General features: G+C 59.3%; 195 protein-coding genes, 1 tRNA gene and 9 pseudogenes (2 of these 205 only partly in view). 102 read left to right on the top strand and 103 right to left on the bottom strand.

Annotated features, from left to right (window positions below; translation table 11 throughout):
* A protein-coding gene (locus tag BLU01_RS20745) for a leucine-rich repeat domain-containing protein (protein WP_231987096.1) crosses the window boundary here: on the top strand, positions 1 to 3,597 show its 3' portion. 1,461 nt of this gene lie to the left of the window's left edge; only the last 3,597 of its 5,058 coding nucleotides appear in the window; the start codon falls outside the window, past its left edge; the stop codon is at positions 3,595 to 3,597.
* Between the two features lie 25 nt (positions 3,598 to 3,622).
* Here the strand turns inward: BLU01_RS20745 and argR are convergent, their stop codons facing one another.
* The 7 genes from argR to acs form a co-directional block, all read right to left on the bottom strand.
* A complete protein-coding gene (gene argR, locus BLU01_RS20740) occupies positions 3,623 to 4,603 on the bottom strand; it encodes a transcriptional regulator ArgR (RefSeq protein ID WP_092279026.1) in 981 nt (326 codons plus the stop codon).
* 246 nt (positions 4,604 to 4,849) lie between these two features.
* Positions 4,850 to 5,614, bottom strand: a complete 765-nt coding sequence (locus BLU01_RS20735) for an ABC transporter ATP-binding protein (RefSeq protein WP_046042317.1) — start codon at positions 5,612 to 5,614, stop codon at positions 4,850 to 4,852.
* 27 nt (positions 5,615 to 5,641) lie between these two features.
* The gene (locus BLU01_RS20730) at positions 5,642 to 6,754 is read right to left on the bottom strand and encodes a M14 family metallopeptidase (RefSeq protein WP_092279024.1); all 1,113 of its coding nucleotides are present in this window, start codon (positions 6,752 to 6,754) and stop codon (positions 5,642 to 5,644) included.
* Position 6,755: 1 nt separating this feature from the next.
* A complete protein-coding gene (locus BLU01_RS20725) occupies positions 6,756 to 7,454 on the bottom strand; it encodes an ABC transporter permease (protein WP_092279021.1) in 699 nt (232 codons plus the stop codon).
* Positions 7,451 to 8,140 (bottom strand): ABC transporter permease, encoded by a 690-nt coding sequence (locus tag BLU01_RS20720; protein ID WP_092279019.1) that lies wholly within the window; start codon positions 8,138 to 8,140, stop codon positions 7,451 to 7,453. Before BLU01_RS20720 ends, BLU01_RS20725 begins: the two co-directional genes overlap by 4 nt.
* 91 nt (positions 8,141 to 8,231) lie before the next feature.
* Positions 8,232 to 9,005, bottom strand: coding sequence for an ABC transporter substrate-binding protein (locus BLU01_RS20715; protein WP_092279017.1), 774 nt, complete (start codon positions 9,003 to 9,005; stop codon positions 8,232 to 8,234).
* A 697-nt stretch (positions 9,006 to 9,702) separates the two neighbouring features.
* Positions 9,703 to 11,658, bottom strand: a complete 1,956-nt coding sequence (acs, locus tag BLU01_RS20710; RefSeq protein WP_092279015.1) for an acetate--CoA ligase — start codon at positions 11,656 to 11,658, stop codon at positions 9,703 to 9,705.
* 406 nt (positions 11,659 to 12,064) lie between these two features.
* Between acs and BLU01_RS20705 the strand changes: the two genes are divergently transcribed.
* The 4 genes from BLU01_RS20705 (at position 12,065) to BLU01_RS20690 (ending at position 15,871) form a co-directional block, all read left to right on the top strand.
* The gene (locus BLU01_RS20705) at positions 12,065 to 12,328 is read left to right on the top strand and encodes a DUF2790 domain-containing protein (RefSeq protein WP_092279013.1); all 264 of its coding nucleotides are present in this window, start codon (positions 12,065 to 12,067) and stop codon (positions 12,326 to 12,328) included.
* Positions 12,329 to 12,518: 190 nt separating this feature from the next.
* Positions 12,519 to 12,773, top strand: coding sequence for a hypothetical protein (locus BLU01_RS20700; protein ID WP_092279011.1), 255 nt, complete (start codon positions 12,519 to 12,521; stop codon positions 12,771 to 12,773).
* A 513-nt stretch (positions 12,774 to 13,286) separates the two neighbouring features.
* On the top strand, positions 13,287 to 14,537 hold the full coding sequence (locus BLU01_RS20695; protein ID WP_092279009.1) for a ribonucleotide-diphosphate reductase subunit beta: 1,251 nt from the start codon (positions 13,287 to 13,289) through the stop codon (positions 14,535 to 14,537).
* Between the two features lie 98 nt (positions 14,538 to 14,635).
* Positions 14,636 to 15,871: a P-loop ATPase, Sll1717 family gene (locus BLU01_RS20690; RefSeq protein ID WP_092279007.1), complete on the top strand. Its 1,236-nt coding sequence runs from the start codon at positions 14,636 to 14,638 to the stop codon at positions 15,869 to 15,871.
* Positions 15,872 to 15,886: 15 nt separating this feature from the next.
* Here the strand turns inward: BLU01_RS20690 and BLU01_RS20685 are convergent.
* Positions 15,887 to 17,037 (bottom strand): IS3 family transposase gene (locus BLU01_RS20685; RefSeq protein WP_092271200.1). Its coding sequence is split into 2 segments (ribosomal slippage): positions 15,887 to 16,803 and positions 16,803 to 17,037, totalling 1,152 coding nucleotides; the frame shifts between segments, so codons are not numbered across the junction.
* A gap of 11 nt (positions 17,038 to 17,048) precedes the next feature.
* Here BLU01_RS20685 and BLU01_RS28210 point away from each other — a divergent pair.
* Complete coding sequence (locus BLU01_RS28210; protein WP_092279005.1) at positions 17,049 to 17,444, top strand: HNH endonuclease; 396 nt, start codon at positions 17,049 to 17,051, stop codon at positions 17,442 to 17,444.
* A gap of 319 nt (positions 17,445 to 17,763) precedes the next feature.
* Positions 17,764 to 18,753 (top strand): hypothetical protein, encoded by a 990-nt coding sequence (locus tag BLU01_RS20675; RefSeq protein WP_092279003.1) that lies wholly within the window; start codon positions 17,764 to 17,766, stop codon positions 18,751 to 18,753.
* Positions 18,754 to 18,761: 8 nt separating this feature from the next.
* Here the strand turns inward: BLU01_RS20675 and BLU01_RS20670 are convergent, their stop codons facing one another.
* From BLU01_RS20670 to BLU01_RS27865, 3 genes and pseudogenes are all read right to left on the bottom strand, one after another.
* Positions 18,762 to 19,940, bottom strand: coding sequence for a hypothetical protein (locus tag BLU01_RS20670; protein ID WP_092279001.1), 1,179 nt, complete (start codon positions 19,938 to 19,940; stop codon positions 18,762 to 18,764).
* A gap of 35 nt (positions 19,941 to 19,975) precedes the next feature.
* Positions 19,976 to 21,136, bottom strand: a complete 1,161-nt coding sequence (locus tag BLU01_RS20665) for a hypothetical protein (RefSeq protein WP_092278999.1) — start codon at positions 21,134 to 21,136, stop codon at positions 19,976 to 19,978.
* Positions 21,137 to 22,124: 988 nt separating this feature from the next.
* Positions 22,125 to 22,721 (bottom strand): annotated as a pseudogene (locus BLU01_RS27865) (sulfite exporter TauE/SafE family protein); the annotation flags it as partial.
* A 112-nt stretch (positions 22,722 to 22,833) separates the two neighbouring features.
* Here BLU01_RS27865 and BLU01_RS20655 point away from each other — a divergent pair.
* Positions 22,834 to 23,601, top strand: a complete 768-nt coding sequence (locus BLU01_RS20655) for an AraC family transcriptional regulator (RefSeq protein ID WP_092278995.1) — start codon at positions 22,834 to 22,836, stop codon at positions 23,599 to 23,601.
* A 93-nt stretch (positions 23,602 to 23,694) separates the two neighbouring features.
* Positions 23,695 to 24,012: a helix-turn-helix domain-containing protein gene (locus tag BLU01_RS20650; protein ID WP_092278993.1), complete on the top strand. Its 318-nt coding sequence runs from the start codon at positions 23,695 to 23,697 to the stop codon at positions 24,010 to 24,012.
* 62 nt (positions 24,013 to 24,074) lie between these two features.
* On the opposite strand, the gene BLU01_RS20645 is transcribed toward BLU01_RS20650, so the two are convergent.
* Both BLU01_RS20645 and BLU01_RS20640 read right to left on the bottom strand, forming a co-directional pair.
* On the bottom strand, positions 24,075 to 25,607 hold the full coding sequence (locus tag BLU01_RS20645; protein WP_092278991.1) for an amidase family protein: 1,533 nt from the start codon (positions 25,605 to 25,607) through the stop codon (positions 24,075 to 24,077).
* Between the two features lie 112 nt (positions 25,608 to 25,719).
* Positions 25,720 to 26,796 carry an MBL fold metallo-hydrolase gene (locus BLU01_RS20640; protein ID WP_092278989.1) on the bottom strand — a complete coding sequence of 359 codons (1,077 nt, stop codon included), beginning with the start codon at positions 26,794 to 26,796 and terminating at the stop codon, positions 25,720 to 25,722.
* A gap of 214 nt (positions 26,797 to 27,010) precedes the next feature.
* On the opposite strand from BLU01_RS20640, the gene BLU01_RS20635 reads away from it, so the two are divergent.
* The 7 genes and pseudogenes from BLU01_RS20635 to BLU01_RS28385 form a co-directional block, all read left to right on the top strand.
* Positions 27,011 to 27,619 carry a TetR/AcrR family transcriptional regulator gene (locus tag BLU01_RS20635; protein WP_092278987.1) on the top strand — a complete coding sequence of 203 codons (609 nt, stop codon included), beginning with the start codon at positions 27,011 to 27,013 and terminating at the stop codon, positions 27,617 to 27,619.
* 158 nt (positions 27,620 to 27,777) lie between these two features.
* Positions 27,778 to 28,854: a diguanylate cyclase gene (locus BLU01_RS20630; RefSeq protein ID WP_092278985.1), complete on the top strand. Its 1,077-nt coding sequence runs from the start codon at positions 27,778 to 27,780 to the stop codon at positions 28,852 to 28,854.
* Positions 28,855 to 29,046: 192 nt separating this feature from the next.
* Positions 29,047 to 29,409: pseudogene (locus tag BLU01_RS28400) on the top strand (PAS domain-containing protein); the annotation flags it as partial.
* 202 nt (positions 29,410 to 29,611) lie between these two features.
* Positions 29,612 to 29,770 (top strand): annotated as a pseudogene (locus BLU01_RS28395) (PAS domain-containing protein); the annotation flags it as partial.
* Positions 29,756 to 30,367 (top strand): methyl-accepting chemotaxis protein, encoded by a 612-nt coding sequence (locus tag BLU01_RS28390; RefSeq protein WP_408003147.1) that lies wholly within the window; start codon positions 29,756 to 29,758, stop codon positions 30,365 to 30,367. The pseudogene BLU01_RS28395 and the gene BLU01_RS28390, both read left to right, overlap by 15 nt.
* Positions 30,368 to 30,569: 202 nt before the next feature.
* Positions 30,570 to 31,112: a DUF1003 domain-containing protein gene (locus BLU01_RS20620; protein WP_092278983.1), complete on the top strand. Its 543-nt coding sequence runs from the start codon at positions 30,570 to 30,572 to the stop codon at positions 31,110 to 31,112.
* A gap of 15 nt (positions 31,113 to 31,127) precedes the next feature.
* Positions 31,128 to 31,199, top strand: a pseudogene (locus BLU01_RS28385) (hypothetical protein); the annotation flags it as partial.
* A gap of 126 nt (positions 31,200 to 31,325) precedes the next feature.
* On the opposite strand, the gene BLU01_RS20615 reads toward BLU01_RS28385, so the two are convergent.
* Positions 31,326 to 31,652 (bottom strand): DUF2025 family protein, encoded by a 327-nt coding sequence (locus BLU01_RS20615; protein ID WP_092278981.1) that lies wholly within the window; start codon positions 31,650 to 31,652, stop codon positions 31,326 to 31,328.
* Positions 31,653 to 31,887: 235 nt separating this feature from the next.
* Here BLU01_RS20615 and BLU01_RS20610 point away from each other — a divergent pair, with 235 nt between their 5' ends.
* The 3 genes from BLU01_RS20610 (at position 31,888) to BLU01_RS20600 (ending at position 34,711) form a co-directional block, all read left to right on the top strand.
* Entirely contained in the window at positions 31,888 to 33,015 is a 1,128-nt protein-coding gene (locus BLU01_RS20610) for a glycerophosphodiester phosphodiesterase (RefSeq protein WP_092278979.1), read from the top strand.
* An 84-nt stretch (positions 33,016 to 33,099) separates the two neighbouring features.
* Positions 33,100 to 33,408 (top strand): PepSY domain-containing protein, encoded by a 309-nt coding sequence (locus BLU01_RS20605; protein WP_092278977.1) that lies wholly within the window; start codon positions 33,100 to 33,102, stop codon positions 33,406 to 33,408.
* Between the two features lie 124 nt (positions 33,409 to 33,532).
* The gene (locus BLU01_RS20600; RefSeq protein WP_092278975.1) at positions 33,533 to 34,711 is read left to right on the top strand and encodes a GAF domain-containing sensor histidine kinase; all 1,179 of its coding nucleotides are present in this window, start codon (positions 33,533 to 33,535) and stop codon (positions 34,709 to 34,711) included.
* Between the two features lie 99 nt (positions 34,712 to 34,810).
* Here the strand turns inward: BLU01_RS20600 and BLU01_RS20595 are convergent, their stop codons facing one another.
* Positions 34,811 to 36,433 carry a methyl-accepting chemotaxis protein gene (locus tag BLU01_RS20595; RefSeq protein ID WP_092278973.1) on the bottom strand — a complete coding sequence of 541 codons (1,623 nt, stop codon included), beginning with the start codon at positions 36,431 to 36,433 and terminating at the stop codon, positions 34,811 to 34,813.
* A gap of 300 nt (positions 36,434 to 36,733) precedes the next feature.
* On the opposite strand from BLU01_RS20595, the gene BLU01_RS20590 reads away from it, so the two are divergent.
* Together BLU01_RS20590 and BLU01_RS20585 are read left to right on the top strand one after the other, a co-directional pair.
* Positions 36,734 to 37,756: a transporter gene (locus tag BLU01_RS20590; RefSeq protein WP_092278971.1), complete on the top strand. Its 1,023-nt coding sequence runs from the start codon at positions 36,734 to 36,736 to the stop codon at positions 37,754 to 37,756.
* A gap of 296 nt (positions 37,757 to 38,052) precedes the next feature.
* Positions 38,053 to 39,681, top strand: a complete 1,629-nt coding sequence (locus tag BLU01_RS20585) for an inorganic phosphate transporter (protein ID WP_092278969.1) — start codon at positions 38,053 to 38,055, stop codon at positions 39,679 to 39,681.
* 90 nt (positions 39,682 to 39,771) lie between these two features.
* Here BLU01_RS20585 and BLU01_RS20580 read toward each other — a convergent pair whose 3' ends face one another.
* Complete coding sequence (locus BLU01_RS20580; protein WP_092278967.1) at positions 39,772 to 40,671, bottom strand: LysR family transcriptional regulator; 900 nt, start codon at positions 40,669 to 40,671, stop codon at positions 39,772 to 39,774.
* A 118-nt stretch (positions 40,672 to 40,789) separates the two neighbouring features.
* Here BLU01_RS20580 and BLU01_RS20575 point away from each other — a divergent pair, with 118 nt between their 5' ends.
* The gene (locus BLU01_RS20575; protein ID WP_092278965.1) at positions 40,790 to 41,548 is read left to right on the top strand and encodes an SDR family NAD(P)-dependent oxidoreductase; all 759 of its coding nucleotides are present in this window, start codon (positions 40,790 to 40,792) and stop codon (positions 41,546 to 41,548) included.
* 102 nt (positions 41,549 to 41,650) lie between these two features.
* On the opposite strand, the gene BLU01_RS20570 is transcribed toward BLU01_RS20575, so the two are convergent.
* A complete protein-coding gene (locus BLU01_RS20570) occupies positions 41,651 to 42,079 on the bottom strand; it encodes a multidrug/biocide efflux PACE transporter (RefSeq protein WP_092278963.1) in 429 nt (142 codons plus the stop codon).
* A gap of 89 nt (positions 42,080 to 42,168) precedes the next feature.
* Between BLU01_RS20570 and BLU01_RS20565 the strand changes: the two genes are divergently transcribed.
* Positions 42,169 to 43,023 carry a LysR family transcriptional regulator gene (locus BLU01_RS20565; protein WP_092278961.1) on the top strand — a complete coding sequence of 285 codons (855 nt, stop codon included), beginning with the start codon at positions 42,169 to 42,171 and terminating at the stop codon, positions 43,021 to 43,023.
* 40 nt (positions 43,024 to 43,063) lie between these two features.
* On the opposite strand, the gene BLU01_RS20560 is transcribed toward BLU01_RS20565, so the two are convergent.
* The 4 genes from BLU01_RS20560 to BLU01_RS20545 all read right to left on the bottom strand — a co-directional run bounded on the left by BLU01_RS20560 (position 43,064) and on the right by BLU01_RS20545 (position 45,734).
* Positions 43,064 to 44,299 carry an RNA polymerase sigma factor gene (locus BLU01_RS20560; protein ID WP_092278959.1) on the bottom strand — a complete coding sequence of 412 codons (1,236 nt, stop codon included), beginning with the start codon at positions 44,297 to 44,299 and terminating at the stop codon, positions 43,064 to 43,066.
* The gene (locus tag BLU01_RS20555) at positions 44,299 to 44,790 is read right to left on the bottom strand and encodes an SRPBCC family protein (RefSeq protein WP_092278957.1); all 492 of its coding nucleotides are present in this window, start codon (positions 44,788 to 44,790) and stop codon (positions 44,299 to 44,301) included. The genes BLU01_RS20560 and BLU01_RS20555 overlap by 1 nt, the downstream gene beginning before the upstream one ends.
* 80 nt (positions 44,791 to 44,870) lie before the next feature.
* Complete coding sequence (locus BLU01_RS20550) at positions 44,871 to 45,215, bottom strand: YciI family protein (RefSeq protein ID WP_092278955.1); 345 nt, start codon at positions 45,213 to 45,215, stop codon at positions 44,871 to 44,873.
* Between the two features lie 93 nt (positions 45,216 to 45,308).
* A complete protein-coding gene (locus BLU01_RS20545; RefSeq protein WP_092278953.1) occupies positions 45,309 to 45,734 on the bottom strand; it encodes a YybH family protein in 426 nt (141 codons plus the stop codon).
* A gap of 141 nt (positions 45,735 to 45,875) precedes the next feature.
* On the opposite strand from BLU01_RS20545, the gene BLU01_RS20540 reads away from it, so the two are divergent.
* The 4 genes from BLU01_RS20540 to BLU01_RS20525 all read left to right on the top strand — a co-directional run bounded on the left by BLU01_RS20540 (position 45,876) and on the right by BLU01_RS20525 (position 48,605).
* Positions 45,876 to 46,361, top strand: a complete 486-nt coding sequence (locus BLU01_RS20540) for a GNAT family N-acetyltransferase (RefSeq protein WP_092278951.1) — start codon at positions 45,876 to 45,878, stop codon at positions 46,359 to 46,361.
* A gap of 24 nt (positions 46,362 to 46,385) precedes the next feature.
* Entirely contained in the window at positions 46,386 to 46,991 is a 606-nt protein-coding gene (locus BLU01_RS20535; RefSeq protein WP_092278949.1) for a pyridoxamine 5'-phosphate oxidase family protein, read from the top strand.
* 478 nt (positions 46,992 to 47,469) lie between these two features.
* On the top strand, positions 47,470 to 47,772 hold the full coding sequence (locus tag BLU01_RS28070; RefSeq protein WP_231987094.1) for a transposase: 303 nt from the start codon (positions 47,470 to 47,472) through the stop codon (positions 47,770 to 47,772).
* Entirely contained in the window at positions 47,769 to 48,605 is an 837-nt protein-coding gene (locus BLU01_RS20525; RefSeq protein WP_331716149.1) for an IS3 family transposase, read from the top strand. Before BLU01_RS28070 ends, BLU01_RS20525 begins: the two co-directional genes overlap by 4 nt.
* Positions 48,606 to 48,675: 70 nt before the next feature.
* Here BLU01_RS20525 and BLU01_RS20520 read toward each other — a convergent pair whose 3' ends face one another.
* From BLU01_RS20520 to BLU01_RS20510, 3 genes are all read right to left on the bottom strand, one after another.
* On the bottom strand, positions 48,676 to 49,164 hold the full coding sequence (locus BLU01_RS20520) for a GNAT family N-acetyltransferase (RefSeq protein WP_092278945.1): 489 nt from the start codon (positions 49,162 to 49,164) through the stop codon (positions 48,676 to 48,678).
* 88 nt (positions 49,165 to 49,252) lie between these two features.
* Positions 49,253 to 49,738 carry a GyrI-like domain-containing protein gene (locus BLU01_RS20515; RefSeq protein ID WP_092278943.1) on the bottom strand — a complete coding sequence of 162 codons (486 nt, stop codon included), beginning with the start codon at positions 49,736 to 49,738 and terminating at the stop codon, positions 49,253 to 49,255.
* Between the two features lie 90 nt (positions 49,739 to 49,828).
* Complete coding sequence (locus tag BLU01_RS20510; RefSeq protein WP_092278941.1) at positions 49,829 to 50,491, bottom strand: LysE family translocator; 663 nt, start codon at positions 50,489 to 50,491, stop codon at positions 49,829 to 49,831.
* Between the two features lie 139 nt (positions 50,492 to 50,630).
* Here BLU01_RS20510 and alaC point away from each other — a divergent pair, with 139 nt between their 5' ends.
* The gene (alaC, locus tag BLU01_RS20505; protein WP_092278939.1) at positions 50,631 to 51,848 is read left to right on the top strand and encodes an alanine transaminase; all 1,218 of its coding nucleotides are present in this window, start codon (positions 50,631 to 50,633) and stop codon (positions 51,846 to 51,848) included.
* 130 nt (positions 51,849 to 51,978) lie between these two features.
* Here the strand turns inward: alaC and BLU01_RS20500 are convergent, their stop codons facing one another.
* Positions 51,979 to 53,331 carry a GntP family permease gene (locus tag BLU01_RS20500; RefSeq protein WP_092278937.1) on the bottom strand — a complete coding sequence of 451 codons (1,353 nt, stop codon included), beginning with the start codon at positions 53,329 to 53,331 and terminating at the stop codon, positions 51,979 to 51,981.
* Between the two features lie 82 nt (positions 53,332 to 53,413).
* Positions 53,414 to 53,947 (bottom strand): gluconokinase, encoded by a 534-nt coding sequence (locus tag BLU01_RS20495; protein ID WP_092278935.1) that lies wholly within the window; start codon positions 53,945 to 53,947, stop codon positions 53,414 to 53,416.
* A gap of 216 nt (positions 53,948 to 54,163) precedes the next feature.
* Here BLU01_RS20495 and gntR point away from each other — a divergent pair, with 216 nt between their 5' ends.
* Positions 54,164 to 55,195 carry an HTH-type transcriptional regulator GntR gene (gene gntR, locus BLU01_RS20490; RefSeq protein WP_092278933.1) on the top strand — a complete coding sequence of 344 codons (1,032 nt, stop codon included), beginning with the start codon at positions 54,164 to 54,166 and terminating at the stop codon, positions 55,193 to 55,195.
* Positions 55,196 to 55,257: 62 nt separating this feature from the next.
* On the opposite strand, the gene BLU01_RS20485 is transcribed toward gntR, so the two are convergent.
* Positions 55,258 to 56,130, bottom strand: a complete 873-nt coding sequence (locus BLU01_RS20485; protein ID WP_092278931.1) for a LysR family transcriptional regulator — start codon at positions 56,128 to 56,130, stop codon at positions 55,258 to 55,260.
* Positions 56,131 to 56,250: 120 nt separating this feature from the next.
* Between BLU01_RS20485 and BLU01_RS20480 the strand changes: the two genes are divergently transcribed.
* The 5 genes from BLU01_RS20480 to BLU01_RS20460 all read left to right on the top strand — a co-directional run bounded on the left by BLU01_RS20480 (position 56,251) and on the right by BLU01_RS20460 (position 60,254).
* The gene (locus tag BLU01_RS20480) at positions 56,251 to 56,685 is read left to right on the top strand and encodes a PACE efflux transporter (protein WP_092278929.1); all 435 of its coding nucleotides are present in this window, start codon (positions 56,251 to 56,253) and stop codon (positions 56,683 to 56,685) included.
* A 42-nt stretch (positions 56,686 to 56,727) separates the two neighbouring features.
* Entirely contained in the window at positions 56,728 to 57,360 is a 633-nt protein-coding gene (locus tag BLU01_RS20475) for a glutathione S-transferase family protein (RefSeq protein WP_092278927.1), read from the top strand.
* Positions 57,361 to 57,535: 175 nt separating this feature from the next.
* A complete protein-coding gene (locus tag BLU01_RS20470) occupies positions 57,536 to 58,960 on the top strand; it encodes an MFS transporter (RefSeq protein WP_092278925.1) in 1,425 nt (474 codons plus the stop codon).
* 136 nt (positions 58,961 to 59,096) lie between these two features.
* Entirely contained in the window at positions 59,097 to 59,648 is a 552-nt protein-coding gene (locus tag BLU01_RS20465) for a hypothetical protein (RefSeq protein WP_092278923.1), read from the top strand.
* Positions 59,649 to 59,807: 159 nt separating this feature from the next.
* Complete coding sequence (locus BLU01_RS20460; protein ID WP_092278921.1) at positions 59,808 to 60,254, top strand: hypothetical protein; 447 nt, start codon at positions 59,808 to 59,810, stop codon at positions 60,252 to 60,254.
* 48 nt (positions 60,255 to 60,302) lie between these two features.
* On the opposite strand, the pseudogene BLU01_RS28380 reads toward BLU01_RS20460, so the two are convergent.
* Positions 60,303 to 60,731 (bottom strand): annotated as a pseudogene (locus tag BLU01_RS28380) (methyl-accepting chemotaxis protein); the annotation flags it as partial.
* 114 nt (positions 60,732 to 60,845) lie between these two features.
* Positions 60,846 to 61,517 (bottom strand): annotated as a pseudogene (locus BLU01_RS28375) (PAS domain-containing protein); the annotation flags it as partial.
* Positions 61,518 to 62,112: 595 nt separating this feature from the next.
* Between BLU01_RS28375 and gstA the strand changes: the two are divergent.
* Both gstA and BLU01_RS20445 read left to right on the top strand, forming a co-directional pair.
* Positions 62,113 to 62,715, top strand: coding sequence for a glutathione transferase GstA (gene gstA, locus BLU01_RS20450; RefSeq protein WP_092278917.1), 603 nt, complete (start codon positions 62,113 to 62,115; stop codon positions 62,713 to 62,715).
* Between the two features lie 287 nt (positions 62,716 to 63,002).
* Positions 63,003 to 63,410 (top strand): GNAT family N-acetyltransferase, encoded by a 408-nt coding sequence (locus BLU01_RS20445; RefSeq protein ID WP_092278915.1) that lies wholly within the window; start codon positions 63,003 to 63,005, stop codon positions 63,408 to 63,410.
* Positions 63,411 to 63,535: 125 nt separating this feature from the next.
* Here the strand turns inward: BLU01_RS20445 and def are convergent, their stop codons facing one another.
* The 3 genes from def to BLU01_RS20430 all read right to left on the bottom strand — a co-directional run bounded on the left by def (position 63,536) and on the right by BLU01_RS20430 (position 65,395).
* Complete coding sequence (gene def / locus BLU01_RS20440; protein WP_092278913.1) at positions 63,536 to 64,075, bottom strand: peptide deformylase; 540 nt, start codon at positions 64,073 to 64,075, stop codon at positions 63,536 to 63,538.
* A gap of 2 nt (positions 64,076 to 64,077) precedes the next feature.
* On the bottom strand, positions 64,078 to 65,031 hold the full coding sequence (locus BLU01_RS20435; RefSeq protein WP_092278911.1) for a YihY/virulence factor BrkB family protein: 954 nt from the start codon (positions 65,029 to 65,031) through the stop codon (positions 64,078 to 64,080).
* A gap of 172 nt (positions 65,032 to 65,203) precedes the next feature.
* Positions 65,204 to 65,395: a CsbD family protein gene (locus BLU01_RS20430; protein WP_092278909.1), complete on the bottom strand. Its 192-nt coding sequence runs from the start codon at positions 65,393 to 65,395 to the stop codon at positions 65,204 to 65,206.
* Positions 65,396 to 65,594: 199 nt separating this feature from the next.
* On the opposite strand from BLU01_RS20430, the gene BLU01_RS20425 reads away from it, so the two are divergent.
* Positions 65,595 to 65,972: a hypothetical protein gene (locus BLU01_RS20425; protein ID WP_092278907.1), complete on the top strand. Its 378-nt coding sequence runs from the start codon at positions 65,595 to 65,597 to the stop codon at positions 65,970 to 65,972.
* Between the two features lie 180 nt (positions 65,973 to 66,152).
* Here BLU01_RS20425 and fadD1 read toward each other — a convergent pair whose 3' ends face one another.
* Positions 66,153 to 67,844, bottom strand: coding sequence for a long-chain-fatty-acid--CoA ligase FadD1 (gene fadD1 / locus BLU01_RS20420; protein ID WP_092278905.1), 1,692 nt, complete (start codon positions 67,842 to 67,844; stop codon positions 66,153 to 66,155).
* Positions 67,845 to 68,197: 353 nt separating this feature from the next.
* A complete protein-coding gene (gene fadD2, locus BLU01_RS20415; RefSeq protein WP_092278903.1) occupies positions 68,198 to 69,886 on the bottom strand; it encodes a long-chain-fatty-acid--CoA ligase FadD2 in 1,689 nt (562 codons plus the stop codon).
* Positions 69,887 to 70,134: 248 nt separating this feature from the next.
* Here fadD2 and BLU01_RS20410 point away from each other — a divergent pair, with 248 nt between their 5' ends.
* Complete coding sequence (locus BLU01_RS20410) at positions 70,135 to 71,079, top strand: alpha/beta hydrolase (RefSeq protein ID WP_092278901.1); 945 nt, start codon at positions 70,135 to 70,137, stop codon at positions 71,077 to 71,079.
* 77 nt (positions 71,080 to 71,156) lie between these two features.
* Positions 71,157 to 71,627: a MaoC family dehydratase gene (locus BLU01_RS20405; protein ID WP_054044906.1), complete on the top strand. Its 471-nt coding sequence runs from the start codon at positions 71,157 to 71,159 to the stop codon at positions 71,625 to 71,627.
* A gap of 278 nt (positions 71,628 to 71,905) precedes the next feature.
* Here the strand turns inward: BLU01_RS20405 and BLU01_RS20400 are convergent, their stop codons facing one another.
* Positions 71,906 to 72,373, bottom strand: coding sequence for a PA2169 family four-helix-bundle protein (locus BLU01_RS20400; protein ID WP_092278899.1), 468 nt, complete (start codon positions 72,371 to 72,373; stop codon positions 71,906 to 71,908).
* A 203-nt stretch (positions 72,374 to 72,576) separates the two neighbouring features.
* On the opposite strand from BLU01_RS20400, the gene BLU01_RS20395 reads away from it, so the two are divergent.
* On the top strand, positions 72,577 to 72,813 hold the full coding sequence (locus BLU01_RS20395) for a DUF3820 family protein (protein WP_092278897.1): 237 nt from the start codon (positions 72,577 to 72,579) through the stop codon (positions 72,811 to 72,813).
* Between the two features lie 16 nt (positions 72,814 to 72,829).
* On the top strand, positions 72,830 to 74,011 hold the full coding sequence (locus BLU01_RS20390) for an aminotransferase class V-fold PLP-dependent enzyme (RefSeq protein ID WP_092278895.1): 1,182 nt from the start codon (positions 72,830 to 72,832) through the stop codon (positions 74,009 to 74,011).
* Between the two features lie 24 nt (positions 74,012 to 74,035).
* Here the strand turns inward: BLU01_RS20390 and BLU01_RS20385 are convergent, their stop codons facing one another.
* The 4 genes from BLU01_RS20385 to zwf form a co-directional block, all read right to left on the bottom strand.
* Positions 74,036 to 74,758, bottom strand: coding sequence for an intradiol ring-cleavage dioxygenase (locus BLU01_RS20385; protein WP_092278893.1), 723 nt, complete (start codon positions 74,756 to 74,758; stop codon positions 74,036 to 74,038).
* A 288-nt stretch (positions 74,759 to 75,046) separates the two neighbouring features.
* Positions 75,047 to 75,712 carry a bifunctional 4-hydroxy-2-oxoglutarate aldolase/2-dehydro-3-deoxy-phosphogluconate aldolase gene (locus BLU01_RS20380; protein WP_092278891.1) on the bottom strand — a complete coding sequence of 222 codons (666 nt, stop codon included), beginning with the start codon at positions 75,710 to 75,712 and terminating at the stop codon, positions 75,047 to 75,049.
* Between the two features lie 17 nt (positions 75,713 to 75,729).
* Entirely contained in the window at positions 75,730 to 76,443 is a 714-nt protein-coding gene (pgl, locus tag BLU01_RS20375) for a 6-phosphogluconolactonase (protein WP_092278889.1), read from the bottom strand.
* Positions 76,430 to 77,899, bottom strand: coding sequence for a glucose-6-phosphate dehydrogenase (gene zwf / locus BLU01_RS20370; protein WP_092278887.1), 1,470 nt, complete (start codon positions 77,897 to 77,899; stop codon positions 76,430 to 76,432). The genes pgl and zwf overlap by 14 nt, the downstream gene beginning before the upstream one ends.
* 226 nt (positions 77,900 to 78,125) lie before the next feature.
* Between zwf and BLU01_RS20365 the strand changes: the two genes are divergently transcribed.
* Positions 78,126 to 78,986, top strand: a complete 861-nt coding sequence (locus BLU01_RS20365) for a MurR/RpiR family transcriptional regulator (protein ID WP_177331417.1) — start codon at positions 78,126 to 78,128, stop codon at positions 78,984 to 78,986.
* 128 nt (positions 78,987 to 79,114) lie between these two features.
* On the opposite strand, the gene BLU01_RS20360 is transcribed toward BLU01_RS20365, so the two are convergent.
* The 11 genes from BLU01_RS20360 to edd all read right to left on the bottom strand — a co-directional run bounded on the left by BLU01_RS20360 (position 79,115) and on the right by edd (position 93,081).
* Positions 79,115 to 79,969: a D-hexose-6-phosphate mutarotase gene (locus BLU01_RS20360; protein ID WP_092278885.1), complete on the bottom strand. Its 855-nt coding sequence runs from the start codon at positions 79,967 to 79,969 to the stop codon at positions 79,115 to 79,117.
* A gap of 346 nt (positions 79,970 to 80,315) precedes the next feature.
* Entirely contained in the window at positions 80,316 to 81,662 is a 1,347-nt protein-coding gene (locus BLU01_RS20355) for a carbohydrate porin (protein ID WP_092278883.1), read from the bottom strand.
* A 171-nt stretch (positions 81,663 to 81,833) separates the two neighbouring features.
* Positions 81,834 to 82,994 carry an ABC transporter ATP-binding protein gene (locus tag BLU01_RS20350; protein ID WP_092278881.1) on the bottom strand — a complete coding sequence of 387 codons (1,161 nt, stop codon included), beginning with the start codon at positions 82,992 to 82,994 and terminating at the stop codon, positions 81,834 to 81,836.
* 2 nt (positions 82,995 to 82,996) lie between these two features.
* On the bottom strand, positions 82,997 to 83,842 hold the full coding sequence (locus tag BLU01_RS20345) for a carbohydrate ABC transporter permease (RefSeq protein ID WP_092278879.1): 846 nt from the start codon (positions 83,840 to 83,842) through the stop codon (positions 82,997 to 82,999).
* Positions 83,835 to 84,743 carry a carbohydrate ABC transporter permease gene (locus BLU01_RS20340; protein WP_092278877.1) on the bottom strand — a complete coding sequence of 303 codons (909 nt, stop codon included), beginning with the start codon at positions 84,741 to 84,743 and terminating at the stop codon, positions 83,835 to 83,837. The genes BLU01_RS20345 and BLU01_RS20340 overlap by 8 nt, the downstream gene beginning before the upstream one ends.
* Positions 84,744 to 84,890: 147 nt before the next feature.
* Positions 84,891 to 86,183, bottom strand: a complete 1,293-nt coding sequence (locus BLU01_RS20335) for an ABC transporter substrate-binding protein (protein ID WP_092278875.1) — start codon at positions 86,181 to 86,183, stop codon at positions 84,891 to 84,893.
* Between the two features lie 117 nt (positions 86,184 to 86,300).
* Positions 86,301 to 87,560, bottom strand: a complete 1,260-nt coding sequence (locus tag BLU01_RS20330; protein ID WP_092278873.1) for a D-mannose isomerase — start codon at positions 87,558 to 87,560, stop codon at positions 86,301 to 86,303.
* Between the two features lie 378 nt (positions 87,561 to 87,938).
* The gene (locus tag BLU01_RS20325) at positions 87,939 to 89,408 is read right to left on the bottom strand and encodes an ATP-binding protein (RefSeq protein WP_092278871.1); all 1,470 of its coding nucleotides are present in this window, start codon (positions 89,406 to 89,408) and stop codon (positions 87,939 to 87,941) included.
* A complete protein-coding gene (locus BLU01_RS20320; RefSeq protein ID WP_092278869.1) occupies positions 89,398 to 90,129 on the bottom strand; it encodes a response regulator in 732 nt (243 codons plus the stop codon). The genes BLU01_RS20325 and BLU01_RS20320 overlap by 11 nt, the downstream gene beginning before the upstream one ends.
* A 178-nt stretch (positions 90,130 to 90,307) precedes the next feature.
* On the bottom strand, positions 90,308 to 91,258 hold the full coding sequence (locus tag BLU01_RS20315; RefSeq protein WP_092278867.1) for a glucokinase: 951 nt from the start codon (positions 91,256 to 91,258) through the stop codon (positions 90,308 to 90,310).
* Complete coding sequence (gene edd, locus BLU01_RS20310; protein WP_092278865.1) at positions 91,255 to 93,081, bottom strand: phosphogluconate dehydratase; 1,827 nt, start codon at positions 93,079 to 93,081, stop codon at positions 91,255 to 91,257. The genes BLU01_RS20315 and edd overlap by 4 nt, the downstream gene beginning before the upstream one ends.
* A 220-nt stretch (positions 93,082 to 93,301) precedes the next feature.
* Between edd and gap the strand changes: the two genes are divergently transcribed.
* From gap to BLU01_RS20270, 9 genes and pseudogenes are all read left to right on the top strand, one after another.
* A complete protein-coding gene (gene gap / locus BLU01_RS20305; protein WP_092278863.1) occupies positions 93,302 to 94,303 on the top strand; it encodes a type I glyceraldehyde-3-phosphate dehydrogenase in 1,002 nt (333 codons plus the stop codon).
* Positions 94,304 to 94,503: 200 nt separating this feature from the next.
* On the top strand, positions 94,504 to 95,031 hold the full coding sequence (locus BLU01_RS20300) for an RNA polymerase sigma factor (protein WP_092278861.1): 528 nt from the start codon (positions 94,504 to 94,506) through the stop codon (positions 95,029 to 95,031).
* Between the two features lie 97 nt (positions 95,032 to 95,128).
* Positions 95,129 to 96,094 (top strand): FecR family protein, encoded by a 966-nt coding sequence (locus BLU01_RS20295; protein WP_092278859.1) that lies wholly within the window; start codon positions 95,129 to 95,131, stop codon positions 96,092 to 96,094.
* 121 nt (positions 96,095 to 96,215) lie between these two features.
* Entirely contained in the window at positions 96,216 to 98,780 is a 2,565-nt protein-coding gene (locus tag BLU01_RS20290; RefSeq protein ID WP_092278857.1) for a TonB-dependent receptor, read from the top strand.
* 209 nt (positions 98,781 to 98,989) lie between these two features.
* Positions 98,990 to 99,592 carry a biliverdin-producing heme oxygenase gene (locus BLU01_RS20285; RefSeq protein ID WP_092278855.1) on the top strand — a complete coding sequence of 201 codons (603 nt, stop codon included), beginning with the start codon at positions 98,990 to 98,992 and terminating at the stop codon, positions 99,590 to 99,592.
* 122 nt (positions 99,593 to 99,714) lie between these two features.
* The gene (locus tag BLU01_RS20280) at positions 99,715 to 100,116 is read left to right on the top strand and encodes a YbaN family protein (protein WP_092278853.1); all 402 of its coding nucleotides are present in this window, start codon (positions 99,715 to 99,717) and stop codon (positions 100,114 to 100,116) included.
* 314 nt (positions 100,117 to 100,430) lie between these two features.
* A pseudogene (locus BLU01_RS28370) lies at positions 100,431 to 101,711 on the top strand (PDC sensor domain-containing protein); the annotation flags it as partial.
* 102 nt (positions 101,712 to 101,813) lie between these two features.
* On the top strand, positions 101,814 to 102,569 hold the full coding sequence (locus tag BLU01_RS28365; protein WP_371918729.1) for a methyl-accepting chemotaxis protein: 756 nt from the start codon (positions 101,814 to 101,816) through the stop codon (positions 102,567 to 102,569).
* A gap of 210 nt (positions 102,570 to 102,779) precedes the next feature.
* Complete coding sequence (locus BLU01_RS20270) at positions 102,780 to 104,111, top strand: CoA transferase (RefSeq protein ID WP_092278849.1); 1,332 nt, start codon at positions 102,780 to 102,782, stop codon at positions 104,109 to 104,111.
* 126 nt (positions 104,112 to 104,237) lie between these two features.
* Here BLU01_RS20270 and arcD (BLU01_RS20265) read toward each other — a convergent pair whose 3' ends face one another.
* Positions 104,238 to 105,665: an arginine-ornithine antiporter gene (arcD, locus tag BLU01_RS20265; RefSeq protein WP_092278847.1), complete on the bottom strand. Its 1,428-nt coding sequence runs from the start codon at positions 105,663 to 105,665 to the stop codon at positions 104,238 to 104,240.
* Positions 105,666 to 106,117: 452 nt separating this feature from the next.
* Here arcD (BLU01_RS20265) and arcD (BLU01_RS20260) point away from each other — a divergent pair, with 452 nt between their 5' ends.
* From arcD (BLU01_RS20260) to BLU01_RS20200, 14 genes are all read left to right on the top strand, one after another.
* Positions 106,118 to 107,545: an arginine-ornithine antiporter gene (arcD, locus tag BLU01_RS20260; RefSeq protein WP_092278845.1), complete on the top strand. Its 1,428-nt coding sequence runs from the start codon at positions 106,118 to 106,120 to the stop codon at positions 107,543 to 107,545.
* Positions 107,546 to 107,570: 25 nt separating this feature from the next.
* Entirely contained in the window at positions 107,571 to 108,827 is a 1,257-nt protein-coding gene (gene arcA / locus BLU01_RS20255) for an arginine deiminase (RefSeq protein WP_092278843.1), read from the top strand.
* Between the two features lie 69 nt (positions 108,828 to 108,896).
* Positions 108,897 to 109,907, top strand: a complete 1,011-nt coding sequence (locus tag BLU01_RS20250; protein ID WP_092278841.1) for an ornithine carbamoyltransferase — start codon at positions 108,897 to 108,899, stop codon at positions 109,905 to 109,907.
* Positions 109,908 to 110,049: 142 nt separating this feature from the next.
* On the top strand, positions 110,050 to 110,979 hold the full coding sequence (gene arcC / locus BLU01_RS20245) for a carbamate kinase (protein WP_092278839.1): 930 nt from the start codon (positions 110,050 to 110,052) through the stop codon (positions 110,977 to 110,979).
* A 12-nt stretch (positions 110,980 to 110,991) separates the two neighbouring features.
* Complete coding sequence (locus BLU01_RS20240; protein WP_092278837.1) at positions 110,992 to 111,354, top strand: DUF5064 family protein; 363 nt, start codon at positions 110,992 to 110,994, stop codon at positions 111,352 to 111,354.
* Between the two features lie 893 nt (positions 111,355 to 112,247).
* On the top strand, positions 112,248 to 113,756 hold the full coding sequence (locus tag BLU01_RS20235; protein ID WP_092278834.1) for a sigma-54-dependent transcriptional regulator: 1,509 nt from the start codon (positions 112,248 to 112,250) through the stop codon (positions 113,754 to 113,756).
* 228 nt (positions 113,757 to 113,984) lie between these two features.
* Positions 113,985 to 114,287, top strand: a complete 303-nt coding sequence (locus tag BLU01_RS28065; RefSeq protein ID WP_231987094.1) for a transposase — start codon at positions 113,985 to 113,987, stop codon at positions 114,285 to 114,287.
* Positions 114,284 to 115,120 (top strand): IS3 family transposase, encoded by an 837-nt coding sequence (locus tag BLU01_RS20230; RefSeq protein ID WP_331716149.1) that lies wholly within the window; start codon positions 114,284 to 114,286, stop codon positions 115,118 to 115,120. The genes BLU01_RS28065 and BLU01_RS20230 overlap by 4 nt, the downstream gene beginning before the upstream one ends.
* Before the next feature lie 399 nt (positions 115,121 to 115,519).
* Complete coding sequence (gene gcvH / locus BLU01_RS20225; protein ID WP_092278832.1) at positions 115,520 to 115,903, top strand: glycine cleavage system protein GcvH; 384 nt, start codon at positions 115,520 to 115,522, stop codon at positions 115,901 to 115,903.
* A 9-nt stretch (positions 115,904 to 115,912) separates the two neighbouring features.
* On the top strand, positions 115,913 to 118,762 hold the full coding sequence (gcvP, locus tag BLU01_RS20220) for an aminomethyl-transferring glycine dehydrogenase (protein ID WP_092278830.1): 2,850 nt from the start codon (positions 115,913 to 115,915) through the stop codon (positions 118,760 to 118,762).
* Between the two features lie 181 nt (positions 118,763 to 118,943).
* Positions 118,944 to 120,320 (top strand): L-serine ammonia-lyase, encoded by a 1,377-nt coding sequence (locus tag BLU01_RS20215; RefSeq protein WP_092278828.1) that lies wholly within the window; start codon positions 118,944 to 118,946, stop codon positions 120,318 to 120,320.
* Positions 120,321 to 120,362: 42 nt separating this feature from the next.
* Positions 120,363 to 121,487, top strand: a complete 1,125-nt coding sequence (gene gcvT, locus BLU01_RS20210) for a glycine cleavage system aminomethyltransferase GcvT (RefSeq protein WP_092278826.1) — start codon at positions 120,363 to 120,365, stop codon at positions 121,485 to 121,487.
* Positions 121,488 to 121,880: 393 nt separating this feature from the next.
* Positions 121,881 to 122,093: a cold-shock protein gene (locus BLU01_RS20205; RefSeq protein ID WP_003175786.1), complete on the top strand. Its 213-nt coding sequence runs from the start codon at positions 121,881 to 121,883 to the stop codon at positions 122,091 to 122,093.
* 96 nt (positions 122,094 to 122,189) lie between these two features.
* Entirely contained in the window at positions 122,190 to 122,678 is a 489-nt protein-coding gene (locus tag BLU01_RS20200) for an RDD family protein (protein ID WP_092278824.1), read from the top strand.
* 135 nt (positions 122,679 to 122,813) lie between these two features.
* Here BLU01_RS20200 and nadA read toward each other — a convergent pair whose 3' ends face one another.
* From nadA to BLU01_RS20105, 19 genes are all read right to left on the bottom strand, one after another.
* Positions 122,814 to 123,872, bottom strand: a complete 1,059-nt coding sequence (gene nadA / locus BLU01_RS20195) for a quinolinate synthase NadA (RefSeq protein WP_092278822.1) — start codon at positions 123,870 to 123,872, stop codon at positions 122,814 to 122,816.
* Between the two features lie 259 nt (positions 123,873 to 124,131).
* Positions 124,132 to 124,207 (bottom strand) — tRNA-Lys (locus tag BLU01_RS20190).
* Positions 124,208 to 124,270: 63 nt separating this feature from the next.
* Positions 124,271 to 124,963: a 7-cyano-7-deazaguanine synthase QueC gene (gene queC, locus BLU01_RS20185; RefSeq protein WP_092278820.1), complete on the bottom strand. Its 693-nt coding sequence runs from the start codon at positions 124,961 to 124,963 to the stop codon at positions 124,271 to 124,273.
* 1 nt (position 124,964) lies between these two features.
* A complete protein-coding gene (gene queE / locus BLU01_RS20180) occupies positions 124,965 to 125,612 on the bottom strand; it encodes a 7-carboxy-7-deazaguanine synthase QueE (RefSeq protein ID WP_092278818.1) in 648 nt (215 codons plus the stop codon).
* Between the two features lie 166 nt (positions 125,613 to 125,778).
* Entirely contained in the window at positions 125,779 to 126,621 is an 843-nt protein-coding gene (ybgF, locus tag BLU01_RS20175) for a tol-pal system protein YbgF (protein WP_092278816.1), read from the bottom strand.
* 6 nt (positions 126,622 to 126,627) lie between these two features.
* The gene (gene pal / locus BLU01_RS20170) at positions 126,628 to 127,125 is read right to left on the bottom strand and encodes a peptidoglycan-associated lipoprotein Pal (protein WP_003178634.1); all 498 of its coding nucleotides are present in this window, start codon (positions 127,123 to 127,125) and stop codon (positions 126,628 to 126,630) included.
* A gap of 55 nt (positions 127,126 to 127,180) precedes the next feature.
* Complete coding sequence (tolB, locus tag BLU01_RS20165; protein WP_178076574.1) at positions 127,181 to 128,461, bottom strand: Tol-Pal system beta propeller repeat protein TolB; 1,281 nt, start codon at positions 128,459 to 128,461, stop codon at positions 127,181 to 127,183.
* A gap of 17 nt (positions 128,462 to 128,478) precedes the next feature.
* A complete protein-coding gene (tolA, locus tag BLU01_RS20160; protein WP_092278812.1) occupies positions 128,479 to 129,558 on the bottom strand; it encodes a cell envelope integrity protein TolA in 1,080 nt (359 codons plus the stop codon).
* Positions 129,558 to 130,010, bottom strand: coding sequence for a protein TolR (gene tolR / locus BLU01_RS20155; protein ID WP_163914819.1), 453 nt, complete (start codon positions 130,008 to 130,010; stop codon positions 129,558 to 129,560). Before tolR ends, tolA begins: the two co-directional genes overlap by 1 nt.
* A 23-nt stretch (positions 130,011 to 130,033) precedes the next feature.
* On the bottom strand, positions 130,034 to 130,729 hold the full coding sequence (gene tolQ / locus BLU01_RS20150; protein WP_092278810.1) for a protein TolQ: 696 nt from the start codon (positions 130,727 to 130,729) through the stop codon (positions 130,034 to 130,036).
* Complete coding sequence (gene ybgC, locus BLU01_RS20145; protein WP_092278807.1) at positions 130,719 to 131,186, bottom strand: tol-pal system-associated acyl-CoA thioesterase; 468 nt, start codon at positions 131,184 to 131,186, stop codon at positions 130,719 to 130,721. Before ybgC ends, tolQ begins: the two co-directional genes overlap by 11 nt.
* Positions 131,187 to 131,324: 138 nt before the next feature.
* Positions 131,325 to 132,386 (bottom strand): Holliday junction branch migration DNA helicase RuvB, encoded by a 1,062-nt coding sequence (gene ruvB, locus BLU01_RS20140; protein WP_054044994.1) that lies wholly within the window; start codon positions 132,384 to 132,386, stop codon positions 131,325 to 131,327.
* Positions 132,387 to 133,004 carry a Holliday junction branch migration protein RuvA gene (gene ruvA / locus BLU01_RS20135; protein WP_092278805.1) on the bottom strand — a complete coding sequence of 206 codons (618 nt, stop codon included), beginning with the start codon at positions 133,002 to 133,004 and terminating at the stop codon, positions 132,387 to 132,389.
* 114 nt (positions 133,005 to 133,118) lie between these two features.
* Entirely contained in the window at positions 133,119 to 133,643 is a 525-nt protein-coding gene (ruvC, locus tag BLU01_RS20130; protein WP_054044997.1) for a crossover junction endodeoxyribonuclease RuvC, read from the bottom strand.
* Positions 133,644 to 133,799: 156 nt separating this feature from the next.
* A complete protein-coding gene (locus BLU01_RS20125) occupies positions 133,800 to 134,546 on the bottom strand; it encodes a YebC/PmpR family DNA-binding transcriptional regulator (RefSeq protein WP_092278803.1) in 747 nt (248 codons plus the stop codon).
* Positions 134,547 to 134,679: 133 nt separating this feature from the next.
* Positions 134,680 to 136,455, bottom strand: a complete 1,776-nt coding sequence (aspS, locus tag BLU01_RS20120) for an aspartate--tRNA ligase (protein ID WP_092278801.1) — start codon at positions 136,453 to 136,455, stop codon at positions 134,680 to 134,682.
* A 106-nt stretch (positions 136,456 to 136,561) separates the two neighbouring features.
* The gene (locus BLU01_RS20115) at positions 136,562 to 136,783 is read right to left on the bottom strand and encodes an FmdB family zinc ribbon protein (RefSeq protein ID WP_010457489.1); all 222 of its coding nucleotides are present in this window, start codon (positions 136,781 to 136,783) and stop codon (positions 136,562 to 136,564) included.
* A 150-nt stretch (positions 136,784 to 136,933) separates the two neighbouring features.
* Positions 136,934 to 137,248: a ribbon-helix-helix domain-containing protein gene (locus tag BLU01_RS20110; RefSeq protein WP_092278799.1), complete on the bottom strand. Its 315-nt coding sequence runs from the start codon at positions 137,246 to 137,248 to the stop codon at positions 136,934 to 136,936.
* 268 nt (positions 137,249 to 137,516) lie between these two features.
* A complete protein-coding gene (locus BLU01_RS20105; RefSeq protein ID WP_092278797.1) occupies positions 137,517 to 137,987 on the bottom strand; it encodes a Dps family protein in 471 nt (156 codons plus the stop codon).
* A gap of 310 nt (positions 137,988 to 138,297) precedes the next feature.
* Here BLU01_RS20105 and BLU01_RS28200 point away from each other — a divergent pair, with 310 nt between their 5' ends.
* Positions 138,298 to 138,900: a cold-shock protein gene (locus BLU01_RS28200; protein WP_092278795.1), complete on the top strand. Its 603-nt coding sequence runs from the start codon at positions 138,298 to 138,300 to the stop codon at positions 138,898 to 138,900.
* A 112-nt stretch (positions 138,901 to 139,012) separates the two neighbouring features.
* On the opposite strand, the gene BLU01_RS20095 is transcribed toward BLU01_RS28200, so the two are convergent.
* A complete protein-coding gene (locus BLU01_RS20095; protein ID WP_092278793.1) occupies positions 139,013 to 139,219 on the bottom strand; it encodes a SlyX family protein in 207 nt (68 codons plus the stop codon).
* Positions 139,220 to 139,222: 3 nt separating this feature from the next.
* Positions 139,223 to 139,660, bottom strand: a complete 438-nt coding sequence (locus tag BLU01_RS20090; protein WP_092281676.1) for an HIT domain-containing protein — start codon at positions 139,658 to 139,660, stop codon at positions 139,223 to 139,225.
* 870 nt (positions 139,661 to 140,530) lie between these two features.
* Here BLU01_RS20090 and BLU01_RS20085 point away from each other — a divergent pair.
* Positions 140,531 to 141,868 (top strand): OprD family porin, encoded by a 1,338-nt coding sequence (locus tag BLU01_RS20085; RefSeq protein ID WP_092278791.1) that lies wholly within the window; start codon positions 140,531 to 140,533, stop codon positions 141,866 to 141,868.
* Positions 141,869 to 142,125: 257 nt separating this feature from the next.
* On the opposite strand, the gene BLU01_RS20080 is transcribed toward BLU01_RS20085, so the two are convergent.
* Both BLU01_RS20080 and BLU01_RS20075 read right to left on the bottom strand, forming a co-directional pair.
* Complete coding sequence (locus BLU01_RS20080; RefSeq protein WP_092278789.1) at positions 142,126 to 142,968, bottom strand: mechanosensitive ion channel family protein; 843 nt, start codon at positions 142,966 to 142,968, stop codon at positions 142,126 to 142,128.
* 139 nt (positions 142,969 to 143,107) lie between these two features.
* On the bottom strand, positions 143,108 to 143,593 hold the full coding sequence (locus BLU01_RS20075) for a YajQ family cyclic di-GMP-binding protein (protein WP_008029244.1): 486 nt from the start codon (positions 143,591 to 143,593) through the stop codon (positions 143,108 to 143,110).
* Positions 143,594 to 143,743: 150 nt separating this feature from the next.
* Here BLU01_RS20075 and BLU01_RS20070 point away from each other — a divergent pair, with 150 nt between their 5' ends.
* The 3 genes from BLU01_RS20070 to BLU01_RS20060 are packed head-to-tail and all read left to right on the top strand — an operon-like array spanning position 143,744 to position 147,327.
* Positions 143,744 to 144,661 carry a putative 2-dehydropantoate 2-reductase gene (locus BLU01_RS20070; protein WP_092278787.1) on the top strand — a complete coding sequence of 306 codons (918 nt, stop codon included), beginning with the start codon at positions 143,744 to 143,746 and terminating at the stop codon, positions 144,659 to 144,661.
* A gap of 45 nt (positions 144,662 to 144,706) precedes the next feature.
* The gene (locus tag BLU01_RS20065; RefSeq protein ID WP_092278785.1) at positions 144,707 to 146,743 is read left to right on the top strand and encodes a sensor histidine kinase; all 2,037 of its coding nucleotides are present in this window, start codon (positions 144,707 to 144,709) and stop codon (positions 146,741 to 146,743) included.
* Between the two features lie 2 nt (positions 146,744 to 146,745).
* A complete protein-coding gene (locus tag BLU01_RS20060; RefSeq protein WP_092278783.1) occupies positions 146,746 to 147,327 on the top strand; it encodes a cob(I)yrinic acid a,c-diamide adenosyltransferase in 582 nt (193 codons plus the stop codon).
* A gap of 122 nt (positions 147,328 to 147,449) precedes the next feature.
* On the opposite strand, the gene BLU01_RS20055 is transcribed toward BLU01_RS20060, so the two are convergent.
* The 4 genes from BLU01_RS20055 to secA form a co-directional block, all read right to left on the bottom strand.
* Entirely contained in the window at positions 147,450 to 148,400 is a 951-nt protein-coding gene (locus BLU01_RS20055) for a Nudix family hydrolase (RefSeq protein WP_092278781.1), read from the bottom strand.
* Entirely contained in the window at positions 148,397 to 149,029 is a 633-nt protein-coding gene (locus BLU01_RS20050; RefSeq protein ID WP_092278779.1) for a glutathione S-transferase family protein, read from the bottom strand. The genes BLU01_RS20055 and BLU01_RS20050 overlap by 4 nt, the downstream gene beginning before the upstream one ends.
* A gap of 141 nt (positions 149,030 to 149,170) precedes the next feature.
* Positions 149,171 to 150,388, bottom strand: coding sequence for a bifunctional glutamate N-acetyltransferase/amino-acid acetyltransferase ArgJ (gene argJ / locus BLU01_RS20045; protein ID WP_092278777.1), 1,218 nt, complete (start codon positions 150,386 to 150,388; stop codon positions 149,171 to 149,173).
* A 120-nt stretch (positions 150,389 to 150,508) separates the two neighbouring features.
* Positions 150,509 to 153,244, bottom strand: a complete 2,736-nt coding sequence (secA, locus tag BLU01_RS20040) for a preprotein translocase subunit SecA (RefSeq protein WP_092278775.1) — start codon at positions 153,242 to 153,244, stop codon at positions 150,509 to 150,511.
* A gap of 307 nt (positions 153,245 to 153,551) precedes the next feature.
* On the opposite strand from secA, the gene BLU01_RS20035 reads away from it, so the two are divergent.
* Positions 153,552 to 154,007 (top strand): DUF721 domain-containing protein, encoded by a 456-nt coding sequence (locus tag BLU01_RS20035; protein WP_092278773.1) that lies wholly within the window; start codon positions 153,552 to 153,554, stop codon positions 154,005 to 154,007.
* A 105-nt stretch (positions 154,008 to 154,112) separates the two neighbouring features.
* On the opposite strand, the gene BLU01_RS20030 is transcribed toward BLU01_RS20035, so the two are convergent.
* Positions 154,113 to 155,594 carry a helicase HerA-like domain-containing protein gene (locus BLU01_RS20030; protein ID WP_092281674.1) on the bottom strand — a complete coding sequence of 494 codons (1,482 nt, stop codon included), beginning with the start codon at positions 155,592 to 155,594 and terminating at the stop codon, positions 154,113 to 154,115.
* Between the two features lie 185 nt (positions 155,595 to 155,779).
* Between BLU01_RS20030 and BLU01_RS28360 the strand changes: the two are divergent.
* The 5 genes and pseudogenes from BLU01_RS28360 to BLU01_RS20010 form a co-directional block, all read left to right on the top strand.
* Positions 155,780 to 156,811, top strand: a pseudogene (locus BLU01_RS28360) (HAMP domain-containing protein); the annotation flags it as partial.
* A 93-nt stretch (positions 156,812 to 156,904) separates the two neighbouring features.
* Positions 156,905 to 157,669 carry a methyl-accepting chemotaxis protein gene (locus BLU01_RS28355; protein WP_371918719.1) on the top strand — a complete coding sequence of 255 codons (765 nt, stop codon included), beginning with the start codon at positions 156,905 to 156,907 and terminating at the stop codon, positions 157,667 to 157,669.
* Positions 157,670 to 157,873: 204 nt separating this feature from the next.
* A pseudogene (locus tag BLU01_RS20020) lies at positions 157,874 to 158,995 on the top strand (glycosyltransferase family 4 protein).
* A gap of 5 nt (positions 158,996 to 159,000) precedes the next feature.
* The gene (locus BLU01_RS20015; RefSeq protein ID WP_092278769.1) at positions 159,001 to 159,765 is read left to right on the top strand and encodes a DUF2334 domain-containing protein; all 765 of its coding nucleotides are present in this window, start codon (positions 159,001 to 159,003) and stop codon (positions 159,763 to 159,765) included.
* Complete coding sequence (locus tag BLU01_RS20010) at positions 159,762 to 160,757, top strand: lysylphosphatidylglycerol synthase transmembrane domain-containing protein (protein ID WP_092278768.1); 996 nt, start codon at positions 159,762 to 159,764, stop codon at positions 160,755 to 160,757. Before BLU01_RS20015 ends, BLU01_RS20010 begins: the two co-directional genes overlap by 4 nt.
* Positions 160,758 to 160,760: 3 nt before the next feature.
* Here the strand turns inward: BLU01_RS20010 and BLU01_RS27790 are convergent, their stop codons facing one another.
* Together BLU01_RS27790 and purU are read right to left on the bottom strand one after the other, a co-directional pair.
* Positions 160,761 to 160,925, bottom strand: coding sequence for a hypothetical protein (locus tag BLU01_RS27790; RefSeq protein ID WP_167370439.1), 165 nt, complete (start codon positions 160,923 to 160,925; stop codon positions 160,761 to 160,763).
* A 59-nt stretch (positions 160,926 to 160,984) separates the two neighbouring features.
* Positions 160,985 to 161,833, bottom strand: a complete 849-nt coding sequence (purU, locus tag BLU01_RS20005; RefSeq protein ID WP_092278767.1) for a formyltetrahydrofolate deformylase — start codon at positions 161,831 to 161,833, stop codon at positions 160,985 to 160,987.
* A gap of 338 nt (positions 161,834 to 162,171) precedes the next feature.
* Between purU and mvaT the strand changes: the two genes are divergently transcribed.
* Positions 162,172 to 162,549 carry a histone-like nucleoid-structuring protein MvaT gene (gene mvaT, locus BLU01_RS20000; RefSeq protein WP_007945872.1) on the top strand — a complete coding sequence of 126 codons (378 nt, stop codon included), beginning with the start codon at positions 162,172 to 162,174 and terminating at the stop codon, positions 162,547 to 162,549.
* Positions 162,550 to 162,637: 88 nt separating this feature from the next.
* Here the strand turns inward: mvaT and sbcB are convergent, their stop codons facing one another.
* A complete protein-coding gene (sbcB, locus tag BLU01_RS19995; protein WP_092278766.1) occupies positions 162,638 to 164,077 on the bottom strand; it encodes an exodeoxyribonuclease I in 1,440 nt (479 codons plus the stop codon).
* Between the two features lie 185 nt (positions 164,078 to 164,262).
* Here sbcB and BLU01_RS19990 point away from each other — a divergent pair, with 185 nt between their 5' ends.
* Genes BLU01_RS19990 through BLU01_RS19965 form a run of 6 tightly spaced genes read left to right on the top strand, consistent with a single transcriptional unit; the run spans position 164,263 to position 170,976 of the window.
* Positions 164,263 to 164,988 carry an RDD family protein gene (locus BLU01_RS19990; protein ID WP_092278765.1) on the top strand — a complete coding sequence of 242 codons (726 nt, stop codon included), beginning with the start codon at positions 164,263 to 164,265 and terminating at the stop codon, positions 164,986 to 164,988.
* Positions 164,985 to 165,962, top strand: coding sequence for a stage II sporulation protein M (locus tag BLU01_RS19985; RefSeq protein WP_092278764.1), 978 nt, complete (start codon positions 164,985 to 164,987; stop codon positions 165,960 to 165,962). Before BLU01_RS19990 ends, BLU01_RS19985 begins: the two co-directional genes overlap by 4 nt.
* Positions 165,949 to 167,493 carry a DUF4129 domain-containing protein gene (locus BLU01_RS19980; RefSeq protein WP_092278763.1) on the top strand — a complete coding sequence of 515 codons (1,545 nt, stop codon included), beginning with the start codon at positions 165,949 to 165,951 and terminating at the stop codon, positions 167,491 to 167,493. Before BLU01_RS19985 ends, BLU01_RS19980 begins: the two co-directional genes overlap by 14 nt.
* Entirely contained in the window at positions 167,490 to 168,653 is a 1,164-nt protein-coding gene (locus BLU01_RS19975; RefSeq protein WP_092278762.1) for a DUF4350 domain-containing protein, read from the top strand. The genes BLU01_RS19980 and BLU01_RS19975 overlap by 4 nt, the downstream gene beginning before the upstream one ends.
* Positions 168,650 to 169,648: an AAA family ATPase gene (locus BLU01_RS19970; protein WP_092278761.1), complete on the top strand. Its 999-nt coding sequence runs from the start codon at positions 168,650 to 168,652 to the stop codon at positions 169,646 to 169,648. Before BLU01_RS19975 ends, BLU01_RS19970 begins: the two co-directional genes overlap by 4 nt.
* A complete protein-coding gene (locus BLU01_RS19965) occupies positions 169,645 to 170,976 on the top strand; it encodes a DUF58 domain-containing protein (RefSeq protein WP_092278760.1) in 1,332 nt (443 codons plus the stop codon). Before BLU01_RS19970 ends, BLU01_RS19965 begins: the two co-directional genes overlap by 4 nt.
* A gap of 6 nt (positions 170,977 to 170,982) precedes the next feature.
* Here the strand turns inward: BLU01_RS19965 and BLU01_RS19960 are convergent, their stop codons facing one another.
* The 7 genes from BLU01_RS19960 to BLU01_RS19930 form a co-directional block, all read right to left on the bottom strand.
* Positions 170,983 to 175,035 (bottom strand): Ig-like domain-containing protein, encoded by a 4,053-nt coding sequence (locus tag BLU01_RS19960; RefSeq protein WP_092278759.1) that lies wholly within the window; start codon positions 175,033 to 175,035, stop codon positions 170,983 to 170,985.
* Positions 175,028 to 179,107, bottom strand: a complete 4,080-nt coding sequence (locus BLU01_RS19955; RefSeq protein WP_092278758.1) for a Tc toxin subunit A-related protein — start codon at positions 179,105 to 179,107, stop codon at positions 175,028 to 175,030. The genes BLU01_RS19960 and BLU01_RS19955 overlap by 8 nt, the downstream gene beginning before the upstream one ends.
* Positions 179,107 to 182,751: a Tc toxin subunit A gene (locus tag BLU01_RS19950; protein WP_092278756.1), complete on the bottom strand. Its 3,645-nt coding sequence runs from the start codon at positions 182,749 to 182,751 to the stop codon at positions 179,107 to 179,109. The genes BLU01_RS19955 and BLU01_RS19950 overlap by 1 nt, the downstream gene beginning before the upstream one ends.
* A 146-nt stretch (positions 182,752 to 182,897) precedes the next feature.
* Complete coding sequence (locus BLU01_RS19945; RefSeq protein ID WP_157720175.1) at positions 182,898 to 185,921, bottom strand: hypothetical protein; 3,024 nt, start codon at positions 185,919 to 185,921, stop codon at positions 182,898 to 182,900.
* Positions 185,922 to 185,991: 70 nt separating this feature from the next.
* Complete coding sequence (locus BLU01_RS19940; RefSeq protein WP_092278752.1) at positions 185,992 to 186,489, bottom strand: hypothetical protein; 498 nt, start codon at positions 186,487 to 186,489, stop codon at positions 185,992 to 185,994.
* A gap of 541 nt (positions 186,490 to 187,030) precedes the next feature.
* Positions 187,031 to 187,390 (bottom strand): PilZ domain-containing protein, encoded by a 360-nt coding sequence (locus BLU01_RS19935; RefSeq protein ID WP_092278750.1) that lies wholly within the window; start codon positions 187,388 to 187,390, stop codon positions 187,031 to 187,033.
* Between the two features lie 236 nt (positions 187,391 to 187,626).
* On the bottom strand, positions 187,627 to 188,013 hold the full coding sequence (locus tag BLU01_RS19930) for a tetratricopeptide repeat protein (RefSeq protein WP_092278748.1): 387 nt from the start codon (positions 188,011 to 188,013) through the stop codon (positions 187,627 to 187,629).
* A 191-nt stretch (positions 188,014 to 188,204) separates the two neighbouring features.
* On the opposite strand from BLU01_RS19930, the gene pyk reads away from it, so the two are divergent.
* Positions 188,205 to 189,656: a pyruvate kinase gene (gene pyk / locus BLU01_RS19925; RefSeq protein ID WP_092278746.1), complete on the top strand. Its 1,452-nt coding sequence runs from the start codon at positions 188,205 to 188,207 to the stop codon at positions 189,654 to 189,656.
* 182 nt (positions 189,657 to 189,838) lie between these two features.
* Here pyk and BLU01_RS19920 read toward each other — a convergent pair whose 3' ends face one another.
* Genes BLU01_RS19920 through BLU01_RS19910 form a run of 3 tightly spaced genes read right to left on the bottom strand, consistent with a single transcriptional unit; the run spans position 189,839 to position 192,654 of the window.
* Positions 189,839 to 190,588, bottom strand: coding sequence for an enoyl-CoA hydratase-related protein (locus tag BLU01_RS19920; protein WP_092278744.1), 750 nt, complete (start codon positions 190,586 to 190,588; stop codon positions 189,839 to 189,841).
* A gap of 31 nt (positions 190,589 to 190,619) precedes the next feature.
* Positions 190,620 to 191,555, bottom strand: a complete 936-nt coding sequence (locus BLU01_RS19915; RefSeq protein WP_092278742.1) for an iron-sulfur-binding ferredoxin reductase — start codon at positions 191,553 to 191,555, stop codon at positions 190,620 to 190,622.
* Complete coding sequence (locus BLU01_RS19910) at positions 191,548 to 192,654, bottom strand: GGDEF domain-containing protein (protein WP_092278740.1); 1,107 nt, start codon at positions 192,652 to 192,654, stop codon at positions 191,548 to 191,550. The genes BLU01_RS19915 and BLU01_RS19910 overlap by 8 nt, the downstream gene beginning before the upstream one ends.
* A 502-nt stretch (positions 192,655 to 193,156) precedes the next feature.
* Between BLU01_RS19910 and BLU01_RS19905 the strand changes: the two genes are divergently transcribed.
* The 8 genes from BLU01_RS19905 to BLU01_RS19870 all read left to right on the top strand — a co-directional run bounded on the left by BLU01_RS19905 (position 193,157) and on the right by BLU01_RS19870 (position 209,113).
* A complete protein-coding gene (locus BLU01_RS19905; RefSeq protein ID WP_092278738.1) occupies positions 193,157 to 194,680 on the top strand; it encodes a fumarate hydratase in 1,524 nt (507 codons plus the stop codon).
* A gap of 236 nt (positions 194,681 to 194,916) precedes the next feature.
* Entirely contained in the window at positions 194,917 to 199,431 is a 4,515-nt protein-coding gene (locus BLU01_RS19900; protein ID WP_092278736.1) for a SpvB/TcaC N-terminal domain-containing protein, read from the top strand.
* Positions 199,428 to 202,181, top strand: coding sequence for an RHS repeat domain-containing protein (locus BLU01_RS19895; RefSeq protein ID WP_231987095.1), 2,754 nt, complete (start codon positions 199,428 to 199,430; stop codon positions 202,179 to 202,181). The genes BLU01_RS19900 and BLU01_RS19895 overlap by 4 nt, the downstream gene beginning before the upstream one ends.
* A gap of 104 nt (positions 202,182 to 202,285) precedes the next feature.
* Positions 202,286 to 204,046, top strand: a complete 1,761-nt coding sequence (locus BLU01_RS19890) for a sensor histidine kinase (RefSeq protein ID WP_092278732.1) — start codon at positions 202,286 to 202,288, stop codon at positions 204,044 to 204,046.
* The gene (locus tag BLU01_RS19885) at positions 204,046 to 205,377 is read left to right on the top strand and encodes a sigma-54-dependent transcriptional regulator (RefSeq protein ID WP_092278730.1); all 1,332 of its coding nucleotides are present in this window, start codon (positions 204,046 to 204,048) and stop codon (positions 205,375 to 205,377) included. Before BLU01_RS19890 ends, BLU01_RS19885 begins: the two co-directional genes overlap by 1 nt.
* A gap of 968 nt (positions 205,378 to 206,345) precedes the next feature.
* Positions 206,346 to 207,668 carry an MFS transporter gene (locus BLU01_RS19880; RefSeq protein WP_092278728.1) on the top strand — a complete coding sequence of 441 codons (1,323 nt, stop codon included), beginning with the start codon at positions 206,346 to 206,348 and terminating at the stop codon, positions 207,666 to 207,668.
* Positions 207,669 to 208,001: 333 nt separating this feature from the next.
* Positions 208,002 to 208,256 carry a hypothetical protein gene (locus tag BLU01_RS19875; protein WP_092278726.1) on the top strand — a complete coding sequence of 85 codons (255 nt, stop codon included), beginning with the start codon at positions 208,002 to 208,004 and terminating at the stop codon, positions 208,254 to 208,256.
* 230 nt (positions 208,257 to 208,486) lie between these two features.
* Positions 208,487 to 209,113 (top strand): flavin reductase family protein, encoded by a 627-nt coding sequence (locus BLU01_RS19870; protein WP_092278724.1) that lies wholly within the window; start codon positions 208,487 to 208,489, stop codon positions 209,111 to 209,113.
* 1 nt (position 209,114) lies between these two features.
* Here the strand turns inward: BLU01_RS19870 and BLU01_RS19865 are convergent, their stop codons facing one another.
* Positions 209,115 to 209,345 (bottom strand): hypothetical protein, encoded by a 231-nt coding sequence (locus BLU01_RS19865; RefSeq protein WP_092278722.1) that lies wholly within the window; start codon positions 209,343 to 209,345, stop codon positions 209,115 to 209,117.
* Between the two features lie 41 nt (positions 209,346 to 209,386).
* Positions 209,387 to 209,740, bottom strand: a complete 354-nt coding sequence (locus BLU01_RS19860) for a putative quinol monooxygenase (protein WP_092278720.1) — start codon at positions 209,738 to 209,740, stop codon at positions 209,387 to 209,389.
* Between the two features lie 355 nt (positions 209,741 to 210,095).
* Between BLU01_RS19860 and BLU01_RS19855 the strand changes: the two genes are divergently transcribed.
* Positions 210,096 to 211,025: an AraC family transcriptional regulator gene (locus BLU01_RS19855; protein ID WP_092278718.1), complete on the top strand. Its 930-nt coding sequence runs from the start codon at positions 210,096 to 210,098 to the stop codon at positions 211,023 to 211,025.
* A 102-nt stretch (positions 211,026 to 211,127) separates the two neighbouring features.
* On the opposite strand, the gene BLU01_RS19850 is transcribed toward BLU01_RS19855, so the two are convergent.
* Together BLU01_RS19850 and BLU01_RS19845 are read right to left on the bottom strand one after the other, a co-directional pair.
* On the bottom strand, positions 211,128 to 212,576 hold the full coding sequence (locus BLU01_RS19850; RefSeq protein ID WP_092281672.1) for an aldehyde dehydrogenase family protein: 1,449 nt from the start codon (positions 212,574 to 212,576) through the stop codon (positions 211,128 to 211,130).
* Entirely contained in the window at positions 212,573 to 214,210 is a 1,638-nt protein-coding gene (locus tag BLU01_RS19845; RefSeq protein ID WP_092278716.1) for a 5-guanidino-2-oxopentanoate decarboxylase, read from the bottom strand. The genes BLU01_RS19850 and BLU01_RS19845 overlap by 4 nt, the downstream gene beginning before the upstream one ends.
* 159 nt (positions 214,211 to 214,369) lie before the next feature.
* Here BLU01_RS19845 and BLU01_RS19840 point away from each other — a divergent pair, with 159 nt between their 5' ends.
* Complete coding sequence (locus BLU01_RS19840) at positions 214,370 to 215,251, top strand: LysR substrate-binding domain-containing protein (RefSeq protein ID WP_092278714.1); 882 nt, start codon at positions 214,370 to 214,372, stop codon at positions 215,249 to 215,251.
* A gap of 128 nt (positions 215,252 to 215,379) precedes the next feature.
* Here BLU01_RS19840 and BLU01_RS19835 read toward each other — a convergent pair whose 3' ends face one another.
* Both BLU01_RS19835 and BLU01_RS19830 read right to left on the bottom strand, forming a co-directional pair.
* Positions 215,380 to 215,994, bottom strand: a complete 615-nt coding sequence (locus tag BLU01_RS19835) for an NAD(P)-dependent oxidoreductase (protein WP_092278712.1) — start codon at positions 215,992 to 215,994, stop codon at positions 215,380 to 215,382.
* A gap of 209 nt (positions 215,995 to 216,203) precedes the next feature.
* On the bottom strand, positions 216,204 to 217,082 hold the full coding sequence (locus tag BLU01_RS19830) for an MBL fold metallo-hydrolase (RefSeq protein WP_092278710.1): 879 nt from the start codon (positions 217,080 to 217,082) through the stop codon (positions 216,204 to 216,206).
* Positions 217,083 to 217,197: 115 nt separating this feature from the next.
* Here BLU01_RS19830 and BLU01_RS19825 point away from each other — a divergent pair, with 115 nt between their 5' ends.
* Both BLU01_RS19825 and BLU01_RS27785 read left to right on the top strand, forming a co-directional pair.
* Positions 217,198 to 218,103, top strand: a complete 906-nt coding sequence (locus tag BLU01_RS19825; RefSeq protein ID WP_218563488.1) for a LysR family transcriptional regulator — start codon at positions 217,198 to 217,200, stop codon at positions 218,101 to 218,103.
* Positions 218,104 to 218,321: 218 nt separating this feature from the next.
* Complete coding sequence (locus BLU01_RS27785) at positions 218,322 to 218,498, top strand: hypothetical protein (protein WP_167370438.1); 177 nt, start codon at positions 218,322 to 218,324, stop codon at positions 218,496 to 218,498.
* A gap of 9 nt (positions 218,499 to 218,507) precedes the next feature.
* Here the strand turns inward: BLU01_RS27785 and BLU01_RS19820 are convergent, their stop codons facing one another.
* Entirely contained in the window at positions 218,508 to 219,404 is an 897-nt protein-coding gene (locus BLU01_RS19820; RefSeq protein ID WP_092278706.1) for a helix-turn-helix domain-containing protein, read from the bottom strand.
* 178 nt (positions 219,405 to 219,582) lie between these two features.
* Here BLU01_RS19820 and pobA point away from each other — a divergent pair, with 178 nt between their 5' ends.
* Positions 219,583 to 220,776, top strand: a complete 1,194-nt coding sequence (gene pobA, locus BLU01_RS19815) for a 4-hydroxybenzoate 3-monooxygenase (RefSeq protein ID WP_092278704.1) — start codon at positions 219,583 to 219,585, stop codon at positions 220,774 to 220,776.
* Between the two features lie 78 nt (positions 220,777 to 220,854).
* Entirely contained in the window at positions 220,855 to 222,372 is a 1,518-nt protein-coding gene (locus tag BLU01_RS19810; protein WP_092278702.1) for an MDR family MFS transporter, read from the top strand.
* Positions 222,373 to 222,511: 139 nt separating this feature from the next.
* Here BLU01_RS19810 and BLU01_RS19805 read toward each other — a convergent pair whose 3' ends face one another.
* The 4 genes from BLU01_RS19805 to BLU01_RS19790 all read right to left on the bottom strand — a co-directional run bounded on the left by BLU01_RS19805 (position 222,512) and on the right by BLU01_RS19790 (position 226,581).
* Positions 222,512 to 223,342 (bottom strand): cache domain-containing protein, encoded by an 831-nt coding sequence (locus BLU01_RS19805; RefSeq protein WP_408003121.1) that lies wholly within the window; start codon positions 223,340 to 223,342, stop codon positions 222,512 to 222,514.
* Positions 223,343 to 223,670: 328 nt separating this feature from the next.
* Entirely contained in the window at positions 223,671 to 224,504 is an 834-nt protein-coding gene (locus BLU01_RS19800) for an ATPase (RefSeq protein WP_092278697.1), read from the bottom strand.
* 95 nt (positions 224,505 to 224,599) lie between these two features.
* The gene (locus BLU01_RS19795) at positions 224,600 to 225,592 is read right to left on the bottom strand and encodes an NAD-dependent epimerase/dehydratase family protein (RefSeq protein WP_092278695.1); all 993 of its coding nucleotides are present in this window, start codon (positions 225,590 to 225,592) and stop codon (positions 224,600 to 224,602) included.
* An 89-nt stretch (positions 225,593 to 225,681) separates the two neighbouring features.
* Positions 225,682 to 226,581: a LysR family transcriptional regulator ArgP gene (locus tag BLU01_RS19790; RefSeq protein ID WP_092278693.1), complete on the bottom strand. Its 900-nt coding sequence runs from the start codon at positions 226,579 to 226,581 to the stop codon at positions 225,682 to 225,684.
* A 95-nt stretch (positions 226,582 to 226,676) separates the two neighbouring features.
* On the opposite strand from BLU01_RS19790, the gene BLU01_RS19785 reads away from it, so the two are divergent.
* The 4 genes from BLU01_RS19785 to BLU01_RS19770 form a co-directional block, all read left to right on the top strand.
* The gene (locus BLU01_RS19785) at positions 226,677 to 227,078 is read left to right on the top strand and encodes an ACT domain-containing protein (protein ID WP_092278691.1); all 402 of its coding nucleotides are present in this window, start codon (positions 226,677 to 226,679) and stop codon (positions 227,076 to 227,078) included.
* Positions 227,079 to 227,083: 5 nt separating this feature from the next.
* Positions 227,084 to 227,686 (top strand): LysE/ArgO family amino acid transporter, encoded by a 603-nt coding sequence (locus BLU01_RS19780; RefSeq protein ID WP_092278689.1) that lies wholly within the window; start codon positions 227,084 to 227,086, stop codon positions 227,684 to 227,686.
* A 177-nt stretch (positions 227,687 to 227,863) separates the two neighbouring features.
* The gene (locus BLU01_RS19775) at positions 227,864 to 228,460 is read left to right on the top strand and encodes a superoxide dismutase (RefSeq protein ID WP_092278687.1); all 597 of its coding nucleotides are present in this window, start codon (positions 227,864 to 227,866) and stop codon (positions 228,458 to 228,460) included.
* 887 nt (positions 228,461 to 229,347) lie between these two features.
* Positions 229,348 to 230,686, top strand: partial view of a putative bifunctional diguanylate cyclase/phosphodiesterase gene (locus BLU01_RS19770; RefSeq protein ID WP_092278685.1) — the 5' portion only. Its footprint extends 713 nt past the window's final position; the window shows 1,339 of its 2,052 coding nt (coding positions 1–1,339); it begins with the start codon at positions 229,348 to 229,350; its stop codon lies off the right edge, out of view.

Raw genomic sequence — 230,686 nt, 5'->3', positions numbered from 1 at the left:
GAAGGCCTGACGCAGCAAGCCTTCGCGCACACCATGAGCGTGGTGGAAACGTTGGTACAACTCGGCACGTTCGCCGCCGGTGGCAGCATCGCTGTTGGCGAATTTCGCCAGGTACTGCCGCATACCTGGATCGACTTCATTGATCGCTTCACGCCAGTCAAATCCGCTGGCGGCCAGACCCGTTATTGGGATGGCAATATGAAGCCTTACCAACGATCAGAGACTGCGACGCAGCTGTCACCGGGCGATTTGGGCCTGCGCGAGCACCACGAAAAAAACCTGCTGATACTCGAGGACAACACCTATTCCGTGACAAAAACCAATGGCCGAGGACCGTTCGAGATCGAGCACCCGACCCGGCCCGAGGCCTACAAACCCCGGCTCAAACACAACGGCAATGGCGCCTGGCAGATCGAGCACGAGCAACCGCTGAGCTGGACTCGCGAAAAACTCCTGATGCGCCTCGGTCATGTTGCCGACAGCTTGTCCCTCGCCGAGCGTGAACAAGCCCTGAGCATCAGCGGATATCACGAAAATACCCTGCGCCGAATCCACGTCGACCATGAACCCCTGCCCGCCTTGCTCGCCGATACGCTCAAGCGTTTGAAGATCGACAAGGATCTGCGCACTTTTATAGAACGCCTCGGCAGCGAACATGCCGACCTCTATCTCAGCGCCGACGCGCCGACGCAATTGCAGCTGTTGACCGAGGACATGCCATGGCCCAGCCATAAAGCGCTGCGCCTGCTCGACAGGAATGGCCAAGTGTCTTGGCAAAGCGACCTGAGCGGCCATCACGGCGCACGCGTGTATGACGTCGCCGAGCCGAATGGCGACGTCCTCAAGGCTTCGCTCGGCTGCTTGGACGAGGCGGAAATAAAGGCCTTGTTCGACGAACCTTTTGGCGATACGCAGTTAGCACTGGAGGTTCGCACCGGGCAACTTCGCGCTCGGCTGACGCAGATTGCGCAGTCGCAACGCAACACGCTGTTCGAGGCGCGTTACCGGGCTCAGCAAATCAGCGCAGACCCGTTGGCCCAGCACCTCATCGACGCAGTTCCCGGATTGCCCGCCGGCTCGGCGCAAGAACTGTTGCTGAGCGCAAGCGCACGCGAGTTGCAGCAACTGGAACAAGGCGTCGTCGCCCCGCGCCTCAAGGAGTTGGCGCGCTGGACGCAGCAACAGGTGCGAGCGGTGCGCGCCCGCGAAGGTCTGGAGTTGGATTCGGTGGACAATCCGGATGCCGAGCGTTTGGCGGTGCATTCGTTATCGCGCCTGCCGGGCTGGTCGGGCAATGTGCGCATCGAGATCAAACGCTATTCGTTCGATGGCGAAACCATCGACAGCACCGGGCCGCTGACCTCGCCGCGCAAAGTGCTGGTGCAGCTCGAAGATGGGCGCTACCAGCCTTACGACAACGCCGGTGCACAACTGGCGAGCAGCGACGATTTTTACAGCAGCCTGTTAAGTGCATTGCCGGACAGTGAGCGCGAAAATCTCAACCTGCACATCGGCCAGGGTCCGCTGCTCAAACAGAGCATCCGGGAGCACGCGCTCGCCCATGAAGAATTGCAGGCGCTGCTGTCCTCCACGCCCGTACGCAAACCGTCCTACAACCCGAATGTCATGCGCCTGCCGGGCGGCTCAGATGGCTACCGACTCGCGCATCCCGGCGCACCGTCGCTGCAGGAGCGGATTCGCGTGTTGTACCCCTCCTTCACTGAAGAAGAACTCGCGGTATTCACACACAGGTTGCAACAACATCCCTCGGGCGCGCGCGTCGAGCTATCGCGCCTGCACGCGGAATTTATCCGGCTCAGTAGCGACCTCGACATCTGGGCCAACGCCGAGGTAAACGTGCACCCCTTGACCGGCGCCGATTTGAGCCCGGCACAGATAGCTGCAAACAGGAACAACCGGCAGTTGCTCAATAGTGAGTTGCAACGCTGCTGGCGTCGGCAAACCGCGCTCGACGAGGCGACTGCGCAAGCGCCCGATCCGGACTATCTGTTCTCTTTCATTCACCCGATCATTGGCGAGTTGCCCGCGTTCGAGGCCGATTTCAGCCATATCACCCATGTCGTTCTGGAAGGCAATGAGATGACGCTGGGCGGCGAAGCGTTCTTGAATCATTTCACCGGCATGCGCCGCTTGGCAGTGCGCGACATTGCTCTGCCAAACCTGCCAGAGGTGATCGCCACCCGACCCGACATGACCCAACTGATCATCAGCAACTGTCGCCTGCGCCTGAGCGCTGAAACGCAGGCAGTCATCGCTGCGCTGAGCAAGATGCGCACGCTGGATCTCTATCGCAATCCCCTGGAACTAAGCTTCAGCGTGGAAGGCATGCCAGCGCTCGAATACCTCGACCTGAATGACTGCCAACTGACCAGCGTACCCGCCGGACTGGCCACGCGCACCGTCCTGCGTGGGGCCATTCTCTCGGACAACGCAATCAGTGAACTGCCTGTCGAACTGTTCGATCTGCCGCCGGAACGGGTCAATCGTTTCGATTTCGGTGACAACCCTTTCTCCGATGCGACCCGCAATCGCATCAAGGCCAACTTCCAGCGCATCCGTCAGGACTTTGGTGTGGTTGCCCCGCAAGCCGATCTGGAACGGGCGGTGAATCTTTATCCGCTGCAGGGCCGCGAAGAGGCGAGTGATTTTGTGTACCGATTGCCCGGCACGCTGGAAACCGGTCGCATCGAACTCACGCGGCTCGAAACCGAATACAGCACGATGGTTAATACGCTGGCGGCGTGGACCGCCGATGTGCCGGCACTGCATCCAGTGACCCAGCAGCCCTTCACGCCGCTGCAATTGCTGCTGGAGCACAGCACCCGCGACAACTTCAAACGGGAGATCGAAAAAGCCTGGCGCAAAGACCTGGAACTGGACCAGTTCAATAACCCTTTGGACCCGAGCGAGCCTTCATACGAGCTGGATATCGAGATGATCATCATCGGTGACCTGCCGACGCTGACCGCCGACTTCAGCCACGTATCGCATCTGTATCTGGGCAGCGAGGAAGGACTTACGACCGTGGGTGACGGATTCCTGCGCTGTTTCCCCAAACTCAAAACGCTGACCATCCGCGACTATCGAATCGCCACGATCCCGGACAGCGTATTCACCATGGGCCGCTTGCAAACGCTGGAGCTCAGCGATTGCCATATCACCCTTACGCCGAACACCGTGGCGGAACTGGCCGGCATGGAAAATATGGACATCCTCGACCTTAGCGGCAATCCGCTGACGCTGGCGCCTGATGTCAGTCAGATGCCCAACCTGTCGATGCTGATTCTCAACGACACGCTGATCACCGAGCTGCCGCATGGCTTGTTGCAGTTACAAGCGCTCGACGAAGCGAACTTGAGCAACAACGAAATCCGCGACTTGCCCAGCGACCTGCTGGAATTGCCCCGGGACGCGGGAACGGCGATCAACCTGCGCGACAACCCGTTTTCCGAAGAAAGCCTGCAACTCCTGCACGCCTACTTCAAGAAAACCAGAATTGATTTTGGCGTGGAAGCGATCATCGACAGCGCGGAAATGGAGGTGTCCGACTCAGAGGATTCAACGATGGAAGACTGATTTCGCGCCTGCGCCAAACCAGTCTTCAGCCGCGCTCTGAAGGTACTGAAGACAACTCGAACGGGCTGCTGCTGCGCCGCTGGTTGCGATCTTCCCGCGGCGTGGCGCCGAAGAAGTTGCGGTAGGCGCTGGAGAAATGCGGCCCCGAAGAGAAGCCACACGACAGGCCGATCTGGATGATCGACTTGCTGGTTTGCATCAACATTTGCCGGGCCTTGTTCAGGCGCAGTTCCAGGTAGTACTGGCTCGGCACGCGGTTGAGGTATTGCTTGAAGATGCGCTCCAACTGCCGGCGCGACACGCACACGTGTTGGGCGATTTCGTCGGTGGTCAGCGGTTCTTCGATGTTCGCTTCCATCAGCAGCACCGCTTGGGTGAGCTTCGGATGGCTGGAACCGAGGCGGTTTTGCAGCGGAATGCGTTGGCGCTCGCCGCCCTCGCGGATGCGCTCGACCACCAGTTCTTCGGACACGGCACCGGCCAGTTCGGCGCCGTGGTCGCGGGCCAATACGGCCAGCAGCAGGTCGAGTACCGACATGCCGCCGCACGCGGTAAGGCGATCACGATCCCAGTCGAACAAGTGGCTGGTGGCGATGACTTTGGGGAAGCGTTCGGCGAAATCGTCCTGCCAGCGCCAGTGCACGGCAGCGCGGTAACCGTCGAGCAAACCGAGTTGCGCCAATGGGTAAACACCGGCGGACAACCCGCCAATCACGCAACCGGCGCGCACCAGTTGTTTGAGCGAACTGCTGAGCGCCGGGGCCAATGCGGTCGGCGGCTCATCGGCGAGCAAAAACAGTTTCTGGAAGTTTTCGAGCTTGCCGGCCCATGGCTCACCGGGCAATTGCCAGGCGCCTTCGGTCGGCGGTTCGGCCTGTAAAAACGACAGTTCGTAGACAACGTCTGGATGCACACGCTGAGCAACACGCAAGGCCTCCTCAGCCAGCGCAAGCGTCAGAGCTTTAGTGCTGGGCCAAATCAGGAAACCAATTCGATGGGCAGTCATGGCGGGCAATCCGAAACTAAAACAGTGATGAGGCATGGGCCAATGCTAGCCCGTAAATGAACGCAAATCTCGAAACTGGCAGCGATCCCCTGTAGGAGCGAGGCTTGCCCGCGAAGGCGGTGTGTCATTCACACATGATGTCGACTGACACGGCCTCTTCGCGGGCAAGCCTCGCTCCTACAGGGATTGTGGACCGCCGCCAAATGGCGAAGCATGCACTATCCCGGTGCGCAACGGCACTCTTGATTATTTCAGGCTGCCGGAAAGGAATTGCTGCAAGCGTTCGGATTGTGGATTGACCAGCACTTCACGCGGGTTGCCGCTTTCTTCGACGACGCCTTTGTGCAGGAACACCAACTGGTTCGACACTTCACGGGCGAAGCCCATTTCGTGCGTGACCACAACCATGGTCCGGCCTTCCTGCGCCAGTGCCTGCATGACTTTCAGCACGTCGCCAACCAGTTCCGGGTCGAGTGCCGAGGTCGGTTCGTCGAACAGCATCACCTCAGGTTCCATCGCCAACGCACGGGCGATCGCCACGCGCTGCTGCTCGCCGCCGGACATGTGGCCAGGGTAAGCGTCCTTGCGATGCGCCACGCCGACCTTGTTCAGGTAGTGCTCGGCTTTCTCGCGCGCTTCAGCCTTGGACATGCCGAGCACGTGGACCGGCGCTTCCATGATGTTTTCCAGCGCGGTCATGTGCGACCACAAGTTGAAATGCTGGAACACCATCGACAGGCGCGAACGCATGCGTTGCAGCTGCTTCGGGTCGGCGGCTTTCAGCGCGCCGTCCTTGTTGGCCACCAGTTTCAGCTCTTCGTTGTTAAGCAGAATCTTGCCCGCGTGCGGCTGCTCGAGCAGGTTGATGCAACGAAGGAAAGTACTTTTGCCGGAGCCACTGGAGCCGATGATGCTGATCACATCGCCAGCCGCCGCTTTCAGGGACACACCCTTGAGCACTTCGTGACTGCCATAGCGTTTATGCAGGTCTTGGACTTCAAGTTTGTACATGCGGTCGGTTCTCACAAAAACAGTCAGTCAGTCGTTGAGCAAGCGCCCGTGACGCAGCGCTTCGCGCCCCGCCACCTTGGCCAGCCAGAAACCGGGTTGGGCATAACGTAGCCGTTCAACGGCAAACAGCACCCCGGACGTACCAGCACAGATCGTGCTGACGCGATCGGATAAAGGATCGATTACTTCAAAAATCTCGTCGCCGGCCTCGACCCACTCACCCGGCTTGCGCAAGAAACTCACCACGCCAGGATGCGGCGCGAAGAGCAATTCCGTGCCTTCGAACGGCATGCCTTCACAGGCGTCGTGCGCCGGTTTCGGCCATTCGCCGCTGATCAGGCCTTGCTCGGCGAGGAACGCCAGAATGCCTTCGGCGTAAGCCTCAGCCTCGGCGCGACCGGTGTCAGCCTGGCCACCCAATTCAATCGTCGTCGCCAGACACGCCAGCGGAATCTGCGCGTCCGGGAACAGCCGCGACAAACGCAGCCACGGCAGCGAACAGGCTTCGTCAAACGAACTGCCGCCGGAATCTTCGGCCAGCAAACCGACCTTGACGTCGAGGTGCGCAGCCAGCGAACGCCATTGCGGCCAATGCTGCGGCAAGGCGTACATGTGCAGCGCGGCTTCGGCGTCGCAGTGCAAATCCAGCACCACGTCAGCGCTGCAGGCGTGGCTGAGCAACACGCGCTGCATGCCTTGCAACTGACTCGCTGCCGGCGGCAATGCGGCGAGCGCATCGCTCATGGCTTGGCGGATCAAACGGATATTGGCGTGCGGATCATCGCCCAGACGCCCGTCCACCGCAGCGGCCACCGGCGCGCTGAGTTCGACGAAATCACGGTTGAAATTCTTGCCGCTGCCGGCCTCGAAACGCCCCTGATGGTTACCTTGAAGCAATTGACCGAGGCCCAGCGGATTGGCCACCGGCACCAGCTCGATCACACCGTTGAGCAAGCCTTGCGCTTCGAGTTCGGTGAGGCGCTTTTTCAGCTCCCACGCGGTGCGCATGCCCGGCAATTCATCGGCGTGCAGGCTGGCCTGAATGTAGGCCTTGCGCTCGCCTTTGCCGAAGCGAAATACCGAAATATGACGCTCGCTGCCCAAATGGCTCCACGGCAATGAGTGATCGATACGTTCCATATCAGTGCTTCCGCGGGGCCAGATAGCCCAGCCAGCGGCGCTCGGCCAGTTTGAACAGCTTGACCAGAATGAACGTCAGGCACAGGTAGAACACGCCGGCGGTGATGTACGCCTCGAACGGCAAGTAATACTGGGCGTTGACCGTGCGCGCGGCACCGGTGATGTCGATCAAGGTCACGATCGACGCCAGACTGGTGGTCTGCAACATCATGATCACTTCGTTGCTGTACTGCGGCAGCGCCCGGCGCAGGGCCGACGGCAGCAGAATGCGCTTGTACATTTTGTAGCGCGACATGCCCATCGCCCGCGCCGCTTCGATCTCGCCGTTAGGCGTTGCGCGCAAGCTGCCGGCAATGATTTCGGCGGTGTAGGCGCTGGTGTTGATCGCGAACGCCAGGCACGCACAGAACGTGGCGCTGGACAGCCACGGCCACAACACGCTTTCGCGCACGGCTTCGAACTGCGCCAGACCGTAGTAGATCAAAAACAGCTGCACCAGCATCGGCGTGCCGCGAATCACGTAGGTGTACAGCCAGGCGGTCATGTTGACGGCGGCGTTTTTCGAGACGCGCATCAAGCCCAGCGGCAATGCGCACAGCAGCCCGAAGAACAACGAAATCGCCAGCAGTTTGAGCGTCGTCAGCAAGCCACCGAAGTACAGCGGCAAGGCCTCATAAATGACGTTGTAGTCGAAGATCATAGATCAGCCGCCCTTACGCCTACCGAGTAGCGCTTCTCAAGTTGACGCAATATCAGCAACGAAACACTGGTGATGACCAGGTACATCGCCGCCACTGCGAGGAAGAAGGTGAAAGGTTCGCGGGTGGCATCGGCCGCCTGCTTTGCCTTGAACATCATGTCTTGCAGCCCGACCACCGAAATCAGCGCGGTTGCCTTGGTCAAGACCAGCCAGTTGTTGGTAAAACCCGGAATCGCCAGGCGAATCATCTGCGGCACCAACACCCGGAAAAACACCTGAAAACTGCTCATGCCGTACGCCATGCCGGCTTCGGCCTGGCCCTTGGGAATCGCCATGAACGCGCCACGGAAGGTTTCCGACAGGTACGCACCGAAGATGAAACCGAGGGTGCCGATACCGGCGGCCAACGGGTTCAGGTCGATGTAGTCGTCAAATCCGAGCATCGGCGCGACGCGGTTGAGCAGGTCCTGACCACCGTAGAAAATCAGCAGGATCAGCACCAGGTCGGGAATCCCGCGAATCACCGTGGAATACAGGTCGCCCAGCCACGCCAGCCAGCGGATCGGGGACAGACGCAGCGAAACGCCGATCAGGCCCAGAACAATGGCCAGGACCATGGACGACAAGGCGAGCTGAAGCGTCAGCCATGCGCCATCGAGGATGACAGCCCCGTAGCCTTTCAACATGATTCAGGTCCTCGAAAGTTGGGATGAAAAAATGGCGCAAACCGCAGAGATCCTGTTGCTTGCGCCATTTCGGACTTGTCGCCGGGACGTGTTACTTGCCGTAGATATCGAAGGCGAAGTATTTGTCCTGGATTTGCTTGTACTTGCCGTTCTCGCGAATGGCCGTGATCGCGGTGTTGATCTTGTCTTTCAGCGCGTCGTTCTTGCGGACTGCGATACCCACGCCGTCGCCGAAGTATTTGACGTCGGTGAAGGCCGGGCCAACAAACGCGAAACCTTTGCCAGCGTCGGTTTTCAGGAAGCCGTCATCCAGCAGCGTGGCGTCGGCCACGGTGCCATCGAGGCGACCGGCAGCGACGTCGAGGTAGATTTCGTTCTGCGAACCGTAAGGTTTGATTTCAGCACCCAGTGGCGCCAGCACTTCACGGGCGAAACGTTCGTGGATCGAACCACGTTGCACGCCGATGTTTTTGCCTTTCAGCTCAGCCAGGCCTTCGCTGACTTGAGTACCAGCCTTCATCACCAGACGGGCCGGGGTGTTGTAGTACTTGTTGGTGAAGTCGACAGACTTCTTGCGATCTTCAGTGATCGACATGGACGACAGGATCGCGTCGATCTTGCGCACTTTGAGTGCCGGGATCAGACCGTCGAACTCTTGCTCGACCCACACACACTTGACCTGCATCTGCTCGCACAGAGCGTTGCCGATGTCGTAGTCGAAACCAACGATGCTGCCGTCCGGTGCCTTGGAGGCGAACGGAGGGTAAGCCGCTTCGATACCGATCTTCAGGGGTTTTTCATCGGCGAAGGTTGGGAGGGACAGCACGGACAGTGCCAAGGCGCCAAGCAGCACAAGTTTCTTCATCTCGGGACTCCATCGGTAAAGGGCAAAAACGGCAGAGTGAGCAACAGCCCAATATGCGAATGGGTGAAATCGAAAAGCGCTGCTGCGTCATGCAAAACCCACGCTGATTCAGCGCGAGCGACGACGAGCGAGTGATCGGCATTCTAACGACAGGTCCGAAGTCGATATTTCTTCAATGCGACAACTAATTACAGATGCACCGAGAAAGCCACTTGGACACGTTGACAGCCCTGCAAATTCATGCAAGAGCAAAAGATTGTAAACCGATCTATGCTGCAAATTGCGGGCCTATTATTGGCAAACCCTTCTAATCCGGCAAGTACAGCGTGGTGTCTTATTTTTCACCCGCGGTTTAGACGCTCTGAAACGGGGCTGTGCGTTTCCCAATGCCCCGGATTCGTGCGGGCGGTTACACATTCAGACACATTCATCGATGGCGGTAACAGTGGGAAATGGCCTACGAGTGAAGCCGATAATTATTGGACGTTGTTGATGTGGTGCCTGACAGGTCGCTATCGCGAGCAAGCTCGCTCCTACAAGGGATCTGCGCCCGGCACGGATTTTATGTTCGCTGAAGATCAACGGTGGGAGCGGGCTTGCTCGCGATGAGGCCCGCACAACCACCCCAAGAACCCCAGTCAATAAAAAGCCCCACCAGATAACACCTGGCAGGGCTTCAACACATCAAAACAGCTGCTTACGCGACGTTCATCGTCTTATGCGTATCAATCAGATGCTGCACCACGCCTGGATCCGCCAAGGTCGAAATATCGCCCAAGCCGTCATATTCGGCGGTCGCGATCTTGCGCAGAATCCGCCGCATGATCTTGCCTGAACGGGTTTTCGGCAGCCCCGGCGCCCACTGAATCACGTCCGGCGAAGCAATCGGGCCAATCTCTTTACGCACCCAGTTCTTCAGTTCCAGACGCAGTTGCTCGCTCGGCTCTTCGCCGCCGATCAACGTGACGTAGACATAAATGCCCTGCCCCTTGATGTCGTGCGGCACGCCAACCACCGCCGCCTCGGCGACTTTCGGGTGCGCAACCATCGCGCTTTCGATTTCGGCCGTGCCCATGCGGTGTCCGGAAACGTTCAGCACGTCATCCACGCGACCGGTGATCCAGTAATAACCATCCTCGTCACGGCGCGCACCGTCACCGGTGAAATACATGCCACGGAAGGTCTTGAAGTAGGTGTCGACAAAACGGTCATGGTCGCCATACAGCGTGCGCGCCTGGCCCGGCCACGAATCCAGAATCACCAGGTTGCCCTCAACGGCGCCTTCCAGAATATTACCCAGGTTGTCCACCAGTGCCGGCACCACGCCGAAGAACGGACGAGCAGCCGAACCAGGTTTCAAGCCATGGGCACCCGGCAGCGGGCTCATCATGTTGCCGCCGGTTTCGGTCTGCCACCAGGTGTCGACGATCGGGCAGCGCGACTGACCGACCTTCTTGTAGTACCAATCCCAGGCTTCCGGGTTGATCGGCTCACCCACCGAACCCAGCAGGCGCAGGCTGCTGCCGTCAGCGCCTTCGACTGCAGCGTTACCCGCCGCCATCATCGCGCGGATTGCCGTTGGTGCGGTGTAGAGGATGTTGACCTTGTGCTTGTCGACAATCTTCGCCACCCGGGTGATGTCCGGATAGTTCGGCACGCCTTCGAACAGCACGGTAGTCGCGCCATTGGCCAGCGGGCCATAGACGATATAGGTGTGGCCGGTGACCCAGCCGACGTCGGCGGTGCACCAGTAGATTTCACCCGGGCGGTAGTCGAACACGCGCTCGTGGGTCATGGCCGCATACAGCAGGTAACCGCCAGTGGTGTGCTGCACGCCTTTCGGTTTGCCGGTGGAACCGGAGGTGTAAAGGATGAACAGCGCTTCTTCGGCGCCCATCTCTTTCGGCGCGCAAACGCTGCCCGCCACCTTCATCAGGTCTTCGTACCAGATGTCGCGATGCTGGTTCCACTTGATGTCGCCGCCGGTGCGCTTGCACACGATGACTTTCTGAATGCTGCTGGTTTCCGGGTTGGTCAGCGCGTCGTCGACATTGGTCTTCAGCGGTATCTTCTTGCCGGCACGAACGCCTTCATCGGCCGTAATTACCACTTTGGAACGGCAATCGATAATCCGCCCCGCCAGCGCTTCCGGCGAGAAACCACCGAACACCACCGAGTGAATCGCGCCGATCCGGGTACAGGCCAGCATGGCGACCACGGCTTCGGGAATCATCGGCATATAGATAGTCACCACGTCGCCGCGATGCACATCCTGGCCGCGCAAGGCGTTGGCGAACTTGCACACTTGTTCGTGCAGTTCGCGGTAGGTGATGTTGCGGCTCTCGGACGGGTCATCCCCTTCCCAGATAATCGCGATTTGATCGCCGCGCTCTTCCAGATGACGGTCGAGGCAGTTGTAGGAAACGTTCAGTGTGCCGTCGGCAAACCATTTGATGTCGACGTGGTGATCGTCGAAGGAAGTCTGTTTCACCGTGGTGAAAGGCTTGATCCAGTCGAGGCGCTGAGCTTGTTCGCGCCAGAAGCCGTCCGGGTTGACGACCGACTGCTGGTACATGGCCTTATAGGTGGCCTCGTCAGTCAGCGTATTGGCTGCTACCTCGGGACGAACGGGATACAAAGAAGCCGCACTCATCTTTCTTACCTCGGTGGAATAGTTGTTTTTGTATGACCCTGTTGTAGCCGGGCCGGGCCTATAGAACCATTCGACGATGGTAGTAACAAGCCCCTGCAAACCGTGGTGAATACCTCGCGAAATCCGCAAAACCCCTGCATTGACTGGCCCGCAACCCCGCACCGGGACCTGCGATTTTTTGACTTATTACTGATTGTTACGGGAATTGCGAAAGGTGTTTATCAAAAGCACGGGTATATGAATCCAACCCTCACGCCTAAAATCAGCCTCGCCAACAAGGCAAACCTGATTAACCAAGTTGCAGCCCCCACGAAGGCAGTTAATCAAAAAACCAAGTACTGAAGTTCCACACGCAATCCCAAAAAGATTGCGTGACCCCACTCGACCTCAGAAAGGTAAATTTGAAATGAAAGCTTTATTAGTTCTGGCCCTCAGCAGCATGTGCTTAACCGCCATGGCAGACGAGGCCCCGACTGATTTCGCGCAGCAACAACCGGTGGAAGAGCAATACACTTACTCCACCCACCTGGACATCGCCAACGTTGTGTCCATGAGCGAAATCCCGAATGTCTGTGAAGTTGTCCCGATGAAAATGGAATACGACGATTCCAAAGGTCAGCGCCACATCCTGCGTTACAGCGTTATGGGCAACGGCTGCTCTAACGGCTGATCTCCCGCACTTCCCCTCTAAACGGTTCGACCCAACTGCCCGCTCTATTGGGTAGCTGAAGCGCCGAACCGTATAGATCGAATAATACGATTGTTTAGTGCGATTATTTGCGCTTTTTAATCAAATTCACTGGCGTAGTATTACTTCCACACCCAAGGCACAAAACGCCAACGAACCTGGAGCTACCACCATGAAAACCAAACTGATCCTCGCCCTGACCCTCTCCGTACTGGCCGGCAGCGCTTTCGCCGCTGATGGTTTTGACCGCACCGGCTGGGCAGTCGCTGCTGATGGTTACGATCGCACCGGCTCCGCCACAGTTGCTGAAGATGGCTACGATCGCACCGGCTCGGCTACCGTCGCTGAAGATGGCTACGACAAAACCGGTTCGGCGACCTTCGCGGCTGATGGTTTCGAACGCACCAACTCGGCCACTTTCAGCTGACATTTGGCTGATTAGCCTTCGCCGACTTCGGTCGGGCTCAGTTGTGTCTGAGGGCATCGAAAAGCCTCGCAAAACACAACATATAGTGAAAAACCGTATTTTTGGCTGTTTTTTGATCAAAAATACGCCTCGCCAAAAATTAGCAAAAAAAAATCTTCGCAGTCGATCCCCAGTCAAAGCCCTGTAAACCCTCGCTCCGACCCAAATACCCGCCCTCGCCTACCGTTCTCAGCGCCGATTCGTCGCACCACACGCCGGTTTTTTTCCCTATAATGCGGCCTCAAACGGGCCTGCAATATTCCCTTACAGGGACAGGCAGGCATCCGAAGCCCAGGCAGACGCTTTTCACGTTTCTGCGCACCGAGGCGGCTTCGGGTTTTCCGTACAAAATTCTGTTTGATGCCTGCGTATAGCTGCTGCAAAAAACGATTCCTTAAGATCCAACGCGGCCAGTACGACCGTGTGAAAAACCATCACACGGGCAACTGGCCCTCACGCAGGAGACGACACGTCATGCTGAGCTGGGACGAATTCGACAAAGAAGACACAGGCGAAGTAGCGGTAAAAGGCGCAAACGCCGGCCACGCGACTGAAGCCAACATGGACCGCCTCGACACCGCCGGTGGCGTCGCCGCCCAAGAAGCGCGTGCCGTGACCGCGTCCGACTCCGCCGCGATCGCGCGTGCCAAGGCTGCCTTGGACAACCTCGACGTCGCTGAAGGTCTGGCTGAACTCGAAGGCGCCTCCGCCCGTGTCGCTGTCGACGAAAAGCGCATGATCAACTGCCGCGCCGACCTCAACCAACTCGTGCCATTCAAGTACGACTGGGCCTGGCAGAAATATCTGGACGGTTGCGCAAACCACTGGATGCCGCAAGAAGTCAACATGACCGCCGACATCGCCCTCTGGAAAGACCCGGAAGGCCTGACCGACGACGAGCGCCGCATCGTCATGCGCAACCTCGGCTTCTTCTCCACCGCCGACTCGCTGGTTGCCAACAACCTGGTCCTGGCCGTGTACCGCCTGATCACCAACCCGGAATGCCGCCAGTACATCCTGCGCCAGGCCTTCGAAGAGGCGATCCACACCCACGCCTACCAGTACTGCATCGAATCGTTGGCCATGGATGAAGGCGAGATCTTCAACATGTACCACGAGATCCCATCGGTCGCGAAAAAAGCCACTTGGGGCCTCAAGTACACCCGCTCGATCTCCGATCCGAAGTTCGAAACCGGCACCGTCGAAACCGACAAAGAACTGCTGCGCAACCTGATCGCCTACTACTGCGTTCTGGAAGGCATCTTCTTCTACTGCGGCTTCACCCAAATCCTCTCCATGGGCCGTCGCAACAAAATGACCGGCGTCGCCGAGCAGTTCCAATACATCCTGCGCGACGAATCCATGCACCTGAACTTCGGCATCGACGTGATCAACCAGATCAAAATCGAAAACCCGCACTTGTGGGATGCCGAAATGAAGGAAGAAGCTTCGCAGATGATTCTGCAAGGCACTCAGCTTGAGATCGAATACGCGCGCGACACCATGCCTCGCGGTGTATTGGGGATGAACGCGGCGATGATGGAGGACTACCTCAAGTTCATCGCTAACCGTCGTCTGTCGCAGATTGGCTTGAAGGAAGAGTATCCAGGGACGACTAACCCGTTCCCTTGGATGAGCGAGATTATGGACTTGAAGAAAGAGAAGAACTTCTTTGAGACGCGGGTTATTGAGTATCAGACTGGTGGGGCTTTGAGCTGGGATTGATGGCGATGTGATGCCATGCTATAAAAGCTGACCTTACATGTTTGTTGGGAAGCTAGAGAAGCCCCGCAAATGCGGGGCTTTTTTTATTGGAGAACGATATGGGCAATGGAAAAAAAGACCCCGTTCCACAGTTCAAATATAAAAAGCACATGTCTGTAGGCGCAATGAGCGCTGAGGAAGACCACCGTTTTCTTCAAGATTGCTTCCTCGACACCGGTGACTTTGAAGTACTAACTGATACGCACAATCCTAAATGCATTGCTCTAGGAAGAACCGGCGCAGGAAAAAGCGCGCTTTTAGAAAAAATAAAACAAAAAGAAGAGCATGTAATCGAGTTACTTCCTGAGGAATTATCGATTGGCTACATATCAAACTCAAACATCCTGACCTTCTTCGAAAGCCTAGGTGTAAATCTTGATTTATTTTATCAACTGCTATGGCGGCACGTCTTATCCGTTGAATTAATAAAAAACAAATTCAAAATAACAAACGAGTACTCTAACAGAACTTTCTCAGAGCGTCTTTCGGAAATCTTTAGAAGAGATCAAAAAAAAGAAAAAGCGATTAATTATCTTCGCCAATGGGGGGATAAATTTTGGCTTGAAACAGACACGCGAATCAAAGAGCTAACTACCAAACTTGAAAACGAACTCAAAGGGGATATCGACTTAAAATCACTCGGAATCCCGATTAACGCTTCAGGCGCTGAAAAACTCACAAGAGAGTCAAAGCAAGAAATATGTAGCCGCGCCCAGGCAGTTGTAAACAAAGTACAGGTTCAGGACCTCAACAACGTAATAAGCTTATTGGCCCAAGATATATTTACAGACACACAACAAAAATTCTTCATAATCATAGATAAATTGGATGACAACTGGGTTGAGGACGAGATGCGGTATCGTCTAATCCGGGCACTAATTGAAACAATAAAAACATTCAGGAAGGTTAGCTCGGTAAAAATAATCGTCGCCCTACGACTTGATTTGCTTGGACGAGTATTTGATCGAACAAGAGACGCAGGCTTTCAGGAAGAAAAATACGAAGACATGCTCTTAAGAATAAGGTGGAGCAAAGAGCAAATAGAAGAAATGTTAGATAAACGTACAAGCCTTATGATCCGACAAGCTTATACCCAAGACAGGGTAAAATCGGGAGATATCCTTCCCCCACACGTGGGTAGTGAACGTTCATTAGACTTTATGCTAGATCGAACATTAATGCGCCCTAGAGATGCCATCTTGTTTATGAATGAATGTTTAGAGCAGGCTCAAGGCCACCCAAAAATAACCGCCAAAATGATACGAGACGCGGAGATAACTTACTCAAAAAAGTGAATCGCCCCGGGTTTTCTAGACACTCTCCAGGCTCGCTGCGTAACGCTTTTCAAACTCTACCGGTGACAGCTGATTGTTGAAACTGTGGCGTCGTTTTGGGTTGTAAAACATCTCGATGTAATCGAACACATCATCCCGAGCATCCTGGCGTGTAGTGTAGATTTTACGCTTGATCCGTTCCCGCTTTAGCAGCTGGAAAAAGCTCTCCGCCACAGCGTTGTCGTGGCAGTTACCTCGACGACTCATGCTGGCCACCAGGTTGTTAGCTTTCAAGAAGCTTCGCCAGTCTGAGCTGCTGTACTGACTGCCTTGATCTGAGTGGATCATCACCTCTTGCTTCGGCTTACGTCTCCAAACCGCCATCAGCAGTGCATCAATGGCTACGTCGCTGGTCATCTGCGACTTCATTGACCAACCAATGATCTGGCGTGAAAACAGATCGAGCACCACGGCCAAATACAGCCAGCCTTCATATGTTCGGATGTAGGTAATGTCTGTGACCCAGACTTTGTTGGGTTCTCTGACATCGAATTGGCGCTTCAGTAAGTTCGGTGAGGCAACGGCTGGTTTACCGCCATATTTTCCCGGCCTCCGTCGATACCCAGTCTGAGAACGTAAACCCTCAAGGCGCATCAACCTAGCCACCCGGTGACGGCCACAGCTCTCACCAACCTCTCGCAGGTCATCATGGATCTTGCGATAGCCATAAACGCCACCGCTTTCCAGCCAGGAGTGTTTGATCAATCCAAGCAGTCGCTGATCGTCCTTGGCTCGCGCAGATTTTGGTTCTGATAGCCACGCGTAGTAGCCGCTGGGATGAACCTTGAGCGTCAGGCAAAGCCGTCGAATCGCGTAATGACCCGATTGCTGCTTAATAAAGGCGTACTTCAGCCGCACTCCTTGGCAAAGTACGCGGCGGCCTTTTTTAAGATGTCTCGCTCCTCCGTCACCCGTTTCAGCTCGGCACGTAGACGACGAACCTCAGCGCTTTGATCATCCTCCTCAACGCGCTGTTCTTGGGGCTTGGTGTAGCGCTTAACCCAGGCATAGAGGCTGTGCACGGACACACCCAATCGTGCAGCCACCTCCGAGACAGGAAGCTGCTTTTCGGTCACTTGCTTGACCGCCTGGATTTTGAATTCTTCGGGATATCGCTGGTTGCTCATGGCACCTCCTAATGGGCCTCATTTTAAGGCTTGGAGGTGTCTACGAAACTAGGGGCGATTCAGCCCCACTTAATGCCGACGACGTGCCGGAAGGAATTCTGAATCCCACACAGACCAGCACCGCAACGATTAGGTATGCGCGCGCGAAGAAGATTTCCGACTGGATATTGAAACAATCCGAAGGTCGCTGCGAAGGATGCAAGCAAGACGCTCCTTTTCTACGCTCTGACGGGTTGCCTTACCTCGAAGTCCATCATGTTAAACATTTGGCCAAGCACGGCTCGGATCGTCCGAAGAACGCCGTGGCGTTATGTCCTAATTGTCATCGACGTTGCCACTACTCAACCGATAGGGATGAATTTACCGCGTGGCTTTATGACAACATTGCTCGGCTGAGACGTGAGTAATCGAGGTGAATGGGATTCGTGGCGAGGGGGTTTACCCCCGTTCGGCTGCGAAGCAGTCGTTAATCCTCACAACTAGGTTTGTCTGATTCACCGCGTTTGCTAGGTTTGGGGCTGCTGCGCAGCCCAACGGGGGTAAACCCCCTCGCCACAGGTTTGTACCTGGCTTAGCCGATGCGTTGATGCAGGCATTCGCGAGCAAGCTCGCTCCCACAGGTTTGGTGTGTTGCCGCAGGTTTCGCATTGTTTTGAAATCAGTCAGTGCAACCCGCCGTGCCTCCCGCTATTAATACCCTCCCCCACTCAAGGACCCGAGCCCGCCATGAAATTCGACCTCGCCTACTGCCTCAGTCTCGACGACAAGCTGTCGATCTATGACGTGCGCGATCTCAATTTCGACGAGACCATGGAGTTCGATTCCGCCAAGGAACACTTCCAGTGTCCCAATGACGCCTGCCGGGCGGCGTTTGATGCGGCGAATGTGCTGACCACGTTTAACGCCAAAAACGTGAATTACGTTCGCACCCCGCACTTCAAGAACACGCCGAGCACGCGGCATGTCGCGGATTGTCCTTATGTGAGTCTGAAAACGCCGGCGTCGGGCGTTGAGGCCGAAGGCGCGGAAACGGATGACAGCCGCGAGGAGCATTTCCCGTCGGAATTGTTACTGACTCGGCGCGAATACGTGCGCAAGCCGTCGAGCCCGGCAGTGGCGGCGGATGTGGTGCGCGATGATCCTAAACCATCGCCCGCGAACACTAGCGTCGAGCATCCGAGCCGTGAAACAGCACCGGACAAAACCAGTGTATTCGCGCATCCGGTGGAGTGCTTCGTGTCGAACTTCGAGGACAAGGAGTTGCTCAAGCGCATGCCGCTGAAGATCGGCGAGCACACCGCGCCTTATGGTTCTTTCTTCAAGAAGATTGAATACCTGACCGACAACAAGGGGCTGATTTACTGGGGCAAGATCAAGGAGATCAAGGATTACACCCAGAGCTTTCGCATCGATTTCGAACAAAAAGTCTGGTTCAAGCAAGCGGACGAGGCGAAGAAGAAGCCTTACTCAGTGAACGTTTACTTGAGCAAGAAGCTGATCGACAACTACCGCAAGCGCAAGGCGTTCCTCGAAGAGATCAAGCACGCCATCGACAGCGGAAAGGAGTTGTTCTGTTTCTTCTATGGCGTCACGCCGGAGTTGAAGCAAGTCCCGAGCAAGAAAAACCCCGAACAGACGTTCGGGGTGTTCAGTGCGAATATCGAGAACCTGGATCACTTTATCGTGCGGGAAGCGCCGGGGTTGGCGGATAAGTAGCGTTTGCCTCAAGGCAACTGCAGCGCGGCACTGCCGGGGTGTTGCCGGATGAGTTCGTAAGGCAGCACGCTGAACTCCGTGTAGCGGCACATCGAGGAAATATGCGGAAAGGACGGCACTAACTTGATGCCGCTTTCGGTGAAGTACCAGGATGGGAATTTCCAAGGTTGTTCGTCGCCGTAGATGCAGCCGTCTTCGCGTTCAGTGGTGGTTTTCATCTGGTCGGGATAAAGCGCGCTGAGTTGCTGCAACAACCACGGAGCCAGGGTTTCGGTGCGGTATTTAGAGTAGGTTTCGTACGACTCGGAAGATGGCATGACGTCGTTGTACTGACGTTCATAGTGCAGGGGGCTGCCCTGCCCCAGCCACAACACGTCTTCAAGGGTTAGCGTATTGCCGTTATTTGCATCGAGATTGAGTGGCATATCGTTTTCATCGGTGTAGGCGCCGCCGCAACTGTACTCGGTGGCAATGCTTACGCTGAGGGTCGACGGTCCCATCCACAGCGGTTCCACCGTCTGCGCGTAGAACGTCTCGCCGCCACTGGCCACACAATCGAACTTGCCTGCCACTTCCTGCCACAGCCGCCCCATTAACTGTTGATTGATGCGCTGACGCTGTGCGGCGGTGTAACCCGACACCACTTCAAACAAGGTCGTCTCGGATCTAGGCTCGATCCACCATTGCAACGCGTGGCCCATGAAGTTTTCGGTCTTACCCTTCCTGAGTTTCAGACCTTGCAGGCGCAGGTATTCGTAGGGCGACTGGTCGCGCAGGGTGACGAGGAAAGGCACGGTGTCGGCAGGCGCAGGGGCGATCCGGGCTTGCTGCAAGTCAACTTTCAGCACCTTGCCTTCGGGGCTGCGCCACTCGCCGTACCAACCATCCGCTTTGGGCTTAAGACGAATCGTTGGACGGAGCGCGTCCTGAGAATCACGCGGCGCTGACTCATCAAGCACCAGTGTTTCACCTTCCTTTTTGCCAATGAGCATCAAATCCTTGCGGTACTTTTGATAAAAGTAACGGCCGCCCACTTCTTCGCTATCAGTGTTTACTTCCAGCACGATCGGAGTTTTTCCGAGGGTGCCGATGTACACGTGTTTGCCACTTTCGGCCCACAGCGGAGTTGAAAACGCGGCGCACATCAACATGACGACGCCGGTTAAGCGACGCTTTCCTTGGCACATCAAATCATTCCTTGGGTAAATGGGAGTAAAGAGTCTCAAGGCAATTGCAGCGCCACACCACCGGGGTGTTGTTTGACGAGGCTGTACGGCAAAACACTCCAGGCAGTATCTCGGCACACCGCCGCCGCATGGATGAAAGACGGTTCCAACTTCAGACCGTTTTCGGTGAAGTGCCAGAGTGGGTAGCCCCAGGGCTGATCATCGTTATAGATGCAATCGCCCTCTTCTATCGCAGGCTTGATCGTCATTTCTTTGGGATAACGCTTTAGCAGTTGCGCCACCAGCCACGGGGCCAGCTCTTTAGTGCGGTATTCGGAATAGGTTGGATATGGCTGGGATGAATATTCATCCGTGCCTTCTTCGAAATGCGCCGGTTTGCCTTGGCCCACCCACAGCACATCATCAAGCGTCAGGACTTTGCCTGTCTTGGCATCGAAGTTGAGCGTTTCATTGTCTTGATTGGGATGAAGGCCGCCGCAGTAGAAGTCGGTAGAGGTGAAAGCACTCATGACTGACTGTGACATAAACACAGGTTGACTCGTTTGGGAGTAGGAGCCCGGACGGCCATCGACCGTGCAACCCAGCGTATCGCCGACGCCTTGCCACAACCGCGCCATCAAGCGCTGATTAATGCGTTGACGTACTTGCACCGAATAGCCTGAAACCACTTCAAACAGTTGAACGCCCGACAACGGCTCACTCCACCATTGCAGCGTATATCCCATAAAGTTTTCGGTCTGGCCCTTGCTGAGTTTCAGGCCTTGCAGGCGCAGGAACTCATAGGGCAATTTGTCATGAAGCTGAGTCAGGTAGGGCAAGTTATCGCCGGTTAGTGGCGCTAGTCTGGCTGGCTGCAGTTCTACTTTGAGAACTTTGCCCTTGGCGTTGGTCCACTCGCCCGACCATCCCTGCGGTTTGGGTTGCAGGCGAAAGATGGGGCGATGCTCATCTTCATCCGCGCCCTCACTCATTACAAGCAACTCACCTTCCCTCGTACCACTAAGAATCAGATCTTGCCGGTACTTTTGGTAGAAGTAGCGCCCCTCCCCAGAGTTGAGATTCACCTCCAGCACAATCGGCATTTTGCCCAGGTTTCCGGTGTAGACCTGGGTGTCGCTGTCGGCCCAGAGCACGTGAGAAAACGTTGAGCAAATCAGCGCGACAACACCAGTCAAACGACACAATCCCTTGAACATCATTCCATCCTTGCCTTAATAGGTGTGAGCAGCCTCAAGGCAACTGCACCGCCACTCCACCAGGATTCTGCTTGATTACCGAATACGGCAAAACGCTCCAGTCGACAAACGCACATGGCGCGTCCGCGTGGGAGAAAGAAGGTCCGAACTTGATGCCGTTTTTAGCGAAGTACCAGGTCGGGTAATCCCAATGGTCTTGCTCGCCGTAAGTGCAGTTGTCGTCGGGGACTGGCTGCATTTCTTCGGGGTAGAGCTGACGTAATTGCGCAACCAGCCAAGGGGCGAATTCGTTGTTGCGGTATTCCGAATACGCGGCGTAGATTTCGGCGGATTGTTCGCTATTGCGCTCTTCGTAATGCAACGGCTTGCCCTGCCCCACCCACAGCACATCTTCGAGCGTTACAGGTTTGCCGTTTTGCGCATCGATGTTGATGTAGGCGTCGCTGTAATCCGGGTGTGCGCCGCCGCAATAAGCCTCGGTGCCCACGCTGACGCTGATGACTTTGGGCGTGATCAACAGCGGTTTGACCGTTTGCACATAGTAGGCCCCGCCACCCGCCGAGAAGCAGCCGTAATACTGGACGACTTCTTCCCACAAACGTCCCAACAGCAACTTGTTGATGCGATCACGCACGTCGGGGGTGTAGCCCGAAACGATCTCGAAGAAAGCGGTTTTAGTTTGCGGCTCGCTCCACCATTGCAGCGAATAACCTTCGAGGGTTTGGGTCTTTCCTTGTTTGAGCTTCATGCCCTGCAGACGCAGGTACTCGTAGGGCTCGGCGTCGTAGAGCTTGGCGAGATAGGGCAGCGTGCCTGCCGATATCGCCGGGAGTTCAGCTTCCGTCAGTTCTATCTTCAGCGTTTTACCTTGGTCGTTACTCCACTCGCCCCACGCTTTACCAGATTCGATATTCAGATGAATTTGCGGTAGCGGCTTTTCATCACCGTAAGGTTGTTCGCCTTCATTCAGCACCAGCGTCGCGCCCTGCATAACACCGCTCAGGGCTACGGGCAAACTCAGTGGGTTGGCCATGGACGTGGCTTGCGACATGCTCAGGCCACAACGCCGCAGCAATGGCACGGTCATGACACTGCCGCCCACGCCGAGAAAGGTTGCGATAGCGCCGATTCCTACACCAGACACCGCCACTTTCCCCAATCGGCGTGGGACTTCGTTACCCGAGTGTGTGAGAAAACCGCGCCGGAACAGGCAGTCCAGAATTGTAATGCCCAGATAGACGATGAAGGCATAGCGAATCACCTCACCCTCGGCCCACATCGCCGCGACGGCGCCGACAATCGCGCCCAACCCGATGTACCCACCCAGCGGCCACAAGTAATGGCGAATCAGACTACCGGCGCGGTGGTGTTTTCCGGTGGCGAGCAGTGCGTTGACGATCATCACGCAGGTCGAAGTCGCCACGGCGATGTGCATTGCCGATTGACCGATGGGGTCATCGGCGCCGTGACTGGCCATGAGCATCCGATACAGCAACGGCACCACGACAAAGCCGCCGCCGAAGCCAAACAGCACGGCGGTGATGCCGGTCATGCAACCGAAGAGTGTCAGTAGAAGGTAGAACATCGCGCAGCGTCCAATGGTGGGGAGCGGTCGACGATAAAGTGGTGCCGCTTGGCCTGCGTCAGCAAGTCAGCCAATAATGTTCGCGTTTACGCCAACTGCTGGATATCGCCTGATGCGCAATGTTTCGATCAATCTGCTGGACGACACGCCGCGGCCGGTGGTGGCGATCGGTACGGATTATTCCCACGGACATGTGTTGCCCCTTCATACACACCGAAGGGCGCAACTCCTGTATGGCGCCACTGGCGTGATGCAGGTCAGCACCCACGACGGCAATTGGGTGGTGCCGCCGCAACGGGCGGTGTGGATTCCGGCGGGAGTGGCTCATGAGGTGTTAATGCTGGGGGTGAGTACACGAAGTTTGTACATTGAGCCGACGGCGGTTGATTTGGGCGGTCGCTGCCAGGTGATCAGTGTGTCGCCGCTGATGCGGCATTTGTTGATGGCGGCGGCGGAGGTTCCGCTGACCTACGATGAGGCCGGCCGCGACGGTGTGCTGATGGAATTGTTGCTGCATGAGCTGGCTCATAGCGCGCATTTGCCGTTGCACATTCCGCTACCGGTTGAAGGGCGATTGCTCGGGTTGTGTCAGACGTTTCTCCGGCAGCCCAATATCCATCAAGCGCCGCAGCACTGGGCCGATCAGTTGCACATCAGCCTGCGCACCTTTAATCGCCTGTTCCGCCAACAGACCGGCTTGAGTTTCAGCCAATGGCGCCAGCAAGCCTGTGTGGTGCTGGCCCTGGCGCGGCTGGCGGAGGGGACGCCGGTGACGCGGATCGCCGTGGACTTCGGCTACGACAGCCCGGCGGCGTTCTCGACGATGTTTCGCCGAGTACTGGGGCAGGCACCGTCCGTCTGGATGGATGCGGCGAAATAGCACAAATCAAAAAATGCATTTGATCCGGGACCAAAACAACTGTACAAAAACACAGTACATTTTGACTCAGCACTCTCGAGCCCGGAGAACACCATGGCCTCTTCTGCGATGAAAATCACTTTGGAACGTATCGCCCTTTTTCAATTCACCCCGGCCCACAGCGCTCAAGCCCGAGCAATGCTGGGTTGGAGCGTTGACGAGCTGTCCCGCGAATCCGGGGTTTCGGTGCAGGCCATCGAGCGTTTCGAGGCCAACCGCGATGTGTTGGATGTCACGCGACTGACGCTCGCGTATCGGTTTGAATCGGAAGGCCTGGTGTTTTTCCCGGGGTTTGCGCCGGGCCGGGGGATGAACGTCAGAGGCTCGACGCCGGACCCGGTGGCGCGCGCCGATTATGCGATGGTTGAGTGAGTTCGAGCAGCGCAAAAGCAAACACCATTACGCCAGTGGCCGCATGAGCCACTGGCGTTTGATCACTCTTGGAAAGCCGGGGGCTGAAGCTTCATCGAGGCTTGCTCATAGCTGTAGGCCAGCGCCAATAGCTGAGGATCACTCCAACGGGTGCCGAAGAAAAACACCGAAGTGGGCAGCCCTTCCTCCTTCATGCCTGAAGGCACGGTGACGGCAGGGTAACCCGCAACGGCAGCGCCAAACTGTGAATAGCCATCGGCTTCGGCAATGACGGCGTCCAGATTGTGTTCTATCAGTTGCTCATCGATTGCCTGCTGGAAACTGGAATTGAGCGCTTTGAACTGTTCCGTCGCCTGAGCGTAAGTCATGTCCAGCGCGTCGATGTCTTTGAGCATCTGTTGACCGTAACCTTCGGCGCCCGGATGGCTCTCGTTGAACTCAATCAACTCTGCAAGCGTCTGGATCGGCTGACCGGAGCGTGTAGCAAGGTACTCGGGCAGATCGTGTTTCATGCCGCCCATGAGCACGCTGAAGTAGTTATGCATATCGGGCAATCGAGGTGTTAACGGCACCAGAATCGCGCCCTGCTCTTCGAGCGTGGTTAATGCCATCCGGAATTCCAGGCCCGGCTCCAACACACGGCCGTAGGGACCGGTGTACGCAGTCGGGTAGCCGATGCGTTTGCCTTGCAAGGCATCCGTTGCCAGCAGCGCGGTGTAATCGATTCCCACTGGGGCGGCGCTGGATCCCGCGTCCGCAGCGTCGATGCCTTGCAACGCGTTGAACATCAGCGCTGCATCACGAACAGTGCGCGTCAGGGTTCCGGGGGTGTCTTGCAAGCGGGTGATCGGAATAATCCCCGAACGGCTGAACAAACCCAATGTCGGCTTCACGCCCACCACGCCGTTAGCAGATGCCGGGCAAGTGATCGATCCATTGGTTTCGGTGCCGATGGCCAGCGGCGCAAAACCGGCGGCAACACCTGCAGCAGAACCGGAGCTGGAACCGCACGTTCCTGCGCCCAACAAGTGCGGATTTTTGCCTTGGCCGCCGCGACCGCTCCAGCCATTGGGCAAGTCCATCTGGCGCACATACGCCCATTCGCTCATGTTGGTTTTGCCAATTATCACCGCGCCGGCGTCACGCAGTTGCTTGACTACAAAGGCGTCAGCGGCAGCCGGGTCGCCGATCATCGCGGGTGAACCGGCAGTTGTTTGCATCTTGTCTGCGGTATCGAAGTTGTCCTTGATCAGCACCGGAATGCCATGCAATGGCCCGCGGCTTTTACCTTGCGTACGCTCATTGTCGAGCGCAGCAGCGATGTCGATAGCTTCGGGATTGAGTTCGATAACGGCGTTGAGCGTCGGCCCCTGCTCGTCCAGCGACGCGATGCGCGCTTGCAGGTGCTTGACCAGTTCGACCGAGGAGAGCTCGTTACGCGCCATTCGCGCAGACAGGTCATGGACGCTCGCGTATTCGAGCGCCACGTCACTGTCCGTAGCAGCGACGGCCAGACCGGCGAAAACAGAGCTGGCGACCGACAGCACAACGGCTTGTGCCAGAGCCGTCATGCGGCCCTTGTAAAGGTGATTCATGTAAAACGTCCTTGAATGACTTAAAGCGAGCGATTCATTCGCTCGCCACAAGACTACAAGGCAGTTGTAGGAAACGCCTGTCAGCTACAAGGCGTTAATCGTGTGGGATAAATCACCCAGACTTGTAGCCGCTACACGAGAGACGACCTTCTTCCTCCACCAGATCTTGCATTTCCGACCACCAAGGCTGACCACGCTGCGGATATTTCACGTTGAACGCTTCGCCCATCTGCGGCGTGGTAATCGACACACTGCGCTCCCAGGCCAGCGCCAGGATGCGGTCGAACGGTTCGTACCAGGCGTGCATCGACAGGTCGAAGGTGCCGTTGTGAATCGGCAGCAACCAGCGGCCTTTCAGGTCGATGTGTGCTTGCAGGGTTTGTTCGGGTTGCATGTGCACGTGCGGCCATTCGACGTTGTAGGCGCCGGTTTCCATCAGCGTCAGGTCGAACGGGCCGAACTGTTCGCCGATGCGTTTGAAGCCGTCGAAGTAGCCGGTGTCGCCGCTGAAGAAGATTCGGCTGTCGGCATCGATCATCACCCACGATGCCCACAGCGTGCTGTTGCCATCGAACAAGCCGCGCCCGGAAAAGTGCTGCGACGGCGTGGCGATGAATCTAATGCCATCGACTTCCGTGCCCTGCCACCAGTCGAGTTGGCGGACTTTGGCGGCATCGATGCCCCATTTGATCAGGGTGTCGCCCACGCCTAGCGGGGTCAGGAAGTAGTTGGTTTTGTCCGCCAGTTTGAGCACCGCGTGGTGGTCGAGATGGTCGTAGTGATCGTGGGAGAGGATCACCGCTTCGATCGGCGGCAATTCTTCAAGGCTGATTGGCGGTTGGTGAAAACGCTTGGGGCCGGCCCATTGCACTGGCGAGGCGCGCTCGGCGAAGACCGGGTCGGTGATCCAGAACTTGTCGCGCAATTTCAGTAACACGGTCGAGTGGCCGAGGCGGTAGACGCTGTGATTGGGCGCGGCGAGCAACGCGGCGCGGGTCAGTGTTTGTACCGGCACGGCTGCGCTTGGTCGGGTGTTGCGCGGTTTGTGGAAGATCATGTTCCACATGATCCGCAGCATTTTGCGCAAGCCCTCGCGCTGCACCGGCGCGTGGTTGCGGAAATGTCCTTGGACCTGACGGGACGCTTCAGGCGTAAGCGCTTTGTCCGCAGAGGAAGTTGAAGTGACCATGGCTGAATGACTCCAGTGAACCGCTTGAAGAACGGTTTCGCTTTGTGGCGATAAAATGGCCAAGGCACGCACGCATCAGCCGAAGACGCTATTTGTCACGGTGCAGGATTAAGGAAACATTACACTGCACAGTGTAGTTTCAAGGTTGCATCAAAGCCGCGCACAAGTAAACTGCCGAGTGTAATTCTCTCCTCCCTTCTGCCGAAGCCAATTTATGACAGCTCCACAGCGCCTCACCGACCGTAAACGCGAAGCGATCATCCAAGCGGCGATTGCCGAGTTCCGTGCCAACGGTTTCGACATCACCAGCATGGACAAGATCGCCGCCACCGCCGACGTGTCGAAGCGCACGGTGTACAACCACTTCCCCAGCAAGGAAGAGTTGTTCGCCGAAATCCTCAATCAGTTGTGGGCGCGGGTGACAGCCGAACAGGAAACGCCCTACAGCCCGGATCAGCCGCTGCGCGATCAATTGCGCCACATCCTGATGGCGAAAGTGCAGATGATGGGCGACGACAACTTCCTCGATCTGGCGCGCGTGGCAATAGCCGCGACCATCCATTCCCCCGAGCGCGCGCAGAACATGATCACGCGCATGGGCGAACGCGAAGAAGGCCTGACCTTGTGGATTCGTGCCGCCCAGGCCGATGGCCGCTTGAAAGCGGTGGCGCCGGAGTTCGCCGCCCAGCAGGTGCAGGGTTTGCTCAAATCCTTTGCGTTCTGGCCTCAGGTGTCGATGGGCCAGAATGGCCTGTCGGCAGAAGTGCAAAGCACCGTCGTCGAGTCGGCGATGGACATGTTTCTCGCCTGCTATCAGCTCTAGATCAACGCCCTGCCGCCGCTGCGCTTTGGTTAAATGGCTTCCAAGGACACTGATTATTCCCGTTGGAATAAATGACAATGTCCGCCGCTTAACCGATGAACGGTAAGTCTGAATAAAACACCGCAATGTGTTTCAGAATGAATCTGGCGCAGGGAATTATGGAAAATCAACGCGGCAAGGGTCTGTCATTTGCCCGACGCATCTACATGCCCAGAACCGTCGGCCTGGGTATCGGCTGCATTTGTGTGACCGCTGCGCTGTATCCACTGAATATGCCCGGCTGGGTGTGGATTCTGATGTTGGTCAACGGCTTCGTCTGGCCACATGTCGCCTACCAGATAGCCAAACGCTCGCCCTACCCCTACCGCGCCGAGCGCCGCAACATCATCGGCGATTCGCTGTGCGGCGGTTTCTGGGCGGCGGCCGTGCAATTCAATCCGATCGTCACCGTGACCATTCTGTCGATGATGACCATGAACAACGTCGCCGCCGGTGGCCCGAGATTATTTCTCCACGGTGCGCTGGCGCAAATCGTCGGCGCGCTGATTGCCTGGTCGGTGTTCGGCATCGCGTTTACCTCGACGGCGACACCGGTCCAGGTCTGGGCTTGCCTGCCGTCCCTGGTGATTTACCCGTTGGCGGTCGGAATGGTCTGTTATCGGTTGGCGTTCAAACTCGCCGAGCACAAACGCGCGTTAAGCGCCCTCAGCCGCACCGACAGCCTCACCGGATTACTCAATCACGGCTCGTGGAAAGACCTGCTGCACGTCAAGTTTCAGCAGAGCCGACACAATCAGATTGCCTCGGTGATTGCGCTGATCGACATCGACCATTTCAAGACGATCAACGACAGCTACGGCCACATCATCGGCGATTCGGTGCTGCGCCAAATGAGCTTCGAGTTGCGGCGCAGTCTGCGCGACATCGACCTGGCGGGGCGATATGGCGGTGACGAGTTCTGCGTGATCCTGCCGAACATGTCGCTGCAGCAGGCCGGGGAAATCATGGAGCGCTTGCGCGAAGTGCTGAACAATTACCGCCACCCGCACGTGCCGCAATTGCAGATAAAACTTAGCATCGGCCTCGCCGCCTACCAACCTACGTTCAGCGACGCGACGGCATGGCTGAACGCTGCCGACAAAGCCCTGTACACCGCGAAAAACACCGGGCGCAACAAAATCAGCATCGCCGACAGCCTTGCGACTGATGCCGCGACCACGCGAATCTCCGCATGAAAAACTTATACAAGAATATTAATAAATCGCTTCCTTGTACAAGTTTACGAAGTTTTGTATAAGTATTGCTCTGTCAGCCACGGACCCGTTGACATTGAGCAGACATCGCCGAAAATCTCCAGGATTTTCGGCCTGCAGGCGCCGGAATAGGGACTGACTCTTCGTTGTTCCCAACCTTCTCGAGCACTGCCCATGTTCTTCAATCGCCATAAATCCGAACTCGAAATACTCCAGCACACCGTCGCCAACCAAACCGGCCTCCTGGAGGCGATTGATCGCTCGATGGCGGTGATCGAGTTCGACCTGAACGGCGTCGTCCTGCGCGCCAACGACAATTTCCTGATGACTGTGGGTTATCAACGCGAGCAGGTGATTGGTCAGCAGCACCGCAAATTCTGTCCGCCGGAGTTCGCCCGCAGCAGCCAGTACAGCGAGTTGTGGTCGCGATTGAATAACGGTCAGTTCGAGTCGGGGACTTTCGAGCGGGTCAACAGCAAGGGTCAGCCGATCTGGCTGGAGGCGAGTTACAACCCGATCAAGGATGCGTCGGGGCGCGTGGTGAAAGTGGTGAAGTACGCGCTGGATGTCACGGCCAAAGTGCAGCAGGAAAGCGAATCCAACGCCAAGTTGCAGGCGATTGACCGCGCGATGGCGGTGATCGAGTTCGACCTCAACGGTAACGTCATCACCGCCAACCAGAATTTCCTGACGCGCATGGGTTACATGCCTCGCCGAGCTCGAGGGCAAACATCATCGAATTTTCTGCACCGCAGCGCTGGTCAACAGTGGCGCGTATCAAGACTTCTGGCGCCGACTGAATCAGGGCGAATTGTTCCATGGGCAATTCGAGCGCGTCGATAAACGCGGGCAAACCGTGTGGCTCGAAGCCAACTACAACCCGGTGTACGACGCCAGCGGCCGCTTGTGCAAAGTGGTCAAATTCGCCTCGGACGTAACCGCGCGAGTCGAGCAACATGCCGAAGATGCGCGCAGTGCGACCGAGGCTTATCACATCTCGGTAGAGACGCGAAAAGTCGCCGAGCAAGGCACGCAAGTGATTCAACAAGCGGCCAGCGAGATGCGTGAAATCGCTGCGAACATCGAGGAATCCTCAACCCTTATTGCGCAACTCGGCGAGCGTTCCGAGCAGATCACCACCATCGTCAATACCATCCGGGCGATTGCCGACCAGACCAATTTGCTCGCGCTCAACGCCGCGATCGAAGCGGCGCGGGCCGGCGAGCAAGGTCGCGGCTTTGCGGTGGTGGCGGACGAAGTGCGGCTGCTGGCGGCGCGGACCAGCGGTTCGACGGCGGAGATTTCGAGCATGATCGGCTTGATCCTGAGCGAGACCCGGCAAGCGATCAAAAGCATGGACGGCACCCGCGATCGGGCGGCGCAAGGGGTTGAATTGGCGAATGAGGCGGGGACGGTGATTTTGCAGATTCGTGACGGCGCGAGCCATGCGGTGCAGGCGGTGAGCATGTTTGCGAATGAGCGGGTTGGCGAATAGTGGTGGTTTGCAGGGTTTGAGACCGAGTTGTTTCATTCGCGGACAAGCCTCGCGCCTACGGGGATCGCATCCCTCTGTAGGAGCGAGGCTTGCCCGCGAAGGCTGACTTTCATTCAACATCAATTCAGCTAAGCCGCCGCCGAGCAGGACTATGCCGTGCAGGACTATAGTGACCCACGTCCCGAATCCTGCCGAGCGCACCATGAATTCCACCAAGTCCGACGCTAAACATACCGCCGCACCCGTCGATCATCTGCGTTTCCACCGCCCGCACGCGCACCTTGCGCCAACCTTTGGTAACGATAAATTTGCCCTGCGCGCCGAAGCGTTTGCGCGTTTTTTCGGCACGCCAATGTTTCTCGGCGCGCAAACCCTGATCGTGGTGTTGTGGGTGTGCCTGAACCTGTTCGGCGTCGCGACCTTCGATCTGTACCCGTTCATCCTGCTCAACCTGGCGTTCAGTCTGCAATCGGCATACGCCGCGCCGCTGATTCTGCTGGCGCAGACGCGTCAGGCCGCACGCGACAAAGCTCAGTCGGATGCCGACGCGCAACACCGCGAAGCGCTGGCCGTGGCCAACAGTGAGCGTCAGGCGCAAGCCGCGCAAAACACCGCGCAGTTGCTGGAATTGCTCGAACAAAACACCCGCCTGACCGAGATGACCAAAAGCCTCACCGAACGCATCGAAACCCTGACCTCGGAGATGCATCAGCACTTTGTGCGCAAGGATCAGCCGAAGACCTGATCCCCCGAATCAGCGCAATCGCAGCGCTCGTCCCGGTTCATCACCAGGTCAGCGCTGCGAGGTATTCGGGCGGGGGCATGCGTTTAAACAGTAAAAATGTGCGGAATCTGAGGCCGCCTTCGCGGGCAAGCCTCGCTCCTACAGGGGGGAATGCGATCTTCTGTAGGAGCGAGGCTTGCCCGCGAAGAGGCCCTGCCAGTCAGCACAAATCCATCAACCGCCAACCAAACTGCGCACCGCCGAAATCTCCGGCACTTCCCGCCGACTCATGTACACCCGCAACGGCTCGGTCACGTTGATCCGGTCATCGATGTTCTGATCCAGCAATAACTGAATCAATTCACGCTTGAGCGTCATGGCCTCGCCCGGCCCCGGCGCCCAGACAAATTCGCTGGCAGGAATGATGCCGTCATCCGCCACGTCCATGCCGAAGGAGTCTTCGCTGAAACGCACGATGTACTGGCCGGTCTTGCGGTTGAGGCCGACGAAGCCCTTGAGTTGATCGGCGGCTTGGCAAATGAGCTGGGAAGTGATGCGCATATAAACCTCACAAAAGGTCGTAAAGGGACCGGTGATCGATGGTTTACACGCAAGGGCTGGAGAACGGGTTTCCCTCTGCTGGGGAAACTGCCGCGCCAAGCGTACTGCAAAGGCGCGCACAAAAGCGTTGATAAAAATGGCTTTAAATACGTTTATGTCGGTCTGGCGATAGCACTCTCGGCGCTCAGTTGTTAAAAGGGACGTCTTTGAAAACCTCTGCGAAAGGACCTCGACCATGCCTGTTACCTTCAACAAGAGCGCCCTGCTGCTGAGCGTGTTGCTCGGCCTCGGCCAGGCACAGGCCGCCAGCCACCCTGAACCCGCTGCGCTGGCGAGCACTTTGGGCATTCCGCACCCGGCCGTGATCGCCCACCGTGGCGCCTCGTTCGATGCGCCGGAATCGACCGCCGCGGCCTATAAACTGGCGCGTGACCTGGGCGCCGATTACCTGGAAATGGACGTCCAGCGCAGCAAGGACGGCGTGCTGTTTGCGCTGCACGACGACAACCTGCAACGCACCACCGACGTCGCCACCAAGTTCCCCGAGCGCAAGGATGCCCCGGCCAACCAGTTCACCATCGCCGAACTGAAAACCCTCGACGCCGGCAGTTGGTTCAACGCCGCTTACCCGGACCGTGCGCGCCCGGCCTATGTCGGTTTGAAGATTCTGACCCTCGACGAAATTATCGATATCGCTCAGGGCAACCCGCTGCACAAGCCCGGTTTGTACATCGAAACCAAAGAGCCGAAGCAATTCCCCGGCATCGAGCGCGACCTCAAGGAGAAACTCCAGGATCGCGGCTGGCTGAGCCCGGCGGGTTCGAAACTGGCGAAGAGCGCACTGGCGGTCGGTCAGGGCAAAGGCAAAGTGGTGCTGCAAACATTCGAGAAGAGCAGCCTCGAACTGCTACAGACAGAAATGCCTAACGTGCCGAAGATCCTGTTGTTGTGGGTCGGCGAAGGCAGTATCGAGCCGAAATCGAAAGTGCCTTTCGCGCAATCCGGCGACAAGGACAAAGCCACTTATTACGCCAAACAACAGCCGAAATCCAAAGCCGAATTCCAGCAATGGGTCGAGTACGCCAAGGCTCAAGGCGCCATCGGCACCGGGCCTTCGGCGGCGTTGACCAAGGGTGGTGATCAGAGTTATTCCGACTTGGTCAAACCGTGGATGAACCAGTACACCCACGATCAGGGTTTGCTGGTGCACGTTTATACGATTGATGATGCGGTGGATTATCAGAAAGTGATGGATGCGGGCGTCGACGGGATTTTCACTAATCGGGCCAGCGAACTGCTGAAGTTCTACAAACGGCCAGCGGCGGGCACGGTTGCGCAGTTGCTGCAAAACAATGGTTATTGAGCATGCGTCAGTAATTAAGGATGAATTAAGTTGCGCCGTTTAACCTGAACTCACTTAAACAAATCACCCCAAGGAAAGAACCTGATGAAAACTTTAACTGCCCTGTTTACTGCTGCTGCTCTGACCCTTACTGCTGGTTTGGCTCAGGCTGATGACGTTCCACTCAGCCAGATTCCTCAGTTGGTCAAGGACGGCAAGATCAAGCCACTGGAAGAACTGAACCAAGTCATCATGAAGTTGCACCCAGGCGCCACGATTACCGATTCCGACCTGGACAACCACTTCAACGGCTACGAGTACGAAGTTGAACTCAAAGATGCCAAAGGCGTTGAATGGGACGTGGACTTGAACGCCGCCACCGGCGAAGTTCTGAAAAACAAGCAAGACGACTAAAACCGCGAAACTTCAACGGCCCCATCAAAAAAACGCACGATCATCAGATCGTGCGTTTTTTTATGCCTGCGCGCCCAAGGCCCGTTAGACTCCGCAAACGGCGTCCATGCAGAGCAGAAGAAAGATGAGGCAAACAGCGGCAGCAGATATCGCCACGATCGGTCGGATCAGTGCCGTACCGGCGATTCTTCAGGTAATCCGCGAAATGACCGGGCTGCGTTTTGCCGCCGTCGCGCGGGTCAACGAAGAATCGTGGATCGCCTGCGCCGTGCTCGATCAGCTGAATTTCGGCCTCGACGTCGGCGGTGAACTGGACGTGGCCACCACCCTGTGCCACGAAATCCGCCAGGCGCACCACACGGTGGTCATCGACAAGGCCAGTGAAGACCCGCAGTACTGCAACCACCACACGCCGCGCCTGTATCAATTCGAAAGCTATATTTCGGTTCCGGTGTTCCGCACCGACGGACGCTTCTTCGGCACCATTTGCGCCCTCGACCCCAACCCCGCCGCGCTCAAGAGCAGCGCGATCCAGACCACCATGGAATCGTTCGCCCGGTTGCTCGCACTGCAAATCGAAGCCGAAGAAAACCTGCAAATCACCGAAGCCGCGCTGCAACAGGAACAGCAAACCGCCGAACTGCGCGAACAATTCATTGCCGTGCTCGGCCATGACCTGCGCAACCCGCTGTTCGCGATCAGTGCCTCGGCAGAAATGCTTCGACGCAAATGCCCCAACCCGGTCAGTGACAAACTGGTGCAGCACATCCTCGCCAGCACCGGCCGCGCCGCGCAATTGGTCGATGACGTGCTGGACTTTGCCCGTGGGCGGCTCGGCAACGGCATTCCGCTCAGCATTGCGCCGTGCGCGGATTTGGCCGATGCCTTGCGCCATGTGATTTCCGAAATTCAAAGCGTGCATCCGCAGCGCGTCATTCATTCTTCGATCGGCGATTTGCAAGGCGTGCAGTGTGATCGCAACCGGGTCGCGCAATTGCTTTCCAACCTGCTGGCGAACGCCAGCGACCACGGCGACCCCGAGGGTGCCGTGGAAGTCAGCGCAGCGGTTGAGCACGGCACGTTGCAGTTGTCGGTGAAAAACCGTGGGCAGATTCCTCAAGAACAACTGCCGCAATTGTTTCAACCGTACTCGCGACCGAGCGGCGATAACACCCGCGCCGGCCTCGGGCTGGGCCTCTACATCGCCAGCCAGATTGCCCAGTCGCATGGCGGCCAACTGCAAGTGCACTCCTCCGCGCAGGACGGCACGCAGTTTACGTTCAGTTTGCCAGCCACCGTTTAAGCGGTGGTGCTGACCAGTCCGCGACTTGCTGCCTCTGGTCACACTTGAGAGCGACTGTGTAGCGGCTTGGCAAGCAAACCGATACACAGCGCCGTTTTGCTACGCGCTCAGCCGCGCCGTGACCTCATTCAACTGGCCGGACAAACCGTGCAAGTTGTGACTTGCCGCTTCAGTGCGCTGCACATTGTCGAGGTTGGTGCTGGCGATCGAGGTGATTTCGGTGAGGTTGCGCGAGATGTCTTCGGCGACGGAAGTCTGCTCTTCGGCAGCCGTGGCGATCTGGCGGTTCATGTCGCGAATGGCTTCCACGGCATGGGTGATGCGCTCCAGCATGGCGCCGGCCTGAGTCACTTGCGCGACACTTTCTTCGCTGCGCGACTGGCCGCTTTCGATGGCCTGCGCCGCGTCCACCGCACCCGTTTGCACGGTCTGGATAATCTGGTTGATCTCGATGATCGACGCCGCCGTACGTTGCGCCAGGCTGCGCACTTCATCAGCCACCACGGCAAAACCACGCCCGGCCTCACCGGCACGCGCCGCTTCGATGGCGGCATTCAGCGCCAGCAAATTAGTCTGTTCGGCAATGCCGCGAATCACTTCCAGTACTTTGCCGATGCGCCCACTGTCGGTTTCCAGACGCCGGATGACGGTAGCGGTGTTGGCAATTTCACCGCGCATCTGGGTGATCGTGTGAATGGTCCCCTGCATGACCTTTTCGCCCTGCTGCGCGGACTGATCGGCATCGTCGGCGGCGCGTGCGGCATCGGCGGCATGCCGGGCAACTTCTTGCGCGGTAGCGGACATTTCGTTCATCGCCGTTGCCACCTGATCGGTACGGTTGAACTGCTCGTTGGTGCCGCTGGCCATCAGGCCGGCAATCGCATTCAACTCACCGCTGGCACTGTCCAGATCCTTGGCGCTGCGCTGCAAACGGCTGAAGGTTTCGGCGAGAAAATCGCGCAAGGTATTTGCCGCTGTCGCTAGGTTGCCCAGCTCGTCCTGACGATTGCTCGCAACCCGTTCGGCGAATTTCCCCTGGCTGAGTTGCGCCACGTAATCGATCAGTTTGCGGATCGGCGCGACCAGGTTGCGGTTGATCAGCCACAGGCTCAACAGGCCAATGAGCAAACCGGACGCAAGCATCACGATAGTGCCCAGCAGCACGGTGCGCTCGGCGCTGGCGCTGATCAGCGCCGATTGCTCGTTGCCCTGTTTGCGCAGTTCGGTCACCAGTTCGCTCATCTGCTCACTGGTAGCGCGGTCGACCCCTTTGACCGCGTTGTCGCCCGCCGTCGGGTCGCCACCGGAAGCGACGTAGGCATCGCGGCCCTTTTGATAGGCGCTGCCCAACTGCCGATGTTCGTCACGCAGGCGTTCGATGCGGGTTTTGAGTTGGCCATCGAGGCCTTTTTGCCCGGCCAATTCACCGAGAATGCCTTGCACGTCGCGCTGGCGATCTTCGAACTGTTTCCAGTATTTGTCCCTGTCTGCCGGTTGCTTGCCGCGCAGCAAAACGTTTTTCCACTCCTGGACCTGAACCTTGAATTGCAGGTTGGCCTCGTCGATCAATTGCGAAGTGTGCAGCGGGCCGTCGATCAGGTTGGCGTAACTTTGCACGCCGCCGGAGAGGAAATGAAAGCTGGCCAGGGCGATCAGCAATATCGCCAACAGGCTGCCGCTCAACAGCGCGAGGATTTGGGCTCTCAGGGATTTTTGCAGCATCGGCTGATACTCATGACAAGGAAGAGGCACGCCGGGTACGGCGTGAGAGACGTGCGGACATCCGTGTCTACCGTGCGGATTGCTGGCCACCGCCGCGCAATCTGACACCTGCGTAATCGGCGGGCCAGAGCGCTTCTTTAACAATTACCGACCATCGGCCACGGCAGGTTTGCGGCGCCATCCGACTGTCACACAACGGTCAGAAACACTTGCGATGATGCGGCTCAGGTGAGCCCGCGAAATGCAGTTCATCCAGCCGCCTCGACGTCCGCTTCGACCGCTATCCTCCAGTGAGCCGCCATGAACCACAGCATCGACCAGAGCCATCGCGATCCCGATTTGTTTGGCTTGCTCTACGGCTATCGGTTTCGTCCCGGCGAGCGTGGTCGCGAGATTGATTCGGCGCAGGCGCTGGGTTTTTTGCAGCACGCCGAGGATGCCGATGAGTTTCTCTGGTTGCACCTGAACCTGGCCCACGCGGCGTGCGAGCGCTGGATGAAAAGCCATCTGGCATTGCCTGAAGAGTTTTTCGAGGCGCTGCACGAAGGTTCGCGCTCGACGCGGATCGAGCATGTGGATTCGGCGCTGCTGGCGGTGGTCAACGATGTGGTGTTCAACCTCAGCAGCATGGTCTCCTCGGATGTCTCGACGCTGTGGGTGTGCGCGCGCAGCCGGCTGATCATCAGCGCGCGCCTGCAACCGCTGCACTCGGTGGACAAGTTGCGTTCATCGGTGAAGGCTGGCGAGCGCTTTCGTTCACCGCTGGAATTGCTCGTGCATCTGCTGCGCGATCAGGGCGAGGTGCTGACGCAGATCGTGCGCAGGACCAGCCTGAGTGTCGACCAGATCGAGGATCAATTGCTGTCGTCGCGGCTCTCGACCAACCGCGCTGAACTTGGTGCCAATCGGCGTGTGCTGGTGCGCCTGCAACGGCTGCTGGCGCTCGAGCCGGGGTCGTTGCTGCGTTTGCTCAACCGCCCGCCGCAGTGGTTGCAGAAGGAGGACGTCAAGGAGTTGCGCAAGTCCACCGAGGAGTTTGCGCTGATCATCAACGACCTGACGGCGCTGGGCGAGCGGATCAAGTTGTTGCAGGAAGAGATCGCCGCCAACCTCAACGAACAGAGCAACCGCACGCTGTTCACGCTGACCGTGGTCACGGTGCTGGCGCTGCCGATAAACATCATTGCCGGGTTTTTCGGGATGAACGTGGGCGGAATTCCGTTGGCGGACGACGCGCATGGGTTCTGGATTCTGGTGGCACTGGTGGCCACCTTCACCGTGCTGGCCGGACGCTGGGCGTTCCGCAAGCGCCAGGATTATTGAGCCACTCTGGGCCTGCTGGCGAGGGGCGCCGGGCATTGTAGCGAGGGGGCTTGCCCCCGTTCGGCTGCGCAGCAGACGCAAACCCTGCGCGAGAGGTTTGACTGAAAAAATGCTGGGGCCGCTGCGCGACCCAACGGGAGCAAGCCCCCTCGCCACAGGGTTTCTGGGCGCAGGGGATTTGTGGGGGTTGCGATGAATGGACGGGCTAAAACCGCAAACACTGACCCACCGCAGTCTCTCTGTCACATTTTGAAACGATCATGGGCGACATCCTTCCCTCCTCAGGATTGTCCGTGATGGCTACTCCTTCCTTCACCGCCGCACCGGCGCCCGCCAGCAAAGTCCCCGCCAGCCCTGCCAGAGCTCAACTGGATAAAAAACCCGGCCTCTTGACCTGGGTGATTTTCTTCGGCGTGCTGGCCAGCGGATTGTTGTTTACCGCTTACAGCCTGATGCACGACATGCACGAACTCGGCACCGTGGTGACCACCTGGACGCCATTTCTGCTGCTCGGCGTGGCGCTGCTGATTGCGCTGGGTTTTGAGTTCGTCAACGGTTTCCACGACACCGCCAACGCCGTCGCCACGGTGATTTACACCAACTCGCTGCCGCCGAATTTCGCCGTGGCGTGGTCGGGTTTTTTCAACTTTCTCGGCGTGCTGCTTTCCAGCGGCGCGGTGGCGTTCGGCATCATCGCGTTGCTGCCGGTCGAGCTGATTCTGCAAGTCGGTTCCTCCGCCGGGTTTGCGATGATCTTCGCCCTGCTGATCGCCGCGATCCTGTGGAACCTCGGCACCTGGTGGCTGGGGTTGCCGGCCTCGTCGTCGCACACGTTGATCGGTTCGATCATCGGCGTCGGCGTCGCCAATGCGCTGATGCACGGGCGCGACGGCACCAGCGGCGTCGATTGGGCGCAGGCCACGAAAATCGGTTATGCGCTGCTGCTGTCGCCGCTGGTCGGCTTCGGTTTTGCGGCGTTGTTGCTGCTGGCGTTGCGCGCCTTCGTCAAGAACCGTGCGCTGTACAAGGCGCCTGAAGGAGATGCGCCGCCACCGTGGTGGATTCGCGGTTTGCTGATCCTGACCTGCACCGGCGTGTCGTTCGCCCACGGTTCCAACGATGGCCAGAAAGGCATGGGCCTGATCATGTTGATCCTGGTCGGCACGCTGCCGATGGCTTATGCGCTGAACCGCGCCATGCCGGCGGATCAGGCGTTGCAGTTCGCGGCGGTCGCCGAAGTGACCCAGCAAGCCTTGGTCAAGCATTCGCCGCTGCCGGCGCCGGCCGATCCGCGCGCGATTCTTTCCGATTACGTGCGCAGCAAAGAAGCGGCGCCGCAACTGATCCCCGCCCTCGCCGCCCTGACCGGCAGCATCGGCGCCGAGGTCAAGGGTTACGGTTCGCTGTCGAGCGTTCCGGCGCAAGCGGTGGGCAACGTGCGCAACGACATGTACCTGACCAGCGAAACCATTCGCTTGATGGACAAAAACAAAGTCGGCAACTTCGACGCTGACACTCGCGACAAATTGCAGTTGTTCAAGCAACAGATCGACAACTCGACGCGGTTTATTCCGTTGTGGGTGAAGATCGCCGTGGCCATCGCCCTGGGCCTCGGCACCATGGTCGGCTGGAAACGCATCGTGGTGACGGTCGGCGAAAAAATCGGCAAGACGCATCTGACCTATGCCCAGGGCGCCTCGGCGGAAACCGTGGCGATGTTGACCATTGGCGCGGCGGATATGTTTGGTTTGCCGGTGTCGACCACGCACGTGTTGTCCTCGGGCGTGGCCGGCACCATGGTCGCCAATGGCGGCGGTTTGCAGATGAAGACCATCCGCAATCTGCTGATGGCGTGGGTGCTGACCTTGCCGGCGGCGATCCTGCTGTCGGGCAGTTTGTATTGGTTGTTCACCCAACTGTTCTAACCCCTTACCCTCCGCGCCCTTGTAGGAGCAAAGCTTGCTCGCGATGCCAATTTCATAACCGCCATCGCCGGCAAGCCTTGCTCCCACATATCAGTGGGTTTGCTGAATGATCACTTGCGTCAGCCAATCCATGAACACCCGCACGCGCAAGGGCAAATGCCGTTGCCGCGCGTACAGCAGCGAAACTTCCATCGACGGCGCTTTGAATTGCGGCAACACCGCCACCAATTCGCCGCTTTGAATGAACGGCTGCATGCCGACGCGCGGCGCCTGAATCAAACCAAACCCGCCCAGACACGCCGATTCGTAGCCGTCAGTGCTGTTCACCGTGACGCTGCCGGCCATCGCCACCCGATGCACCTTGCCCTGCGCCTCGTACAAAAAACCTTCCGAACGCGAACCCAACGCCCCGACGTAATGCACCAATCGATGCTGCGCCAGGTCTTCAATGCTCTGCGGCACGCCGTAACGCTGCAGGTACGCCGGGCTGGCGCAGTTGAACAGCTCGAAGTCACACACATGGCGCGCGACCACCGACTGATCCGGCTGCGCGCCGACGCGCACCACGCAATCAAACCCTTCGCTGAGCAAATCGACGCGGCGGTCGGTGCTGCTGATTTCCAGTTCCAGATGTGGATGCCGCGCCATGAATTCCGGCAGGCGCGGCATCACGTAACGCCGCGCCATGATGCTCGGCATGTCGAAACGAATCCGCCCGGCCAGCGACGCCTCGTCCTGGCGGAACAGCCCTTCGATTTCATCCATGTGCGACAGCAGATCCTTGCTGCGCTCGTATAACGCCAAGCCGTCCTGCGTCGCCTGCACCTTGCGCGTGGTGCGTTGCAACAGCCGTGTGCCGAGCAGTTTTTCCAGCGATTGCACGTGCTCGGAAACCGTGGATCGCGGCAGGCCCAAGCTCTCGCCAGCGAGGGTAAAACTCGACATTTCGCTGACGCGAACGAAGGTGCGCAGCAATTCCAGTTTGTTCATGAGCTGACCTAGATTGTTCGGATGAACCGACCAGTGATTCCGGTTTCGCTCTGTTTATCACCTAGGGCCGGATAAATACACTTCCTCCCATCGGTCACCCACTGTTTGAGGAAATCTCATGAATCGCAAAATCGCATTGATCACCGGCGCCAGCCGCGGCTTGGGCAGGAGCACCGCGTTAAATCTGGTCGCGCAAGGCATCGACATCATCGGTACTTACAACAGCCGCGCTGACGAGGCGCAGGCACTGGTCGCGGAGATCGAAAACCTCGGTGGTCGCGCCGCGATGCTGCAACTCGATGTCGGCAAAAGTGAGGGTTTCGACGCTTTCGCCGGTGCCGTCAGCGAGGTGCTGAACAGCCATTTTGAGCAGGCACACTTTGATTTTCTGGTGAACAACGCCGGGGTCGGCGTGCACGCCAATTTCGTCGACACCACGCTCGAGCAGTTTGATTTGCTGATGAATATCCATTTGAAAGGGCCGTTTTTCCTCACGCAGAAATTGCTGCCGCTGATGAATGACGGCGGGCGCATCGTCAATATCTCCAGCGGTCTGGCGCGTTTTAGCCTGCCGGGTTACGGCACTTATGCGGCGATGAAAGGCGCGATGGAAGTGCTGACGCGGTATCAGGCCAAGGAGCTCGGCGAGCGCGGGATTTCGGTGAATATTCTGGCGCCGGGGGCGATTGAAACTGATTTTGGTGGCGGCGCGGTGCGCGATATTTCGGCGGTCAATCAGATGGTCGCGAGCAACACCGCGCTGGGCCGTGCCGGCCAGCCGGATGACATCGGCGCCGCGATTGCGCTGCTGCTGTCGCCGGGCGCCCAGTGGATCAACGGCCAGCGCATCGAAGCCTCGGGCGGCATGTTCCTCTAACTGAACCATCAACCCATGTAGCAGCTGCCGAGCCCCGCGAGGCTGCGTCCGATTTGTCGTCGAACGCAGCCTCGCGGGGCTCGGCAGTTGCTACAAAAGCATTCAGTTTTGGCAGGTATTGCGCAGCAGCAAACGCTCGCGCAGTACGTCGTAACCCCAGTGGTAAACGTAGGTGTACGGCAAAAAGAACAGCAGCACGCCGATGTCGAGCAAGAACGCCTGCCACAGGCTGATGCTCAGCCACCAGGCAATCAACGGCACGCCCATCACGATCAAACCGCCTTCGAACAACAGCGCGTGGACCACACGAACCCACGCGTTACGTACGATCGCGTAGCGCTTGAGCAAACGGTCAAACATGCCGTTGAACAGCACGTTCCACGCCAATGCCAGCGCGGCGATGGCGACGCCCATTTCCAGCATGGGTTTGTCCATCACCCAGGCCAGCAGCGGGGTGCAGATCAACACGGCCAGCAGTTCAAAACCGATGGCCTGGAAAACTCGTTCAGTAATGGATTTGTTGGCGTTCATGGCCAGACTCCCTGAGTGACTGAGGTTGCGATCATCCGCGAGCACACCGATACTTCAAAACCAATAACCATCGACCAGAGCGATAGTTCATGGCCTCTCACGAAGTATTGTTGGCGTTTGTGCAAGCGGCGACGCAGGGCTCCTTTTCGGCGGCGGCGCGCAAACTCGGGCGTAGTCAGTCGACCATCAGTGCGGCGATTGCCAGCCTGGAAATCGATCTCAACCTGACGCTGTTCGACCGCAGCAGCCGCAAGCCCAGCCTGACTCCGGCCGGCCACGTGATGTTGCAACGCGCCGAAGAAATCCTCGCCGCCAGCAGTCGCCTGGAATTGACCGCCAGCCAGTTATCACAAGGGGTCGAGGCGAAGCTGACCGTGGCGATTTCCGACACTTACCAGTCGAACCGTTTCGAAGCGGCGCTCAGCGTGTTCGAGCAGCGTTATCCGGAACTGGAACTTGAATGCCTGATCGCCGAATGCGATGACCTCGTGGCGCTGGTGCAACGCGGTCGAGCGCATGTGGCGTTTGCGGAAATGCAGGACAGCTATCCGCCGGATCTGGTCAGTTCAACGGTCGATGAACGTACGGAAATTGCCCTGTTTGTCGCGCAAACTCACCCGTTGGCGGCGCTGAGCGGCATCGATCAAGACGTGCTGCAGCAACATCGCGAGTTGCGGCTGGCGACCATCGTCAATCCATATGAAAGCCGGGCGAAGGGCCGGGTTTGGTCGGCGCCGAGTTATCTGATGCTGCTGGAGATGGCTCAGGGCGGATTTGGCTGGGCGCCGCTGCCGCGCTGGCTGGTCGGGCGTTTTGGCGCCGGATCGCTGGTGGAATTGCAGGTGCGCGGCTGGCCGAAACCGGTGTTTGTCGATGCGCTGTGGTCGCGGCTGCACCCACCGGGGCCGGCGGGCAGCTGGTTTTTGCGCAAGATGCTGGAATAGCGCCGCGCTCATTGCGGGCAAGCCTTGATGCCGATCGGGGCTACTGCAATTCTTGCAGGCGCCGCTCGATAAACCGCCGCTCTGGCGCTTGCCGGGTCAATTCCAGCGCTCGTCGATACGCCGACCGCGCCTCGTCCACCCTGCCCAACTGCCGACAAAACTGCGCCCGCGCCGAGTGCGCCAAGTGGTAATCGAGCAATTCGCCGCGCGCCAGAATCGCCTCCACCACCGTCAATCCCGCCAACGGCCCGTCGCGCATGGCCAACGCCACGGCGCGGTTGAGTTCGATCACCGGTGATGGCAGCGCGCGCAGCAGCAAATCGTATAAACCGACAATCTGCGGCCAGTCGGTTTGCGCCGCCGTCGGCGCTTCAGCGTGCACCGCCGCAATCGCCGCTTGCAGGCAATAAGGGCCGAAGCGGCGCAGGGTCAACGCGCGTTCCACCAGCGCGCAGCCTTCGGCAATCATCGTGGCGTCCCACAACGTACGGTCCTGTTCATCCAGCAAGATCAGCTCACCGTCCGCCGAGGTCCGCGCCGGGCGCCGCGACTCGTGCAACAGCATCAACCCGAGCAATCCCAGCACTTCTGCTTCGGGCAACAATTCCACCAGTAATCGACCCAGGCGAATCGCTTCGCGGGTCAGATCTTCACGGGTCAGCTCGGCACCAATCGACGCCGAATAGCCTTCGTTGAACACCAGATAAATCACCCGCAAAACGCTGTCGAGGCGCTCGGGCAACTCGGCCAGCGACGGCACTTGATACGGGATCTTCGCGTCACGAATTTTCGCTTTCGCGCGCACGATGCGCTGGGCAATGGTCGCCGGCGCCGAGAGAAACGCGCGGGCGATTTCTTCGGTGGTCAGGTCGCAGACTTCGCGCAAGGTCAGCGGCACCTGGGAATCCGCCGCGAGGGCCGGGTGGCAACAAGTGAAGATCAGGCGCAAGCGATCGTCTTCCACGTCTTCGTCACTCCAGTCGGCCTGCTCCAGTTCTTCCAACTGAGCGATCAGCAGCGGCCGCGAGGCGTTGAACCGCGCACGTCGGCGCAACACGTCAATCGCCTTGAAGCGCCCGGTGGACACCAGCCACGTGCGCGGATTGGCCGGCACGCCGTCGGTTTGCCAACGCGCGACGGCGACGAAAAACGCTTCGTGCAGCGCCTCCTCGGCGAGGTCGAAATCGCCGAGCAAACGGATCAGCGTCGCCAGAATGCGCCGCGAGTCTTCGCGATAAACCTGCTCGACCCGCGCTTTCACCGATTCGGCGGACATCAGTCCGGCATGCCTTCGGTGACCAGCGTCACCAGCCGATCAAGGCTTTGCCCCCAGCCGTCATGAAAACCCATGGCCTCGTGGGCCTGGCGATCCTCTTCGCTCCAGTGCATGGCGCGGGCGGTATACAGGGTTTGGCCGCCCTGCTCTTCGAGCGTGACTTCGGCGCTCATGAACGGTTTGCCCGACGGAATCCAACCCGGCGCAAACGCGTCGGTGAAGACCAATCGCTCGGGCGCGACGATCTCCAGAAACACGCCCAGCGTCGGGTATTCGCTGCCATCCGGCGCGCGCATCAAGGTGCGAAACTGGCCGCCGACCCACAGGTCCATTTCGCACTCCGGCGTGGTCATGCCGTGCGGGCCCCACCATTGCGCGAGCAACGCTGGCTCGGTCCAGGCGCGGAAGATTTTGCGGCGTGGCGCGTCGATCAAACGGCTGATCGACAATTGGAACGGCGCAGGCTGGTTTTTCAAGGACTGCGGGCTCATGGGATCTCCTGTTTTTTTGTGATTGTTGTCTTGAGATTGTGGTTTCGAGACTGCTTTTTTTATGTGCGCGTGGCGATTGCTCAGGGTTTCAACTGGCGCACCGGGCGCACTTCGACACAGCCGACGCGGGCCGCCGGGATATTGCCGGCGACCTGCAGCGCTTCGTTGAGGTCCTTGGCATCGATCAGGTAAAAACCGGCGAGCTGCTCTTTGGTTTCGGCAAACGGGCCGTCGGTGATCGACAATTTGCCGTTGCGCATGCGCACCGTGGTGGCGGTCTGCACCGACTCCAGCGCTTCGGCGGCGATCATCCGGCCACTGCCCTGAATCGCCTCGGCGTAGGCCATGCACTCGGCGTCTTCAGGGCTTTCGGGCAACGAATGCAGGGTCTGCTCGTTGCTGTAAACCAGGCATAGGTATTTCATGTGGCTCTCCGTGATCGGCTGATCAACTATGGCTGCTGTGCGGCGAGTCGGCGGTTTTTCCGACGAGCAAGCCCGGATGAATCAGTCCGTCGCTCAGGGCTTGAGCTCGAACAACGCCGCGCCGCTGACCATGTCGAACGGTGCCGACCAGTGTTCGTGGACGATCTTCCACAGCCCCGCCTCTTGCCGGTAGCACTGGGTAACGCGCATCCAGCAGGCCTGGGTTTCGCCCTGTTCGTTGGTGCCGCCGCAGTGCGCCAGCCAATGGGCGAAAGCGATTTCCTGCGAGGGCACGATGTCGATCTCGTGGAATTCGAAGATGTGCGGGCCGGGGCACATTTCCATGCATTCCTGCCAATGCGCGCGGTACGCCGCTTTGCCCTTGAATTGCAGGGCCTTGACCGCGTCGAACGAGACGATGTCGTCGGCGTACAACGCCATGACTTTTTCCACGTCTTTAGCGACAACAGCCTGGCGATAGCTGTCGATCAGGTGATGGATCTGGCTGAGCGGATTCATGGTGTTTCTCCGTGGTTTTGGTTGGGAAGACACCTTTAGTCGTTCGGCATCACGGCCAATCGACAGTCGAAATAAAAATAATCCAACCGCGCAAACTCGCTAGAATCCGCCACTCATATCGGTTGGAAAAGGACACCTCCAGTGACAGTCTTACTCGTGCCATACGAGAGCCTGAACGCGTTGCAGCGCCAGCAGGTCGAGGCCATTGAAGTTCATCAGGAACAGATCAGATTCAGCGGCGACATCCACGGTGCCTTGCACACCTTGCTGTCCAAACCCGGCCCCGGCGTCAAAGGTTTCGCGCTGCTGGCCGAGGACATTCCCGTCGCGTTCCTGCTGCTCAAACGCCCGCCGGTTTTGCCGGCCTGGGCCGACGAACACAGCGCCACGCTGCACGCTTTGCAAGTCGATCAACGCGCCCAGGGCAAAGGTTACGGCAAGGCCTGCCTGGAAACCCTGCCCGAGGTTGCGCGCCAGGCATTTCCTGAAATCAAGGCGATTGAATTGTCGGTCGACGCCGACAATGACGCGGCGATTGCGCTGTATGCACGGTTCGGCTACGTCGACAGTGGCGAGGCGTATCGCGGCCGAATTGGCTATGAGCGGCGCATGAGTCTGGTGTTCTGATGCAGATGGGTTGAGGGGAAAATCATGGTGGATTCAATCGCAGCACTCGAAGCGATTTACGGCCAACCGCACGACCGTGCGGTGCGCAAGCAGATCGCGTTTCTGAACGAGGATTATCAGGCGATGGTCCGCGCCTCGCCGCTGATCATCATCAGCTCGGTCGGCCCGGAAGGCATGGACGGCTCGCCGCGCGGCGATGCGCCGGGGTTTGTGCGGATCATCGATGAGCGCACGCTGGTGATCCCGGATCGTCCGGGCAACAACCGCATCGACACGCTGCGCAACGTGGTGCTCGATCCGCGAGTGTCGCTGCTGTTCATCATTCCGGGGATTGGCGAAACATTGCGCGTCAACGGTACGGCGAAAATCAGCGCCGAACCGACGCTGCTGGAGAGTTTCGCGGTCAACGGCAAACCGGCGCGCACGGTGCTGCTGGTGACGGTGGACGCGGCGTATTTCCATTGTTCGAAAGCGATTGTCCGATCAGAGCTGTGGAACCCCGAACGCTTCCTCGACCGCTCGGCACTGCCGACGGCAGGCGCGTTTCACAAACGCTTGAATGACGGACAGTTCGACGCCGACACCTACGACCGCGAAGCCCCGGCGCGAGTGCGCGATAGCTTGTATTAAATCCCCAACAAGCTAAAACCCAGTGGCCCGGGGTTCCCGCACAACACCGGCCCCCTGTAGGAGCGAGGCTTGCCCGCGAAGGCGTAGTCACCGCCAACATCAATGTTGAAAGTGCCGACCCCATCGCGAGCAGGCTCACTCCCACAGGGGATCTTCAGCGGCCTGGAATTCGTGTACGACACCGGCCCCCTGTAGGAGCGAGGCTTGCCCGCGAAGGCGTATTCACCGTCAACATCAATGTTGAAAGTGCCGGCCCAATCGCGAGCAAGCTCACTCCCACAGGGGATCTTCAGTGGTCTGGGATTCGTGTACGACACCGGCCCCATGTAGGAGCGAGGCTTGCCCGCGAAGGCGTAGTCACCACCAACATTGATGTTGAAAGTACCGACCCAATCGCGAGCAGGCTGAACTGGCCTAATGATTTTGGACACTTCAATCGGGCGCTATGATGTCGCCCAAATCTGAGGTGTTTTTGGATATGCGTAATTCTTATTCAACTGAGTTCAAACTCAAGGCTGCTGGCATGGTGCTGGATGAGGGGATATCGGTTCCCGAGGTTTGCGCCAGTTTAGATATTGGCCCTACCGCCTTGCGTCGCTGGGTCGATCAGGTGCGTAAAGAACGCCAGGGTTCGACCCCGGTGGGAGCCAAAGCGATCACGGCTGACCAGCGAGAAATCCAGGAACTCAAAGCCTTGCTCAGGCAAAAAGACCGGGATATCGAAATCCTAAAAAAGGCCAGTGCTCTCCTGCTTTTGGACGCCAAAGATCATTCTCACTGATCAATGAGCTGGGTGAGCGATACGGCGTTAACGACTGCTGCCGGGTGTTTGAAGTCAGCCGCAGCAGTTTTTATGCCTGGCGTCAGCGCCAAGGCAAGGTGAACCCTGAGCGGGAGAAACTCAAAGCCATGCTGGTCGAGCATCACAAGGAATCCAGAGCTTCCGCGGGGGCGCGCACCCTTTCCAGGGAGCTGCAAGCCAAGGGGCATCGCGTCGGGAGGCACATGGCTCGCAGCTTGATGCGAGAAGCCGGCGTGGTCAGTCGTCAGCGCCGACGTCACAAATACAAGTCATCTGGCGTTGAAGCCTTGGTGGCGCCGCACGTGCTTAAGCGCGAGTTTGATGTCACGGCGATCAACCAAGTGTGGTGCGCGGACGTGACGTACATCAAGGTCGGCACGCGGTGGATGTATTTTGCAGCGGTTCTGGATCTGTTCGCCCGCCGGCTCGTGGGGTGGGCGTTTTCGATGATCTCGGATGCGGAGCTGACCTGCGAGGCCCTACGGATGGCGGTTGAGCTGCGAGGCAAACCCAAAGACGTGCTGTTTCACTCCGATCAAGGCTGCCAGTACACCAGCCATAAGTTCAGGAATGAGTTGCTGGCGAATGGACTGCGGCAAAGCATGAGTCGTAAAGGCGAATGCTGGGATAACGCCCCGATGGAGCGTTTCTTTGGAAGTCTGAAATCAGAGTGGGTGCCTGAAGCCGGTTACCGCTCGGAGTATGAAGCCCGGGCTGATTTGCAGCGCTACGTGGTGCGCTACAACAACTTCAGGCTCCATAGCTACAACGATTACCGGTCACCGGTCGCCATGGAGAAAATGGCGGCGTGAAAAAACCGTAATTGGTGTCCAGGATTACTTGACCAGATCAGGCTCACTCCTACAGGGGGCTTCAAATCAATCAGAGTTCCAGCACCATTTCATGCCAGGCCATTCCGCCGTGGTCCGACGCCGAGGGCTTGATGTAGGCGAAGCCGAACCCGGCGTACAGCGCAATGTGCCGTTCCTTGCACATCAGGTGAATGTGGGTTTTGCCCAGCGCGCGCATGCGTTCGATGAATTCGGCGAGCAAGCTTTTGGCCAACCCCTGCCCCTGAAAATCCGGGTGCACCACCACTGACATGATCACCACGTGCGGGCCAGCCGGGTCGTGGCCGATCAGTTCCTTGAACGCTTCGTCCGACATCTCGACGTCAAACGCCGCACCGGAGTTGACGAAACCGCCTACAACGCCGTCCACGTCAGCGACGATAAACCCCTCGGGCCAAGTGGCTATGCGCGTGGCGATTTTTTCGCGGGTGGCGGCTTCGTCGCCTTCATAGGCAACGGTTTCGATGGCGTAGCAGCGGTCGAGGTCGGCGGGCGTGACGTTGCGGATTACGGTGTTCATGGCAACTCGGGATCAGCGTAGGAAAGATCGCAGATCATAAATTAAAACGCTGGAGAGGCGGACCGGCGGTCCGCACTCTCGCAGTAATTCAATCCTTGAGCGGCAACCAGATTTCCAGCACGCCGGTATTCAGCGTCGGGTTGAAATCTTCGCTGTAGCGTTCGAACTCCGGCGCATCCGCCGCTTGCCGGCCGGACTGCGGCAGCCAGGTTTTCCAGATGTATTGAAAAGTCGCGGGCAAGCTGTCCAGCGACCCCTTGTGCTCGAACACCGCGTATTGCTGCGGTTGCACTTCGACCCAGCGGTACTTTTCCGGCAGGTCGTCGAGCTTACTGATTTCGACGCCGGCAATGTATTCGAAACCACCCTGGCCGTCGGGATTGCAGCAGATGCCGTAGGTCACTTCGCTTTTTTGCCCGGGAATCTTGCCAATCTCTGGAACGAATTGTTCCCAGAGTTTGGGAATGTCTGCGGATGTTTGCTGGTTAAATCGGCCACCCAGCCCGGCGATGAGTAGAAAGTGCCCGTGCTCAAAGCGTGGTTCGGCGAGTTTGACCTGCGTTTGTTCATCCATGATTCAACTCCTTTGATGGAAAAGTGGGCGTTGGGAAGCTCAGCTGAAAAAGTATAGAACTCATGCCCGATTCCCCCAGCGATTGGCCGTTCAAATCCCCGGCATCTGCCCGACGGCAGCCTTGCCGATAAACTCGTTGTAACCCGATAGGATCACGTACACCGCGAAATAGCAGAAGATCGCTGCCGATGCCATGTACGAATAGCGCAGCAGTTTGTCGCCGAGCAACTTGCCGCCGTGGCTCGCGGCAAAGCACAGAGCCACGCACCAGAGCACCCCGGCGCTAAGGAATCCGCCGAGGAACAGCGCAGAACTGACGGCACCGCCACCGCCGGAGCGGGCGATCAGCGTACCGCCCACCGCGGCGAACCAGAGAATCGCGCTGGGCGAGGACATGGCGAGGAAGATGCCGCGAAAAAACTCACGTCGATGCGAGTTGTTTCCCACGTCTGCGGTCTGCGTCAACAGCGCTTCGTGGTGGATCGCCGAGTAGATCATCTTCGCCGCGAAGTACAGCAACAGCGCCGAACCGCCGATCCACAGCACCCAGCGCACGGTTTCGTATTGCAGCAAAACGGTCATGCCGGCGAGCGCCAAAACCGCGTAGATCAGGTCACCGACACAGGTCCCCAAACCCAGCGCAAAGCCTTGAAAATAGCCGCGTTGCATGGCCAACGTGATCATGGCGATGTTGGCGACGCCGATATCCAGGCACAACGAAAGGCTCAACAAGAAGCCGCTGCTAAATTCCATCAACCCGTTTCCTTCGGACAGTTTTGTTTACAAAGTGGCTGGACAGTTTGCCACATCCGCCCTTACATTCCGCCACAGGCCACCGCAGTGGCCAGCGTCGCTCGGACGGTTCCGGGCGCTCACGTTCTCCGAGGCAACAATGGCCAACCCAGGTTCGCCGCGCCGCTTTGCGCGCATAGATCGACTCCCCCCTTATGTTTTCAACATCACTGCCGAGCTGAAGATGGCCGCGCGTCGTCGTGGCGAAGACATCATCGACTTCAGCATGGGCAACCCCGACGGCCCGACCCCGCCGCACATCGTCGAAAAACTGGTGACCGTCGCCCAGCGCGAAGACACCCACGGTTACTCGACGTCCAAGGGCATTCCGCGGCTGCGCCGGGCGATTTCCAATTGGTACAAGAATCGTTACGAGGTCGACATCGACCCGGAAACCGAAGCCATTGTCACCATCGGTTCCAAGGAAGGCCTGGCGCATTTGATGCTGGCCACCCTCGACCAGGGCGACACCGTGCTGGTGCCGAACCCGAGCTACCCGATCCACATTTACGGCGCGGTGATTGCCGGCGCGCAGGTGCGTTCGGTGCCGCTGGTTCCGGGCGTGGATTTCTTCGCCGAACTGGAAAGCGCGATTCGTGGCTCGATCCCGAAACCGAAAATGATGATCCTCGGTTTCCCGTCGAACCCGACCGCGCAATGCGTGGAGTTGGATTTCTTCGAACGGGTGATCGCCCTCGCCAAGCAATACGACGTCTTGGTGGTGCACGATCTGGCGTACGCCGACATCGTCTACGACGGCTGGAAAGCCCCGTCGATCATGCAAGTACCGGGCGCCAAGGACATTGCGGTGGAGTTTTTCACCTTGTCCAAGAGCTACAACATGGCCGGGTGGCGCATCGGTTTCATGGTCGGTAACGCGGAATTGGTCAACGCCTTGGCACGGATCAAGAGTTACCACGACTACGGCACGTTCACGCCGTTGCAGGTGGCGGCGATTGCTGCGCTTGAAGGTGATCAGCAGTGCGTCAAAGACATCGCCGAGCAGTATCGCCAGCGCCGTAACGTGCTGGTCAAAGGCCTGCATGAACTGGGCTGGATGGTCGAGAATCCGAAGGCTTCGATGTATGTCTGGGCGAAGATTCCTGAAGCGTACGCGCACCTGGGTTCGCTGGAATTTGCCAAGAAAATGCTCGCCGAGGCGAAGGTTTGTGTCTCGCCGGGCGTAGGATTTGGCGAGTATGGCGATGATCACGTGCGCTTCGCGCTGATCGAAAACCAGGACCGGATTCGTCAGGCCGTGCGCGGCATACGCGGGATGTTTCGCGCGGATGGGCTGGTCGCAAAAACCAACGGTTAACACATAACACTGTGGGAGCGAGCTTGCTCGCGATGAGGACCTGACATTCAGCAAAGATGTTGAAAGTCAGTCCGTCATCGCGAGCACGCTCGCTCCCACAGTTGTTTTGCGGTGTTGCTGCCTGTGTGGCTTAAACGAACATCGACAGCAGCAGGATGAAGCCCAGCGCCACCACGGACAGGATGGTTTCCATCGCGGTCCAGGTCTTGAAGGTTTCCACGACGGTCATGTTGAAGTACTGCTTCACCAGCCAGAAACCGGCGTCGTTGACGTGCGACAACACCAGCGAACCGGCACCCGTGGCCAGCACCAGCAGCTCACGGTTGACGCCCGGAATCATCCCCACCACCGGCACCACAATGCCCGCGCCAGTAATGGTCGCCACAGTCGCCGAACCGGTCGCGACACGAATCACCGCCGCCACCAGCCACGCCAACAGAATCGGCGAGATCTGCGCGTTCACCGCCATGTGGCCGATCACATCACCGACACCGCTGGTGACCAGCATCTGTTTGAAGCCACCACCGGCACCGATGATCAGAATGATCGCGGCGGTCGGCGCAAGGCTGGCGTCGAGCAATTTCAGAATCTTGTTCGAGCCCATGCCCTGACGGTAGCCGAAGGTGTAAAGCGACAGCAGCAAGGCCAGCAACAGTGCCGAAATCGGGTGACCGATCATGTCCATCCAGGCACGGAAGAAGTGCCCTTCCGGCAACGCCACGTCAGCGAAAGTCTTCAGCAACATCAGGAACACCGGCAACAACACGGTGATCAGGGTGATGCTGAAACTCGGCAACGTGGTCGCCTGCGGTTCGCGCGCCAGTTGATCGACCAGTTCCTGATTGGCGTGGCCCGGAATGTGTTTGGCGATGAACGTACCGAAAATCGGACCGGCAATAATCGCCGTCGGCAGCGCCACGATCAGACCGTACAGAATGGTTTTACCGATGTCGGCACCAAACACGCCGATGGCCAGCAGCGGGCCCGGGTGTGGCGGAACCAGACCGTGCACCGCCGACAGGCCGGCCAGCAGCGGGATACCGATCTTGATGATCGACACGCCGGTGCGCCGCGCAACGATGAACACCAGCGGGATCAACAGCACAAAGCCGATTTCGAAGAACAGCGGAATGCCGACCAGGAACGCCGCGAACATCATCGCCCACTGCACTTTGTCCTTGCCGAATGCGCGAATCAGCGTTTGCGCAATCTGATCCGCACCGCCCGATTCGGCCATCATTTTGCCGAGCATGGTGCCCAGCGCGAGGATGATCCCGACAAACCCGAGCACACCACCGAAGCCGTCCTGGAACGCTTTGAGAATGGTGCCCACCGGCATGCCCGACGTCAGGCCGAGGAACAGCGCGGCGATGATCAGCGCGATAAACGGGTGAAATTTGAACTTGGTGATCAGGACAATAAGTCCGATTACCGTGACCACTGCATCGAGCAGCAGGAACGTCTCGTGGGACATGCCGAACATTAGGGGTGTCTCCTGATTGTTGTTGTTATTAAAGCGGGAAATTCGCCAGGCGCGAGGACAGCGCTATCTCTTCGAAGAAAACTCATACCGCACGTTTCAAACCGTGTTGCAGCCACCAGACGTGAGCCTGGCCAGCCAGTTGCTCGACGCTGTGGTTGGAGGCGTCCAGTGCCAGGGTCAGCGGCTCGCCGACCGGCGATTCAAGCGTGGCGAACTGGCTGTCGATCAAGGTCGATGGCATGAAGTGGCCGGGACGGTGGGACACACGTTCGGCGGCGACTTCCGGCGTCAGCTCAAGGAATACGAAACCCAGGCCCGGCAAGGCACTGCGCAACACTTCGCGATAACTGTGTTTGAGCGCCGAGCACGTCAGCACGGGGTGTTTGCCCTCGGCATCGACGCGGCGCAGTTCGACGCACAGGCTTTGCAGCCAGCCGGCACGGTCGTCGTCGTTCAGGGGAATGCCCGCGCTCATCTTTTCGATATTGGCGGCAGGGTGAAAAGTGTCGCCTTCAATGGCAGTCGCGCCGCTGAGCTGGCACAAGGCCTCGCTGACGCAGGTCTTGCCGCAACCGGCAACGCCCATGATGACCAGGGCGGTGATGGGATGATTCATGAAACACCTCAGCGCGCAGACAGCGCTACCTTTGCCAGTTATGACACTAGACCAAAAGCAGAAGTTGCCGACGCCTTCTTGTCATTTTTGTGGGTTGCAGCATGTTCGTTCGCGACGCCAAGGAACGAGGTTCAGGCAAACCCCGCTCACGCATTTGCAGCTGCATCGAGACAGCGCTACCTTAGTGCCTTGAATTTTGTTTGGCAAGCCGCCCCGATGACCACCTCTAAAAACGATAAAAATACCCGCACCACCGGCCGCCCTACCCTCAACGAAGTCGCACGCCTGGCCGGCGTCAGCCCGATCACGGCCTCGCGCGCGTTGCGTGGTGTCAGCACGGTGGCCACCGAACTGGTGGAGAAAGTCCAGAAAGCCGCGCTCGACCTCAACTACGTGGTCAACCCCGCCGCCCGCGCGCTGGCCTCGGCGCAGAGCCATTCGGTGGTGGTGCTGGTGCCTTCGCTGTCCAACCTGCTGTTCATCGACACGCTGGAAGCGATTCATCAGGTCTTGCGGCCCAAGGGCTTCGAAGTGCTGATCGGTAACTTCCACTACTCGCGCGATGAAGAAGAAAACCTCCTGCGCAACTACATGGCGTATCAACCGCGCGGCTTGCTGCTGACCGGTTTTGATCGCACCGAAAGTTCGCGGCGAATGATCGAGGCGAGCAACATTCCCTGCGTCTACATGATGGAACTGGACACGGCGGCGGGCCTGAATTGCGTGGGATTCTCGCAATTGGCGGCGGGCGAAACGGCGGCAGAGCACTTGCTTTCGCGTGGTCGCAAACGCCTGGCCTACATTGGCGCGCAGCTCGATCAGCGCACGTTGCTGCGCGGCGAAGGTTTCCGCAAGGCGCTGCAGAAGGCCGGTTTGTATGACCCGGATCTGGAAGTTCTGACGCCGCGTGCTTCTTCGGTAGGGCTGGGCGGCGAGTTGTTTGTGCAATTGCTGGCGAGCCATCCCGATGTCGATGCGATCTTCTTTGGTAACGATGACCTGGCCCAAGGCGCGTTGCTTGAAGCGATGCGCTGCGGGATCAAAATCCCCCAGCAAGTGGCGATTCTCGGCTTCAACGACCTGCCCGCCTCCGCGCACATGGTCCCGCGCCTGAGCAGCATCAGCACCCCGCGCGAAGCCATCGGCCGCCGCGCCGCCGAACAAATGCTCACGCTGATGGCCGGCAACACCGTGGCCAAACCGGTGCAGGACATGGGTTTCGAACTGAAAGTGCGCGAAAGCACCTGACCTGTCCGGTCTATTACCGCTCCTCAACTACCCACGGGGGTAATGGTGAGTTGCCTTTGGTTTCAGGCAGACATCAGGCCTACGAACGCCAGCGCTGCTTTCTGCAGTGGCTGGCTTTTTAGCCACACCGCGTGGACTGGCAGCAGCAAACCATTCTCGATGTTGCGAAAACTCAAGCGTTTGAGGCGTCCCGCGTCCAGCAGCGGTTGCACCACCGACAGCGGGAAATTGCCCCAGCCCAAACCGGCCTCGACCATCTCCAGCGCCATGGCCAGGGTGTCGGTGCGCCAATAGGATTGCGCGACCAGCGGCCGCGTATCGCTGATCGGCAAGTCGCGGCTGGCGACGATGATCTGGCGCAAGTGCAGCAAGTCTTCCAGGAACAAATCCTGGCCCTGAAACAGCGGATTGTCCGCCGCCAGCGTGGCAATCATCCGTTCGCTGCCGACGAACTGGAATCGTTCGAGCCCATTCACGCTCAACCCGGCGAACGCCAGACAGACACTGACGCGACCGCTGTGGAGCATCGCCAACACGTCGTCCTGCGGCGCGCTGAGCACTTCGATATCGAGCAGCGGATGCCGCTCGGCAATCACCTTGATCGCCGCCATCAAACGCCTTTTATCCAGGTCCGCGACCACGCCGATCGACAGCTTGCTCTCCAACCCCAACGACAACTCGACCGCGTGCACCTGCAATTGCTTGAGCTGCTCGGCGATCAGCCGCGCGTGCGGCACCAGCGCGTTGGCCATGGCGGTCGGCACCGGTTCGCGGTGGCTGCGATCGAACAGCGAATAACCGAGTTCGGCTTCGAGGTTGCCGATGCCCATGCTCACCGCCGACGGTACTTTGCCCAGCGCCCGAGCGGCGGCGGAAAACGAGCCGCGCTCGATCACCGCGAGAAACAATTCGATGCTGTCGCTGTTGAAGTTCATTCGCCGTCCTATCAATAAAACTGAAAGCTGCTGACTTTTTCTGTCAGCGCCATTGAAGCTATCTTTCGCCGCATCCGCCAGTGCTGCTGGCATCAAGTTGCAACAAAGAGGCAAAAAAACATGCAAGGCGTCAAACGCAAACTGGTCTACGTGTCGTTGTACGAAATCATCGGCATGACCTTCTCGGCTCTGGGTCTGGCGCTGCTTTCCGGCACTTCGCCGGGCAGCACCGGGCCGCTGGCGGTGATCATCACCACCATCGCCGTGACCTGGAATTTCATCTACACCTCGCTGTTCGAGCGTTGGGAAAGTCGCCAGCCATCGCGCACCCGCACGGTCAAACGGCGCATCGGCCATGCCGTGGGTTTTCAACTAACCTTGATTGTGTTTCTCATCCCGTTGATTGCCTGGTGGATGAACATCAGCCTGGTGCAGGCCTTTTTGCTCGACCTGGCGCTGATCATTTTCATCCCGTGCTACACCTTCGCTTTCAACTGGCTGTTTGATCGCACGTTTGGTTTGCCAGCGTCAGCGCTGCCGGATCCTGCTGCTTGATGGTAGATTCCCGAGGCGTCGTTTCGCTGAAGGAGTAGCACCATGGAACATGCACTGAAAATTCTTGGGAAAGCGTCATCGATCAACGTCAGAAAAGTCCTGTGGACCTGTGAGGAGCTGGGCATTTCCTACGAACGCGAGGATTGGGGCAGCGGTTTTGCCTCGACCCACAGCCCCGAGTTCACCCGGCTCAATCCGAATGCGCAGGTGCCGGTGATCATTGATGACGCCGGGGTGTTGTGGGAATCCAACACCATCTGCCGCTACCTCGCCGGCAAACATCACAATCAGCAATTGCTGCCCGGCGAACCGGCGGCCCGCGCGCGCGTCGAGCAGTGGATGGATTGGCAAGCCACCGAGCTCAATCGCTCGTGGGGTTATGCCTTTACCGCGCTAGTGCGCAAGGATCCGGAGTGCCAGGACCCGCATCAGATCGCCGTTGGCGTTGATGACTGGAACCGCAAAATGACCATCCTCGAACACCAACTCGCGGCCACCAAAGCCTACGTTGCCGGGCCACGGTTCAGCCTGGCCGACATCGTCATCGGCCTGTCGGTCAACCGCTGGCTGATGACGCCCATGGAGCGCCCGGACTTGCCCGCCGTCGATGAGTACTTCCAGCGACTGGCGCAGCGAGCGGGTTTCCTCAAGTTCGGCTGTAACGGTTTGCCATAGCCGCCAGCCTCACCACAACAGGGGTCGGCATCACCCCGGTTGCGCCATAAACGCCTAAAACGTAAGCGGATATTGCAATAACTCGGCGAATCTTCTCTCAACCCAGCAAATGTTCACAATCTTTGCTAACCGATAGCAGGCTAAGCTTTCCCTTCAACAAGAATCGGATCAGCCCATGCCTGCCTACTCCCCCGCTGCCGCCCAAACCGACGGCATTGACCCCGTTCGTGCCGCGCAGATTTCCGCTCGTATCGACCGCCTGCCCGCCGTTTCCACAATCTGGAAACTGGTGGCGTTGCTGTCGATTGGCGGGTTTTTCGAGCTGTACGATTTGTTTCAGACCGCTTACATCAGCCCCGGTCTGATCCGCGATGGCATCTTCGCCACCGGCAGTGGCGGCGTGTTTGGTTTTTCCGATCAAGCTGCGTTTGCCTCGGCGACATTTCTCGGTCTGTTCCTCGGTGCGAGCCTGCTCAGCCCATTGGCCGACCGCTTCGGCCGGCGAGCGATTTTCACCTTTGCGCTGATCTGGTACACGGTCGCGACCGTGGCGATGGGCGTGCAGAGTTCGGCACTGGGCATCATCTGCATGCGCTTTCTGGTGGGCATTGGCTTGGGCATCGAGTTGGTGACCATCGACGCCTACCTCTCGGAGCTGGTGCCGAAACGCATGCGCAGTTCGGCGTTTGCCTTCGCTTTTTTTGTGCAGTTTCTGTCAGTGCCGGCGGTGGCGCTGATGTCCTGGTGGCTGGTGCCGCAAGCGCCGTTCGGCGTGTCCGGCTGGCGTTGGGTGGTGTTGGCGAGTGCGGTGTTTGCGCTGTTTATCTGGTGGCTGCGCTCGCGCCTGCCGGAGTCGCCGCGCTGGTTGGCACAGCATGGGCGCTTCGATGAGGCGAGCAGGATTCTCGATAACATCGAAGCGCGTTGCGTGAAGGATCAGGGCAAAGCGCTGGATGAGCCGGAACTGGCGGCGGTAGACGTGCAGGGCGCGGGGCGATTCGCTGATATCTGGCAGCCGCCGTATCGACGTCGGGCGCTGATGCTGATTGTTTTCCACGTGTTTCAGGCCATCGGTTTTTTCGGTTTCGGCAACTGGCTGCCGGCGCTTTTGTCCGGTCAGGGCGTCAGCGTGACGCACAGTTTGATGTACGCCTTCATCATCACCCTCGCCTACCCGCTCGGGCCGTTGCTGTTTGTGAAGTTCGCCAACCGTTTCGAGAACAAATGGCAGATCGTCGGCTCGGCCCTCGGCGCCATGACCTTCGGCACTTTGTTCGCCCTGCAAACCAGCGCGTTGGGGCTGATCGTCTGCGGGGTGCTGATCACCTTCTGCAACGCCTGGCTGAGCTTCGCCTACCACTCCTACCAAAGTGAATTGTTCCCGACCAACATCCGCGCACGGGCCGTGGGCTTCTGTTACTCGTTCAGCCGTTTGTCGACGGTGTTCAGCAGTCTGCTGATCGGGATTTTCCTCGAACACTTCGGCACACCGGGGGTGCTGGCCTTCATTGTCAGCAGCATGTTGATCGTGATGATCACCATCGGTTACTTCGGCCCGCGTACGCGCAACCTGGCACTGGAGAACATTGCCCACCGCTGAAGCGGTGACCGTCTGCCGCCGAGCGGCAATAACTGACCGCCGCCACGCCTGAATCGCCGCGTAAAACCGGCGTTTCAGCGGCGGCACGCTAATTGCTCCTACACAATCAACAGCAATTACCTACAGGCTATTCATCATGTTGGTCAGTGCCCAGAAAGCTTCGATCATTCAGCAAACCCAACGCACGGACATGGACCCGACCACGGCCGCCGCGAGCGCGCTGTACAGCGGTTTGATCCAGAACGCGCAAAACACCATCGCGCAAATCAAGCAGGACAGCACCAACGCGCAGTCCTCCGGGCTGACGTCCGCGACCCAACAAGTCAGCGCGGCGAGCACCATCAACGACAACGTGGATGAAGCCTTCGCCAAAACCCGCGTGGCGTTGCAGGCCTCGGTGCCGGAAGAAGACAAAAGCAAGTCCACCGACAGCGCGGCCATGGCCGACTTCAAGGACTACATGAGCAAGACCCCGGAACAGCGTTTGCGCGACAGCATTCTGCAAGAGATGGGCATTACCGAAGACCAACTGAAAGCCATGCCGCCGGCGCAGCAAGTGGCGATTGGCAAAGAGATCGCCGAGCGTTTGCAAGACAAAATGAAACTGGCGCAGGCCGACAAGGACAACGGCAGCAGTGACAAGGCTGACGGCCAGCAAGTGGTCGACAAGTTCCTCGCTGCGCTCTAAGCGAACAGCCACAACCTGGCAAACACTGCCCCTATTCGGGCGGTGTTGCGGCTGACCTGTAAGTTCTGACAGTAGACACTCCATGGCGCTCGAAGAATCATGAATGCGCACGGCATTCACATGCGCGCCCCTGATGATCGATAAACACTGGAGGTTTACATGTCAGCAAAAGGCACCCAATCACTCACGTCAGCCCAATCGCCAAAAAACTTTTCCGGGACGTGCACGGCCAAGTTCCTGAGTGACGGAGAGCATCTGCCTATTGATTTTGAAGGTTCAAGCTTCGTGATCAACTATGGCTCGCTCTTTCCGAAAAGGATCAACTATATCCATATCGGCGATACCGTCGACGGCGGTCGCTATTTTGATTTCACCATCGATCCACCCCGTGGCGACGGCACGTATCCAATCCCTCTGACCAGTAGCAATGCACGGTTCACCTACAACAGATATGGATTCAATATCATCGAGGGCGACTTGATCCTCACCGTCACTAATGGCAATTGCACTGGCAACTTCAAGCTGAAAGTGACGGGAAATCCAAGCGGTGGCGGCGAGGAAACGTTAAGCATTGAAGAAGGCGTATTCGATATTTACGCGATCTGATGTGCTACCCCTCCGGACTTATCTTGCGGAGGGGTATTGTTCAATTGTTCAGTTCAACTGCAACGTCGAGTTGAACTGGCTGATCGCATCGACGACATGCCGCGAACCTTGTTGAATCTCCAGAATCACCTCCCCTGCCTCGTTCGCCAGTTCCACCCCTAGACCGGTTCGGCTCAGACTCGATTGCATGCTGGTGACCGCGCTCAGCGACAAATCATGGTTTTTGCGCACCACTTCGACAATCTCCAAAGTTGCCTGGCTAGTTCGCGCGGCGAGGCTGCGGACTTCGTCGGCGACCACCGCAAACCCACGCCCATGCTCGCCCGCGCGCGCCGCTTCAATGGCGGCGTTAAGTGCCAGCAAGTTGGTCTGGTCGGCAATGCCGCGGATGGTCTGGACGATGCTGCCGATGATGTCGGACTGTTTGCTTACAGCATCAATGCTGACGGCGGCTTCGTTAAGGTCGCGGGAAATGTCCTGAATGATCTGCACGGTCTGCTGAACCACTTGCGACCCTTTCTGCGCGCAGGCGTCGTTTTGTACCGAGGTGCTGTGCGCCGATTCCGCAGCAGATTGCAGAGTGGTGACCTGGTTGGTGATGTCGCTGGCGAACTTCACCACTTTGTACAACCGGCCTCTGCTGTCGAACAGCGGGTTGTATGACGCTTCCAGATAAACCGTATGGCCGTACTTGTCTTTGCGTTCAAAACGGTGCGAGTGATATTCGCCACGATTGAGTGACGCCCAGAACGCCTTGTACTGCGGCGACTCGGCTTCGGCGCGATGGCAAAACAGGCTGTGATGCTGACCGACTACTTCATTCAGCGAGTAATGCATGGTCTTCAGGAAGTTCTCATTGGCGGTAATCACCCGGCCATCCGGGGTGAACTCGATCACTGCCATCGAGCGCCCGATAGCGGCGAGCATGCTTTCGTTTTCATGCTCTTGGTAGATGCGATCGGAAATGTCCGACGCCACTTTGATCACACTTTTAACCTGACGATCCGGCCCATAGACCGGCATGTAACTGGCCTCGAGCCAAATCTCCCGACCGGCCCTGTTCAACCGCTGGAACGTACCGCTGACCGGCTCGCCGCGCGCCAAGTCACGCCATAACCTGGCGTATTCCTCGCTGCGGTAGAACGCTTCTTCACAGAATATGCGGTGATGTTTACCGCGTACTTCTTCGACGCTGTAACCCATGGTCGCGCAGAAGTGTTCATTGGCGTCGAGCACAATGCCTTCCGGGCTGAACTCGATCATCGCCATCGAGCGACTCACCGCCGCCAACTTGGCGTTGGCTTCGGTCAGCGCGCAAGTGAAGCGCTCGATCTGCTGCAAATCAGCCTTGTGATGTAGGTTGAACATGGTTCTATCACCTTAAGCGCGGTCTTCTGATTGATGAAAGTTGTCGGTCTTTCAAATGGTCATGAAACAGGCACACGCATCCCGCCAAGGGCAGGAAGTGTCAGGTGATAGGTGATGTTCAATCGGAACGTCCATGCAGCAACGCTCTTATCAAGACATCCTTCTCTTGATAGCCCGGTCGGGCCAGCCCTAACGTTTTGGTAAGTAACTCCATTTACCGCACAGCTCCGTGTTGTGAAAATCGGTGCGTTGGTTGCGCACTCTGGTGATGTCGAACGCGGTGAAATCTGATCTGGACAGTTAGTTATGGCTAAGCATAGCCAGCGCCATTAACCGCGCAAGGCCAGCAGTCGGCCAGTATTCAGGGTGTTCAGGACAAATGCCGGACTTGGCCGACGGTTTCGGCGCCATCAACTATTTAAAATTTCATTTTACCCAGCCGCGTTGCACGCCTGACACTGGAAGGCTTCGTCCACCTGGAGCGCTTCCCATGAAGTTATATTTCGCCCCGCAAGCCTGCTCGATGGCACCGCACATTGTGCTGCGCGAACTCGATCTGCCGTTCGAGTTGGTTCGTATCGATAACAAAACCAAGAAAACCGCCGCCGGTGACGACTTTCTCGCGATCAATCCCAAAGGTTATGTCGCGGCGCTGCAACTGGACGACGGTCAGGTGTTGACCGAAGGCCCGGCCATTTTGCAATACCTCGCAGACCTGCGCCCCGAGGCCAAACTGGCACCGGCCAACGGCAGTTTCGAGCGTGTGCGTTTGCAGGAATGGCTGAACTTTGTATCGACCGAGATTCATGGCGGACTGGGTTGGCTGTTCAACTCGCAGTTTCCGGAAGAGACTAAAGCGCAGATCAAAGAGAAGTTGTTCAAGCGCTTCAAGGTGCTGACCGCAACCCTGGAAAAGCAGGATTATTTGCTGGCCAGCGGCTTCAGCGTGGTGGATGCGTACCTGTTTACCGTGCTGCGCTGGACGTCGTTGTTTGCGATTGATTTGAATCAGTGGCCAGCGTTGGCGCAGTTTCAGGCGCGGGTAGAGGCGCGGCCCGCGGTGAAAGCAGTGCTGGCGGTAGAAACGGCGTAAGACTTGAGAGCATGTGTGGCGAGCGAGCTTGCTCGCTCGCCACAGGTTTTTTGTTGATTGTTAAAACTCGTTGTTAATGCCCGAATACGTCCACCTTTTTGGCCTTCTTGTCCGCGCGTTTCTCATCGGCGGTTTTTGCCGGTTTTTTCTTCGCTGCTTTCTTTGAATCCATGCCTTTGGCCATGATACGTACTCCACTCATACGGGATGTGAGGTCAGGTATACACCTATCGCCGCGCGCGCGTTCTTTTATAATCGCCGACTTTACCGACCGACAGCCCAGGCCCATGCCAGACACCCAATACGCCCTGCTCGACGAGCCGTTATGGCCGCTGATGAACAAGTTCTACCGCGCCCACCAATCTCCGATGAAAGCGGTGCGCGATGCACGATTGTGGGTGGCGCGGCGTGGCGAAATCGTCGCTGCATTGTGCTTGCGGCCGGTGGCGGGCGGTTATTGGCTGACCGGGTTGTTTGTCGATCCGGCGTGTCGCGAACAAGGGATCGCGGCGGCGCTGATTGCCGAAGCGGTCAAGGGCCTCGACAGCCCGGTGTGGTTGTACTGCCATCCGGATTTGCGCGGGTTTTATGAGCGACGCGGATTTACGTTCGACCCGCAAATGCCCTACGCGATGGTCGAGCGATTGGCCCGGTATGCACGGAGCAAACCGATGATTGCGATGGGATTGGGCTAGAGACACATCGAACCTGCAGTAGCGAGCCTGCTCGCGAAAGCGCTGTGTCAGTCACTATCAAGGTGGCTGACATGGCCCCATCGCGAGCAGGCTCGCTCCTACCGTAGATTTTTGGCGCTGCGGGGTTATTCGTCGGCGGCCGGGTCGAGTTCCGGGAACAGCACTTCGGTGAAGCCGAATTTGCTGAAATCGGTAATCCGCGAAGGGTACAAACGGCCGATCAGGTGATCACATTCGTGCTGCACCACCCGCGCATGAAACCCCGAAGCGATGCGCACAATCGGCTGGCCCTTCGGATCAAAACCTTCATAACGAATATGCTCGTAGCGCTGCACCGCGCCGCGCAAACCGGGCACGGACAGGCAACCTTCGAACCCCTCTTCCAGAGTCGGGCTCAGCGGCGTGATCAACGGGTTGATCAGAATCGTCTGCGGCACCGCTTCGGCGTCGGGATAGCGTTCGCTGTGCTCGAAACCGAAGATCACCAGTTGCAGATCGACGCCCACTTGCGGCGCGGCCAGGCCAACGCCGCCGACGCTTTCCATGGTCTGGAACATGTCGTCGATCAATTCCCATAACTCAGGGCTGTCGAACATTTCTGACGGTACAGGCGGGGCGATGCGCAGCAGGCGCTCATCACCCATTTTCAGGATTTCACGGATCATGTTCAGACTTCGTCAGTGTTCGGCTTGAGCGAGTGATCTCGTCCCAGTCCCGAAACGTGTTGTTTGGTGTCTTCCTGGTCGTTTTCGCCGGGGACTTTTTCACCGGGGTCTTTACCCTCAGTCGACATATGCTCGATCACCGCATTCATCTCCGCACCAAGCAGCAACACGGCAGCGGAAATGTAGAAGTACAGCAACAGCACAATGATCGCGCCGATACTCCCATACATGGCGTTGTAATCGGCGAATGTTTTGACGTAGAACGCGAAACCCAGCGACGCGCTGATCCATACCACCACGGCCAATACCGAGCCTGGCGTGATGAAACGGAATTCCTGTTTGACGTCGGGCATCACGTAGTAGATCAACGCCACCGCGACCATCATCAGAATCACGATCACCGGCCAACGGGCGATGGTCCACACCGTGACGATGAAGTCTTCGAGCCCGACTTGCGCGGCAATCCAGCCCATCACTTGCGGCCCGAGCACCATCAACGCGGCGGCGATCAGCAGCATCCCGGCAATGCCGATGGTGTAGAAAATCGACAGCGGAAAGCGCTTCCACACCGGCCGGCCTTCGACCACGTCATACGCCGCGTTCATCGCGCTCATCATCAGGCGCACGCCCGATGAGGCGGTGTAGAGGGCGATAACGATACCGATCGAGAGCAGACCACCTTTCGATTGCTGCAACTGGTCGATGACCGGGTTCACTTGTTCCAGCGCCTGAGGCGGCAGAACCAATTCCGATTGCAGGCGCAGCCACGAGAAAAAGTCCGGCAGGTGCAGGAAACCGATCAGGGCAATCAGGAAAAGAATGAAGGGGAACAGCGAGAACAGCATTTGGTAAGCCAGCGCGGAAGCGTAGGTCGACATTTCATCATCGATGAATTCTTTGACCGTACGCACCATCACGCGGTGCAGGGGCAGGCGTTTCATGTCCGGGAAAATCATTAGCGTCTCCTTTCGCCGCAAAAAGGTTGAAGTCGTGGCGACTCAGGGTCCGTTTTCTACATCAAAGTAGCCTGTTTGGCGACTTTGAAACAATTTCGTTTTAATCCGGTGCATCTGACACAAAAACGGCCATCCGTGAATGGCCGTCTTTTTGCTGCATTTAACCAGGCGATCACGCCTTGTCGACGCCCTTCTTGACGGCGTCCTTGGCTTTGCCCACAGCTTGTTGAGCTTCGCCTTTCTTTTCCTGAACCTTGCCTTCGACTTGCAATTTGTCGTTGTCAGTCGCTTTGCCTACGCCTTGTTTGACGTTGCCGACTGCTTCGTTTGCCATGCCTTTAACTTTATCGCCAGTGCTGCTCATGGTGTTTCTCCTGTGAACATTTAACGGGGAAAGTCGTTACACAAAGATTGACCGGCGGCCATTGGCGGGAGTTTCATTTATTTTTTCAGCGACATTTCATCGCGGCGCAAAGGTTGGGCTTTATGTTTGCCCGCCAACCCCCGAGAATGCGCAACGTATTCAGGCCCAGGCGCTGAAGATCCAATCCCGTAGGAATGTTATGAAACTCGATAAAAAGCAGGCCATTGCCCGCAGAAACCAGGAACTCGGCGGTGCTGTGCTTGGCGTCAACAACTGCCATTTCACCGAATTGAACCGCAATCGCAACATCTGGTGGTTTGATATTCCGGTCGCACGGCTGGCCGTCGGTCAGTACGAATGGGTGCATTTGCTGATGCACACGCCGGACACCGACGAGCTGGTGCATTTGAAAGTGCCGACGGTGTTCCTGCGCGAGAAACTCGAAGGCCTGGTGGTGCGCAACGAAGGCAAGCGCAAAGCCGCGTTGAGCCTGGAGTTGAGCGCCGACAAGGACTCGTACCTGCAGGACATGCGTCCGACGGGGACCAACGTCAATTTCGCGCCGTTCCGCTTGTAACGCCGGACCACTGTGGCGAGGGGGCTCGCCCCCGTCCGGCTGCGAAGCAGTCATAAAATCGCACGTTCGGGGGCGCTTCGCGGCCCAACGGGGGCGAGCCCCCTCGCCACAGAGTCCTCGTGAAATCGAGCTGCAAACAAAAAGCCCCGCATCTGCGGGGCTTTTGTGTTTCAGCGTGTTTTATTTCTTCAGGCCGAGCTTTTTCAGTTCTTCGTCGCGCAGTTCGCGGCGCAGGATCTTGCCGACGTTGGTGGTCGGCAGCGCATCGCGAAATTCCACGGAACGCGGGACTTTGTAACCGGTGACGTTGGCGCGCATGTGCTCCATCACCTGTTCCTTGGTCAGCGTCACGCCCGGTTTGGCGACGATGAAAATCTTGATCGCCTCGCCCGACTTCTCGTCCGGCACGCCGATGGCCGCGCATTGCAGCACGCCTGGCAAAGTCGCCAGCACGTCTTCGAGCTCATTCGGATAAACGTTGAAACCGGAGACCAGAATCATGTCTTTCTTGCGATCGACAATGCGCATGTAGCCGTCTGGCTGAATGATCGCGATGTCGCCGGTTTTCAACCAGCCTTCGCTGTCGAGCATTTCATCGGTGGCGTCCTGGCGCTGCCAGTAGCCCTTCATCACCTGCGGGCCCTTGACGCACAGCTCGCCGATTTCGCCCAGTGGCTGTTCAACGCCGGCATCGTCGATGACTTTGCACAGAGTCGACGGCACCGGAATGCCGATGGTGCCGATCTGGATGTTCTGGATCGGGTTGACCGTGGCCACCGGGCTGGTTTCGGTCATGCCGTAACCTTCGCAGATGGCGCAACCGGTCACTGCTTTCCAGCGTTCGGCAGCGGCCAATTGCAGGGCCATGCCGCCGGACAAAGTGACTTTCAGCGCCGAGAAATCCAGTTTGCGGAACGCTTCGTTATTGCACAGCGCAACAAACAGCGTGTTGAGGCCGACAAAACCGCTGAACTTCCACTTCGACAGTTCCTTGACCATCGCCGACAAGTCGCGCGGGTTGCTGATCAGGATGTTGTGGTTGCCGATCAGCATCATTGCCATGCAATGAAAGGTGAAGGCATAGATGTGATAAAGCGGCAGCGGCGTGATGAGGATTTCGCAGCCTTCATTGAGGTTGGAACCCATCAGCGCCTTGCATTGCAGCATGTTCGCCACGAGGTTGCGGTGGGTCAACATTGCACCCTTCGCCACGCCGGTGGTGCCGCCGGTGTATTGCAGCACGGCAACGTCGCCGCTGTCCGGGTTGGCTTCGGCGACCGGTTGGCCGTGGCCCTTGCTCAACACGTCGTTGAACTTGACGGCTTTCGGCAGGTGATACGCCGGGACCATTTTCTTCACGTACTTGATGACGCTGTTGATCAGCAGGCGCTTGAGCGGCGGCAGCAGGTCGGCGACTTCAGTGACGATGACATGTTTGACGCCGGTTTTCGGCACGACGGTCTGGGCCAGGTGCGCCATGTTGGCGAGGCAGACGAGGGCTTTGGCCCCGGAGTCGTTGAATTGGTGTTCCATTTCCCGCGCGGTGTACAGCGGGTTGGTGTTGACCACGATCAGCCCGGCGCGGATGGCGCCGAATACGGCGACCGGGTACTGCAACACGTTAGGCAGTTGCACGGCGATTCGATCACCGGGCTGCAAGTCGGTATGCTGTTGCAGGTAAGCGGCAAAGGCACCGGACAATTCGTACAGTTCACCGTAGGTGATTGTCTTGCCCAGGTTGCTGAAAGCCGGTTTGTTGGCGAAGCGTTGGCAGGATTGCTTCAACACTGCCTGAATATTCGGATACTCGTCTGGATTGATGTCGGCAGCAATCCCGGCAGGGTACTTATCCTTCCAAAAGTCTTCGATCATGGAAGCCCACTCCTCAGCAACGCGAATTCATCACCGCATTTGATGCGATTATTATTGGTGTGTGTTTTTAGGGTGAATCTGGCTTTTATATAGGCCGAGAAGTCACAAAAGCGCGCCGAGAGTAGCAGCTTTGCCAAGGGCCGACTAGAGCCAAAAAGAGCCTCTACAGTCACTTTAATGACTCAAGAATAGCAAGCAGTCATTTTAGAGCAAAAATTCTATACCTCCGTGAAACCCCCGGAATTCGGGGGTTATCCAAAAAAAATCGCGAGTGAGCTCGCTCCCACAGGATCATCGAAAACCCTGTGGGGGCGAGCTTGCTCGCGATCGCGCTAAGCGCGGCCATTCAACCCTTATGCAATATCCCGCAACTCGCGGCGCAGAATCTTGCCCACCGGCGTCATCGGCAACGACTCACGCAACACAATGTGCTTCGGCACTTTGTACGCGGTGAAGTTTTCCTTGCAGTACGCCTTCAGCTCTTCGAGGCTGACCCCCGATTCACGCGCCACCACAAACAACTTCACCGCCTCCCCCGAACGCTCGTCCGGCACGCCGATCACCGCGCAATTGGCGACTTTCGGGTGGGCCATGACCACGTCTTCGATTTCATTCGGGTACACGTTGAAACCCGAGACGATGATCATGTCTTTCTTGCGATCGACGATGCGCACAAAACCGTCCGGGTCGATCACCGCGATGTCACCGGACTTGAACCAGCCCTCGGCATCCAGCACTTCGGCGGTGGCCTCGGGTTTCTGCCAGTAGCCTTTCATGATCTGCGGGCCTTTGATGCACAACTCGCCCCGCTCGCCCAGCGCTTGCTCGACACCTTCGTCATTGATGATTTTCAGCGTGGTGCCCGGCACCGGCAGGCCGACCGTGCCGATGCGCGATTTATCGCCATACGGGTTGGTGCAGGCCACCGGCGAGGTTTCGGTCAGGCCGTAGCCTTCGGTGATCCGGCAACCGGTGAGCTGCTCCCAGCGCTCGGCGGTGGCTTTGACCAGCGCGGTGCCACCGGAGTTGGTGAGTTTGAGACTGGAGAAATCCAGCGTCTTGAAATCCGGGTGATCCATCAACGCCACAAACAGCGTGTTCAATCCGAGCAGCGCTGAGAATCGCCAGTTTTTCAGTTCTTTGATAAAGCCCTTGATGTCGCGTGGATTGGTGATCAGCACGTTGTGGTTGCCGGTGACCATCATGCACATGCAGTTCGCCGTGAATGCATAGATGTGGTACAGCGGCAGCGGCGCGATCATTACTTCCTGACCTTCACGCAACAACGGCTGACCGTCGCTGCCGAACTGACCGAGACACGCGCGCGCCTGTTGCATGTTTGCCACCAGATTGCCGTGGGTGAGCATCGCACCCTTGGCCAAACCCGTGGTGCCGCCGGTGTATTGCAGCACGGCAATGTCGCCAAGCCCGGCATTCAGTGGCTTGATCCCAAGGCCTCGGCCCTGACGCAACGCGCTTTTGAAGGAAATGGCCTGCGGCAAGGAATACGCCGGGACCATTTTCTTCACTTTGTTGACCACGGTGTTGATCAGCCAGCCCTTGGCGGCGGGCATCAGGTCGCCCATCTTCGCTTCGATCAGGTACTGAATCTCGGTGTCGGCCAGCACTTCCTGGACCTTGGAACCGAACACATTGAGATAGACCAGCGCCCGGGCGCCGGAATCCTTGAACTGGTGGCGCATCTCGCGCGGGGTATACAGCGGGTTGGTGTTGACCACGATCAGCCCGGCGCGCAGGGCACCGAACACCGCAATCGGGTAATGCAGGACGTTGGGCATCTGCACCGCGATGCGGTCGCCCGGCACCAGGTCGGTGTGGGCCTGCAGATAACCGGCGAATGCAGCGCTGTAACGTTCCAGCTCGGCGTAGGTCAGGGTCACGCCCATATTGCTGAAGGCCGGACGATCGGCGAATTTCTTGCAGGAGCGCTCGAACACCTCGATCACCGACTTGTAAGCGCCCAGCTCGATATCCAGGGGCACGCCGGCCGGGCGTTTGTCATTCCAGAAATCAGGTTGCATTGTTCTTGTCCTCTTTACCTGAATCTATCCGGGGCCACTTCTGTCATTTGTGAAACACCAACAACGGAAAGCGGAGCTTCACGGACACTAGCAGTTATGGCGAATCAGGCAAATATGGCCAAGTGCGTCATAGATCGTGTGAATCTTCCTGCCCCGCCGTGGGCTGATCAGACGAGGCGCGTCGGATGCGCTATACAATGCAACGACACACAGCAACACCCGCAGCAACACTGTGCAAAGGAATCGCCATGACCCACGACACTTTCTGGCTGACCGCAAGTGATCACAGCCGTCTCTTCGTCAACCAGTGGTTGCCCGACGCGCCGTTGAAAGCGCTGATTCTGCTGGCCCACGGGATGGCCGAACACAGCGGTCGCTATGACCGGCTGGCGCAAAGTTTCTGCGCGCAGGGGTATGGCGTCTACGCACCGGACTTGCGCGGACATGGCAAAACTGCCGAAAACGCCACGCTCGGGCATTTCGCCGATGACGATGGCTGGTGCAAGGTGGTCGGCGATCTCGCCAGCCTCAATCAACACATCGGCCAGCAGCATCCCGGCGTGCCGATTGTGCTGTTGGGCCACAGCATGGGCAGCTACATCGCCCAAGCGTATTTGCTGCATCACAGTGCCAGCCTGCACGGGGCGATCCTCAGCGGCTCGAATTTTCAGTCGGTCGCGCTGTATCGCGCGGCGCGGCAGATTGCCCGGCTGGAGCGCTTGCGTCAGGGGCCGAAGGGACGCAGTGCGCTGATCGAATATCTCTCGTTCGGCTCGTTCAACAATAAATTCAAACCGACCCGCACCCGATTCGACTGGCTGAGCCGCGACCCGGCGCAAGTCGATCTGTACGCCAACGACCCGCTCTGCGGCTTTCGTTGCACCAATCAGCTGTGGATCGACTTGCTCGGCGGCTTGCAGCAAATCAGCAAAGCGTCCAATCTCGCCCAGGTCGATCCGGGCCTGCCCTTGCTGGTAATGGGCGGTGAATGTGATCCGGTGAGCGACGGCAAGCGTCTGAAAGATCTGGCCAATGCGCTGCGCACCGCCGGCAGCCAGAACCTGCAACTGAATATTTACCCGCAGGCACGCCACGAACTGTTCAACGAGAGCAACCGCGATGAAGTGACCGCCGACGTATTGAACTGGATCGCCGAGGCCCTGAGCCACCGTCGCCCGGCCAGAACCGAATAGTTTTCAGAGGTTTTCACAACCGATTTTCCAATCGTTGTTTTTGTGGATTTTTAAATTCGTCACAGGAATTGAGACAAATGACCCAGGTTACCAACACCCCTTACGAAGCCCTTGAAGTCGGCCAGACCGCCAGCTACAGCAAAACCGTCGAAGAGCGCGACATTCAGTTGTTCGCCGCGATGTCCGGTGATCACAACCCGGTGCACCTGGACGCCGAATTCGCCGCCGGCACCATGTTCAAGGAACGCATCGCCCACGGCATGTTCAGCGGCGCGTTGATCAGCGCAGCGGTGGCGTGTGAGTTGCCTGGGCCGGGGACTATTTATATCGGTCAGCAGATGAGCTTTCAGAAACCAGTGAAAATCGGCGACACCCTGACCGTGCGGCTGGAGATTCTCGAGAAACTGCCAAAGTTTCGCGTGCGCATTGCCACACGAGTATTCAACCAGCGCGATGAGTTGGTAGTGGACGGCGAAGCGGAGATCCTGGCGCCACGCAAGCAGCAGACCGTGACATTGCCAGTGTTGCCGGCGATCAGCATCGGCTGATCAAGCCCTGCATTTGTGATGATCGGACTGTGTGGCGCGGTAGCTTGTGTGACGAGGGGGCTTGTGTGGCGAGGGGGCTTGCCCCCGTTGGGGTGCGAAGCGCCCCCCGCCCCAAAAAACCGGCAACTCGTTTGGTCTGATTAACCGCGAATACCGGTTTTGCGACTGCTACGCAGCCGAACGGGGGCAAGCCCCCTCGCCACAGGTACGCGCCGCTTTTATCGCGGGCATAAAAAAACGCCAGTCAAACTGGCGTTTTTTGTTACAGCGACAAGCAATTACGAGCGAGCACGAGCCTGATTACGCAGGGCTTTTACCTGGTCGTGGTTACGTTGTACGCCGTGGTACTGACGCTCAACCAGGTCACGAATGCCTACCAGATTGTGCTTGTTGATTTTTTCCAGCGCTTCTTTGTAAGCCTTCAGCGCGTGGTCTTCACCGCGTTCAGCTTCGTTCAGTACGGCTTCTTCATCTTTGCCGGTGAACATTGCTTTCACGTCTACCCAGCGACGGTGCAGGTCACCGCTGACGCTGGTCGAAGTTTCCGGGTCGCCGCCCATCGAGCGTACAGCAGCTTGCAGTTCTGCAGCAGCGGCAGCGCAATCAGCGGAACGGGTAACAAACAGAGATTTCAGTTCTGGATGCTTGATATCTTCAGCGCAAGTCTTGAACCCTTCCTGACCGTCTTTGCTGGTTTCGATCAGGTCGTTGAGTACAGAAATGGCTTCTTTATTCACGTCGGTCATTTTCAATTCCTCGCGGTTTGATGAGAGATGCAATAGCTATTGCAGCCTGCATGCCAGCTTTGGATTGAATATTTAATCGTTATATTTCAATGACTTAGTTTTTCCACCAAAATCTGTATCAGTGTTATTTGCATGATCTGTCATTTGGCCTGCATGCAGAATGCCTGTATTTTCCAGACTGTTTGAATCCAGACGACTGATGAATGAATCCTGAAAAGCTCGAATTGCTGATTACCCGCGAAATGCCCTTCGGCAAATACAAGGGCCGGATCATTGCCGACCTGCCCGGCCAATACCTCAACTGGTTCGCCCGCGAAGGTTTTCCGCACGGCGAGCTCGGCGGTTTGCTTGCGCTGATGCAGGAAATCGATCACAACGGTTTGTCCGAGTTGCTCGACCCGCTGCGCGCCAAACATGGCAAACCCGCACCTCGCCACTGAATCGACTGAGTAGCCCATGCCCGATAACACCCGCCGTGCCCGCGATGAAGACTTCTGGCTGACTTTCGCCGACCGTTACGCCGTCCAGCCTGGCCCGATCAATCTGGAGAACGGCTATTTCGGACGCATGTCGCGCACGGTGGTCGAGGAATACCAGCGCAATATCGAGCTGATCAATCGCAGCAATTCGGTACAGGTGCGCCAGCGTTTCGAGCCGCAGGACAGCCTCGACATCCGCGCGCAGCTTGCCGAGATGCTGGGCGTGCGCGCGCACTCGATCGCCCTCACCCGCAACGCCTCGGACGGCTTGCAGGCGCTGATCCGCAACTACAACCGCTTGCAGCCGGGCGATCAGGTGCTGATCTGCGATCTGGAATACGACACGGTGAAAGGCGCGATGCGCTGGCTGGCCGGTCATCGTGGCGTCGAGGTGATCGAGATTGATCACCAGCACCCGGCGACCTTCGACAGTCTGCTGGCCAGCTACCGCGAGGCCTTCGTGCGTTACCCGCGCCTGAAACTGATGGCCCTGACCCACGTCACCCACCGCACCGGGTTGGTGATGCCAGTGCAGGCGATTGCTGCGCAGGCGAAGGAACATGGCGTCGACGTGATTCTCGACGGCGCGCATGCGCTCGGCCAGCTCGAGTTCGATCTGGAATCGCTGGGCATCGCTTTCGCCGGTTACAACCTGCACAAGTGGATCGGCGCGCCGCTGACCCTTGGCTTCATTTATATCGCCCCGCAGCGCCTGGCCGACATCGACCCGGACATGGGCGAGATGCACTTCCCGCTCAACGACATTCGCGGCCGCACGCCGTACAGCACGCCGAACATTCCGGCGCTGATGACCTTGCCACTGGTGCTCGAAGAACATCAGGCGATGGGCGGCTCGGCAGCCAAAGGTGCACGCCTCAACTATCTGCGTAATCGCTGGGTCAGCGCCGTGCGTGAACTGCCCGGCATCGAAGTGATGACCCCGGACGATCCGCGGTTGTATTGCGGCATCACCTCGATGCGCTTTACCAATCACGCGGACGAGCAATTCATGGCCGAACGGCTGCTCAGTGAGTACAACTTGTTCACCGTGGTGCGCAGCGGTGCGTCGAGCGGGCCGTGTATTCGCATCACGCCGGGGCTGACCACCACTGCTGCCGAGATCGATCTGCTGATCAAAGCGCTGACCGAGCTGAGCTGATCGCATCAAGTCGCGTGCACGCAGCTACACCGTGTATTTATCGAAATCCTCGGGTTTGATCTGAGTCGACACCGCAAAGGTGTCGATGCCGATGGTCATGTGCCCGAAAAATCCGTCTTCATGGCTTTCCCGCGCAATGCTGTTGACCGTCAGGGTCGAGGCGCTGCCGTTCATTTGTTGATGATATTGATCCTGATGGTTGTCCAGCGGCAGCAGGCTGCGGCCTCTGTAGGCTTTGCCATTGAGCACTGAGCGGGAAGCCACTTCGGGAAAATACAGTTGGCCGACCCACGCGACGTGGCGCTCTTCGAGGTAGTTGTTGCCACCAGTGATGCGCACCGCGACGTGAATGTGCAGCGCGCGGCCGGCATAAAAGCCTGGATAAATCGTAGTGAAGCGCACGACGCCTTTGTTATCGCTGAATTGCCCGCCGCGCAGGTAGGTGTCGTCATCGGTGCGCGGGACGGCGCCGATGTGGTCGGCTTCGACTTCCTGATCCGGATCAACCTTGCTCCAGCCCGAATAGGCGCCACGCGCGTTGCAGTGCCAGATATCCACCAGCGCGCCGCTTACGGGCTCGCCGGTCATGGCGTCGACAATCGACAGGCGCAACACCAGCGGAACGCCATCCTGGCTTTCGCTGATGTTTCTGCGGATCAGTTTGGGGTTGCGGAAATACGGGCCGGCGATGTGCTCAGGCGAGAGCAGCAAAACCGTGTCGCGAGGGGCAGCAGTGGTGTAGTCCATGACGTTCTCTCTTCCTTAAGATTTTTGAAGGATAGAGAGAGAACCGCGTGGGCATGCGGTATCTATGTATCGAGGCGTGTATCTGATTGCGTTGCTTGTGTGGGATCGAGGCTTGCCCGCGAAAGCGGTTTCAGATCCAACCAATGTGTTGAATGTGCCGGCGCTTTCGCGGGCAAGCCTCGCTCCCAAAGGACTCGATGACTTTTTGCGCAAAAAAAAAACGGTGCACCGACCAAGTGCACCGCTAAAGCCGTAGAACACACAACGAAGTGTCTGGTAACAATCAAATCAGTCCAGCAGCGCGAGAGCCTCGGCGGTGCATTCCTGAATGCGCGCCCAGTCGCCGTTCTTGATCCACTCCGGATCAAGCATCCAGCTACCGCCCACGCACATGACGTTTTTCAACGCCATGTAGCTTTTGATATTGGCCGGGCTGACGCCGCCAGTCGGGCAGAATTTGACCTCGCCGAACGGGCCGCCCAAGGCTTTGATCGCCGCGACGCCGCCGCTGACTTCCGCCGGGAACAGCTTGAAGCGGCGATAACCCAAGCCATAACCTTCCATGATTCCGGAAGCGTTGCTGATGCCGGGCAACAGCGGAATCGCGCTGTCGACACTGGCTTCAAGCAGGTCGCGGGTAATGCCCGGGGTGACGATGAACTGCGAGCCGGCCGCTTCGGCAGCGGCAAGCATGCTGCGATCGAGCACCGTGCCGGCGCCGGTCACCAGTTCCGGACGCTGCTCGCGCAGGATCTGGATGGCTTTGAGGCCGAACTGCGAACGCAGGGTCACTTCCAGCGCCGTCAGGCCACCGGCGGCCAGGGCGTCGGCCAGTGGCAGTACGTCCTGTTCGCGAGCGATGGTAATCACCGGCAAAATCCGCGCCTTGGCACAGAGGCTGTCGATCAGGGCAACTTTATCCGCCATGGAAACGGTCGGGGGAGTGTTTTTCATAGCGGCTGATCCTTGGCTCATGGGCACCAGTAAATCTCTAACGTAGGTTGCAGAAACGCGCGAATCGGCATGGCGGCGACATCGTCACCGGCCAATGCGGCACTCAAGGTCGTCAGTTTCGACTGACCGGAAATCGACAAAACGGTGGTCTTGGCCGAAGCCAGCAACGCGCGACTCATGGTCAGGCGTTGATGCGGAACGGTCGGCGCCAGCATCGGATAGCAGCGACGCGTGCCATCGGCTGCCAGTGCCTCGGGCAGATTCGGGCTGTTGGGGAACAGCGACGCGGTGTGACCGTCATCGCCCATGCCGAGGATCAGCACGTCGATCGGTGGCAATTCGGCGAGCAGGCGATCAGCTTGCTCGGCTGCCAGCTCGACGGTGGCAGTGGCGCTGTACAAGCTCAAAAACTGCGCCTTGGCCGCCGGGCCTTGCAGCAAATAACGCTTGAGCAGACCGGCGTTGCTGTCGGCGTGTTCCACCGGCACCCAGCGTTCGTCGGCCAGGGTCACAACGACTTTGGACCAGTCCAGCGTCTGCTTGGCCAGGTGCTGGAAAAACGCCACTGGGCTGCGACCGCCAGAAACCACCAGGGTCGCGGCGCCACGCGCGTCAATCGCGTCGCTCAGTTGCTTGGCAACATTCAGCGCCAGGCCTTCGGCCAGCAGCACCGGGCTCTTGAACTCATGGGCGTTGACGCCCTGAGGCAGTTTCAATTCAGATATCGCCATACCACGACCTCCCATCCCGCGTAATCAGTGCAATGGAGCTCATCGGTCCCCAGGACCCGGCCGCGTACGGCTTGGGCGCATCACCGGATTTTTTCCACCCGGCGATCAACTGGTCACACCACTTCCACGCGGCTTCGATTTCATCTTTACGGACAAACAGGTTCTGATTGCCGCGCATCACTTCCAGCAACAATCGCTCGTAGGCATCGGGAATCCGCGCGCTGCGATAGGTGTCGGAAAAATTCAGCTGCAACGGACCGCTGCGCAGCTGCATGCCCTTGTCCAGGCCTTGCTCTTTGGTCATCACACGCAAGGAAATGCCTTCGTCCGGCTGCAGGCGGATCACCAGCTTGTTGCTGATCTGCAGGCGCTGCTCCGGGGCGAAGATGTAGTGCGACGGTTCCTTGAAATGGATGACGATCTGCGACAGCTTTTGCGGCATGCGCTTGCCGGTACGCAGGTAAAACGGCACGCCGGCCCAACGCCAGTTGCGAATGTCGGCACGCAGGGCAACGAAGGTTTCGGTGTCGCTCTGGGTGTTGGAATTCGGTTCTTCGAGATAGCCCGGCACCGGTTTGCCTTCGCTGTAACCGGCGATGTATTGGCCGCGCACCACTTGCGTGGTCAGGCCTTCGGGGCTGATCGGCGCGAGGGCCTTGAGCACTTTGACTTTCTCGTCACGGATGCTGTCGGCGGACAGGTCGGCCGGCGGGTCCATGGCGATCAGGCAGAGCAGTTGCAGCAGGTGATTCTGGATCATGTCGCGCAGCTGGCCGGCCTTGTCGAAATAACCCCAGCGACCTTCGATCCCGACCTTCTCCGCCACGGTGATTTCCACGTGGGAGATGTAGTTCTGGTTCCACTGGGTTTCGAACAGGCTGTTGGCGAAACGCAGCGCAATCAGGTTCTGGACGGTTTCTTTGCCCAAGTAGTGGTCAATGCGGTAGGTGCGGTTTTCCGGGAAATACTGCGCCACAGCATCGTTGACCTTGCGCGACGATTCCAGGTCCGAACCGATCGGTTTTTCGAGGACGACGCGGGTGTTTTCGCTGAGGCCAACCTTTGACAGGTTCTCGCAAATCGCGCCGTAAACGGCCGCCGGTGTCGCGAAATAGGCGATCACGCGTTGAGCAGTACCCGCCTGTTCGGCCAGGGCGACGTAGTCTTCGGAGCGCAGGAAGTCGACGTGCAGGTAGGTCAGGCGTGCGAGGAAACGCTCGAGAACCGCTTCGTCCAGCTCTTTGGCATCAACGTAGCGGCGCAGCTCGGAGGTAATGAACGCGAGGTGCTGCTGTTCGCTGCCGGGCTCACGGGCCAGCGCGATGATTCGCGAGTCCTCGTGCAGCAGGCCGGCACCGTCCAATTGATAAAGGGCAGGAAACAGCTTGCGCAAGGCCAGATCGCCGAGGGCGCCGAACAAGGCAAAGGTGCACGGTTCTACCGTAATCGAAGGCATGATGTTTGTTCTTTTATCAAGTTAAGCTACAAATACCTTTTTTCAAGGCATCACTCAAGGGAAAATGTAGTAATAACCACAACATTTTCGCAAAATACAGATTCCGAGTGGTGGTCGGTCGGAGCCATCAGTAGGATAGGCCACCGTGACGGGCCGCATCAAAGGCCCTTTTTGCATAGCAGAGCGCATCTTTGCGCTGCTGACTCAAGGAACATCTATGGACCGCGTGCGAAATCTGCTGGAACAAATCCAGAATCGCCTTGAAGACCTGAACAAGGCCGAGCGCAAAGTCGCCGAAGTGATCCTGCTCAATCCGCAGCAGGCCACGCGGTTCAGCATCGCCGCCCTCGCCCAGGCCTCCAAGGTCAGCGAGCCGACCGTCAACCGTTTCTGCCGCTCGTTCGGCGTCAGTGGTTACCCGGAACTCAAACTGCAATTGGCCCAGAGCCTGGCCAGTGGCGCGGCGTATGTCAGCCGTGCGGTCGAGGCGGATGACAATCCTGAGGCTTACACGCAGAAGATTTTCGGCAGCGCAATTGCCTCGCTGGACAGTGCCTGCCAGGCGCTCGACCCGAACCTGATCAGCCGCGCCGTCGACCTGTTGATTCAGGCCCGGCAAATTCACTTCTTCGGCCTCGGCGCCTCGGCCCCGGTGGCGCTGGATGCGCAGCATAAATTCTTCCGTTTTAACCTGGCCGTGACCGCGCATGCCGATGTGTTGATGCAACGGATGATTGCGTCGGTGGCGCACACTGGCGAGCTGTTCGTGATCATTTCCTACACCGGGCGTACCCGTGAATTGGTGGAAGTGGCGCGGATTGCCCGGGAGAACGGCGCTTCGGTGCTGGGCCTGACGGCTGAAGGTTCGCCACTGGCCAAGGCCAGCACGCTGAGCCTGAACATTCCGCTGCCGGAAGACACCGACATTTATATGCCGATGACCTCGCGGATTATTCAATTGACGGTGCTGGACGTGTTGGCGACCGGCATGACCCTGCGCCGTGGCGTGGATTTCCAGCCGCATTTGCGCAAGATCAAAGAGAGTCTGAATGCGAGCCGCTATCCGGTGGGGGATGAGTTTAACTAACCCGGAGGGATCTTCAGCGCCTGTTCCGGCCTCATCGCGAGCAAGCTCGCTCCCACAGGGGAATGCATTGCAAATGTGGGAGCGAGCTTGCTCGCGATGACGTCAGCAGCAGCACCGCACCACGTTGCTCAAACCCCAACCCGCGCCTGCAAACTCAAATGCGCCCTCTCCCCCGGCGCCAGGCTCAAGCTGTCGGTGCCGCCGCTCGCCGCTTCCACGCAGACAAATTCCAGCACTTCATTCCAGCTCACCCCGAGTAATGGCCGCGACCCCGGATGCCAGACCACCGTGTCGCCATCGTCACCGGTGTCGATGCACAATTCGCGCTGCCAGGCGTGGTCCTTGAGCTGTAATTCGCCGTCATGCTGGAACACCCGCTGACAGCCGCCATCCACGCGCAACTCACCTTCCTGAAGACAGGCCTGCCGGCTTAACTGGTCATAACCTTGCGCGCCGTCGAGCCCAGACAGCGCTACCTCGCCAACGTCGCCAATACGCCAGTAAGCGTGCAAAGCCTGACTCAACTGGCACGGCAAGCTGTCCTGATGCTCGGTGCTCAGGCGCAAATCCATGCGTTCGCCAAGGTGCGCGTGCAGGTCAACGGTCCAGTCACACAGCTGCAATTGCCAATGCAAATGCACGCCTTCTTCGTCGTGGCGGCTATCGAGCAACTTCCAGTCAAGCAACCGCGCCCAGCCATGCGACGGCCAGGCGTTTTCGCTCGGGTGGCGGCCAAACCACGGCCAGCACACCGGCACACCGCCACGAATCGCGCCGACGTGCGGCCACTTCGCCGCGCACCACAACCAGGGCTTTTGCCCGGTTGGCTGAAAGTGCAGCAACTGTGCGCCCTGGCGACTGAACACCGCTTGGCACAGCGGATGATCGATCACCAGCACATCGCGCATCTGATAGCGCTCCCACGCAAACACCGGGCGTTCGCGCAAGGATTTGAAGAAGCGTTGTAACGGATGCTCATGCATGTGCCGCGATCCTGAAATACATTGGTGTAGCGAACACACTGTGGCGAGGGGGCTTGCCCCCGTCGGAGTGCGAAGCGCTCCCTGAACTGTCGTTGCGATGTGCTGGAAAAAAAACGACTGCTGCGCAGCCGAACGGGGGCAAGCCCCCTCGCCACAACTGGATCGCTCTCCACAACTGGTCGCTCTCCACAACTGGTTGCTTTCCACAGCAAGCCGCTCTTCACAACAGGCCCTGCACGACAAGCCCTTTGGCCACAGGGTTGTCATTGGTCCCGCGCAAAAAAAAGCGGATAGCCTTGGCCATCCGCATAAATGCGCACATAGAGGGGAGCTTATCGCAACAACGTTAGAACACCGACTGAATTTTCAGACCGGCCACCAGCGCGTTATCGACTTCATCAACACCGCCCGGGTGGGTGATGTATTGCAGGTTCGGACGCACGGTCAGCCAGTTGGTGACGTGGAAGCCGTAGTTGATTTCGTAGTTGTACTCGGTGCTGCGCAGTGGCGCGAACTGCAGGTCGTTGTAATCGCTGATGCCGTTGGACGCGTTGATCAGCTCGGCGTTTTTCTTCACGTCATCGTTGACATGAATACGCGCGAAACCGATACCGACGTCATCTTTCGGACGCGCATCAAACGGGCCTTTGTACACCAGCATCAGCGACTGATAGTTGTCGATGAAGTTGGTGTCCTTGTCGTGGAACGTCGCGTTGGCCGCAATGTTCAGACCGCGCGAAGCGTCACCGTTGTGCGTGGTGAGTTGCTGTTGCGCCACGAACCAGTAGCCGGATTTGCTGCTGTGACTGCGATAGGCGTTGCCGCTGGTGGCTGCGTCATTGCCGTTGTCGTCTTCGCGAACGTCATCCGCCTTGGCCGTGCTTTTGTAGTAACCGACACGGTATTCGCCCGGCAAGTTGTTCGGGTTCGGCAACCAGACCAGTTCAACGGGCAGGACCGTACCTTTGGTGCCGCTGCCGCTGAGTTTGAAGCCGTTGCCGTGTTCCAGTTGCGACGGGTTCTGGTTGTACGCGCCGATCTGCGCATAGAACTCAGGCGAGATGTTGTACTTCACGCGAATCGCCGCTTGGCTGACTGGCCAGTTGTACCAGATGTTGGTCGCCCAGTTACCGACCTGGGAACCGCAGAACGCCAGGTTCTGGAATTCGCACGGGAAGGTGTTGAAGTCTTCACCTTCGCCGAAGTAACCGGCCTTGACGTCGAGTTTGCCGTCGAGGAACTGGTGTTTGATCCACAACTGGGTCAGACGGACCATGTGGCCACGGCCATAGACTTCCTGCGAGGAGCTCAAGGTGCCGGCACGCGGATCGCCAACGCGGTCGTTGGAGATGTTCTGGCCATTACGGTTGGTCAGCTGGATCTTCGCTTGCGTGTTGTCCCAGCCCCAAAGTTTTTGCAAGTCCAGGGCCACGCCCAGACCGAACTGGTCGGAGTAACGCGCCGTCTTGTCGTTGTTGTAGCCGCCGTGAAGGTTGCCGCCCACTTCACCGACGTAATCGGCCTTGATGTCGATACCCTGCTCGATCAGCTTGGTCCGCTCGCCACCCCAGTCACCGGTCATCCACTGAGAATCGGCGCTGAACGCGTCAGCCGCGTGAGCGCTACCGGCCATGGTCATTACCGCAACAGCTGACAATTGGCAGATAAGCTGAGCGTTGTTCTTCTTCTTCATCCCTACATCCTCGTTTTATTGTTATTAACTGTTTTTATCTAACGCGGTTTACATCGAATGCGACGAATGGGCCCATTCGCCGCTTATCCCCTTGTAGGAGCCAGGCTTGCCGGCGAAGGCGTCCTTGAAATCGCCTTCGCCGGCAAGCCTGGCTCCTACAGTTTTTGTTTTTCAGCGTCCTTTGAACTGCGCGACGTTGCCAACCGCAGCTTCAGTTTTCGGCTGACCCGCAACGCCGAGACGCTCGCCGGTCTTGGCATCGAACAGCAGCACTTTCGCCGGATCGAATTGCAAGGTCAGGGTCTCGCCCACGCCCGGCGCAACGTCCGGCGCCAGTCGGCAGCAGACCTTGGTGTCGTTGAGGTTGACGAACACCAGCGTGTCCGGCCCGGTTGGCTCGGTGACCTGGACTTCGGCGCGGATGGTCGGCAAACCGTTCGGCTCGCCGTTGGCCAGAACGATCTGTTCCGGCCGCAGGCCGAGGATCACTTCGCGATCTTCGAGGCCGGCGTCCTGCATGCCCAACGGCAATTCGCAACGCGCCTGACCGCTGTCGAGCAGGGCCAGCAGACGCCCGTCCTTGCGCTGCAAACGCAGAGGGATGAAGTTCATCGGCGGTGAACCGATGAAGCTCGCCACAAACAGGTTGGCCGGGTTGTTGTAGATGTCTTTCGGCGTACCGAACTGCTGAATGATCCCGTCCTTCATTACCGCCACTTTATCGCCCAGGGTCATCGCTTCGATCTGGTCGTGGGTCACGTATACCGTGGTGGTTTTCAGGCGCTGGTGCATCAGTTTCATTTCGGTGCGCATCTCGACGCGCAGCTTGGCGTCGAGGTTGGACAGCGGTTCATCGAACAGATAAATCTTCGGCCGCCGCGCCAGCGCCCGGCCCATCGCCACGCGCTGCTGCTGGCCACCGGAGAGCTGGCCGGGTTTGCGATTGAGCAGATGTTCGATCTGCAGCAACTTGGACACCCGCGCCACTTCGGTTTCGATGTCGGCCGCCGGCATCTTGCGAATCTTCAGGCCGAACGCGATGTTCTCGCGCACGCTCATGGTCGGGTACAGCGCGTAGGACTGGAACACCATGGCGATGTCGCGATCCTTCGGGCTCATGCCGCTGACGTCCTGGTCATCGATCATGATCGCGCCGCCGGTGATGGTTTCCAGGCCGGCGATGCAGTTCATCAGGGTCGACTTGCCGCAACCCGAAGGCCCGACAAGAATCAGGAACTCACCATCCTTGATCGACAGGTCGATGTCCTTGAGGGTGTCCGGCAGGCCCGGGCCATAGGTCTTGTTTACATTGCGAAGTTCGAGCGTAGCCATGATTACCCCTTGACTGCGCCGGCCGTCAGCCCGCGCACGAAATACTTGCCTGCGACCACATAGACCAGCAGGGTCGGCAGCCCGGCGATCATCGCCGCCGCCATATCAACGTTGTATTCCTTGGCCCCGGTACTGGTGTTGACCAAGTTGTTCAGCGCCACGGTAATAGGTTGCGAATCACCACTGGAGAACACCACGCCGAACAGGAAGTCGTTCCAGATCTGGGTGAACTGCCAGATCAGGCAGACCATGATGATCGGCGTCGACATCGGCAGGATGATCAACCGGAAGATGGTGAAGAAACCGGCGCCATCGAGCCGCGCGGCTTTCACCAGCGCATCCGGCACGCTGACGTAGTAGTTGCGGAAAAACAGCGTGGTGAACGCCAGCCCGTAAACCACGTGCACGAACACCAGACCGGTGGTGGTGCTCGCCAGGCCCATTTTGCCGAGGGTGAATGAGGCTGGCAGCAATACGGTCTGGAACGGCAGGAAGCAGCCGAACAACAGCAGGCCGAAGAACAACTGCGAACCACGGAAGCGCCACATCGACAGCACGTAGCCGTTGAGCGCGCCGATCGCGGTGGAGATCAGCACCGCCGGAACGGTGATCTTGATCGAGTTCCAGAAATAGCCGTCAACCGTGGCCCAGGCCTTGACCCAGCCAATGCCGCTGACCACGGTCGGCCAGCTCAGCAAGTTGCCGGTGTTGATGTCTTCGGGTGTCTTGAAACTGGTCAGCAGCATGACCACCAGCGGAATCAGGTACAGGAACACCGCGAGGATCAGCACCGCGTAGATCGCGATGCGGCTGAGGCTGATGGCCGGTTTGGCAGCGAAACTAGTCATGGCGCTTGGTCCTCAGCTCGGAATACAGGTAAGGCACGATGATGGCGAGAATCGCCCCGAGCATCAGGATTGCACTGGCCGAACCCATGCCCATCTGGCCGCGGCTGAAGGTGAAGGAATACATGAACATCGCTGGCAGGTCGGAGGAGTAACCCGGACCGCCGGCCGTCATCGCCGCCACCAGGTCAAAACTCTTGATCGCGATGTGCGCGAGGATCATCACCGCACTGAAGAACACCGGGCGCAGGCTCGGCAACACCACTTTGAGGTAGATGCGCGGCATGCTCGCGCCGTCGATCTGGGCGGCGCGGATGATCGATTGATCAACCCCACGCAGACCGGCGAGGAACATCGCCATGATAAAGCCCGAGGCTTGCCAGACGGCAGCGATCACCAGGCAATACACCACGCGATCCGGGTCGATCAGCCAGTCGAGACGAAAGCCTTCCCAGCCCCAGTCACGCAATAATTTGTCCAGGCCCATGCCCGGGTTGAGCAGCCATTTCCACGCGGTACCGGTGACGATCATCGAGAGCGCCATCGGGTACAGGTAAATGGTGCGGATGAAACCTTCGCGACGGATGCGCTGGTCGAGAAACACCGCCAGCAGCACACCGATCACCAGCGTGATGCCGATAAACATGCCGCCGAAGACCGCGAGGTTTTTGCTCGCAACCCACCAGCGGTCGTTTTCAAACAGCCGCTGGTATTGCGCCAGACCGGCCCATTTGTAGGTCGGCAGAAATGTCGAACTGGTGAACGACAGGACAAACGTCCACAGGATATAGCCATAGAAGCCCACCAGAACGATGAACATGCTGGGCGCCAGCACCAGTTTCGGTAGCCAGCGCTGCAGCGCATCGAATGGCGAGGCCTTGCTGAACACAGCAACAGAACTCATGGGAAGATCCAGTACGAAGAGAAAATTTACGTTGGAAATGCTGACCCCTGTAGGAGTGAGCCTGCTCGCGATAGCGGCGTATCCGTCAGCCAATCATCAACTGACAGATTGCAATCGCGAGCAGGCTCGCTCCTACAGGGCCAAGCATTACTTGGCCGACTTGACCGCGGCGCCGAGTTTCTTCGCGGCATCGGCCGGATCGGCTTTCGGGTCGTTGATGTAGTTGGTCACCACATCAAAGAAGGCGCCTTGCACCGCCAGCGTGGTCGCCATGTTGTGCGCCATGCTTGGTTGCAGGCCGCCGGACTTGGCATCGGTCAGGAAGTCTTTGGCCGCGGTCTGGGCGCACGCATCGAAACCGTACTTGCCCATGTCGGCGAGCATGTCGTTGCGAACCGGGATCGAGCCTTTGTTGATGCTGAAGACTTTCTGGAAGTTTTCACCCAATACCACTTTGGCAATGTCTTGCTGAGCGGCAGCGGTGCCCGCGTCTTTCTGCTTGAACACCGCCAGGGAATCGATGTTGTAGGTGAACGCCTTGTCGGTGCCCGGGAACGCTACGCACTGGTAGTCGGTGCCGGCGACTTTCTTCGCGGCGGTCCATTCGCTCTTGGCCCAGTCACCCATGATCTGCATGCCGGCCTTGCCGTTGATGACTTTGGCCGCTTCCAGGTTCCAGTCCTGGCCCTTGCCGTCGGCGTCCATGTAGGTCGCGACTTTCTTCAGCTCGGTCAGCGACTTGACCATTTCCGGACCGGTCAGGGTCGCGTTGTCGAGGTCAACCAGAGCCTTCTTGTAACCGTCGGCGCCCATCACCGAGAGCACCACCGCTTCGAACACGGTGCTGTCCTGCCAAGGTTGGCCACCGTGGGCCAGCGCGATGAAACCGGCAGCCTTGAGCTTGTCGCCCGCGGCATAGAATTCTTCGAGGGTGGTCGGTGCTTTTTCGATCCCGGCTTTCTTGAACACTTCCGGGTTGATCCACAGCCAGTTGACGCGGTGAATGTTCACCGGCACGGCCACGTAATCACCGTCGTACTTCACGGTATCGGAGACTTTCTTGTCGAGCAGGCTGTCCCACTTTTCCGACTTGGCGACATCTTTCAAAGCGTCGGTGTCGAGCAGACCGGTAGACGCCCATTCCTGAATGTCCGGGCCTTTGATTTGCGCAACGCCTGGCGGGTTACCGGCCACGGCGCGGCTTTTCAGAACAGTCATGGCCGTAGCGCCACCGCCACCGGCAACGGCGCCGTCCTTCCAGGTAAAGCCGTCTTTTTCGACTTGGGCCTTGAGCACGTCAACAGCGGCTTTTTCGCCACCGGACGTCCACCAGTGAACGACTTCTACCGAACCTTTGGATTCGGCGGCAAGCACACTGAGGGGGATCGCAGACAGGGAAACGAGAGAAATGACAGTAGCGAGGCGAGAAATCGCATTCATCTAGAAGTACCTTTCTTGTTGTTATGCATTGCAAGTCTGGTGCTTGCGCTGCACGGATTTTAAACAGGAGTTATCCCTTCGCAGGTAACGAAGGGACGCTTGAATGTCACCACATGGTTACACAGGAACGCGCTGTGACCACTGGCCCAGCGCAGTCGCCATGCTTGGCGCCAGCGGTAAACGTGGAATCAGCACAGCTTGCCAGGCGTGATACAGATCGGGTTTGCCCGCCCAGATATCCGCGCTCGGGCGGTTCAGCGGGTCGAGTTCATGGTGCCAACTGCCGTCGCAACGATCGATGAAATGGCTCTCACAGAATTCCCAGAACAGGCGATACCAGGTTTCGTATTGCTCATCGCCGGTGCGCTTGAGCAAGGCACTGGCGGCAGCGCTGGCCTCGCAATGGGTCCAGTGCAAACGATGGCGCACCACCGCGCGATTGTCCCAGTCGAGCGTGTAGACAATCCCCGGCGCGCCATCAATGTTCCAGCCGTGGCGGCAATTGTTATCGAAGAGTTTCTGCGCATCTGTCGCCAGCCAGCCCGGCGTCAACATGCCGGCCCGGACCCGCGCGGCTTCGAGGTGCAGCAACAGCCGCGCCCATTCAAAACCGTGGCCCGGCGTGGTGCCATAAGGGCGAAAACCGTCCGCCGGGTTGTCGTGGTTGTACTCGCGCAGCGGCTGCCAGTCGCGGTCGAAATGCTCGACCACCAGGTAATCGTTGGCGGCAGCGTGGCCGTGGATCACGCGTTCGACGATGCGTTGCGCGCGTACCAGCCAGCGGTGGTCATCGGTGACATCGGCCAGCGCGAGGAACGCTTCGGTGGCGTGCATGTTGCTGTTGGCGCCGCGATAGGCCTCTTCGCCACTCCAGTCGCGCGCGAAGGATTCGCGCATGGCGCCCTCCTCTTCGCTCCAGAAATGCGCGTCGATCACGCGGATCGCTTCATCGAGCAACGCCTGCGCGCCGGGGCGCTTGGCGACCACGGCCGAACTGGCGGCGAGCGCAACGAAAGCGTGCAGGTACGCGGCTTTGCCGGTGTTGTCATCGCGATGCCCGGCGACCGCGAACCAGCCGCCATATTCGGCATCTCGCAGCGGACCGCTGAGGGCGCGGACACCGTGATCAACCAGCTCGGCAAACCCCGGCAGGCCCTGAATATGCGCCATGGCGAAGCTGTGCGTCATGCGCGCGGTGTTCATGGTTTCTGCGTGAGCGTCGGGCGCGAGGTGGCCCTTTTCATCGAGATTGCCGAAGCCTTCCGGCAGCTTCGAAGCCTTGGCAAACGTCAGCAGGCGCAGGCCTTCGGCGGCGAGCCAGTGCTGATGGGCAGGCGCATTGAGCCAACTGTCGAAGCTCGGTTGGAAGGTGTCCATGGGGTACCTTTTTTGTTGTTATGACTGCCGGCAGTCTAAACAACGGCCGAGGAACGGCAGGTAACGAAGGGGACGGGTTTTGTCACCGAGTTGTGACAAATGTGTTGGGACTTTGCTGTTGTGTTGAGTTTAAGAGCCACCCCTCACCCCAGCCCTCTCCCCAAGGGGTAGAGGGGGCCGACCGAGTTGTTCTTGGAGATACATCGACCTGAATTACCGAGTTGCACTCAGGTATTGAAAAACCCCCGATCGATGGAGATACATCGACCTGAACTACCGAGTCGAACTCAGGTTCTGAAAAACCCCCGATCGGCTCCCTTTCCCCCTCTCCCCTCTGGGGAGAGGGCTGGGGTGAGGGGTGGATCTGAAGAGCGAAAATCAATCAAGCGACCGCGGCAACTGCAACGTCACGCGCAACCCGCCCTCGCGCAGGTTCTGCAAACTCACTTCGCCGCCATGGCTGTGTGCGATGTTGCGCGCGATGCCCAGGCCCAAACCGTAACCCTGCTGCTGCCCGGCCAGACGAAAGTGCGGTTCAAACACCTGCTCCATACGCTGCTCCGGCACGCCCGGGCCTTCGTCGTCGACGTGCAAGACAAACGCGCTCTGGTCATCGTCGATGTGCAAATGCGCGTTCTGCCCGTACTTCAACGCGTTGTCGATCAGGTTGCCGATACACCGCTTGAGCGCCAGCGGTTTCCCCGGATACGCCGCCAGCGCCCGGCCATGCTGGGTCACGCGACCATTGCCATTCGGCGCCAGGTACGGTTCCACCAGACAATCGAGCACATGATTGAGGTCGACCGGCTCGATGTTTTCGTGAATGTCGGTGTCTTTCACGCATTGCAGCGCGCCTTTGACCAGCAGCTCCAGTTCATCCAGGTCGCGGCCGAACTTGGCTTGCAGCTTCTCGTCTTCAAGCAATTCGACGCGCAGGCGCAGGCGAGTGATCGGCGTGCGCAAGTCGTGAGAAATCGCGCTGAACAACTGGCTGCGCTCGGTCAGGTAACGGCTGATGCGTTCGCGCATGGCATTAAACGCGCGGCCGACCTCGACCACTTCGCTGCCGCCGCCCTCGGGCACTGGCTCGACTTCGGCGCCAAGCGACATGTCCCGCGCCGCACGCGCCAAACGCTTCAGCGGCCGGCTCTGCCAATGCACCAGCAGGCCGATAAACAACAGTAAAAATCCGCTGGTGAGCACGATAAACCACACTTGCTGCGCGGGCAGGCCTTGTTCTTCAAGGCTGGTGTAGGGTTCGGGCAACAGCGAGGCGATGTACAGCCATTCGCCCGGTGCCATTTGAATTTGCGTGACCAGCACCGGCGGATTCACCGGTTCCAGGGTCAACGCGTAATGCGCCCACGAACGCGGCAATTCATCGAGTTTCAAGCCACTGTTGAAGATGCGCAGGTCTTCGGGGCTGACGAACGTCACCGAGATGTCAGTGTCGTGGCCGAGGGATTGGCGCAACACTTCGTCGACCGCTTTGAGCACCGCTTCCTTGCGCGGCGTGATCGGCAACACCTCCATGCCCAGCGGCTTGTCGTTGAGCGTCACCACAAATCGCGTGCCACCCATGCTGCGCAACTGGTCGAGTACCAGCGGCCGAAACGCCACCGGCAACGAGCGGAAATAACTGACGCTGGCGGTCATCGAATGCGCGAGGCTGCGCGCGCTGGTGACCAGGCCTTCAAGCTGAGTGGCGCGCAATTGCGAAACCCAGATCACACTCGACAACGCCTGAGCGAACATCACCACCAGCAACGTCAACAGCAACATCCGCCCGAGTAATGAGCGTGGTACCGGAACCTTGGCGGCGAGGGAACGCAGCCCGTTAATGACCATTGCTGGCGACCACGTTGGCGGCCAGTTGATAACCACTGCCGCGCACGGTGCGGATCAGCCGTGGCGGTTTTTCGGTGTCGCGCAGGCGTTGGCGCAAGCGGCTGACGGCCATGTCGACGATGCGATCGAGCGGCATCAAGTCGCGGCCACGGGTGGCGTTGCCGATGGTGTCGCGGTCGAGGATTTCCTGCGGGTGGTCGAGAAACAGTTTGAGCAAGGCGAAATCGGCACCGGACAGAATCACTTCTTCGCCGTCGGTGTGAAACAGCCGATGGCTGACCATGTCCAGTCGCCAGTCATCGAAGGCCAGCACTTCGCTGCCCGAGCGTTCCTGGCCGAATTGCGCGCGACGCAGCAGCGCTTTGATCCGCGCCTGCAATTCGCGCGGGCTGAAGGGTTTGCCGAGGTAATCGTCGGCGCCGAGTTCCAGACCGATCACGCGGTCGGCCTCGTCGGAGCTGGCGGTTAGCATGATGATCGGCACCTGGGCCTGGCGCGGATGCTGGCGAATCCAGCGGCAGAGGCTGAAACCGTCTTCGTCCGGCAACATCACGTCGAGGATCACCAGATCGCTCGGCGCATCGTTCATTGCCTGCCGAAAACCGGCGCCGTCCGGCGTGGTGCGCACCTGAAAACCTGCGCGGGTCAGGTAGGTGTCCAGCAACTCGCGTATCTCTTGATCGTCATCGACCAACAAAATCGACTTGTTGACTGAGCTCACAGGGGCGGCATCCTTGTTGTTTGAATTGGGCGGATTATGCCTCAAGCGCGGAACCGACAAACACCACAAACCCCATGTAGGAGTGAGCCTGCTCGCGAAAGCGGTATACCAGTCAACATCAATGTTGAATGTCAGTCCGCCATCGCGAGCAGGCTCACTCCTACAGGTTTAATGTGTTTCAGGCTTGGTCCAGCGCTACTCCCGCGCCGACCAGCCCGGAATACGGCGCTGTTACCAGCCACACCGGGATGCCTTTGAAGTAATCGCTCATGCAGCCCTTGTCGGCAAAACACCGGGCGAAACCGCTTTCGATGAAGAAATCGGCAAACCGTGGAATCACCCCGCCGACGATAAACACCCCGCCGCGCGCGCCGGTGGTCAGCACGTTATTGCCGGCGACTCGCCCGAGCCAGCAGCAGAACTGCTCCAGCACTTCCAAGGCAATCGGATCGCCCGCCAGCCCTGCCGCGGTGATTGATTCCGGAGAATCGAGCACCGGCTCGTGGCCGTCCACCGCACAGATCGCCCGGTAAACCCGAGGCAATCCGCCGCCGCTCAATGCCGTCTCGGCGCTGACGTGGCCGATCTCGTTGAAGATGTGTTGCCACAGCTGGGTTTCACGCGGGCTGCTCAGCGGCAGATCGACGTGACCGCCCTCGCCCGGCAATGCCGCGAACCGGCCTTCGCCCAGATTCAGCAACGTGCCGACGCCCAAACCGGTGCCGGGGCCGATCACCACCGCCGGGCGCAGGGGCTCCGGCGTGCCGGCGCAAACCACACGAAACTCATCCGGCTGCAAACGGGTCATGCCCAGCGCCATCGCCGAGAAGTCGTTGGTCAGGAGCAATCTGTCGACCTGCAAAATCTCGCAGAACGCCTTGCGGCTGAGGCGCCAGTGGTTGTTGGTGAATTTGAATTCATCACCACTCACCGGGCCCGCCACCGACAGGCACACCGAGCCGATGTCGCCGGGCTTCAAGCCCAACCCACCGAGGTACACGCCAATGGCCTCCTCGGGGCTGGCGTGATCCGCCGTCGCCAGCACCTGGATCGATTCCAATTGCTGGTTTTTCCACAACGCGAAACGTGCGTTGGTCCCACCGATGTCACCGACCAAAGCCAGTTTCAATTAAGCGTCTCCAGGGCAGAAGTGAAGGCGCTGGCGCCCTGCTCTGCGGAGCTGAAGGCCATGCGCATGAAACCAAACAGTTCGCGCCCGCTGCCGATGTTGTTGGCCAACAGGCCTTTGGCGGGTTCGCGCGCTGCGAATTCTTCGGCGTCCACCTTAAGCTCAAGAGTGCCTTTGACGCCATCGACGCGGATGATATCGCCCTCTTGCACGCGCGCCAAAGCGCCGCCGACAAAAGCTTCCGGGCTGACATGAATCGCCGCCGGGATTTTCCCCGAAGCGCCGGACATGCGCCCATCAGTGACCAACGCCACCTTGAAGCCGCGATCTTGCAACACGCCGAGGAACGGGGTCATTTTGTGCAATTCCGGCATGCCGTTGGAGCGCGGGCCCTGGAAGCGCATCACCGCGACAAAATCTTTCTCCAGCAAACCGGCCTTGAACGCGTCGGCCAGATCCTGCTGATCCTGGAAAACCATTGCCGGTGCTTCGACGATCTGGTTTTCCAACGCTACGGCGGAGACTTTCATCACGCCGCGACCGAGGTTGCCTTCCATCACCCGCAAGCCGCCCTCGGGCGAGAACGCGCGCGCCACCGGACGCAGGATGGTTTCGTCGAGGCTTTCGATCGGGCCTTCGCGCCAGACCAGTTCGCCGTTATCGAGGAACGGTTCGACGGTGTACCGGCTCAAGCCGTGGCCGAGCACGGTGTTGACGTTTTCATGGAGCAACCCGGCTTCCAGCAGCTCGCGGATCAGGAACGACATGCCGCCAGCCGCCTGGAAGTGGTTGATGTCGGCTTTGCCATTCGGATAGACGTGGCTGAGGGTCGGCACCACCTCGGAGAGGTCGGCCATGTCCTGCCAGGTCAATTGAATGCCCGCGGCCATGGCGATGGCCGGCATGTGCAAGGTGTGGTTGGTCGAGCCGCCGGTGGCGTGCAACGCGACAATCGAGTTGACCAGCGAACGCTCGTCGACGATTTCGCCGATCGGCATGAAATCGCCATTCTGTTTGGTCAGGCGCGTGACTTGATGCGCCGCCTCGCGGGTCAGGGCATCGCGCAACGGCGTGTTCGGGTTGACGAACGAGGCGCCCGGCAAGTGCAGGCCCATGACTTCCATCAGCAGTTGGTTGGTGTTGGCGGTGCCGTAGAACGTGCAGGTGCCGGGGCTGTGGTAGGAATTCATTTCCGATTCCAGCAGCTCTTCGCGGCTCGCTTTGCCTTCGGCGTAGCGCTGGCGCACATCGGCTTTCTGCTTGTTGGAAATGCCCGACACCATCGGCCCGCCCGGGACGAAGATGGTCGGCAGATGGCCGAAACGCAGCGCGCCCATCATCAGGCCCGGGACGATCTTGTCGCAGATTCCGAGCATCAGCGCGCCATCGAACATGTTGTGCGACAGCGCCACGGCGGTCGACATAGCGATCACTTCGCGGCTCGGCAGGCTCAATTCCATGCCCGGCTCGCCTTGGGTCACGCCATCGCACATCGCCGGAGTGCCGCCGGCGAACTGGCCGACAGAACCGATTTCGCGCAGGGCTTTCTTGATTTGTTCGGGGAAGACTTCGTACGGCTGATGCGCCGAGAGCATGTCGTTATATGAGGAAACAATTGCGATGTTGGCCGAGTTCATCATCCGCAGACTGTTCTTGTCTTCGGTGCCACAACCGGCCACGCCATGGGCGAAGTTGGCGCATTGCAGCTTGCCGCGCATCGGACCGTCGCTGGCAGCGCCGCGAATCAGCGCAAGGTAAGCCTCACGAGTAGCTCGGCTACGGGCGATAAGCCGTTCGGTGACCTCAAGGACGCGGGGATGCATGTGTAGAACTCCAGGCTAACGGATGTGGCGACCTGATTGTCTATGCTGATCAAGCGCCGCTGTCGGTGAGATGACAGACGGTTTACTTGATCGATCGGACCAGTTGATTCAGGTCACTCGTTGTAGATTGAACAAAATATTGCCATTAAAAAGGCTTGTTTTCTATTTTTATGCGAATAATCTTGTAATTCCAACAACAAATCGACGGCGGCCCAGTTAAATGACTCTTCGAATCGCAATCAATGGTTTTGGCCGTATCGGCCGCAACGTCCTTCGCGCACTGTATACCCAAGGCTACCGCCAGGATTTGCAGATTGTTGCGATCAATGACTTGGGCGACAGCTCGATCAACGCTCATCTGCTCAAGTACGACACCGTTCACGGCACTTTCGACGCCGAAGTGCAGCACGACAATGAAAGCCTGACCGTCAACGGCGACCGCATTTCGGTCAGCGCCATTCGTAACCCGGCCGAACTGCCATGGGCGGCCGAGAAGATCGACGTGGTGTTCGAATGCACCGGTCTGTTCACCGACCGCGCCAAAGCCGCTGCGCATATTACGGCCGGCGCGCGCAAAGTGATTATCTCGGCCCCGGCCAAGGGCGCCGACGCCACCGTGGTGTATGGCGTCAACCACGACATTCTGCGCCAGTCGCACCAAATTATTTCCAACGCGTCGTGCACCACCAACTGCCTCGCGCCGGTTGCGCAGGTGCTGCACCGCGAGCTGGGGATCGAAAGCGGTCTGATGACTACGATCCACGCCTACACCAACGACCAGAACCTCACCGACGTCTACCACACCGACCCGTACCGCGCGCGTTCGGCCACGCAGAACATGATCCCGAGCAAGACCGGCGCCGCTGAAGCGGTAGGCCTGGTGCTGCCGGAACTGGCGGGCAAACTGACCGGCATGGCGGTACGCGTGCCAGTGATCAACGTTTCGCTGGTGGATTTGACCGTGCAATTGAAGCGCGAAGCGTCGGCCGATGAGGTCAACGCGCTTTTGAAAGAAGCCGCACAGCACTCGAAAATCCTCGGCTACAACACCCTGCCGCTGGTTTCGAGCGATTTCAATCACAATCCGCTGTCGTCGATCTTCGATGCCAACCACACCAAATCCAGCGGCAAACTGCTCAAGGTATTGGCCTGGTACGACAACGAATGGGGCTTCTCCAACCGCATGCTGGATAACTGCCTGGCGCTGTGTAACGCCGAGTAACCCACACCGATTTGCAGGAGCAAGGCTTGCCCGCGAAGGCGGCGTGTCAGCGACCTTAACGGTGACTGACACACTGCTTTCGCGGGCAAGCCTCGCTCCCACAGGTTTCAGCGGTGTTACATAACCGCCACAAATCAACACTTGACCATCGAGCTAGATGATAAGCATTATCATTCGCTTGAAATGGATCAGGTCCTCCCGTGAGTCAATCGCGCTTCAATCACGTCTTCATCGCCCAGCGCGTTTCGCTGCTGCGCACGCTGGAGCGGATGGTCAACAATCACAGCACCGCCGAAGACCTGCTGCAGGAAACCTACCTGCGCGTGACCCGGGCGTTGAGTGAACGGGCCATCGATCACCTCGAACCCTTCGTCTTCCAGACCGCCCGCAACCTGGCGCTGGACCATTTGCGTGCGCGGCGCATTCAGTCGCGGACCTTGCTTGATGACGTGCCGCTGGACGTCGTCGAAAGCATCGCCGCTCCGGTCAGCAGCGCCGAAGACGCCGCGCATGCCGAACAATTGCTGGAGCGCTTGAACGTGAGCCTTAGTGAACTCAGCCACCGCCAGCAGCAGATTTTCATCCTCAGCCGCCTGCACGGGCACAGTTATCTGGAGATTTCCGAGCAGCTCGGCGTGTCGTTGAGCACCGTGCAAAAGGAACTGAAGCTGATCATGGCGATCTGCATTGGCGTCGCCGAGCGGCATAACGGCAGCGGCAAGCATTAAGCTGCAAGCTGCAAGCGCAACACCGATCTCAGCTCAGGCTTGCGGCTTGCAGCTTGTAGCTTGAAACTGCTCCACCTGCCACTGCCGAGGAAACACCGTGACGGACACCCACCGCTCTCTTCCGCCCGCCCCGGCGCGAGACCCCGCCAGCGCGATGGACCAGGCGCTGGACTGGTTGATCGTGATGGGCAGTCCGAGCGAGGAACAATCGCGCCAGTTCCATGAATGGCTGGCCGCTGACCCGCTGCACGCTGAAGCGTTCGCCAAGGCGCAAGCGATCTGGGATGGCCCGCAAGTGGTGCAAAGCGCACAAAACCTTGCCGCCCAACCGGCGAAAGTCAGCGTGTTGGCGCGCCTGCGCCCGCACTGGAAACCGCTGGCCACTGCTGCGGTGTTGATCCTCGGGTTGTTCAGTTTCAGCAACGTGCCCCTGCGCCTGCAGGCCGATCACCTGACCGTGGTCGGCGAACGCCAGCGCCTGCAATTGGAGGACGGCTCGAAAGTCTTGCTCAACACCAATTCGGCGTTCTCCAGCACCATCAACGATCAGCAGCGCGTCGCGCGTCTGTATCAGGGCGAAGCGTTTTTCGAAGTGCCGGCCAACCGTGACCAGGCGCTGGAAATCGATGCCGGGCCGGTCAAGGCCAGTGTGCGTGACACCGATTTTGCCGTGCGTTACCTCGACGGCGTGGCGCAGGTGCGGGTGCAACGCGGCGATGTCGATTTGCGCGCGACCCGCGACGATGCACGGGTGCGGCTGAGCGCCGGCGAAAGCATCCGCATCGGCCCCAACGGTTTTGACCGCCCGGCCAAACTCGATGCGGCGACTGACCTGGCCTGGGTCGACGGACGTCTGGTGTTCGAGAATTGCCCGTTGAGCCAAGTGCTGGCGGAACTGCGCCGCTACTATCCGGGCTGGATCATCAACAACAATGAGCAACTCGCCGACGTCGCCGTCACCGGCAATTACCGTCTCGACCAGCCGCTGGACGTGGTCCGTTCCCTCGCTCACATCACCTCGGCGCGCCTGCAGGAATTCCCGGCGCTGGTGATCTTGAACTAAATGAGAATTATTTTTACTCGATAGCCGATGCTCGTTCGTCTCGTTATAGCCAATGCAATTGATTCGCATCTATCGATGCCAATCTGCACCTATAAGATTCGTGCGACACGGAGCGCTATCGATGTCCTCTCGCCATACCCGCCAGTCCTCTTCACCCTCGCGCATGCTGTCGCTGCTGACCGCCGCCATCCTGATGGCCGGCACTGCGCCAATGATGGCGGCGACTGCCGCCGAGCAGCCGAGCCGCAACATCGGCGATTACTCGTTCGCCATTCCACAGCAATCGCTGGTGTCGGCGCTGAATGCCTTTACCGGCGTCACCGGTTGGCAAGTCGGCCTGCCCGCCGAACTGGCTGAAGGCGTTGCCTCGCCGGGCGTGCGCGGTTCGTTGCCAGCGGACAAAGCCCTCGAGCGCTTGTTGGTGGGGACCAACTTGAGCTATCGCAAACTCGGCGCCAACAACATCGTGCTGGAAAAACGCAGCAACAGCGGCGCGCTCAATCTGCAACAAGTGACGATCAGCGCCACTCGCCAGGAACAAAGCATCGACAGCGTGCCTGCCACCGTCAGCGTGCAGACCCGCGACGAACTCGACCGCAACAACGTCAACAGCATCAAGGATCTGGTGCGCTACGAGCCGGGGGTCTCGGTCGGCGGCGCCGGCCAGCGCTCCGGCCTGACCGGTTACAACATTCGTGGAATCGACGGCGACCGCGTGCTGACGCAAGTCGACGGCGTGCAAGTGCCAGACAGCTTCTTCAACGGCCCGTACGCGCAAACCAACCGCAATTACGTCGACCCGGAAATCGTCAAACGCGTGGAAATTCTCCGTGGCCCGGCCTCGGTGCTGTACGGCAGCAACGCCATCGGCGGCGCCGTCAGCTATTACACGCTGGACCCGGACGACATCATCAAACCCGGCAAAGACGTCGGCGCGCGCCTGAAAACCGGCTACAGCTCGGCGGATGAGAGCTGGCTGACTTCCGGCACGGTCGCCGGCCGCACCGGTGATTTCGACGCTTTGCTGCACCTGAGCCAGCGCAATGGCCACGAAACCGATTCCTACGGCGAACACGGCGGCAGCGGCCTCAACCGCACCGAGGCCAACCCCGAGGACGTGCGCACCACCAACGTGCTGGCCAAACTCGGCTGGAACTACGCCGACGACGCGCGCCTGGGCCTGACCTACGAAAAGTACAAGGATGACCGCGACACCAATCAACTGAGCGCGGTTGGCGGGCCGTTCAACGCCGGACGCGGTTTCGGTTTCTACAAGTCGCGCACCGGTAACGACACGGTCAGCCGCGAACGTTTCGGCATCGAGCACAGTTTCGGACTCGACAGCGCGCTGGCCGATAACATCAAGTGGTCGCTGAACTATCAGATCGCCAAGACCGACCAGAGCACCGAAGAAATCTACGCGCCATCGCGCACGGTTTTGCGTCAACGCGACACCACCTACAAGGATCGCCAATGGGTGTTCGACGCCCAGGCCGACAAGTCCTTCGCGATTGCCAGCACCGATCACACGGTGACTTATGGCACCACCATCAAGCAGGACAAAGTCACCGGCCTGCGTACCGGCAGCGGCACCTGCCTGAGCGTGGCCGGCGCGTGCCGGGTGATTGGTGCACCGAGCGCCGCCGACAGCCCGGCCCCGGCCAGCGATTTCCCGGACCCGACGATCAACAGCTACAGCCTGTTCGCGCAGGATCAGATCAGTTGGGGCAACTGGACCTTCCTGCCCGGCGCGCGCTACGACTACACGCAGCTCAAGCCGCACATCACCGATGAGTTCCTGGCGACCGCCGACCAGAGCGGCAACGGCGTGGTCAGCGACAAAACCAAGACCTGGCATCGTCTGTCGCCGAAGTTCGGCACCACTTACAGCTTCAACGACCACTACACCTGGTACGGCCAATACGCTGAAGGCTTCCGCACGCCAACCGCGAAAGCCTTGTACGGACGCTTCGAAAACCTTTCCGGCGGCTATCAGGTGGCGCCGAATCCGGACCTTGAGCCGGAGAAGAGCAAGAGCTACGAAACCGGTCTGCGTGGTCAGTTCGACGCTGGGACCTTCGACGTGGCGGTGTTCTACAACAAATACCGCGACTTCATCGACGAGAACGCGATCACGCCCGGCTACTCGGAAACCACATTCCAGACCAACAACATCAAGCACGCGACCATCAAGGGCGTCGAGCTCAAGGGCCGTCTGAACCTCGACACCCTCGGCGCGCCGACCGGCCTCTACAGCCAAGGCTCGCTGGCCTATTTGTATGGCCGCAACGATGACAGCGGCGAACCGCTGAACAGCGTCAACCCGCTGACCGGCGTATTCGGCCTCGGTTATGACCAGGACAACTACGGCGCGCTGCTGAGCTGGACCTTGGTCAAACGCAAGGACCGCGTCGACAGCAGCAGTTTCAAGACCCCGGACGGCACCAGCACGCAGTTCAAGACCCCGGGTTATGGCGTGCTCGACCTGGCCGGTTTCTACAAAGTCACCGACGACGTGACGCTCAACGCCGGCCTGTACAACCTGACCAACAAGAAATACTGGCAGTGGGATGACGTGCGCGGTTACGACAGCGTCGGCGAAGCCTCGGTCACGCAACCGGCCAATCTGGATCGCCTGACCCAGCCGGGCCGCAACTTCGCGATCAATCTGGTCTGGGATATCTGAGGCTGAGCGTCCGAGCCTGAATATTTGAGCTTGAGCATCTGAGCTTGAGCATTTGAACCAGAAAGTCTCGCTGCGAAACATTTGTTAATGCGTCGCAGTGAGGTTTTTTTACGCTCGGACGTCTTCTGATTCGTCTCGTTACCCAGTGGTTGTTTATTTCGCACGCGGCGCTTTTCTCGCAAGCGGCATTATTTCTCAAGGATTACTCGATGACCTCCCAGGACACTGCTCAACGCCCGGCCCTGCGTTCGCAACGTTTGAACCAGATCACCAACGCGCCGCACACCAAACTGGACGCGCTGGTCAAGGCGCACGCGCCGTTTGAAACCCAGGCCAATTTCGCCCGTTTTGTGGTCGCGCAGTATTTGTTCCAGTCGGAACTGGTGGCGCTGTACAACGACGCCGAGCTGACCGCGATCGTCCCGGACCTGCCAGCGCGTTGCCGCGCCGAAGCAGCCAAAGCTGACCTCGCCGACCTGGACACCGAAGTGCCGGCGCCGGTGGCGGGCGCAGTGAAAAACCCAGGCAAAGCGGCGGCACTGGGCTGGTTGTTTGTTTCCGAAGGTTCGAAGCTCGGTGCCGCGTTTTTGATCAAGCGCGCGGTGGGTCTGGGGTTGAGCGAAACTTTTGGCGCGCGTCACCTCGGTGAGCCGGCGGGTGGTCGCGCGGAAGGTTGGAAAAGCTTCGTCAAAACGCTTGATTCGCTGGAGTTCAGCGCCCAGGAAGAAGCCGAAATCGAGCAAGCGGCGGTCGATGCCTTCAACCGCTTCACCGTGCTGCTGGAACAGGCCTACACCCCGGAACTCGCCTGATTACACACCCCCCTGTAGGAGCAAGGCTTGCCCGCGAAGAACGATAACGCGGTCTGTCTGTACCACCGCGCCGCTTTCTTCGCGGGCAAGCCATGCTCCTACAGGGTATAAATGTCGACCTTATGACCCGCAAACACCTCGCCTCTTCCAGACTCGCGCGCATCCTTTTTGGCCTGCTGGCCTACGTCAGCCTCGGTATCGGCTTGATTGCGATTGTCGTACCGGGCCTGCCGACCACCGAGTTCATCCTGCTCGCGGCCTGGGCCGCGACCAAGAGTTCGCCGCGCCTGAGTGCCTGGCTGGAAAACCATCGGTTGTTCGGACCGATCCTGTGCAACTGGCGCAACGGCAAGATCATCGCGCGCCGGGCCAAAGTCAGCGCCACCGTCAGCATGTTGCTGTGCGCGGGGTTGATGCTGGTGATGCTCGATCATGGCTGGCCGATTTACCTGGCGATTGCCGGGATGAGTCTGGGCAATGTGTGGATCTGGTCGCGGCCAGAGTCGGTGGTGCAAGCTTCCTGAAACCGCGGTGCCCGCATCGCGAGCAAGCTCGCTCCCACACTGGATCTTCGTCACAACACAAATCCCTGAGAGGGAGCTTGCTCCCACACTGGATCTTCGTCACAACACAAATCCCTGTGGGAGTGAGCCTGCTCGCGATGGCGGCAGTCGATTCGCCACAAAACCCCCGCAAACCTTTGCGTTGACCGCTCATCGGCTTTTCCTCATGCAACTGCGCCCCACGCCGATGGTTGAGGAATGGCGCTGAATGGACTTGGCGAGCCGGATCGTTTCCGACTCCAGGCCAACACCTCATCCATTCGCGAGTTCGCCCTATGTTCGACTCACTGTCCATCCGCCTGAAAATCGTTCTGTTGTCCGGTCTGTGCCTGCTCGGCGTGGTCGCGCTGATCGTCGGCATGAACATCTACCAGACCGACCGCAACGACGAACTCGTCAGCGCCTCCAGCAGCAAAATGCTCACCGCCAGCGTGCAAAACCTGCTGCAGGCCAAAGCCGCCGAGCAAGCCGTGCGCGTGCAGAAAACCTTCGGTGAAAACCTGCTGGTGGTGACGGCGCTGGCCGACCAAATCAAGGACCTGCGCAACCTCGCTGCCAAGCGTTCACTTGAGCCCGGCGCGCTGCGCGAAGAGTTGAACCAGAGCCTGAAAACCGCGTTCGAGCGCAACAGCAAAGTGCTCGGCATCTGGCTGGCGTTCGAGCCCAATGCCCTCGATGGCAAGGACAGCGAATTCGCCAACGACGCCGCCCGCCAGTCCAACGAGGCCGGGCGCTTCGCCAGTTACTGGAGCCGTGCCGGTGGCGCCGGGCTGAACACGATCATGGTCGAAGACGACATGACCAAAACCACCCTCAGCCTCAGTGGCACGCCGTACAACAGCTGGTACACCTGCCCTCGCGACAACAAACGCACCTGCTTGCTCGACCCTTACGCCGACACCGTCGGCGGCAAGGAAATGTTGATGACGACGATTTCCGTGCCGCTGCTGGTGGACGGCAAAGCCATCGGCGTGGTCGGCGTCGACATCGCGCTCGATGCGTTGCAAGCGGCGGCGGTGGATTCGCAGCGTGAGTTGTTCAACAACGCCGGGCACATGCTGATCGTTTCCGGCAGCGGCGTGCTCGCCGGTTACAGCGTCGACCCTGGCAAAGTCGGCAAAAACATCGGCGAAACCTTGGGCGCCGATGGCAAGGAAGTCCTGCAACTGCTCGGCAGCGGTTCGCCGAAGATCATCGAACAAGGTGACATGATCCGCGCGGTGTACCCGGTCAGCCCGATCAGCGATTCGAAAGCCTGGGGCGTGGTCATCGATCTGCCAAAACAGGTGTTGCTCGCCGACTCGGTGAAGCTGCAAGCAGTGCTCGATGACGCGCAGGAAACCGGCACCCTTCAGTCGCTGCTGGTCGCGGCGGCGGCGGGCCTGGTCGGCTTGCTGCTGATCTGGCTGACCGCGTCGGGCGTGACCCGGCCGATCAACAGCGTGGCGCAAATGCTCAAGGCGATTGCCAGCGGCGACGGCGACCTGACCCAGCGTTTGCACTACAGCAAAAAGGATGAACTCGGCGAACTGGTGAGCTGGTTCAACCGCTTCCTCGACAAACTGCAACCGACCATCGCCCAGATCAAACAGAGCATTACCGACGCGCGCGGCACCGCCGACCAGTCTTCGGAAATCGCCCGTCAAACCAGCGAAGGCATGCAAGTGCAATTCCGCGAAATCGATCAGGTCGCCACCGCGTCCAACGAAATGAGCGCCACCGCGCACGACGTCGCCAACAGCGCCTCGAACGCGGCGAATGCAGCCAAAGGCGCCGACCAATCGGCCCGCGATGGCATGCAGATCATTGAGCGCAGCACCCACAACATCAATCAACTGGCCGACGAAGTCAGCAAAGCAGTGACCGAAGTCGAGGCGCTGGCGGTGAACAGCGAGCAGATCGGCTCGGTGCTGGAAGTGATTCGCAGCATCGCCGAGCAGACCAATCTGCTCGCCCTGAACGCGGCAATTGAAGCGGCGCGGGCCGGTGAAAGTGGACGTGGTTTTGCGGTGGTCGCCGATGAGGTGCGCAACCTCGCCAAACGCACGCAGGATTCGGTGGAAGAAATTCGCGTGGTCATCGAGCGCATCCAGACCGCCACCCGTGGCGTGGTCGCGACCATGCATTCGAGCCAGACCCAGGCGCACAGCAACGCCGGGCAAATCCAGCAAGCGGTGCAGGCGCTGGGCAAGATCAGCGACGCAGTGACAGTGATCAGCGACATGAACCTGCAAATCGCCAGCGCCGCCGAACAGCAAAGCGCTGTGGCCGAAGAGGTCAACCGCAACGTTTCGGCGATCCGCACCGTCACCGAAACCCTGACCGGCCAAGCCACCGAATCGGCGCAGATCAGCAGCCAATTGAACGCACTGGCCACCCACCAGATGAAACTGATGGACCAGTTCCGCGTTTAACGATCCAGCACCCATCCCCGTGGGAACGAGCACTTGTGGCGAGGGGGCTTGCCCCCGCTGGAGTGCGAAGCGCTCCCAGAATTTACGACAGGTTCACGGCCGAAACGGGGGCAAGCCCCCTCGCCACAAAGCCTCGCGCGCCTGCGGGGATTTCATCCGGCGGCAGTTTTTTTTGTTCTATGATCGCCCTCTCGTTCCGGAGGGCCTTCGATGACTGATTTACTCACGTCCATTCAAGCCGCACTCGGCTTGCCGCACACCCCGGTCCCTTTCACCTCGAGCGGCGCCCTGCCCTCGGCGTTTGCCGTGACCGACCTCGCATGCGCGAGCATTGCCGCCGCTGGCCAGGCCCTCGGCGAATTGCTGCAGCAACACACCGCACGCACGCCGACGCTGGAAGTCGACCGGCGCCTCGCCTCGTTCTGGTTTGCCACTTCGATCCGCCCGGTCGGCTGGAACGTGCCGCCCTTGTGGGACCCGATTGCCGGCGATTACGCGACCAAGGACGGCTGGATTCGCCTGCACACCAACGCGCCGCATCATCGCGCGGCGGCGGAACGTATGCTCGGCGCCTGCCGCGACCGCGCCGCGATGGCGACTGCCGTGGCGAAATGGGCCAGCACCGATCTCGAACATGCCGTGGTCGAGGCCGCGGGTTGCGCCGCCGAAATGCGCACTTGGGCGCAATGGCAGGCGCATCCGCAAGGCATCGCGGTAAACGCCGAGCCGTTGATTCAGTTCAGTGAAAACCCGCGCTATCGGGCCAAAGCGTGGCAAGGCTCGGTCGCTCGGCCGCTGGCCGGGCTCAAGGTATTGGATTTGACCCGAGTGCTCGCCGGCCCAGTCGCCAGTCGCTTTCTTGCCGGACTCGGCGCCGACGTGTTGCGCATCGACCCGCCGACCTGGAACGAGCCGGGCGTGGTCCCGGAAGTCACCCTCGGCAAACGGTGCGCGCGTCTGGATTTGCACGACACGGCTGATCGCGCAGTGTTTGCGAATCTGCTTCAGGACGCCGATATCTTGCTCCACGGCTACCGCGCCGATGCCCTGGAACGTTTGGGTTTTGGCGCCGCTGAACGCCAGCGACTGGCCCCGGGCCTGATCGATGTGTGCCTGAACGCCTACGGCTGGAGCGGCCCGTGGCAGAATCGTCGGGGTTTCGACAGCCTGGTGCAGATGAGCAGCGGCATTGCTGCGGCGGGTCAGCAATGGAGCAACGCCGATAAGCCAACGCCGCTGCCGGTGCAGGCACTGGATCATGCCACCGGCTACTTGATGGCCGCCGCAGCGCTCAAATTGCTGGCACACGGAGGTTCGGCGCGGTTGTCGCTGGCGCGCACGGCGAAGCTGCTGATCGAGCACGGCGCCGGGACGGATCAGCCATTGCGCGCCGAGGATGACCGCGATCAGGGTTTGCTGGTTGAACAGACGCCTTGGGGGCCGGCGCATCGCTTGCAGGTGCCGCTGAAAATCACCGGCACACCGCTGCAATGGGCGATTCCGGCAACGGAACTCGGCTCACACCGCGCGCAATGGTGGTAACGGCGAAATCGCTTTCGCGAGCAGGCTCGCGCCTACAGTGAAGCGAGTTTTCCCTGAAGGAATGCGCTTACCTGTGGCAGCGAGCTTGCTCGCGAAGACACCGAACGAGCCGCTACAAATACCGGATCACAACGACAACATCCCGCTATACAACCCATAAGCCGCAAGCCCCGCGCCGCTGACGACGCAGGTGAAAATGCCCTTCTCGACATGGGTAAACAACGGCTGGCCCTGTTCGCGTTTTGCCTTGGCAAACAGGATCACCCCCGGCGCGTACAGCAGCGCCGACAGCAGCAGATATTTCATCCCGCCGGCATACAACAACCACACCGCATAAATCACCGCGATGGCGCTGATCAGCAAATCCTTGCCCCGCGCCTTCGAGGCATTTGCGTAGGTTTCGCCACGCCCGCTCAACAGCAGCGCATACGCCGCCGACCAAAGATACGGCGCGAGAATCATCGACGACGCGAGGTAAATCAGACTGGTGTAAGTCCCCGCCGAAAACAGCGTGATCAGCAGGAAAATCTGGATCATCACGTTGGTCATCCACAACGCATTGACCGGCACACGGTTGGCGTTTTCCTTTTTCAGGAACGCCGGCATGGTGTTGTCCCTGGCCGTGGCGAAGAGGATTTCCGCGCAGAGCAGCGCCCACGACAGCAACGCCCCCAGCAGCGACACCGCCAGGCCAATGCTGATCAGCAACGCGCCCCACGGGCCGACGATATGTTCCAGCACCGCCGCCAGCGACGGGTTTTGCAGCGTCGCCAATTCCGGCTGACTCATGATCCCCAGCGACAACACATTGACCAGCACCAGCAGCGCCAACACCCCGACAAAGCCAATCACCGTTGCCCGTCCGACATCGCTGCGCTTTTCCGCGCGCGCCGAGTAGACACTGGCGCCTTCAATGCCGATAAACACGAACACGGTGACCAGCATCATGTTGCGCACCTGGTCCATCACACCGCCGAAACTCGGGTTGCTGCGACCCCAGATGTCACGGGTAAAAATGTCAGCCTTGAACGCTACGGCGGCAATCACGATGAACATCACCAGCGGCACAATCTTGGCGATGGTGGTCAGCTGATTGATCAACGCCGCTTCTTTGATCCCGCGCAGCACCAGAAAATGCACGGCCCACAGCAGCACCGAGGCGCAGCCAATGGCGACCGGCGTATTGCCCTGGCCGAACACCGGAAAGAAATACCCGAGCGTGCTGAACAGCAAGACGAAATAACCGACATTGCCCAGCCAGGCACTGATCCAGTAACCCCACGCCGACGAGAAACCCATGTAGTCGCCGAAACCGGCCTTGGCGTAGGCGTACACCCCGGAATCGAGTTCAGGCTTGCGATTGGCCAAGGTCTGGAACACGAACGCCAGGGTCAGCATGCCGACCGCGGTGATCGCCCAACCGATCAGAATCGCCCCGGCATCGGCCCGCGCCGCCATGTTCTGCGGCAGGGAAAAAATCCCGCCGCCAATCATCGACCCCACCACCAGGGCGATCAACGCACTCAGGCGCAGCTTTTGCGTCGGTTGCGACATTCCTGACTTTTTCCTTTCTTCACTAATACTGCGTGAGGGCTTGGCCCCCAGCACAAATGAATGACGTTAATTAAATAAATAAAGCGTTTAAGCCCTTATTTATTAGTCAAAACTAACGTCTTTTATTTATAACCGATCAATCTAGCGCCACCGGTCGTAGCGCAGTTATGGGGATTAATTCTGATAATTCAATCCGCGCGGATTATATCCGACAAAACTTGCCAAACTGGAAATACCAACTAGTTTAAAGGCTCGATGCGCAACGCATCAGCCGCAGCTGACGGGTCGAAGGCTCTGGAACGAGGATTTCCAGTGATACCGTTATGATCGCGATTAGTTCACAAGTCTTTAATTAATCACGTAATGTGCTGATGCACTGATCCAAGTCAGCTGATCGAACATTAAACAGATTTACTCTGTTGTCCTCGCTTCTCCTGCATTGGAGTCATTTAATGTCTGATACCCCCGGAAAACTTCGACTTGGCGCACTGGTTGCGCTGGTTGTTGGCTCAATGATTGGCGGCGGGATCTTCTCTTTGCCGCAAAACATGGCCGCCAGTGCCGACGTCGGCGCGGTGCTGATCGGTTGGGCGATTACGGCGGTCGGCATGTTGACCCTCGCCTTCGTGTTCCAGACCCTGGCCAACCGCAAGCCGACGCTGGATGGCGGTGTCTACGCTTACGCCAAGGCCGGTTTCGGCGACTACATGGGTTTCTCCTCCGCGTGGGGTTACTGGATCAGCGCGTGGCTGGGTAACGTCGGTTATTTCGTGTTGCTGTTCAGCACCCTCGGTTATTTCTTTCCAATATTCGGCGAGGGCAACACCGTTGCGGCGGTGATCGGCGCGTCGGTGCTGCTGTGGGCGGTGCACTTTCTGGTGCTGCGCGGGATCAAGGAAGCGGCGTTCATCAACCTCGTGACTACGGTCGCCAAAGTGGTGCCGCTGCTGCTGTTTGTGTTGATCGCGGTCTTCGCGTTCAAACTCGAGATCTTCACCGCGGACATCTGGGGCACGCAAAACACCAGCCTCGGCAGCGTGATGAACCAGGTGCGCAACATGATGCTGGTCACCGTGTGGGTGTTCATCGGCATCGAAGGCGCGAGCATTTTCTCGGCCCGCGCGGAAAAACGCAGTGACGTCGGCAAAGCCACGGTCATCGGTTTCATCACCGTGCTGTTGTTCCTGATGCTGGTCAACGTGCTGTCGCTGGGGATCATGACCCAACCGGAACTGGCCAAATTGCAGAACCCGTCGATGGCTGCAGTGCTGGAACACGTGGTCGGTCACTGGGGCGCGGTGCTGATCAGCGTCGGCCTGATCATCTCGTTGCTTGGCGCATTGCTGTCGTGGGTGTTGCTGTGTGCAGAGATCATGTTCGCCGCCGCCAAGGACCACACCATGCCGGCGTTCCTGCGCAAGGAAAACGCCAACCACGTGCCGGTCAACGCCTTGTGGCTGACCAACGCGATGGTCCAGGTGTTCCTGATCATCACGCTGTTTTCCGCCAGCACTTACCTGTCGCTGATCTACCTCGCGACCTCGATGATTCTAGTCCCGTACCTGTGGTCGGCGGCCTATGCGCTGCTGCTGGCGGTGCGCGGCGAGACTTACGAAAACGCCCTCGCCGAGCGCCGCAAGGATTTGATCATCGGCGCCATTGCGGTGGTCTATGCGGTATGGCTGCTGTACGCCGGCGGGATCAAATACCTGCTGTTGTCCGCCCTGCTCTACGCCCCCGGCGCGATCCTGTTCGCCAAGGCAAAAATGGAAGTGGGCAAACCGGTCTTCACCAATGTCGAGAAGCTGATTTTCGCCGCCGTCGTGGTTGGCGCCCTTGTGGCGGCCTACGGGCTGTATGACGGCTTCCTGACTCTGTAACCGTTTAAATCTGGAGGATCACTGAATGACCACGGAAAAAATCAAGTACGGCGTCCATTCCGAGGCCGGCAAACTGCGCAAAGTCATGGTGTGCTCCCCAGGCCTGGCCCACCAGCGGCTGACCCCGAACAACTGCGACGAGCTGCTGTTCGACGACGTGTTGTGGGTCGCCCAGGCCAAACGTGACCATTTCGACTTCGTCACGAAAATGCGCGAACGCAATGTCGATGTGCTGGAAATGCACAACCTGCTGACCGACATCGTCGCGATTCCGGAAGCGCTGGACTGGATTCTGCAACGCAAGATCACCGCCAATTCGGTGGGCCTGGGCCTGGTCAACGAAGTCAGCTCATGGCTGCGCAGCCTCGAACCGCGCAAGATTGCCGAGTTCCTGATCGGCGGCGTGTCGGCGGATGACCTGCCGGACAGCTTCGGCGGCAAGACCATCGAGATGTTCCGCGATTTCCTCGGCCACTCGAGCTTCATTCTGCCGCCGCTGCCCAACACCCAATTCACCCGCGACACCACTTGCTGGATCTTCGGCGGCGTCACGCTGAACCCGATGTACTGGCCTGCGCGCCGTCAGGAAACCCTGCTGGCTAGCGCCATCTACAAATTCCACCCGGAATTCACCAACGCCGACTTCCAGGTCTGGTACGGCGACCCGGATCAGGAACACGGCAATGCCACGCTTGAGGGCGGCGACGTGATGCCGATCGGCAACGGCGTGGTGTTGATCGGCATGGGCGAACGTTCGTCGCGCCAGGCCATCGGCCAATTGGCGCTGAACCTGTTCAAGCACAACGCTGTGGAACGGGTGATCGTCGCCGGCCTGCCGAAGTCCCGCGCGGCGATGCACCTGGACACCGTGTTCAGCTTCTGCGACCGCGACCTGGTGACGATTTTCCCCGAAGTGGTCAGCCAGATCGTTGCGTTCACCCTGCGCCCTGACGACAGCAAACCGGGCGGCATCGACATTCGCCGCGAAGAAAGCAACTTCCTCGACACCGTCGCCGCGGCGCTCAATCTCAAGGCGTTGCGCGTCGTCGAAACCGGCGGCAACAGTTTCGCCGCCGAGCGCGAGCAGTGGGATGACGGCAACAACGTGGTGGCGCTGGAACCGGGCGTGGTCATCGGCTATGACCGCAACACCTACACCAACACCTTGCTGCGCAAGGCTGGCGTCGAAGTCATCACCATCAGCGCCGGCGAACTCGGTCGCGGTCGTGGCGGCGGCCATTGCATGACCTGTCCGATCATTCGTGACCCGATCGATTATTAATTACTGTGCCCTGCTGCGCGCCCATGAGGCGCGGAGCCGGCGGATAACCGAAACCCAAGGAGATCCAAAATGGCTTTTAACATGCGCAACCGCAGCCTGCTGAGCTTGATGCACCACACCACTCGCGAGCTCAACTACCTGATCGACCTGTCCCGCGACCTCAAGCGCGCCAAGTACACCGGCACCGAGCGTCCGCACCTGCAAGGCAAGAACATTGCGCTGATCTTCGAAAAAACCTCGACCCGCACCCGTTGCGCGTTCGAAGTCGCGGCCCACGACCAAGGCGCCCACGTCACCTACATCGACCCGGTGTCGTCGCAGATCGGTCACAAGGAAAGCATGAAGGACACCGCCCGCGTCCTCGGCCGGATGTTCGATGCCATCGAGTACCGTGGCTTCGCACAGGAAATCGTCGAAGAGCTGGCGAAGTTCGCCGGGGTCCCGGTGTTCAACGGCCTGACCGCTGAATTCCACCCGACGCAAATGATCGCCGACGTGCTGACCATGCGCGAAAACAGCGACAAACCGATGCATGACATCAGCTACGCCTACCTGGGCGATGCGCGCTACAACATGGGCAATTCGTTGCTGATGATCGGCGCCAAACTCGGCATGGACGTGCGCATCGGCGCGCCGAAAGCGCTGTGGCCGCACCAGGATTTCATCGACCAGTGCAAAGCCTTCGCCGAAGAAAGCGGCGCGCGCATCACCATCACCGAAGACCCGAAGGAAGCGGTCAAAGGCGTCGACTTCATTCACACCGATATCTGGGTGTCGATGGGCGAACCGGTGGAAGCGTGGGACGAGCGCATCGAGCAATTGCTGCCGTACCAGGTCAACACGCAAATGATGAAAGCTTCGGGCAACCCGCGCGTGAAGTTCATGCACTGCCTGCCGGCGTTCCATAACAGCGAAACCAAGGTCGGCAAAGACATCGCCGCGCGTTATCCGCACTTGGCCAATGGCGTCGAAGTGACTGAAGAAGTCTTCGAATCGCCAGCCAACATCGCCTTCGAGCAAGCGGAAAACCGCATGCACACAATCAAGGCGATTCTGGTCTCGGCGTTGGCGGATATCTAAAAGGCTGAACACATTTTTGTGAGCCGCCACTGAACCTGTAGGAGCGAGGCTTGCCCGCGAAGAGTCCATCAAGACCGCTGAAAAGCTTCGCGGGCAAGCCTCACTCCTACAGGGGATCATCGAACTCTGAAAGGACTGCATTATGCGTATCGTCGTCGCCCTGGGCGGTAACGCCCTGCTCCGTCGTGGTGAACCCATGACGGCGGACAATCAACGCGCGAACATTCGCGTGGCCACCGAACAGATCGCCAAAATTTACCCCGGCAACCAACTGGTCATCGCTCACGGCAATGGTCCGCAAGTCGGCCTGTTGTCGTTGCAAGCGGCGGCCTACACCTCGGTTTCGCCGTATCCGCTGGACGTGCTTGGCGCCGAAACCGAAGGCATGATCGGTTACATCATCGAGCAGGAACTGGGCAATCTGCTGGACTTCGAAGTGCCGTTCGCCACGCTGCTGACGCAAGTCGAGGTCGATGCCAACGACCCGGCGTTCCACAATCCGAGCAAACCGATCGGCCCGGTCTACGCCAAGGCTGAAGCGGAGAAGCTCGCCGCGGAAAAAGGCTGGGCGATTGCCCCGGACGGTGACAAATATCGCCGTGTCGTGGCCAGTCCACGGCCAAAACGCATCTTCGAAATTCGCCCGATCAAGTGGCTGCTGGACAAGGGCAGCATCGTCATCTGCGCCGGCGGCGGCGGCATTCCGACGATGTACGGCGCCGACGGCAAACTCGAAGGCGTGGAAGCGGTGATCGACAAGGATCTGTGCTCGGCGCTGCTGGCCGAACAGCTGGAAAGCGATCTGCTGGTGATCGCCACAGACGTCAGCGCGGCGTTTATCGATTTCGGCAAACCAACGCAAAAAGCCATCGCCCAGGCGCACCCCGACGCCATGGAAGAACTCGGCTTCGCCGCCGGTTCCATGGGGCCGAAGGTCCAGGCGGCGTGCGAGTTCGCGCGCAATACTGGCAAAGTTGCGGTCATCGGTTCACTCTCCGACATCGAAGCAATCGTCCAGGGCAAGGCCGGCACGCGCATCAGCACGGCGACGCCTGGTATTACTTATTTATAAGGAGAGACGCCAATGGCCACGTTCGAACCCGGTCACCTGCACTTCGAGCGCCACGCGCTGAATGGAGACGACGTCAGCTACAACCTGTGCCTCGACTACGAGGTGTCGGAAGATCCGCAGGAAGGCAAAGGCATGCAGTTCACCTTGCATGGCAGCGCTCAAGGCAAGGATTTTAACGAGTCGTTCTTTTTGCCCAAGGATCAGGCCTACAACTTCGCCAGCAACGTGACGAAAATCGTCGAGAAATACGGGATTCCGAAAACCCATAGCAGCATCGGTTCGGTGCACAAGCATTACGACGCGATGTTTGAAGATGTGCGGGTGCAACTGGACATGAAATCGGGTGATCCGGTGAAGCCTGAACACTTGGAGTGAATCCAGAGGCCACCCCTCACCCTAACCCTCTCCCCAGGGGGGAGAGGGGACTGACCGAGTTGCATATTCGAGCGACATCGACCTGAAAGCCCGAGTCGAACTCAGGCCTTGAAAGCAACAGAGATCGGCCCCCTTTCCCCCTCTCCCCTTTGGGGAGAGGGCTGGGGTGAGGGGTGGTTTTCAACTCCACCTCCAAAGGGATGAGGGGTTGCATATTCGAGCGACATCGACCTGAAAGCCCGAGTCGAACTCAGGCCTTGAAAGCAACGGAGATCGGCCCCCTTCCCCCTCTCCCCTTTGGGGAGAGGGCTGGGGTGAGGGGTGGTTTTCAACTCCACCTCCAAAGGGATGAGGGGACTGCCCGAGTTGCATGTTCGAGCTGCATCGACCTGAAAGCCCGAGTCGAACTCAGGCCTTGAAAGCAACAGAGATCGGCCCCCTTTCCCCCTCTCCCCTTTGGGGAGAGGGCTGGAGTGAGGGGTGGTTTTCAACTCCACCTCCAAGGGATGAGGGGACTGACCGAGTTGCATGTTCGAGCTACATCGACCTGAAAGCCCGAGTCGAACTCAGGCCTTGAAAGCAACGGAGATCGGCCCCCTTTCGCCCTCTCCCCTTTGGGGAGAGGGCTGGGGTGAGGGGTGGTTTTCAACTCCACCTCCAAAGGGATGAGGGGACTGCCCGAGTTGCATGTTCGAGCGACATCGACCTGAAAGCCCGAGTCGAACTCAGGCCTTGAAAGCAACAGAGGTCGACCCCCTTTCCCCTCTCCCCTTTGGGGAGAGGGCTGGGGTGAGGGGTGGTTTTCAACTACACCTCAAATCTCAAGATTTCACCCCAGCGCTCCACCAAGGCATACTTGCCACCCTCCGCACTCCAGAATCAAAAACCGCCCCATGCGTATCCACGTCAGCTTCATCGACCGCGTCGGCATTACCCAGGAAGTCCTGGCCCTGCTCGGTGGGCGCAATCTCAATCTGGATGCGGTGGAAATGGTCCCGCCCAACGTCTACATCGACGCCCCGACCCTGAGCCCCGAAGTGCTCGAAGAGCTGCGCGATGCGTTGCTCAGCGTGCACGGCGTGCAGGCCATGACGGTGGTCGACATCCTTCCCGGCCAGCGCCGGCACTTGCAACTCGACGCGTTGCTCGCGGCCATGACCGACCCGGTGCTGGCTCTGGACAGCGCCGGCAAAGTGCTGCTGGCCAACCCGGCGCTGATCGCGTTGTACGGTCGCGAACCGGCCGGCGAAAGCATCGCCGAGCTGTTTGCCGACCCGGCATTGCTTGATGCCTTGCTGGAAAACGGCTTCCGCCTGCCGCTGCGCGAAATCACCGTCAACGGCCAGACTCTGCTGCTGGACGCCACGCCAATCACCGACGCCGGGGCGCTGCTGACGCTGTATCAACCGAATCGCATCGGCGAACGTCTGTCGGCGCTGCACCACGATCACGCGGAAGGTTTCGACGCATTGCTCGGCGAGTCCCCGGCCATTCGCACCTTGAAGGCCCGCGCGCAACGCGTCGCCGCGCTTGATGCGCCGCTGTTGATCCAGGGTGAAACCGGCACCGGCAAAGAACTGGTGGCGCGCGCCTGTCACGCCATCAGTGCGCGGCACAGTGCGCCGTTCCTCGCGCTGAACTGCGCGGCGTTGCCGGAGAACCTCGCCGAAAGCGAGCTGTTCGGCTATGCGCCCGGTGCTTTTACTGGCGCGCAACGCGGTGGCAAACCGGGGCTGATGGAACTGGCGAACCAAGGCACGGTGTTTCTCGATGAAATCGGCGAAATGTCGCCGTACCTGCAAGCGAAGTTGCTGCGCTTTTTGAACGACGGCAGTTTCCGCCGGGTCGGCGGTGATCGTGAGGTCAAGGTCAACGTGCGGATCCTCAGCGCGACCCACCGCGACCTGGAAAAAATGGTCAGCGAAGGCACCTTCCGCGAAGACTTGTTCTATCGCCTCAACGTGCTCAACGTCGAAGTCCCACCGCTGCGCGAACGTGGCCAGGACATTCTGCTGTTGGCGCGCTATTTCATGCAGCAGGCCTGCGCGCAAATCCAGCGCCCGGTGTGTCGTCTGGCGCCGGGGACATATCCGGCGCTGCTCGGCAATCGCTGGCCGGGCAATGTCCGGCAATTGCAGAACGTGATTTTCCGCGCGGCGGCGATTTGCGAAAGCAGCCTGGTGGATATCGGTGATCTGGACATCGCCGGCACCTCGGTTGCGCGCCAGAGTGACAGCGAAGTCGACAGCCTGGAGCAGGCGATGGAAGAGTTCGAGAAAACCCTGCTGGAAAAACTCTACGTCAGCTACCCCTCGACCCGCCAACTGGCCAGCCGCCTGCAAACCTCCCACACCGCGATTGCCCATCGGCTGCGCAAGTACGGGATTCCCAATAAGCCGTAAGGCCGCCATCGCGAGCAAGCTCGGCTCCCACATTGAGCGGAGTTGGCCACAAATCTGCTGAACACCGAAGATCCCTGTGGGAGCGAGCTTGCTCGCGATAGCGGTCTGTCCTTCAAAATCAATGTTGACTGACCTGGCCTCATCGCGAGCAAGCTTGAACTGGCCTAATGATTTTGGACACTTCAATCGGGCGCTATGATGGCGCCCAAATCTGAGGTGTTTTTGGATATGCGTAATTCTTATTCAACTGAGTTCAAACTCAAGGCTGCTGGCATGGTGCTGGATGAGGGGATATCGGTTCCCGAGGTTTGCGCCAGTTTAGATATTGGCCCTACCGCCTTGCGTCGCTGGGTCGATCAGGTGCGTAAAGAACGCCAGGGTTCGACCCCGGTGGGAGCCAAAGCGATCACGGCTGACCAGCGAGAAATTCAGGAACTCAAAGCCTTGCTCAGGCAAAAAGACCGGGATATCGAAATCCTAAAAAAGGCCAGTGCTCTCCTGCTGTTGGACGCCAAAGATCATTCTCACTGATCAATGAGCTGGGCGAGCGATATGGCGTTAACGACTGCTGCCGGGTGTTTGAAGTCAGCCGCAGCAGTTTTTATGCTTGGCGTCAGCGCCAAGGCAAGGTGAACCCTGAGCGGGAGAAACTCAAAGCCATGCTGGTAGAGCATCACAAGGAATCCAGAGCTTCCGCGGGGGCGCGCACCCTTTCTAGGGAGCTGCAAGCCAAGGGGCATCGCGTCGGGCGGCACATGGCTCGCAGCTTGATGCGAGAAGCCGGCGTGGTCAGTCGTCAGCGCCGACGTCACAAATACAAGTCATCTGGCGTTGAAGCCTTGGTGGCGCCGCACGTGCTCAAGCGCGAGTTTGATGTCACGGCGATCAACCAAGTGTGGTGCGCGGACGTGACGTACATCAAGGTCGGCACGCGGTGGATGTATTTTGCAGCGGTTCTGGACCTGTTCGCCCGCCGGCTCGTGGGCTGGGCGTTTTCGATGATCTCGGATGCGGAGCTGACCTGCGAGGCCCTACGGATGGCGGTTGAGCTGCGAGGCAAACCCAAAGACGTGCTGTTTCACTCCGATCAAGGCTGCCAGTACACCAGCCATAAGTTCAGGAATGAGTTGCTGGCGAATGGACTGCGGCAAAGCATGAGTCGTAAAGGCGAATGCTGGGATAACGCCCCGATGGAGCGTTTCTTTGGAAGTCTGAAATCAGAGTGGGTGCCTGAAGCCGGTTACCGCTCGGAGTATGAAGCCCGGGCTGATTTGCAGCGCTACGTGGTGCGCTACAACAACTTCAGGCTCCATAGCTACAACGATTACCGGTCACCGGTCGCCATGGAGAAAATGGCGGCGTGAAAAAACCGTAATTGGTGTCCAGGATTACTTGACCAGATCAGATTACTTGACCAGATCAGCTCGGCTCCTACATGGGTTGTTGTCAGCCCAAAAGCTGTTCAAAAGCGACTTCCACCTGTACTGAAAGCGCTACAGCGGAACGATATCGCTACACCCTCCCCTGATCACTGCTGTGCAAGGCTTTGATCCGCATAAGCTTTTTTCCCTCTCTTGTTCTGTAGCGATATCGCTACACGCCTGCCGTTCCAGCAATGCCCACAATCCTCCAAGCCATTGATTCCTATGTAGAAAACAACATTGGCCGCGATTTTGCTTAGTTACCACTCATAAATAAGGGCTTTCCCCGCCCAAGCATTCAATCGCGTCCACCAGACGAGTCTGGCCCCTTTAGGAGTTTCCATGAGCGAGTTGCGTTTTACTGAAGATCACGAATGGCTGCGCACCGAAGCTGACGGCAGCGTTACTGTCGGCATCACCGCTTTCGCGCAGAACGCCTTGGGCGACGTGGTTTTCGTACAACTGCCGGAGCTGCAGTCCTACGAGCAAGGCGCCGAAGCCGCCACCGTGGAATCGGTCAAAGCCGCCAGCGGCGTATACATGCCGCTTGATGGCGAGGTGCTCGAAGTCAACCCGGCGCTCGACAGCAGCCCGGAACTGGTCAACGAAGATCCGCTGGGCGAAGGCTGGTTCTTCCGCTTCCAGCCAAAAGACCCTGCGGCAGTCGCCAGACTGCTGGATCAGGACGCCTACGACCGTCTGATCAAAGCCAACGCCGAAGCCTGAGGAGCCGCCATGACTATTAATCTGAGCACCGCCAACGAATTCATCGCGCGCCACATCGGCCCGCGTTCCGGCGATGAGCAAGCCATGCTCAACAGCCTCGGTTTCGACTCGCTGGAAGCCCTGAGCGCCAGCGTCATCCCGGAAAGCATCAAGGGCACCAGCGTCCTCGGCCTCGAAGATGGCCTGAGCGAAGCCGATGCGCTGGCGCTGATCAAATCCATCGCCGGCAAAAACCAGCTGTTCAAGACCTTCATTGGCCAGGGTTACTACGGCACGCACACGCCGTCGCCGATCCTGCGCAACCTGCTGGAAAACCCGGCCTGGTACACCGCGTACACGCCGTACCAACCGGAGATTTCCCAAGGCCGTCTCGAAGCGTTGCTGAACTTCCAGACGCTGATCAGCGACCTCACCGGTCTGCCGATCGCCAACGCCTCTTTGCTTGACGAAGCCACCGCGGCTGCCGAAGCCATGACCTTCTGCAAACGCCTGAGCAAGAACAAGGGCAGCCACGCCTTCTTCGCTTCCGCGCATTGCCACCCGCAAACCCTCGACGTATTGCGCACCCGTGCCGAGCCATTGGGCATCGACGTGGTGGTCGGCGACGAACGCGAACTGACCGACGTGACGCCGTTCTTCGGCGCGCTGCTGCAATACCCGGCGAGCAACGGTGACGTGTTCGATTACCGCGAACTGACCGAACGCTTCCACGCCGCCAACGCGTTGGTCGCGGTCGCCGCCGACCTGCTGGCCCTGACCGTGCTGACCCCGCCGGGCGAATTCGGCGCTGACGTGGCCATCGGCAGCGCGCAACGTTTCGGCGTGCCGCTGGGTTTCGGTGGCCCGCACGCCGCTTACTTCTCCACTAAAGATGCGTTCAAACGCGACATGCCGGGCCGTCTGGTCGGCGTCTCCGTGGACCGTTTCGGCAAACCGGCATTGCGCCTGGCGATGCAGACGCGCGAGCAACATATCCGCCGCGAGAAAGCCACGTCGAACATCTGCACCGCGCAGGTATTGCTGGCCAACATCGCCAGCATGTACGCCGTCTACCACGGCCCGAAAGGCCTGACGCAAATCGCCAACCGCGTGCACCACCTGACGGCGATTCTGGCCAAAGGCCTGGACGCATTGGGCTTGAGCGTCGAGCAAGCCAACTTCTTCGACACGCTGACCCTCAACACTGGCGCCAACACCGCCAAGCTGCACGACAAGGCGCGCGCCCAGCAGATCAACCTGCGCGTGATCGATGCGGATCGTCTGGGCCTGTCCCTCGACGAAACCACCTCGCAAGCTGACGTGGAAACCCTGTGGGCCCTGCTGGCCGACGGCAAGGCGCTGCCGGACTTCGCCGCCCTCGCCGCTTCCGTGCAGAGCACGATTCCGGCCGAGCTGGTGCGTCAATCGCCGATTCTCAGCCACCCGGTGTTCAACCGTTACCACTCGGAAACCGAGCTGATGCGCTACCTGCGCAAGCTCGCCGACAAGGACCTGGCGCTGGATCGCACGATGATTCCGCTGGGTTCCTGCACGATGAAGCTCAACGCCGCCAGCGAAATGATCCCGGTGACCTGGGCCGAGTTCGGCGCCCTGCACCCGTTCGCCCCGGCCGAGCAAAGCGCCGGTTATCAGCAACTGACCGATGAGCTGGAAGCGATGCTTTGCGCCGCGACCGGTTACGACGCGATTTCGCTGCAACCGAACGCCGGTTCGCAAGGTGAATACGCTGGTTTGCTGGCGATTCGCGCTTATCACCAGAGCCGTGGCGATGACCGTCGCGATATCTGCCTGATCCCTTCGTCCGCCCACGGTACCAACCCGGCGACCGCCAACATGGCGGGCATGCGCGTCGTCGTCACCGCGTGCGACGCCCGCGGCAACGTCGACATCGAAGACTTGCGCGCCAAAGCCATCGAGCACCGCGAACACCTCGCGGCGCTGATGATCACTTACCCGTCGACCCACGGCGTATTCGAAGAAGGCATCCGCGAAATCTGCGGCATCATTCATGACCACGGCGGCCAGGTGTACATCGACGGCGCCAACATGAACGCGATGGTCGGCCTCTGCGCACCGGGCAAGTTCGGCGGCGACGTGAGCCACTTGAACCTGCACAAAACCTTCTGCATCCCGCACGGCGGCGGCGGCCCGGGCGTTGGCCCGATTGGCGTGAAATCGCACCTGACGCCATTCCTGCCGGGCCACGGGCAAATGGCTCGCAAGGAAGGCGCGGTGTGCGCGGCACCGTTCGGCAGCGCGAGCATTTTGCCGATCACCTGGATGTACATTCGGATGATGGGCGGCGCCGGTCTGAAGCGCGCTTCGCAATTGGCGATCCTCAATGCCAACTACATTTCCCGTCGCCTCGAAGAGCATTACCCAGTGCTCTACACCGGCAGCAACGGCCTGGTCGCGCACGAATGCATCCTCGATTTGCGCCCATTGAAGGACAGCAGCGGCATCAGCGTCGATGACGTCGCCAAGCGCCTGATCGACTTCGGTTTCCACGCGCCGACCATGTCGTTCCCGGTCGCTGGCACGTTGATGATCGAACCGACCGAAAGCGAATCCAAGGAAGAACTGGACCGCTTCTGCGACGCGATGATCCGCATCCGCGAAGAGATTCGCGCGGTGGAAAACGGCACGCTGGACAAGGAAGACAATCCGCTGAAAAACGCGCCGCACACCGCAGCGGAAATCGTTGGCGAGTGGACCCACCCGTACAGCCGCGAGCAAGCGGTGTACCCAGTGGCTTCGTTGATCGAAGGCAAATACTGGCCACCGGTCGGTCGCGTCGACAACGTGTTTGGCGACCGCAACCTCGTGTGCGCCTGCCCGTCGATCGAAAGCTACGCTTAAACGTGTAAGGGGCGGGTTTACTCGCCCCATTCAAGAACACCGCATAACCCTGTAGGAGCAAAGCTTGCTCGCGATAGCCGCTCCACGGTCTATCTGATGAACCGCGTCATCGTTCATCGCGAGCAAGCTTTGCTCCTACAGGTTCGCGTTGCGCCTATAACAAGAAACCGGAGAACCACTCATGTCGTTAAGCGTGTTCGACCTGTTCAAGATTGGCATCGGCCCTTCCAGCTCGCACACCGTCGGCCCGATGCGGGCGGCTGCGCGTTTTGTCGAAGGTTTACGCCGTGAACAACTGCTGGCAGCAACCGCCTGCGTCAAAGTCGAGCTCTACGGTTCGCTCGGCGCGACCGGCAAGGGCCACGGCAGCGACAAAGCCGTGTTGCTCGGCCTCGAAGGCGAACACCCGGACACCGTGAACACCGAAACCGTCGCTGAGCGCCTGCAAGAGATTCGCAGCAGCGGTCGCTTGAACCTGCTCGGTGAGCATTCCATCGAATTCAATGAAAAACTGCACCTGGCGATGATTCGCAAACCGTTGGCCTATCACCCCAACGGCATGATCTTTCGCGCGTTCGATGCCGCGGGCCTGCAGATTCGCAGCCGCGAGTACTATTCCGTGGGCGGCGGGTTTGTCGTCGATGAAGACGCCGCCGGCGCCGACCGCATCGTCGAGGACGCCACGCCGCTGACTTTTCCATTCAAGAGCGCCAAGGACTTGCTTGGGCATTGCGCCACTTACGGCTTGTCGATCAGCCAAGTGATGATGACCAATGAAAGTGCCTGGCGCCCGGAAGCGGAAACCCGTGCCGGGCTGCTGAACATCTGGCAAGTGATGCAGGATTGCGTCGCCGCCGGTTGTCGCAACGAAGGCATCCTGCCCGGCGGCCTCAAGGTCAAACGGCGCGCCGCAGCGCTGCATCGGCAACTGTGCAAGAACCCGGAATCTGCGCTGCGCGACCCGCTGTCGGTGTTCGACTGGGTCAACCTTTACGCGCTGGCGGTCAACGAAGAAAACGCCAACGGCGGACGCGTGGTCACCGCGCCCACTAACGGTGCGGCGGGCATTGTCCCGGCAGTTTTGCATTACTACATGCGCTTCATCCCCGGCGCCAATGAAGACGGCGTCGTGCGTTTTCTGCTAACGGCGGCGGCAATCGGCATTCTTTATAAAGAGAACGCCTCGATCTCCGGCGCCGAAGTGGGTTGTCAGGGTGAGGTCGGCGTCGCTTGCTCGATGGCCGCCGGGGCCTTGTGCGAAGTCCTCGGCGGCAGCGTCTCGCAGGTGGAAAACGCTGCCGAAATCGGCATGGAACACAACCTCGGTCTGACCTGCGACCCGATTGGCGGACTGGTGCAAGTGCCGTGCATCGAGCGCAATGCGATGGGCTCGGTGAAAGCCATCAACGCGGTGCGCATGGCGTTGCGCGGCGACGGCCAGCATTTTGTCTCGCTGGACAAGGTCATCCGCACCATGCGCCAGACCGGCGCCGACATGAAAAGCAAATACAAGGAAACCGCCCGTGGCGGTTTGGCGGTCAACATTATTGAGTGCTGATGCGCGCGCATTGGCCTTTGCAGACTTTTTCAGGAGCTGAATATGTCCACCGAACAATTGCTGAAAACCCCGTTGCACGCATTGCACCTCGAACTCGGCGCGCGCATGGTGCCGTTCGCCGGCTATGACATGCCGGTGCAATACCCGCTGGGCGTGATGAAAGAACATCAGCACACCCGTGAGCAGGCCGGGTTGTTTGATGTTTCGCACATGGGCCAGATCCGCCTGACCGGCACGAATGCCGCCAAGGCTCTGGAAGCCCTGGTGCCGGTGGACATCATCGACCTGCCGGTGGGCATGCAGCGTTACGCGATGTTCACCAACGAGACGGGCGGCATCCTCGACGACTTGATGGTCGCCAACCTCGGCAACGACGAATTGATTCTGGTGGTGAACGCGGCGTGCAAGGATCAAGACCTCGCGCACTTGCGTCAGCACCTCAGCGATCAGTGCAGCATCGAACCGCTGTTCGAAGAACGCGCGTTGCTCGCGTTGCAAGGTCCGGCCGCTGTGACCGTACTCGCGCGGCTGGCGCCAGACGTGGCGAAGATGACCTTCATGCAGTTCGCCCGCGTCGAGCTGCTGGGCGTTGAGTGCTTTGTCAGTCGTTCGGGCTACACCGGCGAAGACGGTTTCGAAATCTCCGTACCGGCCGCGAATGCCGAAGCCCTCGCCCGCGCCTTGCTGGCCGAGCCGGAAGTGTCGGCGATTGGCCTTGGAGCGCGTGACTCATTGCGTCTGGAAGCCGGCCTGTGCCTGTACGGCCACGACATGAACAGCGAAACAACGCCGATCGAAGCCAGCCTGTTGTGGGCAATCTCCAAACCACGACGTGCCGATGGCGCGCGGGCGGGCGGTTTCCCGGGCGCGGAGAACATCTTCGCGCAGCAACAGGGCGGGGTCAGCCGCAAACGCGTCGGCCTGCTGCCACAAGAACGCACACCGGTGCGCGAAGGCGCAGAAATCGTCAATGAAGCAGGCGAGATCATTGGCAGCGTTTGCAGCGGTGGATTCGGCCCGACACTGGGCGCGCCATTGGCGATGGGTTACGTGGACAGTGCGTACATCGCGTTGGATACGCCGGTCTGGGCGATCGTGCGTGGGAAAAAGGTGCCTTTGCTTGTAAGCAAAATGCCATTTGTTGCACAACGCTACTACCGTGTTTGATTGACTGTTTCTATAAGTAACGCGGTTGCGTTAACAGTGCACTAATGTGTAACGCAACCGCCATAAAACAGTGCAAGTTTTCGATTACGAACTTGGCTTATAACGAACGAAAACAATTGAAACACTCAATCGTCTAAGCCTGCACTAGCGACATCGCTAACAGCCACCAAGCCGAGCAAAACCGGGCCTCTCGCGGGGGCTTGTTTTTTATTGGCTAGTTGGCGTAGAGTCTCTCCACTGTGTTTGCATGGGTCGCTTGGAATCGTGACCTGGGCAGTAGCCTACAAGTTAGCTACATCCCGTTCGACGTCTTCTTACTCTCCTGCAACCAGCCCCAGTACTCTTTCATGAGAAGGAGACTGTCATTAATTATTGCGTCAAAGGAAATAAGAAATGTCCCAACGTCAGAGCGGTACCGTCAAGTGGTTTAACGACGAGAAAGGTTTTGGTTTTATCACTCCTGAAAGCGGTCCGGATCTGTTCGTGCATTTCCGCGCCATTCAGGGCAACGGCTTCAAGAGCCTGAAAGAAGGCCAGAAAGTGACTTTCGTTGCAGTGCAAGGCCAGAAAGGCATGCAGGCTGACGAAGTACAAGCCGAAGCCTAACCTTCTGTTACGAAAAAGCCCCTGATGCTGACATCAGGGGCTTTTTTGTGCGCATAAATCCGTAAAATGGCTTTCTTTTTTCGCCCCGAGGCTGCCATGTCGAAACACCTGCTCAAACCCCAGGGCGACTTCCCCGCCGCCACTTTGGGCCGTCGCCTGGCAGCGATGTTTTACGACTTCCTGTTGTGCACCGCCCTGCTGATCGTCACCAGCGGCGTGTACAAGATGATTCAGATGGCAATCATCGGCGAAGACCGCATGCGCGCGCTGACCGAGGCCGGGGCGCTGGATGGCGATCCGTTGCTGTCGACCGTGCTGTTGTTTGTGCTGTTCGGGTTCTTCGCCAAGTTCTGGACCTGGTCTGGCCAGACCCTGGGCATGCAGGTGTGGTGCATTCGCGTGCAGAACGCGGATGGCTCGTCCATCAGCCTGTGGCAGGCGTTGTTGCGCTTTGTGGTGTCGATTGCGTCGTGGCTGTGCGTGGGGCTGGGGTTTATCTGGCCGCTGTTTGATAAGCAAAAGCGCAGCTGGCACGACATGTATTCGAATACGCAGCTGGTGCGGATTCCGAAGAAGACCAAGTAACTCAGCCTCAGCGAAAACCACTGTGGGAGCGAGCTTGCTCGCGATGGCGGTCTTTCAGTCATCTCAATGTTGACTGATGCGCCGCTATCGCGAGCAAGCTCGCTCCCACAGGTACTGCGATTTACCTGAAAGATATCAGGCGTTTCCGGCCAGCTTCATCCGCGCCGCCTGGGTGAAGTCGAGCATGCGCTTCAACGGTCGGATCGCCTGCGGAATCAGTGCCGGATCGACAAAGATCTCGTTCGTCCCTTCCTTCAAGCTCTTCAGCGTGCGCTCAAGCGTGTTCATCGCCATCCACGGGCAATGCGCGCAACTGCGGCATGCGGCGCCGTTGCCGGCTGTTGGCGCTTCGATGAAGACCTTGTCCGGGCACAGCTGCTGCATCTTGTAGAAAATGCCGCGGTCGGTAGCAACGATCAGCGTCTTGTTCGGCAGGCTTTGCGCGGCGGCAATCAACTGACTGGTAGAGCCGACGGCGTCCGCCAGCTCGATCACCGCGGTCGGTGACTCCGGGTGCACCAGAATCGCGGCGTCCGGGTACAGCGCCTTCATGTCTTCGAGCTGCTTGGACTTGAACTCTTCATGAACGATGCAGGCACCGTCCCATAGGAGCATGTCCGCGCCGGTCTTGCGCTGGATGTACGTGCCCAAGTGCTTGTCCGGGCCCCAGATGATGGTCTCGCCGTTGTCCATCAGGCTTTCGACAATCTCCAGCGCACAGCTCGAAGTCACCACCCAATCCGCCCGAGCCTTGACCGCCGCCGAGGTGTTGGCATAGACCACCACCGTGCGCTCCGGATGTTGGTCGCAGAACGCCGAGAACTCGTCCACCGGGCAACCGAGGTCCAGCGAGCAAGTCGCTTCCAGTGTCGGCATCAGCACGCGTTTTTCAGGGTTGAGGATCTTCGCCGTTTCGCCCATGAATTTCACGCCGGCGACCACTACAGTCTTGGCCGGATGGGCATTGCCGAAGCGCGCCATTTCGAGGGAGTCGGAGACGCAGCCGCCGGTTTCTTCGGCCAGGGCCTGAATCACCGGATCACAATAGAAGTGGGCCACCAGCACCGCGTCCTGAGCCTTGAGCTCGGCAGCGATGGCAGAACGGTAATAGGCCTCTTCCTCGCTCGTCAGCGGCTTGGGCTGCTTGGCGTCGAGGTGAGCTTGAACCAGTAGGCGTTCAGAAATTTGCGTCATGTTCGCAAGACCTGCGGGCGCTTTCGCGCGAAAGTCGAGTATACACCCGGCTCCGGACCACAAATGGGTACCGCCGGGAGAGTGAGTATTCATCAGGCACAGCGTTGGAGCCGGGCAAGGCTACAGAATATCCCGTGGATGCAAAAGATGATTCTGACTTGTGTCGTGCGCCGTTGGGCGGAGGCAAATCGCAGGCAAAAAAAAATCCGGAAATCCTCACTTGCGTGGGCCTTCCAGACTTTTAAAACTGCTACAAAAATGGTGGGTCGTGTGGGATTCGAACCTACGACCAATTGGTTAAAAGCCAACTGCTCTACCAACTGAGCTAACGACCCGCTGTGTGGTGGCGCGTATAATACTGATTTTTAAGGACTATTCAACACCTAATTTGAAATAAATCAAAAATAAGGGGTTGGGTCGCTGATTCCGGCGGCGGCGAAGCCTTCGGAGCGCAGGCGGCAGCTGTCGCATTTACCGCAGGCGTAGCCCTTATCGTCGGCCTGATAGCAGGAAACCGTCAGCCCGTAATCAACGCCGAGCTTCACGCCAGCCTGGACGATTTGTGCCTTGCTCAGGTTCTGCAGCGGCGCCTGGATGCGGAAGCCGTTGCCCTCGACGCCAGCCTTGGTCGCCAGATTGGCCATGCGTTCGAACGATTCGATGAACTCGGGACGGCAATCCGGATAACCGGAATAATCCACGGCGTTGACACCAATGAAGATGTCACGCGCGCCGAGCACTTCGGCCCAGCCCAGCGCCAGAGACAGGAACACCGTGTTGCGCGCTGGCACGTAAGTCACTGGGATGCCTTCACCCGCCTCTTCCGGCACGTCGATGCTAGTGTCGGTCAAAGCAGAACCGCCCATACCGTCGAGGTTCAGGCCAATAACCTTGTGCTCGACCACGCCGAGGTCGCGGGCGACGCGTGCAGCGGCGTGCAATTCGGCGTGGGAGCGTTGGCCGTAATCGAAGCTCATGGTGTAGCAGCTGTAGCCTTCTGCGCGGGCCATGGCGACGACCGTTGCCGAGTCGAGGCCACCGGACAGCAGGATTACTGCGCGTTTTTCAGTCGTGTTCAATTGTTCGGTCATCTCAGCGCCCCGGCTCGTCATTCCAAAGATATTTATGCAGCTGCAATTGCAGACGCACTGGCAGGTTGTCCGCCACCACCCAGTCAGCCAGCTCCCGTGCATTCAAGTCGTGGTGACTTGGGGAAAACAGCACTTCGCCGGCACGTCGCTCCAGACCGTACTGGATCAGCTTGGACACGGACCAGTCGTAGTCCTCCCGCGAGCAGATGACGAATTTCACCTGGTCGTTGGGCGTCAGCAGGTCGATGTTCTCGTAGCGGTTGCGATGCGCTTCTTTCGATCCTGGCGTTTTCAGGTCGACGACGCGACTGACGCGCGAATCTACCGCCGAGATGTCGATAGAGCCACTGGTTTCCAGTGACACTTCGTAACCGGCGTCGCACAACTGCTTGAGTAACGGGATGGCATTGGGTTGCGCCAACGGCTCGCCGCCGGTGACACAGACGTAGCGCGGACGATAACCGGCCACTTGCTCGAGGATGTCATCGAGCGTGCGAATGGTCCCGCCGGTGAACGCATAAGCGCTGTCGCAGTATTGGCAACGCAATGGGCAACCGGTCAGGCGCACAAAAACAGTGGGCAGCCCGGCAGTCCGCGTTTCCCCCTGCAAAGAGTAGAAAACTTCGGTGATTCTCAATGTGTCTTGCATAGTCGCCACGGGCGTAACAGCTAAACAGGCTGTCCGCCTCCGTCAGGCTCTTCAAGGAACCCCGCCAACGCGCGAATCCCAAAAAGCGTGTTTCAGAAAAAGGGCGTGAATTCTAACGAAAAAACCCGCGACAAGCGCGGGTTTCTTCAATTCAGCTCAAGCAGGCTTACATGCGTTGCAGATCGCGTTGCGCCAACTGAGCGGCGGACGTGCCCGGATATTGGGCCACCACCTGTTGCAGAATGCCTTTTACCTTGTCGTTATGACCGAGGCGGCGCTCTACATCAGCGAGCTTGTACAGCGAATCAGGCACTTTGGCGTGCTTTGGGTACAGCTGCGAAACCTTGGCAAACGCCTGACCTGCACCTTGCAGATCACCTTTGGCCAAATTGACTTCGCCCAACCAGTACTGGGCGTTGCCCGCGTATTGGCTGTTCGGGTATTTGCGCAGGAAAGCGGCGAAAGCCTGGCTGGCCTTGTCGAAATCCTTGGCTTTGATCAGGTCGAAGGCTGCATCGTAATACAGTTTTTCCTTCGCCGGATCACCCGGTTCACTGCTGGCGGCCGGTGCCTGAGCGGCACCCGCTCCTGCACTTGCGCCTGCAGCGGCTGCTGCACCAGGGGCATTCAACGTGCCACTGGTGGAAGAATTATCAGGAGTCGCGGCTGGTGCAACGCCGGTTCCTATGCGCCGATCAAGATCCTGGTATCGCTCCAGGTTTTCCTGCTTCATGCGCGATACATCATTTTGCAGAACTTCGATCACACCTTGTTGGCGTGAGATCTGCTCCTGCATTGATTGCAGTTGGTTGAACAGCTCGCCCTGTGCCGAGACAGGGGCCGAAACCCCTCCCCCGGCATAGGCGCCGTTCGTACCGTAACCCGCAGGCGGATAACTACTTCCGCTATTACCGGAGTTGTTGTCATCGACCACAGGAACCGCAGCCCACACCGCAAGCGGTGCGAGACTGAGAGCCAAAACAGTTACAGCACGACGGCACGTTCGCATGACGAATTACTTACGCAGTTCGACGCGACGGTTTTGAGCCCAGGACTGCTCGTCGTTGCCGGTAGCAACTGGACGCTCTTCGCCGTAGGAAACCAGTTCCAGCTGAGCTGGGGAAACACCTTGCAGTACCAGGTAGCGCTGAACGGCTTTCGCACGACGCTCGCCCAGTGCCATGTTGTACTCACGAGTACCACGTTCGTCGGTGTTGCCTTCCAGAACAACGCGAGCGCCGTTTGCTTTCAGGTCTTTGGCGTGAACGTCCAGAGCGCGCATGGCTTCTGGCTTCAGGTCCGAACTGTCGTATTCGAAGTAGAAAGTGGTGATAGCGCGCAGAGCAGCTTCTTCGCTCAGGGAGCCGTCAACTGCACCAGTGTTAGCGCCGTAACCAGCGTTTGGATCAACAGCGCCTTCACCGGCATTGTCGCCGCCTTTGGACGAGCAACCTACAGCTACAGCCATGGCCAGAGCCAGCGCAGCAAATTTACCAAACTTCAGCATTTCCATCGTGAAACTCCTAATGAACCCCAGTGTGTTAAGCAAATCTTTTTGTAGCGCCGCGTCAGTTCAGGTAAGGGGACCAGGATGGTTCTCTGACTTCGCCTTGTGCGGTAGGAAGCGGGAGCCTTACGCGTCCATTAATGGACACGAGCATCAAGACTCCCCGGCCCTGCTGGCGGGTGGCGTAGATTACCATGGTGCCGTTGGGCGCAACAGTAGGCGACTCGTCCAGAGTGCTATCAGTTAGGATTTTTACGCTTCCGCGCTGCAAATCCTGGGCCGCAACCTTGAAATTAGTGAAGCCATCCTGGCGGTGAATCATCACCAGGGTCTTTTCATCGGCCGAAAGTTTCGGGTTTGCGTTGTAGTTACCGATGAAAGTAACGCGTTCTGCACCACCGCCGCCTGCGCTGGTTTTGTAGATTTGCGGTTTGCCGCCACGGTCGGAGGTGAAGTAGATGGTCGAACCATCCTTGCCCCAGAACGGTTCAGTATTGATGCCAGGGCCATTGGTAACACGGGTGATCTGGCGCGAACCGAGGTTCATCACGTAGATATCCGGGTTGCCATCCTTGGACAATACGAATGCCAGGCGATTGCCATCCGGCGACCACGCTGGAGCACCGTTCAGGCCTTCGAAGTTGGTGATCTGCTCACGGCGGCCGGTGTCGATGTTCTGCATGAAGATGCGCGGACGGCGCTGTTCAAACGAAACATAAGCGATGCGCTTGCCATCCGGTGCGAAACGCGGCGACAGGATTGGCTCGCGCGATTGCAGCAGGGTCACGGCGCGGGCACCGTCGTAGTCCGAACGTTGCAGCGTGTAACGCGTGTTCTTCTCGGAGAAACGCTCAGCTGTCACGTACAGCAGACGCGTCGAGAACGCACCTTTGATACCGGTGAGTTTTTCGAACGACTGGTCAGCGATGTAGTGCGCCATGTCGCGCAGTTGATCAACGCTGCCCGACACGCTGCCGGTCATCACTTGCTGTTCGGTAGCGACGTTGAACAGTGCGTATTGCACCTGCAGACGACCGCCCGCCGGAACAATGCTGCCGACCATGATGTACTGGGCGCTGATCGCCTTCCAGTCACGGAAAATGATTTCGCTGGCCTGGCTCGGCTGGCTGATCATCTGCTGCTTGGCGATCGGCGAGTAGTAGCCCGAGTTGCGCAAGTCGTTACCAATGATTTCGGCCATGTCGTCCGGGAGGACGGTGCCGCCCTGGTAACCGAACGGAACTACCGCAATCGGAGTAGCCCGATCACTGCCGCTGGTGACCAGAATGTTTTTTTCGTCTGCCGTCGCTAACCCTGCCATGCAGCAGATAACGACCAGCATTCCTCGAAGAAGGTTTCTCACAAGGCTAGATCCTCAGGTGTGAATGTCATCTTGAATGAACGATACGGAGCGAAATCGCTCGGCTTCATTCCCTGCATTTCTGTCAAACGTCCAATATTCTTGACCGCCGCTACAGTAGAAGCGTCAAACGGGCCATCACCGCTGGACTTGACCACGCTGACCGAAGTCACCGTGCCGTCCGGCAACATGCCGATCTGCAACACAACTGTCATGCCTTTGCGTGCCGAAGGAGGACGAGCCCACCCTTCCGCTGCCCGAGCACGAATCAGATCATCGAAACTGCCGGCGACTTCGTCACCCTGCTCATCCGCCAAGGCCTGCTGACGCTGCGGCGTGTCGGAAAGCAAATCTGCCAGGGCCTGAGCCTTTTTATCCTCGGTAGATTTACGTGCCGCATCCTGCGCTTTCTTCTTCGCAGCATCGGCAGCAGCTTTCTTCTTCGCTTCGTCGGCGACTTTCTTCTTCGCCTCTTCAGCTTCGGATTTCTTCTTGGCGTCGTCCGCGGCTTTCTTTTTCGCGTCCTCGACAATCTTTTTCTTCGCTTCTTCAGCGGCCGCTTTCTTGGCCTCTTCTTCAGCAGCCTTTTTGGCTTCTTCTTCAGATTTCTTCTTGGCTATATCAGCCAATTGTTTCTCTTCAGCCTTTTTGGCTTCGGCGGTCTTCTTCGCTTCGTCGGCTTTCTTGGCTTCATCAGCCTTTTTAGCTTCCTCAGACTTCTTCGACTCGTCGGCCTTCTTGGCTTCCTCGGCTTTTTGAGCCGCTTCTTCTTTCTTTTGTTCCGCAGCCTTCACCGCTTCCTGCTCGACCTTTTTCTGTTCCATCTGTTCGACTTCGGTCTGGCGCGCAGCAGACTTCTGCGCTTCACCCGCAATCTTCTGATTGGTCTGGGTGGTCGCCCGACTTTTCGATTTCAGCTGGTACAGGGTCGCCTGGACAATCGGCTTGGCCGGCGGCAACTCAGGCGTCATGGCGAAGCTGACAAACAGCATGCCGAAAACCAGCACGTGCAAGCCAATCGCCCAGACACTAGGCCAGAAGTAGCTTTCCGAGGCTGTTGGCTCTCGTTGTTGCTGCATCAGGGCGCCTCGGTAATCAGGCCAACATTACCGACGCCGGCTTTCTGCAGCCCGCCCATGGCGCCCATGACCGAACCGTAGTCGACGGTCTTGTCGCCACGAATGAAGACTTGGGTGCGCTTGCCGTTGTCGTTGCCGGCGCTGATGATTTTGGTCACCGCGCTGGTCATCTGCGGCAAGGTCATCGCCTTGTCCTGCTGCTTTTCGGTGTCGACTTCGCTGCCAAGGTTCCAGTAATAGGTCTTGTCAGACTTGATCGAAATGGTCAGGACCTGAGTGTTGTTGTCCTGCGGCAAGGCTTCGCTGGAAACCTTGGGCAGATCAACTTTCACGCCCTGATTGAGCATCGGCGCGGTCACCATGAAGATGACCAGCAGTACCAGCATCACGTCGATGTAAGGCACCACGTTCATCTCGGCAACCGGCTTGCGCTTTTTGCGAGCTCGAGCGATTAAAGCCATTGGAAATTACCTGCTTATTCTTCGCTGGTGTGCACTTTGCGGTGCAGGATCGCCTGGAATTCGTCGGCGAAGGTGTAGTAACGGCCCAGCAAGGTTTCGCTGCGTGCAGCAAAACGGTTGTAAGCGATAACGGCCGGGATGGCCGCGAACAGGCCGATCGCGGTGGCGATCAGTGCTTCGGCAATACCTGGAGCTACGGTGGCCAGGGTCGCCTGTTGGGCAGTGGCCAGACCACGGAAGGAGTTCATGATCCCCCAGACCGTACCGAACAGGCCGATATACGGGCTGACGGAACCGACGGTGGCGAGGAATGGCAGGCTCTGTTCGAGCTTTTCTTCTTCGCGGGAAATCGCCACGCGCATGGCACGGGCCACGCCTTCCATGACCGCTTCCGGGTCAACGCCTGGCTGCTGGCGCAGACGGGAGAATTCCTTGAAACCGGCACGGAAGATCTGCTCGACGCCCGAATCCGGATCAGGGTTGCTGCCTGCCTGACGGTAGAGTTTGGACAGGTCGATACCCGACCAGAAGCGCTCTTCAAAGCTCTCCAGGGCACGTCGACCGGCGCGCAGCAAGTTGCTGCGCTGAAAGATCATGATCCATGAGGTCACCGATGCGGCTACCAGAATCAGCATTACCAACTGCACCACGACGCTGGCATTGCTGACCAGGCTCCACATGGAGGAATGGTCGACGACGTTAGCTTCCACGCTTTATCTCCTGCTTTGAGTGTTTACCCGCGCCGCTCACGTCGGCAAAGGCCGCACGTAGAGCTTCGGGAATGGCCCGGGGTTTCAAACTGTCAGTGCGCACACAGGCCACCAAAAACTGCCCTTCGCAGAGCAGCACATTATCCGTAGCCCGCCTGACCTGCTGTTTAAAGCGCAGGCTGGCACGGTTCAATTCGATTACTTCAGCGCTTACCGTCAGTTCGTCGTCCAGTCGCGCCGGCGCGTGATATCGCGCTTCGCTGGAATGCACGACGAACAACAGGTCCTCCCCTGCCAGCTGGGATTGGGCAAAGCCCAGTTCCCGGAGCCGCTCGGTTCGAGCCCGTTCCATAAACTTGAGGTAATTAACGTAATACACGATGCCGCCCGCATCGGTGTCCTCGTAATAAACGCGACAACGAAATGCGGAAGGCTCAAGCCCGTTTTGCGCGCGCATACTCTAGTGCTTACTCCTCAGGTTGCCAATCCAGCCAGGCAACTGTTTTTCATTGTTTATGCAGCTTTCCAGCGAAAGATTCGTCATGTGAGCCCCTAGGACCACACAAACGCTCAATCGATCAGCCCGCAAAGGTGATTAATCGTCTACTGCATCGAGGAACTCGTCTACTACGGGCATCTCGCCCAATCGTGACGGGATGTTTAAACCGAAGTGCAGATACGCGTGTCGAGTGACCACCCGCCCCCGCGGAGTGCGCATGATATAGCCCTGCTGAATCAGGTACGGCTCCAGCACATCTTCAATGGTGTGGCGCTCTTCACTGATCGCCGCGGCCAGACTGTCGACGCCGACCGGGCCGCCGTCAAACTTCTCGATCATGGTCAGCAGCAAACGCCGGTCCTGATGATCGAAACCGCGCTCATCGACATCCAGCAAATTCAACGCGAGGTCGGCAATCGGCTTAGTGATGTGGCCCTTGGCGCGCACTTCGGCGAAATCGCGCACGCGACGCAGCAAGCGGTTGGCGATTCGCGGCGTGCCGCGGGCGCGACGGGCGATTTCGAAGGCGCCCTCCGGGTCCAGCGGCAGCCCGAGAATGCTCGCCGAACGGCTGACAATCGTCGCCAGGTCGGCGGTGCTGTAGAACTCCAGACGCTGGACGATACCAAAACGGTCGCGCAACGGGTTGGTCAGCATGCCCGCGCGGGTGGTCGCGCCGACCAGAGTGAACGGCGGCAAATCCAGTTTGATCGAACGCGCGGCCGGCCCTTCGCCGATCATGATGTCGAGCTGGAAATCTTCCATCGCCGGGTACAGCACTTCTTCGACGATCGGCGACAACCGATGGATTTCGTCGATGAACAACACGTCATGCGGCTCAAGATTGGTCAGCAGCGCGGCGAGATCGCCCGGGCGCTCAAGGACCGGCCCCGAAGTGCTTTTGATCGACACGCCCATTTCCTGAGCGATGATGTTGGCCAGCGTGGTTTTACCCAAGCCCGGCGGGCCGAAGATCAACGTGTGGTCCAGCGATTCACTGCGCCCGCGAGCGGCCTGGATGAACAACTCCATTTGCTCGCGAACGGTGGGCTGGCCAATGTATTCGGCCAGGCTGAGGGGACGAATCGCCCGGTCCTGAACTTCCTCGCGATCACGAGGGCCCGGCGTGGCGGCAATCAGACGATCAGCTTCAATCACTTAAATCATTCCCTTCAGGGCACGGCGAATCAGATCTTCACTGCTCAAACCTTTCTCCTTGATCGAGGTAATCGCCTTGCTGGCTTCCTGCGGCTTGTAGCCCAGGGAGACCAGCGCGCTGATCGCATCACTCTCGGCGGTGACTGCCGGTGCTGGCGCATCCGGCCCTCCCGGCTGGTTCGGCACCAGTGCAAACATCGCCGGCACGGTTTCCCAGGCTTTGAACCGGTCCTTGAGTTCGACCAGTAAACGCTCGGCAGTCTTCTTGCCGACACCCGGCACCTTGGTCAACGCCGAGGTGTCCTGGGACTGCACGCAACGCACCAGCTCATCGACTTCCAGACTCGACATCAGCGCCAAGGCCAATTTCGGCCCTACACCATTGAGACGGATCAACTCGCGAAAAAAGTCTCGCTCACGCTTGCCGTAGAAGCCATAGAGTAACTGCGCGTCCTCGCGTACGACTAAATGGGTGTGCAACGTCAGCGGTTCACCGACCGACGGCAAGCGATACAGCGTGGTCATGGGCACTTCCAGCTCATACCCGAGGCCGTTTACATCCAGAATCAGGTGCGGCGGCTGTTTCTCAGCCAGGGTGCCGCGCAAGCGTCCAATCACGTTTCAGATCCTTGAGCGTTGGCCAGCCAGGTGCTGGCGACTGACAGGACCAGGGTTTGGCGCCGACGACACAGGCGCAAAACCCTCATCCCGTAAAAATGATTGCTGATGCTATCAGAGACGCAGGCGCCCGCCACGACTGCGTGCAGTCCCGAGGCCATGCGGCAGCAGACTGGAACGGGTGTGCGCGTGACAAATGGCGATTGCCAGCGCATCCGAGGCATCGATTTGCGGTTTGCTGGTGAGTTTGAGCATGTGCATGACCATCATCTGCACCTGCTCTTTATTCGCCGCGCCGGTGCCGGTGACCGCTTGCTTGACCTGGGTCGCGGTGTACTCGGCGATTTCCAGGCTTTCTTCGGCGCCAGCAACAATGGCCGCGCCGCGCGCCTGACCAAGTTTCAGCGCAGAGTCGGCGTTACGCGCCATGAAGACTTTTTCGATGCCCATGGTTGTCGGGCCGTAGGTCTGGATCACTTCGCGCACGCCGCGATAGACGATTTGCAGGCGTTCATGCAGCTCGCCGGAACCGGTGCGAATGCACCCCGACGCCACGTAAACGCAGCCGCGCCCGGTATCGCGTACCACGCCGTAACCGGTAATGCGCGAACCGGGGTCGATACCAAGGATTAAAGTCATAACGCCTGCGGGTTCAGTAAAAGCACGGTATTCAATACACGAATAACAAATGTGGGAGCGAGCTTGCTCGCGAAAGCGGTTTCATATTCAGCAACGATGCTGCCTGAAATCCGCGCTCGCGAGCAGGCTCGCTCCCACAGGGGATCTTACTCGCCCTCAACCCAGTTGCGCGGCAACCGATTCCGGGATATCGGCATTGGAATAAACGTTCTGCACGTCATCCAGGTCTTCAAGCATGTCGATCAGCTTGAGCACTTTCTCCGCGCCTTCCAGATCCAGTTCGGCACTGGTGGTCGGCAGCATCACGATTTCCGCGTCGTCACCTTTGAAACCCGCTGCTTCCAGCGCGTTACGCACCGAATAGAAACCGGCGAACGAGGTAAACACCTCAATCGAACCGTCTTCGTGGGTGACCACGTCGTCGGCGTCGGCTTCCATCGCGGCTTCCATCAGCGCGTCTTCATCGATGCCCGGCGCGAAGGAAATCTGCCCTTTGCGTTCGAACAGATAAGCCACCGAGCCGTCGGTGCCAAGGTTGCCGCCACACTTGCTGAACGCATGGCGCACCGCCGCTGCGGTGCGATTGCGGTTGTCGGTCATGCATTCGACCATCACCGCCACGCCGCCCGGGCCGTAGCCTTCGTAGGTCAGTTCGACCATGTCGTCGGTATCGGCAGCGCCGGCACCGCGCGCGACCGCGCGATCAATGATGTCGCGGCTCATGTTGGCGCCGAGGGCTTTATCCAGCGCCAGACGCAGGCGCGGGTTGGAGCCCGGATCGCCGCCACCCTGACGGGCCGCAACCGTCAGTTCACGAATCCACTTGGTGAAAATCTTGCCCTTCTTGGCATCCTGACGTTCTTTGCGGTGCTTGATGTTCGCCCACTTCGAATGACCCGCCATAACTCGCTCCGAATTCTCTTTGAAACATTGCCCGCCGCGCATCAGCGCCGGCCAGCAAAAAAAAATCTCGACCTAAAGAAAAGGCGCATCCCATGAGGATGCGCCTTCAGGGTCAGCCTTACTCAGCCCGGCCTTATTCAGCCTTAGGCGTTTCGCGCAAACGAATGTGCAATTCGCGCAATGCCTTGGCGTCGACAGCGCCCGGTGCCTGAGTCATGACGTCAGCCGCGCTCTGGGTTTTCGGGAACGCGATCACTTCACGGATCGACTGCGCGCCGGTCATCAGCATCACCAGACGGTCGAGGCCGAAAGCCAGGCCACCGTGCGGCGGCGCGCCGTATTTCAGGGCGTCGAGCAGGAAGCCGAATTTCTCTTCCTGTTCCGCTTCATTGATACCCAACAGACGGAACACGGTCTGCTGCATTTCCTTGCGGTGGATACGGATCGAACCGCCACCCAGCTCGGTGCCGTTCAGAACCATGTCGTAGGCGCGGGACAGTGCGGTCGCCGGGTTGGCTTCCAGTTCCTGCGGCGTGCACTTCGGTGCGGTGAACGGGTGGTGCAAGGCAGTGAAGCTGCCGTCGTCGTTCTCTTCGAACATCGGGAAGTCGACAACCCACATCGGCACCCACTTGCAGGTCAGCAGGTTCAGGTCGTTACCCACCTTGATCCGCAGCGCGCCGAGGGCTTCGCTGACGATCTTGGCTTTGTCGGCACCGAAGAACACGATGTCGCCGTCAACCGCGCCAACGCGATCGAGGATCACATTGAGGTTGGCTTCAGGAATGTTCTTGACGATCGGCGACTGCAGGCCTTCGACGCCTTTGGCGCGCTCGTTGACCTTGATGTACGCCAGGCCCTTGGCACCGTAGATGCCGACAAACTTGGTGTAGTCGTCGATCTGCTTGCGCGGCATGCTCGCAGCGCCTGGAACGCGCAGTGCGGCAATCCGGCACTTCGGATCGTTAGCCGGGCCGCTGAAGACTTTGAAATCGACTTCTTTGAGCTGGTCGGCAACGTCTACCAGTTCCAGCGGGTTACGCAGGTCTGGCTTGTCGGAACCGTAACGGCGCATGGCTTCTTCGAATGTCATGTGCGGGAATTCGCCGAATTCCAGATCCAGCACTTCCTTGAACAGGTTGCGGATCATTTTTTCGGTGATGGCCATGATCTCTTTTTCATCGAGGAAACTGGTCTCGATGTCGATCTGGGTGAATTCCGGCTGACGGTCAGCGCGCAGGTCTTCGTCACGGAAGCACTTGGCAATCTGGTAGTAGCGGTCGAAGCCGGCGACCATCAGCAGTTGCTTGAACAGCTGTGGCGATTGCGGCAACGCAAAGAACGAACCGGCGTGAGTGCGGCTCGGCACCAGGTAGTCGCGAGCGCCTTCCGGGGTTGCGCGAGTCAGGATCGGCGTCTCGACGTCGAGGAAGCCGTTTTCGTCGAGGAAGCGACGGATGCTGGTGGTCATGCGCGAACGCAGACGCAGCTTCTCGAGCATTTCCGGGCGACGCAGGTCGAGGAAGCGATAACGCAGGCGGGTTTCTTCGCCAACGTCGGAGAACTCGTTGAGCGGGAACGGCGGGGTTTCCGCTTCGTTCAGCACTTCCAGTTCGTAGCCCAGCACTTCGATCATGCCCGACGCCATATTGGCGTTGGTCGCACCGGCCGGACGCAGACGCACCTTGCCGGTGACCTTGACTACGTACTCGCTGCGCACGCGGTCGGCGGCGGCGAAGGTTTCAGCGCGGTCCGGGTCGAACACCACTTGGGCCAGACCGTCACGATCACGGATATCGAGGAAAATCACCCCACCGTGGTCACGGCGACGGTGAACCCATCCGCAAAGGGTAATTTCCTGGCCTTCCAGGGCTTCGTTCAGTTGGCCGCAATAATGGCTGCGCATCATGGTAGTGGTTTCACTTCTCGTAATTCGAAATTCGGTTGGAGGTCGTGCTCACGGCAGTTGCCAGATGATGCAAGAGCTCACGCGTGTCGTTCAACAGGTTGCAAACCTAGTCAGCCTTGTCGCCGCCGGCCAGGTTTTTCTTCGAACCGGTCTTGAAGTCGGTTTCGTACCAACCGGTGCCGCTGAGGCGGAAACCCGGCATGGACAGCATCTTCTTCAGCTCTGGTGCCTGGCACGCAGGGCAGTCGACCAGCGGTGCTGCGCTGATCTTTTGAATGGCTTCCAACTGATGACCACAGGAAGCACATTGATAGTCGTACATCGGCATGGGGTTGTCTCGGTGATCAGATTGCTACCGCAAACGCAGGGTTTTGCGGCAAAGAGCGGGATTATATCGATTAAATGCGGCCTGTGCAGCCGTAAGACTGCACAGACCGACACTGCGCCCGTTTCAACCGCAAACCGGCTTATCCACACCTCACTTCAAGCTGTGGACGACGCAGACCACGCGCACCAGCCCGGTGAAATTCTTCACCCCGCCGTGACGCAAATGCACCTCGCGGTCCACGTGCGACAACAAGGTACTCACCGAGCAGCCGTTGAGGGTGGCCATTTCGCCCAGAATGTCCCAATAGACCTGCTCGAGCCGCAGGCAGGTCGCAAAACCGTTCAAGCGTACCGACCGCGATAACGGCCGGGCCAGGCCCATATCAAATTCACTGACAAACGGGTCAATCTTTATCGCCGGTTGCGCGACAAACCTCCACTCGCGCTCACTTTGTCCATAAACCATAGCGCTGACACTCCTTTGCCATCCGTGGTTTTCATCAGATCAGTTCTCCTGAATCCTTATAAAAACGCAGGCGCAAAGTTATAGCCAGATGACTTTATGACCATCGACGTAGGATAAGCCAACAAATGGGGGAGGATCCTGGACACGGTCCTAGGCCGGACAGTTTCCTACAGCAGCGCGGCGACTTTCCGCAGCCAAATAGAGATTCCGGCTACAGGAACAGCGGTGCACGAACAACGCCGCTGGCGTCATCCGCGCACCTTCGCACTTAGTGATCCAGCAGCGAACGGAGCATCCACGCGGTTTTTTCGTGGACTTGCATACGCTGGGTCAGCAGGTCGGCCGTGGGCTCGTCACTGACTTTGTCCAGCAGCGGGAAGATCCCGCGCGCGGTGCGGGTGACCGCTTCTTGCCCGTCGACCAGTTGCTTGATCATGTCTTCGGCGCTCGGCACGCCTTCTTCTTCTTTAATAGAAGAAAGCCGCGCGTACACCGAATAGGCGCCAGGAGCCGGGAAGCCCAGCGCACGAATACGCTCGGCGATCGAATCGACGGCCAGCGCCAGCTCGTTGTATTGCTCTTCGAACATCAGGTGCAGGGTCCGAAACATCGGCCCGGTGACGTTCCAGTGGAAGTTGTGGGTTTTCAGGTACAACACGTAGGTGTCCGACAGCAGACGCGACAGCCCGTCGACGATGGACTTGCGATCCTCTTCACTGATACCGATATCGATTGCCATGCTTATCCCCTAAAGGTGATGAAATTCATCCGACAAGTGCTGGACCACTGTAGCAAGGCTGTCCACGCCATGCAGCCCCGGATAATTGCCCAGCCTGCGACAAATCGCCCAAGGGCCGCCGCCCGACTGCCTGATTTGAGTAGCCGCAGGCTTTGCTGTTAAATAGGCAGCGTGTCGTCATTCCCTTATTTTTCCGGGGGCCGGCGCATAGGCTGATAGCGGGTACGTGTCCACCGCCTCTTATTGTTCTGAAGCGAACCGTGCCTTGTCAGCTCTTCCTTGTGATCCGTCTTAACGTGAGTCAATCAAAATGTTGAAAATCGTCCACCTGCTAATGGGCGCAGCAGCTTTGCTGCTGTCCTTCATCCCTAGCCTGCAATCCGAAGCGGTACCTTACCTGCAACAACCCGATGCACTTTACCTGGCCTTTTTCGGCCTGCTCAATCTGACCCTCGCGCCGGTTATCCCTTACTGGAACAAAGGTCCTCGCCACCAACTGCAAAACCTCGTCAGCGCTCTGCTGGTCCTGGCTGTGGTGCTGCAAACCCTGACACTGATCGCGCCGATGCCGGTTATTGCCGGTCAGCCTGCGGTGCTGTTCAGCCTCGTTGTTACCCTGGTTGCCGTGTTCCTGCACTTGGCCATCAGCTTCTACAAATCGTCACCGGCCGCCTCCTCGCCAAGCTATGACATGAGCAACCGCGATACCGGCACCGTCAAGTGGTTCAACACCTCCAAAGGCTTCGGCTTTATCTCGCGCGATTCGGGCGATGATATTTTCGTGCACTTTCGCGCCATTCGTGGCGAAGGCCACCGCGTTCTGGTCGAAGGCCAGCGCGTGGAGTTTTCGGTGATGAACCGCGACAAAGGCCTGCAAGCCGAAGACGTGATCGCCGCACTGCCCCGTCGCTGATCCCAAGCGATAAAAAAACCGCGAACAGCCTGGCTGTTCGCGGTTTTTTATTGCCCGGGGTTTGTCCGGCGTTCTCGCCTTCTTAACCCTTGCGTTCTTGACCCTTGCCTTATTAATAGTGCGGCGGTGGCGCCTCTTCTTCGGAGGACTCGAACTGCCCGGCCATTTCTTCCTGACGGCGCAGCAACGCCGACATTTGCAGTTGCAGGCGTTCGACCACGCGCTGCTGCGCCACCAGCACATCGTTCAATGACTGAATGGTGTCGTCCTGAAACGCCAAGCGGCTCTCCAGATCGTTGACGCGCTCTTCGAGGTTCATCGCTTACACGCTCCCTTCAGGTGACAACCAGGTGATTTGATCGGCAAGCACCGAGCGCAGCCGCTCGCGAATCGCTGCGACCTGCTCGGCGGTGTACGGCTTGGCCGGGTGCTTGCCCCAGACCGGCGCCGGCCACGCGGCATCGTCGCGCTTGCGCACAATCACATGCATGTGCAGTTGGCTGACCACGTTGCCCAGCGTCGCGACATTCATTTTGTCGGCGTCGAACAGGTCTTTGAGCATCTCCGCCAATGCGTTGGTTTCCTGCCAGAGCTGCTGCTGATCATCGACATCCAACTGAAACAACTCGCTGATATTTTCGCGGCGCGGCACCAGGATGAACCACGGGTAATTCGCTTCGTTGGACAGCAGCAGCCGGCAGAGAGGGAAATCACCGATGGGTAAAGTGTCTTGTTGAAGTTGTGAATCTAAAGCGAACACTGCGCGCACTCCCGCCTGGTTCATCAGTTTCAGCTTAGCGCCCCGGCTCCAAGGCCGCGCGCCAAGCGACAGGACGGCAGCATACCCGCGAATGCCCTGCCGCCGGAACCCGCGCCCCGCCATGAGACATTTTTACGGCGAACGCACCATTACAGAACCAGGCGCTCGGCGAAAACAGCCGAAGTGACTGACAAACGCTCACCCGCCCACCTCGCGCCTGTGGCCAAGCTGTATGAATTCGACACAGTGATTGAAATTTTCTGCACCAAAACCGCACATCGCGTCTACGCTGAGGCGGTCGGGGATCCGCCAACTACTCACTTCAGGGGTGAACCGGTAACGTTTTTCGTGGTCGCGCATTTTTCAGGGTGCAGCAACACCAGGTCATGCATGGCGTCAAGCGCAAACAAAACGCACTTGAAACCCCCGGTTTTATGAGGTTTTTGCAGGCACCAGCACAATTTCTTAAAAAAACAGCAACAGAATCCAGGTTTGAGCACGCTTGTTGCATTCACACCCATATCGCCTGAAAGCGTCCACTGGAAGTGGCAGCGTTCAGGCAAATAAAAACAGCGGCAGGGTTGCCCGATGGAGTTTCAGAGGTTGCGCCAGGGACTCTTTTTAGCGACGCCAAAGCTTTGAAAAACAACGTCGAAGTTGTTTGTCCGCTTGCGTCGAGGTTGTAAATTTGCGACATCTACACAGCTGTTTGCGACAGGGTCGTAAAGAAGCTGAAAGGATAGATGAGCAAGTATCGCCAACATTGTCGGCGTGATATAAGTTTGCGCCGACACAAAAAGAAAGAGCCGCCCAGATAATAAAACAGGTGGGACGGCAGTACTCTTCTAAAAACCAAAGGAGCAAATCACGATGCGCGTGATGAAGTGGAGCATAATCGCACTGGCTGTTTCAGCAGGCACCTCGCAGTTCGCAATCGCGTCCTCCCAGGACGAGTCCAAAGGCTTTATCGAAGATCAAAGTCTGAAAGCCAAGACCCGTATCCAGTACATGAACCGTGATTTCAAGAACGGTGCCGGTAACATCGCCAAAGGTGATGGCACCTTTGAAAGCGGCTATCGTCAGGACACTGGTATCAGCGAGCTGATCACTTACGAATCCGGTTTCACCCAAGGCACCATCGGCGTAGGCCTGGATGCAATGGTGATGGGTTCGGCGAAACTGGACGGTGGTTCGGGTCGTCGCGGTAATGGCCTGTTCGCTAACGACAGCGAGGGCAACCCGGAAAAGACTCAGTCCAAGTCCGGCGCAGCAGTGAAGTTCCGCCTCTCCGACACAACTCTGAAATACGGCCAGCAATTCGTTGCCAGCCCAGTATTTGCTACCGATGACAGCCGTCTGCTGCCAGAAGTCGCGACCGGTACTCTGATCACTTCCAAAGAGATCAAGAACCTGGAACTGAGCGCAGGTCGCTTCACCTCCCTGAGCAAGCAAACCGGCATGGGTCGTGACAGCATCGGCGGTCTCTCCGATGAAAACGGTTTTGGCGGCAAAGGCCTGACCAACATCAATATCTTCGGCGCCAGCTACGCCTTCACCGATAACTTCACCGGTGCAGTAGCGGCTTCCGACGCTGATGACTACTTCAAGAAGCAGTACATCAACCTGAACTACACCCTGCCGATCAACGAAGATCAGTCGCTGAACTTCGACTTCAACGGGTACAACACCAAAGGCGAGAAGCGCGGCGACCTGGTCGACGCAATCGGCGACGGCACCACCGGCGTAGACAACAAACTGTGGTCCCTGGCAGCTGCTTACAGCCTCGGCGCACACAAGTTCACCGTCGCTCACCAGCGCTCCAGCGGTGACAACGGCTACTACTACGGCGTTGACGGTAACGGCACGATCTTCGTAGCCAACTCCATTCAGATCTCCGACTTCGTGGGCCGCGACGAGCGCTCCTGGCAGGCTCGCTACGACCTGAACATGAAAACTTACGGCGTTCCTGGCCTGAGCTTCATGACCCGTTACGTAATGGGTGACAACATCAAGACCAACGGTCTGGGTGAAGGCAAGGAAAACGAGTGGAACGTTGAGTCCAAGTACGTATTCCAGGACGGTCCGGCAAAAGACCTGTCGATGCGTCTGCGTTTCGCCAACTACCGCTCGAACGGCGCGTACAGCGGCTACGCTCCTGACAACTACGACACCCGTCTGATCATTGAGTACCCGCTGACCATCCTGTAATCAGGATGTAAAACGGTCGTACTGTAGAGCTCTGCTCTGACAAAAACCGCTCACCTGTTTCAGGTGGGCGGTTTTTTTATGCGCGTTACAAGGCAACTTCGAAAGCAAGCTAACTAACTTCAACTAATAACATTAGCCAGCTATCTTTCCGGAAGTGCAGACATAAAAAAACCCAAGAGCCTTACCGACTCTTGGGCTGCCGCTTTTAAGTTGACTGAACGGCCAACTAAAAAAGCTGCTGGCCAAATTCAACAGACTTATTGCACTGGTGCTTCCTGAACCACGCGAATAACTCGCTGCGGAAACGGAATATCAATGCCGGCACTTTTCAGACGATCACGCGCCTGTTCGTTGAACATGAACATCACATCCCAGTAATCCGCAGTCTTCACCCACACACGCAGCGAAACAGTGATTGAGCTGTCACCCAACGTCGAGATAACGGCTTGCGGTGCCGGATCGGTCATCACGCGCTCATCGTTGGCCAGGTCGAGCAGCACTTGGCGGGCTTTCTGCAAGTCCGCTTCGTAGTCCACGCCGACATCGAACACAACTTTGCGGGTTGGCTGACGATTGGTGTTGGTGATGATGCCGTTCGACAGATTGCCGTTTGGCACGATGATGGTTTTGTTGTCGCCGGTGCGCAGCACTGTGTGGAAGATCTGAATGCTGTCGACCGTGCCGGACACGCCCTGGGCTTCGATCCAGTCACCAATGCGGAACGGACGGAACAACAGAATCAGCACGCCGCCCGCGAAGTTCGCCAGGCTGCCCTGCAATGCCAGGCCGATTGCCAGACCTGCGGCACCGATGGCGGCAACGAACGAGGTGGTCTCGACGCCGATCATCGATGCGACGCTGACAATCAGCAGCACTTTGAGAATGATGTTGGCCAGGCTGCTGATAAAACCTTGCAGCGCCAGGTCGGCGTTACGCAGGGCCAGCAGGCCGCCGAGTTTTTGCGTGACTTTGTTGATCAGCCACCAGCCGATGGCCAGGGTGATCACCGCCAGCAGCACACGGCTGCCGTATTCCATGATCATCGGGATCCAGGCCTGCGAGGCCTTTACCAAATGGTCCACTTCAGTATTCAAATCCATCTACTTTCTCCGGGGTCAGCACAATCCTGCTATGGCAGCGAGCCTGCGCGCGATGGCGCTGAGCCATTCAACACAGGTGTCGAATGCCACGACCTCATCGCGAGCAGGCTCACAGCCACAGGATTGTGTGTTGCGAGGGTCAGTCGCGGAAGTTGTTGAACTGCAGCGGCATGTCGAACGTCTTGGCGCGCAGGGCCGCGATGGCTTCCTGCAAATCGTCGCGCTTCTTGCCGGTGATCCGCACTTGCTCGCCCTGAATGGCGGCCTGGACCTTGAGCTTGGCGTCCTTGACGTGAGCGACGATTTTCTTCGCCAGCTCCTTGTCGATGCCTTCCTTGAGCACGGCTTCCTGCTTCATCAACTTGCCCGACGCATAAGCATCCTTGACCTCAAGGCACTGCACGTCGATCTTGCGCTTGACCAGCGCCAGCTTGAGGATTTCGATCATCGCTTCGAGCTGGAAATCGGCTTCAGCGGTCAGGTTGACGGTCAGCTCCTTTTCCTTGAACTCGAAAGTGCCCTTGCCTTTCAGGTCATAACGACGATCGAGTTCCTTGACGGCGTTCTCGACCGCGTTGGTGACTTCGTGTTTGTCCAGTTCGGATACCACGTCGAACGACGGCATGTAATTTCTCCAATAATCCGGTAAAAAAAGGCGCGCTCGATCACGATGGAGCGCGCTTGGCTTGCGGTTAAAATCGGGCTCATTATAACGGGTCTTTTCCAACCGATACTGCGAGCCTCTCATGCGTGCCTCAAACCGAGCAAAAAGCTGATGTCGACCACCTGGCATGTTCTCGGCGCCGGCAGCCTCGGCACGTTATGGGCCACCCGCCTGGCGCGCGCGGGGGTTGCGGTGCGTTTGATTGTGCGAGACGAAAATCGTTTAAACGCATATCACGCGGCGGGCGGCTTGACCCTGGTCGAGAACGGCAGCGCGAGCACCTACGCCGTGCCCGCTGAAACACCTGACGGCGACGCGCCGATCAGCCGCTTGCTGGTCGCCTGCAAAGCCTACGACGCCGAGCACGCCGTGGCGCAACTGGCGCCGCGCCTGACGGAGGGCGCCGAACTGATCCTGTTGCAGAACGGCCTCGGCAGTCAGGACGCCGTGGCGGCGCGCGTGCCGCAAGCGCGCTGCATCAGCGCGTCGAGCACTGAAGGCGCGTTTCGCGATGGCGATTGGCGCGTGGTGTTCGCCGGCCACGGTTACACCTGGCTCGGCGATGCCGGGCATCCGGTGGCGCCGATCTGGCTGGACGATTTGAACGCCGCCGGCATTCCCCACGAATGGAGCACCGAAATCCTCACGCGGCTGTGGCGCAAACTTGCGCTCAATTGCGCGATCAATCCGCTGACGGTGCTGCACGGTTGCCGCAACGGTGGGTTGCAGGACCATCATTGCGAAGTCGCCACGCTCTGCGTCGAGCTGACCGAGCTGCTCGAGCGCTGCGGTCAGCCCGCTGCTGCCGAGGATTTGCAGCAGGAAGTCGAACGGGTGATCCAGGCCACCGCCGCCAATTACTCGTCGATGTATCAGGATGTCGCCAATCAGCGCCGCACTGAAATCAGCTATCTGTTGGGCCATGTGTGCAAAGTCGCGGCGCGGCATCAGTTGAACCTGCCGCACCTCAATCAATTGCAGCAGCGCCTGATCACGCATCTGCACAGCCTTGGATTGCCCAGCGACTGAGCAGCGGCTACGCTGGCGACTTGTTCCCTTTCAGCGACGAACCTGATGCCATTGCGCCAGCGCCTCGAAAACCTTCCCGTCGGCCAGAAATTGCTGGCCGCTTTGCTGGTGCTGTTGATCACCGTGCTGCTGGTCGCCAACCTGACGTTTATCAGCGCCGCGTATTACATTTCCCAGGAAAGCATGGCGCCGCAGGCCCTGCAAACCATCGGCCGGCTGGTGTCGAATCCGAGTCTGGTGTCCGAAGCGTTGCAGTCGCCGCAAAGCGCCGACCGCCTGCTCAAGGAACTCAACAGTTATTCACCGTTGCGCGCCGCAGCACTGTACGACGGTAACGGCGAGCGTCTCGCGCAGTTGCAGCACGGCGACAAACTGAAGTTGCCGGAGCGCTATCGGCACATCGAAGCCTGGCAATCCACGGAGTTTCGCAGCAACCAGATCATCACCCTGCCCCGCCCCGGCACTCAGCCGGGGCATTTGCTGTTGGTGGCCAGCAGCGAATTGCCGATGGCGTTTTACACCGGCACCCTGACCGCGAGCCTCGGCATCCTGATCTTCAGTGTGCTGCTGTGGCTGGTGATTGCGCGGCAGATCAAACGCCTCATCACTCGACCGATTCATCAACTCGAAGAGCTGTCGCGCCAAGTCACCCGCGAAGAGAACTATGCGCTGCGCGCCTCTCGCGGCAACCACGACGAAATCGGCAGCCTCGCCGAGGCGTTCAACACCATGCTGTCGCGGATCGAGGCGCGCGAGCAGCAGCTCAAGCGCGCCCGCGATGAGTCGCAAGAGGCTTACGATCAGGCACAAGGTCTGGCAGAAGAAACCCGCCACACCAACCGCAAACTGGAACTGGAAGTGCAGGTGCGGAGCAAGATCGAGAAGAAACTCACCGGTTTCCAGAACTACCTCAACAGCATCATCGACTCGATGCCTTCGGCGCTGATCGCCCTCGATGAGCAGCTCTACGTCACGCAGTGGAATCAGGAGGCCAGCGCCCTGTCCGGCACGCGTCTGGACGAAGCGCTGAACCAGCCGATTTTCCTCGCGTTCGAACCGCTCAAGCCGTTTTTGCCGCAACTCAAGCAAACCGTCGAACAGCACACCGTGGCGAAAATCGAGCGCGTGACCTGGATCAAGGACGATGAAGCCAAGCATTACGCGCTGACGTTCTATCCGCTGATGGGCGGCGCCGGGCGTGGCGTGGTGATCCGCATCGATGACATCACCCAGCGCCTGTCGCTGGAGGAAATGATGGTGCAATCGGAAAAAATGCTTTCGGTCGGTGGCCTCGCCGCGGGCATGGCCCACGAAATCAATAACCCGCTGGGCGCGATCCTGCACAACGTGCAGAACATCCGCCGACGCCTGTCGCCGGAGCTGCCGAAAAACCTCGAACAAGCGGAACAGGTCGGCATTGAGCTGGAAACCGTCAATCAATACCTGCAAGCGCGGGAAGTCCCGCAATTGCTCGATGGCATCCAGCAGGCCGGCGCGCGGGCGGCAAAGATCGTCACGCACATGCTCAGTTTCAGCCGTCGCAGCACGCGGCAAATGGCCCCGTGTGACTTGCCGGCGCTGATCGACCAAGCCGTGGAAATCGCCGGAAACGACTTTGATCTGGCGATCGGTTTTGACTTCAAGGGCCAGGCGATCATTCGCCAGTTCGACCCCGCGCTCGGCCCGGTGCCCGGCACCGCCAACGAACTGGAACAAGTGCTGCTCAATCTGTTGAAAAACGCCGCGCAGGCGATTCACCAGCGTGAAGACGACAGCGAGCCGGGGCGGATTATTCTGCGGACCAAACTCAATCCGCCGTGGGCCGAGATTCAGGTCGAGGACAACGGCATCGGCATGAGCGAGAACGTGCGCAAACGCACCTTCGAGCCGTTTTTCACCACCAAGGAAATCGGCCAGGGCACCGGCCTCGGTTTGTCCGTTTCGTATTTCATCATCACCAACAACCACAAAGGTCAGATGGAAGTGCAATCGACCCTCGGCCAGGGCACTTGTTTTACTTTGCGCTTGCCGTTGGCGGGCACCCCGCTGGTCTCTCAAGAACTCAATCAGCTACCGAGGTAACCATGGGCTTTCGCTTGTCGAAGATTTACACCCGCACCGGCGACAAAGGCGAGACCGGCCTGGGCGATGGCCGCCGCGTGCCCAAGGATCACCCGCGCATCGAAGCGATTGGCGAGGTCGATACGTTGAACAGTCAGGTCGGCGTGTTGCTGGCCGGGTTGGCGGCGGAAAGCGCCGCGTATCCGGGTTTGAATGAAGTGATCGAGGTGCTGGCGCCGTGTCAGCATCGCTTGTTCGACCTCGGTGGTGAACTGGCGATGCCGGTTTACCAGGCGTTGAACGACGCGGAAATCGAGCGCCTGGAAGCGGCGATTGATCTATGGAACGAAGAGCTGGGGCCGCTGGAGAATTTCATTCTGCCGGGCGGTTCGGCGTTGATTGCGCAAGCACACGTGTGCCGAAGCCTGGCGCGCGGTGCCGAGCGCCGGTGTCAGCATTTGAATGCGGTAGAGCCGCTGACCGGGGTTGGGCTGGCGTATATCAATCGCTTGTCGGATTTGCTGTTTGTGGCGGCGCGGCTGATTGCCAAGCGCCAGGGGATCGCCGAGATATTGTGGCAACCGGCGGCGAAACCTAAGGTTTAGTCGGCGCCTTCGAGGACGCCTTCGCGGGCAAGCCTCGCTCCTACACGGTTTATGTTGTTCGCGGATGTTGTGAAAGACACAAATCCTGTAGGAGCGAGGATTGCCCGCGAAGAGGCCAGCCGCTAGACCAAAGAATCAGGCCAGAACGCGCGAATCCCCGCCACACCCTGCGCCCCTGCTTCCCAAGCCTTCTGCCGGTCCGCCGGGCCAACGCCACCCAACAAGAACACCGGTTTGCTGAAACCGGCGATCAGGCTTGCAGCCTGCTCCCAACCCAACGGCTGCGCATCCGGGTGAGTCTGGGTCGGTTGCACCGGCGACAATGTCACGAAGTCCACGCCCATTTGCTCGGCCAGCGCCAGTTCTTCTGCGTCATGGCAGGACGCCGCCAACCAGCGCGACGCCGGCAGCGGGCGGCCCTTCTGCGCATATTTGCGCAATTGCGCGGCGGTGATGTGCCAACCGGCGGACGGGAAATCGCCCAGCCATTCGAACGGTCCCTTGATCATCAACTGCGCTTTGCCGGCACACAGCCCCGCCGCGTCCACCGCCAAATCGCGATATTTCGGGTCGTAGCCGTTCGGCGCGCGCAGCTGAATCAGCTTGATGCCGCTGGCAATGGCTTTCTGGATGCCGCGCAGAAGTGCCGGGGTTTCCAGGTCTTCCGGGGTAATCAGGTACTCGGCCGGCAACCGCGCCGCGGCGACGATCGGCTGGTTGGCCGCAGGAAATTCGTAGTTGAGCAAATCGCGCTGGGCGACCCACTCCAACGGCTGACCTTCGACGCCATGCGGCTCACCGCTAAACGCCGAGACTTCCCACACATCCAGCAACACCTGCTTGTCCGGGTAGTCGTGTTGAACCTTGATCAGCGGTCGCGCGGCGCTGACGACAATGCCCAACTCTTCCTGCAGCTCGCGGGCCAGAGCGGTTTCGACCGACTCGTCAGCCTCGACTTTGCCACCGGGGAATTCCCACAAACCGCCCTGATGCTGAGTATCGGCACGGCGTGCAATCAAAATCTTGCCAGCGCTGTCACGGATGACGGCGGCGGCGACGTGAACTCGTTTCACTGCGTTACCTCCGCAAGACCGGCTTTCTGCCAGGCCTTGAAAAACGGCCATTGGTAAATGGTTTCAACATAAGCCTCGTCCGCCGCCGGCAACTTCACCCGGTAAGTGCGCAGACGCACGGCAATCGGCGCGAAAAACGCATCGGCCAGCGAGGCAGGGCCAAACAGGAACGGCCCGGTTTCACTCGCCACCGCGCGGCATTCTGCCCACAGCGCGAGCATGCGCTGGATTTCCGCTGCAACCTCTGGCGGCGTCGATGGCAGTGCCTGGTCGCGGCTCAAGTCGAACGGCATGTTGCTGCGCATCGCAAAAAATCCACTGTGCATTTGCGCACAGGCCGAACGGGCCTGGGCGCGGGCGGCGGTGTCTTTGGGCCAGAGGTTGGCCTCGGGGAATTGTTCAGCGAGGTATTCGGCGATGGCCAGCGAATCGGCGATCACGCCGTGCGCGGTTTTCAGCAGCGGCACTTTGCCGGTCGGCGAATGCTTGAGCACACGCTCGCGGGTGTCGGGCTGATTGAGTTTGATCAGTTCTTCGGTGTACGCAGCGCCGGTCAGGTCGAGCGCCAGGGCACCGCGCAGGGACCAGGAGGAATAGAGTTTGTCGCCGATGATCAGGTGCAGGCTCATGTTCGGGACCTTTTTGTTGAGGAATTCAGGGCCGGAATCTTTGGCGTCTGGTCGGGCCTCTTCGCGGGCAAGCCTCGCTCCTACAAGAGCGATGTCCTACCTGTAGGAGCGAGGCTTGCCCGCGAATGAGGCGCCGCGGTCTTACGTCCGGTACTCGGCGTTGATCTTCACGTACTCGTGGGACAGGTCGGTGGTCCAGATGGTTTCGCTGCAATCGCCGCGACCCAACTCGATCCGAATGGTGATTTCCTCCTGTTGCATCACCGCCGAGCCCTGGGCCTCGGTGTAGGTCTCGGCGCGCGCGCCACGGCTGGCAATGCACACGTCACCGAGGAACACATCGATCTTGCTCACGTCGAGGTTCGGCACACCGGCACGGCCGACGGCGGCGAGGATGCGCCCCCAGTTCGGATCGGAGGCGAACAGCGCGGTTTTGATCAGCGGCGAGTGCGCCACGGTGTAACCGACGTCGAGACATTCCTGGTGATTGCCGCCGCCATTGACTTCGACGGTGACAAACTTGGTCGCGCCTTCGCCATCACGCACGATGGCCTGGGCCACGTCCATGCACACTTCGAAAACCGCTTGTTTGAGCTTGGCGAACAGTTCGCCGCTGGCCGCAGTGATTTCCGGCAGCGCAGCCTGACCGGTGGCGATCAGCATGCAGCAGTCGTTGGTCGAGGTATCGCCGTCGATGGTGATGCGGTTGAACGACTTGTTGGCGCCGTCCAGCATCAGGTTTTGCAGCACATCACGGGAGACTTTGGCGTCAGTGGCGATGTAGCCGAGCATGGTTGCCATGTTCGGGCGGATCATCCCCGCGCCCTTGCTGATGCCGGTGACGGTGATGGTCACGCCGTCATGTTCGAACTGGCGGCTGGCGCCCTTCGGCAAGGTGTCGGTGGTCATGATGCCGGTGGCGGCGGCGGCCCAATTGTCTACCGACAGATCATCAAGCGCGGCTTGCAGTGCGCCTTCGATTTTCTCGACCGGCAGTGGCTCGCCGATGACGCCGGTGGAATACGGCAGCACCAGGCTGGCGTCGACGCCAGTCAGTTCAGCCAGTTTCGCGCAGGTGCGTGCGGCGGCGGCGAGGCCAGGTTCGCCGGTGCCAGCGTTGGCATTGCCGGTGTTGGTCAGCAGGTAACGCACCGGACCTTGCACGCGTTGCTTGGCCAAAATCACTGGCGCGGCGCAAAACGCGTTCAGGGTGAACACGCCCGCAACGGTCGAACCTTCGGCGCAGCGCATGACCACGACATCCTTGCGCCCAGGGCGCTTGATGCCGGCCGAGGCGATACCGAGTTCAAAACCGGCAACCGGGTGCAACGTTGGCAAAGGACCAAGACCAACAGCCATGAATGCGCTCCTTAATAAATGATGTCAGCACCGGCGCCGCAGCGTCGGCGTTCAAATGGCAAAACGCCGCGACGGCTGATGCCGGTCGCGGCGCGGGTATTTCAGCGATTGAAACGGGTTTTACTGGATCTGCCCGTGGCAATGCTTGAATTTCTTGCCCGAACCGCAGTAGCACAGTTCGTTACGGCCCAGCTTCTGATCGTTGCGCACCGGCGCGGTCGCGAGTGCGACATCGACCTCTTCACCGAGCAGTTCCGGTTGCTCGAGACCCGGCGGTTCGTCGTGCTGGAATTGCATGCGCGCCGCCAGTGCCTCGGCTTCTTCACGCAGACGTTGCTCTTCGGCTTCCGGATCTTCGCGGCGCACCTGAACGTGCGACAACACACGGATCGAGTCGCGCTTGATCGAATCCAGCAACTCGGAGAACAGCGTGTACGACTCGCGCTTGTACTCTTGCTTCGGGTTCTTCTGCGCATAACCACGCAAGTGGATGCCGTGACGCAGGTGATCCATGGTCGACAGGTGGTCTTTCCACAGATCATCAAGAACGCGCAGGACGATTTGCTTCTCGAAGGTGCGCAGCGCTTCGGCGCTTGCCGCTTCTTCTTTCTCGTTGTACGCCGCCAGCAGCTCGGTCATGAGCTTCTCGCGCAGGGTTTCTTCGTACAGGTGATCGTCTTCGTCGAGCCATTGCTGGATCGGCAACGCCACGCCGAAGTCGCTCTGCAACGCGGCTTCCAGACCGGCCACGTCCCACTGCTCTGGCAGCGATTGCGGTGGAATGTGCGCGCTGACCGTTGCGTTGAGCACGTCCTGACGGAAATCGGCGATGGTTTCGCCAATGTTGTCAGCGGCCAACAAACTGTTACGCATGTGATAAATCACTTTACGTTGTTCGTTGTTGACGTCATCGAACTCGAGCAGTTGTTTACGAATGTCGAAGTTGCGACCTTCAACCTTGCGCTGAGCCTTTTCGATGGCGTTGGTCACCATGCGGTGCTCGATCGCTTCACCGGACTGCATGCCCAGGGCCTTCATGAAGTTCTTCACCCGATCAGAGGCGAAGATGCGCATCAGGCTGTCTTCCAGCGACAGGTAGAAGCGGCTGGAACCGGCGTCACCCTGACGACCGGCACGACCACGCAACTGGTTGTCGATACGGCGCGATTCGTGACGCTCGGAAGCGATTACCTGCAGACCGCCGGATTCCAGCACTTGCTGGTGACGCTTCTGCCAATCGGCCTTGATCTGGGCAATCTGCTCAGGGGTCGGGTCTTCGAGCGAAGCCACTTCCACTTCCCAGTTACCGCCCAACAGAATGTCGGTACCGCGACCAGCCATGTTGGTGGCGATGGTCAATGCGCCTGGGCGACCGGCCTGGGCAATGATTTCGGCTTCTTTTTCGTGGAACTTGGCGTTCAGAACCTTGTGTTCGATGCCTTCTTTCTCAAGCAGGCGCGACATGTGTTCCGACGTTTCGATGGTTGCAGTACCCACCAGCACCGGACGGCCCTGGGTCATGCATTCCTTGATGTCGGCAACAATCGCCGCGTACTTCTCGTCGGCGGTGAGGAACACCAGGTCGTTGTAGTCTTTACGCGCCAGCGGCTTGTTCGGCGGGATAACCATCACCGACAGACCGTAGATCTGGTGGAATTCGAACGCTTCGGTGTCGGCAGTACCGGTCATGCCGGACAGCTTGTTGTACAGACGGAAGTAGTTCTGGAACGTGGTCGACGCCAAGGTCTGGCTTTCGGCCTGAATGTTCAGGTTTTCCTTGGCTTCGATGGCCTGGTGCAGGCCTTCGGACAGACGACGACCCGGCATGGTACGGCCGGTGTGTTCGTCGACCAGGACAACCTGACCGTCCTGCACGATGTATTCGATGTTGCGATGGAACAGTTTGTGCGCACGCAGACCGGCATACACGTGAGTCAGCAGGCCAAGGTTATGCGCCGAGTACAGGCTCTCGCCTTCGGCAAGCATGCCGACGCGGGTGAGCATGTCTTCGATGAACTGGTGACCGGCTTCGTTGAGTTCGACCTGACGGGTCTTCTCGTCAACGGTGTAGTGGCCAGCCTTGGTGACTTCGCCTTCAACTTCTTCGACGTGCAGTTCCAGTTGCGGGATCAGTTTGTTGATCTCGACGTACATCTTGGAGCTGTCTTCGGCCTGGCCGGAGATGATCAGCGGCGTACGGGCTTCGTCGATGAGAATCGAGTCGACTTCGTCGATCACGGCGAAATTGAGTTCGCGCTGGAATTTTTCTTCCATGCTGAACGCCATGTTGTCGCGCAGGTAGTCGAAACCGAATTCGTTGTTGGTGCCGTAGGTGATGTCCGCGGCGTAAGCCAGGCGCTTCTCTTCCGGCGGCTGGAATGGCGTGACCACACCGACCGACAGACCGAGGAATTCGTAGAGCGGACGCATCCAGTTGGCGTCACGACGAGCCAGGTAGTCGTTCACGGTTACTACGTGAACGCCCTTGCCGGACAGCGCGTTGAGGTAAACACCCAGTGTTGCCACCAGGGTCTTGCCTTCACCGGTACGCATTTCCGCGATCATGCCTTCATGCAAGGTCATGCCGCCGATCAACTGGACGTCAAAGTGACGCATACCCATGACACGTTTACCGGCTTCACGGGCGACCGCAAAGGCTTCTGGCAACAGCTTGTCGAGGGTTTCCCCTTTGGCGATGCGGGCCTTGAACTCATCTGTCTTGGCACGCAACTGATCGTCCGAAAGGGCCACCATTTGCTCTTCGAAGGCATTGACGAGTTGCACCGTCTTGAGCATGCGTTTGACTTCACGCTCGTTCTTGCTTCCAAAAAGTTTCTTTAACAAAGGCGCAAACATATCGGCAGGATCTTCCACACTAAAGGGATGGAGGGCGGCCCCGTGAGTCGCCCGAGCAGCCCTCATGGCCGCATGCGAACGAGCATTCTACCCGGAAACGAAGGTGAGGAAAGTGGCGTTGTTCCACGATGCATGCACTGCGCTGTTACGGGGCTCACTTAAAATAAGGGCTTTTTGCTGAACTTCAAGCCATTCACGGCAGAAGTTACTTGTTGATTTAATGGGTAAAGCGCGCGCAAAGCAATGGGTCAGGCTGATCGAATGCTTTCTGCTACCATGGCCGCTCTGTTACTTCAGGTGTCTGATCATGGCATTTCGCCCCCTCACGGCCAGAGCACCCGCCGTTCTGCTTCGCGAAGCCAAACCGCTGAAAGCCATCTTCGGCCACGCTCAACGCCTGGGTCATTTACAACGTCTGGTGGAAAGCCAGTTGCAGCCTGCCGCACGCGAGCATTGCCATGTGGCGTCGTGGCGCGAAGGCAGTTTGCTGTTGATTGTCACCGACGGTCACTGGGCGACGCGCTTGCGTTACCAGCAAAAACGCCTGCAACGGCAATTGCAGTTGTTTGATGAGTTCGCCAGCCTGACGCGGATTCTGTTCAAGGTTCAGCCGCCGACCGTGCAGCAAGGCGCGGCGGGGCATACCATCAGTTTATCCAGCGATGCGGGTGCGACCATTCAGGCGACGGCCGACGGGATCAGCGATCCGAATTTGCGGGCAGCGCTGGAGCGCCTGGCGGCGCACGCCAAACCCAAGGATTGACACACATCCTGTAGGAGCGAGGCTTGCCCGCGAAGAGGTCCTTGAGGACGCCAAAAGCTTCGCGGGCGAGCCTCGCTCCTACATTGATTATGGCCATTCAGCTATTCAACGGCGTTTGCTGCCACCGAGCAAAGAGCCCATCAACCCGCGCACCAGTTGCCGACCAATCTGATTAGCCGCCTGGCGCATCGCCGATTTCAACGCCTGCCCCGCCGCTGTGCCCAGGAACTCCCCGGCCTTGTCGGTGAAGCTCGGCTCCTCGGCAGCAGGTTTATCCGGTTCAGCCTCAGGCGCCAGCCCCTTGCGCCCCATCAACACTTCATACGCCGATTCGCGGTCGACGGGCTTGTCGTAACGGCCCTTGAACGGCGACCCGGCGATCAGCATCGTGCGCTCGGTGGCCGTCAACGGCCCGATCCGCGACTGCGGCGGCGCGACCAATACGCGCTGGACCATCTCCGGCGTGCCTTTATCCTGCAAGGTGCCGACCAGCGCCTCGCCGATCCCCAGTTCGGTCAACACCGACAAGGCGTCGAACGCCGGATTCGGCCGGAAACCGTCCGCCACCGCCCGCAGGGATTTCTGCTCCTTGGCGGTAAACGCGCGCAAACCGTGCTGAACCCGCAGACCCAACTGCGCCAGCACGTCATCCGGCAAGTCGCCCGGCGATTGCGTGACGAAATACACGCCAACGCCTTTCGAGCGAATCAGCCGCACCACTTGCTCAAGTCGCTCCTGCAAGGCTTTCGGCGTGTCGGCAAAGAGCAAATGCGCCTCATCGAAAAACAGCGCCAGCAACGGTTTGTCGGCGTCGCCACGTTCCGGCAGTTGCTCGAACAGTTCCGCCAACAGCCACAACAGAAACGTCGCGTAAACCTTCGGCGCTTGGTGGACCAGACGGCTGGCATCGAGCAAGTGAATGCGCCCGCGACCATCGGCCGCCGGTTGCAGGATGTCTTCGAGTTGCAGCGCCGGCTCGCCGAACAAGGCTTCGGCGCCCTGCTGTTCGAGGATGGCCAGGCGTCGCAACAGCGCCTGGCTGGAACCGGTGGTCATCAGCGCCGCGTCATCGCCGAGCAATTGCGGGTTGTCACGCAGGTGATTGAGCAGCGCTTTCAAATCTTTCAGATCGAGCAGCAACAGGCCTTCACGGTCGGCGACCTTGAACGCGGCATACAGCGCCGATTGCTGGCTGTCGGTGAGTTCGAGCAACGCGCCGATCAGCAGCGGGCCCATTTCACTCAAGGTTGTGCGCAGTGGATGACCGGACTCGCCGTGAATGTCCCACAAGGTCACGGGATAAGCCTGCGGCGTGTAATTGAGCCACGGCATCCCGGCAATGCGCTCGGCGACTTTGCCTTGCGGGTCGCCGGCGGCGCCGAGTCCGCACAAGTCGCCCTTGATGTCGGCGGCGAACACCGCTACGCCGGCATCGCTGAAGGCTTCGGCCAGACGTTGCAAGGTGACGGTTTTGCCGGTGCCGGTGGCGCCTGCGACCAGACCATGACGATTGGCCAGGCGCATGGCCTGGGCAATCGGCTGCCCTGCAAGGTCGGCGCCGATAACGAGTTTCGAGGAGTCAGGCATTTTGTCACCCATGGTTAATCTTTGATCGTTGACGGCCGATAAATAATGGCGAGAACCAGACTGAAGAGAGCCTCGGTAATTCCCTAAGGAGAGACGGAATATCAGCTTGATTTCACGCAGCCCGATTTGCCCGTGCTTATAAAAGCACGACCTGGACATTAAGACCTTAGCGGACACCCCAAGCCATGAACAAAAATCTGCGTTTCAGCCATAAGATCCTGCTTGCGGCCGCACTGGTCGTGATTGCCGCGTTTGCTTCGTTCACGCTGTACAACGATTATCTGCAACGCAACGCGATTCGCGAAGACCTCGACAACTACCTCACCGAGATGGGCGAAGTCACTGCCAGCAACATCCAGACATGGCTGAGCGGGCGCATTCTGCTGATCGACAACCTCGCGCAGAACATCGCAATCAACCCCGAGCAGGCCACTGTTTCCAGCCTGCTGGAGCAGAAAGCGCTGACGTCGACGTTCATGGCGTCCTACCTTGGCGACGCCACCGGGCACTTCACCATTCGCCCCGACGCGAAAATGCCTGACGGCTTCGACCCGCGCGTTCGCCCTTGGTACAAAGGCGCGGAAAGCAGCAGCACGCCGACCCTGACCGAACCGTACATCGATGCCGCGACCGGCCAAACCATCATTTCCATCGCCACTGCCTCGAAGAAAGCCGGGCAAAGTGTCGGCGTGGTCGGTGGCGACTTGAGCCTGCAAACGCTGATCGACACCCTCAGCGCCCGCGACTTCGACGGCATGGGTTACGCGTTCCTGGTCAGCGCCGACGGCAAGATTCTGGTGCACCCGGACAAAGCCTTGGTGATGAAATCCCTCAGCGAGGCTTACCCGCAAGACACGCCACGGATCAGCAGCGACTTCAGCGAAGTCGAAGTCGACGGCAAGACGCGCATCGTCACGTTCACGCCGATCAAGGGTTTGCCCTCGGTCAACTGGTACATCGGCCTGTCGGTGGACAAGGACAAAGCCTTTGCCATGCTCAGCGAATTCCGCACCTCGGCGGTGATTGCGACGGTGATTGCCGTGGCCATCATCATCGCCCTGCTCAGCATGCTGATCCGCATTCTGATCCAGCCGTTGCACGTGATGACCCGCGCGATGCAGGACATTGCCGACGGTGAAGGCGATTTGACCAAGCGCCTGACCATCCAGAACCAGGACGAATTCGGCATCCTCGGCACCGCGTTCAACCGTTTTGTCGAGCGCATTCACACGTCGATCCGCGAAGTGTCTTCGGCCACCGGCCAGGTCAACGAAGTTGCCTTGCGGGTGGTGGCGGCGTCGAACTCGTCGATGTTCAACTCCGACCAGCAAGCCTCGCGCACCAACAGCGTGGCCGCCGCGATCAACCAGCTCGGCGCTGCTGCGCAGGAAATCGCGCGCAATGCCGCACAAGCGTCGAATCAGGCCAGCGATGCCCGCAGCCTCGCCGAAGATGGCCAGCAAGTGGTCGATCGCAGTATCAAAGCGATGAATCAGCTATCGAGCATGCTCAGCGCGTCGAGCAGCAATATCGAGTCGCTGAACAGCAAAACCGTGAACATCGGGCAGATTCTCGAAGTGATCACCAGCATTTCCCAGCAAACCAACCTGCTGGCGCTCAACGCCGCGATTGAAGCGGCGCGCGCCGGTGAAGCGGGTCGCGGCTTTGCGGTGGTCGCCGACGAGGTGCGCAACCTCGCGCACCGCACGCAGGAATCGGCGCAACAAGTGCAGACAATGATCGAGGAGCTGCAAGTCGGCGCCCGCGAATCCGTCAGCACCATGAGCGAGAGCCAGCGCCACAGTCAGGACAGCGTAGAAATCGCCAACCTGGCCGGCGAACGCCTGAACAGCGTGACGATGCGCATCGGCGAGATCGACGGGATGAACCAGTCGGTGGCCACTGCGACCGAGGAGCAGACGGCCGTGGTGGAGTCGATCAACGTCGACATTACCGAGATCAACACGCTGAACCAGGAAGGCGTGGAAAACCTGCAATCGACATTGCGCGCGTGTTCCGATCTGGAGCAGCAGGCGGCGCGGTTGAAGCAGTTGGTGGGCAGTTTCCGCATTTAGGTTGTATTTGAGGTGGTATTTGAGGGTCTATTCGCGGGCAAGCCTCGCTCCTACAGGTGATCGCGTCCCCTGTAGGAGCGAGGCTTGCCCGCGAAAGCGACCTCACCAACACCCCACCCCTCGCTGACACCCCCGCCCGCAAAACCTCAACCGAACATCTATCCTTGTTAAAGGTCAACCGAGGAAGAGCAACGGCCCAGAGGGATGTTCATCGTGCATATCGCTGACATAACCATGTTCTACGCCCCTGCCAGCGGTGGCGTGCGCACTTATCTGGATGCAAAACATCGTCGCCTGAGCATCAAGCCGGGCATTCGCCACAGTCTGTTGATCCCCGGTTCACACCTCAGTGAACAGGACGGCATTTACACCGTTCCCGCCCCCGCCCTGCCCTTCGGCAAGGGTTATCGCTTCCCACTGCGTCTGGCGCCGTGGCGCAACGTTTTGCAGGATTTGCAGCCGGATCTGATCGAAGTCGGCGATCCCTACCTCACCGCGTGGGCGGCACTGGATGCGCGGCGGCAACTCGACGTGCCGGTGATCGGCTTTTACCACTCGGACCTGCCGCTGCTGGTAAGTAATCGCATGGGCAACTGACTGACGACTAATGTCGAAGCCTACGTCAGCAAACTGTATGGCAACTTCGACCGGGTGCTGGCGCCCAGCCAAGTGATGGCCGACAAACTAACCGGTCTCGGCGTGCGCAATGTCTTCGTGCAGCCACTCGGCGTCGATTTGCAGACGTTCAACCCCAGCGCCCGCGATCCGGGCCTGCGCGCCGAGCTGGGAATTGCTGAAGACACCCGGCTGCTGATCTTCGCTGGCCGTGGTTCGAAAGAGAAAAACCTGCCGGTGCTGCTTAATTGCATGAAACGCCTGGGCCCGCGTTATCACTTGTTGCTGGTCGGCTCCTCAATGCCGGCGCAGGTGCCGGACAACGTTAGCGTGATCGATCAGTTTTGCCCGGCGCCGCAAGTCGCGCGGCTGATGGCCAGTGCCGACGCGCTGCTGCATGCCGGCGATCAAGAGACTTTCGGCCTAGTGATCCTCGAAGCCATGGCCAGTGGGATTCCGGTGGTCGCGGTGGCGGCCGGGGCATTCAGCGAAATCGTCAGCGAACGCTGCGGTTTGCTCTGCGCGCCGAACAATCCCTTGGCGATGGCCAATGCAGTGCGCGAATTGTTCAGCCAGGGCAGCGTCACGCTGGGCCAACAGGCGCGGCAACATGTCGAGCGCCATTACGCCTGGGACGCGGTGGTCAACAGTTTGCTCGGCCATTACCACGCCGTGCTCGGCAGCACGATGCCCCTGGCCGCGAATGGTTGAAAGCGATGAATCCGCCAACCCTGTTACTGGTCCTGCACGACGTCGCGCCGCAAACCTGGGCGGATTACCAACCCTTCGTCGACGCTGTCGATGCCTTGGGTGATGTGCCGATCACCTGGCTGGTGGTTCCCGATTTTCACAAAAACAATCAGCTTGCAGCGCATGCGGATTTTCGCCGAATGCTCGACAGCCGCGTCGCACGCGGTGACGAACTGGCGCTGCACGGCTATTTCCATTGCGACGACGGGCCGCCGGCGCATACCCCGCGAGACTGGTTCATGCGTCGCGTCTACACCCACGAAGGCGAGTTCTACAGCCTCTCGCAAACCGCCGCCCTCGCGCGTTTGCAGGCTGGCATTGAGGTGTTTCGCCGTTACAATTGGCCGCTCGAAGGTTTTGTCGCGCCGGCCTGGCTGATGAGTGATGGCACCCGCCAGGCATTGCGCCAGTTGCCATTGAGTTACACCAGCGACCCGCAACATCTGTATCGTCTGCCGGACTTTTCCGTGATCGACGCCCCCGGGCTGGTCTGGAGTGCGCGCAGTGCGTGGCGGCGCGGGTTGTCGAAAGTCATCAGCGATCAGCGCGAACAACGCTGGCGGCAAGCGCCGGTGATTCGCCTGGGCCTGCACCCGGTGGACATGCGGCACGCTTTTTCGCGCAATTATTGGCTACAAACACTTAAACGCTTAATGGATGAGGGCCGTGTGCCAATGACCAAGGCCAACTGGCTGAAGCTGCAACCTGATCGTATCGGCCGCGTCGCATGAGTCGGGGGATTCTGCTGTTTCTTGCGTTGCTCGCGGCGGTGATGATTCCGCTGCTGCTGGGCGGCAACGAAACCTGGTCGCGACTGCAAAGCTTTCCGCTGAGCGGTTTGCTGATCATGTTCGGCATGATTCTGCTGTGCTGGGTGGTCAACACCATGCGCTTGCGCCTGTTGCTCGGCGATCAACGGCACAAGGTCACGCGGGTCAAAAGCCTGGGTGTGGTCATGGCGGCCGAGTTTGCCTATTGCGCCACGCCCGGCGGCAGCGGCGGCCCACTGACGATCATGGCGCTGCTGGCGCGCAACGGCGTGCGCCCGGCTCGCGGCAGCGCGGTGTTTGCCATGGACCAGTTGAGCGATCTGCTATTTTTCCTCTGCGCACTCAGCGGCATTCTGATTTACGCCCTGTTCCAGCACCTCAGCCAACGCATGGAATGGCTGCTGACGGTGAGCGCGGTGTCGATGTTCGGCGGGCTGCTCTGTTGCATCGCCGTGGCGCGTTATCACCGTTTGCTGATTCGCCTGGGCGGTCGGCTGCTGGTGCGGCTCAACGTCAAAGGCTCTACGCGGATGCGCTGGGCGCGCAAACTCCTGCATTTTCTGGCGGCATTCACTGACACGCTGAAACTGCCGGTGCCGACGCTGATCAAGGTGTTTGCCCTGACGTGCGTGCATTGGATTTTGCGTTATAGCGTGCTGTACCTGGCGTTGCGCGGTTTGGGCGCGGACTTGCAGTGGGCCTGGAGTTTTCTGATCCAGATGCTGTCGTTGAGTGCGGGGCAGTTCAGCCTGTTGCCGGGCGGTGCCGGGGCGGCGGAGTTGACTTCAGCAGCCTTGCTGGCACCGATGGTGGGCAAATCGACCGCAGCGGCGGCGATCCTGATTTGGCGGGCAGTGACGTATTACTTTTATCTGGTGGTCGGTGGGCCGGTGTTTTTGATAATGCTCGGGCGACCATTGTTGAAGAAGTTGATGAAGTTCAAACAGGCCTGAATGTCAGTCTTCTTCAGACTCCGGTTTCAACTCTTCCCACAACTGCGCGGCGTCCGGGAAATCGGTGCCGTCGTCCGGGCTCAGCTCATCCGGGTCATAGCGGCTCAAACAGCCTTCGCCCAATGTCGCGGGTGCTTTGGACGTGGCTTTGTCGAGTGGATCGCTCATGTTTGTCTCCCGGTTCAGCTCGTTCCCACGCAGGGCATGGGAACGAGCTTGCACTCAGCTTAGAACACCACGGTTTTGTTGCCGTGCACCAACACCCGGTCTTCCAGGTGATAACGCAGACCGCGGGCCAGGACCATTTTCTCGACGTCACGACCGAAGCGCACCATGTCTTCGATGCTGTCGCTGTGGCTGACGCGCACCACGTCCTGCTCGATGATCGGGCCGGCGTCGAGTTCTTCGGTGACGTAGTGGCAGGTCGCGCCGATCAACTTCACGCCACGCAGGGAAGCCTGGTGGTACGGCTTGGCGCCGACAAACGACGGCAGGAAGCTGTGGTGAATGTTGATGACTTTGTGCGCGTATTCGCGGCACAACGCCGGCGGCAGAATCTGCATGTAACGGGCAAGTACCACCACTTCGGCGTCGTGCTGTTTGACCAGACGCGAGACTTCGGCGAAGGCCGGCTCTTTATCCTGCGGATTGACCGGCACGTGGTAATAAGGAATGCCGTGCCACTCGACCATGCTGCGCAAGTCGTCGTGGTTGGAAATCACGCAGGAGATTTCGCAGTCCAGCTCATCGCTGTGCCAGCGGTGCAGCAAGTCCGCCAGGCAGTGCGACTCGCGGCTGGCCATCAACACCACGCGCTTCTTCTGCTCGGTGTCGGTGACACGCCAGTCCATCGAGAACTCTTCGGCGATCGGCGCAAACGCCTCGCGGAAGGCTTCAAGACCGAATGGCAGCGAGTCGGCACGAATTTCGTGACGCATGAAGAACCAGCCGCTCAGATTGTCCGAGTGGTGGCTCGCTTCAGTGATCCAGCCGTTATGTGACGCCAGAAAGTTACTGACTTTAGCAACGATACCGACGCGGTCCGGGCAAGCAATCACCAGCCGAAAAGTGCGCATTTGGGTCAAACTCCAGAACTTCGTAAAGGCCGCCATTCTAGCGATTGCGCAGCAAAACTGCAGTATTGATGATGCCGCGCTCGGCACATTGGGCGCAGACACGGCTGGCGCCAGCATCACGCGCTGGCGTAATGGTGCTCACGCAAGCGTTCTTCAAGCATGCAATTGTGAATATCTGTGTTGACTGCATCACACTATTTAACTGCACATTGAATTTATGGCTATTTGATCGCAACTAATTTAAATAAAACCCGGGTTAAATGTTTACTTGCTGAAACACCCTGACTATTATTGCCGCACTGTCCCTGCCATCCCGCTTCCTACATAAGGTAGTCCTCATGTCCTTGATCAACGAATACCGCGCCACCGAAGAAGCTATCAAAGAGCTGCAAGCCCGTTTGAAGAATCTGTCCCAAGACGACAAACTGCAAACCGAGCTGGAATTCGAAGGCAAGCTGCGCACCCTGATGGGTGAATACTCCAAGTCCCTGCGTGACATCATTGCGCTGTTGGATCCAGAGTCCAAGTCCAAGGCACCACGTGGCGGCGCAGTAAAAACTACTGGCACCAAGCGTGCTCGCAAAGTTAAACAATACAAAAACCCGCACAACGGCGAAGTCATCGAAACCAAAGGTGGCAACCACAAAACTCTGAAAGAGTGGAAAGCCAAGTGGGGCGGTGACGTGGTTGAAGGCTGGGCTACCCTGCTGGGCTAAGCTGCACGCCGGTCACAGAATGATTATGTGACACAAAAGAACGCCAGCGAATGCTGGCGTTTTTTTATGCCTGCGATTCAGCCGGCAATCATTCGATGTTGATGTTCAACCGTTGGCGTAATCCTTCGACATGAATCATCCATTGACTGAGTACTTCCTGCTGAAACGATGTAGCGCTATTGGCCAATTGCGCGGCGTCGCGTGCAAAAGATTCCAGGGTATTTGGCGCGCCCCATTCTGGCGCAGACAAACGTTGCTGACAGAATATGCGCCAGCGTTCTTGCTCTTCCACACTCAGCGTGTCGGGGAAGTTACGTGCGCGATATCGAAACAATAATTCAGGTAAACGTTCGTCATCGAACGGCCATTGTTGTTGCGCTAATTGCAGCGGGTCGGCGGCCCTGACTTGATCACATAGACGCCGATCGCGATCACCGATAAAGCCATCATATAACTGCTGTTCCGGGTCTTCGCTGGAAGTAAAAGCCTCGCTGGCGTAAATCGCCATGACTTTATCGCGCCAAACTTGTTGTGCGTCACTTAGCCGCAGCGCGCGCTGCTGATACAGCGCCATATCCAGGCCGAGGCGTTGCTGATCTTCGGCGCGAAGTACCGACAACGGTGCGACCACCGGGCACTTGTTGATATGAATGAGTTTGAGCGGCACCGGCAATTCGCCTTCGGCCAGATCATCGCGGCGCGTGTAGAGACGCTGGCGCAATGTTTCGGCATCGAGGTCGAGCAAGCCCTGCGGATCGAGGTGCAAGTCGCAGACGATCAGCGCGTTCTTGTTGCGCGGATGCCACGCCAGCGGCAGCACCACACCGACAAAACTGCGAGCCGCCGAAAACCGCCCGGAGATGTGCACCATCGGCTGCAACAAGCGAATCTGATCCATGACTTTCTGTTTGCTGCGCAACTGGAACAACCAGTCGTACAACTTCGGTTGTTTCTGCCGAATCAAGCGCGCCAGGGCAATAGTCGCGCGCACGTCGGACAAGGCCTCGTGAGCGTTGCCGTGATCGATGTTGTTGGCCACCGTCAGCCGATCAAGCTTGAGCGTCACCCGCCCCTGGTCATCCGTTGGCCACTCCAGCCCATCGGGACGCAAGGCATAGGCTGCGCGCACCACATCGATCAGATCCCAACGGCTGTTGCCGCCCTGCCACTCGCGGGCATACGGGTCGAAAAAGTTTCGATACAGGCTGTAACGGGTCATCTCGTCGTCAAAACGCAACGTGTTGTAACCCGCGCCGCAAGTGCCGGGCGCCGCGAGTTGGGCGTGCACCCGCGTCATGAAATCGGCTTCGCTCAAGCCCTGTTCGGCGAGGCGGCTCGGGGTGATGCCGGTGATCGCGCACGCCGCCGGGTGCGGCAGGATGTCGTCACTGGGCTGGCAATACAGATTGACCGGCTCGTCTATTTCATTGAGCTCAAAGTCGGTGCGAATCCCCGCGACTTGCAACGGGCGGTCGCATCGGGGATTGATGCCAGTGGTTTCATAGTCGTACCAGAAGATCGAAGTCACGGGCTGTTCCTGAACTGAAGACGGGCGAAGTCTGGCGCACACCGCGCGTTGCGGCCAGTGCTCTGGTCATTCAAACATGTTCGACTTTGCCGCGTGCACTACATAGTTATGTCGTTTTTACCCGAGAGGCTGCTAGCATCGGCCACAGATTGACTGCCGATCCGGCCTCATCATTCAGGTTGCCCATGCTCGTGACCACAGCACTGCCAAGGAAAGCGACGCTGTCCCCGCCACTGGACACGCGGTATCACGTCGAAACGCCGGAAGGCATCGACTTGCCACTGCGCCCGGCCGGGTTGCTGGTCCGTGCGCTGGCGTTCAGCATCGACCTGGGTTTGCGCGGGTTGATCCTCGGCCTGCTGTTTATTGTCCTGGCGTTTCTCGGCCGGCTCGGCGCCGGGCTCGGTTCGCTGCTGCTGTTCGCGATCAGTTGGTGGTACATGGTGCTGTTCGAAGTGCTCAATCAGGGGCGCTCGCCCGGCAAGCACATGATGGGTTTGCGCGTGGTGCAGGACGACGGCACGCCGATTGGCTGGTCGGCCTCGTTGCTGCGAAACCTGCTGCGATTTGTCGATATGCTGCCGTTCGGTTACTTCCTCGGCGCCATCAGTTGCCTGCAACATCCCACCTTCAAACGCCTCGGCGACCTCGCCGCCGGCACGCTGGTGATCTACAGCGAAGCAAAACTGCGCCGCCCTGACTTGCCCGAGGCCCAACCCCGACGCCCGGCGTTTGCCCTGACATTGACCGAGCAGCGGGCGATCCTCGGTTTCGCCGAACGCCAAAGTGAACTGTCGCCGGCGCGGGTCGACGAGCTGGCCAGCCTGCTCGCGCAACCCTTGCACGTTGCGCCGCCGCACGCCGTGGCCGAACTCAACGGCATCGCTCGCGGCTTGTTGGGTCCGACATGAAGCAAAGCCTTTTCGAGAGTCGGCACAAGGCCGAATGGGAGCACTTCGCGCTGGTCCTCGAACGTCTGGAGCGCGGCAAGCACACCTCGCGCATCGCCAGTTTCCCCAAGGACTATCGCCGGCTCTGCCATCATCTGGCGCTGGCGCAAGAGCGCGGCTACAGCAGTTTCCTCGTCGACTCGTTGCAGCATCAGGTGCTGCGCGGGCATCAGCAGTTTTATCGGCACCGCAGCCGGCTCGGGGCGAATGCGCTGGCGTTCATCCTCGCCGATTTTCCGCGACTGGTGCGTCAGCAGTGGCCGTTTGTGCTCGCGGCGGTGCTGATGTTTTTTGGCAGTCTGATCGGCATGGGACTGTTGGTTTACCTGTTCCCGGACCTGATCTACAACCTGATCCCGGCCGATCAGGTCAGCGAGATGCAAAGCATGTACGACCCGGTGGCCGGGCACCTCGGGCGCTCGGCCGAACGTGCCGCGAGCGAAGACTGGGTAATGTTCGGTTACTACGTGATGCACAACATCGGCATCGCGTTTCAGACCTTCGCCAGTGGTTTGCTGTTGGGTCTGGGCAGCGTGTTTTTCCTGATCTTCAACGGTTTGACCATCGGCGCGGTGGCCGGGCACCTGACGCAAATCGGCTACGGGCAAACCTTCTGGTCCTTCGTGATTGGCCACGGCGCCTTCGAATTGAGCGCCATCGCCCTGTCCGGCGCGGCAGGCCTGCAACTTGGCTGGGCGCTGATTGCCCCGGGCCGCCTGCCCCGCGCCGAAGCGCTGCGGGTGGCGGCGCGCAAGAGCGTGCTGCTGATTTGCGGGGTGATGCTGTTTCTGTTGATTGCCGCGTTTGTCGAAGCCTATTGGTCGTCGATGACCACGGTGACGCCGATCACCAAATACCTGATCGGCGCGGCGTTGTGGTTGTTGGTGATCGGGTATCTGTTGTTGGCCGGACGGACTCGCCATGCGCCTGAGTGATGCCACCGTCGTCATTCGCCCGCGTAACAGCTGGGAAGCCATGGACCTCGGCGTGCTGCTGAGCCAGCGCCATCGACGCCTGTTGATGACCAGTTGGGCCATCGTCACTTTGCCGATTTTCATCCTTCTAAGTGTGCTGCTGTGGGATTCGCCGTCGCTGGCGGTGTTTATTTTCTGGTGGCTGAAACCGGCGTTCGAACGCCTGCCGCTGTACATCCTGTCGAAGAGTCTGTTCGGCGAAACGCCTACGCTCAAACAAGCGCTGCGCGAATGGCCGCGCCTGCTCAAGCCGCAATTGCTTGCCAGCCTGACCTGGCGGCGCTTGAGCCCGAGTCGCAGTTTTTTGATGCCGGTGGTGCAACTTGAAGGCCTCGACGGCGTGCAACGTCAGCAGCGTCTGGCGGTATTGCTGCAACGCAATGCCGGCGCCGCGCAGTGGCTGACGATCATCGGCGTGCACCTGGAAACCGCATTGTGGGTCGGCCTGATGGTGCTGTTTTACTTGCTGCTGCCGCAGCAGATCGAACTCGATTGGGACTGGCAAAGCCTGATCGCCGCCGCCAGTCATGACTGGTTGTGGCTGGAACACCTGACCAACGCCTTTTACGCATTGGTGCTGGTGGTCTGGGAACCGATTTATGTCGCGTGCGGTTTCAGTTTGTACCTGAACCGACGCACGGTGCTGGAGGCCTGGGACATCGAACTGGTGTTCCGGCGCATGCGTCAGCGCCTGAGCAGCGCGGCGGCGGTTTTGCTATTGGCGCTGATTGTGCTGATTCCCAACCCACAAACGCTGTGGGCCGCCGAGCCGGTGATCTCCCCGGACACGCCGCGCCTGCTCGATCAGCCACTGACCAGCCAGGCATCGCGCGACAGCATCAAGGCAATCCTCGAGCAGCCGCCGTTCAAGAACAACGAATCGGTGACCCGCTATCGTTTCGGCGAGGAGCAGCCCGCCATCCAAAGCCAAGAGGATGGCAGCACCCCTGACTGGTTGAAAACCCTGCTGAGGTTGCTCGACGGCCAGGGTTTCGGCGCCATCGCGACACTGTTGGAAGTGCTTTTGTGGGGCACGCTGATTGCCGCGCTCGGTCTGTTGATCTGGCGTTATCGCGAGTGGTTGCAGGCGTTCGTCAGCCGCCGACCGACCCGCCGACGCCAAGTCGAGCGGGCGATCCCAAAGCAACTGTTCGGGCTGAATGTGCATCAGCAAACCCTGCCCGCCGATGTCGCGGCTGCGGCCGAACAACTCTGGCAAAGCAATCCTCGCGAAGCGCTCGGCTTGCTTTATCGCGCGCTGCTCAGCCGTTTGTTGCATGACTTCAATCTGCCGTTGAAAGACGCCGACACCGAGGGCCAGGTGCTCGAGCGCGTCGGCCACCTGCAACAACCGGACTTGCTCGCGTTCAGCCAAACCCTCACCCAACACTGGCAAGCCATGGCTTACGGGCACCGCTTGCCACCAGCGCAATCGCAAAAGCAACTGTGCGACGGCTGGCGGGCGCTGTTTCACTCGGGAGCCACGCATTGAGCCGGCGCGGATGGCTGGCGCTCGGCGCGGTGGTGGCCGTGTTGCTCGGTGCTTTGTGCGTTTATCTGTACCTCAACGCCACGCCGTATCAGGAGATCGTCGACCACGGCCCTTCTCCCGAGGCGCGCGCCAATCCGTATCTGGCGGCTGAACAGTTTCTGCGCCAGCAAGGGCTCGCGGTCACCCACGCCAACAGCCTCGATGTGCTGCCCGGCATCGAGCCGCACCAGAACAGCCTGCTGCTGTTCGGCGATCGTTCGAACATGACCCCGCGCCAGGTTGATCAAGTGCTGAACTGGACCCGGGCCGGCGGCCGATTGCTGTTTGTCGCCGAGTCGCTGTGGGATGAAAAAACCGGCCAGAGCAATGACCTGCTGCTCGACCGCGTGCAAGTGCATCAATCCCTGAGCAAAGACCTCAAAGAGCCGCCGCCAGACTCGCTTGACGATGCCTTTCCAAAACTGACCAAGCTGTATCTGGAAGACGAAGAGGCGCCCGCCTACGCCGGTTTCGATACCGCATTCCATCTCGAGGACCCGAACAATCTCGCGCAGGCCTGGGCCAACAGCGGCAAGGCGACGCACATGATGCAACTGGCCCACGGGCTCGGTTCGATCATCGTGGTCACCGACGCCGACCTGTGGACAACCCCGGCCATCGAGCAATACGACAACGCCTGGCTGCTGTGGTACTTGAGCGCCGACACCAACGTGACGCTGCTGTACAACAGCGAACACGATTCGCTGCTGACCTTGCTGCTGCGCTATTTTCCGCAAGCGCTGGTGGCCCTCGCGGCGTTGATCCTGCTCGGTTGCTGGCATGCCGGCGTGCGCCATGGGCCGCTGTTGCAACCGCCAGCGAAAGCCCGTCGACAACTTCAGGAACACCTGCGCGCGAGCGCCGATTTCATGCTCCGGCGCAACGGCCAGGACAGCCTGCTGCAAGCCTTGCAGCACGACATCCTGCGCCGCGCGCGTCGCCGTCATCCCGGTTTTGAACAACTGGCGGTTGCCGAACAATGGCTGGTGCTGTCGCGCCTGACCCGACAACCGACCCGCGCCATCAGCCAGGCCCTGAGCCCGCGCCCGAAACAGCGGCTGTCCAGCGCTGAGTTCAGCCGTCAGGTCGCCCACCTGCAAACTTTGAGGAATGCCTTATGAGTGACATCGAGCCCGGCAGCCAACAACACGCCGCCCAGCAACGCCAGCGTGCCAGTCAACTGGCGCAGTCGGTGCGCGGCGAATTGCGCAAAGCCGTGATCGGCCAGAACAGCGTGATCGACGACGTGCTGACCGCGTTGATTGCCGGCGGCCACGTGTTGCTCGAAGGCGTGCCGGGGTTGGGCAAAACCCTGCTGGTGCGCGCCCTCGCCCGCTGCTTCGGTGGCGAGTTTGCGCGGATCCAGTTCACCCCGGATTTGATGCCCAGCGACGTCACCGGGCACGCGGTGTACGACCTGCAAACCGAGCAATTCAAACTGCGCAAAGGCCCGTTGTTTACCAACCTGTTACTGGCTGACGAGATCAACCGCGCGCCGGCCAAGACCCAGGCTGCGCTGCTCGAAGCGATGCAGGAACGCCAAGTCACCCTTGAAGGCCGCGCGCTGCCGATCGCGCAGCCGTTCATGGTCCTCGCCACGCAAAACCCGATTGAACAGGAAGGCACTTATCCACTGCCGGAAGCGGAACTGGATCGCTTCATGCTCAAGGTGCGCATGGATTACCCGGACGCCGAGCAGGAGCTGGACATGGTGCGCCAGGTCAGCCGCTCGACCCGCGCCGACATGCTCGACGTGCAGCCGCTGCGCACGGTGTTGCAGGCCAAGGACGTGATGGTGTTGCAGCGGATTGCCAGCGACTTGCCGCTGGACGAACACGTGCTCGATTACGCCATCCGCCTCGCCCGCGCGACGCGCACCTGGCCCGGCCTGACGTTAGGCGCCGGGCCTCGCGCATCGATTGCGCTGGTGCGTTGCGCGCGGGCGCGGGCGTTGTTGCGCGGTGGCGAGTTCGTCATCCCGGACGACATCAAGGGCTGCGCGCTGGCGGTGTTGCGCCATCGCGTGCGGATCGCGCCGGAGCTGGATATCGAAGGCCTGAATGTCGATCAGGTGCTGCAACAGCTGCTCGACCAAGTCGCGGCGCCACGCCTGTGAAACCGTCGCGTCTGCTGCTGATCTGGCTGTCCGTGTTACTCGGTTTCGGCATGGTGCTGGGGACGTTGCGCGCGCTCGAATTCGCCCTTCCAGACAATCTGTCTGCGATCAGTTGGGCGCTGTTGCTGGCGCTGCTGGTGTTGAGCGGGATTGATGCAATCCGTCTCAAACGCTTGCCCGCGCCGCGCCTCAAACGGCAGATGCCCGGTAGCCTGGCACTGGGCCGTTGGAGCGAGGTGCAACTGGAAGTCGAACACGATTTTGCCGACGCGCTGAGGGTAAAAATATTCGATCACGTCCCCGATGGCCTGAGCTTCGAACACCTGCCGCTGACACTCGAATTGCAACCCGGCCAACGCAGTTTGATCAGCTATCGTCTGCGCCCGTTGCACCGTGGCCATTTCAGTTTCGAACAGTGCGAAATCAACCTGCCGAGCCCGATGGGCCTGTGGTCCGACAAACGCTTGCTCAGCGTCAGAGACAGCACCCGGGTCTACCCGGATTTCGCGCGCCTGTATGGCGGTGAATTGCTGGCGGTGGACAACTGGCTCAGCCAACTCGGTGTGCGTCAGCGGCAACGACGCGGCCAGGGGCTGGAATTTCATCAGTTGCGCGAGTACCGCGAGGGCGACAGCTTGCGCCAGATCGACTGGAAAGCCACGGCCCGCCAACGCACGCCGATTGCCCGGGAATATCAGGACGAACGCGATCAGCAGATTGTTTTCATGCTCGACTGCGGCCGCAGCATGCGCAGCCAGGACGGTGAACTGAGCCACTTCGACCATGCGTTGAATGCCTGCCTGCTATTGAGTTACGTCGCGTTGCGTCAGGGTGATGCCGTGGGGTTGAGCACCTTCGCCAGCGATCAACCGCACCACCTCGCCCCGGTCAAAGGACCGGGCCAACTCAAGGTGTTGCTCAACGCGGTGTACGACCTCGACAACACCCCGCGCCCCGCCGACTATCAGGCCGCCGTCAGCCACTTGCTGGCCCGGCACAAGCGCCGTTCATTGGTGGTGCTGGTGACCAACCTGCGCGATGAAGACGACGAAGAATTGCTCGGCGCGGTCAAACGTCTGGGCCAGCAACATCGCGTACTGGTTGCCAGTCTGCGCGAGGACACGCTGGACGAACTGCGCCAATCGCCAGTGCAAACCTTGCCTGAGGCGTTGATGTATTGCGGCACGGTGGATTACTTGAACGCGCGGGCCGAACTCCATGAGCGCTTGAGTGCTCATGGCGTCCCGGTGCTGGAGGCCCGGCCCGCAGAACTGGGGGCCGGGTTGGTGACGCGGTATTTGAGTTGGAAGAAGGCTGGGGTGTTTTGATTTCATCTAGTCCGGAATGACATCGACATAAATCGTCCGTCGGACAGGTTCCTCCCTGACGTTCCTCACTTCGACGGTCATTCCGAGGTATTCGCTGGCACGACTTTTTTGTAATCTCGAATAGATGCCATCTATATTCGTGCGAACCGCGATCATCTCGCCCCCCGACTGCAGGGGTCGTGTCACGAACACTTCTTTGTCGATAGCCGGCTGACCATCCTCCGTGTTCACAAAGTACGCTTTCAGAACGACGAACACGCGTTCTTGTACGGAACCGGAAGGCTTCGCCGTCAGCTCTTTTATCGTCAGATGAGCCGGTTTGACCTCGACCGGGACCGCCACTGATGCCACGTCCCAGCCACCCTCCCCGCCCTTCACCATCGCCATCAGCAAATCTCGACCGGGCCGTGCCAATTCGAAACTCAACGTGGCGATACCGTCAGCCCCGGTCAGCGTAGGTGCAAGCATTTCACCCGCGTATTCCCACATCACTTCCACGCCTGCAAGTGGTTCGCCCGTCAGCGCAGAGGCAACCGTGGCAGTCGCCGACACTGAATCTCCCGGATAACCTGAAGCGCCGTCATAAAGCAGCGACTGAACGGCACGCGGCTCATTCAATACAAATGGCAGCGACACCGATTGCGCAGAGGCCGCCTCCCCAACCGTCGCAGTCAGCAACGTCGCCCCTGCAACCTGCGGCGTGTAACTCACCCGTGCAACCCCGTAAAAGTCCGTCACTGCGCTCACATCGCCGAGTTCAGGGCTGCGCCAAAGCACCGCGATACCCGCCATCGGTTTGCCGCTGATGGCTGAAACCACCTGCACCTGTTCCTCCAGTACGTCCCCCCAATCGAGTGTCTGAGCGGCTCGCGTGCCGAGGATGAGTTTGAGCACTTGGCTGCCCGAGCCAACCGACATGGCGTTGGCCGGTGACAGTTTCGCCAATCGACTGGCGCCCATGCGCAGCGCAAACGCACCGTCCTTGAGGTCACCGACCGTCAGCGTGTACTCCAGACCGTCGCGGGTAAGCGGGCGCGGCGTGCCCAGCGCATTGCGCGGCACAAAACTCATATCGAGTTCGGAGGGCCCGGTTCCGGTCATACCGAGCGTCAACTCACGGCCGAGCAGTGGGCTGTTTGCGACTGCGCTGACCTTGAGCAGGTGCTGGCCCTTGCGCCGTGGGAAACAGGTCTTTTGCGACCAGGGCTGAGCTGGCTTGCCGTCAAATTCAATGCGCAGATCCTCCCAGGGATCGCTTGCCAGCACCTGCACGGTCATCGGACATTTTTCAACAAATTCGTCATACAGGCTCAGCACGCGTGCATCCACCAGGAGCGGCTCGGCGACGCCCGGCGCACAAGCGAAAACCGACCAGCCTTCGGCATCGGTCTTCACCTCGACAGTTTGTTCAGCGGCATGCCACTGCACCGCCACCTGCTCGACCGCACGCTGGGTGAAGTGCGAGAACACCTGAACTGCCATCAACGCCTGGTCCTGCCCCGCGACCGGATCGACCACCGGTTCACGCCAGGCTTCGATCCGCACCTTGTTGTGCCCCAACAGCATCTGATTGGCCGGGGACACGAATTTCAGCTCAGGCAGCTCCAGCGCCAAGCCGAACTCGCCCGGCGCCGGGCTGGCGATAAAGCTCAGCTCCCAACGCTCGCCGCTGTCGCCAATAATCGGCGTGTGATCGAGGGCGGGGGTGACGGTCGCGCCCAATTGCCCGGCAGACGTTCCCGACCAGTGCAGCTTCATCGAAAGACCGACCAACGGACTCAGAGGATTGGGCACAACGGTAAAACCGTGCATCGCGCCGAGGCACGGATACAGCGCTTTTTCGCCAAGCATTACCGCGCTCTGGTCCACTTTGAAGCTCACTTCGCGCGCCAGATCCGGGTCTACCAAACGACCGAACAGCTCGCGATCGTCCGACAGCTGTGGCGTGCTCAAGGTCATTGCGAACAGCGTACTGACGCCAATATCCGCCTTCGATTCGAGCGTCCACTCAAGGCCGGCGGAGGTCAGTTTTTTCGCCACGCCGATGTCACTCGCCACCAGACCGATGGGCGCGACGCCCTGACGCCATCTCAACGTGATGGGCTGATCGAGCAACGCACTGCCGGCCAGCGGCACAATTTTCAAGGTGTGCGAACCGCCACGCCAGCACAGCAGACCGAGCACTTGCCGATCAACCTCGACCTCATCCAGGAGAATTTTGACCTGGCTTTTCCACGGACTGCTGGCCAGCGCTTTTACCTCGAATCGGGATGTGTGAGCCTGCGCATCCTGATGCGCGCGGACTTGAGCAGTGACGAACTGCTCGCCCGCCGTCGCAGGGCTATAGAGCAAACTGGCCCAGCCGCCTGCGCCTGTGGCCACGGTTGGCAGCGTCCCTTCAGGGGTGATCCAGTCGACCAGCGCGCCGACCACCGGATCGCCATTAACCACAGGCACCACCTGCACACGCAGCACCACACTTTCCTGCTCATCGATTATCGGAAATTTGTTGGCCAGCCGCTGTTCGCCGATTTTCACCAGGTTGCGCGCCAGCGACATGGTCTTTTTCGGCGAGGGCAGCAACAGCTTCGAACAGCCGAGTGACAACTCGAAACGAGCGTCCAGACGGTCTGCGCTGGTCAGCGTCCAGAGCGGTTCGAGATCAGCGACGGGCACCGGTTGTTCCAGCGGCGGACTGACCGTAATGCCCAATTGCTCGGGAGAAAGCCCCGTCAAGCTCAGCCACAATTGCGTACCGAGCAATGGACTGGTAGCCAGCAGCTTCACGTGCACGGGATAACTTGAACCACGGTTTGGATAGCCGGTTTTTTCTGCCCACGGCGCCGCTTGCGTCTCGACCACTGCCAACACTTCCTGCCACGGATCCGTCGCCAATACCCGAACCTTCAGGGTTTGGCTGGCAACGCCTTCGGGGTAATACGGGCTCTCGACAGTCGCTACCACGTCGAACTCACCCGCCACAGTCGGCTCGTAATCAAAGTAGGCCCAGCCGCTGTCATCGGTGACGGCAGCAGCCCTGACGCGCAGCCCGGCAACGGTCCAATTCACCGTGACCGCGCTGAATGTCTGACCGGTGTAGAACGACGCCACTTGCACGCCCACACGGACTTTTTGTTGAAGCTCCAGCACGGGGTAGTAAGCCGCTTCCATTACCTCGCTGAATGCAAGTCGGTGGTGGCCCAACGAGACCGTGACCGGATACGGGTCGGCGGTGTACTGATTGACCAGGTTCAGCGTGAACAAGTAAGCCGCTTGTTCAGTAACCCAAGGGCAGTCGATTACCCACGAGTCTTCCAGTGGTTGATCAACACCCCACACTGGCGCCGCGACCACCGCAGCTTGCGGATTGTTTTCAATGGTCAGTGCAGCTTGTGTGCCTTGCCAGGCGTTACCCGGTGCGGGCACCACGCTCAGCCTGTGCGCCAGGGCGCCGGTGGCACCCAGGCATAAATACAACGGTCGGGTCGCCGGTAATGTCTGATCATCGAGTTTCAATGTTTGCAGCACCAGCGGCGCCAGACACAGTTCCAGCTTGATCCGGGTGATAACGACAGCGGAGTAGTCGCCGGGGTCATTGAGCGGGGTGAATACACTGAGCTTCAGTTTGTCCTGAGCAGTCAGTGGCAAGTCGATCTCTTGGGAATACACAATGGGCTGGTAATCCAAGGGCCGCCCTGCGGCCAGACATGCGGTATCTGCATCGAGGTCACGCCGCCTGTGGGGCGGCAGCGAGATTACACACTCCTGCGGTTTGCCGGCGACACTGACAATCAATGTGCCCGGCTCGGCATGCGTGGTTTCGCAGAGAAAGTGCAGGATGTATCGGGCGTCAGCGCCAAGGGTCTTGGGCACCGTGACTTCCTGACTGATCGAGGCACCATTGGAAATTTCGAGATAGCGGATTCTTTCCCCTTCGTACCAGTCCTGGCCGAGACCGAACGAGCCATCGTTCTCCTGCGGCTTCCAGTGACTGAAGCCTTCGGTAAAACCACCATTGCGTATCACGCTTTCGTTGGCCTGTATGACGGGCTTATGCATGGTTGCCAGCTCCTTTGATCGCTGCGCTAATCGATGATTGTTCCGAGTCGTTCACCAGGCTTTCCACTGCCAGCCTGAAACCTGGTTGGCCCACCTTGGCCGAATAACGGATGCGCACAATGATGTCGGTCATCGATGCCAGCATCGCTGCTTGCGGCTGTTTCTTCGGCCAGGGAAAGTTCAACTGCCAGCGCGAAACTGCCCCGGTGTGCTCGAACGGATCGAGCAAGCCGTCCTCGGCTTTCATCGACACCATGCCGTTGTCGGCGAAGCCCGTGGAAACACCGATCTCCTGTCCGCTGCGCAAGTTGAACTGCACATCGGCCGGCGCCACACCGGTTCCAGCCCTGTGCAAATACCTGACCGATTCCGCCGATGGCTGCGTGGCAATGGTGCTGCCGATCTGTTGCAAGGTGGCCCGCACATCCTCGTAAGGGCCGGTCAACACTGGCAAGTCGACCTCGACCGAGCTGATCAGCCGGCAGTACTCCCCCGGGTGATCTCGGTCAAACAGCATTTGCGTCAGCCTGAACTCCAGCGTGCCACTGTCCACCAGCTTGGCCAGTGCCTCGCTCCAACTGGCGAAACCGATTTGTTGAGCGTTGGGGTCATCGAACAATTGGCGCAGGGAGACCGTCTTGATCCGTTCCAGACGCCGCTCGAAGCTTTGCAGATGCTTGCGTTCCATGCGCAACAGGTATTCGCGCAGATGATCGCCAGCGGTCAGCCCGTGGCGGTTATCCAGCCACACCTGCGGCAACGGCGTCGGTGCGTCATAGTCACCGGTGGCGGCGCTAAGTGACGCCTGGGCACTCAGGCACAAGCTGACCACGGCGTCATACGCCTGATAGTGCAAAGCCTTGAGCTGGCCAAGCAGCCAGCCGTACAACTCGGCATTGGTCGCGCGTTTTTTCAGGTAGTTATAAATAACCAGCGACTGAACGTTGGCCCGTTCGGTGTAGCGCTGATTTTCCTCGGCGGCCGTCAGGGCAAAAGCGTGCGCCTTGAGCTGTTCTTCGATGACCAGTTTTTCCGCATCGGCCTGATCGCGCAGCAGTTCCCAATCCCTGCGTCGCAGTCGATAGCCTTCCTCGACAGCTTTTTTATCAGCGTTCATTTGCAGCACCAACGAACCGATATCCAGACCGTAAACCACGGCATTGGCCAGTTCCTCCAAGCGGTGTCCACCGTTGGAAAACCCGAAAATATTCGGTAACGACGCCAAAACGCCTCCGGCGCCCTTGATGGCGACCGAACTCACGCCCAGTTGCTTGGCCAATTGCAGGTCGTCCATCACCTCGTATTCCACCGCACTGATGTGCTCGTCGTACCAGGCCTTGTAGGCGACTCCCCGGGCCGTCACCGAAGCCAGACTCTGCTCCAGCACCTTCTGGTTCGCTGCCAGTTCCTCGACCGTGTATTCCTGGACGATTTTTGCGTAATTGCCCAGTTCCACTAAGTGGTCTTGCTGGATTTCTTCCTGCTCGGCCCGATCGCGCTGTTCAAGCAAGTGCAGCACCTGATTGCCGTACTCTTGCAGGGTTTGCACCGCGCGCATGGCGGCATCAAACGTCACGCGCCAGTGAAACGCACCGACCACCGCTCGCCCGCCCATCGGCCGTGCCCCTCCCATGCCGCCGGCAGCCAGATCGCGCAGCAACTGGTTGGGATCGGTCGGCGGGCTGAACAGCGCAATGTTCAGCGGTTTGCCGTCCAGGGTCAGGTTGTTGCGCAAGTTGCGCAGGCGCTGGCCGGGCAAATCGAACAATTGCAGCAGTTGCTCGTTGATCGGCAATTTGAACGGCGGGTTGGCGAGCATTCCCATGAATGGTGCGGTTTCGGCGGCAGGTGGAAAATCTGCCAATGAATAATTGAGTTGTTTTTCGAATTCCTCCAGCGCTGGGCGCGTACGACTTGTGTTCAAGAGTTCCCGGACGGTCTTGGTTTCCCAACGGGTTACCGTGCGCGCGACGGGCGGTTTGCCCATCAGAAACTCGGCCTGGACATAACACAACTTGGCGGCCACGAGGCTGTCACGGGTGAGCTGACGGTAGTACCAGTCACCCCAGGCGAGGAGGTTTTTCACGTATTCGTTGAACATCAGAATCTGCAAGTGTTTCGGGGCCGCATAACCAATGGCGTCCGGGTCCAGCGGCGTCTGAGTTTCGCAACCGACGTTGCCATTGCTGGTCAGCGGCCGGCAGCGCCAATACCGAGGTCGGTCGGAAGGTTTCGCCGGGGTCGAGGGCACCGCCGGCGCGCGTGGATCAAACACATAGTGCAGCCAGTTTTGCGCTTCCGGGTAGCGATCCTCCGCACACAGGCGCGTCGCCACCAGATGCGGCAGATGGAAAAACAGCTCCCAGAAATACAGGCCATTGGCGCCGTTGAAGGGACCGTTGGGCTCCTCAAAGGATTTTCCCGCAGGGGGCGGCTCGCTCAGAAACTGAGTGTCCCAGTCCAGCACGGCATCGACTGAGACATGCGCCCGCTGGACCAGCTCGGGCCCGAACAGAGAATTCAAGCGCGTGTGCGCCAGCATGCCGTACTGGTTGAAGGCGATGAACTGCGCCGCGTCGGCGGTGTTCTTTTCCAGCGCTGGCGCTGCGAAACGCCGCAGCATATGGGTTGCTACGCTGAATTCCACCCGACCGTAGGTTGCGTCCGCACCCAAGGTGAATTTGAAGGGCTGAGTGATTGTGCCCGGGTTCCGTTCGATGAGCATCCACGGAGTCACCCACCCGCCTGCCGGCGAAAGTGGTTTAGTTATCGGTTCTGGATCCGGCGCCGTTTGTGCAAGGAAGGCCAACGTGAAATCAGCGGTCCCCGCCGCGAGACCACTGGGCTTGCAAATACCCCGCACCAGAAAACGATCTTTGTCATCGGCGAGCAGGATCACTTCCAGGTCATAAAAACCGGTCAATGAGCCGGCAATCTCCGGTGGAGTGACGGCCGTAACCACTGGTTTGCTCGCGACAATCAGCGGATGTTGCACGACCAGTGCATTTTTAAAGCGACAGTCGGCGAGGTGCTTCAGCCACGTGGTATCGGCTTGCACGAGACGCATCAGCACATCCCGCTGCTCGTAAATTGTTATCGCCTCAGCACCTGATTGCGTCAGCAGCATTCCAAGCCTGCCTTTGGGATGTTGACCGTCGATCAAGACCGTCGCGATCAATCGCACGTCTTTCAGTGCAGTTTCTTCACGCTCGCTGTTGTGCACGCAGAGCGGAGCCGACCATTGGCCGTTCTGGGTCATGAACGCCAGATTGATCGTCAGCCTGGCTTTAATGAACTTGTCTGCATCCGTGCCCTGCACCTTGGCTTGCCACTCTGCCCACACCAGGCACAAACGACCATTCCAGAACACCGGGCGCATATCCAGTACGTCAGCGCCGGTCGCGACATCGATCGGCCGCCACTCCCCCCACGACGCCGGGTTGATGGCTGTACAGCTTGCAGAGAGTTCGATTTGCGCCTTGCGCCAGAACACCTGGTAAGGCGGCATGCGCTGCCGACCGACAAAGTAATAATCGGCGCGCGTCGCCGAGTCACCGTCAAAGAAACTACTGATGACATCCAGGTCGCACGTCTGCTCAAAGGCCTGCAGATAGTTTTGCAGGGCAATCTGCACCGAATCACTGTTGAGGCGGCTCTGGTTCAGGTTGTTTTCCAGTTCCTTGAACAGGCTGGTCTTGCGTTGGCGCACAAACGGGTTGATGTAATTTTCCGGGTAGTAGGTGATCTGTGTCACGGCCGCCCAATCGGCGTAATTGCCGATCACCTCCCAGTGTTTCAGTTCGTTCTTGTCGAACGAGTGCTTGTCGTAGCCCGGCTCCAGTTTGCGGTACGCGGCATGAATGAACTGCTGGGCACAACTGGTCGCTTCGGCAACCCACGAACTCTGCACCGGGTAATTGTCGAGCGGGTCCATGCGCAAGAGTTCGAACAGGTCGCCCGGCGTTTTCAGGAAAGCGTAATCGGCGTCTGCCGTGCCGAACTTTCCGATGCAGTACTCGACCAATGCCGAGCGACGTTTTTCGAGCAATCCACCAAGGTTGTTCTGCGTCATTATCGTTGCTCCTGCACGGATAACGTGCGACCGGCTGGTCTGACGTCGGTCGGATTACCAGCAAAAGTGACGCCCGGGAAATCGGCGTTTTTTTCACCGGCATGGCTGAGGACCGAGAAGGTAAATTTCCCGGCGGTGGCGCTGGAAATAAATACTCGGGTCACGCCATGTTGGTCGGTCAGGCCTTGTGCCGGACGAATGACAGGCCCGGCGAGGGTCGACGTGTTCGGCTCCGTGAGCCAGTCCACCAGACTGTTCTTGCCCAGGTTGCCGAACTGGTCGATCAACGTGGCGTACAACTCGACCTCCTGTCCGGCGGGCACCGTGCCGGATGGCACGCGCGATCTGAGCGCCGGCGGGAAACTCAGGCTCGAGTAATCCGCGATCAGATCGATGCTGCTGGCATGCTCGAACTCAAACAGATCGAGCCTGAACAGCGGTGTTTCGGAGCCCATGACAGGGCCTGGGCGATAGGTCGCGAGCAAGACTCCTTTGATGTCGGTCTCGCCCGTTTCGACAGTGCCCAAGGTCGATTCCCAATAAACCTTGATCCCGCTCCACGGTGAGCCGTCAGGTTTTCTCAGGGTCACGGTAAACACAATCACGTCAGTGGATTTGCCGTTTTTATTGGCCACCACTTTTGTCTTGTCCGCAAGACAGGTCACCACCACGATCTGCTCCGGCGTTTCATCAGCAAAGGACACGACCGCTGCGGTTTTGGCAGAAAGGCTGAGCAGCGCGCGCTCGGCGGCGGCGGAGTAACGCGCGGTGTCGACTCCTTCTGGCAGGTCGCCCAGCAGGAAAATCGTCAAAGCGTCCATGCCGGTTTGCCGAGCCAAGGTGCGAATGCGCATCAACAAGTCGAGTTGGGTCAGGTTCTTCAGCAGTTTCTGCGACGGGTCGATGCGACTCGTACATTCGCGGACCTCCTGGACGCTCCAGTCAAAAAACGCCGCAAGCCGCACCGCCGCCGCTCGCTGCGCCAGATCCAGGGCATTGCCTGCCAACCCAGGGGGCAGCGCGTTAACCTGACGCAGGTAATCGAGCAGTTTGCTTTGCGGTTGCTCGCTGGACTCGAACGCTTTGGTCAGTACCGTCAGACCGTAAAGGGTTTTCAGCGTGAGGACGTGTTTGTCTGCCTGGCCCAACCAGCCCAGGTGGCCATAGTACAAATAGTCCTCAAGCACTGAAGCACTCAGGTCCAGTTTCGCCACCAGCGCACTGCGTCGCTGCACCTCAGCCAACAATTTGAGCAATGGGTCGGATTGCTGTGGCTTGGTCGCGGGGTCTCCGAGATTCTGCTCGCGACGTTCCAGTACTTGGCGCAACAGTTGGTACACCGTGCCTTTAACCCAGAACAGGACTTGCAGTGCTCGTTCGGCATCGAGTTGCGAATACACCGCAAGGCACTCTTTGGCGACCGATACCTGAGCGTCGCGGAACTGCAAAAGCACCGCGAGCATGCTCTCGACAATAGGTGCGCGCACGGCTTCATCACTCTCTTTCAGACCGTCGCGCACTGCATTGTCCAAGTGTGTCCGAGCCGTTACCAGATACTCGGACTCAGTGCCTTGGAACGGCAGCACCAGGCCTTCGGGATCAACCAGATTGGCCAGCAGATTCAGCCAGTCGGGCCTCATGAAATTTGACTCGCCGGCCATGACAAACGCGGCATTGGTCAACTGAGCGGTGGGCAGCAGATTGTGAATTTGCTCCGACAACTGCTGTTCTTTGGCCGTGTGGACGACCACAGCTTCAGTCAGCGCCACCTGTTGCAGCACCCACTGCACCGGCAACTCGCGCTCTCGGCACCAGGCGACACAAGAATGCATGGCGTACATCAGATCCAGCACATCCGGGGGGCTTTCACTGTCGGTGGCTGAATTGATCCGCGTTTCGCCGGCCAAGCCGTTGAGCCAGGTATTCCCCCCTAGCGACAACAACATCAGCACACCTTCGATCGGCGTGATGCCCAGCAGCCGGGGCAATTTCACCAGTCGGTAAAAACTGGAAACGGTTTGCGCGTCACGCGTCAGATTTGTCGTTACGCTGCGAGCCCCGCCCACCGCTCTTGCCAGGTACTCGTAAGTCTGCGGATCTATTTGCAACCCGTGGCACAGCTGTCTGGCAGTCAGATCGGGGCTGCCGGGAACGGGGCTGATCGCAAACGTGCCGTTGTCCAACTTCAGCGATTCGCCGTAGCCACCTTGGCTGTTGAACACCTGGTCGAACTGCGACAGCGTTTCGCCGCGACCGTAAATGCCCAGTTGATCGATGAACGCCGCGAAGTCCGCCGCGTTGCACCCATACCGGTCCCGAAAGGTCTGAAAGATCCCGAACGCATGCACCACCGGTTCCGTGATCCTCCAACTGTGTGCAGGTGTGGTACGGTTTTCAGCCCGGATCGCAGCGGCCAGCAGGGCGTCAGTTTGTTCGGTGGGAAGCTCGAGCCATTGATCCAGCCGCACCTTGCGGTTGATCCGGTCATAGGGATTGACGATAGAAGTCGGCGCGCTCAATTCATGAAACGCATCGGCCACCCCGCTGAAATTGATGGTGATCGGCACAGTGGACTGAGCGTTGATGTAGACCGAACCGGAAACTTTATCGTCCTCCTGCGCCGCTGGCGGATACGGCACGTTAGCCGAGCGAGTCGGGGCAAAATCCCGGATTGACAGCAAGGCTTCAATTTGACGCGCGTCCAGCTTGGTTCGCTCACCCAGCAACGCTACCCGGCTGAGAATGAGCGACTCCGCTGGCGAGGCACCGAAGTTGTTCAGATAAAAGGCTGGCGCGCTGGTATCGGCAATGAATGGCTCCGTCAGCAGTACTCGCTGGTAGGGCCCCAGCCGCGAGGCATGCGCCATGCCTCGCCCGGCATTTTCGCCGCGCGCCTTTGGTTGCAGAAAATACGGATAGGCGCTGTCCACGCGGTGAACAAAGTTGCCCACCGACAAATCATGAAAACGGGTAACCGTGTCCAGGGTTGCCCAGTGCTGGTAATAAGGCAGGCCGTTCGGATAACGAGCATTGATCAATTGCGTTTCGAGGTCGCCGTGATCGGTTGCATCGCCGTGTTTCTGGATAAACGTTTCCAGTACCGAAACGATAATGTCCACCGAGGACACAGGCTGATGCACGGCGTTGAAATCGACGGACAAATCCTTCAAGTCGGCGCGACGGGTATGCAGTTCCACATTGCCCACACCCTTGTTCTCGATATCCCCGATCAAGCGGAACAACTCGATCAGGTAAGCGACGGGCGAGGTCACAGACTCCAGCGCATCCGGCGGACAAAGCCTGTCGAACAGGGGCTTGAACAAGCTTTCGTAGCTGGGGCCCTCGACCATCGATAGCAGGCCGCTCGCCGGTTTGACGCTCAGGTCACTGCCATGCAGCGAATGCTCGATAAACTGGCGGCGCACGTAAATGGCCAGGCTGTTGGCTCCACGCAGCCATCGTTGTGCATCTTCGGCGCTCATCTGGTATTTGCCGACCAGCCCCGACACGCCCATCTCGACCAATGGAAAAATCGAACCACCCTCGTCGATATAACGCTGCAACGTGCCGTAAGTCTTGCGTTGCGTCTCGCTGAACACTTGCTGAAGCAGCTGTTGGGCGGGGCGGATCGCGGAATCAGCCATGGTCGAACTCCCTGATTGAATGGCGGCGCCGAAGAGGCACAAACGGCTCGGATTTAGCGTGTGGGGTTAGAATCTGCGCGCATGCGCTAACCGACGTCTACTGTCATAAATGACAGTAAACGCGGCTGCGCACCGGTAAATTCAGATCATTGCGAGGCAGGCTTGATGAGCTCGAACCTCTCGCTCTCCACCCAATCGGACGCCGTCGAACGGTCCGATCCGTCGCTGATCGTCTGTTTGAACCGACACCAGTTGGCACCGGCGGGCAGCGGTTGCGTTGGCACGACTCGCCAGCCCGTCCCAGTGACCGGCAGATTGGCCGCCCACACGTGTTCGGGGTTGTACCAACTCACCAATTGGCCGGTGCCGGCGCGGCCCAGGCCGGCAAATGTCAGCGGCTCGCTCACCCACTGCCCCGCCGTCGGTGTGGCGATGCTCGGCAAGTAACGCCCCAGATTCACCGACACTGCGGCAGAACGCGCCGAATCGAACCCGCCACTTGAGGCCACGGCGACCAGGTCATAGCGATCACCAGGCTGGTCAAACGTTGACTTGACCGACCAGCTTCGATCCTCCAGCACCGTCGCGGTGCCGAGTACCGTGCGTGTCGCATCGGTCAGTGAAACCGTGACCCGATCGCCCGGATAACCGAAACCGGAAACCACCGTGTTGTAGCCAACGTGCTGGTTCTTGACGGGTGTTTCGATAAACGGCGCGGCCGGCACGATGTTGAAGACCAGCGCGGGGCTGTCGCTGGATGTCTGCAGTTTGCCGTTGGCGTCAACGAATGTTTGCCGCGCGCGCAGGGTGGTAACCCCGACTGGCAACGTTATCTGCCCTTGCCATCGGCCATCAAAGCCGATCACGACGTCCTCCAGCAAAAAGTCGCGCTCACCGTCCAGCCAGACGAATATCCGCCCATTGGCGATTCCCGTGCCGGACAGCGTGGCGGTTCGGGGCAGATCTGCCTCAGGTGTCGGTACCGTGAAGAGCGGCGGCATCAGCGCCACGGTAAAACCCCGATATTCGCTACGCAGGGATGGGTAAGTCTGGAACGTCTGTTGCGCATCGATGGTGTAAGCGCGAAATTCCAGGCCCTTGAGCTCGATCTCCCAGTCGCCAGCGCTGAGCAGATTCAGCGGCGCGCCCAACGGGACGTCTCGCGCGGCATCGCGCAATTGCATGGTGGCCCCCGCCATCCCCTGCGTCCCTTTGACTTTCAGGTCGCGGCCCACCTGCGACTCGGATAACGGCTCAGTAATCAGCGGGGTCGGCACTTGCGGTTGTACGTCGAAGGTCGACGACGCGGAAGGCGACTGCTGGCCGCCCGCCAATTGCGTCACCGTTACCGTATGGCGCACGCCGTATGCAAACGGCTCGGTGCGCCGGAACGCCCAGTTGCCATTGGTTTGAACGGGTTTGTGCACCACAGGGCTATCGCTGTAAACCAGATCAACCACGGCGCCCGGCCAGCAGGTGCCGGTGATGTCAGGCGAAAGTCCGTTTGGGGTGACTGCAGTGATCACCGGCGCCAGCGGCGCGATAGTGACGATGAGTCGAATCCAGTTGGCCGACGACTGCCCATTGATTTGCTGTTTCAGGTCGACATTTTGACTAAGCATCGGCCCCCAGACCTGTGCCGATTTGCTTGTCCATTGACTGTCACGAACAGTGGCGTCAGGCGCCGCTTCAGCCCCACCCTGCTTTTTGATCAGGATGGTGGCGCCAGTCACGCCTCGTCCGGAAAAAGTCGGGGTGTAATCGGCAACCGTATATTTGATGTCGGTCGGGTCAGGCACGGCGATCGTACTGGTGAAAGCGAAGTGCGGGGATTCGATCCATGCGTTACCGGGAATGCTGATTTTTTGAAAAGCAGTGAGCTGGTAGGTGCCGAGTGGCCAGCCCGTCGCCGTCATTTCCCAGACACCGCCTTTTACTTCCTTGGCCGGAGGAACTATTGCCCCGCTCGGGCCACTGACGATGCGGATTTCAACCAGCGCACCGTTATGCCCGCCCCCGGAAAATTTCACTGAATTGGGTGCGGGATAAAGCATGTCGACCTTGGTCAATGCCGGTGGCGCGACTTTGTAAGGACGCCCGACACTGCCCAGGGATTCTTCTCCGAGCAATTGCTTGGCCACCAGCGTTACCAAACCGACTGCAACCGTGACTGAGCACTGCCAGTTCGGCCCGGTGAGCGCCGCCGTGCGCCCCACTTCGGTTGAGCCACCGTCATTCATGACAACCAGGGTTGCGCCGATCATGCCCATGTTGCCGGTCAAGTTGAATGTAGTGGGCTGATTCGAATTGGCAGCCGGGCCGAGAATAACCGGCTCAGGTGGCCTGATCCGGAAGGCGCGAGATGAACTTGGCAACGACGTGTGACCGCCACGTATCTGCTTCGCGCGCAGCACTGCTCGCCCGGAAGGCACGGTGACGGAGCAGGTCCAACTCCCGGCAGTCGTCAGCGCAGTGGATCTGCCGACTTCCTTATCAGCTGAATCCACAACAATCACCACCGCCCCCACAACGCCCAATGTCCCCTGAACTTCAAAGGTTGGGGCTTGCAAGGAATCGGCGGCGGGGCTACTGATCTGAGGCACTTGCGGTAAGTGGGATACCGTGATCGAGTTTGAGTTGGGAGAAAAATGAGGACCAATCTTTTGTTTGGCATACAGCGTTAACGACTGTGCATCACTGGGCAATTCTACGGCTGCCGTCCAATCTCCGTTGGCCCGGATTACCCCTGTTCCTATTTGCGCGTTGCCAATGGCGTTATGCACAGAGACTGCACCCACCAAATATTCGCCCCCCGTCCCGCTAATGGTAAACGGACTTGTTATGGCGTCGCCGGACGACGGCCTGGTGATCACCACGGGAGTGACCCTCAGCGTGACGTGGATCCTGCGCGTCTCTCCTTGGGCGACCTCGATTCTGTATTGACCAGGCGCAAAAGCACCTGGCAGGCGCGCGGTCCACAGGCTGCCCGTCTGCACGCCCTGCCCTTGCGCAATAGCAGCTGAACCAGACTGGGTATATAGACGCGCAATAATAAGACCTTGCGAAGAGGTAGTCCCCGACACATCGATTTCGCCATTCCTGACGTTAGCGTTATTGGCCGGAATTGTAATAGTCGGTGCGGCAACGGTAGGTTCTTCTTGGACAGACATTTTAAACTTCCCTGGTGGGTAGGCCTGCAACCTTTCCATTTGAAAAGATGATGGTTTTAAACCAGAGGAATTATGGGATCTCTTTTTCAGCCAGCGTATTTTTATAATCTACCTTCAACCAGGCTTCTGCTGCGGGGTCCCAAGTATTACCCCTGTCGAATATATACTTGAAATAAAGACTTCCGGTTTTAAGCGGACTGCCTACCCAACCACCGCTAGCAATATCATGCCATTCCCCATCCTGTATGGCGTTTTGGGTGAGCAGTCTTTTCCAAACCTGTCCGCTATCTCCGTTTACGCCGAAGGTAAGATCACCGGAAGTCCGGCCATTCGATGTGACCCTGTACTGCATGCTGTACCCGTATAATAGTGCTCCGTCATTGCCCCACCAATACGATACCGTCAACTCGGCCTTGTAATTATCGTAACGCACAACTATGTCCTCAATTTGCACAGCGCCTGAGGCTTTAGCCTGTTGGTAACTTTGAAAAATGATGTCATTAGCTGAAGTAACATTCTCGACCGCCGCATCAATATCAGATGAGTTTTTATCGTCATCGCAGGTCATTATTTGGCACCTTATATGGTTAATGGATGGCCTAAATCCGCACAGTGGCATTCATGTCTGGCAGTGTGGTTGCTCAGGTCAGTTAAAAAGAATTCCCTATTTTTTTCTACCTGTAAAAACTGACAGTTCTGACGAATGGTCTTACACAATTTTCCGAAGTTTCAATGCCTACAAAGCCTTGCGCCTTTGCCTACACACTCGCCGGAATCGGCTGGCTTGTGCGCTTTATGGCTGGCCCGTAAGTTGGTCGGCGTCGCTGCGCATTGGCAGCGGCCAGGTGTAGTCGCCCGGAAGGCTGATGAAAATCGCACTGGCTCACCCGACGGTCGGGATGTCCCTATCCCCCATCCTGAACGTCAGGTAGTTGAGCGCCGCGCAGCTTCGGATGCGCCGATTTTCAGGGCCTTCCGGCCGACTGACCTGTGTGGCAGATCTGGAATTCAGGCAGGCGCCTTCGCGAGCAGGCTCACTCCTACAGGGAACGCATTCCACCGTGGGAGTGCGCCTGCTGGCGAAAGCAACATTGCAGGCACCGCCAGATTCAGGCAGACGCCGGCAATGGCTGAAAACTGAAGTACTGCTGCAACGCGCTCACCAGTTGTGCGTATTCCGGCGGGGCCTGTTGCAGGCTGAACCCGGCGTCATAGTGGTGGGGTGTGGCGTCTTCGTGGCACCAGAGGCAACTCGCGCGCAAGTCGATGACCTGCATGCAACCGTCGCTGGCGGGAATCTTCAGACGCAAGTCGAAGTCAGCGCCAATCATCATCGGCAGTTGACTGATCAACATCAGCCCGTCTGCGGAGACATTGCCCAGAAAACCGATGGGCTTGTCGGTGACGCTGTTGAACACTCTGAGAAAATACGGCAGTTGATGCCGCTCGATACGGCGCTCGGTAAACATGCTGAATTCGCTACGCAAGGCTCTTAAGCAGAGCCGCACTAATGCTTCGGAACGAGCCTTCATGGAGCAACAGCGGCGCGCTCTCCTTGCTTCCGGTGCAACGGCCTATGCAGACCGCTGCCAATTACTTCTGCCAGTCGCAGGTGTCACATCGGGTTAGAGACAAGGCTCTAATCCGATTTATTCGACTATAGCTCACCCTCTGCACTCGGCCAGGCTTTGGATGATTTCTATCATCAGAAGCGGGTCGGACGCACCACGGCCGCGGCGCTGCGTGTCGGGTAATGACCCAGCGAAGCCAGGGTTTCCAGACGCGCGCGGGCCCGGTAGGCGTATTCGCTCTGCGGGTAGGCGGCGATGATGTACTGGTAAGTCTGCGCCGCGTCGATGAACAGTTTCTGCCGTTCCAGGCATTGGCCGCGCATCATCGACACTTCCGGTCGCACATACGGCCGCGCACGGCTGGCGCGATCGACTTTGGACAGTTCGAGCATCACCTGCTCGCAATTGCCGCGGTCATAGGCGCTGTAGGCATTATTCAAATGATGGTTCATCGACCAACGGGTGCAGCCCGTAACGCTGAGGGTAGCGAGGGCAAGGACGGCAATGAGCGCAAATCGCATGAGGGTTCTCCTGTCTTGAGCTCTGTATCGACCTGTTACGCAAATTCTTCAGGAATGTTCTTTTAAGAAAAAAGCGAATAACAAAGATCTGCGAAAAACAAAGATCTGAAAAAAAAGTAGTGCACCCGAACAATGACTACAGCCCAAGACCATAGTAGCCTCACTCAGCGCTTGAACTCAGGAGTCTATGCATGTCCGTCCGTCGCACCAAAATCGTCGCTACCCTTGGCCCCGCCAGTAACTCGCCGGAAGTTCTCGAACAGCTGATTCTGGCTGGCCTGGACGTCGCCCGCCTGAACTTCTCCCACGGCACCCCCGACGAGCACAAGGCTCGCGCGAAGCTGGTGCGTGACCTCGCTGCCAAGCACGGTCGCTTCGTCGCCCTGCTCGGCGACCTGCAAGGCCCGAAAATCCGTATCGCCAAATTCGCCGGCAAGAAGATCGAGCTGAAGATCGGTGACCAGTTCACCTTCTCCACCGCGCACCCGCTGACCGAAGGCAACCAGCAAGTGGTCGGCATCGACTACCCGGACCTGGTCAAGGATTGTGGCGTGGGCGACGAGCTGCTGCTCGACGACGGCCGCGTGGTCATGCGCGTTGATACCGCCACCGCCACCGAACTCAATTGCACCGTGCTGATCGGCGGTCCGCTGTCCGACCACAAAGGCATCAACCGTCGCGGCGGTGGCCTGACGGCGCCAGCCCTGACTGAAAAAGACAAGGCCGACATCAAGCTCGCCGCCGAAATGGAAGTCGACTACCTCGCCGTGTCCTTCCCGCGCGACGCCGCCGACATGGAATACGCCCGTCAATTGCGCGACGAGGCCGGCGGTACTGCCTGGCTGGTAGCGAAGATCGAACGCGCCGAAGCCGTCGCCGACGACGACACCCTCGATGCACTGATCAAAGCCTCCGACGCGGTGATGGTTGCCCGTGGTGACCTCGGTGTGGAAATCGGCGATGCCGAGCTGGTGGGCATCCAGAAGAAAATCATCCTGCACGCACGTCGCCACAACAAAGCGGTGATCGTCGCCACGCAGATGATGGAGTCGATGATCCAGAACCCGATGCCGACTCGCGCCGAAGTGTCCGACGTGGCCAACGCCGTGCTCGACTACACCGACGCCGTGATGCTCTCGGCGGAAAGTGCTGCCGGTCTGTATCCGCTGGAAGCCGTGCAGGCCATGGCGCGCATCTGCGTCGGCGCTGAAAAGCACCCGACCAGCAAGACCTCCAGCCACCGTATCGGCAAGGTCTTCGAAAGCTGCGACCAGTCCATCGCCCTTGCGGCGATGTACACCGCCAACCACTTCCCGGGTGTGAAAGCGATCATCGCCCTGACCGAAAGTGGCTACACGCCGTTGATCATGTCGCGTATCCGTTCCTCCGTGCCGATCTACGCGTTCTCCCCGCACCGCGAAACCCAGGCGCGCGCCGCCATGTTCCGTGGCGTCTACACCGTACCGTTCGACCCGGCATCGCTGCCGCCTGAGCAAGTCAGCCAGGCTGCAATCGACGAGCTGCTCAAGCGTGGCGTTGTGGAAAAAGGCGACTGGGTGATCCTGACCAAAGGCGACAGCTACCACACCATCGGCGGCACCAACGGCATGAAGATCCTGCACGTTGGCGACCCAATGGTCTGATTGACCGGTTGCTGAAAGATAAAAGCCCCGCCATGTGAATGGCGGGGCTTTTTGGTTTCTGGGCCAGCATATGTGTTGCCTGAAGCTGGACCCATCGCGAGCAGGCTCACTCCTACAGGGGAACGCATTCCAACTGTAGGAGTGAGCCTGCTCGCGATGGCGCCCGCCCAGCCAACACAGATCTAACGCCGGTTGATAAACCCCGACAACGCCGCCACCGCTTCGGGCGAACGCAGCCGTTCGGTAAACAACGCGCCCTCCTCCTCGATCACCTTGCGCAGCAGTTCGCGATCCGGGGCTTTCATCAATTGCTTGCTGATGCGCACCGCCTCGGCCGGCAACGCTTCAAAACGCAATGCCACCTCCCGCGCCTTGGCCAACGCCGCTTCGCCACTGCCCAACGCTTCTGTGGCAATGCCCCACGCCGCCGCTTGTTCACCGCTGAAGCCTTCGCCCAACAGCAACAACTCCGCCGCTTTCGCATGCCCGAGCAAGCGCGGCAGAATCAGGCTGGAGCCGAACTCCGGGCACAACCCCAGGTTCACGAACGGCATACGCAAGCGCGCATCGCGGCTGACGTAGACCAGATCGCAATGCAACAACAACGTCGTGCCGATACCCACCGCCGCACCGGCCACGGCGGCGATCACCGGTTTGCGGCAGTCGAGCAGGCTGAGCATGAAATGAAACACCGGGCTGTCGAGGTTGCTCGGCGGTTGTTGAATGAAGTCGGCAATGTCGTTGCCGGCGGTGAAGCACTCGGCGGATCCGGTGATCAGCACCGCGTTGATCTCAGGACTCTGTTCAGCCTCGCTCAGCGCTTCGGCCAGTTGCGCGTACATGGCGCGAGTCAGGGCGTTTTTCTTGTCCGGACGATTGAGGCGCAGGGTCAGCAGACCGCGCTCGCGTTCAACGTGGATGGCATCTGGCATGGCAAGTCTCGCGTGGTTAAACGATCAGCGCTCAACCACGGGGAACAAACACGTCGGCCAGCAGTTGATTGCGCGGCAGTCCCGCCAAGTACAGGCGCCGGGCGAAGGCGTCGACGCTGTCGGGGGCTCCGCAGAGTAAGGCCAGGGTTTGCCGCGAAACAAGCCGCAGTTGCGCCAACGCCTGCGGCAACTCGGCCGGGGTCCAGAGCTCCACCGTGAGGTTGTCGCGGCCCTCGGCCATGGCTTGCAGGGGTTTGGCCAGGTAATGCTCGTGCGCGTCATGCGCCAGGTGAATGACGCGGATGGCGCCTTGGTGATCCTGGCGCAACGCCTCACGCAAGACGCCGAACAGCGGCGCCAAACCGGTGCCGGCGGCCAGCAGCCACAGTGGCCGGGTGTGCCAGTCGGCGTCGTAATGCAGGGCGCCGCCGCGCAGTTCACCGAGGCGCAGGCTGTCGCCGATCTGCAACTGGCGCGCGGCGGTGCTGAATTCGCCGGGCTGGCGGCAATCGAGGTGAAACTCGAGAAAACGGTCCTCTTCCGGCAGGCTCGCCAGCGAATACGGACGCGCAACGTTGCCGGCCCACAACACCAGATGCTGGCCGGCGCCGTAGCGCAGCGGTCGTTGGGTGATCAGACGCAGACGCAAGACGTTGTCCGTCAGCCAATCGACAGCGGCGACTTGCGCCGGGCGACCGTCGCGTTGCGGGTCGAAGGTGTGGACCTGCAAGTCTTCGACCACCGAACACTGACAGGCCAGGCGCCAGCCTTGCTGACGTTGCTCGGCGCTCAAGGCATCCGGGCGGCTGTCGTTGGGCAGGCCTTGCACGCATTGCACCAGGCACGCATGACAACTGCCGGCGCGGCAGCTGTAGGGCACGGCGACGCCGTTCTGGTTCAAGGCATCGAGCAAGTTGCTGCCCGCCGCCACTGACCACTGGCGCTCGCCGACCCGCACCTCAGGCATCGACGTTCTCCCACGCCGCCGCGCACCGATTGCGCCCATCGCGCTTGGCCCGGTACAACGCCTGATCGGCGCGTTGCAGGGCTTCGTCGAGGTCGTCGCCGAGTTCCAGCAAGGTCATGCCGGCGCTGAGGCTGAGGTTGCTGACGTCGAGGCCAAACAGTTCGACATCGGTGAAGGCAATGCGCAAACGCTCGCAACACGAGGTCAGGCGCTCGGCGTCGCAATCGGGCAGCAACACCACAAATTCTTCGCCGCCGTAACGGGCCAATACGTCGCCGTTGCGCAGGCACGCCGTGGCCACACCGGCAAAGGCTTGCAGCACCTGATCGCCGGCAGCGTGGCCGTGTACGTCGTTGATACGTTTGAAGTGGTCGAGATCGATCAGCGCCAGACCGTGGACCACGCCACTGTCCATCGCGTTGAGCTCGCGCGTGGCGAGGCGCAGGAAGTGCCGACGGTTGAACAATCCGGTCAATTCATCGGTGGCGACTAGGTCTTCGAGTTGGCGCATCATCCCGCGCAACGTGTCCTGATGCGCCTGCAACGCGAAACGCCGTTGCCGCATCAACTGGCGCGAGGCCTGGACGTAGCGGGCGTAAAGCACCAGCCACACCAGCACGATAAACAGCACGCACACCTGCAACAGCGCCAACGCCGGGTCGGCCAACTGGAATTGGTAGCCCTCCCACAACGTGATCGCGCTGAAACTGAAAAACACCAGTAACGCGCAACGCACAAACGCTCGGCGCGACAGGTGAAACAGGCCGAACAGCAGGATCAGGATGTAGAAGACGAGGAACGCACCGCGCGCGTCGTCGAGATGGAAGATCAGCCAGGTTTGCCAACCCAGGCCCAGCAATACCTGGAGTTCGGTCAGGCTCGGGTCGGCGTGGCGCAGGTTGTAGCCGCTGTAGAAAACCGCAAACAGGGCCGCCTGGCTGGCGACCACCAACGCACTGCCGATCACCACGCTGGCCAGAGGCGCCGCGTAGTGACCGGTGAAAAACGCCAGCCACAGCAGCAGCAATGCGAGGGCATAGGTGCCGGCCGCGAGGGCAAAACGTTTAAGTAACAGGCGCTGAATGGCGTTATGGGTCAATCGTTGACTCACCAGAAAAAAGAAGCTGAAAGAGTGTCCTACTCTACAGGCCGTGTGCCACTTTAGTGGCGCGACCGGTAAATGACCAACCAATTTTCAGGGCGGAAAACTGGCGTCAAAAGCATGGCCCTTATGTTCAATATTTGCGGCTACTGCAGATCTGGAACTCCGTGTGGCGAGGGGGCTTGCCCTCGTTCGGTTGCGCAGCGGCCGGCAGATTCAGCGAAGCGGTGTGTATGCGGGAAATGCTGGGGAGTGCTGGGGGAGTGCTTCGCACTCCAACGGGGGCAAGCCCCCTCGCCACAGCAAGCCCCCTCGCCACAGTTCCATGTCCGACCAAAAGCCAATGTGTGTCTGCTACCGAGGCGCGTTATACTGCCGCGCCTTTTTAGCGTCGCGCCTGCTGCCCCGGCGTGCCTTGTAAAGGTGCTTGCAACCGACCGAAGCACCCAAGCTGCAAGCACCTTATTGAATGTTCCCGTCTTTTAGAGGAGCGCGACTCATGACCGTGATCAAGCAAGACGACCTGATACAGAGCGTTGCCGACGCCCTGCAGTTCATTTCTTATTACCACCCCGTTGATTTCATTCAGGCGATGCACGAAGCCTACCTGCGCGAAGAATCGCCAGCGGCGCGTGACTCGATGGCGCAGATTCTGATCAACTCGCGGATGTGCGCCACCGGCCACCGCCCGATCTGCCAGGACACCGGCATCGTCACGGTCTTCGTGCGTGTGGGCATGGACGTGCGCTGGGATGGCGCCACCATGAGCCTGGACGACATGATCAACCAAGGCGTGCGCCAAGCGTACAACCTGCCGGAAAACGTCTTGCGCGCCTCGATCCTCGCCGACCCGGCAGGTGCGCGCAGAAACACCAAGGACAACACCCCGGCCGTTATCCACTACTCCATCGTCCCGGGTAACACCGTGGAAGTGGACGTGGCGGCCAAGGGCGGCGGCTCCGAGAACAAATCGAAAATGGCCATGCTCAACCCGTCCGACTCGATCGTCGACTGGGTGTTGAAAACCGTGCCGACCATGGGCGCCGGCTGGTGCCCACCGGGCATGCTCGGTATCGGCATCGGCGGCACCGCCGAGAAAGCTGCGGTGATGGCCAAGGAAGTGTTGATGGAATCCATCGACATCCACGAGCTGAAAAAGCGCGGCCCGTCCAACCGTATCGAAGAGATGCGCCTGGAGCTGTTCGAGAAGGTCAACCAACTGGGCATCGGCGCCCAGGGCCTCGGTGGCCTGACCACCGTGCTCGACGTGAAAATCATGGATTACCCGACCCACGCCGCTTCGTTGCCGGTGTGCATGATCCCCAACTGCGCCGCCACCCGTCACGCGCACTTCGTGCTCGACGGTTCCGGCCCGGCCTCGCTGGAAGCGCCACCGCTCGACGCCTACCCGGAAATCGTCTGGGAAGCAGGTCCGTCGGCGCGTCGGGTCAACCTCGACACGCTGACCCCGGAAGAAGTGCAGAGCTGGAAGCCGGGCGAAACCGTGTTGCTCAACGGCAAGATGCTCACCGGTCGCGACGCCGCGCACAAGCGCATGGTCGAGATGCTGAATAAGGGTGAAACCTTGCCGGTGGACCTCAAGGGTCGCTTCATCTACTACGTCGGCCCGGTTGATCCGGTGCGCGAAGAAGTGGTTGGCCCGGCTGGCCCGACCACCGCAACGCGGATGGACAAGTTCACCCGGCAGATCCTCGAACAAACCGGCCTGTTGGGCATGATCGGCAAGTCCGAGCGCGGCCCGACCGCGATCGAAGCGATCAAGGACCACAAAGCCGTGTACCTGATGGCAGTCGGCGGTGCGGCTTACCTGGTGGCGCAAGCAATCAAGAAATCCCGCGTCGTGGCGTTTGCCGAACTGGGCATGGAAGCGATCTACGAGTTCGACGTCAAAGACATGCCGGTGACCGTTGCGGTCGACAGCAAGGGCGAGTCGGTTCACATCACCGGTCCTGCGATCTGGCAGAAAAAGATCAGTGAAAGCCTGGCAGTAGAAGTGCAGTAAGCGCTTCAGCTGACATGAAAAGGCCGGGACGTCTTAGCGACGCCCCGGCCTTTTTTTGCCCATGAGTATTGCCAACGGAATAAAAGCATCTCGCTTAATTACATTTGATCTAAGAAATCCTTGCGACCTGTCAGATCTGACAGGTTACGTCCTGTGCCCTTCTTGTTAGCGTCTGATCCATCCAGCGACACCGTTTGCCGCGGGCGAGCGCCAAGCTCAAAAACAGGATCAGCCCCATGGAAGACCAAGCGTCCCTGAGCATCATTGAACCCTCGATCGCCAAGAGCGCATCGATCGCCACCATCGGCAAAAGCTGGGGCAAGGTGGGCGCGACGGGCGCCGCTTCATTTGCATTGCCTCTGCCTTCTTCGCCCGGCCGCGGCTTTGATCCTCAGCTCACGCTGAGCTACAGCAGCCAGTCGGGTAACGGGCCATTTGGCATCGGATGGAATTTAAGCCTCAGCGCCATTACCCGCCAGACCGATAAAGGCGTGCCGCGTTATACCGACGATGACGTGTTCCTCAGCCCGTCAGGCGAAGCACTGATGGCTGAGCGCGACCGCGAAGGCAAGATCAAATCCAGAGACGAGACCCAATACCGGGGTTTGCCCATCGGTCCGCACACGGTTACGCGGTACTTTCCCCGGGTAGAAACCACGTTCGACCTGGTCGAATGCTGGCGCTGCGCCGCCAACCCTGACGGCTTTTGGCTGGTACACGGGGCTGACGGCAGTCTGCACCTTTTCGGCAAAGTCGAGACCGCGCGCAAGGCTGACCCGCAAGATTCGAAACGGATTGCCTCCTGGTTGCTGCAGGAGAGCATGAATGTTCGCGGCGAGCACATCTGTTACGAATACAAGACTGAAGATCCGTCCGAGACCCCAGCCCCGCATGACTACCGGGCACAGCGATATTTGCATAGGGTGCTATATGGCAACCTTGCGGCATGCGCTGATTTGTACGGCTGGGAAATACCCCAGGCACCAGAGCCTTCATGGCTCTTTCACCTGGTATTCGACTATGGCGAACGCACGCTGGACCTGACTGAAAAACCTGTCTATGACGGCGCGACGCTCAAGCCCTGGCTATCCCGGCACGACCCCTTCTCGACCTATGGCCACGGCTTCGAAGTCGGCACTCGACGCCTCTGCCGGCAAGTGCTGATGTTTCACAATTTTGCGCAACTGGGTGACAAGCCTGTGCTGGTCCGCCGCTTGCTGCTGGAATACCCGGAGAGCACAGCGCCCTGGTCCTACAGCCAAATCAGGGCGGCGCACTACCAGGCGTATGACGCCAGCGGTGCCGTGGAAAACATGCCGCCGGTGGAGTTCGACTATTCACCGTTCGAACTCAATACCCAGCCGAAACCGTTCTTCCCGTTCGACCACATGCCGGGTATCGAAGACGGGCGGTTCTATCAATGCGTCGACCTGTTCGGCGAGGGCCTGCCAGGTTTCCTGTGTCGCTACGACCAGTGCTGGTACTACCGGGAGCCGTTGCGTGATCAGGCCGGCGGCGATCAGATCACCTATGGACCGTGGACAGCACTCGACAAAATCCCGGTGGCCGACCGCAACAAGCCAGCGCATCAGGCCCTGATGGACCTGACCGGCGACGGTCGTCCGGACTGGGTGATCGCGGTACCTGGAATGGCCGGCTTCCATAAGTTGAACCCGGACAAAACCTGGTCTGCCTTCATTCCGTTCGCGGCGTTCCCGGTGGAGTTTTTCAACGTTCTTGCGCAGCTGGGTGACTTCACGGGCGCCGGCCTCGACTCTCTCGCGCTGATCGGCCCCAAGGCGGTTCGCCTTTACACCAGCCAGCGTGAAGATGGCTTCGCCAAGGGCGAGGATGTCCTTCATACGCCGATAGACGATCGCTTGCCATTGATCAGCAACTCACGCAGCGAACTGGTGTTTGTGGGCAATCTGCTGGGCAGCGACATGACCGAGTTGTACCGCATTCGCCACGACAAGATCGAATGCTGGCCGAACCTGGGGCATGGGAAGTTTGGCAAAGGCTTCGTCATCAGCGGCCCGACCTTCGAGTACACGAAGTTCGATGCGGCGCGCGTACGCATCGCGGACCTGAACGGGTCCGGCGCGCCTGCGCTTATCTATCTGAACTCAGATCACTTCCATATTTACCTCAATCAAGGCGGCAACGGGTTTGCGAAAGATCCGATTACTGTCCCATGGCCCGAGGGCGTGCGTTACGACAACCAGTGCCAGGTCACCTTCGCCGACCTGCAAGGGCTCGGCTGCCCCAGCCTGATCCTGACCCTCACGCATATGAAACCGCAGCACTGGCGCTACGACTTTGTCAGCGCCAGGCCGTACCTGATGACCGCCAGCAACAACAACATGGGGTGCAGCACTGAGGTGGTGTATCGCAGTTCCGCGCAGGAATGGCTGGATGAAAAACAACGGATTCTCAAGTTCAATCGTCTTCCCGTGTGCTACCTGCCCTTCGCGGTGCAGGTCGTCAGTCGACAAACCCAGCGGGATGAAATTACCGGCAATTGCCTGAATCAGTTTTTCAGTTATTTCGAGGCCTGGTACGACCCTCTTGACCGTGAATTCCGCGGCTTCGGCCGTTTGCACCAGACCGACAGCGAAACCGCTTCGAATGAAGACGAAAGCTTCACCGCACCGGCCCTGGTGTGCACCTGGTTTCACACTGGCAGACAGATCGACATGCCTCGCGACGGTTACTTCGATCGTGATGATAAGGCGCACCCGTTGGGCGGCACGCTTTTTTGTCGGTATCACCCTGACGATGAGTGCGAAGAGCTCATCGCACCTGCGGATGAAACCACCGCCCATGCCATCGCACGCTCCCTCGCCGGCGCAGTGCTGACATTGGAAACCTACGCGCAGGCTGACCCGTTCCCGGCAGCGCCCTACCGGGTGGAACACTCCCGATACATCGTGCGCGAAGTGCGCGGGCGAGGTGAACACTACCCCTACGCGGTGCTGATGCCTTCGCTGCTGGAAACCATCACCTACAACTACGAACGCTACATCGACGACCCGCTGTGCCACCACGCCATCAACTTGAGTCGGGATACCTTTGGGCTGACGACCCACAGCATTGCCGTCAGCTATGCCCGGCGCCTGACGGAGGCGGACAAGTCACCGTTTGTTGATCCCGATGAAGATAAATGGTGGATTGACGCCCACGATCCGGCTCAGCAGTCCTACTACTTGAGCGAAACCCGCGCCGAGTTCATTCACTTGCCCGACCTGCAAGGCTGGCGGCTCGGTCTTCCCTACCGGCAACGCGGTAATGCTCTTGTTTTGCCCAAGAAGCCAACCGTCGCAGGCCTTGATCCCCAGGAGATTTCGTACGAACGGTTACTCGAACTCTTCACATCAGCCCATTGGGTCGCTGCACGGGTATTGACCTCGCAATCTGTGCAACGCTACGTTTCTACAACCAATGGCGAGTTGCCGGATGGCACTGCGCAATTCGAGGCATTGGCAGGGCCGATGGAAATTGCTCAACTGAACAAGGAGGCGCTGGAGGTCTACGGCGACGTAACGCCTGCGATCGATATCCGGGCAGAACTTGAGAAGATTGGTTATCTGCCTATGAAGCTGTTCCTCGGCACAGACAAAGCGGCCGACGAAGAAGAGGACCAACAGAGAAATCTGTGGTCCGCCCTCTACCGCTTTGCCGAGTATGCAGGCCTTGATCGCTTCTACAGGGTGATTAAATACAACGAAACCCTGAGCCATGGTGTAACCGAAGCGACATACGACGATTACTTTCTCGCGTCCCTCAGCGTCAAGCTGCCGGATGGCTGCACCACTCGCGTCGAGTACGACTACCACTCACTGCAACCGCTGCGCATCACCGATGCCAACGATAATGTTGAAGAGGCCCTTAACGGACCATCAGGTCCCCACACCGTTACTTATCACGGAACAGAAAACGGTATTCCCGCCGGATTCCTGCCCATCGACAAATACAACCGTCCTGAAGATGCCAGCCCCGCCACGGCGATCGAATTCCCGAAGCAAGCGCTGCAAGACGCGGCCAGCACCTTTCGCAAGGACCTGTTCAGCTGGATGGGCCTGTTACCCGACTCCGTGCGGCAGACACCCGAGTGGCTGAGTGACTGGATCACACAAGGTTACGTGTTGCACAGCCAGCACATACGCGCCAGTGCGCGCCTGCGCCTGGCCCGGCTCAAGTCCCGGACGTCGGCAGAGCAAGCGTTGTGGGACCTGCTCGTCAGCGTGCCGCGCATTCCGGTGCACAGCGTCGCTTTAAGCGCCGACCGTGACTATTACGATGAAGAACCCTCGCAGATCCGGATTATCCTGAACATCGTCGATGGTTTTGGACGCGCCTTGCAAACCCAGCAACGGGTTGAACCGGGTGATGCCTATGTCGTGGAAAACGGCAAACTGGTGATCGAAAACGGCAAGCCAAAAGTTGCGCACGCCGAGCGGCGCTGGCGCATCAGCGAACGCGTGGAATACAACAACAAGCAATTACCGGTACGAACCTATCGCCCCTACTTCGCCAACGCCTACGGCTACATCGATGACGAGTGCTTCAAGGAGTTCGGCCATCACGATAAGAGTTTCTACGATGTGCTGGGTCGCCTTAACAAGATCATTAACGCCAAAGCGGATATCGCGCTTGAAATAATCCACCCCTGGTACACCACCAAGCTGGATTTCAATGACACCTACGTCGCGCCGGACACGAAAGACTCCACGGCGGACAAGCGATCATGAGCACTGTCGACTGGAAAACACCGTCGGTGGCGTCCCATGATGCGCGAGGTCTGCCAGTGCGCCAGATTGCCTACTTGCGCAATGAGGCAGGCGGCACCGTGGAGCCGCTCATTACCCGACTACGCCATGACGTTATCGGGCGGCAGGTGGAGCAACGGGACCCGCGACTGGCCAACGCTCCCAAACCCAACCTCGCCACGGTCTACGGTCTGGCCGGACAAGTGGTCAAGGTCGACAGCGTCGACGCCGGTGTGCGGACAATTCTCACGGGGCTGGCCGGTGAACTACTCCGGCGCTGGGATGAACGCGGCAGCCACTGGCGCACCACTTACGACAACCGGTTGCGTGTGCTCACGCTTGTAGAGAACGATCAACCGGACGTCGAAACCCTTACCTACGCCTCTGCGCTGGCGGATCCGGGCCTCAACTTGCGCGGCCAGTTGATCGAGCAAGTCGATGCCTCAGGCAATGTGGTGTTCACAAGCTTCAACCGGCACGGCCAACCGCTGCGCGAAAGCCGAACGGTCACCGAGGCCGGCACCTTTAGCAGCAGCCGGACCTACAGCCCGCTTGGCATGGTACTCACCGAGACCGATGCCGGTGATCACCAACGGCAGTTGTTCCACGACATCGCCGGGCAGTTGAACACTTCACAACTGCGGCTCAACCCCGGGGGCGCCTGGCAGCCCGTTCTGGAATACGCCCGCTACAACGCCGCCGGCCAGATCATCGAGCAACTGGCCGGCAACCAGATCGTCAGCACCTGGACTTACGATGACGCCGACGGTCGTCTCGACACGTTGACCGCCGGCGCACCCCGGCAGGACCTGCACCAGCATCTTCAGTACGTTTATGACCGGGTCGGTAACGTACTGCGCATCAACGACCTCGCCTTCAAACCGGTGTACTTCAAGAACCATTTAATGGATGGTCACCGCACGTTCTCTTATGACTCGCTGTATCGGCTGACTCGCGCCACCGGCCATGACGCCACTCCGAGTTCCGACCTGCCGGGCCGTCCGATGCCGAGCGACCCGAAAAACCACCTCAATTACAAACAGACTTTCACCTACGACCACAGCGATAACTTGATCAGGGTGGTCCATGAGCGTGCAGTGGGCGGCTACACCCACCAGATGTCAATCGACCCGAACAGCAACCGTGGTGTGCGCTGGAAAGAAGCGGATCCCATCCCGGATTTCAACACCCTGTTCGACTGCCATGGCAATCTCCTGGCCGCGTCCCCGGGAAGGCCTCTGCTCTGGAACAGCCGTGATCAACTGGCATCCGCAACATTGCTCGAACGCAAAAACGGTTCCAACGACGGAGAAATCTTTCGCTACAGCCAGGGTGTACGGGTGTTCAAACGTCATGAATGGCAAGCCTCGACCCTTCCCCACTTTCATCAGGTGATCTATTTGCCGGGGCTGGAAATTCGCACCCGCGACAACGGCGAGCAAATGCACGTCATCACCTTGCCGGGTGGAAGAGGCAGCGTGCGTTGTCTGCACTGGGTCAACAAAAAGCCCGACGGCATCGCCCAGGATCAGCTGCGCTACAGCCTCGACGATCACTTGGGCTCCAGTGTGATGGAATTGGATCAAAACGCTCGGATAGTCAGCCACGAGGGCTATTACCCGTTTGGCGGTACGGCCTGGTTAACAGCGCATTCGGCCGTGGCAGTTGATTACAAAACCATCCGTTATTCCGGCAAGGAGATGGATGCCAGTGGCCTTTACTACTATGGGATGCGCTATTGCGCTGCGTGGTTATCGAGGTGGATCAATCCCGATCCATTGGGAACCGTCGACGGTTTGAATCTGTATCGGATGATGGGAAACAACCCGATAACCTTTGTTGATGACCAAGGCGGGATGATCCGCCCGGCCTCTCCAACACCATCACAATTCTCAATTCCCATGAGCTCCGCACCATCATCACCCCCCCATTCCGTCGCAGGCAGCATGGTGAACCTGTCCGACCTTTCTGAGCCAGTACTAAACCCTGGAGAAAATCCTCCCGGCAAGATGCCGCCTGAACCGGATGAATCGTGGAGCCAACAGGCCAAGCGCCTCGCGCTAGCAGCCGTTAACTCCAGAGTCGGGGTAGCTTTGCTTCCGATCGGGACTTCGAGCCCCGCTAACGCAGCGATCGTTTCGACCATTGTCACGGCTGCAGCACAGCTCACGGTGAATGCGACCGTGTTTAATCCCGGTTGGTCACTGCCGGGAACTTGGGATCCAGAAGGGGATGGCTCCATTCCGCCCCGCGATGTGACCCAAGGGTTCAACCGTCACTTTGCAATGCTCAACACCGGTGTAACCCTCGCCGCTGCGGTAGTCGGAGCTGCTTTGGGGCCGGTACTCGGTGGCTATGTTGACGAATGGAGAGGCACCAAGGAAAAAGCTGCGAACAAAGCCTTGGCCGGTGAAATGAGCACCACTATCAACAGACTGATTGCCGAACAAAGTTTGCTGGACGTGGTGACCCTGAAGGCGCAGACCGCACTCCGTGATCAGGTACTGGAGGTCGAAACCTTGATTGGCATTACGTGGAACACCATGAATATGCTGGAGAAAATCACTCAATTGAGGCCTGCTCGCGACAGCGGGAGCACCGTCTCATCGCGTCGGAGCTCGGTTGTCTCTCAAGATTCCGGCAGCGTCCGCCAAAGGCCATCGATAAACCGGACACTGATGCGGTCCACTTCCAATTCAAGTTTCAGTTCCGCACGGAGCTTTGAGGTTTAACAATCAGGGCATTCGGGACTCCAGAACTTCTGGTTTCCCATTTCTCTTGCGGCGGGCACACCGTGCTATGGTGCCCGCCCGACTTTCTACCTGTTTGCGCCAGCATGCTGCCGATTTCCCGTACCGTGCGTTTGTCGTTGTATACCCTGTTTATCCTCGCCGGAGCGGCCCTTGCGGCCGGCTTGGCCATGCGCCACGCCGAACGCCAGGCCCTGGAAGAAGATGCCGCGCGCGCCAGTCAGCAACTGGCGCTGTACGCCAATTCCCTGCACACCCTGATCGACCGCTACCGCGCGCTGCCCGCGGTGCTGGCGCTGGACCCGGAATTGCGCGCCGGGTTGAACGGCCCAGTGAGCCCCGAGCAACAGGACCTGCTGAACCGCAAACTGGAAAAAATCAACGGCGCCGCCAAGTCCTCGACCCTCGAACTGCTCGACCACACGGGCCTCGCCGTCGCCGCGAGCAATTGGCGGATGCCCAGCAGTTACGTCGGCCACAACTACGGTTTTCGCCCCTACTTCAGCCAGACCCGCACTCAGGGCAGCGGGCGTTTTTACGCGGTGGGCGTGACCAGCGGCATCCCCGGTTATTTCCTCTCCAGCGCCGTCACGCGCGACAACGGCGAGTTCCTTGGCGCGATGGTGGTCAAGCTCGAATTCCCCGAACTGGAACGCGAATGGCGCCAGGGCACTGACACCCTGCTGGTCAGCGATGCGCGCGGGATTATCTTCATCGCCAACCAGCCCGGCTGGCGGTATCGGCACTTGAAAGCGTTGAGCGACAACGATCACGCCGAACTGCAAACCACCCGCCAATACGACAAACAACCGCTGACACCGCTGGTTTATCAATCGAAACATCGCTTCGATGACAACAGCGATCTGGCGCGGGTCGAAGGCCCGGACGGCGCCGCGGATTACCTCTGGGAATCGCTGCCACTGCCCGCCGAAGGCTGGACCTTGCACCTGCTGCGCCGCCCGCAAATCGCCTTCGAGGACAGCCGCAACGCGGCGCTCGCGGCGGCCGGATTGTGGCTGGCGGTGGTGTTCCTGCTGTTGTTTCTCAACCAGCGCTGGCGTCTGGCGAAGATGCGTCAGCGCAGTCGCGAAGAACTCGAACAACTGGTGGAAGAACGCACCCGCGACCTGCGCACCGCCCAGGATGGCTTGGTGCAATCGGCCAAACTTGCGGCGCTGGGGCAGATGTCCGCAGCGCTGGCCCATGAGATCAACCAGCCCCTGACCGCCCAGCGCATGCAGCTTGCGACGTTGCGTCTGCTGCTCGATCACGGCCGCATCGATGATGCGTACAAAGCGCTGAAACCGGTGGACGACATGCTCACGCGCATGGCCGCGCTCACCGGCCACCTGAAAACCTTCGCCCGCAAAAGCCCCAGCGGCCTGCGCGAACGCCTCGATCTGGCGGCGGTGGTCGATCAATCCTTACAGTTGCTCGACGCGCGGTTGCGCGATGAAAACGTCAGCAGCGTGCTGCACCTGACACGTCCGGCGTGGGTGCGCGGCGATGCGATTCGCCTCGAACAGGTGCTGATCAATCTGTTGCGCAACGCCCTCGACGCGGTGCACGACAAGCCCTGCAAACGCCTGGAAATCCGCCTCGAAGCCGATGAACAATTGTGGCGTCTGACCGTCGCCGACAACGGTGGCGGGATTGCCGAAGAGCATCTGCCGAACGTCTTCGATCCGTTCTTTACCACCAAGCCGGTCGGCGATGGTTTAGGGCTGGGGCTGGCGGTATCGTTCGCCATCGCGCATGAATCGGGCGGTCGCTTGTCGGCCGCCAACCACGACAACGGCGCGGTGTTTACCCTGACCTTGCCGATCGATCTCGAGGAGCCTGTCTGATGCTGAATTCGGTGATAGTGGTCGACGACGAAAGCAGCATCCGCAGCGCCGTCGAACAATGGCTGAGCCTGTCGGGGTTCGAGGTGCAACTGTTCAGCCGCGCCGATGAATGCCTGGCGCAATTGCCGGCGCATTTTCCTGGGGTGATCCTCAGCGACGTGCGCATGCCCGGCATCAGCGGCCTCGAACTGCTCGCCGAAGTGCAACGGCGCGATGCCGATTTGCCGGTGATTCTGCTCACTGGCCACGGCGATGTGCCGATGGCGGTCGAAGCGATGCGCGATGGCGCCTACGATTTTCTGGAAAAACCCTTCAGCCCGGAAACCTTGCTCGGCAGTTTGCGCCGCGCCCTGGAGAAACGCCGGTTGGTCCTGGAGAACCGCGCGCTGCACGTGCTGGCCGACAACCGCGCCAAACTCGACGCGACACTGCTCGGGGTTTCCCGGGGTTTGCAGACCTTGCGCCGACAAGTGCTGGATTTGGCGACGCTGCCGGTCAACGTGTTGATCCGCGGCGAAACCGGCAGCGGCAAAGAGTTGGTCGCGCGTTGTCTGCACGACTTCGGCCCGCGTGCCGACAAGCCGTTTGTCGCGCTCAATTGCGCGGCGATTCCCGAGCAATTGTTTGAAGCCGAATTGTTTGGCCACGAAAGCGGCGCGTTCACCGGCGCTTCGGGCAAGCGCATCGGCAAGCTCGAATACGCCGACGGCGGCACGCTGTTTCTCGATGAAATCGAAAGCATGCCGCTGGCGCAGCAGGTCAAATTGTTGCGCGTGTTGCAGGAGCAGAAGCTTGAGCGGCTGGGCTCGAATCAGAGCATTCGCGTGGATCTGCGGATTATTGCCGCGACCAAACCGGACTTGCTCGACGAGGCGCGGGCCGGGCGTTTTCGCGAGGACCTGGCCTATCGCTTGAACGTCGCGGAATTGCGCTTGCCGCCGTTGCGTGAGCGGCGCGAGGACATTCCGTTGCTGTTCGAGACCTTTGCCCAGCAGGCGGCCGAGCGTCTGGGGCGGACATTTGCGCCGCTCAGCGGTCCGCAGTTGAGCCACTTATTGAGCCACGACTGGCCGGGCAATGTCCGCGAACTGGCTAACGTTGCCGAGCGCCAGGTGTTGGGCCTCGGTGAGCCGGAACCGGCGGCGATCGATCCCGGCCAGTCGCTGGCGGCGCAGCAGGAAGCCTTCGAAGCGCATTGCCTGCGCGCGGCGTTGACCCGGCACAGGGGCGACGTAAAAGCAGTGCTCGAAGAACTGCAACTGCCGCGCCGCACGTTTAACGAAAAGCTGCAACGGCATGGGCTGAGTAGGGAGATGTTTTTAGGGGAGTGAGTTTTCCCTGTGGATTTGCGGTGTTGCTGGAATCCAGCCCCTCACCCCAGCCCTCTCCCCAACGGGGAGAGGGGGAAAGGGAGCAGATCTTCATGGTTTTTAAGACCTGAGTTCGGCTCGGTATCTCAGGTCGAAGTAGCTCCAGGAACATCTCAATCAGTCCCCTCTCCCCTCTGGTGAGAGGAGGAAAGGGAGCAGATCTTCATGGTTTTCAAGACCTGAGTTCGGCCCGGTATCTCAGGTTGATGTAGCTCCAGGAACATCTCAATCCGTCCCTTCTCCCCAACGGGGAGAGGGGGAAAGGGAGCAGATCTTCATGGTTTTCAAGACCTGAGTTCGGCCCGGTATCTCAGGTCGATGTAGCTCCAGGAACACCTCAATCAGTCCCCTCTCCCCAACGGTGAGAGGGGGAAAGGGAGCAGATCTTCATGGTTTTCAAGACCTGAGTTCGGCCCGGTATCTCAGGTCGATGTAGCTCCAGGAACATCTCAATCCGTCCCCTCTCCCCAACGGTGAGAGGGGGAAAGGGAGCAGATCTTCATGGTTTTCAAGACCTGAGTTCGGCCCGGTATCTCAGGTCGATGTAGCTCCAAGAACGCCTCAATCAGTCCCCTCTCCCCAATGGGGAGAGGGGGAAAGGGAGCAGATCTTCATGGTTTTCAAGACCTGAGTTCGGCTCGGTATCTCAGGTCGATGTAGCTCCAGGAACGCCTCAATCAGTCCCCTCTCCCCTCTGGGGAGAGGGTTAGGGTGAGGGGTGGTCCCCAAACTGAAATACACATCACCAAATCACACCGCAATGAGCGAAAATCCGCTCACACCTCCGGCCGCATAGGCAAAATTCCGCTCAGCGCTTCACTCTCCCCCCTCTAAACCGGCCCTCCTCTCCTTGGCACACCTCCTGCTATAGCCCAAGCAGGCTGCGTTTAAACGCGCTCCACAAAAACAATTAAACGAAGGATCCTTCAATGGATAACTCCAACGCCCTGCCTCTCGGGTCGGCCGTCGCGCCTGCCAAAGATAGAACCACCGGTAGCCGGATCAAATCGATCTTCAGCGGCTCGGTCGGCAATATGGTCGAGTGGTACGACTGGTACGTCTACGCTGCGTTTTCCCTGTACTTCGCCAAGTCCTTCTTTCCCGCCGGCTCCTCCACCGCACAGCTGATGAACACCGCCGCGATCTTCGCCGTGGGCTTCCTGATGCGCCCGATCGGTGGCTGGCTGATGGGGCTTTACGCCGACCGCGCCGGTCGCAAGCGTGCGCTGATGGCCTCGGTCTACCTGATGTGCTTTGGCTCGCTGCTGATCGCGCTCAGCCCCAACTACGAAACCATCGGCATCGGCGCGCCGATCCTGCTGATTTTCGCGCGTCTGCTGCAAGGCCTGTCGGTCGGCGGCGAGTACGGCACCTCGGCGACGTACCTCAGCGAGATGGCGACCAAGGAGCGTCGCGGTTTCTATTCGAGCTTCCAGTACGTGACGCTGATCTCCGGCCAGCTCATCGCGCTGGCGGTGTTGATCGTGCTGCAACAAGTGCTGACCACCGAGCAACTGTACGCGTGGGGCTGGCGCATCCCGTTCGCCATCGGCGCGTTGTGCGCGGTGGTGGCGCTGTACCTGCGTCGCGGCATGGAAGAGACCGAGTCGTTCAACAAGGTCAAAAAAGAGAAAAAAGAAAGCGCCATGCGCACGCTGATGCGCCACCCGAAAGAGCTGATGACCGTGGTCGGCCTGACCATGGGCGGCACCCTGGCGTTCTACACCTACACCACGTACATGCAGAAATACCTGGTGAACACGGTGGGCATGAGCATCACCGACTCCACGAGCATTTCCGCGGCGACGCTGTTCCTGTTCATGTGTCTGCAACCGATCATCGGCGGCTTGTCGGACAAGGTCGGTCGGCGGCCGATCCTGATCGCCTTCGGCGTGCTCGGCACATTGTTCACCGTGCCGATCCTGACCACGCTGCACACCATCACCACTTGGTGGGGCGCGTTCTTCCTGATCATGGCGGCGCTGATCATCGTCAGCGGCTACACCTCGATCAACGCAGTGGTCAAAGCCGAACTGTTCCCGACCGAGATTCGTGCACTGGGCGTTGGCCTGCCGTACGCGCTGACCGTGTCGATCTTCGGCGGCACCGCTGAATACATCGCGCTGTGGTTCAAAAGCATCGGCATGGAAACCGGTTACTACTGGTATGTCACCGCATGTATCGCGGTATCGTTGCTGGTGTACGTGACCATGAAAGACACCCGCAAACACTCGCGGATCGAAACCGACTGACGTTACACGCCACAACAAAAAGGGCAGACCTGAACCAGGCCTGCCCTTTTTTGTGGGCGTTCGGTCGAGATGAAAAATCTGTCACCCGAACGGTCGCAGCGATTAATCAGCGTTTAATTCTGCGCCAGCAACCTGCCCACCTCAGATCGCTTGATTGCCCTGCATGGCAAGCGCTAAAGCCTCGCGGAGCAGACATCAATCTGATCGATAGTTACTAGCACGAATGCCAACTTTTCAATCAATTCAGCGAGCGTAGTATCGCTCCCACAGCAAGCAGCTACCCAACGAACTGACTTAGACGAACTTACTTTTACGAACTCTGGAGCTACCACCATGAAAACCAAATTGATCCTCGCCCTGACCCTCTCCGTACTGGCCGGCAGCGCATTCGCCGCCGATGGTTTTGACCGCACCGGCTCCGCTGTTGCCGCCGACGGCTACGACCGCACAGGTTCGGCGACTGTTGCCGCTGATGGCTACGACCGCACCGGCTCGGCGACTGTTGCTGAAGATGGCTACGATCGCACCGGCTCGGCTACTGTTGCTGAAGATGGCTACGATCGCACCGGCTCGGCTTCCATCAGCTAAGCAACAAATGCGGCATCACAGCCCGGCCTCGGCCGGGCTTAGTCGTTTCTGGGGGAATGAGAATGTCGAAATCTGCACATTTGTGGGAGCAAGGCTTGCCCGCGATGGCGATTTATCTACCACCCCGATGTCGACTGTGCCGACCTCATCGCGGGCAAGCCTTGCTCCCACAGGGTCATGCCTTGCACTATGACAACCCTCCCCCAAACACCGCTCGCAGGAACCCGCGCATGCCCGACGACATCCACTATTACGAACCCGCCAACGGCCACGGCCTGCCGCACGACCCGTTCAACGCGATTGTCGGCCCGCGGCCGATTGGCTGGATTTCCTCGCAGGATGCCGAAGGTCACCTGAACCTGGCGCCGTACAGCTTCTTCAACGCGTTCAACTACATTCCGCCGATCATTGGCTTCTGCAGCGTCGGGCGCAAAGACAGCCTCAACAACATCGAACAGACCGGCGAATTCGCCTGGAACCTGGCCACCCGCCCGCTCGCCGAGCAAATGAACCAGAGCTGCGCAATGGTCGGTCCACAGGTCAACGAATTTGAACTGGCAGGGTTGACCCCCGCCGCGTCGAAAATCATTCAGGTGCCACGGGTCGCCGAAAGCCCGGTGTCCTTCGAGTGCAAGGTCACGCAGATCATTCAGTTGCAGCGCGCGGATGGCGATGTGGTGCCGAGCTGGCTGATTCTCGGCGAAGTGGTCGCCGTGCATATCGCCAAGTGGCTGTTGAAGGATGGGGTGTACGACACCGCCGCGGCAGAACCGATTCTGCGCGGCGGCGGGCCGGCGGATTACTTTCAGCTGGGGCCAGAGGCATTGTTCAAAATGTATCGCCCGGGGGCGAAGTAGCTCACCAGATCAAATCGCCGTCTTCGCTGACGCCTTTGAGCTTGACCAGCTCCAGCGCGGCGGCGTCGTCGGCTTCGCGGGCCGTGGTGAACGTTTGCTCTTCGAGCAGCTTGTGAAAGCGCGGCGCGCCGCTGCCACCGATGGCTTTGGTCGCAATCGCGGCGTAATAACCGCCTTCGCGCGGTACTACGGCAGATACGGCTTCGAAGGTTTCAAAGGCTTTGCGTGCCATGTCGCGGATCCTGGCTGACTGAGAATGTCGCCATTAAACCCTCAACCGACCAGTTTGTGCACCTGTGCTTTGGTCTGACCAAGCGCCTGCGCCGCCGAGACATCCTTGAAGGTGTGGAAATCCAGGCTGTTGACCACCAGATCCTGCACCAACTCGGAAAAAATCTGCATCGCCGGCGTGCTGAAGTACGCGGTCATCGCTTGTTGATGGGTCCAGAAACCGGACACCAGCCACAGGTCCGGATCGCATTGTGAATGTTGCAGGGCAAAGCTCAGGCAACCGCTGGCCGAGCGGGACGGCTCGATCAATGCGCTCAGGCGCGCACCGAGTTCTGCGGAACGCCCGGCGCGGGCACGAACGAAAGCCATGTGACTGACGGGAATCTGCGTAGACATATTCAACCCTCCCAAGGAGTTGCGTGGCAGCCAGGGGCGGGCTGCGACAGGATCCAAGGTTAGGCGGCGCGGCGCGCTGGCCGTTAGTCGATTCCTGCCGGCTTTTTGCACAATCCTGCGGGGCTGCGCAAAACCGCCTGAAACGCCGCGCCAGAGGGGCCCGTTGAGTAACTTCTGGGTAACCTCGCGATTTCAAGCAAGTTTTCCACCGATGCCCTTGCTGCGGCAACGCGCTGAAATAACCCCATGCAGAATCAGGCAAGCATCAGGCAGGATGTGTCTAGCGCCCGGACTTGCACAAACATAAGCTCTGGCCATTACCATCGCCCAACCGCCCCTCACCGAGGATGTCCGCATGTCGTCGTTCGATCACCTTGCAGCGCCGCTGGACGCCGACCTGGAGAAGCAGCGCGAGGAACTGGCGGCGATCATCAGCCGCAACACCGCCGAGGATGGCAACTACGCCACAGCGGTCGATTCGCTGTTCATGTCGCGCTACAGCAAAACCCATCAGTTCGCCCCGGTGCTCGCGCAACCGGCGCTGTGCATCATGGCGCAGGGGCGCAAGGAAGTTCAGCTGGCCGATGAAGTGTTCAACTACGATCCGCTGAATTACCTGGTGGTTTCGGTTTCGATGCCGCTGACCGGGCGCGTGGTGAATGTCACGTCCGAAGAGCCAATCCTCGCCGTGCGCCTGGACATCGACCCGGCGGAAATCACCGCGCTGATCGCCGACGCCGGGCCGATGGGCGTCCCGACCCGGCCGACCGGGCGCGGCTTGTACGTTGAACGGCTGGACACCGCGATGCTCGACGCCGTGCTGCGCCTGACCCGCCTGCTCGACACCCCAAAAGACATCGCCATGCTCGCGCCGCTGATTCGCCGCGAGATTCTCTATCGCTTGCTGCGCAGCCAGCAGGGTCATCGGCTGTATGAAATCGCCATCGCCAACAGCCAGAGCCATCGCATCAGCCAGGCGATCAAATGGCTCAACGGCCACTATGAGCAGCCGCTGCGCATTGATGATCTGGCGAAAGAAGTGAACCTCAGCGTGTCGACGTTGCATCACCGCTTCAAAGCCATGACGGCGATGAGCCCGCTGCAATATCAGAAGCAATTGCGCTTGCAGGAAGCGCGGCGGCTGATGCTCGCCGAAGGGTTGGAAGCCTCGGCGGCCGGTTATCGCGTCGGCTACGAAAGCCCGTCGCAATTCAGTCGCGAGTACAGCCGCTTGTTCGGCGCCCCGCCACTGCGTGACCTCGCGCGTTTGCGCCTGACGGTGTAACTCGTGTGGGAGCATGGCTTGCCCGCGATGGCAATTGCAGATCCAACGTCGATGCTGGATGAAATGACGCCTTCGCGGGCAAGCCTTGCTCCCACAGGTTTTTTATACGGCGCGGATCACGTGTTTGATTTCCTGGAACGCCTGCAACCCCCACGGGCCTAACTCGCGGCCAATGCTGCTCTGCTTGTAGCCGCCCCACGCGGTTTGCGGAAAAATCACTTGCGGCGCGTTGATCCACACCAACCCGGCTTGCAGAGCATTCGCCACGCGATCCGCCGCCGCGCCATCACCCGTGACCACGCTGGCGACCAAGCCGAATGGGCTGTCGTTGGCCAAGGCAATCGCTTCGGCTTCCGAGGCAAAACTGCGCACGCAAAGCACCGGGCCGAAAATCTCCTCGCACCACAGCGCGCTGTCCAGCGGCACTTCGGTGAACACCGTCGGCTGCAAAAAGTAGCCGCGCGGCAGATTCGCCGGACGATTGCCGCCGCAGATCAATTTGGCGCCACTGCTCAACCCGCGATCAATGTGGCCAAGCACTCGCTGGTATTGCGCCTGATTGACCAGCGCGCCCATTTCGACGTTCGGGTCGAACGGGTCGGCGACGCGAATCGCTTCGGCGCGGGTCTGCAAACGCAGGAGGAATTCGTCCGCCAGTTCATCGGCGACCAACACCCGACTGGTGGCGGAACACATCTGCCCCGCGTTGAAAAAACCGCCGCCGCACGCAAGCTCCACGGCCAACTCAATGTCAGCGTCCTTGAGCACCAGCAACGAGGACTTGCCGCCGAGTTCGAGGCTGACGCCCTTCACCGTTTCTGCTGCGCGTTGCATCACTTGCACGCCAACCGCGTTGCTGCCGGTGAAGGAGATCTTGGCGATTCGCGGATCCGCCGACAACGGCGCGCCGACTGCCAGACCGGTGCCGCAGACCAGGTTGAACACGCCATCGGGCAACCCGGCTGCGGCGATAATCGCGGCCAATTGCAGCTCCGGCAGCGGCGTGACTTCCGACGGTTTCAGCACCACGCAGCAACCGGCAGCCAGCGCCGGGGCGAGTTTCCACGCAGTGGTGACCATCGGGAAATTCCACGGCACGATCAGGCCGACCACACCGCACGGTTCACGGCGCAAACGAGCGCTGAAGTCCTCGGTTGGCAGTTCGATGCGACTGTCTTGTTTGGCGTCCAGCGCTTCGGCGAGACCGGCGTAATACTCGAACGTGGCGATCACGTCATCGACGTCAATCGCCGCTTCGAACAGCGGTTTGCCGTTGTTGCTCGCTTGCAACTGCATCAGTTGCTCGCGCCCCGCCGCGACGCCCGCAGCGATGCGCCGCAGAATCACCGCACGCTGGCTGCCGCTGGTTTGCGACCAGTCCTTGAAGGCGTGGGTCGCAGCGCTGACGGCTTGATCGACGGATGTTTGATCGCCGCCATTGACCGTGGTCAGCAACGCCTCGGTGGCCGGGTTGATTACTCGCAGATGTTCGCTGCCAGCGGACCATCGGCCATTGATGTAGAGGCCGTCCAACGTCGTCGGAAAATTCATTTCGCCACCGCCGTCATCCACTGCGCCTGATCGATTTCAATCAACGTCGGGCCTTGGCGATCCGTTGCTGCGCGCAGAGCGTGGCGCAGGGTTTCGACGCCGCTGACCGCTTCCGCCGCGCAGCCTAATGCCTTGGCCACGCCGATAAAGTCCGGGGTGTAAATGTCCACGCCGACCGGTTCGATGTCGCGGTTGACCATGTATTTTTTGATTTCTTCGTAGCCCTGGTTATTCCACAACAGGATAATCACCGGCGTGCTCGCCTCGACGGCGCTGGCCAGTTCCGGCAGGGTAAATTGCAGGCCGCCGTCGCCGATCAGGCACACCACCGACGGCCGCGAGCCGACCTCGATGTGGCCACCGAGCCATGCGCCAATCGCCGCCGGCAAGGCATAACCCAAGGTGCCGTAACCGGTCGATGAATTGAACCAGCGGCGCGGTCGCTGCGGGTTGAACGTCAGGTTGCCGGTGTACACCGGTTGCGTCGAATCGCCGACGAATACTGCGTCCGGCAATTCATCCAGAACGGTTTCGAGAAACAGCGTTTGCGCGACTGTCGGCGCATCCCACGTGGCCGCCAGCTCCTCGCGCAAACGCGCGGCCCGCACTTGGCCCCAATCGCTGCGGCGGTCGGCCAGCGACTGCTGCGAGAGTGCTGAGAGCAAGGCCTGCGCGGCATTGCGCGAATCCGAGACCAGCGCCACGTGCGGCGGATAGTTGCGTACGGTCTGGTCCGGGTCGATGTCGACGCGCAGCAGTTTGCCGGGGATTTCAAAACCGCCGGCGAAGGTCACGTCGTAGTCGGTTTCGGCCAGTTCGGTGCCGATCGCCAGCACCACGTCAGCCTCGGCGACCAAGGCGCGGGTGGCGACCAGACTTTGGGTCGAGCCGATCAGCAGCGGGTGATTGGCGGCAAGCATGCCTTTGGCATTGATGGTCAGCGCGACTGGCGCGTCGAGCATTTCGGCCAGCGCGGTCAGCTCGGCAGCCGCGTCGATGGCGCCGCCACCGGCAAGAATCAACGGCCGTTGCGCCGTGGCCAGCAATCCGCTCATGCGGCTGACAGCGCCCGGCGCGGCACCGGCGCGGTCGATATTGACCGCAACGCTGGCGAGCAATTCGTCAGCCTCTTCGACCAACACATCCAAGGGAATTTCGATGTGCACCGGGCGCGGGCGACCGGCCTGGAACAGCGCAAACGCGCGGGCCAACACGCCAGGTAATTCCGCGGCCGACATCAATGTGTGAGAGAACGCCGCGACGCCGCCAACCAGAGCGCTCTGGTTCGGCAGTTCGTGCAATTTGCCGCGACCGCCGCCCAATTGACTGCGCGTCTGCACGCTGGAGATCACCAGCATCGGGATCGAATCGGCGTAAGCCTGGCCCATCGCCGTGGTGATGTTGGTCATGCCCGGGCCGGTGATGATGAAGCACACGCCCGGCTTGCCGCGGGTGCGCGCGTAGCCGTCGGCCATGAACCCGGCGCCCTGTTCGTGACGCGGCGTGACGTGGCGGATACTCGAACGGGCGAGCCCGCGGTACAGCTCGACGGTGTGCACGCCGGGAATGCCGAACACCTGCTCGACGCCGTAAGCTTCGAGTAACTTGACCAACACTTCGCCGCACGTCGCCATGTCTTTGCCCTTCCTGTTCGTTTGAGACGCCGGGCCCGCGCAGTGTTTATGATGCGTCGGCAAACCCAGGGATGGCCTCATTGGAACGGGCGGCACGTAGTCGCAACAATGGATAAAAAGTCATACTAGCCATGTCCTTACGTCATACCTTGGGTTCTCATGAAACGACTGCCTCCCCTGCCCGCGCTGCACACTTTTCTGATCACCGCGCAGTGCTGCAACTTCACCCGGGCCGCCGAACAGTTGCACATCACCCAAGGCGCGGTGAGCCGGCAGATCGCCGGGCTCGAAAGTCATCTCGGTTATGCGTTGTTCATTCGCCAGGCCCGAGGCCTGGCGCTGACCGCTGAAGGACGCGAATGGCTGCCGCGGGTGCAGCAGGTTTTTGCGCTGGTCGGCGAGGCTGTCGAGCAGATCGGCGAGAAGCGCGAAACCCTGCAACTGAAGGCGCCGACATGCGTGATGCGCTGGTTGTTGCCGCGTTTGATGCAGTGGCAAAAGGAACGCCCGGACGTGCCGGTGGAGCTGACGACGACGGTGCGCCATGGCGTCGATTTTCACCGCGAGCAATTTGACGCAGCGGTGGTTTACGGCGCGCCACCGCAGGCTTCGCTGGCGGCGCAACGCTTGTTCGATGAACAACTGACGCCGATGTGTTCGGCGCCGTATCTGCAGGGGCCGGTGCCGCTGCGCACGCCGCAGGATCTGCAGCAACACATGTTGCTGCACCCGACGCGCGATGAGCATGACTGGAAGGCCTGGCTGGCGCACGCCGATGTGCATTTGAGCAATGTCAGCAAGGGCCAGCACTTTGAAACGTTGGACCTGGCGATGTCGATGGCGTCGCAAGGAACCGGCGTGGCAATTGGCGATTGGGCACTGATCGGCGATGACCTGAGCGCCGGGCGGCTGGTCACGCCGTTTGATCTGAAGGTGAAAACCGGGGCGGCTTATTACTTGGTGTTGCCGCAGAAACCGGCACCTTCGCCGAAGTTGCAGGAATTGTTGGGATGGTTGGTGGCGCAGGCCGCCATACGCTGATCGTTGCCACGTTCCAATGGGACGCAGAGCGTGGGAACGATCATCAGAACCGTGAATACCGGGTTTACGACTGCTGCGCAGACGAACGCAGGCTTCGCCAGCTGCTACAGGGTTGTGGTGTTGCGGGATCAGTATCCGACTGCAAACCGCTGCCGCGAATGCTTCGGCTCTTGCACTTCGTCCAGCAGCGCAATCGCGTAATCGGCAAAGGTGATCCAGCTGCGCCCTTGTGCGCTCACCAGCAAATCGTCCTTGCCGATGCGGAATGTGCCTGTGCGCTCACCTTCAACAAACTCTGCCGACGGCGACACAAACGTCCAATCCAGTTGCTGTTCCTGACGCAGGTTTTGCAGAAACAACGCCCCGGCGCTCGCCTCGGCTTTGTATTCCTCCGGGAAGCCTTCGCTGTCGATCACCCGACCACCATCGGGCAGCAACAACGAACCGGCGCCACCCACGACCAACAGGCGTTTGACCCCGGCGTTTTTCACCGGACCGATCACCGCGCTGGCCGGCAACGTCGCAAAATGCGCGGCGCTGATCACCACGTCATGCCCGGCGATTGCCGCTTGCAGCGCCTCGGCATCCAGCGCATCGACATTCTTGCTGACCACCCCGGCCCGCGCGCCGATCTTCGCGGTGTCACGCGCGATCGCGGTGACGCTGTGACCACGACGCAGGGCTTCTTCCAACAATTGGCTACCGGCACGACCGGTGGCCCCGATGATTGCGATTTTGCTCATGACGTTCTCCAGTTGGCGTGAATGTACGTTTGATCGGTTGAGTGGCACTGCACTTGGCGAGGCGGCTTGCCTGCGTTGGCGGCGAAGCAGTTGCAGCACCTGCAGACACGGTGTCGCTGAAAAACAATGCAGGGGAGCGCTTCGCACTCCGACGGGGGCAAGCCCCCTCGCCACAAAAAACGCTTCTCCTGCGATCATTAATCAGTCGGTTACCACTTCATCTCACCCTTGGCGACTTTGGCGCTCAGCTCCAGCGAGCTTTCTTCGCCAAGGTTCGGGTAGCGTTTTTTCATCGCGGCGATCAGTTCAGCGGCGTCTTCAGCCTTGGCGGTTTCTTCATCGAACGCCTTGATGTACTCAGCGGTAAATTGCACCGCCGCCAACGAACCAGCGCTGTCGCCCAAGTAATGCCCGGGGACGATGGTTTTCGGTTTCAGGGTTTCGATCGAGTGCAGCGTGGTCAGCCAGTCTGCGTGGGATTGCGCCGTTTGCGTATCGGCCATCCACACGTGAATGTTCTCGGCGACGACCACGCCACCGACCACAGCCTTGATCGACGGAATCCACACAAAACTGCGATCCGGCTGCTTGCTGTCGAGGCCGATCACTTGCAGTTTTTGCCCTTCGAGCATCAGGCTGTCGCCGTTGAGCACGCCCGGCACGATGGTTTTGGCCGGCACGTCGGCGCCCATTTTCGGGCCCCAGAACGCCATTTTGCCGTCGACGGTTTGCTTGATGTGATCGACGGTCGGCTGCGAGGCCAGCACTTTCGCGTTGGGGAACGCGGTGGTCAGGGTGTCGAGGCCGAAGTAGTAATCCGGGTCACCGTGGCTGATGTAGATAGTGGTCAACTGTTTGCCGCTGGCGCGAATCTTTTGCACCAGTTGTTCGGCCTGGGATTTGCCGAACTGTGCGTCCACCAGGATCGCCTCTTTCGCGCCGCTGACCAGCACCGAACTCACCGGGAAAATCGCCTGCTCGCCGGGGTTGTAGACATCCAGCGTCAATGCCGCTGCCGCCGCGTGCGACGCGAAGCAGAGCGTGGTCGCTGCGAGAAAAATACGTTTGAGTGCGGTGAACCCGATCATCTGTTGCTCCGTTGTGCGATTGCCATGTTTGGCGATGGGCACAGAGCTTAGTTGCCTTAGTCAGTACAAAAAATGCGATGCTGGAACATAGTTTGTTTCTGAAAGTGGGCAAATCATGGATCGGCTTCAAGCAATGCAGGTGTTCGTCTCGGTGGTTGACCTCGGCAGCCAGTCGGCCGCAGCCGATCACCTGGACCTGTCGCGGCCAGTGGTCTCGCGTTATCTGGCCGAGCTCGAAGACTGGGTCGGCGCCCGACTGATGCACCGCACCACGCGCAAACTGAGCCTGACCGCAGCCGGCAGTGAAATCCTGCCGCGCTGCCGGCAGATGCTCGATTTGTCGACCGACATGCAGGCCGCCATCAGCGAACCGGATGAAGCGCCGCGCGGGCTGCTGCGGATCAGCGTCAGCACCTCGTTCGGCCAGGCGCAACTGGCCGACGCCATGGCCGCTTACGTCAAGCGCTACCCCGGCGTCAGCATTGACCTGCAAATGCTCGACCGCACGGTGAACCTGGTGGATGAGCGCATTGACCTGGCGATTCGCACCAGCAACGACCTCGACCCTAATTTGATCGCGCGCCGACTGACGGTGTGCCGCTCGGTGGTCTGCGCCGCACCGGCCTATCTGGCCGAGCAGCCGACGCCGCAACGGGTCGAGGACTTGAGCCAGCACAATTGCCTGACGCATTCCTATTTCGGCAAAAGTCTCTGGCATTTCGAGGAGGCTGGCGAGCAAGTGTCGGTGCCGGTGCAGGGCAACATCAGCGCCAACGAGGCCAGCACGTTATTGCGCGCGACCCTGGCCGGCGCGGGCGTGGCTATGCTGCCGAGTTATCAGGCGGGCGTGCACATTCACAACGGTGAACTGATCCGCCTGTTGCCCGATGCCGTACCGCGCGAGATGCACATCTATGCGGTGTATGCCTCGCGCAAGCACATGCCGGCGACCATGCGCAGCATGCTGGATTTCCTCGTGCTGCGATTCCCTGAAGAACCTGCGTGGGATATCGGACTGTAAAAGGACCAGTGTGGGAGCGAGCTTGCTCGCGATAGCGGTGGGTCACTCAGCATCAATGCTGAATGAACAATTGCTATCGCGAGCAAGCTCGCTCCCACAAGGGTTCATCAGCCCTCTGAATGTCACGGCACATACAGAACCCGGCAGGCTGGCAACTCATGAGCGCTGACCTATGCTGAATACACGTACCCAAGGGTATTGGTTCAGAGGTCTACGCCATGAACATCAAAACAAGAAGATACCTCGCCATTTTCGTCACCTGCACGGCGACGTTGGCGTTGTACGGCACCGCAGCCTGGCGGGTCGAGCAGTTGCGACAACTGCCGCGCGAATACGCCAGTTGCAATTTCGAGCGCTGCATTCCGCACAACGCTTCGCTTAACGCGCTTCGTTGACGAAGAGCGTCAAGCCTCGTTGTCCTGATCGGCCTTCAAACGGTCGCGGAACGCTTTGGGCGAAATCCCCACGCGACGTCGGAACAGACGCGTGAAGTTTGTAGGATCGGAAAACCCCAACACGTCAGACATTTCGTAAATGGTCATGCTGGTGTAGGTCAGCAAGCGCTTGGCTTCGAGCAACTGTCGCTCGTGCATGATCTGCAAGGCCGGTTGCCCGGCCAATTCGCGACAAGTGCCGTTAAGGTGCGACACGGAAATCCCCAGCCGATGCGCGAGGTCTTCGACCTTGACGTGCTGGCGATACGTCTCTTCCACCAGTTGAATGAAACCGTTGAGGTATTCCCGCGCACGCTGCGGCCTTTCGGTGGCATTGCGTCGTGAAATCACCTGGCGACTGACCCAGACCATGATCACGCTGACCAGCGAATGCATGAGCATTTCGCGCGCCGGTTGATGGCCGGTGTATTCGCTTTGCAGCGCACTGAACAGGCTGTTGAGGTAAGCGCTGTCGTTGCCCGCCGGATAACTTTCGGCCTGCGCCAGAGCGTTCACCGAATTGCCCAGTTGCGCCTGCAAATGCGCGACCAGGGGCGCCGCGAGCGTCACGACAAACCCTTCGACGTCCTCGGAAAAACGATAACCGTGCACCGATAACGGCGGCAGGATCAGCATCGCCGGTTCGGTCAATTGCGTGCGTTTGCCTTCGAGTTCAAGCTCTGCCTGACCTTTGAACACGAAGAGTAACTGGCACAGATCAGCGTGGCGGTGGGGTTTGATTTCCCATTGATGTTCGCGGCTGCGTTTGGAAATGGTTTCACAGTGCAGCAAGTCCGGGGTCGGCCAATCCAGGCTTTCACCGTAGAGCTTGAACACCGGAATCGAAGGCAGGTCAGGCTTGTTCATCACTTCAATCCAGGCCTCGGAGTAGACGGGCGATAATCGCACCGATTGGCAGAATGTACAGCTTTCGGCTCAGTTTTCACCTTCAATTGACAGACTCATGAGGGAAAAATGCAAGCACTCGATCCATAAAAATCATTCACCGACCGTGGTCGCGTGAAGCTTGCGAGTCATAAAAACAATGAAAACGCTGAAGACCCAAATCGCCATCATTGGCGCCGGCCCATCCGGTTTATTGCTCGGCCAATTGCTCCACAACGCCGGCATCGACACGCTGATTATTGAACGCCAGACGCCCGATTATGTGCTCGGCCGAATCCGCGCCGGCGTCCTCGAACAAGGCATGGTAGAGCTGCTGCGCGAGGCTGGCGTGGGTCAGCGCATGGACGCCGAAGGCCTGGTGCACGGCGGCTTCGAACTGGCGCTGGATGATCAATTGCTGCACATCGATTTGCAGGCCCTCACCGACGGCAAAACCGTGATGATCTACGGCCAGACCGAAGTCACCCGCGACCTCATGGCCGCCCGTCGGGACGCCGGCGCGCAGACGATTTATCAAGCCAGCAACGTCGTCCCGCAGGGGATGAAAAGCGCCGAAGCCTTCGTCACGTTCGAAAAGGATGGCGAAACCTGGCGCGTCGACTGCGACTACATTGCCGGGTGCGACGGTTTCCACGGCGTCGCACGCCAGTCGATTCCCGCCGACTGCCTGAAGATTTTCGAACGGGTTTATCCGTTCGGCTGGCTGGGGATTCTCGCCGACACCCCGCCGGTCCACGACGAGCTGGTCTACGCGCGCCACCCACGCGGTTTTGCCCTGTGCAGCATGCGTTCGGCGACGCGCACGCGTTATTACTTGCAAGTGCCCGCCGAGGAGCAGGTCGAGGATTGGTCCGATCAGCGCTTCTGGGATGAACTGAAATCGCGTCTGCCGCAAGCTCTCGCAGACAAACTGGTGACCGGGCCGTCGATCGAGAAAAGCATCGCGCCGCTGCGCAGTTTTGTCGTCGAGCCCATGCAATACGGGCGCATGTTCCTCGTCGGCGATGCCGCGCACATCGTCCCGCCAACCGGCGCCAAAGGCCTGAATCTGGCGGCGAGCGACGTCAGCACCTTGTTCAATATTCTGTTGAAGGTGTACCGCGACGGGCGTCTGGAGTTGCTCGATAAATACTCGGAGATCTGCCTGCGCCGCGTCTGGAAAGCCGAGCGTTTTTCCTGGTGGATGACCTCGATGCTGCACCGATTTGACGATCACGATGCGTTCAGCCAGCGCATCAGCGCTTCGGAACTGGACTACTTTGTGCACTCCGAAGCCGGGCGAAAAACCATTGCAGAAAATTACGTAGGGCTCCCCTACGAGGCTATCGAATAGCTTGCTATCGACTTACACTGGCGAGCATTCCCGCTCGCCTTGCCCTTGCGGGTCAATCACTGCCCGCAGGTTTTACCCGTGACCGATCTGAACCAGCCTGACCCGCCCAAACCCGCCATTCGCAGTGTGCTGATCGCCCTGATGCTGGCGATTTTCCTCGGCGCGCTGGACCAGACCATCGTCGCCGTGTCGATGCCGGCGATTTCCGCACAGTTCAAGGATGTAAGCCTGCTGGCCTGGGTGATTTCCGGCTACATGGTGGCGATGACCGTGGCGGTGCCGATCTACGGCAAGCTCGGTGATTTGTACGGCCGGCGCAAGTTGATGCTGTTCGGCATGGGCCTGTTCACCGTGGCTTCGTTGTTTTGCGGGATGGCGCAGAGCATGGAGCAACTGGTGCTGGCGCGAATCCTTCAGGGCATCGGCGCCGGCGGGATGATTTCGGTCAGCCAGGCGATCATTGGCGACATCGTCCCGCCCCGCGAGCGCGGTCGTTATCAGGGTTATTTCAGCAGCATGTACGCGGTGGCCAGCGTCGCCGGGCCGGTGCTCGGCGGCTACATGACCGAATACCTGTCATGGCGCTGGGTGTTCCTGATCAACCTGCCGCTGGGCCTCGGCGCGTGGCTGGTGGCCAATCGCACGCTGGTGGGGCTGCCGGTGCCGCAGCGCAAACCGATCATCGATTACCTCGGCACGCTGTTGATGATCATCGGTTTGACCGCGTTGCTGCTGGGCATCACCGAAGTCGGTCAGGGGCATTCCTGGCGCAGCGCCGAAGTCCTCGGTTTGCTCGGTTGTGCGGTGGCGGTGCTGGCGGTGTTTGTCTGGCATGAGCGCCGGGCGCGGGAGCCGCTGCTGCCGATGCATTTATTCGCCAATCGCAACGCGATCCTCTGCTGGTGCACGATTTTCTTCACCAGTTTCCAGGCGATTTCGCTGATCGTGTTGATGCCGCTGCGCTTCCAGAGCGTCACCGGCGCCGGGGCCGACAGCGCCGCGCTGCACCTGCTGCCGCTGGCGATGGGGTTGCCGATCGGCGCCTATTTCGCCGGGCGCCGCACCTCCGTGACCGGGCGTTATAAACCGATGATTTTGACCGGCGCGCTGCTGATGCCGATTTCGATTCTGGGCATGGCGTTCAGCCCGCCACAGGCGTTGGTGATGAGCAGCGTGTTCATGCTGCTCAGCGGCATTGCGGGTGGCATGCAGTTCCCGACCTCACTGGTCGGCACGCAAAATTCGGTGGAGCAACGCGACATCGGTGTGGCGACCAGCACCACCAATCTGTTCCGCTCGCTGGGCGGCGCGATGGGCGTGGCGTTGATGTCGGCGCTGCTGCTGGCGTTGTTGCAGGATTCGAGTTTCGCTGACCTGAGCGGCTCGGCGCTGGTCGGCGAAGGCCATTCCGGGAATGTCCTGCTCGACGGTTTGAACGCGGCGCCGGGCGATGCGCAGAATGCCTTGCGCGCGGAGTTGCTGGTGACCTTTCGGCATTTGTTGATGGTCAGCGCCGCAGTGTCGTTGTTGGGGCTGGCGGCGGCAGTGGCGATGCCGAATATGCTGCTGCGGGGGCGTGAGGATAAGGTTCGATAGAAGGACCGAGGCGCGGCTTTCGCGGGCAAGCCTCGCTCCTACAGTGGATCTTTATCGTTCACCTGCTTTGTGTCCGTCAACGATCACTTGTAGTAGCGAGGCTTGCCCGCGAAGGCATCCTCAAATATGCCGCATCACCTCAAGGGCTGTAATACCCGACAGCCACCAGAAAATGCCCGACCTTTTTCAGGTACGCGTGTTTGTCCTCAATCTTGCCGGTGACTGGATTTTTCCAGCGGTATTCGTATTCAGCGCTGTCCTGCTTGGCCATCAACGCCAGAATCGGCTCGCCGACTGGTTTGCCTTCCGGGTCGTTGATCTTGCCGAAGTCGGTGTTGATCAGCCGCAGATTGGTGCCATGGGCGACGTAACGCTGGTTATCCAGGTCGACCACAAACACGTACAGATCGTCCTGCAAGTAGCCGCCCTTTAGCGAGTTGATCGCCGTCAGCGTGCCCTTCTCATCCTTGGCCAGATCAGCCGCGGCTTTATCGAGCAGGGCCTGAGCCTGTTGCGCCGAGGCGCGGGGCATGTAGTAACCGACCGCGAGAATGCGCTGGCCGACGCGTTGATAGAACACATGTTTGCGTTCGACTTTGCCGTCAGCCCAGTTCTGCCAACGGTATTCGGCTTGCTGGATGCCGTTGCCTTCCGGCACTTTCAGCGCGTCCTTGAAGGCTTTCTGCAAATCCGGCGGCAGCGTCGCGGAGACATCGCGGCCGATCAACGCCGAGGACGGCCCACCGCTGGCGAGCATTACGCCTTGGGTATCGACAACGAAGACGTAACGATCCTTGTCGACAAACTCGCCCTGACGGCTGAACGCCGCGAACGCCTTGTCGCCGTTGTCGTGGTAATACGCCAAGGCCTTTTCCAGCAACGCCCGGGCCGCCTCGCCGTCATCCTTCGCTGGCGTAGCAGCCTGGGCTTGGCTGAGGCCCAAACCTAAGCCCAGCAACAGCATCGCCATCAGCCTGACAAACCTGTGCACAACCCCCATAGCCCATCCCTCGTTCTTGTTGATGTTTGAAGAGCGTAGACGGGGTTGGCGATATGGCTGGATATTCAGGCGGGCGCAGTTGTTCGGGGATGTAACACGAGCCTGAGGCAAGAAGCTTCCCCGTGAGCCGGCGTTTGCCTGTGGCGAGGGGGCTTGCCCCCGTCGGAGCGCGAAGCGCTCCCCCCCCCCACATACCTGCCTTACACAGCATCTGAAATTTTTCACGACTGCTTCGCAGCCAAACGGGGGGCAAGCCCCCTAGCCACAAAACCTATTCACTACAGAGTTTGCGTACGGGTTATTTGGCCCGCGCATTCAGTTGTTGCTGCAGGTTCTGGATCTGCGCTTGCAGGGTGTTGATGTTGCGCGTGGTCTGCGCGCGGAAGGCGTCGAATTCGGCGGTGTTGGTGCCGCCGGACGTCGGCGCGGGACGGTTTTCCTGCTCGCTTTTGAGCACCACAATGTCCTGTTCCAGGCGATCGATCGCAGCGCTCGGGTTGCCCTGTTTCTTCAGCGCCGCGACGTCAGCACCCAGGCTTTTAATCTCGGCATCGACTTTGCTGGTGTCCGCCGCGGCGTTTTTCAGCGCAGTCAGTTCATCGCTCAAGGTTTTCACCTGAGCCTGCAATTGCGTATCGGTCGCTGTTTGCGCCGTAGCTTGCGCGGTGATCTGCGCCAAGCGCTTGTCCAGATCGCTGGCCTGGCCCACCACGCCTTGCTGGGCCTGGCTCTGCTCCAGCAGTTTGCTTTCCAGCGCCTTGATCTGCTGCTTCAGCGCTTCGCTGTCAGTGCTGACGTTAGTCTGGCTGGCAACGACCTTGCCGGAAATATCCTGCAAACGCCCCGCCGCTTCTTCACTGATCCGCGCGAAGCTTTCCTGCGTTGCGACCAATTGCTGTTCCATCAACGAAATCTGCTGAAAGCTCCACCACGCCAGACCGGCGAAAGCGAACAACAATGCGCCGACCAATGCCCACAACGGGCCGGTGCTGGCGCTTTTGACTTTCACCACCGGCGCTGGGCGCGAGTGCACCACGTTGCGCACAGTCGGTGGAAAATCATCGTCGTCGAGGCTGTCGGCGCGCAGGCTCGGTACATCGAAATCGTCGTTGGCATCGTTACGCATGGACATTGAATCAACCTTTGGGAACACGGTGATGACTTGAATGCGGCGCAGTATAACCCCCACTGCCGCCAGGGTTGACTGCCAACCCGAAACTCGGTTCCTCAGTGAATATCCTGCGCTTTCCACCACACGCAGAATTCATCGAGGGCGGCCCACAGGCTGACTTTCGGATCGTAGTCCAGATAATGCCGGGCGCGGCTGATGTCCAAGGTGAAATTTTTGTTCATCACCTGCATGCCCAGACGCGACAACGTAGGCTCGGGGCGACCCGGCCAGAGTTTGCACACGCCCTCATTCAGCGCCGCGACGCTGTAGGCCAGTCCGTAGGAGCGATAACGCGTGACCTGTGGCACGTCCATTTTTCGCATCACGTAATTCACCACATCCCACAACGGCACCGGCGCCCCGTTGCTGATGTTGTAAGCCTTGCCCAACGCCGAACCGCCAGCGAGCAAACTGCTGAGCAGCGCTTCGTTGAGGTTTTGCATGCTGGTGAAATCGACCTTGTTCAGGCCGTTGCCGACAATCGCCAGACGGCCCTTGCGCTGCATCTTCAGCAGGCGCGGGAAGATGCTCATGTCACCGGCGCCGGTGACGAAACGCGGGCGCAGGGCGATGGTTTCGAGGCCGAACTCCTGAGCGCCGAAGACCTTCTGCTCAGCCAGGTACTTGGTCGCCGCGTAGTGATGTTTGAAGCGCTTTGGCACTTGTTCTTCGGTCAGGCCCAGATGGTCGCGGCCATCGAAGTAGATCGACGGCGAGGACAAATGCACCAGGCGTCGAACGCGCTGTTTGAGACAGGCTTCGACGACATTCTCGGTGACCTGGACATTGCCCAGATGAAAATCCTGATAACGCCCCCACAAACCGACGGCGCCAGCGCAATGCACCACCGCGTCGACGTCCGAACAGAGGTCGCGCACCAGCTCCGAATCGCTCAAATCGCCCTGAATAAACTCGGCGCCACGGCGCACCAAGTGCTCGACACCCTCGGCCCGGCGCCCGTTGACCCGCACGTCCAGGCCCTGCTCCAGGGCAAAACGCGCAAAGCGTCCGCCAATGAAGCCGCTTGCGCCGGTGACCAGAATTTTCATGTAGAACATCCTAAAAGCAGCTGCGAACTTCACGCCGCAAATTGAAAAACACACCGCAAGCGCTTCACTTGCAGCTTGCAGCTTGACGCTTACAACTGTGCTGAAGGCACTAGCCATTGCTTCGACGAACGGACCAATTGGTCAGTGAGTAACCCCAGCAACTGACCGCCATTGCGCCAATGATGCCAGTACAGCGGCACATCGATTGGCTTATCTGGCAGCAGCTCCAGCAGTTCGCCACGTTGCAGTTGCTCGCGGACCTGCAATTCCGGCACCAGGCCCCAGCCGAGCCCGGCTTCCGTGAGGCGGATAAAACCTTCGGACGATGGGCATAAATGGTGTTCGAAACCACCGTCCACGCCGAGTGACGCGAGGTAGCGATGCTGGAGGAAATCGTCCGGGCCAAACACCAGCGCCGGGGTGCGTGGTAACAACTCGGCGCGCACACCTTCGGGGAAATGCCGGGCAATGAACGCCGGGCTGGCCAACGCCCGATAGCGCATCGCGCCGAGCAACACGCTGCGCGCTCCGGCCACCGGGCGTTCATTGGCGCACAGGCACGCCGCCACTTCGCCGGCGCGCATGCGTTTGAGGCCGACGGTCTGGTCCTCCACCACCAAGTCCATCAGCAAATGTTGCTCGGCGCAGAAATCCCCGACCGCATCGGCCCACCAAGTGGCGAGGCTGTCGGCATTGAGGGCGATGCGCAAGCGCTCCGGCAGGCCTTCTTCATCCAGCGCCGGCACCAAGGTCAACAAATCCCGCTCGAGCAGGCGCACCTGCTGCACATGGTTGAGCAAACGCCGACCGATTTCAGTCGGCGCTGGCGGCGTCGCCCTGACCAACACCGGTTGGCCAATCCGCGCTTCGAGCAATTTGATCCGCTGGGAAATCGCCGATTGCGACAACCCCAACACCTGCGCGGCACGTTCGAATCCGGCCTGTTCGACCACGGCGGCCAACGCGGAAAGCAATTTATAGTCGAACATCAGTTTTCCTAATGAGCGATCAGCACTATTGGTTTTTCTTATACAACGGCGCACCGGAGAATGGCCAGCAACAACTCTTCACAAGGAACATCGACATGGCTGGCGAAACTTCACTGGCGACATTGCTGCGCAGCATGAGCCCGCAACTCAACGCCGGCGAATACGTGTTTTGCACCTTGGCGGACGGCAAATTGCCGGCGGGCGTCGAGATCATCGGCAGCTTCCGCGAACAGGAAGGGCTGACCGTGATCCTCGAACGTTCCCACGCCGAAGAGGCCGGTATGAGCTTCGACTACGTCGCCGCGTGGATCACCTTGAACGTGCACTCGGCCCTCGAAGCCGTCGGCCTGACCGCCGCGTTCGCCACGGCACTGGGCAAGGCCGGGATCAGTTGCAACGTGATCGCCGGTTTCTACCACGATCATTTATTCGTCGGCCAAACCGACGCCGAACGCGCCCTGCACGTCCTGCGGGAACTGGCAGCCAACGCGGAGTAGAAAATATGTGGCAAAGCTACGTAAACGGCCTGTTGGTCGCGGCGGGTTTGATCATGGCGATCGGCACGCAAAACGCTTTCGTGCTCGCGCAAAGTCTGCGCCGCGAACATCACCTGCCAGTCGCGGCGCTGTGCGTGGTGTGCGATGCGCTGCTGGTGGCGGCCGGGGTGTTCGGACTGGCGACGGTGCTCGCGCACAATCCGACATTGCTCGCAGTCGCACGTTGGGGTGGCGCGGTATTCCTGATTTGGTACGGCAGCCTGGCTTTGCGCCGCGCCTGCTCGAAACAGAGCCTGCAACAGGGCGAAAACCAGACCGTGCGTTCACTGCGCGCGGTGCTCCTGAGTGCGCTGGCGGTGACGTTGCTCAACCCGCACGTCTACCTCGACACGGTGTTGCTGATCGGCTCCCTCGGCGCGCAACAAACCGAACCCGGCGCCTACGTCGTCGGCGCGGCGAGCGCTTCTTTATTATGGTTCTTCACCCTCGCCCTCGGCGCCGCATGGCTGGCCCCGTGGCTGGCGCGGCCAAGCACCTGGCGGATCCTCGACCTGTTGGTGGCCCTGATGATGTTCACCGTGGCGGCGCAATTAATCATCAGTACGTGATTTATTCCAAAAGGCTCTGGAACCTCTATTCCACACAGTTGTTGCGTGGTTATGCCGCACCCCCGGTGCTATGATCCGGTTCGATGCGCCGCAAAGAGTACAAACTCCCCGGCGCTTGTCTGGCCGCCCGTGATCGGCCTTGCGCTCACCGCAACTGACCTGATTAGGAGAATCATCATGGCTTTCGAATTGCCGCCGCTGCCCTACGCACACGATGCCCTGCAGCCGCACATTTCCAAGGAAACCCTGGAATACCACCACGACAAGCACCACAACACCTACGTCGTGAACCTGAACAACCTGGTGCCAGGCACCGAGTTCGAAGGCAAGACCCTGGAAGAAATCGTCAAATCTTCCTCGGGCGGCATCTTCAACAACGCCGCTCAAGTCTGGAACCACACCTTCTACTGGAACTGCCTGGCGCCAAACGCCGGCGGCCAACCAACCGGCGCACTGGCTGAAGCCATCAACGCTTCGTTCGGTTCGTTCGACAAGTTCAAAGAAGAATTCAGCAAAACCTCCATCGGCACCTTCGGTTCCGGCTGGGGCTGGCTGGTGAAAAAGGCTGACGGTTCCCTGGCCCTCGCCAGCACCATTGGCGCCGGCAACCCGCTGACCAGCGGCGACACCCCGCTGCTGACCTGCGACGTCTGGGAACACGCCTACTACATCGACTACCGCAACGTTCGTCCGAAATACGTCGAAGCGTTCTGGAACCTCGTCAACTGGAAATTCGTCGCTGAGCAATTCGAAGGCAAAACCTTCACTGCTTAAGATCGAATGACAGAAGAAAAACCCGGCTCAGGTCGGGTTTTTTTATGGGTGATGGGAAATGGGATTGTGGGATTGGCGGGAGATTGGGGGGTTTGTTGGGGCGCCATCGCGGGCAAGCCTTGCTCCCACAGGGGGGGTTGGGTGTGTTTGGGGGAAACAGGTTGTCTGTCAGGACGCCTTCGCGGGCAAGCCTCGCTCCTACAAAGGCAAAATCAAAGGCAATCCGCTGTGCTTCTCACCACTCAACAGGCCGAGCGTTAGCTCGCCTGCAGCTCTTGATCTTGCCGTATTGCCCCTTCGGCAGGCTGAGAGGAGGTGTTGATCTGGGGGTGGGCGCGAAGCGCCGTTCGGCGAAGCCGAACCCATCGAGAGGAGGTCGTAGCGAAGCAGACCGTAGGCGATGCCCCCAGATCGACACCGGAACGAAGGAACCCCGAGCCCAAGCGAGGGGCCGAACGCCGGGGCAAAGCCTTTTGGTTACTTTTTGGCGTCTGAAAAAGTGACTCGCTGTAAGAGCGAAACCGCCAGCCGCCCTCACCGCAGCAACGGATATATCCCCAACCCCCAAGAACATGGTCGGCCCAAAGGCCGCCAAGCCCCAAAGCCCCAAAGCCCAACCCATTTTCCTACACCAAAACCAGACAAATCCCGCTTGCCCCCCAGCCACACCCAACTACCATCAACCCAACGCCCAAAAAAAACCCAAAAACCGCCTCAAGTCCAACCCCCAACCACCCGACACACTACAAACAGGACAAAACCCAAACCCCAAAAAACCCAAACAGCAGGAAAACCCCCACGGCTGAAATGTCCCTTTGACTGCCACCACGGGATTGCCAATACTCATGGCAACTTGATGCTACCCGCACGGAACAAGGAATAACCCTTTGAAGCTGGAACTCAAGAACAGCTTGTCGGTGAAGTTGCTTCGGGTCGTGCTCCTGTCGGCATTGATCGTCGGGGTAGTCTTGAGCTGCGCGCAGATCGTCTTCGATGCCTACAAAACACGCCAAGCCGTCGCCGGCGATGCCGAACGCATCCTCGACATGTTCCGCGACCCCTCGACGCAAGCCGTCTACAGCCTCGATCGCGAAATGGGCATGCAAGTCATCGAAGGCCTGTTCCAGGACGACGCCGTGCGCAAAGCCTCCATCGGCCATCCCAACGAAGCCATGCTCGCGCAAAAATCCCGCGAACTGCAGCACTCCGACAGCCGCTGGCTGACCGACCTGATCCTCGGCCAGGAACGCACCTTCACCACCCAACTGGTGGGTCGCGGCCCGTACAGCGAATATTACGGCGACCTGAGCATTACCCTCGACACCGCCACCTATGGCCAGGGTTTCATCGTCAGCTCGGTCATCATTTTCATCTCCGGTGTGCTGCGCGCCCTCGCCATGGGCCTGGTGCTGTACCTGGTTTACCACTGGCTGCTGACCAAACCGCTGTCGCGGATCATCGAGCACCTGACCGAAATCAATCCCGATCGCCCTAGCGAACACAAAATCCCGCTGCTCAAGGGCCACGAAAAGAACGAACTGGGCATCTGGATCAACACCGCCAACCAGTTGCTCGAGTCCATCGAGCGCAACACCCATTTGCGCCACGAAGCCGAAAACAGCCTGCTGCGCATGGCCCAATACGACTTCCTCACCGGCCTGCCAAACCGCCAGCAATTGCAGCAACAACTGGACAAAATCCTCGTCGACGCCGGCAAGTTGCAGCGCCGCGTTGCGGTTCTGGTGGTTGGCCTGGATGACTTCAAAGGCATCAACGAACAATTCAGCTACCAGACCGGCGACCAATTGCTGTTGGCGCTGGCCGATCGCCTGCGCGGCCACAGTGGTCGCCTCGGCGCCCTCGCCCGCTTGGGCGGCGACCAGTTTGCGCTGGTGCAGGCCGACATCGAACAACCCTACGAAGCGGCGGAACTGGCGCAAAGCATCCTCGACGATCTGGAAGCGCCGTTTGCCCTCGATCATCAGGAAATCCGCCTGCGCGCGACCATCGGCATCACCCTTTTTCCGGAGGATGGCGACAGCACCGAGAAGCTCCTGCAAAAAGCCGAGCAGACCATGACGCTGGCGAAAACCCGCTCGCGCAACCGTTATCAGTTCTACATCGCCAGCGTCGACAGCGAGATGCGCCGTCGCCGCGAACTGGAAAAAGACCTGCGCGATGCCCTGACACGCAACCAGTTTTACCTCGTCTACCAGCCGCAGATCA

The organism is Pseudomonas prosekii (assembly GCF_900105155.1).
Lineage (GTDB): Bacteria > Pseudomonadota > Gammaproteobacteria > Pseudomonadales > Pseudomonadaceae > Aquipseudomonas > Aquipseudomonas prosekii.
This window is presented reverse-complemented; position numbering and strand designations above follow the sequence as displayed.

What these genes read in the sequence shown, in the direction of transcription:
- queC (WP_092278820.1), bottom strand. Translation starts at nt 124,963, where the DNA reads ATGACCGAACAATTGAACACGACTGAAAAACGCGCAGTAATCCTGCTG.
- BLU01_RS20650 (WP_092278993.1), top strand. Translation starts at nt 23,695, where the DNA reads ATGGCCTCTTCTGCGATGAAAATCACTTTGGAACGTATCGCCCTTTTT.
- tolA (WP_092278812.1), bottom strand. Translation starts at nt 129,558, where the DNA reads ATGCAGCAACAACGAGAGCCAACAGCCTCGGAAAGCTACTTCTGGCCT.
- BLU01_RS20380 (WP_092278891.1), bottom strand. Translation starts at nt 75,712, where the DNA reads ATGAAAAACACTCCCCCGACCGTTTCCATGGCGGATAAAGTTGCCCTG.
- BLU01_RS20290 (WP_092278857.1), top strand. Translation starts at nt 96,216, where the DNA reads ATGTCCTCTCGCCATACCCGCCAGTCCTCTTCACCCTCGCGCATGCTG.
- BLU01_RS20725 (WP_092279021.1), bottom strand. Translation starts at nt 7,454, where the DNA reads ATGATCTTCGACTACAACGTCATTTATGAGGCCTTGCCGCTGTACTTC.
- BLU01_RS19785 (WP_092278691.1), top strand. Translation starts at nt 226,677, where the DNA reads ATGGCTGGCGAAACTTCACTGGCGACATTGCTGCGCAGCATGAGCCCG.
- arcD (WP_092278845.1), top strand. Translation starts at nt 106,118, where the DNA reads ATGTCTGATACCCCCGGAAAACTTCGACTTGGCGCACTGGTTGCGCTG.
- BLU01_RS20500 (WP_092278937.1), bottom strand. Translation starts at nt 53,331, where the DNA reads ATGTTCGGCATGTCCCACGAGACGTTCCTGCTGCTCGATGCAGTGGTC.
- BLU01_RS20215 (WP_092278828.1), top strand. Translation starts at nt 118,944, where the DNA reads ATGTCGTTAAGCGTGTTCGACCTGTTCAAGATTGGCATCGGCCCTTCC.
- BLU01_RS20355 (WP_092278883.1), bottom strand. Translation starts at nt 81,662, where the DNA reads ATGAAGAAGAAGAACAACGCTCAGCTTATCTGCCAATTGTCAGCTGTT.
- BLU01_RS27790 (WP_167370439.1), bottom strand. Translation starts at nt 160,925, where the DNA reads ATGAGCGATCCACTCGACAAAGCCACGTCCAAAGCACCCGCGACATTG.
- BLU01_RS20675 (WP_092279003.1), top strand. Translation starts at nt 17,764, where the DNA reads ATGAAATTCGACCTCGCCTACTGCCTCAGTCTCGACGACAAGCTGTCG.
- gcvT (WP_092278826.1), top strand. Translation starts at nt 120,363, where the DNA reads ATGTCCACCGAACAATTGCTGAAAACCCCGTTGCACGCATTGCACCTC.
- BLU01_RS19915 (WP_092278742.1), bottom strand. Translation starts at nt 191,555, where the DNA reads ATGCCTGAGGTGCGGGTCGGCGAGCGCCAGTGGTCAGTGGCGGCGGGC.
- BLU01_RS20075 (WP_008029244.1), bottom strand. Translation starts at nt 143,593, where the DNA reads ATGCCGTCGTTCGACGTGGTATCCGAACTGGACAAACACGAAGTCACC.
- BLU01_RS20635 (WP_092278987.1), top strand. Translation starts at nt 27,011, where the DNA reads ATGACAGCTCCACAGCGCCTCACCGACCGTAAACGCGAAGCGATCATC.
- BLU01_RS20590 (WP_092278971.1), top strand. Translation starts at nt 36,734, where the DNA reads ATGAACCACAGCATCGACCAGAGCCATCGCGATCCCGATTTGTTTGGC.
- BLU01_RS28200 (WP_092278795.1), top strand. Translation starts at nt 138,298, where the DNA reads ATGTTGAAAATCGTCCACCTGCTAATGGGCGCAGCAGCTTTGCTGCTG.
- BLU01_RS20250 (WP_092278841.1), top strand. Translation starts at nt 108,897, where the DNA reads ATGGCTTTTAACATGCGCAACCGCAGCCTGCTGAGCTTGATGCACCAC.
- BLU01_RS20610 (WP_092278979.1), top strand. Translation starts at nt 31,888, where the DNA reads ATGCCTGTTACCTTCAACAAGAGCGCCCTGCTGCTGAGCGTGTTGCTC.
- BLU01_RS20030 (WP_092281674.1), bottom strand. Translation starts at nt 155,594, where the DNA reads ATGCCTGACTCCTCGAAACTCGTTATCGGCGCCGACCTTGCAGGGCAG.
- BLU01_RS20445 (WP_092278915.1), top strand. Translation starts at nt 63,003, where the DNA reads ATGCCAGACACCCAATACGCCCTGCTCGACGAGCCGTTATGGCCGCTG.
- BLU01_RS20345 (WP_092278879.1), bottom strand. Translation starts at nt 83,842, where the DNA reads ATGACTAGTTTCGCTGCCAAACCGGCCATCAGCCTCAGCCGCATCGCG.
- pal (WP_003178634.1), bottom strand. Translation starts at nt 127,125, where the DNA reads ATGGAAATGCTGAAGTTTGGTAAATTTGCTGCGCTGGCTCTGGCCATG.
- BLU01_RS19840 (WP_092278714.1), top strand. Translation starts at nt 214,370, where the DNA reads ATGAAACGACTGCCTCCCCTGCCCGCGCTGCACACTTTTCTGATCACC.
- BLU01_RS19970 (WP_092278761.1), top strand. Translation starts at nt 168,650, where the DNA reads ATGAGTGACATCGAGCCCGGCAGCCAACAACACGCCGCCCAGCAACGC.
- BLU01_RS19960 (WP_092278759.1), bottom strand. Translation starts at nt 175,035, where the DNA reads ATGCATAAGCCCGTCATACAGGCCAACGAAAGCGTGATACGCAATGGT.
- gstA (WP_092278917.1), top strand. Translation starts at nt 62,113, where the DNA reads ATGAAGTTATATTTCGCCCCGCAAGCCTGCTCGATGGCACCGCACATT.
- BLU01_RS19825 (WP_218563488.1), top strand. Translation starts at nt 217,198, where the DNA reads ATGGATCGGCTTCAAGCAATGCAGGTGTTCGTCTCGGTGGTTGACCTC.
- BLU01_RS19835 (WP_092278712.1), bottom strand. Translation starts at nt 215,994, where the DNA reads ATGAGCAAAATCGCAATCATCGGGGCCACCGGTCGTGCCGGTAGCCAA.
- BLU01_RS19830 (WP_092278710.1), bottom strand. Translation starts at nt 217,082, where the DNA reads ATGATCGGGTTCACCGCACTCAAACGTATTTTTCTCGCAGCGACCACG.
- BLU01_RS28065 (WP_231987094.1), top strand. Translation starts at nt 113,985, where the DNA reads ATGCGTAATTCTTATTCAACTGAGTTCAAACTCAAGGCTGCTGGCATG.
- BLU01_RS19900 (WP_092278736.1), top strand. Translation starts at nt 194,917, where the DNA reads ATGGAAGACCAAGCGTCCCTGAGCATCATTGAACCCTCGATCGCCAAG.
- BLU01_RS19890 (WP_092278732.1), top strand. Translation starts at nt 202,286, where the DNA reads ATGCTGCCGATTTCCCGTACCGTGCGTTTGTCGTTGTATACCCTGTTT.
- BLU01_RS20520 (WP_092278945.1), bottom strand. Translation starts at nt 49,164, where the DNA reads ATGAACACCGTAATCCGCAACGTCACGCCCGCCGACCTCGACCGCTGC.
- fadD1 (WP_092278905.1), bottom strand. Translation starts at nt 67,844, where the DNA reads ATGATCGAAGACTTTTGGAAGGATAAGTACCCTGCCGGGATTGCTGCC.
- pobA (WP_092278704.1), top strand. Translation starts at nt 219,583, where the DNA reads ATGAAAACGCTGAAGACCCAAATCGCCATCATTGGCGCCGGCCCATCC.
- BLU01_RS20410 (WP_092278901.1), top strand. Translation starts at nt 70,135, where the DNA reads ATGACCCACGACACTTTCTGGCTGACCGCAAGTGATCACAGCCGTCTC.
- BLU01_RS19885 (WP_092278730.1), top strand. Translation starts at nt 204,046, where the DNA reads ATGCTGAATTCGGTGATAGTGGTCGACGACGAAAGCAGCATCCGCAGC.
- BLU01_RS19820 (WP_092278706.1), bottom strand. Translation starts at nt 219,404, where the DNA reads ATGAACAAGCCTGACCTGCCTTCGATTCCGGTGTTCAAGCTCTACGGT.
- BLU01_RS20670 (WP_092279001.1), bottom strand. Translation starts at nt 19,940, where the DNA reads ATGTGCCAAGGAAAGCGTCGCTTAACCGGCGTCGTCATGTTGATGTGC.
- BLU01_RS20615 (WP_092278981.1), bottom strand. Translation starts at nt 31,652, where the DNA reads ATGCGCATCACTTCCCAGCTCATTTGCCAAGCCGCCGATCAACTCAAG.
- BLU01_RS20205 (WP_003175786.1), top strand. Translation starts at nt 121,881, where the DNA reads ATGTCCCAACGTCAGAGCGGTACCGTCAAGTGGTTTAACGACGAGAAA.
- BLU01_RS20620 (WP_092278983.1), top strand. Translation starts at nt 30,570, where the DNA reads ATGAATTCCACCAAGTCCGACGCTAAACATACCGCCGCACCCGTCGAT.
- BLU01_RS20715 (WP_092279017.1), bottom strand. Translation starts at nt 9,005, where the DNA reads ATGAAGAAACTTGTGCTGCTTGGCGCCTTGGCACTGTCCGTGCTGTCC.
- pyk (WP_092278746.1), top strand. Translation starts at nt 188,205, where the DNA reads ATGTCCGTCCGTCGCACCAAAATCGTCGCTACCCTTGGCCCCGCCAGT.
- BLU01_RS20515 (WP_092278943.1), bottom strand. Translation starts at nt 49,738, where the DNA reads ATGGATGAACAAACGCAGGTCAAACTCGCCGAACCACGCTTTGAGCAC.
- ybgC (WP_092278807.1), bottom strand. Translation starts at nt 131,186, where the DNA reads ATGCGCGCGCAAAACGGGCTTGAGCCTTCCGCATTTCGTTGTCGCGTT.
- BLU01_RS20585 (WP_092278969.1), top strand. Translation starts at nt 38,053, where the DNA reads ATGGCTACTCCTTCCTTCACCGCCGCACCGGCGCCCGCCAGCAAAGTC.
- argR (WP_092279026.1), bottom strand. Translation starts at nt 4,603, where the DNA reads ATGACTGCCCATCGAATTGGTTTCCTGATTTGGCCCAGCACTAAAGCT.
- BLU01_RS20330 (WP_092278873.1), bottom strand. Translation starts at nt 87,560, where the DNA reads ATGGACACCTTCCAACCGAGCTTCGACAGTTGGCTCAATGCGCCTGCC.
- BLU01_RS20395 (WP_092278897.1), top strand. Translation starts at nt 72,577, where the DNA reads ATGAATCCTGAAAAGCTCGAATTGCTGATTACCCGCGAAATGCCCTTC.
- BLU01_RS20405 (WP_054044906.1), top strand. Translation starts at nt 71,157, where the DNA reads ATGACCCAGGTTACCAACACCCCTTACGAAGCCCTTGAAGTCGGCCAG.
- BLU01_RS19945 (WP_157720175.1), bottom strand. Translation starts at nt 185,921, where the DNA reads ATGTCTGTCCAAGAAGAACCTACCGTTGCCGCACCGACTATTACAATT.
- gntR (WP_092278933.1), top strand. Translation starts at nt 54,164, where the DNA reads ATGACCACCTCTAAAAACGATAAAAATACCCGCACCACCGGCCGCCCT.
- BLU01_RS20605 (WP_092278977.1), top strand. Translation starts at nt 33,100, where the DNA reads ATGAAAACTTTAACTGCCCTGTTTACTGCTGCTGCTCTGACCCTTACT.
- fadD2 (WP_092278903.1), bottom strand. Translation starts at nt 69,886, where the DNA reads ATGCAACCTGATTTCTGGAATGACAAACGCCCGGCCGGCGTGCCCCTG.
- BLU01_RS19775 (WP_092278687.1), top strand. Translation starts at nt 227,864, where the DNA reads ATGGCTTTCGAATTGCCGCCGCTGCCCTACGCACACGATGCCCTGCAG.
- BLU01_RS20565 (WP_092278961.1), top strand. Translation starts at nt 42,169, where the DNA reads ATGGCCTCTCACGAAGTATTGTTGGCGTTTGTGCAAGCGGCGACGCAG.
- BLU01_RS20070 (WP_092278787.1), top strand. Translation starts at nt 143,744, where the DNA reads ATGTCGACCACCTGGCATGTTCTCGGCGCCGGCAGCCTCGGCACGTTA.
- BLU01_RS20485 (WP_092278931.1), bottom strand. Translation starts at nt 56,130, where the DNA reads ATGAACTTCAACAGCGACAGCATCGAATTGTTTCTCGCGGTGATCGAG.
- BLU01_RS20690 (WP_092279007.1), top strand. Translation starts at nt 14,636, where the DNA reads ATGGGCAATGGAAAAAAAGACCCCGTTCCACAGTTCAAATATAAAAAG.
- BLU01_RS20110 (WP_092278799.1), bottom strand. Translation starts at nt 137,248, where the DNA reads ATGGTTTATGGACAAAGTGAGCGCGAGTGGAGGTTTGTCGCGCAACCG.
- BLU01_RS20470 (WP_092278925.1), top strand. Translation starts at nt 57,536, where the DNA reads ATGCCTGCCTACTCCCCCGCTGCCGCCCAAACCGACGGCATTGACCCC.
- BLU01_RS20095 (WP_092278793.1), bottom strand. Translation starts at nt 139,219, where the DNA reads ATGAACCTCGAAGAGCGCGTCAACGATCTGGAGAGCCGCTTGGCGTTT.
- BLU01_RS28070 (WP_231987094.1), top strand. Translation starts at nt 47,470, where the DNA reads ATGCGTAATTCTTATTCAACTGAGTTCAAACTCAAGGCTGCTGGCATG.
- BLU01_RS28365 (WP_371918729.1), top strand. Translation starts at nt 101,814, where the DNA reads ATGCAAGTGCAATTCCGCGAAATCGATCAGGTCGCCACCGCGTCCAAC.
- BLU01_RS20340 (WP_092278877.1), bottom strand. Translation starts at nt 84,743, where the DNA reads ATGAGTTCTGTTGCTGTGTTCAGCAAGGCCTCGCCATTCGATGCGCTG.
- BLU01_RS20575 (WP_092278965.1), top strand. Translation starts at nt 40,790, where the DNA reads ATGAATCGCAAAATCGCATTGATCACCGGCGCCAGCCGCGGCTTGGGC.
- def (WP_092278913.1), bottom strand. Translation starts at nt 64,075, where the DNA reads ATGATCCGTGAAATCCTGAAAATGGGTGATGAGCGCCTGCTGCGCATC.
- arcD (WP_092278847.1), bottom strand. Translation starts at nt 105,665, where the DNA reads ATGTCGCAACCGACGCAAAAGCTGCGCCTGAGTGCGTTGATCGCCCTG.
- BLU01_RS20655 (WP_092278995.1), top strand. Translation starts at nt 22,834, where the DNA reads ATGCGCAATGTTTCGATCAATCTGCTGGACGACACGCCGCGGCCGGTG.
- acs (WP_092279015.1), bottom strand. Translation starts at nt 11,658, where the DNA reads ATGAGTGCGGCTTCTTTGTATCCCGTTCGTCCCGAGGTAGCAGCCAAT.
- ybgF (WP_092278816.1), bottom strand. Translation starts at nt 126,621, where the DNA reads ATGCGAACGTGCCGTCGTGCTGTAACTGTTTTGGCTCTCAGTCTCGCA.
- BLU01_RS20105 (WP_092278797.1), bottom strand. Translation starts at nt 137,987, where the DNA reads ATGGCAATCGATATCGGTATCAGTGAAGAGGATCGCAAGTCCATCGTC.
- mvaT (WP_007945872.1), top strand. Translation starts at nt 162,172, where the DNA reads ATGTCCTTGATCAACGAATACCGCGCCACCGAAGAAGCTATCAAAGAG.
- BLU01_RS20580 (WP_092278967.1), bottom strand. Translation starts at nt 40,671, where the DNA reads ATGAACAAACTGGAATTGCTGCGCACCTTCGTTCGCGTCAGCGAAATG.
- BLU01_RS20010 (WP_092278768.1), top strand. Translation starts at nt 159,762, where the DNA reads ATGAGTCGGGGGATTCTGCTGTTTCTTGCGTTGCTCGCGGCGGTGATG.
- BLU01_RS19870 (WP_092278724.1), top strand. Translation starts at nt 208,487, where the DNA reads ATGCCCGACGACATCCACTATTACGAACCCGCCAACGGCCACGGCCTG.
- secA (WP_092278775.1), bottom strand. Translation starts at nt 153,244, where the DNA reads ATGTTTGCGCCTTTGTTAAAGAAACTTTTTGGAAGCAAGAACGAGCGT.
- alaC (WP_092278939.1), top strand. Translation starts at nt 50,631, where the DNA reads ATGGCCAACCCAGGTTCGCCGCGCCGCTTTGCGCGCATAGATCGACTC.
- ruvC (WP_054044997.1), bottom strand. Translation starts at nt 133,643, where the DNA reads ATGACTTTAATCCTTGGTATCGACCCCGGTTCGCGCATTACCGGTTAC.
- pgl (WP_092278889.1), bottom strand. Translation starts at nt 76,443, where the DNA reads ATGGCGATATCTGAATTGAAACTGCCTCAGGGCGTCAACGCCCATGAG.
- BLU01_RS20630 (WP_092278985.1), top strand. Translation starts at nt 27,778, where the DNA reads ATGGAAAATCAACGCGGCAAGGGTCTGTCATTTGCCCGACGCATCTAC.
- BLU01_RS19780 (WP_092278689.1), top strand. Translation starts at nt 227,084, where the DNA reads ATGTGGCAAAGCTACGTAAACGGCCTGTTGGTCGCGGCGGGTTTGATC.
- BLU01_RS20495 (WP_092278935.1), bottom strand. Translation starts at nt 53,947, where the DNA reads ATGAATCATCCCATCACCGCCCTGGTCATCATGGGCGTTGCCGGTTGC.
- BLU01_RS19935 (WP_092278750.1), bottom strand. Translation starts at nt 187,390, where the DNA reads ATGTTTACCGAGCGCCGTATCGAGCGGCATCAACTGCCGTATTTTCTC.
- BLU01_RS20545 (WP_092278953.1), bottom strand. Translation starts at nt 45,734, where the DNA reads ATGAATCCGCTCAGCCAGATCCATCACCTGATCGACAGCTATCGCCAG.
- BLU01_RS20555 (WP_092278957.1), bottom strand. Translation starts at nt 44,790, where the DNA reads ATGAGCCCGCAGTCCTTGAAAAACCAGCCTGCGCCGTTCCAATTGTCG.
- BLU01_RS20085 (WP_092278791.1), top strand. Translation starts at nt 140,531, where the DNA reads ATGCGCGTGATGAAGTGGAGCATAATCGCACTGGCTGTTTCAGCAGGC.
- BLU01_RS19880 (WP_092278728.1), top strand. Translation starts at nt 206,346, where the DNA reads ATGGATAACTCCAACGCCCTGCCTCTCGGGTCGGCCGTCGCGCCTGCC.
- BLU01_RS20720 (WP_092279019.1), bottom strand. Translation starts at nt 8,140, where the DNA reads ATGTTGAAAGGCTACGGGGCTGTCATCCTCGATGGCGCATGGCTGACG.
- BLU01_RS20425 (WP_092278907.1), top strand. Translation starts at nt 65,595, where the DNA reads ATGAAACTCGATAAAAAGCAGGCCATTGCCCGCAGAAACCAGGAACTC.
- BLU01_RS19905 (WP_092278738.1), top strand. Translation starts at nt 193,157, where the DNA reads ATGACCGTGATCAAGCAAGACGACCTGATACAGAGCGTTGCCGACGCC.
- BLU01_RS19790 (WP_092278693.1), bottom strand. Translation starts at nt 226,581, where the DNA reads ATGTTCGACTATAAATTGCTTTCCGCGTTGGCCGCCGTGGTCGAACAG.
- BLU01_RS20235 (WP_092278834.1), top strand. Translation starts at nt 112,248, where the DNA reads ATGCGTATCCACGTCAGCTTCATCGACCGCGTCGGCATTACCCAGGAA.
- BLU01_RS20705 (WP_092279013.1), top strand. Translation starts at nt 12,065, where the DNA reads ATGAAAGCTTTATTAGTTCTGGCCCTCAGCAGCATGTGCTTAACCGCC.
- gap (WP_092278863.1), top strand. Translation starts at nt 93,302, where the DNA reads ATGACTCTTCGAATCGCAATCAATGGTTTTGGCCGTATCGGCCGCAAC.
- aspS (WP_092278801.1), bottom strand. Translation starts at nt 136,455, where the DNA reads ATGATGCGCAGCCATTATTGCGGCCAACTGAACGAAGCCCTGGAAGGC.
- BLU01_RS20460 (WP_092278921.1), top strand. Translation starts at nt 59,808, where the DNA reads ATGTCAGCAAAAGGCACCCAATCACTCACGTCAGCCCAATCGCCAAAA.
- BLU01_RS20700 (WP_092279011.1), top strand. Translation starts at nt 12,519, where the DNA reads ATGAAAACCAAACTGATCCTCGCCCTGACCCTCTCCGTACTGGCCGGC.
- BLU01_RS19795 (WP_092278695.1), bottom strand. Translation starts at nt 225,592, where the DNA reads ATGAAAATTCTGGTCACCGGCGCAAGCGGCTTCATTGGCGGACGCTTT.
- BLU01_RS19950 (WP_092278756.1), bottom strand. Translation starts at nt 182,751, where the DNA reads ATGGCTGATTCCGCGATCCGCCCCGCCCAACAGCTGCTTCAGCAAGTG.
- BLU01_RS19980 (WP_092278763.1), top strand. Translation starts at nt 165,949, where the DNA reads ATGCGCCTGAGTGATGCCACCGTCGTCATTCGCCCGCGTAACAGCTGG.
- BLU01_RS20730 (WP_092279024.1), bottom strand. Translation starts at nt 6,754, where the DNA reads ATGGAACGTATCGATCACTCATTGCCGTGGAGCCATTTGGGCAGCGAG.
- BLU01_RS20050 (WP_092278779.1), bottom strand. Translation starts at nt 149,029, where the DNA reads ATGAGCCTGCACCTGATCATCGGCGACAAACTCTATTCCTCCTGGTCC.
- gcvH (WP_092278832.1), top strand. Translation starts at nt 115,520, where the DNA reads ATGAGCGAGTTGCGTTTTACTGAAGATCACGAATGGCTGCGCACCGAA.
- BLU01_RS20325 (WP_092278871.1), bottom strand. Translation starts at nt 89,408, where the DNA reads ATGGTCATTAACGGGCTGCGTTCCCTCGCCGCCAAGGTTCCGGTACCA.
- BLU01_RS19865 (WP_092278722.1), bottom strand. Translation starts at nt 209,345, where the DNA reads ATGGCACGCAAAGCCTTTGAAACCTTCGAAGCCGTATCTGCCGTAGTA.
- BLU01_RS20390 (WP_092278895.1), top strand. Translation starts at nt 72,830, where the DNA reads ATGCCCGATAACACCCGCCGTGCCCGCGATGAAGACTTCTGGCTGACT.
- BLU01_RS19860 (WP_092278720.1), bottom strand. Translation starts at nt 209,740, where the DNA reads ATGTCTACGCAGATTCCCGTCAGTCACATGGCTTTCGTTCGTGCCCGC.
- BLU01_RS20385 (WP_092278893.1), bottom strand. Translation starts at nt 74,758, where the DNA reads ATGGACTACACCACTGCTGCCCCTCGCGACACGGTTTTGCTGCTCTCG.
- BLU01_RS20240 (WP_092278837.1), top strand. Translation starts at nt 110,992, where the DNA reads ATGGCCACGTTCGAACCCGGTCACCTGCACTTCGAGCGCCACGCGCTG.
- gcvP (WP_092278830.1), top strand. Translation starts at nt 115,913, where the DNA reads ATGACTATTAATCTGAGCACCGCCAACGAATTCATCGCGCGCCACATC.
- BLU01_RS20570 (WP_092278963.1), bottom strand. Translation starts at nt 42,079, where the DNA reads ATGAACGCCAACAAATCCATTACTGAACGAGTTTTCCAGGCCATCGGT.
- BLU01_RS20200 (WP_092278824.1), top strand. Translation starts at nt 122,190, where the DNA reads ATGTCGAAACACCTGCTCAAACCCCAGGGCGACTTCCCCGCCGCCACT.
- BLU01_RS19875 (WP_092278726.1), top strand. Translation starts at nt 208,002, where the DNA reads ATGAAAACCAAATTGATCCTCGCCCTGACCCTCTCCGTACTGGCCGGC.
- tolB (WP_178076574.1), bottom strand. Translation starts at nt 128,461, where the DNA reads ATGCTGGTCGTTATCTGCTGCATGGCAGGGTTAGCGACGGCAGACGAA.
- BLU01_RS20060 (WP_092278783.1), top strand. Translation starts at nt 146,746, where the DNA reads ATGGGCTTTCGCTTGTCGAAGATTTACACCCGCACCGGCGACAAAGGC.
- nadA (WP_092278822.1), bottom strand. Translation starts at nt 123,872, where the DNA reads ATGACGCAAATTTCTGAACGCCTACTGGTTCAAGCTCACCTCGACGCC.
- BLU01_RS20400 (WP_092278899.1), bottom strand. Translation starts at nt 72,373, where the DNA reads ATGACCGACGTGAATAAAGAAGCCATTTCTGTACTCAACGACCTGATC.
- zwf (WP_092278887.1), bottom strand. Translation starts at nt 77,899, where the DNA reads ATGCCTTCGATTACGGTAGAACCGTGCACCTTTGCCTTGTTCGGCGCC.
- BLU01_RS20350 (WP_092278881.1), bottom strand. Translation starts at nt 82,994, where the DNA reads ATGGCTACGCTCGAACTTCGCAATGTAAACAAGACCTATGGCCCGGGC.
- BLU01_RS20285 (WP_092278855.1), top strand. Translation starts at nt 98,990, where the DNA reads ATGACCTCCCAGGACACTGCTCAACGCCCGGCCCTGCGTTCGCAACGT.
- BLU01_RS20695 (WP_092279009.1), top strand. Translation starts at nt 13,287, where the DNA reads ATGCTGAGCTGGGACGAATTCGACAAAGAAGACACAGGCGAAGTAGCG.
- BLU01_RS28210 (WP_092279005.1), top strand. Translation starts at nt 17,049, where the DNA reads ATGGGCCTCATTTTAAGGCTTGGAGGTGTCTACGAAACTAGGGGCGAT.
- BLU01_RS19845 (WP_092278716.1), bottom strand. Translation starts at nt 214,210, where the DNA reads ATGGCGACGTGCGGCGAAGTGTTGGTCAAGTTACTCGAAGCTTACGGC.
- BLU01_RS20475 (WP_092278927.1), top strand. Translation starts at nt 56,728, where the DNA reads ATGGAACATGCACTGAAAATTCTTGGGAAAGCGTCATCGATCAACGTC.
- BLU01_RS20280 (WP_092278853.1), top strand. Translation starts at nt 99,715, where the DNA reads ATGACCCGCAAACACCTCGCCTCTTCCAGACTCGCGCGCATCCTTTTT.
- BLU01_RS19805 (WP_408003121.1), bottom strand. Translation starts at nt 223,342, where the DNA reads ATGGCGATGCTGTTGCTGGGCTTAGGTTTGGGCCTCAGCCAAGCCCAG.
- BLU01_RS20435 (WP_092278911.1), bottom strand. Translation starts at nt 65,031, where the DNA reads ATGATTTTCCCGGACATGAAACGCCTGCCCCTGCACCGCGTGATGGTG.
- arcC (WP_092278839.1), top strand. Translation starts at nt 110,050, where the DNA reads ATGCGTATCGTCGTCGCCCTGGGCGGTAACGCCCTGCTCCGTCGTGGT.
- BLU01_RS20035 (WP_092278773.1), top strand. Translation starts at nt 153,552, where the DNA reads ATGGCATTTCGCCCCCTCACGGCCAGAGCACCCGCCGTTCTGCTTCGC.
- BLU01_RS19855 (WP_092278718.1), top strand. Translation starts at nt 210,096, where the DNA reads ATGTCGTCGTTCGATCACCTTGCAGCGCCGCTGGACGCCGACCTGGAG.
- BLU01_RS28355 (WP_371918719.1), top strand. Translation starts at nt 156,905, where the DNA reads ATGTTCAACTCCGACCAGCAAGCCTCGCGCACCAACAGCGTGGCCGCC.
- BLU01_RS19985 (WP_092278764.1), top strand. Translation starts at nt 164,985, where the DNA reads ATGAAGCAAAGCCTTTTCGAGAGTCGGCACAAGGCCGAATGGGAGCAC.
- edd (WP_092278865.1), bottom strand. Translation starts at nt 93,081, where the DNA reads ATGCATCCCCGCGTCCTTGAGGTCACCGAACGGCTTATCGCCCGTAGC.
- BLU01_RS20015 (WP_092278769.1), top strand. Translation starts at nt 159,001, where the DNA reads ATGAATCCGCCAACCCTGTTACTGGTCCTGCACGACGTCGCGCCGCAA.
- BLU01_RS20125 (WP_092278803.1), bottom strand. Translation starts at nt 134,546, where the DNA reads ATGGCGGGTCATTCGAAGTGGGCGAACATCAAGCACCGCAAAGAACGT.
- BLU01_RS19920 (WP_092278744.1), bottom strand. Translation starts at nt 190,588, where the DNA reads ATGCCAGATGCCATCCACGTTGAACGCGAGCGCGGTCTGCTGACCCTG.
- BLU01_RS19800 (WP_092278697.1), bottom strand. Translation starts at nt 224,504, where the DNA reads ATGTCCATGCGTAACGATGCCAACGACGATTTCGATGTACCGAGCCTG.
- arcA (WP_092278843.1), top strand. Translation starts at nt 107,571, where the DNA reads ATGACCACGGAAAAAATCAAGTACGGCGTCCATTCCGAGGCCGGCAAA.
- BLU01_RS20645 (WP_092278991.1), bottom strand. Translation starts at nt 25,607, where the DNA reads ATGAATCACCTTTACAAGGGCCGCATGACGGCTCTGGCACAAGCCGTT.
- BLU01_RS20335 (WP_092278875.1), bottom strand. Translation starts at nt 86,183, where the DNA reads ATGAATGCGATTTCTCGCCTCGCTACTGTCATTTCTCTCGTTTCCCTG.
- BLU01_RS19850 (WP_092281672.1), bottom strand. Translation starts at nt 212,576, where the DNA reads ATGAATTTTCCGACGACGTTGGACGGCCTCTACATCAATGGCCGATGG.
- BLU01_RS19990 (WP_092278765.1), top strand. Translation starts at nt 164,263, where the DNA reads ATGCTCGTGACCACAGCACTGCCAAGGAAAGCGACGCTGTCCCCGCCA.
- BLU01_RS20080 (WP_092278789.1), bottom strand. Translation starts at nt 142,968, where the DNA reads ATGGATTTGAATACTGAAGTGGACCATTTGGTAAAGGCCTCGCAGGCC.
- BLU01_RS20560 (WP_092278959.1), bottom strand. Translation starts at nt 44,299, where the DNA reads ATGTCCGCCGAATCGGTGAAAGCGCGGGTCGAGCAGGTTTATCGCGAA.
- BLU01_RS20595 (WP_092278973.1), bottom strand. Translation starts at nt 36,433, where the DNA reads ATGCTGCAAAAATCCCTGAGAGCCCAAATCCTCGCGCTGTTGAGCGGC.
- BLU01_RS20735 (WP_046042317.1), bottom strand. Translation starts at nt 5,614, where the DNA reads ATGTACAAACTTGAAGTCCAAGACCTGCATAAACGCTATGGCAGTCAC.
- BLU01_RS19955 (WP_092278758.1), bottom strand. Translation starts at nt 179,107, where the DNA reads ATGACGCAGAACAACCTTGGTGGATTGCTCGAAAAACGTCGCTCGGCA.
- argJ (WP_092278777.1), bottom strand. Translation starts at nt 150,388, where the DNA reads ATGGCTGTTGGTCTTGGTCCTTTGCCAACGTTGCACCCGGTTGCCGGT.
- BLU01_RS19895 (WP_231987095.1), top strand. Translation starts at nt 199,428, where the DNA reads ATGAGCACTGTCGACTGGAAAACACCGTCGGTGGCGTCCCATGATGCG.
- BLU01_RS20600 (WP_092278975.1), top strand. Translation starts at nt 33,533, where the DNA reads ATGAGGCAAACAGCGGCAGCAGATATCGCCACGATCGGTCGGATCAGT.
- BLU01_RS19940 (WP_092278752.1), bottom strand. Translation starts at nt 186,489, where the DNA reads ATGACCTGCGATGACGATAAAAACTCATCTGATATTGATGCGGCGGTC.
- BLU01_RS20550 (WP_092278955.1), bottom strand. Translation starts at nt 45,215, where the DNA reads ATGAAATACCTATGCCTGGTTTACAGCAACGAGCAGACCCTGCATTCG.
- BLU01_RS20665 (WP_092278999.1), bottom strand. Translation starts at nt 21,136, where the DNA reads ATGTTCAAGGGATTGTGTCGTTTGACTGGTGTTGTCGCGCTGATTTGC.
- BLU01_RS27785 (WP_167370438.1), top strand. Translation starts at nt 218,322, where the DNA reads ATGAACATCAAAACAAGAAGATACCTCGCCATTTTCGTCACCTGCACG.
- BLU01_RS20480 (WP_092278929.1), top strand. Translation starts at nt 56,251, where the DNA reads ATGCAAGGCGTCAAACGCAAACTGGTCTACGTGTCGTTGTACGAAATC.
- BLU01_RS20510 (WP_092278941.1), bottom strand. Translation starts at nt 50,491, where the DNA reads ATGGAATTTAGCAGCGGCTTCTTGTTGAGCCTTTCGTTGTGCCTGGAT.
- BLU01_RS20065 (WP_092278785.1), top strand. Translation starts at nt 144,707, where the DNA reads ATGCCATTGCGCCAGCGCCTCGAAAACCTTCCCGTCGGCCAGAAATTG.
- BLU01_RS19930 (WP_092278748.1), bottom strand. Translation starts at nt 188,013, where the DNA reads ATGCGATTTGCGCTCATTGCCGTCCTTGCCCTCGCTACCCTCAGCGTT.
- BLU01_RS20270 (WP_092278849.1), top strand. Translation starts at nt 102,780, where the DNA reads ATGACTGATTTACTCACGTCCATTCAAGCCGCACTCGGCTTGCCGCAC.
- purU (WP_092278767.1), bottom strand. Translation starts at nt 161,833, where the DNA reads ATGCGCACTTTTCGGCTGGTGATTGCTTGCCCGGACCGCGTCGGTATC.
- BLU01_RS20115 (WP_010457489.1), bottom strand. Translation starts at nt 136,783, where the DNA reads ATGCCGATGTACGACTATCAATGTGCTTCCTGTGGTCATCAGTTGGAA.
- BLU01_RS20535 (WP_092278949.1), top strand. Translation starts at nt 46,386, where the DNA reads ATGGTGGATTCAATCGCAGCACTCGAAGCGATTTACGGCCAACCGCAC.
- BLU01_RS20360 (WP_092278885.1), bottom strand. Translation starts at nt 79,969, where the DNA reads ATGCATGAGCATCCGTTACAACGCTTCTTCAAATCCTTGCGCGAACGC.
- queE (WP_092278818.1), bottom strand. Translation starts at nt 125,612, where the DNA reads ATGCAAGACACATTGAGAATCACCGAAGTTTTCTACTCTTTGCAGGGG.
- BLU01_RS20640 (WP_092278989.1), bottom strand. Translation starts at nt 26,796, where the DNA reads ATGGTCACTTCAACTTCCTCTGCGGACAAAGCGCTTACGCCTGAAGCG.
- BLU01_RS20465 (WP_092278923.1), top strand. Translation starts at nt 59,097, where the DNA reads ATGTTGGTCAGTGCCCAGAAAGCTTCGATCATTCAGCAAACCCAACGC.
- BLU01_RS20430 (WP_092278909.1), bottom strand. Translation starts at nt 65,395, where the DNA reads ATGAGCAGCACTGGCGATAAAGTTAAAGGCATGGCAAACGAAGCAGTC.